Here is a 223,362-nt window from a genome sequence, read left to right on the forward strand (position 1 = left end):
TGTGGAACCACCCGATCCCATCCCGAACTCGGAAGTGAAACGCAGCTGCGCCGATGGTAGTGTGGCTCAAGCCATGCGAGAGTAGGTCATCGCCAGGGTTTACACCCAAAACCCCGCTGCTCACGCAGCGGGGTTTTTCTTTGAGCGCGGGAAACGCCGGTAGTGCCGGCCGCTGGCCGGCAACCCCGGTAGATCCACGCCATGCGTGGATGCTCCCCTCAAGGAACCAAGGTGCCAACCAAGGTTGGCACGCACCACTGGCGGTGCGCACAAAAAAAGCGGCGCCCCGTGGGGCGCCGCTTGAACCTCAACGATAGGGCTCGCCCTTACTTGGCCGAAGCCTTGTCCTTCATCATCGCGTCGCGGGCCGCCTTGAACGGGTTGCCCTCATACCAGTTCGGCCAACGATCGCCACCGGCCAGTTCCTTGCCGACGCCGTACATCAACTGCAGGTCTTCGACGGTACCGTCCAGCTTCCAGGTGGACGCATCGAACTCGTCCTTCGGGCCGTGGTAACGGTTGGCACCGTAATCCGCCGCAGCCTTGCGGCCGGCGTCCACGCCACCCTCGCGCAGGTCCTCGCCACCATCGGCGTACAGGGCCGGCACGCCGGCCTTGGCGAAGTTGAAGTGGTCCGAACGGAAGTAGAAGCCGCTCTGCACCGAGGTCTCACCGTGCAGCGTACGGTCCTGGGCCGCAGCCAGCGGCTTGAGGATGTCCTCCAGTTCCGAGCTGCCGAAGCCGGTGACGGTCACGTCCTTGGCGCGGCCAGCCACCGACATCGCATCGATGTTGATCACACCGGCGATCTTGTCCAGCGGGAAGGTCGGATGGGAGACGTAGTACTTCGAACCCAGCAGGCCGGACTCTTCCAGGGTCACCGCCAGGAACACCACCGAACGTTCCGGCTTCGGATCCTGGTGGGCCATGGCTTCGGCCACCTCAAGGATGCCGGCCACGCCGGTCGCGTTGTCGACTGCGCCGTTGTAGATGTTGTCGCCGGTTTCACCCTCGTGCTTGCCCAGGTGGTCCCAGTGCGCCATGTACAGCACGGCCTCGTCGGCACGCTTGCTGCCCGGCAGCACGCCCACCACGTTGCGCGACTGCTTCTGCGCGATCTGGCTCTTCAGGTCGACCGCGGCGGTGGCCTTCAGCGGCACCGGCTTGAAGCCGCGCTTGCTCGCATCCTTGTAAGCCTGCGCCAGGTCCAGGCCGGCACCGGCAAACAGCGCCTTGGCCGCGTCGGCACTCAGCCAGCCCTGCACCGGAATACGGGCTTCCGGGTCATCCTTGGCCGGCAGGTCGTACTGCGGGCCGGCCCAGGAGTTCTTCACCACGTCCCAGCCATAGGAGGCACCGGCGGTGTCATGCACGATCAGCGCCGCGGCGGCGCCCTTGCGGGCGGCCTCCTCGAACTTGTACGTCCAGCGGCCGTAGTAGGTCATGCGCTTGCCGTCGAACAGCTTCGCGTCGTCGACGTGGAAGCCCGGATCGTTGACGAACATCACGACCGTCTTGCCCTTCCAGTCCTGGCCGGCATAGTCGTTCCACTTCTGCTCCGGCGCATCGACACCGTAGCCGACGAACACCAGGTCGCTGGCATCGACCTTCACCTCGGCCTGGCCGGTACGGGTGCCGACCACCATGTCGGTGCCGAACTTCAGCTCGGTGGTCTTGCCACCCTGGGTGATCTTCAACACGGTCGATGCGTCGGCCGTGGTCTCGGTCATCGGCACGTCCTGGAACCAGCTGTCACCGTTGCCCGGCTGCAGGCCGATGCGCTGCATCTGGTCGCGGATGTAGTTGACCGTCAGTTCCTCGCCCTTGCTGCCCGGGGCGCGGCCTTCGAATTCATCCGAGGCCAGGGTCTTGACCATCTCGGCGAAGTCGCCGGCGTTGATCTCCGGGGAGAACTGATGAGCCGCCGGCTTCGCGGCAGCGGTGTCGGTGGCCGGTGCAGGCGCGGCGGCCGGCGTGTCTTCGCCTTTGCAGGCACTGAGCGCGGCCGCGGCGGCCAGGCACAGGAGGAGTTTGCGGGGCATCGTCGATTCCTGGAAAACAAAGGGCGGCCGCACGTCGTGCACGGCCGGTATCAGCGAGTATCACCGAACCGGGCGGTCCGGTGCGCTCAGTCCGCCGGGGCGGTTTCGGTGTCGAACGGGATCGGCTCGGCGCCGGTGACGGGTCCGATGCGGGCGGTGCGGTGCACGTACAGCACCACCTCGCGTTCGAACTGGAGGGGGCCGTTGACCACGGCATTCGGGCCGACGATCACACGCGGCTTGCGGCTGGCGGTGAGCGAGACGCTGAAGTTCGGCTTGCGCACGTGCACACCGCCGTTGACCTGGGAACCGATGCCGACGGTGATGTCACCGTTGACGGTCTCCACATCCTTGCCGACGCGGCTTTCGACCAGGCCGATGCCACCGTTCACGGTCTCGACGCCGCCTTCGATCTGGCTGCCGCGATCGGTGAAGATGCTGCCGTTGACGGTGCTGACGCTGCCGTGTGCAATCACCTCGCGGCCCAGGCGTACCCCGCCGTTGACCGTTTCAATCTTGCCAGTACGTGCACGGTCGGCCACCTTGACCCCGCCGTTGACGGTGTCGATGCTGCCGGTCTCGACGCCTTCACCAACCCGGATGCCGCCGTTGACGGTATCCAGCTTGCCGTAGCGCTGGCCAGGTTCGGCGCTGATGCTGCCGTTGACCTTGCTGATGTTGTCCTGGGCACCGGCCGGGCCGGCAACGAACAGGACGCCCAACAACAGCGGAATGGAAAGAGTTTTCATGGGACCTCGATGGATGTGCGGCTGGCAGGCCGCGTGCGGAGATGTCACCATTCCCCGGTACCCCCTGCAACTGCCTGAAGTCACTGGAAAGCCCTTGCGCAACAACGCCTTCCCATCACGCCGACATCACATCGCCGCTGCCCGCGGCGGGCGCTGCCTGCTGTTGGGGCTGGCCATCGCCTTGGCGCTGCCACTACAGGGCGCCGCGCAGACCACCCGCGAGACCGAGCGCAAGCTGCAGAAGCTGCGCACCGAGCTGAAAGGCGTGGCGCAGGAGCGGCGGCAGATTGAAGGCCAGCGTGGCCAGGCGTCGCAGCAGTTGCGCGAGGCCGACGAGAAGGTGGCCCGGACCGGCCGTGCACTTGCGCAGACGGAAACCGCGCTGCGCGAGCAGGGCCGCGCCCTGGCCGAAGCCGAACAGCGCCGCAACACCCTGCAGACCAACCTGGCCCAGCAGCACCGCGAACTGGCCGGGCTGTTGCGCGCGGCGTATCAGCTTGGCAACCACGCACCGCTGAAGCTGCTGCTGTCGCAGGACACGGTGGCCGATGCCAACCGCGCCCTGGCCTACCATCGCTACCTGCAGCGCGAGCGCGCACAGCGCATCACCACGCTGACCGCCGACCTGAAGGAACTGGAAGCGGTGCAGGCGCAGATCGCCGAGCGCAAGCAGAAGCTGCAGGGAGCGCAGCAGGACCAGAAGCAGCAGGCAGCCGCCCTGGAAGCCGACCGCCGCGATCGCGCAAAGACGGTGGCCTCGCTGGACGAACGCTTCAAGGACCAGCGCGAGAAGGAACAGGCACTGGGCCAGGACGCCAAGGCACTGGAAACGCTGCTGGCCAACCTGCGTGCCGCCGCGGCCCGGGCCGAAGCCGAGCGCCGCGCCGCCGCGCGTCGAGCAGCCGCTGAAAAGGCCGCTGCCGAGCGTGCCGCACGCCAGGCCGCCGCGCAGGGCCGTCCGCCACCGCCGCCCACCAAGGTCCCGCCTGCCGTGGCCTCTGCGCCGGCGCCGAAGGTGGGTGGCCTGGGCTGGCCGTTGTCGGGCAACCTGTTGGCCCGCTACGGCGGAAAGCTGCCCGACGGCCGCACCAGCAGTGGTGTGTTGATCGGCGCGCCCGCCGGCAGCACCGTCACCGCCGTGGCCGACGGCACCGTGGTGTTCTCCGACTGGATGACCGGCTACGGCATGATCCTGATCGTCGATCACGGCAACGGCTACATGAGCCTGTACGCGCACAACGACACCCTGCTGAAGGATGCGGGTGCCCGGGTCAGCCGCGGCGATGCGGTGGCCAAGGTCGGCAACTCGGGTGGGCAGGGCGTCACCGCGCTGTATTTCGAGCTGCGTCGTGGTGGGCAGCCGGTCAACCCGGACAGCTGGCTGCAGCGGCGCTGAATCCGGCATCGCCGCGTGCGGGTCGGATTCAACGGGAATTTAGCTGTGCTTCGCGCATAATCGGTGCATGTGCCTTGGGCACGATGCCAACGTCGACAGGAGTGATCCATGCGCGCAGCCCGTACCGCCACCCTCTTGCTGGCCCTGTTGCCGGCGCTGTCCTGGGCGCAGCAGACCGCGCCCGCCCCGAGCCAGGAAACCAGCGGGCAGGCAGCGAACAGCGAGGAGGCGGTGACCTCGAAGGTGCCGCTGGAGGACATCCGCCGCTTCGTGGCGGTGTACAACGCGGTGCGTGCCGCTTATGTCGACCCGGTTGATGACAAGAAGCTGATGCAGTCGGCGGTGCGCGGCCTGCTGCTCGACCTCGACCCGCACAGCACCTATTTCAACAAGGAAGACGCGCAGGCCTTCGACGAGCAGGCCAACGGCGCCTACGAAGGCATCGGCGTGGAGCTGCAGCAGCAGCCCGACAACGCCAGCATGAAGGTGATCTCGCCGATCGACGACACGCCGGCGGCCAAGGCCGGCATCCTCGCCGGTGACCTGATCATCGCTATCGACGGCAAGCCGATCAGCGCCATTGATGCGAGCGAACCGTTGCGTGGCCCGGCCGGCAGCAAGGTGGTGCTGACCATCGTGCGTGCGGGCAAGCCGAAGCCGTTCGACGTCAGCCTCACCCGCCAGACCATCCGCGTGACCAGCGTGCGCAGCCGCCTGCTTGAGCCGGGCTATGGCTACATCCGCCTGAGCACCTTCCAGGCCGACACCGGGTCGGACTTCCAGAAGCACGTGCAGCAGCTGCAGAAGCAGTCCGGTGGCCAGCTCAAGGGCCTGGTGCTGGATCTGCGCAGCAATCCGGGTGGACTGCTGACCGCCGCCGTGCAGGTGGCCGACGATCTTCTCGACAAGGGCAACATCGTCAGCACCCGCGGCCGCATCAGCATCAGCGATGCACGGTTCGATGCGACCCCGGGCGACCTGCTGAAGGGCGCGCCGGTGGTGGTGCTGGTCGATGCCGGTTCGGCCAGTGCCTCGGAAGTGCTGGCCGGCGCGCTGCGCGACAACAAGCGCGCGCGCGTGGTCGGCAGCCGCACCTTCGGCAAGGGCTCGGTGCAGACCGTGCTGCCGCTGGACAACGGTGACTCGGTGAAGCTGACCACCGCGCGTTACTACACGCCCAGTGGCAAGTCGATCCAGGCCACCGGCATCGTGCCGGAGGTCGAATTCAAGCCTGCCGCGCGCCCCGAAGATGACGCGTTGCCGGCCAGCCTGAGCGATTACAGCGAAGCGACCCTGCCGGGGCATCTGCGTGGTGACGACGAAGGCACCGAGGGCTACCACGCCGGCGCGGTACTGCCGGGCGACGGCCCGATCAACGACGCGCTGGCCGAACTGAAGAATCCCGGTTCGGTGGCTGCACGGTTGAAGGCCGAAGCGGCGAAGGCAGATGCCGCCAAGGCCGCGAAGGCCGCTGCGGCGAAGCCGGAAGCAAAGGCCGAGCCGAAGCCGGAAGCAAAGCCGGAAGCAAAGGCCGAGCCGAAGCCGGAAGCAAAGCCGGAAGCAAAGCCGGAAGCAAAGCCGGAAGCAAAGCCGGCACCCGCGCCGGCCAAGCCCTGACGGTAGCGCCGGGCCATGCCCGGCGTCGGCTCAAGGGCGGAAGAAGAAAACAAATGCCGGCCAGCGGCCGGCACGACCGGGGCGGTCAGAACCCGTGCCGCTTGCGCAGCCGGCGCGCGATCGCCGCACGAACATAGACCCCGTACACCAGGCCAAACACGAAGCCGCCGATGTGGGCCCACCAGGCCACCATGCCGAAGCTCGGGCCGATATGGGCGAACACCACCTGCAGCGCGGCCCATACGCCGATCAGCAGGTAGGCCGGGGCCCGCACGAACTCCAGGAACAGGCCGAGCGGGATCACCACGCCCAGCCGCGCCCCCGGGAACAGGGCCAGGTAGGCGCCGATCAGTGCCGAGACCGCGCCACTGGCACCGATGATGATCTGGTCCGGGCTGCCCATGGTGTAGATGGCCACCAGGTTGGACACCGCGCCGCCGACCAGGAACAGCAGCAGCAACCGCCATGGGCCCAGCACGCGCTCGGCGGGCAGGCCGAAGATCAGCAGGAAGACCAGGTTGCCCAGCAGATGCGACCAGTCCGCGTGCAGGAACAGGGCGGTGAACAGGCGCAGCACGCTGCCGTCCTGCAGCGTCGCCCACCAGTCGAGCGGGTGGGTCAGGCCGGTGGACAGGGCGCCCCAGTCCAGCCAGAGGCTGCCGCGGGCATCGTCCGGGCGCGAGATCGACCACAGGAACGCCAGCCACAGTGCCGCAAAAAGCACGGGCGTGGCCCAGCGCAGGGCCGCCTTCTTGCGCGACGGGAGGGAGACGAACATGGCACTAGCCTAGCGTGCGGGCGCTTGCGACGGGGATTGTCCTGTTCAGCTTTTGAGACGAAAAAACCGCCTGCGCCGTTATTGTTTCATTAACGGCTCTGGGTAATACTCGCATACGGCGTCGTATGTCGGGAGGGGAATCCGGCGCGCTTCGACGGGCCCCCGGGCCTGGCGGGCGCAGGCGCACTCAGAGCACCATCACCGCTTACCGGAGAGAGAACTACGATGCAAACCGCTTCCACCATTGCCCGTCTGACCCTGCTGGCCGTCGGCGTTGCCGGTGCGCTGGCCGCCGCCGACGCCAACGCCGCCGCCTTCCAGCTGAAGGAAAACAGCGCCAAGGGCCTCGGCCGCGCGTTCGCCGGCTCCACCTCCGCCGAAGGCGACGCCTCGGTCATCGCCACCAACCCGGCCTCGATGCGCCTGCTCGACGGCACCATGCTGCAGGGCGACGTCAGCGCCATCAGCTTCGGCGCCAAGTTCCGTGGCAAGGGCCAGTACGGTAACGGCGCTCCGATTTCCGGCGGCAACGGCGGCGACGCCGGCATGATCGCCCCGGTCCCGGCGGCGTACTTCCACCTGCCGTTCGGCGAGAAGGAGAACATGCACTTCGGCGCCTCGCTGACCGTGCCGTTCGGCTTCAAGACCGAATACGACCGTGACTGGGTCGGCCGCTACAACGGCGTCAAGACCGAGCTGCAGGCGATCGACCTGGGCGTGGCGTTCTCCTACGACGTCAACCCGTACCTGTCGTTCGGTGCGTCGGTGTTCGCCGAGCGCCTGAACGTCGACCTGACCAGCGCCGTCGATACCGGCACCGCGATCAACGCCACCGCCCAGCGCACCGCTGCGGCGCGTGTCCTGGCTGCCGGTGGCACTGCAGCCCAGGCTGCAGCCGCTTCGCAGGCCGCAGCACGCCAGGCCGCCCAGCTCGGCTTCTCGCCGGGCACCGCCGATGGCTACCTGCGCATCAAGGGCGACGAAGTGTCGGTCGGCTACACCCTGGGCATGACTGTCAGCCCGGTGGAAGGCACCAACATCGCCTTCAGCTACCGCTCGAAGGTCGAGCACAAGATCACCGACGGCAAGGCTGACTTCACCATCCCGCAGAACGCTGCCGCCTTCCTGGCCACGGCCGCCCCGGGCACCTTCATCGACAGCAACGGCCGCGCCACCATCACCCTGCCGGCCAGCGCCACCATGAGCGTCTCGCACCGCGTGAACGACCAGTGGAAGATCATGGCCGACGTTTCGCGCACCGCGTGGAGCAAGTTCGACCAGGTCACCGTCGACTATGACTCCAACCAGCCGGACAGCGTGCTGCCGTTCCACTACCGTGACACCACCTTCGCGTCGATCGGTACCGAGTACCGCATGAACGACAAGCTGACGCTGCGCGGCGGCCTGGCCTACGACCAGACCCCGACCACCGACGCCCACCGTGACGTGCGCGTGCCGGACACCACCCGCAAGTGGCTGTCGCTGGGCCTGACCTACGCGGCTTCGGAGAAGATGGAATACAGCGTGGGCTACACCCACCTGTTCACCAAGGATCCGGACATCACCTCGACCTCGGCCACGGCCAACACCGTGATCGGCAAGTACAAGGTCAGCGGCGACGTGCTGGCGGCTTCGATGCAGTACAAGTTCTGATTCGGGCGATTGCCTGAAGCAGTACACGGAAGGCCCCGCGCAAGCGGGGCTTTCTTTTTTGTGGGCTTCGGGCCATCCACGCATGGCGTGGATCTACCGGCAGACACGCGTAGCGCGCGGATCGATGACAATAGCGCCATGAACCTGTCCGACCCGAACTTCCAGCTGGAGCTGGCTGCCAACATCGCCGTCGCCGGCTCGATCCTGCTGGCCGGCCGCAACAACGTGCACACCTGGTGGCTGGGCATCGTGGGCTGCGCGCTGTTCGCCGCGGTGTTCGAGCGTTCGCACCTGTATGCGGACATGGTGCTGCAGTTCTTCTTCATCGCCATCAGCGTGCTGGGCTGGTGGCAGTGGCTGCGCGGCGATCATGGTGCGCCGCTGCCGATTACTTCATTGCGGCCGCGCGCCTGGGCCTGGCTGGCGCCGCTGGCGGTGGTGGCCACCTTCGGCTACGGCTGGATGCTGACCCGCCTGACCAGCGCCTACGCGCCGTACATCGATTCGGCGGTGCTGGTACTGAGCGTGATCGCGCAGATCCTGATGATGCGCCGCAAGCTGGAATCGTGGTGGGTGTGGCTGCTGGTGAATACCGTGGCGGTGCCGCTGTACTACAGCCGAGGCCTGCACCTGACCTCGATCCTCTACATCGGTTTCTGGATCAACGCGCTTGTCGCCCTGCGCCACTGGCGGCATCTGATGCGGACCGAGGCCAGAGCAGCCGATGCCGCTGCCTGAGCGCGTTGCGCGGGGCCTGGTGGTGGGCAAGTTCTGCCCGCTGCACCTCGGTCACGAACGACTGATCGAATTTGCCGCCACACGCTGCACGCAGCTGCTGGTGATTGGCTGGTCGCAGCCGGGCTTCCCAGGGTACAGCGCCGCGCGTCGTGAGCGCTGGCTGCGAGCGCGATTCCCGCAGGCCACGGTGGCAGTGCTCGATGATGCGCGACTGGCGGCATTGTGCGCCCAGCAGGGGGTGCCGGTTCGCAGGCTGCCGCAGGACAGCGACAACGTGCAGGTGCAGCGCGCATTCACGGCCTGGCTGTGCCTGAACCTCTTCGGAGAGGCAGTGCAGGCGGTGTACACCGGTGAGGACTATGGCGATGGCTTCGCGCAGGCGCTGTCGGCGCACTTCGACGCGCCGGTGCGCCACGAACGGCTGGAGCGCACGCGTGATGTCGGCCAGGCCAGTGGCACCCAGTTACGTGCTGACCCACATGCGTGCCGCGAGGGCCTTTCACCGGAGGTGTACGCCGGATACGTGCAGCGAATAGCCTTCATCGGCGGCGAGTCCAGCGGAAAGACAACCCTCGCGCGGAGGCTGGCCGAACGCCTGCACACCGCCTGGGTACCGGAGTTCGGCCGCACGCTGTGGGAGCAGCAAGGTGGCGAACTGCTACCAGAGGATCTGCTGCACATCGCAATGACACAGCCGCGGCACGAAGATGAGGCCGCACGGCGCGCGCAGCGCTGGCTGTTCTGCGATACCACGCCGCTGGTGACGCTGGGTTACAGCGGATGGATGTTCGGTACCGCACCGGAACCGCTGCTGCAGGCCGCGCGACGAAGGTACGACCTGTTGTTCCTTTGTGCACCGGATATTCCCTTTGACCAGGACGGCACCCGCGTGGGCGAGGCGTTCCGGGCGCAGCAGCATGCGTGGTATCTGCAGCAGTTGCAGGTAGCAGGTGTCGCGTATGTGTTGCTGGAAGGCGATCTGGAGACGCGCATCGCGCGTGTGCAGAGCGAGCTGGCGAAGCGGGCAGACAACCGGTTCAGTGTGGCGGCATGATCGTCGCCGGGCACGGCCCGGCGCTACCGGTAAACCACAAAAAACCCCGCTTTCGCGGGGTTTTTCGTTTACCGCAGCAACCGGGTGATCAGTCGCCCAGGGTCAGCAGCGAGGCGTTGCCACCAGCGGCGGTGGTGTTCACCGTCACCGTCTTCTCGGTGGCGAAGCGCAGCAGGTAGTGCGGGCCACCGGCCTTCGGACCTGTGCCGGACAGGCCCTGGCCGCCGAACGGCTGCACGCCGACCACCGCACCGATCTGGTTGCGGTTGACGTAGACGTTGCCGACGTGGACGCCGTTGCTGATGCGGTCGACGGTCTCGTCGATGCGCGAATGCACGCCCAGGGTCAGGCCGTAGCCGGTGGCGTTGATCTGGTCGATCACCGCATCGAGCTGGTCGCCCTTCCAGCGGATCACGTGCAGCACCGGCCCGAAGATTTCCTTGTGCAGCTGGCCCAGGTCCTTCAGTTCATACGCGCGCGGTGCGAAGAAGGTGCCGTTGGCCGCTTCGGTGGAGAGCTCGGCGGCGGCGATCAGGCGTGCTTCGCGGTCCATGCGCGCGGCGTGGTCCTGCAGGATCTTCAGCGCATCGGCGTCGATCACCGGGCCGACGTCGGTGGACAGCAGGCCCGGGTTGCCGACCTTCAGTTCCTTCATCGCGCCGGCCAGCATGGTCATCACCTTGTCGGCGATGTCGTCCTGCACGAACAGCACGCGCGCGGCCGAGCAGCGCTGGCCGGCGGAGGTGAAGGCCGAACCGATCGCGTCCTTGACCAGCTGTTCCGGCAGCGCCGAGGAGTCGGCGATGAAGGCGTTCTGGCCGCCGGTCTCGGCGATCAGTACGCCAATGGCGGCATCACGTGCGGCCATCGCGCGGTTGATCGCACGGGCGGTGTCGGTGGAACCGGTGAAGGCGACGCCGGCCACACGCGGGTCGGCGGTCAGCGCGGCGCCGACGGTGGCGCCGTCGCCCGGCAGGTACTGCACCACCTCGGCCGGAACGCCAGCGTCGTGCAGCAGCTTCACCGCGTAGTAGCCGATCAGGTTGGTCTGCTCGGCCGGCTTGGCGATGACGCTGTTGCCGGCGGCGAGTGCAGCGGCCACCTGGCCCAGGAAGATCGCCAGCGGGAAGTTCCACGGGCTGATGCAGACGAACACGCCGCGGCCGTGCAGCTGCAGTTCGTTGGATTCACCGGTCGGGCTCGGCAGCTTCTCGGCGTGGCTGAACTGCTCGCGCGCCTGCTTGGCGTAGTAGCGAAGGAAGTCCACCGCTTCGCGCACTTCGGCGATGCTGTCGGGCAGGCTCTTGCCGGCTTCCTTCACGCACAGCGCCATGAATTCCGGCATGCGTGCTTCCAGCTGGTCGGCGGCGTGCTCGAGGATGGCGGCGCGGCTGGCGGCCGGGGTGCGGTTCCAGGCCGGCTGCGCGGCCACGGCATTGGCCAGGGCCTTCTGCACGGTGGCGGCGTCGGCGGCCAGCCACTGGCCGACCACTTCGCGGGTGTCGGCCGGGTTGGTCACCGGCAGCGCGGCGCCGGCCGGGTTGGCACCCGGTACCAGCGGAGCGGCCTGCCAGGGCTTCACGGCGGCGTTGATCTGCTCGGCCAGGGCGCGCAGTTCGTTGTCGTTGGCGAGGTTGGCGCCCATGGAGTTCTTCCTGTCGTGGTTCTGGCTGCGCAGCAGGTCAACCGGCAGCGGGATCTTGGGATGCGGAATCGATGCGAACGAGGCGACCATCTCGACCGGATCGCGGATCAGGTCAGCGATCGGCACGCGCTCGTCGGTGATGCGGTTGACGAAGCTGGAGTTGGCGCCGTTTTCCAGCAGGCGGCGCACCAGGTACGGCAGCAGGTCTTCATGCGAACCGACCGGCGCATACACGCGGCAGGGCAGGCCCAGGCGGTCGGCCGGCACCACTTCGGCGTACAGGTCGTCACCCATGCCGTGCAGCTTCTGGTGCTCGTACACGCCGCCGTTGGCGATGCTGCGCACCGCGGCAATGGTGTGCGCGTTGTGCGTGGCGAACATCGGGTAGATCGCATCGGCATGCGTGAACAGGCGCTTGGCGCAGGCCAGGTAGGAGACGTCGGTGTTCTGCTTGCGGGTGAACACCGGGTAGCCCGGATAGCCTTCGATCTGCGCGCGCTTGATCTCGGCATCCCAATAGGCGCCCTTGACCAGGCGCACCTGCAGGCGGCGGCCGGCGCGGCGCGCCATGTCGGCCAGGTGGTCGATCGTGTACGGGGTGCGCTTCTGGTAGGCCTGCACGACCACGCCGAAGCCATCCCAGCCGGCCAGCGAGGCGTCGGAGAACACCTGCTCGATGATGTCCAGCGACAGTTCCAGGCGGTCGGATTCTTCGGCGTCGACGGTGCAGCCGATGCCGTAGCTCTTGGCCAGCTGTGCCAGTTCCAGCACGCCCGGCACCAGGTCCTTCAGCACGCGCTCGCGCTTGGCGTGCTCGTAGCGCGGGTACAGCGCCGACAGCTTGATCGAGATGCCCGGTGCGTTGTTGACGTCGCCGTCCGGACGGCCGCCGCGTGCCTTGTGATCGCCGCCGATGGCGTGGATCGCACGACGGTAGTCTTCCAGGTAGCGCAGCGCGTCCTTCATGGTCAGCGCGCCTTCGCCCAGCATGTCGAACGAGTAGCGATAGCTGGCGTTGTCGCCCTTGTGCGAGCGCGACAGCGCTTCGCTGATGGTGCGGCCCATGACGAACTGGTGGCCCATGATCTTCATGGCCTGGCGCACGGCCAGGCGCACCACCGGCTCACCGACGCGGCCGACCAGGCGCTTGAACGCGCTGGGCGCATCGGCGCGGGTGGCGTCGTTCATCTGCACCAGCTTGCCGGTCAGCATCAGGCCCCAGGTGGAGGCGTTGACGAGCACCGAGTCGCTGCCGCCCAGGTGCTTTTCCCAGTCGGCATCGGCCAGCTTGTCGCGGATCAGCTTGTCGGCGGTGTCCTGGTCCGGAATGCGCAGCAGCGCCTCGGCCACGCACATCAGCAGCACGCCTTCCTCGCTGCCCAGGTCGTACTGGCGCATGAAGGCTTCGATGGCGCCCTGGTCCTTGGCACGCACGCGCACGCGGCCGACCAGATCGGCGGCCAGTGCCTGCACCTTGGCCTGCTCGTCGGCGGGCAGGCGGGCCTGCGCCAGCAGCTCGCGGACGTGGCTGGCCTCGTCCTTCAACCAGGCATCGGTGATGGCCTGGCGGAACGGGTTGGGGGGCGCCGGCAGTTCCGGCGACAGCAGCGCGCCGGGACGCGGGGCGTCGTGCGCGGCAGGGGAGGAGGAAGGTGCGTTCATGCCGGTCCGGCCAGTGGAAAACTTGGCGATTTTAAACATTTTTGCGGCCTTCGGAAGTGCCGCGCAGACACCTTCATGAAGGGCTGATAGCCCCTAACGGTGGTGGATTCGGCGTGTTCATAAATCCTGCCAATATTTGTGCCGAATTCGTCATTCGTTCCGCCGACCTCATGCTGTGTTGCAGCATCGGAAAAAGTGTGAATGCACCCTTGCTACCGGCGAGAGGGCGGGGCTACCATCGAGACGTTTCCCGCGGCAGGAACGCGGTTGCGACATGATCGAGGTGCTTCCAGCTCCGGATGGGTCAGGTACGCAGCTGCGGCTGCGTCCCCCACGGGCGCTCGATGCCCGGCAGTTCGTCCTGTTGTTCACCGTGTTGTCGGGTGCGATGTGGCTGGTGTCCGCCCTCGGGTGGTTGGCCGGCAATGCATTCGCCCCCCTGTTCGCGCTGCTGTACAGCCTGGTGCTGGCGGCGGCGCTGCGTGCCTTGTGGCGCAGCGGTGAACGGCAGGAGGAGATCCGGGTAGTGCCGGCGTACGTGGAGGTCATCCCCGTACCCGGTGGATCGCCGGTGTTCCGGGCCCACCCCCACTGGGTGCGCCTGCTCACCGACGACGAGAGGGTCCGGCTGGCATCCAGCGGCCGGCAGGTGGAGGTGGGGAGTTTCCTCGCGCCGGCCGAACGTCAGACGCTCGCAGAGACACTTGAAAGCTTGCTCGCCGCCAGCGATGGCGGCAACCGACGACGCTAAGGGTCTAGGCAATGAAGCAAAGCAGCAGGTGGGGCACGAAGTGCGTGAACGCGGTTGCCGCAGTGCTGGCGACCGGGGGACTGATGCCGGCGTTGGCCTGGGCCCAGGCGGCCGATCCCAAGCCGTGGCAGCTGAACATGGGCAAGGGGGTGACCCAGACCTCGCGCCTGGCCTGGGAATCGAACAACCTCTCGTTGATCATCTGCACGGTGATCGGCGTCATCGTGTTCGGGGCGATGGCCTACGCCATTTTCAAGTTCCGCAAATCCAAGGGCGCGGTCGCCGCCACCTTCAGCCACAACACCAAGGCCGAGATCATCTGGACGGTGATCCCGGTGATCATCCTGATCGTGATGGCATGGCCGGCCACGGCCAACCTGATCAAGATGTACGACACCCGCGATGCCGAGATGACGGTGAAGGTCACCGGCTACCAGTGGATGTGGAAGTACGAATACCTCGGCGAGAACGTCACCTTCACCAGCCGCCTGGACCGCGAGTCGGATCGGGTGCGGCAGAGCGGCATCGTGCCGACCCGCGAGAGCCATCCGCACTACCTGCTGGACGTCGACAACCGGCTGGTGCTGCCGGTCGATACGAAGGTGCGTTTCGTCATCACTTCCGACGACGTGATCCACGCCTGGTGGGTGCCGGCGCTGGGCTGGAAGCAGGACGCCATCCCCGGTTTCATCAATGAAGCCTGGACCAGCATCGAGCAGCCCGGTGTGTACCGCGGGCAGTGCGCCGAGCTGTGCGGCAAGGACCACGGCTTCATGCCGATCGTGGTCGAGGCGGTGTCCAAGGAAGACTTCAAGCAGTGGCTGGCGCAGCGCAAGCCTGCACCGCCGGCCGAGCCCGCTTCCCCTGCGGCACCTGCAGAACCGGCTGTACCTGCGAGCGAAGCACCGGCAGCACCGGCGGCCGCCGAAGCCGGCAGCGCACCTGCCACCGCAGCCAGCGGCGCGTGATGTAAAGCCCGCGGCCGCTCGCGGCCGTGGTGACAACCGATTCTGAGAGGTGTTTTGCAATGGCGCACTCGGCAGTTGGGCACGACGATCACCATCACCACCAGAGCTTCTTCGAGCGTTGGTTCTTCTCGACCAACCACAAGGACATCGGCACGCTGTACCTGGGTTTCAGCTTCATCATGTTCATCATCGGTGCGGCGATGAGCGTGGTGATCCGGGCCGAGCTGGCGCAGCCGGGCCTGCAGTTCGTCAAGCCCGAGTTCTTCAACCAGATGACCACCGTGCATGCGCTGGTGATGATCTTCGGCGGCGTGATGCCGGCCTTCGTCGGCCTGGCCAACTGGATGATCCCGCTGCAGATCGGCGCGCCGGACATGGCACTGCCGCGCATGAACAACTGGTCGTTCTGGCTGCTTCCGGTGGCCTTCAGCCTGCTGCTGCTGACCCTGTTCCTGCCCGGTGGTGCACCGGCCGGTGGCTGGACCCTGTACCCGCCGCTGTCGCTGCAGGGTGGCTACAACGTCGCCTTCAGCGTGTTCGCCATCCATGTGGCCGGCATCAGTTCGATCATGGGCGCGATCAACATCATCGCCACCGTGCTCAACATGCGCGCGCCGGGCATCGACCTGCTGAAGATGCCGATCTTCTGCTGGGCCTGGCTGATCACCGCGTTCCTGCTGATCGCGGTGATGCCGGTGCTGGCCGGCGCTGTGACCATGCTGCTGACTGACAAGTTCTTCGGCACCAGCTTCTTCAACGCCGCCGGTGGCGGTGACCCGGTGATGTACCAGCACATCTTCTGGTTCTTCGGGCATCCCGAGGTCTACATCATGATCCTGCCCGCGTTCGGCGTGGTCAGCGAGATCATCCCGACCTTCAGCCGCAAGCCGCTGTTCGGCTACCAGGCGATGGTGTACGCCACCGCTGCGATCGCGTTCCTGTCGTTCATCGTCTGGGCCCACCACATGTTCACCGTGGGCATGCCGCTGGGTGGCGAGATCTACTTCATGTTCGCCACCATGCTGATCTCGATCCCGACCGGCGTGAAGGTGTTCAACTGGGTCAGCACGATGTGGCGCGGTTCGCTCACCTTCGAGGCGCCGATGCTGTGGTCGGTGGCCTTCGTCATCCTGTTCACCATCGGCGGCTTCTCGGGCCTGATGCTGGCGATCGTGGCGGCGGACTTCCAGTACCACGACACCTACTTCGTGGTGGCCCACTTCCACTACGTGCTGGTGACCGGCGCGGTGTTCGCGCTGATTGCCGCGGTGTACTACTGGTGGCCGAAGTGGACCGGGCGCATGTACAGCGAGAAGTGGGCCAAGGTGCACTTCTGGTGGTCGATCGTGTTCGTCAACCTGCTGTTCTTCCCGCAGCACTTCCTCGGCCTGGCCGGCATGCCGCGCCGCATTCCCGATTACAGCGTGGCGTTTGCCGACTGGAACCTGATCAGCTCGATCGGTGCGTTCGGCATGTTCGTCACGCCATTCATGATGGCCGCGATCCTGCTGTCCTCGCTGCGCAACGGCGAGAAGGCCGAAGCGCGCAGCTGGGAAGGTGCGCGTGGCCTGGAATGGACGCTGCCGTCGCCGGCACCGGCGCATACCTTCACCACGCCGCCGACCATCCGCCCGGGAGACCTGGCGCATGACGACATCACGCACTGAGGTGGGGCATGCATAACGAGAGCCCGCTCCCGATCGGTAGAGTCGACTGTCAGTCGACTCGTGAAGTGCAGCCGGCAGGTAGAGTCGACTGTCAGTCGACTCGCCAGGTGCAGCCGACTAACTACCAAAACCAAAACCAAAACCAAAGCCAGACCGAAGCCCAACGCCAAAGCATCGAACAGCAACGCCAGCGCGCCAGGCGCACCGCCCTGTGGGTCGGCGCCATCGCGGTGCTGGTCTACGTCGGGTTCATCCTCAGTGGGGTGATCGGCCGATGAGCGACGCACCGGCCACCGCGACCTCACGCAGTGCCGGGCTGCCGCGCCTGATCGGTGTGGCGGTGGCGGTGTTCCTGCTCACGTTCTCGCTGGTGCCGCTGTATCGCATTGCCTGCGAGAAGGTATTCGGCGTGCGCCTGGAGCGCGGCCCCGGCAGCGAAGCCAGCGCAGGTGCCGCAGCCGGCAAGCGCACTGTGCGCGTGGAGTTCGATGGCGGCGTCAATTCGCGCCTGCCGTGGTCGTTCCATCCCGAACAGCTGACCATGGACGTGGTGCCCGGCGAGCTCAACGAAGCGTTGTACTTCGCCCGCAACGACAGCCAGCAGGCGGTGGTCGGCAGTGCGGTGCCCTCGGTGGCACCGGCGCGCGCGTCGGGTTTCTTCAGCAAGACCGAATGCTTCTGTTTCACCGCGCAGACGCTGCAGGCCGGCGAGAAGCGCGACATGCCGGTGCGCTTCATCGTCGATCCGGACCTGCCGCCGGAGATCAGGACGATCACCTTGTCCTACACCTTCTACCGCAACGACGCGTTGTCCGATCGGCTGGCTCCGGCCGCCACCTCGGAAGGCGCGCACGCCGCACCCTGACCCGGATACCGACATGGCCCAGACACCGACCGACGCCAACGTGTACTTCGTCCCGGCCCAGAGCAAATGGCCGTTCGTGGGTTCCATCGCGATGATGGTGACCATGGTGGGCGTGGCCAGCTGGCTCAACGATGCCAGCTGGGGACGCTGGACGTTCTACATCGGCATCGCGATGCTGGTGCTGACCCTGTTCTGGTGGTTCAGCGACGTGGTGCGCGAATCGCAGGCCGGCAACTACAACCACCAGGTCGATGGCTCGTTCCGGATGGGGATGATCTGGTTCATCTTCTCCGAGGTGATGTTCTTCGGCGCCTTCTTCGGCGCGCTGTTCTACACCCGCAACCTGGGCCTGTCGTGGCTCAGCGGCGAAGGCCGCGGGGTGATGACCAACGAGCTGCTCTGGCAGGGCTATTCCGCCGGTTGGCCGACCAACGGCCCGGCGGCGATCGGTGGCGCCTTCCAGACCATCCCGGCCTGGGGCCTGCCGCTGATCAACACGCTGATCCTGCTCACCTCCGGCGTGACCCTGACCATCGCCCATCACGCGCTGAAGGCGGGCAACCGCCGCCAGCTGCTGATCTGGCTGGGCCTGACCGTGGTGCTCGGCCTCGGCTTCCTCACCCTGCAGGCGGAGGAGTACATCCACGCCTACAAGGAACTGAACCTGACGCTCGGCTCGGGCATCTACGGTTCGACGTTCTTCATGCTGACCGGCTTCCACGGCGCGCACGTGCTGCTGGGCACGATCATGCTGATCGTGATGTGGCTGCGTTCGGCCAAGGGACACTTCACCCGCGACAACCATTTCGGCTTCGAAGCTGCCGCGTGGTACTGGCACTTCGTCGACGTGGTGTGGCTGATGCTGTTCCTGTTCGTCTACGTGCTTTGATCGCGCACGCGTCGGTGGCCTCAGCCGCCGATGCCGTGCGGTTTGATCCAGCCCATGTAGATGCTCACGATCACCAGTACGATCAAGGCCACCGACACCGCGATGCGGCGCGTCAGTGCATTGACCGTGCGCTTGGTCTGGCCGCGGTCGACCACCAGATAATACAGGCCGGCGCCCAGGTTCCAGACGATGACGATCAGAAACGCGATTACCAGCAGGGTCTTCAGCGAATCACTCATGCGCGGCTCGAGGGCAGGGTGGATGTGCCTATCTGACCGCGTTTGCGCGGACTTGTCATGATGCGCCAGCACACGCGCGTGCTCGGATGGCTGCTGGCGGTGCTGGCAATGGCCGGTTTCACCGCATTGGGACTGTGGCAGCTGCAGCGCATGCATGCCAAACAGGCAATGTTGGATGCACAAGGTCCAGCCGCAGCGCAGGTACTGTCGCTGGCACAGGCGCTCGCCGCACCCGGCGCGTTGCATGGCGTGGCCGATCACGGCCGCTTCCTGCCCGGCGTGGTGCTGCTGGACAACCAGACCCGGCACGGCCGCGCGGGCGTGAAGATCTACCGCCCATTCCGCAGTGACGAGGGCAGCGTGCTGCTGGTAGATCTGGGGTGGCGTGCGCTGCCGCCGGATCGCACGTTGCCGGATGTGCCGTCGCCGCCTTCGCCGGTGGCCGTACGTGGGTTGCTGGCGCCGCCGCCGTCGGCCGGATTGGCACTCGGTCCCGCATTCTCCGCCTCGGGGGAAGCGGGCCGCTGGCTGGCCAGCCGGTTGCCGGCCGAAGGCCTGGCCCGCGCGCTGGGGGTGCAGTCGCTTCCCGATCGTGTACTGCGCCTGGACCCGGCGCTGCCATTCGGTGACGAGCGCGACCTGGACCTGCTGCCGAACACGCTGCCACCGCAGCGCCACCTGGGCTACGCCGTGCAGTGGTTCGGGCTGGCCCTGACCGTGCTGGTGGTGGCGCTGGTGCTGGAATGGCGCCGGCGGCAACGTTGACCGGCTCCGGAGGGTGCCGACCTTGGTCGGCACCATCTCCCCCGACCAAGGTCGGGGGCTACCAGAGCGTCGACCGCTTCCTTCCACCCAACCATGAGAAAATGCCCCGCATGAACACTGCTACGTCCCCGCAGGCGCGCGGCTCCGGCCGCCGGACCCTGGTGCTGCTGTTTGCCGTGTTCTTCGGGGCGATGGCGCTGGCTGCCGTGCTGCGCTTCTCTGGCTGGCAGCCCACTGGGCACCGCAATGCCGGCCAGCTGCTGAAGCCGCCGGTGGACCTGCGCCAGCAGCGCCCGACCCTGGCCACTGGCCAGGCCTACCCGTGGAACCCCGAGGCCCGGACCTGGCGCCTGCTGGTGGCACCGGCTGGAGCCTGCGACGCGCAGTGCGTCACTTTGTCGCAGGGACTGGGCAAGGTGTGGCAGCTGTTCGGCCATAACGCCGATAATGTCGAGATTCTGTGGCTGGGTACGCCACCGGCGTCGATCGCCTCGCTGCCCGCGCTGCGGCCGCTGGCTCCGTCGCCAGCCCTGCGCGCGGCATTGCCGGGCGTTGATGATCCGGCTGGCCTGCCGGTCTACGTGATCGATCCGAACGGCTTCGTGATCATGCGCCATGCCCCCGGCAGTGACCTGGGTGGCCTGCGCAAGGACATGGCCACGTTGCTGAAACTGAAGTGAGTCCCGTTTGATGAGCCTTTCCGCGCGTCCGGCGCTGCACCGCAATTTCCACCGCCTGGCGTGGTTCGCCATGATCATGACCGCGAGCACGATCATGTTCGGCGCCTTCGTGCGCCTGTCCGATGCCGGCCTGAGCTGCCCGGACTGGCCGACCTGCTATGGCCAGGCCACCTGGCCGCAGCACGTGGAAGAGACCATTGGCCACCCGGCGGCGGAGATCCGCCCGCTGGAAACCCACAAGGCCTGGCGTGAGCAGGTGCACCGCTTCCTGGCCGGCGCGCTGGGCATCGAGATCCTGACCCTGGCGCTGCTGGCCACGCGCAAGCGGCGATTCGGAAGCACGGCGGTGGTGACCGCCTGCGTGCTGGTGGCCGCCGGCATACCGCTGTACATGATGGGTTGGCATGGCGCCGCCAGCGCCTTGGCGCTGATAGGCGAGGCGATCCTGCTGATCGCCGCGCTGCGCTGGAGCAACATCGACCTGGCCCGCGCTGCCCTGCTGACCCTGGCGGTGGTGATCTTCCAGGCCCTGCTGGGCATGTGGACGGTGACCCTGCTGCTCAAGCCCATCGTGGTGATGGGCCACCTGCTGGGCGGCATGCTGATGTTCGCGCTGCTGGTGTGGATGGCCTGGCGCGCCACGCACATGCCGATCACCCTGGCCGAGGCGCCGAAGCTGAAGTGGCTGCTGCGGATCGGCGTGGCCGTGCTGGTCACCCAGATCGCGCTGGGTGGTTGGGTCAGCGCCAACTACGCTGCGCTGGCCTGCGGCGGCGGCAGCGCCTCGCTGGACAATTTCCCGCGCTGCGCCAACCAATGGTGGCCGCAGCACAACTTCGTCGAAGGCTTCACCCTGTGGCGCGGCATCGGCGTGGACTACGAAGGGGGCGTGCTGGATGGTGCCTCGCGTATCGCCATCCAGATGGCGCACCGCCTGTTCGCGGTGGTGGTGGCCGTCTACCTGCTGTGGCTGGGCGTTCGCCTGTTCCGCCTGCCGAGCATGCGTGGCTGGGCCAGTGCGCTGATCGTGCTGCTGGTGCTGCAGGTCACCCTCGGCATCCTCAATGTGAAGCTGGCGCTGCCGCTGGAAGTGGCGGTGGCCCACAACGGCGTGGCCGTTGCCCTGTTGTTCGTGCTGGTCAGCCTGCTGGCCCGCCTGCGTGCCCCGGACTGATTCCATGTTTTCCAATTACCGCCAGTACTGGGACCTGACCAAGCCCAAGGTCGTCGCCCTGATCGTCTTCACTGCCCTGGTCGGCATGGTCCTGGCCATTCCGGGCGTGCCCAGCTGGGAGCAGGTGCGCGCCGGCGTGCTCGGTTTCCTCGGCATCTGGCTGGCGGCCTCGGCCGCCGCCGCCATCAACCAATTGCTGGATGCGCACATCGATGCGCAGATGGCGCGCACCTCGTGGCGTCCCCTGGTGGTGGGCAAGGTCAAGCCGTGGCAGGTGCTGGTGTTCGCCGGCGTGCTGATCGTGTTGTCGATGACCATCCTGGTGCTGTGGGTGAACCTGATCACCGCAGTGCTGACCTTCGCCTCGCTGATCGGCTATGCGGTGATCTACACCGTGTACCTGAAGCGCGCGACCTCGCAGAACATCGTCATCGGCGGCCTGGCCGGCGCGATGCCGCCGATGCTGGGCTGGGCCGCGGTGACCGGCATGCAGGGCTCGTCGGACTGGGCGTACTCGTCGCTGCTGGTGCTGATCATCTTCATCTGGACGCCGCCGCACTTCTGGGCGCTGGCGATCTTCCGCCGCGAGGACTACGCCAAGGCGGAGATCCCGATGCTGCCGGTGACCCATGGCGTGGTGCACACCCGCAAGCAGATCATGGTGTATTCGGTGGTGCTGGCGCTGGTCTGCCTGCTGCCGTACCTGGTGGGCATGAGCGGCGCGTTCTACCTGGGCGGCGCGATCGTGCTCAACGCCGTGTTCCTCTGGTACGCCTGGCGCATGCTGAACCCGCCGGACGAACTGTTCTCGATGAAGATGTTCTATTACTCCATCGTGTACCTGATGGCGCTGTTCGCGTTCCTGCTGGTCGACCACTGGATCCTGCCCTGGTTGTGACGGGCTGGTGCATCCACGCATGGCGTGGATCTACTCAAGATCACAGGCATCAGCCGAGCATGGGCTCGGCTCTACAGTAGATCCACGCCACGCGTGGATGTTTTCCCGCATCAGTCCGCGCGTCCAGTAGATCCACGCCATGCGTGGATGTTTTCCCGCATCAGTCCGCGCGTCCAGTAGATCCACGCCATGCGTGGATGTTTTCCCGCAGCAGCCCGCGCGTCCAGTAGATCCACGCCATGCGTGGATGATTTCGAGGTCGGGTCAGGACTTGCGTCGCGCATACCGCTGCGCGATCACACCGCAGACGATCAGCTGGATCTGGTGGTAGATCATCACCGGCAGCACGATCGCGCCCAGGCTGCCACCAGCGAACAGCACCTTGGCGATCGGGACGCCCGTGGCCAGGCTCTTCTTCGAGCCGCAGAACACGATGGCGATCTCGTCCTCGCGGTTGAAGCGCAGGCGGCGGGCGATGAAGGTGATCAGCGGCATGGCGATGCCCAGCAGCACCGCGGCCACCACTGCCACGGCCAGCAACGAGAGCAGCGGCGTCTTGCTCCACAAGCCCTCGGTGACCGCCTCGCCGAACGCCGAGTACACCACCAGCAGGATGGTGGCCTGGTCGGTGTAGCGCAGCAGTGCGCGCTGCCGCTCCACCCAGCCGGCAATCCACGGCCGCAGCAGATGGCCAGCCACGAACGGCACCAGCAGCTGCAGCATGATGCCGCCGATCGCGTGCAGCGGGTCATGCACGCCGCCGGAGGTGCCGGCCAGCGCGGTCAGCAGCAGCGGGGTCAGGAACACACCGAGGATGCTCGACAGCGAGGCGCTGCATACGGCGGCCGGCACATTGCCGCGGGCCATCGAGGTGAACGCGATGGACGACTGCACGGTGGACGGCAGGGTGCACAGGAACAGCACGCCCAGGTACAGCTCTGGGGTCAGCAGCCAGCCCGACAACGGCTTGAACATCAGCCCCAGCAGCGGGAACAGGATGAAGGTGCAGGCCAGGATGGTCAGGTGCAGCCGCCAGTGCAGCATGCCGCCGATGATCGACTCGCGCGGCAGGCGTGCGCCATGCAGGAAGAACAGCGCGGCGATGGCGACCGTGGTGACATCGTCGAGGACGATGGCGGCGGCGCCCTTCATCGGCAGCAGGGAGGCCAGGCCGACGGTGCACAGCAGGGCGAGGGTGAAGTTGTCCGGTCGCAGGCGCGACCACCAGCGGGTCATGGTGGGCAGAGTCCTTGGTGCGGTGGAGTCAGGGCGAAGTGGATGGCGTGGCCAGGCGCTGGCGGGTGGCGGCTTCCAGCGACTTCAGGCCGGCACGCTGGCCGAGCTGCAGGGCCTGTTCCGGGCTGGCGTGTTCGTAACGTGCATTGACCAGGCCGAGCACGGCACCGGCACGGTTGCCGGAGGCGCAGTGCAGCAGCACCGGTCCCTGGCTTTGCCGCAGGGCCTGATGCACGGCGCGCACATTGGCCGCATCCAGTCCCTCTGCGCCGGCCACCGGAATGCGCACATAGCGCAGGCCCAGCGATTCGGCCACGTGGGTTTCATCGAAACCCCGGTCCTCGCCAGGCTGGCGCAGGTCGATCACCGTGCGTACGCCTTGTGCGGCCAGTTCGCGCAGTTGTGCGGCACTGGGCTGGCCGCCGGCATACAGGCCTGGGCGGACTTCATTGAGCGGGGTATCCGCGGCCAGGACGGCCAGCGGCAGGCAGAGCGACAACAACAGCAGGCAGGTCAGGCGCAGCAGCATGGTCCTCTCCGTGAAAGCGTTCTGCCCCTCTACAGGCGCAGCCCGGCGCGGGCCTTCAGCAGCTCGCGCAGTTCGTATTTGTCAGTATCGTCCAGACCCTGCTGGCGCTGCTTTGCCAACAACTCCTCCAGACGTTGCACCAGCAGCTGTTTCTCCAGCTGTGCCACCGCGTCATGCAGTTCCTGGGTCCAGCTGGCCTCGGTGCCGGGCAGTGTCTGTGCCGCCAGTGTATGCAGCGAGGCCTGTTCTTCGCGGCCGTCGAAATGTTCCAGCAGGGCGCCGGTGCTGATGTCCGGGCGCTGTTCAACCAGCCCCAGCAGCTCCAGCAGCAGCTCCACGCCGGGCAGGCGCAGGCCCTGGAAGTGATGCTTGCCGCCCAGGGTCAGGGCAAGCGAGGGCTGTTGCAGCAGCACGGCGATCGCGCCGCGCACCAGGCTGCGCTTGGCCACCGGCTGGATCGTGCGCGAGGGCTGGCGCTGTGGCATCGGCGCGCGCGTGGCGGCAGCGTTGCCACCACCCAGACCGGTCAGCTGGCCCAGCTGCTGTTTCATCAGGTCGCCGAAGGCGCCGTCGGGAATCTGCGCCAGCATCGGCTTTGCGCGTTCGGCCAGGCGCGCCTTGCCATCCAGCGTGCCCAGGTTGATCTCGCGGGTCAGTTCGTCGAAGAAGAACTGCGACAGCGGCGTGGCCTGCTTCAGGCGTTCGTTGAAGGCCTCGGCGCCTTCCTTGCGCACGATGGTGTCCGGGTCCTCACCATCGGGCAGGAACAGGAAGAAGGCCTGGCGGCCATCCTTCATGCGCGGCAGCACCGACTCCAGCGCCTTCCAGCCGGCACGGCGGCCGGCGGCGTCGCCGTCGAAGCAGAAGAACACGTCCGGCGCGTTGCGGAACAACAGCTCGGCATGGTCCGGCGTGGTCGCCGTGCCCAGCGTGGCCACCGCCTGGGTGACGCCGAACTGGAACAGCGAGACCACGTCCATGTAGCCCTCGACCACGATCAGCCGCTCGATCTTCTGGTTGGCCTGGCGCACCTGCCACAGGCCGTAAAGTTCGCGGCCCTTGTGGAACAGCGCGGTCTCGGGCGAGTTGAGGTACTTGGGGCCATCGTCCTTCTCGAACACGCGGCCGCCGAAGGCGATCACCCGGCCACGGCGGTCGAAGATCGGGAACATCACCCGGTCGCGGAACTTGTCGTAGACGTGGCCGCGGTCGTTCTTGGAGAACAGGCCGGCGCGGTCGAGCAGTTTCATGCGCCGCTCGTCCTTGCCCAGCGCATCGCGCAGCCCGCTGTACCCATCGGGCGCATAGCCGATCTGGAAGCGTGCGCGGTTCTCTTCGTCCACGCCGCGGCCGTCGAGGTAGCTGCGCGCCTTCTCGCTGCCTTCCAGGTTCTTCTGGAAGAACTTGGTAGCGGCGTCCAGAGCGGAGTACAGCTCGCGGCTGTCGTCCTGCTGCTGCGGGCTGCGCGGATTCTCGTTGCGCGGCACTTCCATGCCGGCGCGCTTGGCCAGTTCATCCACCGCGTCGAGGAACTCGAGGCGGTCGTAGTTCATCAGGAAGCTGATCGCGGTGCCGTGCGCGCCACAGCCGAAGCAGTGATAGAACTGCTTGGTGGGCGATACCGTGAACGAGGCCGAGCGTTCGTCATGGAACGGGCAGCGCGCTGCGTACTCCTTGCCCTGGCGCTTCAACGGCACGCGGCTGCCCACCACCTCGACAATGTCGGTGCGGGCGAGCAGATCGTCGATGAAAGCGTCGGGGATACGGGCCATGGGCAACAGGGCAGGGCGCGGCCGCCAGGGCGCGCAGCAGGGGGCGGCGGATTCCCCCTAGTTTACTCGCTGGCGACGTCCGGGCCGGCCTGTTCCGCATCGACCCCGGCCTTGGCCAGCTGCGCCCGCGCATGCAGGCGCTCGTCGATCACTGCGGTCATCAGCGCACCGACGAAGAACACGGCGGTGGCGTAGTAGATCCACACCAGTGCGATCACCAGCGCGCCCATCGAGCCGTAGGCGCTGCCCGGGGCCACGGTGGCGATGTAGACGCCGATGCCGTAGCGGCCCAGGGTGAACAGCACCGAGGTGATGGCACCGCCGATGAAGGCCTGGCGCCAGGCCACGCGGCGGTCGGGCAGGTAGTGGTAGAGGAAGGCGAAGGCCAGCGTGTAGAGCAGCAGCGAGGTCAGGTAGCCGATCGCCGGCAGCACCGAAGGCAGCTGCGCGAACACCACCTGCAGTGCGGTGGTGGCGGTCATCGAGAGGATCAGCAGGAAGCCCAGTGCCAGCACCACGCCGAAGGAGAACACGCGCTTGCGCAGCCAGGCCTTGACGCCTTCCAGGCGCTGGCCGCTGGTGTGGAAGATGCGGTTCAGCGCGTTCTGCAGCTGGGCGAACACGGCGGTGGCACCGACGAACAGCAGCAGCGTGCTCCACAGCCCGGCCAGCGAACCTACGCTGGGCTGGCTGTTGGCGTTGTGCAGCACGGTGTCGGCGACGCTGGCCACGCTGCTGCCGGCCACCGAACCGATCTGGCTGATCAACGTCTGTTGTGCTGGCGGGTACAGCGAGGCAGTCAGCCACAGCAGCAGCACCAGTAGCGGTGCCATCGACAGCAGGGCGTAGAAGGAGACCGAAGCGGCCTGGGTCAGCACGTCGATTTCGACGAAGCGCTTGGCCACCGCCATCGGGAAGCTGTCCTGCAGGCGGTCAGCATAGTGGCGAAGCCGTGCGGGGATGCCGTGGGGACGCGAGCCGGTGGGGGCGTTGGATTGCTCGACCATGGGGATGTTGTAGCAGCCAGGGGTCGAAGGGGCGGTGAAGCGGGTGTTGCATCGGTAGCGCCGGGCCATGCCCGGCGATCGTCCGAAACGCCGGGCATGGCCCGGCGCTACGGGATCAACGCTGGCTTACGCCAGCAGCTGCTTGACCAGCTTGGACACCAGGCCCATGTCGGCCTGGCCGGCGAGCTTGGGCTTCAGCGAACCCATCAGCTTGCCCATGTCGGCCGGGCCGGAAGCACCGGTCTCGGCAATGGCGGCCTGGATGGCGGCCACGATCTCGGCTTCGCCCATCTTGGCCGGCAGGTAGGCTTCGATGACCACGATCTCGGCGCGCTCGATCTCGGCCAGGTCTTCACGGTTGGCGGCTTCGAACTGGCTGACCGAGTCCTTGCGCTGCTTGACCATCTTGTCGAGCACGGCGATCACGGCGGTATCGTCCAGCTCGATGCGCTCGTCCACTTCGCGCTGCTTGATGGCGGCGTTGATCAGGCGGATCACGCCCAGCTTGTGCTTCTCGCCCGCCTTCATGGCGGCCTTCATGTCGTCGGTGAGCTGCTGCTTCATGCTCATGAGGAACCTCGTGGTGGTAGGTGGGGCGGGGCGGATGCCCGAACCCGGAAACGCAAAAAGCCGGCGACGCTCGCGCGTGCCGGCTTCGGCTCCATCGCGACAGGCAAGCCTGCCGCAATGAAGATGCGTCCGATCAGTACAGGCGCTGACGCTTGGTGACGTCGCGCGACGAGCGGCGCAGCTGACGCTTCACAGCAGCGGCGGCCTTGCGCTTGCGCTCCTGGGTCGGCTTTTCGTAGAACTCGCGCTTGCGGGTTTCGGCCAGCACACCGGCCTTTTCGCAAGTGCGCTTGAAGCGGCGAAGAGCAAACTCGAAGGGCTCGTTCTCGCGGACTTTGACGCTGGGCATGGAATCTCCGGGACACAGTAGAACCGGGTCACGCCCGGCGAGCCGCACATTATAGCGGCGAATAGACAAACTGCAAGCGGCCAACCCTGAATACGGGTCGGAAGTTCGAAAGCAGTGAGATCTGCACATCCCCCGAGGGAGCGGCAGGGGCGTCATAATAGCAGGCATGCGAGTCCTTGGCATCGAATCTTCCTGTGATGAGACCGGCGTGGCGGTGTATGACACCGACCTGGCCGGCAGCGCTGCCCTGCGCGCCCATGCGGTCTACAGCCAGATCGCCCTGCATGCCGAGTACGGCGGTGTAGTGCCCGAGCTGGCCAGCCGCGACCACGTCCGCAAGCTGCTGCCGCTGGTACGCCAGACCCTGGCCGACGCCGGCCTCGGCGTGGGCGACATCGACGGGGTGGCCTACACGGCCGGTCCCGGCCTGGTTGGCGCCCTGTTGGTGGGCGCCGGCGTGGCCCGATCGCTGGCCTGGGCGCTGGAGGTGCCGGCGGTAGGCGTACACCATATGGAAGGCCACCTGCTGGCCCCGCTGATGGAAGACGACCCGCCGGAAGCGCCGTTCGTGGCGCTGCTGGTGTCCGGCGGCCATACCCAGCTGGTGGCCGTGGACGCCATCGGCCAGTACCGCCTGCTGGGCGAGACCCTGGACGATGCGGCCGGCGAGGCCTTCGACAAGACCGCCAAGCTGATGGGCCTGCCGTACCCGGGCGGCCCCCAGCTGGCCAAGCTGGCCGAGCAGGGGACGCCGGGCGCGTACCGCTTCGCGCGGCCGATGACCGACCGCCCCGGGCTGGATTTCAGCTTCTCCGGCCTGAAGACCCAGGTCCTGATGGCCTGGCGCGACAGCGACCAGAGCGAGCAGACCCGCGCCGACATCGCCCGTGGCTTTGAAGATGCCGTGGTCGAGACCCTGTCGATCAAGTGCGAGCGCGCCCTGGAAGCCGCCGGCACCAATGTGATCGTGGTGGCCGGTGGCGTCGGCGCCAACAAGCGCCTGCGCGCGCGCCTGCAGCAGATGGCCGAGCGCCTGGGCGGCCGCGCCTGTTTCCCGCGCCCCGCGCTGTGCACCGACAACGGCGCGATGATCGCCTTCGCCGGCGCGCTGCGCCTGCAGGCCGGCCAGCACAGCCCGCCGAAGGTGGACGTGACCCCGCGCTGGGACATGGCGACCCTGCCGGCGGTGTGATCCCGTAGCGCCGGGCCATGCCCGGCGAACGTATCACCGACGCCTTGCCAACGGCGACGCCGCCAACACCGTCGTCGCCCGCTCATGGCGCTGCAACCACCCCAGGGTGTGCGGGCACCGTGCATGGATCAGCCGCCCGATGGCGGCGAGGTCAGCGCCGATGTCTCGTTCCAGGATGGGTTCGTGGTGCGCGATGCGGTTGCGCAGGTGGCGGATGCGTCCAATGTCTGCGTGGATGGCTTTCCGGATGACACTGGGATGTGCCGAAGGCGCATGACGTAGAACCCCACCAAGTGCAGGTATCCATAATGTGGCGTCGAAGCGGCAGGTGAAGAGCTGCTGCCAGAACACCATGGGCAGATTGGCGATGATTTCGGGTGTCTCCGTCGCGCGGCCGGCGACCTGTTCCAACGCGGCTCTCGCCGAGGCGGATGGCGATGTCGGCAGCCTGCGCCGGAAGGCCGCATTCCAGGGCCAGCGCGGACCGTGCTGCCGGGCGAGCACCGTGGCCGCCGCGTTGCGGGTGACCACTTCGCAAAGATGCACGGGCATCATCAGTGCACCGCACATCCGCATGTTCCAGACGTACAAGGAATCGGCAGTGACATCAGGGCTGCAGGTCGATGCAATTCTCTCGTAAGTCGACAGACGCTCCGCTGACAACGCGCGCCTCAGTGCATCGTATGCAGCCATCGTTGTGCGTGGTGTTGAAGGAAGGATCGATGTTGGCCTCGGAGGAAGGCGATCACCATCAGGCAACCCCCCTTGTTCGCATGACCGGTTTTCCGCGTTGCGGCTGGGAGGAATGCCTCCCGCTGCGTTGTCGTGATTGGCCTTGACCCGCCATTGGCTCACTGACTAGTCTGGGCACATGCGCCACCGGGACTCGCGGCTTGAGAAAGCTCCCCCCGGGGACAAACGGTAGTACCAAAGGGCCCCGCTAGCGGGGCCCTTTGTCTTTTCCGGGCCGCCCCGTGCCGGCCACCCGTCGCCCGTTCCGGGCAGGCTCACCGCCGTGCCGTTACCATGGCCGCCTGTATTCGGGCTGGTAACCGCAATGGACAAGGTTTTCATCGAGGGGCTGACGATCGACGCCCTGATCGGTATCTACGATTGGGAGCGACGGATCCGCCAGGACCTGGTGTTCGACCTGGAAATGGGCTTTGACAACCGTCGCCCCGCGGCCACCGACGACATCGCCCACACCCTGAACTACAAGGCGGTGAGCAAGCGCCTGGAGCAGTTCGTGCGCGAATCGGAATTCGGCCTGGTCGAGACCCTGGCCGAGCGTTGCGCGCAGATCGTACTGGAGGAGTTCGACGTGAAGTGGCTGCGCCTGAAGCTGAGCAAGCCCGGTGCGGTGCGCGGCGCACGCGCGGTGGGCGTGATCATCGAACGCACGCGCGACTGACCCGGTAAACCCGGCCAGCGGCCGGCAACCTTGGCAACAACGAAACAGACAGGAGACAACTGATGGTGGACGCGGTGGTGGCGGTACAGTGGCTGGAAAAGCTGCAGAACACACTGGAACCCTATCCCGGCGCCTACCTGGCGTTGATGATTTCGGCCCTGCTGATCGCAGCCAGCCTGGCCAACTGGGTGACCAAGCGCATCCTCGTGCGTGGCCTGCGGCGCCTGTTGCAGCGCCTGCCGGGTGCCGAGTCCGGGCGTGGCAGCCACGTGATGCGGGTGATTTCGCGCCTGTCCAACGTGGTGCCCAGCCAGGTGATCGCCTCGGGCATCACCCTGATACCTGATCTGCCGCCCGGCCTGGTCAACGTCATCATCAAGCTGTGCATTGTGTGGGCCGTGCTGACGGTGTCGATGGCGTTCTCGCATGCGCTGGACGCGGCCAACAGCCTGTACGAGCGCAAGCCCGATGCGCGCAACAAGCCGATCAAGGGCTACCTGCAGGTGGTCAAGATCGTGGTGTTCGTGGCCGCTGGCCTGTCGATCGTCGCTACCCTGCTGGGCGTAGCGCTGGGCCCGCTGGTCACCGGCCTCGGCGCGGCCACCGCAGTGCTGATGCTGATCTTCCAGGACACCATCCTGTCGCTGGTGGCCAGCGTGCAGATCAGCGGCGATGGCCGCGTGCGCATCGGCGACTGGATCGAGATGCCCAGCCAGAACGCCGACGGTGATGTCATCGACATCGCGCTGCACACCGTCACCGTGCAGAACTTCGACAAGACCATCACCACCATCCCGACCAAGAAGCTGGTGACCGAGTCGTTCAAGAACTGGCGCGGCATGCAGGAGGCCGGTGGCCGCCGCATCAAGCGCGCGCTGTACCTGGACCAGCACAGCGTCGGCTTCCTGGACGAGGGCGACCTGGCCTTCCTCGGCCAGTTCGCGCTGCTGCGAGACTACCTGCAGGACAAGGAACAGGAGCTGGGGCAGTGGAACGGGCGCCTGCGCGAGCAGGGCGTGGCCGAGGTCAACAGCCGCCGGGTGACCAACCTGGGCACCTTCCGCGCTTACGTTGAGCGCTACCTGCGCAGCCATCCGGGCATCCACACCGACATGACCCTGCTGGTGCGGCAGCTGCAGCCGACCACCGAGGGCCTGCCGCTGGAGCTGTACTGCTTCACCCGCAGCACCGCCTGGGGCGAGTACGAGGCGGTGCAGTCGGACATCTTTGACCACCTGCTGGCGATCCTGCCGGCCTTCGGGCTGCGGGTGTTCCAGGCCTCCAGTGACGCCATGTTGATGGCCGGGCAGCGCCAGCTGGCCGGCTCGGAGTAAGCTGCGATGCCTCCGGCCGGACCGTACGGATCCGGCTGGAGCCTGAAACTGAATGACGAAACCTCTCGCCAAATGGCTCGGGATCGCTAGAATGCCGGGCTTGTAAACGTTTTCATCAAGGACTGCTGGTGGCCTCCGATCGCATCGAATCCCTCATTGCCCAGATGACCGTCGAGGAAAAGGTCGGCCAGCTGGGTGTCTTCGCGGACATGGTCCGCCCGTTCGCCCCGGACGTGAACCCGGAAGCCAACGTGCGCAATGCCGACCAGGTGCTGCAGCAGGTGCGCGAGGGCAAGGTCGGCTCGCTGTTCAACGGTGTCGGCGCCGAACTGGGCCGCCGTATCCAGCAGGTCGCCACCGAGGAAAGCCGCCTGGGCATCCCGGTGATCCTGGCCGCCGACGTCATCCACGGCATGCGCACCGTGTTCCCGATCCCGCTGGGCGAGGCCGCCAGCTTCGAGCCGGACCTGGCCGAGCGCACCGCCCGCGCCACCGCCATCGAGGCCACCGCCGCCGGCCTGCACTGGACCTACGCACCGGCCGTGGATATCGCCCGCGACCAGCGCTGGGGCCGTGGCGCCGAAGGTGCCGGTGAGGACGTGGTGCTGGGCTGTGCGTTCGCCGCCGCCCGTGTGCGCGGCTTCCAGGGCAACGACCTGCGCGCCGCCGATTCGCTGCTGGCCACGCCCAAGCATTTCGCCGCCTATGGCGCGGTGATGGCCGGCATGGAATACAACATGGTGGACATCTCGCCGCAGACCCTGCGCGACGTGCACCTGCCGCCGTTCAAGGCCGCCTTCGACGCCGGCGCGATCACCGTGATGTCCTCGTTCAACGACATCAACGGCGTGCCGGCCAGCGCCAATGCCGAACTGCTGACCGACATCCTGCGCGGTGAGTGGAAGTTCCCGGGCGTGGTGATCTCCGATTACACCGCCGACATGGAACTGGTGGCGCACGGCTATGCCGCCGACGACCGCGATGCGACCGCAAAGGCGTTCACCGCCGGCCTGGACCTGAGCATGCAGAGCGGCTTCTACGCCGAGCACCTGCCGGGCCTGGTCGAGAGCGGCGAAGTGCCGATGGCGGTGCTGGATGAAGGCGTGCGCCGCATCCTGTGGCTGAAGGAAACCATCGGCCTCTTCGACGACCCGTACCGTTCGCTGGACCCGGCGCGCGAAGCCGATACCTCGCACATTGCCGCCCATGACGAATTGTCGCGCGATGCCGCACGCCGTTCGATCGTGCTGCTGAACAACCGCGACAACGTGCTGCCGTTGCAGAAGACCGGGCAGAAGATCGCGCTGATCGGCCCGTTCGTGCAGGACCGCGAGAACATCGAAGGCTGCTGGACCCTGTTCGGCGACAAGCAGCGCTATGTCGACCTGGAAACCGGTGTGCGTGCCGCCATCGGCGATGAAGCGCTGCTGGAGATCGTGCCCGGCTGTGATCTGGAAACCGCGATTCCGGGCGGCACCGAAGCGGCCGTGGCCGCCGCGTTGCGCGCCGACGTAGTGGTGCTGGCGCTGGGCGAACCGCAGCGTTACAGCGGTGAGGCGCAGTCGCGCGTGGAAATCACCCTGCCGCCGGCCCAGCAGGCACTGGCCGAGGCGGTGGCGATGACCGGCAAGCCGCTGGTGGTACTGCTGCGCAACGGCCGCGCGCTGGCACTGCAGGGTGCGGTGCGCAATGCACAGGCGGTGGCGGTGACCTGGTACCTGGGCACGCAGACCGGCCACGCCGTGGCCGATGTGCTGTTCGGCGACTACAGCCCGTCCGGCCGCCTGCCGGTCAGCTTCCCGCAGGTGTCTGGCCAGCAGCCGTACTTCTACAACCACCCGCGCACCGGCCGCCCGGAACTGCCGACCATGTCGGAGTTCAAGGCCCGCTGGCGCGAGATTCCCAACGAGCCGCTGTACCCGTTCGGCCACGGCATCGGCTACACCACCTTTGCCTACGGCGTACCGCAGCTGAGCACGGCCCAGCTTGGCTGGGACGACACCCTGACCCTCACCACCACGCTGACCAACCGCGGCGACGTGGCCGGTGAGGAAGTGGTGCAGCTGTACATCCATGATCGCGTGGCCAGCCGCGTGCGCCCGGTGCGCGAACTGAAGGACTTCCGCAAGGTGGCACTGCAGCCGGGCGAGTCCACCGAGGTGGTGTTCAGCCTGACCCGCGAGCAGCTGGCCTTCACCGGCCGTGACGGCGTGTCGCGCGCCGAGCCGGGTGTGTTCGACGTGTGGGTCTGCGCCTCGTCGGCCGCCGGTGAAGCGGTGCAGTTCGAGCTGCTGAAGGGCTGATTGCGCCCTCATCCACGCATGGCGTGGATCTACGGCAAGCGGTAGCGCCGGGCCATGCCCGGCGTTGCTGCGCTCACATTGCACGAACACGCCGGGCCTGGCCCGGCGCTACCATCGGGCTCCCTGATTCGATGGAGTGCGCGCATGCGCCGGATGGCTTGTCTGATTCCCGCCCTGTTGCTGGCGGCCTGTTCGCAGCCGGCGGCGCCACCGGCCGAGCCTGCGGTGGATGCACCGCCGCCGATGGAGGCCAGTGCCCCGGCAACGCCTGCGGCACCTGCGGCTGAACCCGCTGCATCGGCACCGGCCGCGCCCGCAGCGGAAGCGCCTGCCGAAGACGCACGTGCGCGCATCGAGACGCTGCTCGGCGACGCCGCGCAGTACGAAAAGGTGTTCAACGCGCTCAAGACCGCTGTGGTCGGCGGCGATCGCGCCGCCGTCGTCGAAGAGGTGCGCTTCCCGTTGAACATCGCCGATGGAAAGAAGATCAGCGGTCCCGGTGAGTTCCAGCGCAACTACGAGAAGATCATCACCCCGGCGGTGGTCAAGGCGGTGTCCGAGCAGGACTTCGGCAAGGTCTTCGTCAACCAGCAGGGCGTGATGATCGGCGATGGACAGGTGTGGTTGAACGGAACGTGCCTGGACAAGGCCTGCACGCAGACCGAGGTGAAGGTCATCACCATCCAGTGAATGCAGACGGCCCCGCGTGCGGGGCCGTTGCGGAGAAACGTGCCGGCCAGCGGCCGGCGCTACCTCAGGCCTTCGGCGTCAGCTTCAGCAGGCGCGCCTTGCTGCCGTCTTCCAGCAGCCACAGGGCGCCATCCGGGCCCTGTTCCACTTCGCGGATGCGCTCGCCCATGTTGAAGCGTTCGGCTTCGCGCGCGCTGTCGCCATCAAAGGCCACGCGCACCAGCGAGGTCGACGACAGCCCGCCGATGAAGCCGCTGCCCTTCCACTGCGGGAACAGGCTGCCGCTGTAGATCACGAAGCCGGCCGGCGAGATCACCGGTGTCCAGGTCACCTTGGGCGCGGCGAATTCCGGGCGGGTGCTGTGGTCGGGAATCGGGCGGCCGTCGTAGTGGTCGCCATTGGAAACCACCGGGTAGCCGTAGTTGGCGCCGCGCACGATCAGGTTCAGCTCGTCGCCGCCGGCCGGGCCCATTTCATGCGCCCACAGCTTGCCGTTGGCATCGAAGGCCATGCCGAGGATGTTGCGGTGGCCCAGCGACCACACCTGCGCGGCCACGCCGCCCTGAGAGGCGAACGGGTTGTCGGCGGGCAGGCTGCCATCATCGTTGAGGCGGATGATCTTGCCGAGATTGCTGCCCATGTCCTGCGCCGGATCGAACTTCTGCCGCTCGCTGGAACTGATCCACAGCTTGCCGTCCGGGCCGAAGGCAAGACGATGGCCGTAGTGGCCTTCACCACTGACCTTCGGGCTCTGCCGCCAGATCACCTTCAGGTCCTTCAGCTGGCCGGCACCGTCGGCATCCAGCGCCAGCGTGGCACGGGCCACGGCGGCACCGCGGGTGTCCAGCGTGCCTTCCTCGGCATAGCTGAGGTACACAACGTGATTACGGGCGAAATCGGGGTGCAGGATGATGTCGCCGAATCCGCCCTGGCCGCCGTAAGCGACCTTCGGAACACCGGTGATCTCGTGCTTCCGGCCGCTGTCCAGGTCCAGATGCTGCAGCTTGCCGCGCTTCTCGGTGACCAGCAGGCTGCCATCGGGCAGGAAGGTCATCGCCCACGGCTGGTCGAAGCGGCTGACTTCGGTGGCGGTGAACGGGCGCTGGTCGGCCGCGCTGGAGGCTGCGGGGGAGGCGGCCTGGGCGCTATTGGCGGCCGGGTCGGCGGCATTGCAGGCGGAGGTGGCGAGGATCGGCACCAGGCCGAAGGCGAGCAGCAGGGGCATGCGGGTCATGGGTATCTCCAGGGCGGGGATGCGGATGGCCGGGCTGTCCCTTGTATACCACTGGAGCGGTGACAGTCGTGGCCCGAAGGTCCTGCAACCCCTGTGCGAGGGCGGCGGGATCGTCTAGGGTGGGCACGCCCGGGCAAAGCGTGCCCGTCTGCCTGCCAAGGATCTGCAATGAACACTGCCATGCCCCACAAGCCGTCCACCGCCTTCATCGCCGCCTCGTGGGTGGCCCTGCTGCTGGGCGCGGCGGCCTACCTGATCGGCCTGTTCAACGCCGCCACGATGGCGCTCAACGAAAAGGGCTACTACCTGACCCTGCTGCTGTTCGGCCTGTTCGCGGCGGTGTCGCTGCAGAAGAGCGTGCGTGACCGCGTCGAGGGCATTCCGGTGAGCGCGCTGTACTACGCGCTGTGCTGGTTCGCGCTGCTGTCGGCGCTGATGCTGCTGCTGGTTGGGCTCTGGAATGCCACCCTGGCATCGAGCGAGAAGGGCTTCTACGGCATGGCGTATGCGCTGTCGCTGTTCGGCGCAGTGGCGGTGCAGAAGAACACCCGCGACCTCATCGCCGCAGGTGGTGGTGAGAGCAAGCGCAGCGCCGTCGTGCCACCGCTGCCGGAACAGGAGTGATCGATCCGGTGTAGAGCCGAGCCATGCTCGGCTCAGTCGAGCATGGCTCGACTCTACAGACGTGGTGCGAGAGCCGAGCGTGGGCTCGGCTCTACAAAAGCCTGGCGCTATCGCTTCAACCGCGGATCCGCCAGCTGTGCATCTTCCCAGCCACGGCGCGCCGCATTGCGTGCTTGCGCCCATTCCAGCCGGCTGCGGCCACGCTCGCTGGCCCAGCGCGACTCCAGTTCAGCTTCGACCTGTTCGTAGGCGCGGATCATGTCCTGCGCACGCGCGGCGTGGCCGATGCGGTAGGCCGGCTCGTAGTCCTCGAAGAACAACTGGTCGTCATAGTAGGGCTCGGCCGTGTAGCGTTCGCGCCAGTAGTTGCTGACCGCATCGCGCGGCGTGCTGTCGTCCGGTACGCGGCCGGGGATCTGGTACTCGGTCATGGAAGGCTCCGTTGTGGACGAAGCCTGATCGTGCCTGCGTGGCGGTTAACGGCCCGGTCCGGCAGCGTGATCGCCAGATCAATCCGCCGGGCATGGCCCGGCGCTACCGGTCACCCGGCGTCGGTATCCTTGCGCGGCAGCTTGTAGATCACCGCGCCGATGGCGAACGCCACCAGCGCCGCTGCAATGTTCTGCCAGCTGGCACTGGCGAACAGCGCAAGGCACAGCAGCAGCGCCAGCACCGGAATCAGCGGACCACCGGGTAGTTTCAGTGCACCGGGCCGGTCCGCGTAGCGCTTGGCCAGCACCAGCACCGCAGCCGCCGTACCGATGTAGGCGAACAGGCGCGTGGTCATCGACAGCAGCGCCAGCTGCACGAACGAGCCGGACAGCGCCAGCCCGAGTGCGATCAAACCCTGGCACAGGATGGACGCGGCCGGGGTGTGGAAGCGCGGATGCACCTGCGCCAGGATCTTCGGGCCGTAACCATCGCGGGCCAGCGCGAACAGGAAGCGCGGGCCCATCATCATCGTGTTGCTGTTGGTGCCGAGGATGGAGATGGTGGCGCCGACGGTCAGGATCAGCGCCAGCGCCTCGCCACCGAAGCCGGCGGCGGCATCGGCCAGCGGCGTGGCCGAGCTGGCCAGGCCGGCCAGCGTGCCCTGTGCCACCACCTGCACCGCGCCGTAGATGACGGTGACGGTGATGATCATGGTGATCAGCGCGAACGGAATGTCACGGCGCGGATTGCGGTATTCGCCGGCCGCGGCCGGAATGTTCTCGAAGCCGGCATAGGCATACAGCAGCAGGAGCGCGGCTTCACCCATGCGCTGCAGGTCATGCGGGTCCGGGCGCTGGCCGGAGAAGGCTAGCTGCGGGTCGATGTAGAACGCACCGATGGCCACGAACAGCAGCAGCGGCAGCATCTTGCCGATCACCAGCACCACGCCGGTCCGCGCGGCCGAGCGCACGCCGATGATGTTGATGCCGGTCAGGAAGCCCAGCGACACCACGATGATCGCGATGCGCCCCATGCCGGCACCGGCCCACGGCCAGAAGCGCGCGACCGCATCGGCCAGCGCATTGCTCAATGCGGCCGCCGAGCTGATGCGGGTCAGCCAGATCATCCAGCCGATCTCGAACCCGGCGAAGCGCCCGAACGCCTCGCGGGCATACAGGTAGCTGCCGCCAGGCTCGTCGAAGTAGCTGGCGGCCTGTGCGTAGCACAGCACCAGCAGCGCGACGACGATGCCGGCGGCGACCACGCCCCACAGGCTGAACGGGCCGAGCAGGGCGACGGTGGCGGCCGGCAGCAGGTAGATGCCGCTGCCGATCACATCGTTGATCGACAGGCCGACGATCTGCCAGCGGCTGACCGCGCGCTGCAGCTGCGGTTCGTCCTGCGCGCTCAACGGGCGTCTCCGCGCAGCGCGGGCAGTTGCCACTGTGCCTGCAGGCGCGTGTATTCGGCGCGCGGCAGCAGCACGAAGCGCGGCGCATCCTGCGGGCGCAGCCAGTCCAGCAGGGCCTGCATGCGCGCCTGCGGCATGGCGGTGCAGCCGGCGGTGGCCTCACCCGGCTGGCGCCACAGGTGGGCGAAGATGCAGCTGCCCTTGCCGGGCTGGTTGTCCGGATTGTGGGCGATCACGAAGCCTTCCTGGTAGCGCACGTCGCCCTTGTTGTGCAGGTCCAGCCGCATGGGCTCGGTGGAGCCCTTGATCGCTGCACTGCCGACTTTCCTTTCATCGACGATGCGGTTGTAGAACGGCGAGCCGGGTACGTCCATGCAGTAGCTGCTTTCGAGCATCGGCTGGTAGGCCATGGCCGTGCCTGGGCGTGTGACGGCATAGCCGAACGCGCTGCCGAGCGCGAACACGCCCGCAGGGCTGCGGCCATCGCCTTCCTGCTTCTGCGGGCCGTCGGCCTGCGCCGGGTGCAGGCCCAGGCCCCACGCACTGCCGGTGCGGCCGAGCGCCACCGGGAACGCCTGTCCATGCGCATGCCAGCCCTTGCCATCGCGCACATAGGCCTGCAGCTGGCCCTGGGTGCTGTCCCAGCCATCACTGGTGACCACGATCAGCTGGCGCGCACCATCCAGCGGCGCGGCGTGGATGGACACCGCTGCACCAAGCAGCAGCGCAGCGGTAGCGAGACGGACCAGCGATTTCATCAACAGGTGCTCCGGTCAGGAATCCAGCAGGTGGTCGATCCGCTCCAGGTTCACCGCCAGCTGCTGCTGGCGGTCCGGATTGGCGTGGCAGAGCAGCACGAACAGGAAATCGAGCAGGGCATGCATGGCGCTACGGTACAGCAGCTGCGCGACCTGCGGCGTGCGATCGTGCGCACACACCACCAGTGCTGCGTCAGCATGCGCGCGCAGCGGGTTGGCGGTGTGGCGGGTGATGGAAATCACCTTGCCCCCCATGTCCTGGAACTGGCGCGACAGCTGCGAAAGTTGCGGCAGGTTGCCGAATTCGGAGAACACCAGCAGCGCATCGCCGGGGCGCGCGGCCGACAGGTTGGCCAGCATCAGGATCGGGTCGGTGTGCGGTACCACCAGCAGGCCGAGCAGCGACAGCCGCATGGCGAACTCGCGGGCGAACAGGCCATCGTCACCCAGGCCATGGACGAACAGCTTGGGCGCGCCGTCGAGCAGCTGCACGATGCGCTCGATCTCTTCGCGCGGGTTGGCCTGGCGGGTTTCCTCTTCGGCCTGCGCCTTGCTGCGGCGCAGGGCGTCGCCCAGGCGCAGGTAGTCATCGCCGCTGTCGGGTTCGCTGGGTGCCTGCTGCGGATCGGCGCCAGCACGGGCGACATCCTGGCCGATGGAGTACTTCAGGTCCGGGTAGCCCTTGAAGCCGAGCTTCTGGCTGAACTTCACCACGCTGGATTGGCTGATGCCGAGCGCACTGGCCAGCTGCTGGGACGAGTAGTCGCGCAGCAGGTGGGCGTTGTCGAGGATGAAGTCGGCAATGCGGCGTTCGATGGCCGACATCTGCCCGCGCTCGGAACGGATCTTCAGCAGGGGCGGCATGCGGGGCGTCCGAGGGGCGTGCGTTGGAGCATAGGGGAACGCGTTGCGGTTGGCAGCGTAGAGCAGGTCATGGAGTGGGTCGGGCGGGTGGGGTTTGCGGGGGACGCCGTGAATCCGTCCATGGAGGCTTGGCCGCCGCATCCATGCGGCGGACACCCCCGCAAGCCCCACCCGCCCGACCCCGGACAGATCGCGCGCGTGCCAGCCGCGAAGGGGATACGGGGTAGAGCAAAAGCAAGAGCAAAAGCATCCACGCATGGCGTGGATCTACCGCGCCGCGGTTTTTGTAGAGTCGAGCCATGCTCGACTGATCGGTTCAACCCAGCATCTCCAGCCCGCGCACTTCGGTGATGCCCAGCCCCGGCACATCGCTGATGCTGATCTCCGATTCGTTGAAATGCACGCCGCCGCTGACCGGGTCGAACTGGCCCAGCGACGGACCGTCCAGGTCGACCTTGGTGATCACATCGCTCTTGGCCACCGCCAGGTGCACGGCGGCGGCCACGCTGATGCTCGATTCGATCATGCAGCCGATCATGCACGGCACGCCGTAGATGCCGGCGATGTCGGCGATGCGGATCGCGTTGGACAGGCCGCCGGTCTTCATCAGCTTGATGTTGATGATGTCGGCCGCGCGCTGCTGGATCAGGTCCATCACCTGGCTGGGGCTGAACACGCTCTCGTCGGCCATCACCGGCGTGTTGACGCGGTCGGTGACGTACTTCAGGCCGCTGATGTCGGCGGCCTTCACAGGCTGCTCCAGCAGTTCCAGTACCACGCCGGCTTCTTCCAGGGTGCGCATCGCATGCACTGCCTGCTTGGCGGTCCAGCCCTGGTTGGCGTCCAGGCGCAGCAGTGCGCGGCCTTCCACAGCGGCGTGGATGGCCTTGACCCGCTCGATGTCCAGGCCGATGTCCTTGCCGACCTTGATCTTCAGCGACTCGAAGCCGCGGTCGATCGCCGACAGTGAATCGGCCACCATTTTGTCGATGTAGTCCACGCTGATGGTGATGTCGGTGGTGATCACCGGGTCGCCGCCACCGAGCATCTGGTACAGCGGCGCACCGTGCAGCTGCGCCCACAGGTCGTACAGCGCGATCTCCACCGCGGCCTTGGCGCTGGTGTTGCGCTCCATCGCGGTCTGCACCAGCCCGCACAGGCGGTTGAGGTTGACCACGTCCTGGCCGATCAGGCGCGGCGCGATGAAGTGGCGGATCGCTTCGATGATCGAGCCGTGCGTATCACCGGTGATCACTGCGGTGGCGGGGGCTTCGCCGTAGCCGGTGTGGCCGGTGTCGGTGCGGATCAGTACGACCACGTCTTCCACGGTCTCCACCGTGCGCAGGGCGGTCTTGAACGGCGTCTTCAGCGGCACGCGCAGCATGCCCAGTTCGATGGCAGTGATCTTCATTCAGGAGTCTTGGCGCGCAGGCGCTGGATGTTGGTGATGCGGTCGATGTAGCGGACGGTATCGCTGGCCATCATCGGCTCCAGCGGCGTGACCGAAACACCATTGAGGTGGGCCTGTACGCGCTTGCCATCAGCACCGAACCAGCTGCCGCCCGCGGTATCGTGGATGACCCAGGTGCGGCCGTCGACGTGGCCGATGGCCATCATCACGTGCCCAGGGATATAGACCAGGTCGCCCACCTGCAGGTCGGTGACCGCACGGTCGCGCGCGGCCTTGCCGACCTTGTCGGTGAAGGGCAGGCGGTCCAGCGCAGGGCTGATCGCCTGTGCGCTGGTATTGCGTGGCAGCAGCACGCCGAAGCTGCGGTAGATCTCGGAAACGAAACCGCTGCAGTCGCGTGTGTCGTAGTCGTGGCCCCAGCCATAGCGCTCGCCAAGGAACTTGAAGGCCTGCTGCAGCAACAGGCGCGGGGTCAGTGGCAGGTAGTCGGCGGCGGTGTCCTGCGAGCGCGGCAGCAGGGCCGGCACCAGCTTCAGGCGACCATCGGCCTCGCGCACCGGCAGCTGCACGACCCATGAGGCATGCGCCTGCTGGCCGTTCACCGGTTCTGCGGCCGGCCAGTCGGCCAGTACCGGCAGGCGCACGCCCATGTCCAGCTGCAGGCGCGAGACGCGCGGTTCCTCCGGGGTGTAGGCGGTCTGTGCGGTGGCGCCGGTGACGATGCGGTACGGTCCCTTGGCGCCATAGCCGAGCACCATGGTCTTGTCACCACTGGCGACGGCGTCGGCTTCGATCCACGCGCTGTAGCGTTCGCTGTGCACGAACAGCCAATGGCCATCGGTACTGCGATGGACCACGGCAACCTTGTCACCGGGGAACAGTGCCGATTCCTGGAAGCGGTCGATGTCGGTGTCACCGGCAGTGCTGAAGACGCGCTCGCGGGTGGGGAAGGTGCGCAGCGCGGCACGCTTCACCACCAGCCCGTAGGCCGGTATCACCTGCGCGGGAATCGCATCGAGGCCGAGGTTGGCCTGGATGCCGCTGCGTAGCGCCGGGGCGATGGCCTGGCCCTTCTCGTTGAACAGCGCACGCTCGGGCCAGCGCGACAATGCGCTGATACTGGCGCGTACCTGCGTGGCATCGAGCTGTGCGGGCAGCGAAGCGATGTCCTGGATGTGGCTGTCCTGCGCCCGCATCCGCGCGTTCTGTGCGTCGATCTGCGCGCGGTCCAGGATCGGCGCATCGGCATTGTCCAGGCGTGCGGCCCAGTACTGCGGTGTCAGGTAGGCCTCGTGCAGGCCAACCACATAAGGCAGCGGCGCGCCGGGGTCAGGTGGCGGTGCAGCCTGTGCGAAGGCCGGTGCGGCCAGCAGGCACAGGGCCAGGGTCAACCGGCGCGGCCACTGCCGGTCCGGTGCGCGGGAAGCCAGGATCATGCGCTGCATACCCTCCTCGAATGCCAGTTGGAATATTTATTCCTTTCTCCGGCGAAAGCAAGAATAAATTATTGACCGGTCTCCCGGCCCGTGTTACACAGCCATTACCACCCGCGCTGGGGAAGTGTCGCTGTGGATCCTGCCGTTCGCAAACCGCGTCTGCCTGCTGCTGCCGGCCTGTGTGCCGCGCTGCTGCTGTGGGCGTCGGCCGCGCAGGCGGCGGATGCGCGCAGCAGCCAGCAGCGGGCGCGCCAGACGCAGGTGATCGACCTGATCGACAGCGGTCGTTTCAGCGATGCCGAAGCGCTGCTGGCAACGGCAGGCAATACTGCCGAAGGCGCCTTCCAGCGCGAGCGCATGCGCCGTATCCGCCTGGATTTCAGCCTTGACCAGCAGGCCACCAAGGCCGCCGTGCGTCGCTGGATCCCCGACCTGAGCGACGAGGAATTCGCGCGCTGGGACCAGCTCGGCCTGATCGAACACCTCGATATCGATGGCACGCGCCGGTACTTCAAGCGTGCACCGTCGAACCTGTTCCTGCTCAGCGACGAAGCGCGCGCACGCCGTCGCGCGGATGCACCAATGCCGGCGCCGGGCCCGAACGAAGTGCTCAATGCACACCACGCGCGCGTGGTTGCCGCAGCCGAACAGAGCAGCCAGGCCTGGGTGCTGCCACAGAGCATCGAATTCACCCAGACGCTGACGGTGAAGGCCGATGCCGTGCCGGCCGGCGAAACCGTGCGCGCATGGATTCCCTACCCGCGCGAGATCCCGGGGCAGCAGGAGCAGGTGCAGTGGCTGGGCAGCGCCCCGGGCAAGGCGCGGGTGGCACCGGCCAGTACCCTGCAGCGCACCGCCTACCTGGAAGCCGAAGCCGTAGCCGGCAAGCCGACCCGGTTCGAGATCCGCTACGCGGTGACGATCTTCGCGCGGCACACCGCGATCGATCCGGCGAAGGTGCAGGCCACGCCGAATGATCCCGCGTTGAAGCCTTACCTGGCCGAACAGCTGCCGCATGTGCGCTTCACCCCGGCGCTGAAGCTGTTCTCCGACCAGGTGCTGCAGGGCGAAACACGCCCCCATGAAGTGGTGCGCAAGCTGTTCGCCGCGGTCGATCGTATTCCGTGGGCCGGTGCACGCGAATACTCCACGCTCAGCAACATCAGTGATTACGCCTTGCGCGCCGGCCATGCCGACTGCGGGCAGCAGACCCTGCTGCTGATCGCGCTGCTGCGCATGAACGGCATTCCCGCGCGCTGGCAGTCGGGCATGGTGTTCTCCGGCGATGGCAGTGGTTACAACAATCTGCACGACTGGGGGCAGGTCTACCTGGCGCCGTACGGCTGGCTGCCAATGGACGTGACCACCGGCGCGCTGGCCAGCGATGTACCGGCATTGCGCGACTTCTACCTGGGTGGCCTCGATGGCTACCGCATCGCCTTCAACGACGATTTCGGCCAGCCCTTGGTGCCGGCCAAGCAGCACTTCCGCTCGGAAACGGTCGACTCGCAGCGCGGCGAGGCCGAGTGGGCAGGCGGCAACCTGTACTTCGACCAATGGAGCTACGACTTCCAGTGGCGGGTACTGCCAGCCGGGCAACGCTAGCGCGACACATCGCATTCCACACCATTCAATTCTTGCAGGAGAGAGCAGGGGATGAAGGCTTACAGCATCAAGCGGGCGGCGTTGTGCGTCGCCCTCGGGGCGTGTCTGGGCGTAGTGCTGCCCGGCATCGCGATGGCACAGAACGTAAGCGGCGCAGTCGCCGGCCGTGCAACCGCCGGTGACCAGGTCACCGTGGTCAGCAGCAGCACCGGCCTGACCCGTACCGTCACCGTTGGCACCGATGGCAGCTACCGCCTCGGCCAGCTGCCGGTGGGTGACTACCAGCTGCAGCTCAGCCGCGATGGCCAGAAGCTGGGCGATCAGGTATCGGTAAGCGTTGCCGTTGGCGGTACTACCACGGTCAACCTGGCCAGCGGCGGCGGTGTCACCAACCTGGATGCACTGCAGGTGGTTGGCACACGCGTGATCAACCGCGTGGATGTCTACTCGACCGAAACCTCGTTCAACATCAACCGCCAGGAGATCTCGCGGTTGCCGGTGGCGCAGGACCTGTCTGCGGTCGCGCTGATGGCGCCAGGCGTGGTCGGCGGCAACTCCTCATTCGGTGGCCTGTCGTTCGCCGGTTCATCGGTGGCCGAGAATGCGGTCTTCATCAACGGCCTGAATGTCACCGACATGTATACCCGTCGTGGCTTCAGCACCGCGCCGTTCGCGTTCTTCAATGAATTCCAGGTCAAGACCGGTGGCTACTCGGTCGAGTTCGGCCGCTCCACCGGTGGCGTGATCAATGCCGTGACCCGTTCGGGCAGCAACGAATTCGAGGGCGGTGTTGAAGTCACCGCCGAGCCCAGTGCGTGGCGCGCCAGTGGCGGCGATCATTTCCACCGTGACGGTACTCCGCATTCCTACGGCAGCCGCGACAACAACTCCTTCCTGAAGACCAACGTCTGGGGCTCGGGGCCGATCATCAAGGACAAGCTGTTCCTGTTCGCGATGTACGAGGACCGCAGCGACAAGGGCCACAACACGTCGTCCGATGGCAGTACCTGGTTCAAGAACGATTCCGGCAACGGCTTCTGGGGTACCAAGCTGGACTGGAACATCAACGACAATCACAGCCTCGCGCTGCTGGCGTTCTCCGACGAGGGCGATGTCACCAATGCGTCGTACGGCTACAACTGGAATGCCGACCAGCTCGGTGCCTGGGGCGGCGACTCGGTCACCGAGACCGGCGGCCGCAACTGGTCGGCCACCTACACCGGCCACTTCGGCCAGAACTTCACCGCGCGCGCCATGGTCGGCCAGAACAAGCAGCGTGCCTTCACCAACTCGTCGCTGGACCAGGCCTGCAGCCCGGTGTTCACCGACAGCACCTACGGCCCGCGGCTGGGCAAGCTGCAGGGGCTGCGCGCCGGCTGCCACCCGACCGGCGCGGCGGTGGCCGAGCGCGATGACACCCGCGATGTCGCGCGCCTGGACTTCGAATGGCAGCTCGGCGACCACCTGCTGCGCTTCGGTGTCGACCGCGAACTGATGACCACCAAGCAGTCCACCCGTTATCCAGGGCCGACCGAGCTGAGCTACACCGCCTACGTGGCGCGGCCCGGCGATGAAGTGTGGGATGGCGCCAACGCCTACGTACCGGCCGGCGTCACCGAGATGCTGCGTGCTCGCAACCGCCGCTCGGGCGGCACCTTCGAGACCGAGGCCAATGCCTTCTATCTGGAAGACATCTGGAACATCACCCCGAACCTGATGTTGAACCTCGGCGTGCGCTGGGACCGCTTCGAGAACCGCACGGCTGCCGGCAAGGCGTTCATCAAGATGGACGACCTGATTGCGCCACGCGTCGGCTTCTCCTGGGACATGCGCGGTGATGGCAGCACCAAGCTGTTCGGCAACGCCGGCCGCTACTACCTGCCGGTCACCAACAACATCAACGTGAACTTCGCCGGTGGCCTGACCGACGAATACAGCTATTACGTGCTGAACGGCTGGGAACAGAAAACCTCGCCGACCGGTTCGCCGTACATGGCACCGATCGTCGGCCAGCAGATCGGGCCGACCGACACCCGTATGAACACCGGCGGTGCCGACCTGCGCCAGAGCGTGGACCGTGACCTGAAGGCGGTCTACCAGGACGAGTACATCCTGGGCTTCCAGAACATGATCAACCAGGCCTGGTCGTGGGGTGTCAATGCCACCTTCCGGCGCATGACCCGCGCGCTGGATGACATCCGCATCAACTACACCCCGTGCGGCCCGACCCCCAGCACGCTCTGGCCGATCGCCAACCCGGGCGAGAGCCTGACGATCTGGGGCGACAAGAGCATCGGTTGCGCCAACGAAGGCTGGATCACCATCGACACCGCCAACAGCGGCTATCGAAAGGGCGGCAGTGGCGAGGTGATCGGTTACTCCAAGCCCAAGCGTACCTACAAGGCGCTGGAGTTCCAGATCGACCGTGCCTGGGACGAGAAGTGGATGTTCAACGCGTCCTATCTGTGGTCCAAGAGCGAGGGCAACTTCGAAGGCCCGGTGAACTCCGATACCAACTACGGTGACACCGGCATGGTGCAGTTCTGGGACCACCCGGCCACCAACGAACGTTATGGCGTGCTGTTCAACGATTTCCGCCATCAGTTCAAGCTGCGTGCCGCGTATGCGCTGAACAAGCAGTGGTCGTTCGGCACCACGCTGCAGGTGCAGTCCGGTGGCCCGATCACTGCCTACGGCGTGATGTGGCCGAACGACTCCATCGCCGGTGGCAGTACCTCCAGTGAAGGCAGCGGTGGTGGCACCGGCTGGCTGTGCGTGGCCAACTGTTCGGGCCCGTACAACCAGCGCCAGTTCGAGTACAGCCCGCGCGGTGCGTTTGGTCGCCTGCCGTGGACCTGGACCATGGGCGCCAATGTGACCTGGCGCCTGCCGGTGGAGGGCATCGACCTCAGCGCCCGGTTGTCGGTGTACAACCTGTTCAACAACCAGAAGACCATCAACGTGCACCAGCGCTACGAGGCGCAGCCCGGCCAGTACCGCGAAGCGACGTTCGCTACCGGCACGCGCTGGCAGGCCCCGCGCTATACCCAGCTGGTGGTGACCTGGAACTTCTGAGGCCACGGTCCGCGCCGTCCACCGTGACGGCGCAGGCAATGGAGGGACTGCCCGCATGCATCACCTGCTGATCCTCGCGGCGGCACTGGCCGCACCGTCCGCGTCGTCGGCCGACAGCGCAGCCATCGAGGCCGACATCGCGGCCGTGGTCCAGGCCGAGCATCTGCCCGGGCTGGCGCTGGCGGTGGTCGAGGATGGGCGGGTGGTCCATCGCCATGCAGGGGGCGCGCGCGGCGATGGCGGCCGCATCGACGAGGACACGCTGTTCAAGATCGCGTCCAACAGCAAGGCGATGACCGCTGCGCTGCTGGCGCGACTGGTGCAGCAGGGCAGGCTGCACTGGGATGATCCGGTGCAGCGGCATCTGCCGGGCTTCCGCATGCATGATGCGTGGGTGGGCGAGCAGATGCAGGTGCGCGACCTGTTGATCCACAACAGCGGCCTCGGCCTGGGCGCCGGTGACCTGATGCTGTGGCCGGAGCCGAACGCATTCACCCGTGCCGACATCATCGCCGGGCTGGCGCACCTGAAGCCGGTCAGCAGCTTCCGCAGCCGCTATGCGTACGACAACCTGATGTACGTGGTGGCCGGCGAAGTGGCGGCGGCGGCGGGTGGCAAGCCGTACGACCAGTTGATGCGCGAGCAGGTGTTCGAACCACTGGGCATGACGCGCTGCCAGGTGGGGGCGTGGTCGGTGAAGCGCGTGGGCAACGTGGCACAGCCGCATGCCTGGCGTGGTGAACGCAACGAGGTGGTGAACGCCGATGCTGCGATCAGCCCGGACCTGCCCTCGATGGCGGCGGGTGGCATCCGTTGTTCGCTGCGCGACATGACACGCTGGATGCAGGTGCTGCTCGATCCCGCCCTGGTACCTGACTGGCTGGACAGCGCGCAACGCCGCACGCTGTGGACCCTGCACATGCCGATGCCACTGGGCGAGCGCCAGCGGCGCTGGGACAACGCGCATTTCTACGGTTATGGGTATGGCTGGCGGGTGTCGGACATGGACGGGCAGTGGAAGGTGGCGCATACCGGCACGCTGTCAGGCATGTATTCATCGCTGGCGCTGCTGCCCGACCGCAGGGTGGGCGTGGTGATGCTGATCAACGGCGAAGGCGAGGACGCACGCACGGCGCTGATGCAGGCGATGCTGAAGCGCTTCACCGCACCAGACGATACGCGCCCGGCGATGGAGTACCTGGCCGAACTGAAGGCTGACCAGGCAGCGCAGGCAGCATCTGGCCACCAACGGCCGGCGACCGCAGCCGCGCAACCGGCACGCGGCGATGACCTGCCGCGTTGGCAGGGTCGCTACAGCGATCCCTGGCTGGGGCCCGCATCGCTGTGCCCGGGCAGGGACGGCCTGCGCTTCAGTGTGGACAGATCGCCGCGGCTGCAGGGGGCCGTGCTGCAACTGCAGGAGCGTTGGCTGCTGCGCTGGGATACGCTGGGCGACGACGCGCAGGCGTGGCTGCAGCCAGGCGAAGGCCCGGCACCGACACTGGACCTGCGTGCCATCGATCCGGACATCGACTTCAGCTATGACTTCCAGGACCTGCATTTCACTCGTACTGGCGACTGCCCTGGCGGCGACCGCCAACGCCGCTGAACCACCGCGTGTTTCACCCGCCACTGACGCGGCCGACGCCGGGCTGGTGGAGATCCGGTCGGTGGCGCCGCGTATCGACATGGATATCCGCTACGCCGGTGCCAACAACTTCACCGGCGCGCGTGTTCCGGGCTACGAGGCTCCTTCCTGTTACCTGCTGGCCCCGGTGGCGAAAGCGCTGGTGCGGGTGGAACAGGATCTGCGCGCGCAGGGTTTTGGCCTGCGCCTCTACGACTGCTACCGGCCAGTACGCTCGGTGCAGGCCTTCATGGCCTGGGTGAACGACCCGGGCGAACTCTCGCGCAAGGCGCTCCAGTACCCGGACCTGGACAAGCCCCGGCTGCTGGCCGATGGCTACATCGCAGAGCGTTCTGGCCACAGCCGTGGCGCCACGGTGGATCTTGGGTTGCTGGATTGCCGCAGTGGCAGCTGCACGCCGTTGGACATGGGTACCGACTTCGACTTCTTCGGGCCACGTGCGCACACGCAGGCGAGCGGACTGAGCGAGGTGCAGCAGGCAAACCGCCAGCAGTTGGTACAGGCCATGGCGCGCCGTGGCTTCGTGAACTACCCCCAGGAGTGGTGGCACTACACCCTGCAACCCGAACCGGATCCGGGCACCGCGTACGACGTCCCAGTGCGGTAGGGGTATCGGCAGGGCAGCGCCCTGCACCCGCTACAAGCCAGAGCAACAGCAACAGCATGCATTCCGTGGGATGGCGGGGTGGGTCGCTGCTGTTGGTAGGTGTCGACCTTGGTCGACACGGTAGATCCACGCCATGCGTGGATGCTCTTCGTTCAATTCTCGAAATATTCGATTTCGATTGAGATTCATCCACGCATGGCGTGGATCTACCACCAACCGTCATCAGGAATCTGTCGGAGGTGGGGCGGTGTGGGTGGGCAGGACCGTTGGCGCCATGGATGGCGCCATCGAGCCCCCAGGGATGGGTTTACGGCGTGTCCTGCCCACCCACATCGTCCCGCCAAACCATCAACAGTCCAGAGTCGCTTTGGCTTTGGCCGTTGCCTGAAGCCTCTGCGGGTGCAGGGTGCAACCCTGCCGATACCCTTACACTGGCCGCATTCCCACCGCTGCCTACCCGATGAACCTTCCCCTGCACTTCGGCCTGCTCGGCACCCTGGAAGCCGGCGCCATCGCCCTGCTGGTCGGCCTGCTGGTGTACTTCCTGTGGTCGCGGTTGTGCCGGCTGCTGCACTGGTCGATGGGGCATGCCATCGGCTGGGCCTGCGTCATCTCGGTGGTGGCTTCGGCCGGCATCGATGCATGGAAGCTGTTCTACATGGGCATCGTGCGGCTGGAGTCACCGCTCTACGCGCGCATCTTCCTGTCCACCATCCATGATCCGAACGAACTCGGCAGCCGCGTGGTGCTGGAAATCGCCGGCGCACTCGCCGGTGTTGCGCTGGGATGGGTGATGTTCAGTTCGCGGTCATCGGCCCAGACCGCGAATTGACGCAGGTTTTTCGTTCGCTGCCGGTTAAATCCTGGCGCGCTGAATGCGCAGCTTATGAGCCACTCACTTCGCGCTAACCACCCTGCTAAAGCATGTGCGGTGGCGAGTGGTTAATCGCGTGTGTTGATGCCGGTCGCGGCGCAAAATCGATTCAGAAAGGCGGTGGCAGGGTAGGTGCCGTGCGGAGACAACACGCCGCGCAACACCACCCAATCGGTAGGAGACACCCCTGATGACTATTCGCAACCGCAAGCCCCTGATCGCCCTGATCGTCGCCGCTGGCAGCGTGCTGGCCATTCCGGCGATGGCGCAGTCGGCCAAGCAGCAGGCGGCGCATGCGCAGAACGAGGCCGCGCAGGCCCAGCAGGCGGCTGCACAGGCCGGCCAGGCCGCTGACCAGGCGACCAATGCGGCCGCAGCGGCATCGGCGCAGGCCAATGGCGGTGGCCAGACCTGGGCCAGCATCGATACCGATGGCAACGGCACCATCAGCAAGTCCGAGGCACAGGTGAACGCGGGCCTGGCCCAGGTGTTTGACCAGGCCGACACCAACAAGGACGGCGAGCTCAGTGCCGACGAGTACAAGGCCTATGTGGCCGCCCAGCAGGCCGGCGCCGGCGGCGCAGCGCAGGGTGCGCAGGGCAGGTAAGACCTGCATCGGGGCGTATGGGAACCCGGGCGGCTTCGGCCGCCCGGGTTTTTTTCGTCACCATGGCCCCTGTATCCTTGCGCGATGAACACCTCCACGCCTGCGCCGTCGCGCGCCATCGGCCTGGTCGGTTTTGACGGTGACGATACGCTGTGGAAGAGCGAGGATTACTACCGCAAGGCCGAGCAGGATTACCTTGACCTGCTGTCGCGCTACGTCGACGTGCATGACACCCAGACCGCGCGCCACCTGCTGGAAGTGCAGCAGCGCCATCTGGGCACCTTCGGCTACGGCGTGAAGAGCATGACGCTGTCGATGATCGAGGCTGCCATCGACATCACCGGCCAGCGCATCGACGCGAAGGATATCCAGCGCATCCTGGACATCGGCCACGACACCCTGCGCCATCCGGTCGAGCTGATCGACGGCGTGCGCGAGGCGGTGGCCGCCATCGCCGAGCACTACCCGGTGGTGCTGATCACCAAGGGCGACCTGTTCCACCAGGAAGCGAAGATCAAGGTTGCCAACCTGGCCGAGCTGTTCCCGCGCATCGAGATCGTCTCGGAGAAGGATCCGGAAACCTACGCCCGCGTGCTGGCCGAATTCGATCTTCCGATGCAGCGCTTCGTGATGGTCGGCAACTCGCTGCGTTCGGACATCGAGCCGGTGGTCACCCTTGGTGGCTGGGGCGTGCATACCCCGTATGCGGTGACCTGGGCCCACGAGACCCAGCACGGTGTGGCCGACGACGAACCACGCATGGTCACTGCCGATACCGCCCACGACTGGCCGGCCGCACTGGCGGCGATCGAGGCCAAGGCCGCCGCGGCGGCCTGACAGGGCGGGGCGGCTGCGGCAGAATCGGGCCATGAACCACCGACTGCGCGCGTTGCTGTTGTCCCTGCTGCTGGCGCCGGCCACCGTGCTGGCCCAGCAGACCGCCCAGCGTTCGGCTGCGTATGAGGTGGAGACCGGCGACAGCTGGGTTGATGCCCAGCTGCAGGACATCAACCATTACGCCGAACGCTACCCCGATGCCTTCCTCGATGAGGTGTCGCGCTATGCCGACGTGCCGCGTGGCTACATCAGCGCGCTGTTCACCACCCATGGCTGGCAGGCCGGGGACATCTATTTCGCCTGCTTCTGGGCCAAGGCCAGCGGCCAGACCTGCCGCGACAGCGTGCGGGCTTTCAGCCAGGACCCGGACGGCGGCTGGGAAGCCGTGGTGAAGCGGATGCCCGCCACGCCGGACAACCTGCATTACCGTGCCGTGCGCCACGCCATCGTGGCCAGCTACGGGCACTGGGACCGGCCGATCACCCTGGATGCCACCCTCAAGCGCCAGTTGAAGCGGTAGCGCCGGCCGCTGGCTGATTCTGGTGGGTGCGAACCTTGGTTCGCACGCCTTTTGCTCCTTCCCCCGCCAGATCAGTGCGAACCAAGGTTCGCACCCACCAGACCTGCCCGGGCCAGGCGCCATGTTGCTCTGCATATCGCCGCCGCCACGCACTCCGGCGACAATACGGGTCCGAGCTGTTCCCCGTTCCCGTAATCGAGTGACTGATGAGCGCCTCTTTCGTTTCGCCTGATGTGATCCGCCGCCTGTTCGCGCAGGCCATGTCCCGCATGTACCGCACCGAAGTGCCGCTGTACGGCACGCTGGTGGAGCTGGTGGAGCGGATCAACGCGCAGGTGCTTGCCCAGGACCCGGCGCTGGCCGCGCAGCTGCAGCGGAACGACGAGCGTGCACGCCTGGATGAAGAGCGCCATGGCGCGATCCGCGTCGGCACCGTGCAGGAGCTGGCCACGCTGCGCCGCCTGTTCGCGGTGATGGGCATGTACCCGGTCGGCTACTACGACCTGTCTGTGGCTGGCGTGCCGGTGCACTCCACAGCATTCCGCCCGCTGACCGGCGCCGCGCTGGCGCAGAATCCGTTCCGCGTGTTCACCTCGCTGCTGCGCCTGGAGCTGATCGAAGACGAAGCGCTGCGTGCCGAATCGGCGAAGATCCTTGCGCGCCGCCGCATCTTCACCGACGGCGCGCTGGCACTGATCGACCAGGCCGAGCGTGACGGTGGCCTGTCGCAGGCTGATGCCGAGCGCTTTGTCGATGAGGCGCTGGAAACCTTCCGCTGGCATGGCGACGCCACCGTTGACCTGCCGACCTACCACGCGCTGCACAACGCGCACCGCCTGGTGGCCGACGTGGTCAGCTTCCGTGGCCCGCACATCAACCACCTGACCCCGCGCACGCTGGACATCGATGCCGCGCAGGCGGCGATGATCGAACACGGCATGGCGGCCAAGGCGGTGATCGAAGGCCCGCCGCGCCGCGCCTGCCCGATCCTGCTGCGCCAGACCAGCTTCAAGGCGCTGGAAGAGGCCGTGCATTTCCCGGACAGCGAGGGGGGCGATGCCGGCACCCATACCGCGCGTTTCGGCGAGATCGAGCAACGTGGCCTTGCACTGACCCCGAAGGGCCGCGCGCTGTACGACCAGCTGCTGTCGCAGGCACGCGACGCAGGTGGTGAAGGCAGCACCGGCGGCGACTACGGGCAGCGCCTGCAGGCGGTGTTCACCAGCTTCCCGGATGACCACGACACGCTGCGCCAGGAAGGCCTGGGCTACTACCGCTACCAGCTGACCGACGCAGGCCGTGCCGCGCCCGAGCGCGTGGCTGATCTGCCGGCCGAAGTGCTGGTGGCCACTGGCCTGGCCACGGCTGACCCGATCGTCTACGAGGATTTCCTGCCGGTCAGCGCCGCAGGCATCTTCCAGTCGAACCTGGGTGGCGAAGAGCAGCGCGCCTATGCCGCGCATGCGAACCGCGAGGCCTTCGAGCAGGCGCTGGGCGTGGCGGTGAACGACGAGTTCGAGATCTACGAGCGGCTGCAGGCCGAATCGCTGGCGGCGCTGCGCGCCTGATCGGCACCGCTTTGGTGCGTGTGGTGGGTGCGGACCTTGGTCCGCACCCACCGGAAGCTGGTAGCGCCGGGCCATGCCCGGCGAACCGAGAATAATCAGCCCTTCATCGTGCCGGTATCCAGCCAACGCTGGTGCCACGACAGCGCTTCCGGCAGCAGGTGCGGGGTGTGCTTGCCGTAGCTTTCGCGGCTGGCACGGTCGAAGTAATCCTGCAGCTGCGGGCGGAAATCCGGGTGCGCGCAGTTGTCGATCAGCACCTGCGCGCGCTTGCGCGGGGTCAGGCCACGCAGATCGGCCAGGCCCTGTTCGGTCACGATCACCGACACGTCGTGCTCGGTGTGGTCCACATGGCTGGCCATCGGCACGATCGCCGAGATGGTGCCGTTCTTGGCCGTGGACGGGCTCAGGAATGCCGACAGGAAACCGTTGCGGGCAAAGTCACCGGAACCGCCGATGCCGTTCATGATCCGCGTGCCCATCACGTGCGTCGAATTGACGTTGCCGTAGATGTCCACTTCGATCATGCCGTTCATGCCGATGCAGCCCAGGCGGCGCACCAGTTCCGGGTGGTTGGAGATTTCCTGCGTGCGCATGATGATGCGCTCTCGGTAGAAATCGATGTTCTCCTTGAACGTCTCGTTGGCCTGCGGGCTCAGCGCAAAACCCGTGCACGAGGCATAGCTCAGCACGCCGTCGCGCAGCAGGTCGAGCATGCCGTCCTGGATCACCTCGGTGAACGCGGCCAGATCGCGGAAACCGCTCTTGGCCAGGCCGGCCAGCACGGCGTTGGGAATGTTGCCCACGCCGGACTGCAGCGGCAGCAGGTTCGGCGGCAGGCGCCCCTTCTTCACCTCGTGCTGCAGGAACTCGATCAGGTGCGAGGCGATCTGCTCGCTGGTCGCATCGATCGGGCTGAACGGGCTGTTGCGGTCCGGGCCGTTGGTGCGCACCACCGCCACGATCTTGTCCGGGTCGCAGCGCAGCGCGGTGTCACCGATGCGGTCGTTGGCGTTCACCAGCGGAATCGGCTTGCGGTGCGGCGGCAGCGCGGTGCCGTAGTAGATGTCATGCATGCCGTCGACGCCGGCCGGCTGCCACTCGTTGACCTCGACGATCACCTTCTTGGCCAGGTCCAGCCAGGTCTTGTTGTTGCCGACCGAGGTGGAAGGCACCAGCGAGCCATCTTCGCGGATGGCCGACACTTCGATCACGGCGGTATCGATCTCGCCGTAGAAACCGAACCACACGTGCTGGGCAACGTGGCTGAGGTGGATGTCGATGTAATCCAGCTTGCCCTCGTTGATGCGGTTGCGCGCATCCGGGTCGCTCTGGAACGGCATGCGCATGGCGATGCCATCGGCCTTGGCCAGCGCACCATCAAGCTCCGGCGCGGTCGAGGCACCGGTCATCAGCTTGATCTGGAAGGGGTTGCCCTGGGCATGCACCGCTTCGATGCGGCGGGCCAGTTCGACGGGAACGGCCTTGGGATACCCGGAGCCGGTAAAGCCGCTCATGGCCACGGTTTCACCGGGCTGGATCAGCGCGGCTGCGGCCTCTGCGGAGACCACGCGGTCACGGAGACGCGCGTTGGCGATGCGATCAACAGACATGACGACACGTGTTGCTGGGGGGAATTCCGATTATCGGCCATCCTCATCCGTACGGGGGGTTCTACCTTCGTGGAATGGCTTTTCCCCGGAGGGCTCACCCATACCCGCCGGTTTTGTTTTGCAGTGCAGCGTGCAAAGTGCTTTCGCAGCCCGCACGATGGCCCTGCATCCCGACGTGGGGGAGGGAGCAGAGCCCGCTGGCAGTTCGCTGCAAGCGGGCTTTTTTATTGCCTGCCGCCCAAAATGAATGCGCGGCACCCCTTCGGGGTCGGATCCTTTTGCCAAGGGCAAAAGGCTCTGACCCCACCAGCCGCATCAACCGGCGGCATCTCGGGGGCAGAGCCCTTCGCCGTTGGCAAAGGGATCCGACCCCGCGAGAATCAGGGCATGACCCTCGCCCCCGCCGAACTGTCCGCCGCCCTCCAGCCCGTTGTCGACCGCGCCCTGTCGCGATTGGCCCAGGTGCTGCCTGAGCCTGCCCCGGCCGAGCTGCAGCCGCTGCTGACCCGGCTGGCAGTGGCCAGTGACTTCGCCCTGGATACCCTGGTGCGGCAACCGGCCCTGCTGGCGCAGCTGGCCGCCCCCGGTTGCCCGCCGATCCCGGCGCCGGTGCTTGACCCGCTGCAGCCCAGTGATTGGCCGGCACAACTGCGGCGCTGGCGAGCGGCGATGTCCACGCGGCTGATCTGGCGCGACCTGGCCGGGCTGGACGACGTGGCGCAGACCCTGGCCGGCGCCACCACCCTGGCCGAGGATTGCCTGCGGCTGGCGCTGGAGGCCCTGCAGCAGGAGTTCGCGCAGCGCCACGGCGTGGTTCGCGATGGCGAAGGCGTCCCGCAGCAGCTGGTGGTGTTTGGCCTCGGCAAGCTGGGCGGTGGCGAGCTCAACTTCAGTTCCGATATCGACCTGGTCTACGCCTACCCGCACGGCGGCGAATCCGACGGGCCGCGTGCGCTGGCCGCCGAAGAGTATTTCGCCCGTCTCGGCCAGCGCCTGGCCAAGCTGCTGGACGAAACCACCGTCGATGGCTTCAGCCACCGCGTCGACCTGCGCCTGCGCCCGTTCGGCAGCGCTGGCCGCGTCGCACTGTCATTCGCGGCAATGGACCAGTACTTCCAGCGCGAGGGCCGCGATTGGGAGCGCTATGCATGGTTGAAGGCGCGCGCGGTGGCCGGCGATATCGAGGCCGGTGAAGCGTGGCTGCAGACCCTGCGCCCGTTCGTGTACCGCCGCTACCTGGATTTCACCGCACTGGACGGCCTGCGCGAGATGAAGGCGGCGATCACCGCCGAAGTCGCGCGCCGTGAACTGCACGAGGACATCAAGCGCGGCGCCGGTGGCATCCGCGAGATCGAGTTCCTGTGCCAGGCGCTGCAGCTGATCCGCGGCGGCCGCGAACCGGCCCTGCGCGAACGCCGCCTGCTGGTGGCGCTGGATGCGCTGGTGGCCGCCGGTCAGATCGCGCCGGAGGATGGCGCCGCGTTGCGCGAGGCCTATCTGTTCCTGCGCCGGCTGGAAAACCGCCTGCAGATGCTGCGCGATGCGCAGACCCACGTGCTGCCCAGCGATGCATTGGACCGCGAGCGCATCGCCGTCGGCCTCGGCTATCCGGACTGGGACGTGCTGCGCGCGGCACTGGCCGTGCAGCAGCAGCGGGTCAGTACCGAATTCGCCGCGCTGCTCGCACCGCGCAAGGGCCAGGCCGCACCCGATGCACTGGCCAACTACTGGCGCAGCCTGCCCGACGGCAGCAACGCGCCACTGCTGGCCGAAGCCGGTTTCCTGGATGCCAACGGCGCTGACCAGTCGCTGCGCGATTTCGCCCAGAGCACCGGTGTGAAGTCGCTATCCGACGCCGCGCGTGCGCGCCTCGATCGCGTGCTGCCGGCACTGCTTCATGCCGCCACGCGCTCGCCGCAGCCCGACGCAGCGCTCAAGCGTGTGCTTGGCCTGCTGCAGGCGGTGCTGCGCCGGACCAGCTATCTCGCACTGTTGGATGAGCAGCCGAGTGCGTTGGCGCGGCTGGTGGATGTGCTGGCGCGCAGTGCGCTGCTGGCCGAACGCTTGGCTGCGTATCCATTGCTGTTGGACGAACTGCTGGACGTGCGCGTGTCCGGGCCGATGCCGGATGCTGCCGGGATGCTGGCCGAGTGCCAGCAGGTGCTGGCGGTGGAGGATCCCGAATCCGCGCTGCGCTGGCTCAACGAGACGCGGCTGGCGCTGAGCTTCCGCATGGCGATGGCCACGCTGGACGGGCGCCAGGGCGCGGTGGACAGCACCCGGCAACTGGCCGAGCTGGCGCAGGCGGTGGTGATCACCGTGCTGGCGATGGCCGAAGCGGACATGCGCGCCGCACACGGCGAGATTCCCGGTGGCCGCTTCGCGATCATCGGCTACGGCAGCCTGGGTGGCCTGGAGCTGGGTTTCGGTTCCGACCTGGACCTGGTGTTCCTGCACGACAACCCGGCCGGGGTGGATGCCAGCGATGGTGCGCGGCCGCTTGAGCCGGGCCGCTGGTATGCGCGCCTGGCACAGAAGGTGATGGCACTGCTTGGCGCGGTCACCGCCGCCGGCCGCCTGTACGACATCGACGTGCGCCTGCGCCCGGACGGTGGCAAGGGTTCGCTGGTGTCTTCGTTGGCCAGCTACACCGAGTACCAGCGCGAACGCGCATGGACCTGGGAACATCAGGCGTTGGTGCGCGCACGCGGCGTGGCCGGCGATGCCAGCCTGCTGGCCGACTTCGAACAGGTGCGTGCGCAGACGCTGGGACGTGAGCGCGATCCGGCGACGCTGTATGCCGATGTCCTGAAGATGCGCGGCCGCATGCGCACCGAACTGGACCGCAGCGATGCCGCGCGGCTGGACCTGAAGCAGGGTGCCGGCGGCGTAGTGGACCTGGAGTTCCTGCTGCAGACCGGCGTGCTGGCGCGCAGTGCGCAGCATGCGGCGCTGTTGGAACCGCGCGATACACCGTCGTTGATCGATGCGCTGGCGGTTGCCGGCTTCCTGCCCGATGCCACCGCGCAGGGGCTGCATGGCGCGCATGCCACGCTGCTGGACGTGGGCCTGGCCTGCACGCTGGATCGGCGGCCGCGATTGGCACCGACCACGCCTGCGATTGAAGAGGCGTGTGCAGTGATTACGGCAGCGTGCATCGCCGCGGAGCTGCCGTTCGCCTGAGCGGCAGCGATGGTTGGGCAATGGCCTGCTTCTGGTGGGTGCCAACCTTGGTTGGCACAGGCCATCAGGATTCATGACCCCGGCAACATCGTGCCAACCAAGGTTGGCACCCACCAACGCAATGACCCGCTGTTGGCACCTACCGGAACAATGGTCCCGCCGATAACCCGCTTCTGGTGGGTGCCAACCTTGGTTGGCACAACCCATCAGCGTTCATGACCCCGGCAACAGCGTGCCAACCAAGGTCGGCACCTACCAGAGCACGTGCGGTCAGCTGGTCGCGCGCAGCGGCGCCATCTTCCACAGCAGCGCGCGGAACGGCGCCAGCAGGCACACGCCGATGGCCAGCTTCACGGCCAGGTCGCCCGCCGCCCAGCTCACCCACGGCAGTGCCGAACCGGCAAACGCGATCGACCAGAAAATGGTGGTATCCACGGTCGCGCTGCAGGTGGTGGCCACCATCGGTGCGCGCCACCAGCTGCCACGACGCAGGCGGTCGAACACGGTGATATCCAGCAGCTGCGCCACGATGAAGGCCGAGCACGAGGCAATGGCGATACGCGGCGTGGCCACCCACACCGACAACACCACCGCCACGAGGAAGCCGATCCACGCCACGCGGCGCGCCGGGCCCGGGCCGAAGCGGCGGTTGATCAGGTTGCTGACCAGGAACGCCACCGGATAGCTGAAGGCACCCCAGGTCAGCCAATCGTTGATCGGGTACTGCACCAGTACGTTGGACAGCAGCACCACCGCGCCCATCGCCAGTACCGCCAGCACGAGGGCGCGCGGGGTCAGCGGGGCAAAAAGAGGGGCAGGACGCACGGACATGGCGAGCCAGGGGATAAAAGGGGATACCCCATTATCCGCCCGGCCCTCGCCAAATCCAAAAACGCTCGTTCAGCTTTACAGCGCTTCGCTCATCACATCGCCAGCGGCATAGGCGGTGGGTACATAGGCCAGTGCCTGGCCCTGCGCGCTCTTCACGGTCCAGCCGGCACCGGCCTCGGTGGGGTCGAAATGCACCTGCTGGCCGACCACGAAGGCTGCCGTCTGGTCCTCGTGCACGCGCGCCGGCCAGCGCAGCGTGGCGGTCTGGTCGGCCTTGTCGGGCACCTGCAGCTGTACCTGGCGTTCGCCCGCCGGCGTGGTCTCCACCTTCTTCACTTCCATCGGCGGCAGCGGCACCGCCTTGGTGCGCTGGGCTTTCTCACGGCGTTCGCTGGCCTTGAACGGCGCCTTGGACAGTTCGGACAGGCCCGCCGATGCGGCAAGGGGCACCGAGACCACGATCACCGAAGTGATCAGCACGCTGGCCTCGCTGCTGTTCAACTGCGGTGCGGCGCCAGCATGGACGGTGGGCACCAGCAGTGCGGAGAGCAGCAGGGCGGAAGCAGGAACGCGCAGGCAACGGAACATGGAGACCTCCTGGTCAGAGTGGAGACGGCGGCTCAGCGCCGGGTATCGAAAATGTCGCGCGGGCCGGTGGCCTCGGGCAGGTATTCCAGCGGGCGACCCTGGTTGTCCTTCAGCTGCCAGCCCTGGTCGTTGCCGGTCGGCTCGAAGTTCACGGTCTGTCCCACGGTGAACTGCACGGCGGGATCGCCGATGCCGCGCGGGTACTGCATCGACGCGGTGTTCTGTGGATCGTTGGCATCACGCAGCAGCACTTCACGGCGGCCGTCCACGGTGGTGGCGATGGCGCTTACCTGCATCTGCGGCAGCTTGATCTGCTGCTGGCGCACCAGCGGGTGGCCTGCGTCGGCGGCATCCTGGGCCTCCTTGGCGGCGGCTGCGCGGGCCGAGGCCACCATCTGCGAGGACATCTCCAGGCTTGGGCCCTGCGGGCCCGGGTCGTGGATGATCACGATGCGGCGTTCGGCATGGGCGGTGTTCGCGCCGAGCAGGCCGGCAACGATCACCATCGACATCAGGGAAACAAGCAGCGGACGCATGTCGTTCTCCTCGCGGGATTCAAGGCGTGGCGGCAGCAGCACCGGCCACCGGCACATGGGGGATCACCAGTTCCTGCTGCAGCTGGCTGCGCTGGTGCAGGAAGTCGAACACCGATTCCACCGTCACCACAGAATAGTTGCCGGAAATGCGTTCGCCGGCCGGATGGTCGGTGGTGGTGGCGTTGGCCACGAACAGGCGCGCACCCACGCGCTTGCCCAGGCCGATGTGCAGCACGCTGGGCTGGTACTTCTGCTGGCGCAGCCACTGCTGGGCCTGCTCGCGCTTGACGATGGCCGGCGCGCCGTCGGCCTGCGCCATCGCTGCGGCCAGCACTTCCAGCACCCACTGGTTGGAGTTCTGGTAGTCGGTGGCGAACGGGTAGGCGACCACGTTGTACCTGGTCTCGTGCAGCGCCTTGGGCTGGATCGACGGCGACACCAGCATCGCCTTCAATGCAGCACGCAGCGGCGCCGAAGGCACACCGATGCGCAGGTCGGTATGGCCGCCGCTCTCGCCGACGAAGTTGCCGAGGCCTTCGTGGTACAGCTGCGAGCTGTCGGTCTTGCAGCGGTTGAGCAGGTGCATCGCACGCCAGCGGCCATCGTCCTCGCGCAGCAGGAAGGCCAGGTGGCTGTGTCGCAGGCCGTATCGGCTCAGGTCCTGGCCACCGCGCGCGGCGACCACCACGTCCACATCGGGCAGCGCATCCAGGCGCTCGGCGGTGGTCCAGGCCACGTCCAGCATCGCCGCCTGCGAGGCGACGCTGGGGTAGCGTTCGCGGCATTCGGTGCTGTTGGCCCATGCGGGCGCGGTCGCCAGCAGGCTGGCGATCAGCAGGGCGGCGCGGGGCAGGCGGGAGAAACGATCCATGTCGATACCTTCAACGGCGGGCAGGCCCGCGCGCCGATCATACGCCGCTCAGCGCAGCGGGCGGTCCACGCCCTTGCGCTTGAGCTCGCGGTCGCAGGCCTCGCTGATCGGCGCGATCGGCAGCGGCGGGCGTTCGCCATTCTTCGGATCGCGCAGGGCCGGCTGTTCGCGGTACGCGTCCAGCTGCTGCTGGCACTGGTAGGAAATCGGGTCCAGCTCGGTGGGCGCGGTGGAGCAGGCAGCGAGCAGGGCCAGCGGCAGCAGGAGCAGGGTGCGCATGAAGACGTTCAGCGTGATGGGGGAAGCTGGACTCTAACCGTGCAGCCGGATCGAAATGTTCAGAAATCGCTGGACACCCGGGTAACGGAGGGCCGGAGCACGTTGGGGGCTTGGGCCAGGGCGCGTGGCTTGGGCCGCGTCGGGGGGGCTTGGGCCGCGTCGGGGGGCTTGGGCCGCGGCGCGGTAGAGTCGACTGTTAGTCGACTATCGCGCGCAGCGCGGGGTTTTCGGCGGTATCGCCAACAGCAGTCGACTAACAGTCGACTCTACCCGGTCGGCTCCTTTCCCGGGTCATTGCGCACGCCCCAGCCGCGCTTTCACTTCCGCCGCCACCCGCGCGGTCTCGCGCAGTGGCTCGATGCGGTCGTACTGCCAGTCCAGCCAGTGTTCCTGCAGCCGTCCACGTTCGCGCAGCTGCTGCTGGAAGCGCGCCAGGCGGCCCTGCGCGGTATCGGCCAGCGCCACCATCACCGGCATGCGCGTGGCACAGGCTTCAGAGAGCAGGTTCACCGAATCGGGCGACACCACCACGCGGTTGGCCCAGCCGAGCAACCCGCCATAAGGGTTCACACCGTCGCCGCCATCGCCCCAGATCACATGCGGCAGCCCGACGAAGGTGGCGCGCAGGATCTCGACCAGCGCCGGTGGCGTGCGGCGCGAGGTGGTGGCCAGCAGGCTGCCGCCTTCGCTGCGGATCTGATCGGCCAGCGCGCGGAAGACACCGACCATCCGCGCCTCGTCCCACGGCGCCAGCGGGGTTGGCCCGCCTACCAGCAGGGCGGTGCGCGGGCCGGGCAGGGTGCTGAAGCCGGCGAAGGCCGCGCGGCCCCAGGCCAGCCAGTCATCGTCCACCGGGTTGAGGCTGCCGAGCAGGGTCAGCACATTGCTGCCGCGCAGGGCGTCGTGTTCGGGCACCACCACCACATCCCAGTGGCGTGCGCCGATGCGCGGGTCGAGGATCTGCACCACCTGGCTGCCACGGGCACGCAGCACGCGCAGCGCACCGGCAGCCTGGCGACCACAGCCGATCGCCAGGGCCGGGGCCTCGGCGGCCAGTGTCGCGAAGGCCTCGCCGTAGCCGTTCACATCGCCCGGCAGGCGCCGTGGTGAGACCCAGCGCCAGGGGGCGCGGGGCTGCAGGACCAGCGGCCGATGGGTGCCCTGGCGCAGCGCCGAGGCCAGCGCGACCGCCTGGCGGACATTGCCCGCGCGGCCGTCGGTGACCGTCCAGGGCGCGCTCGATCGTTTCACCATTGGCATTAATTCGTTTCAGCCCTGCTGGGTGTTGCAACAGTCGCGACACTCTACACTGCGGCTCGTCGATTCGCCCCGCGCCGCCCGCGGGCACTGACTTCCTTTCGCCGCCCTGGAGATCCACCGATGTCCCACGCGCTCGACGCTGCTGCCCTCGATCAGCTGTTCCGTACTGCCCGTACCCAGAACGCCTTCCTCGACAAGCCGGTTCCTGAGAGCCTGTTGAAGGAACTGTACGACCTGGTGAAGTGGGGCCCGACCGCCGCCAACACCACGCCGGCCCGCTTCGTCTTCGTCACCTCGAAGGAAGCCAAGGACAAGCTGGCCCCGGCCCTGTCCGAAGGCAACCTGGCCAAGACCATGGCCGCCCCGGTCACCGTCATCATCGGCTTCGACCTGGACTTCCACGAGAAGCTGCCGTACCTGTTCCCGCACACCGATGCCAAGGCCTGGTTCGATGGCCCGCAGGAAGGCCGCCACGAAGCCGCCATCCGCAACGGCAGCCTGCAGGGCGCCTACCTGATCCTGGCCGCACGCGCGCTGGGCCTGGATGCCGGCCCGATGTCGGGCTTCGACCCGGCCAAGGTGGATGAAGCGTTCTTCGCCGGTACCTCCATCAAGTCGAATTTCCTGGTCAACCTGGGTTACGGTGACTCGGCGGGCCTGTTCCCGCGTCTGCCGCGCCTGTCGTTCGACGAAGCGGCGCGCATCGCGTAAGTCGTTGTATCGGTTTCGGGCCCGTCGTCCCGCGGCGGGCTCTTGCTGCACCGTGTACCCACCCTACGATCCGGAGAGTTCCTGAGATGAGCGCCACCCGTAAACTGCTGCTGCCGCTGGCCCTGACCCTGGCCATCGCCGCCTGCTCCAAGCCGGCTGACACCGCTGCCCCGGCCGCCGATGCCGCCGCCCCGGCCACCACCGAGCAGGCCGCCACCCCGGCTGCCGATGCCGCTGCTGCCGCCCCGGCCGCCGAAGCGATCAAGATCGCCTCGGGCACCTACAAGCTGGACCCGACCCATACCGACGTGCTGGCCCAGTGGAGCCACTTCGGCTTCTCCAACCCCAGCGCGCACTTCGGCAACGTTGAAGGCACCCTGGTGTACAACGCCGAAGACGTGACCAAGTCCACCGTGGAAGTGAAGCTGCCGCTGAGCGGCCTGAACAGCTTCACCGCCAAGTTCGACGAGCACCTGAAGAGCGCCGACTTCTTCGACGCCGCCAAGTTCGCCGATGCCACCTTCAAGAGCACCAAGGTGGAAGCGGCCGGCACCAACAAGCTGACCGTCACCGGCGACCTGACCATCAAGGGCATCACCAAGCCGGTCACCCTGGACGTCACCGTCAACGGCGGCGGCGAGCACCCGATGGCCAAGGTTCCGGCCGCCGGCTTCGATGCCACCACCACCCTGAAGCGCAGCGATTTCGGCGTCGGCGCGTATGCCCCGAACGTCAGCGATGAAGTGAAGATCCGCATCACCACCGAAGCCACCGGCGAAAAGCCGGCCGCTTGATGCACCCCGCTCACTCGTCGTGAGAAGGCAGAAGGCCCGCTGAAAAGCGGGCCTTCTTTTTTGGGGGATGCGATCCGCGTCGATGACGCGTGGAAACTCCGCACTGCGTGGAAACCCTGCGCTGCGCGCAAAACCTGCGCTGCGCGGAAAACCTGCACTGCGTGGAAAACCTGCACTGCGCGGAAAACCTGCGCTGCGCGGAAAACCTGCACTGCGCGGAAAACCTGCACTGCGGGGAAAACCTGCATTGCGGGGAAAACCTGCATTGCGGGGAAAACCTGCACTGCGGGGAAAACCTGCACTGCGGGGAAAACCTGCACTGCGGGGAAAACCTGCACTGCGGGGAAAACCTGCACTGCGGGGAAAACCTGCTTTGGTAGAGTCGACTGTTAGTCGACTGCTCTTCGCGGAATGCCGAAACCGCGCGCTGCGCGCGCGAGTCGACTAACAGTCGACTCTACCGCTGGTCGGTTGCATCACACGCTGGTCGGTTGCATCACACAGTGGTCGGTCCCATCACATCGTGGGCAGCGCCCTCAGCGCAACGCGCCCATCCACACCACACACGCTTCGCTCGGGCTCTGCTTGGCCTTCACCGCCAGCCCGCTCACGCGCACGAAGGTCTGCGCCGCCTGCGCCACCACCTGGCGGGCGATCAGCGCCGCCTGCTTGGTTGCAGCCTGCTGCTTGCGCAGCTGCACGATGTGCACCGACGGGCGGCCCACTGGCGCGTACTTCTGGTCGCGGCGCAGCACGTCGGCCACCTGCGCCACTTCGAACTCGGCCTGCAGGAAGCGGTGCTGCGCCTCCACCAGCTCACGCAGCGGCGTGCGCAGGGCGGCGGTGTCGGCAAAGGCGGCCAGCGCCGCATCGCAGGCGGCGTCATCGGCGAAGCGGGTACGCAGCGCGTCCACGCTGGCCAGGGTCAGTTTGGCCATGTGGGCCTCGTTGCTGCAGGAAAGGAGCGCGATTGTCGCATTGCTTGGCGGCTGATGCGTTGAACCGGGCGGCGGAATACCTGTAGTGCCGAGCCCACGCTCGGCTCATCGCGCGCAGCGCGAGGGTTCGCCGAGCGCGGAACGAAGAGCAGCCGAGCGTGGGCTCGGCTCTACAATGGCCCGCTGTATCACCCACGGAAGGAAGACCCATGCAGGACGCGCAGTACTGGTTGAACGAATTCTGGACGGGCCTGAGCCTGCTTGACCTGGTGGGCGGCAGCCTGGTTGGCACGCTGCTCGGCCTGGTGCTGGGCATCATCGGCTGGCGCTGGCTGCACCGCCGCGGCTGGCTGCAGCGGGGCAAGCGCTGGCATCACTGGCTGCTGGCCAGCTACGTGGTGCTGTTGCCATTGGCCACCGCCTTCTTCGGCCTGCAGCTGGGCTTCACCGCCGGTGCGCACCGCGCGCTGTTCAAGCAGCTCGATCACTTCCAGCCGCACCTGCAGACCCTGGTGGAAGGCTGGAGCGAAGGCTTCACCGACTCACTGGACGACCCGCGCATGCGCGAGGCACTGCGCAGCCAGGGCACGGTGGGCGATGTAGCCGACGCCATTGCCTCGGCCTATCTGAGCGAACATCCATTGCCCGGCCTCGACCGTCTTGGCAACGGCCCGTTGGCGCGTGGCACCGGTTGGGTGATCGGCAAAGTGCGCGAAGGCCTGCTGCGCGGCATGGTGGAAGACACGCTGGTGGACAAGGCCGGTACCCTCGGCCTGGAGCCGAAGGTGGTGCGTGAGGCACTGACCATGCATGTGGATGAGCTGCTGCACACCCGTGGCGTGCTGCGGCTGGTGAAGGCGCAGATCAACGGCATGATGCCCGGCGTGTATTTCGGGCTGTTGTTGCCGTTGTTGATCATCGCGCTGCTGGTGGTGCTGGAGATCTGGGCCGCGCAGCGGTTCGGGTGGACGCGGCAGGTGGCGCCCAGCGTGGTAGTGCCGGCCGCTGGCCGGCAACTGCAGGTTCCTGCCGGGGGTTCATGAGGTTGCCGGCCAACGGCCGGCACTACCTGTCGGAGGGCCTGGTGCATGGGGTCAGATCCCTTTTCCTGTGGAAAAGGGATCTGACCCCGAGCCGGTCAATCGCCGTCGGTTTCGTCCGGGTGGGCCTTCCAGTAGCCGGTGGAACGAATCCAGTCGCGCGGCACGCCCAGGTGGCCTTCGATGAACTTGCGCATCATGCGGGCGCGGCGCGATTCGGTGGCGATCCAGTAGAAGACATCACCTTCCGGCGCTTCGAAGTCGGTCAGCATGTCTTCCAGCAGGGTGCTGGTCGCCGCCGGGAACCCGTTGCGCTCCAGCCAGTGGATGCGCACGTTTTCGTACTGCGGCAGGTCCTGGCGCTCGGCTTCATCGCTCACTTCGATGAAGGCCTGCACCTCGGCATCCTCCGGCAGCACGTCCAGCCAGCGGGCGATGGCCGGCAGCGCGGTTTCATCGCCAATCAGCACATACGCGTCGTAGCTGTCGGCCACCACGAAGGAACCGCGCGGGCCGCCGATCACCAGCGTGTCGCCGGCCTGGGCCTGCTTGGCCCACGGCCCGGCAATGCCGTGGTCGTGCAGCACGAAGTCCATGGCCAGCTCGCCGGTTTCGTGGTCCCACCAGCGCGGGGTGTAGTCGCGGGCGGGCGAGGGCTCTTTGCCGGCGGGGTAGCTTCGGCCTTCGGCGGTGACCACCGGCAGCACCATTTCGCCGCTGCTGTTGGGGAAGAACAGCTTGACGTGGTCGTCGGCGCCCGGGGAATCGAAACCGGCCAGTTCGGCGCCACCCAGCACGATGCGGCGCATCAGCGGGGTGACCTCTTCGGTGCGCAGCACGGTAAGTTCACGGAAGCGCACATCCAGGCGCAGGCGCGAGTTGTTGTGTTCGGTCATGGGAATACCTGTAAAGGTGTCGCGCAGTGGTGCGCGGCGTAGGGGAGGACCTGGCTGGAGTCAGTCTGGCTGGGTCGTTGAAAAGGGTTGGCTCTCGCCACCGGTAGTGCCGTTGAGCAGGGCCGACGCCCGGGTCAGCAGCGCCGCCACTTCTTCCGCCTCACCCTCGGCCCAGCGGCCGTGGTGGTGCACCAGTGCCCGCTTGAACTCGCGCAGGGCGCCGGCCAGCGGCGGCGGCAGCGAGGCCTTGGTGATCTCGCGGGCGCGGTCGAAGGCACGCCGTTGCGCCAGCCGCACCTGGGTGCGCTGCACCTTCAGCTCGAACTCGCCGGCGGCGGTGATGCGGAAGATCCGCTTCCCGTCCACTTCCTCGGCCTCGATCCAGCCGGCCTGCTCGAAGCTGGCCAGCAACGGGTACATGGTGCCGGCGCTGGGCGTGTAGGCCTGCATGAACTGGTTGCTGATCAGCTGCATCAGCTCGTAGCCATGGCGCGGCTGCTCGCCGATCAGGGCCAGCACCAGCAGGCGCAGGTCGCCACGGCTGAGCACCCGCGGCTGGCCGTTGCGGCGCGGTACTGCAGAATCGGTGGAACGGGCTCTGGGAGAAGGGGTACGGCTCATTTCGATATATCGGTAAACGAGTGTGCAAACGATATATCGATATATCGAAGCCGACAATCATCGATCCGGCCACAAGCAGGTCTGTTTTGGGCCACGGGCGGCCCCGCCCACAGCAAAAGGGGCGCCCCTTGCGAGGCGCCCCGGGCAATGCTGTGGAAGGGAGTGAGGCAGGGCCAGACGGCGGACCGAGGCGGGCGAGGCCAACACTCGAGGTCTACCCTGAGGGCACCGCCGGGGCTGATCCAGAGGCAGGTGCGACACGTTGTCGCCGGTTCAGCGCCAGGACGCGGAGCCGACACAGGAGGCCCCGGCGCTGCCCCACAACCGTCATCGGCCGCGGTAACACTGCGTCCTGCGCATGGGCGCAGCAGCCCGCAAGCGACAGCCCGCACAGCCGCCAAGGCCCGCCGCAGGGCCTTCACCGGGCCGTGCAAGCCCCTTGCGGACACTGGCCGGTTGCATCCATACGCCTGCGTAGCCAAGTGACGAAAGCCCTTGGTGCGCTACACTTTGCGGTCTAGAAATCTATACAACAGTCGCGCGCGTGCGTGCGGTTATGGGAGCGCTAATGAACTGGTTGAACGAGGTGCTGAACAACGACCCGAATCCTGTGGAAACCCAGGAGTGGATCGAGTCGTTGAAGGCCGTTATTGATGTCGAGGGCTCCGAGCGCGCGCATCAGCTGCTGGAAGGCATGGTGGAACTGACCCGTCGTTCGGGCGCCTACCTGCCGTTCTCTCCCACCACCGAGTACGTCAACACCATCGAGCCGCAGCTCGAGGCCAAGAGCCCGGGCAATGCCGAGCTGGAATGGCGCATCCGTTCGATCATCCGCTGGAACGCGATGGCCACCGTGGTGCGCGCCAACCGCAAGCCGGGTGACCTGGGCGGCCACATCGCCTCGTTCGCCTCCGGCGCCACCCTGTACGACGTGGGCTTCAACCACTTCTGGCGCGCCCCGAGCGAGAGCCATCCGGGCGACCTGCTGTTCATCCAGGGCCACAGCGCCCCGGGCATCTACGCGCGTTCCTTCCTGGAAGGCCGCATCAGCGAAGAGCAGCTGGACAAGTTCCGCATGGAAGTGGACGGCGGTGGCCTGTCCTCGTACCCGCACCCGTGGCTGATGCCGGAATACTGGCAGACCCCGACCGTGTCGATGGGCCTGGGCCCGCTGGCCGCCATCTACCAGGCGCAGTTCATGCGCTACCTGGAAAACCGTGGCCTGATCGAGAAGTCCGACCGCAAGGTGTGGTGCTTCATCGGCGACGGCGAGAGCGACGAGCCGGAAACCCTGGGTGCCATCGCCCTGGCCGGCCGTGAAGGCCTGGACAACCTGATCTTCGTGGTGAACTGCAACCTGCAGCGCCTGGACGGCCCGGTGCGCGGCAACGGCAAGATCATCCAGGAACTGGAAGGCGTGTTCCGTGGCGGCGGCTGGAACGTGATCAAGCTGCTGTGGGGCGGTTACTGGGATGCCCTGCTGGCCAAGGACAGCGACGGCGTCCTGAAGAAGCTGATGATGGAAACCGTCGACGGCGAATACCAGAACTGCAAGGCCTTCGGTGGCGCGTACACCCGCGAGCATTTCTTCGGCAAGTACCCGGAAACCGCCGCGATGGTCGCCGGCCTGAGCGACGACGACATCTGGCGCCTGAACCGTGGTGGCCACGACCCGCACAAGGTGTACGCCGCCTACCACCAGGCCGTGAACACCAAGGGCATGCCGACCGTCATCCTGGCCAAGACCGTGAAGGGTTACGGCATGGGCAGCGCCGGTGAAGCGCTGAACCCGACCCACCAGACCAAGAAGCTGGACGACGAAGCGGTGCGCCACTTCCGCGACCGCTTCAACATTCCGGTGACCGACGCGCAGCTGGCCGACGGCCAGGTGCCGTTCTACCACCCGGGCCCGGATTCGCCGGAAGTGCAGTACCTGCAGGAACGCCGTGCCGCGCTGGGCGGTTACCTGCCGCAGCGCCGCCGCAAGGCCGACAAGACCTTCGTGGCGCCGAAGCTGGAAGCCTACGACCGCCTGCTGAAGAGCAGCGGCGAGCGCAGCTACTCCACCACCATGGCCTTCGTGCAGAGCCTGAACATCACCCTGCGTGACAAGGAACTGGGCCCGCACATCGTGCCGATCGTGGCCGACGAAGCCCGTACCTTCGGTATGGAAGGCCTGTTCCGCCAGATCGGCATCTACGCGCCGTTCGGCCAGAAGTACAAGCCGGTCGATGCTGACCAGCTGATGTTCTACCGCGAAGACCAGAGCGGCCAGGTGCTGCAGCAGGGCATCAGCGAGCCGGGTGCGATCAGCTCGTGGATGGCCGCCGGTACCAGCTACTCGGTCAGCAACGTGCCGATGCTGCCGTTCTACATCTACTACTCGATGTTCGGCTTCCAGCGCGTGGGCGACATCGCCTGGCAGGCAGCGGACATGCGTACCCGCGGCTTCCTGCTGGGTGGCACCGCCGGCCGCACCACGCTGAACGGTGAAGGCCTGCAGCACGAAGATGGCTTCAGCCATCTGGTGGCCGGTGGCATCCCGAACGTGCGCAGCTACGACCCGACCTTCGGCTTCGAAGTGACCGTGGTGCTGCAGCACGGCACCAAGCGCATGATGGAAGACCAGGTGGACGAGTATTACTACGTCACCCTGATGAACGAGAACTACACCCACCCGGAAATGCCGGAAGGCGCGGCCGAAGGCATCGTCAAGGGCATGTACCTGCTGACCGACGCCGGCAAGCCGAAGAAGGGCGAGCTGCGCGTGCAGCTGCTGGGTTCGGGCACCATCCTGCGCGAAGCCATTGCCGCGGCCGAGCTGCTGGACAAGGACTTCGGCGTGACCGCCGACATCTGGAGCTGCCCGAGCTTCAACGAACTGCGTCGCGATGGTTTCGACGTGGAACGTGCCAACCGCCTGCACCCGGAAGGTGAGCAGCGCAAGGCCTACGTGACCGAACTGCTGGAAGGCCGCCAGGGCCCGGCGATTGCCGCCACCGACTATGTGCGTGCGTATGCGGACCAGATTCGTGCGTTCGTGCCGATGTCTTACACCGTGCTGGGTACCGATGGGTTCGGTCGTTCGGATACGCGTGCGAACCTGCGTCGGTTCTTTGAGGTCGACCGGTACTACATCGCGCATGCCGCGATTGCGGCGCTGGCGAAGGAAGGGAAGATGACGGCTAAGGATGTGGCCCGGGCGATCAAGCAGTACAAGATTGATCCGGAGAAGGCTAATCCTGTTGGGGTTTGATGCAGTGAGTTTCTGAAAATGCAAACGGCGACCTCTTGGGTCGCCGTTTGGCTTTATAGACTCCGCACGTGCTTCATTATCAGCTGATAGGCCGAGGGGGACATAGGAAGCATGATCGAATCAGAAATGCGTTCTGGTGCCGAGAAAATACTTCTTAATAAAGTTTCAGAGATTCAGAGTCGCATAGCTTCGATCTTCGAGGAAAGAGAGAAAGAGGCTGTAATCGAGGTATTCCGGCTGCTCGATCTGATGTTTGTAAGCCAGATGCTGGGGGGGGACGTGGATGAGGATGCGCGACTGCGTGCCTACTACGTTAGATGTGGTGTGCCTGAGGCATTGGCGCCCATATTGGCGAAGGCGCATGAACGCCCGCGTGGTGTGCCGTGGGGAAAGTCACACGAGCTTCTTGGATCCTTGATCGCCACTTGTTTGGAAGAACTGGGAAAGCTGGTTGATCTTCTTAGACTGGTTCGCATCTCAGCGCACGGGGTCGCGACAGTTGAAGTCAAGACCAAGCACATTCAGATAACCACCACGACCGATGCAAAGGAACGGTTCGCGCGTCGCTTGCTAAAAAGTAGTTACCTCGAGCAGCCGCCGAAAGGTGATCTTCCAACAGAAGCTGTGAAAGAAAGGATGCGTCTCTACGTTCGTCATGACGATGTGTACCACATCGCGTACGAGAGTGATTCCGAGGTTGTCAGTCAGCATTTGCAGCTAGCGGAAGGCTTCCGGTCGAGGTTTCCAGAGTCTGAGGCAATCCCGGAAAACTCCATAATTGGTGGGCGGCCATTCAAGGCGTGGCGGCGTGAGTGTGAGCGGGCGCTCGGCAGGACACTTGCACACATCAATTTCTCGCTTCTACTCTGCCAAGATCGGCCAGCGACGCGCTTGCGGGACGTGCTCACCATGTTTTGTACAAAAGCGGACGCTGCTGCTGTACTGAACGACGGGGAAGGCGCTGAAGTGGGTGGTGATCAAGTTCTAAGGGCATTAACGCTTGAGCCAGAGGATCTTGAAGAGTGGTCGAAAACTTACGAACCTCCAGCGAGTCAGTACGTGTCGCTCGACAGGGACTTCGTACTTATCCCATGCTTTGGAATGCTTGGAAATCCCTACTATGCAATGTTTCGGCACATCCGGAAGCACCATAGAAAAGATTGGGATAAAGCCGTAGATGCTAGGGAGGGTGTCTTTAGGGAGGATCTCGCGTCGGTCTTTCCGGCGCCGAGGTATGTAGTACCTCCGCACGGCTATAAGCTTAAACGATCCGATGGAACACATCTGACAGATATCGATGCGGTGATTATGGATTGCGTAACTGGGAGTGTCGCACTAGTCCAGTTGAAGTGGCATGATCCTTACGGAAGGTCCATATCTGAGCGAGAAAGCCGCCGGAAGAACTTAGCAAGAGCGACTGACTGGGTAGAGAAAGTCAACGAATGGATTGGTGGAAGAACTTGCGCTGAGATAAGCTGCGCGTTGCAGTTACCTCCATCTGAATGCACCCGCTCCCCCGAGATCTTTGTTATCTCGAGATACGCGGCTCGGTTCGCTGGTGATGATCGTGTGGATTCGGGGGCAACATGGCTCTCTTGGCCGGAGCTCAAGTATGTTGTGGCGCATGCTAATGACGATCCAATTCGGGACGTTGCCAAGCTTTCCGAAGAGATGCTGATCGGAGAGGCCGAAGGCGAAGTGATGCCGTTCACCAGGAAATTCCAATTCGGCGATCTAGGTGTGACACTTCAAGTTGGTTAGCCCTCGGATCGTTCGTCATCGTGCCGAACTGCACGATTATATTGAATTCTTCTTGCCGCTAAATCAGGAGTCTTGCGATTTCTTGGCGGATGTCGTACTGAATATTATGGTTGTAAAGTATGATGGATGATGTGGTCTATGCTTTTCTGTGAGCTATTGGGCGACGGAGATATCATCTCGCTCTATTTCTGATGTCTCGGGAGCGGGGCTCCCTTGCAGGGTGTCGTCAATCATTTTTATCTGCTCAATGACGCTCTTCATTACAATAGAGCAAACGCCATTTCCGCATACTTTCACTTTGTCCCTCCTCGTTCCTGATGCAAATTGGTGATCGGAAGGGAGTGACATTGCTCGGGCCAACTCGCTCGGTTGCAGCATGCGCATGTGCCAGCGGTTGCTCTTCTTCTTTACCAATGCAAAGCGGTCAACCGTGGTTACTGTTCGCAACGGTGTGTCCAGCGTCTGCCAGGATTTATCACCGCCAGAGCCGTAGTAGACGATCAAAAACTCCGCACTAGGTCCTAAAGTCGCGATCGCGTCCCGCGCGCGAGCAACGGTTGCTTCTGCGCGACTGGGAACAAAGAGAGGCTTCATCGGCCAAGTTCCGTCCGGGTCAAGAATGTCACGGACGGACTGAGCTGAAGCACCTTTTGGTGGGACGATGGAGGGTGGAGCGACTCCGAGGCCTGCAATTAAGAAGAGGCGGTTTCGACTTTGGGCGGATCCAAAATCGGACGAGTTTAAAATAAAGTCCTCCACGAGATACCCTAGCTTGCGGAGTGAATCCACCAAGTCTTGGTATCTATGCCACTGCTTCATTTCCTTTACATTTTCTATCACAACCCACTTGGGTAGGAGTGCCGAAATCCAATCAATCGTGTAAAGAGCGGTTTCCTTACTTCGCTCGTCCCGAGGCGCACTTCCCTTAGCGACGGAGTGGTTCGTGCACTCAGGCGATGCAATGAGCAAGTCTAGGGTGCCTTTGGCACAGTACTGAAGCGGATCAATGCTCTCTATGCGGTCGTTGATCACGATCGCGCTTGGGAAGTTGAGCTCGTATGTCTTGCAGGCAAACGACCACAGGTCAACTGCCACGACCGGCTCAAGCCCCGCTAGGACGGCCCCGCGGGCGCCCAGGCCTCCACCGCAGAACAGGTCGACAAAGCTCTTCATCGTGTGAAATGATCTAAAAGCGTGAAAGCCGCCAGGCTATCAATTTCGGATGAAGTTTGCCAGGAAAATTTTGGAGGCGGGATGGCAAAGCTTAGACCACGTGCAAGGATCATTCGTACCATTGGAGATCAGCTGATCAGCGGGCCGGAAGCTGCGCTGATTGAGCTTGTAAAAAATGCCTACGACGCAGACGCGTCGACCGTGAGAATTGCCATTGTTCCGAAGGGTAATGATGCTCTGTCGTTCATGACTGTGTCAGATGATGGCCACGGTATGAGCGCATCCGATATCTTGAGTAAGTGGCTTGAGCCGGCTACGGGGGACAAAATTGCGCGCAAAGTAAGCCCTCTTGGTAGGAGGCTTCTTGGGGCAAAAGGGGTGGGTCGATTTGCAACCGCAAGGCTTGGCAAGAAGGTGGAACTGCTTAGTCGAGTGCAAATTTCAGATGAACTAGAAGTTTCAAATTTTGAACTGGATTGGGATGACTTTGAGCGGCATGAGTATCTTGATCAAATTGATGTAGAGGTCATTGCCTCGCGTGAATCGGTGGTGTCTGAAAATACCGGAGTCTCTCTAAAGATTGTCGATCTGAGAGATGCGTGGACCCAGAAACAGCTTGAGAGCTTGATTAAAGAGCTGCGTCGATTGTCCTCTCCCATGGCCCTTCGAGAAGCCGGATTTAGGATACTCTTGGATTTGAGTGGTTTCACGGAGGCGAGCGCTGGCTTCGACGGTGCATTGCTGGTATCTGGCCGAGTGCTAGGCGAGAATGATGAGGCTGAGATTGAGCCTCATTTGATCCGGCCGTTTTCGCTTGGCAGCGTCTATCACTACCGGCTGGAAGGAGATTTTGATTCTTCAGGCGGATTCCTCGGTCGCTTCGTGAACAAGCGAGCTGACGGTGCACCTCAGGAGATTCGGGTTGAGGCACCCTCGTATCTTCCTGACGAAGTAAGTTGTGGCGAAGTGTCCATTGCAATCAATATCTACGACCGTGAGCCTGAGGCGATCCTTGATCTATTCAAGAGGATGGGCTTGTCGGCACTTGGAAGAGTGGATGCGCGGAAAATACTTGATGAGAATATCGGTGTCGGGATCTATCGAGACGGATTTAGAATTCGGCCCTATGGTGACGCTGAGACTGATTGGCTTGAGCTTGAGAGAAAAAGGGTTCAGAACCCATCTCAGAAGCTTGGATTGAATCAACTTTGGGGTGGGGTATTTATCCTCGGGGAAGGTGATTCAGGGCTCATCGAGCGTAGCAGTCGGGAAGGGCTTGAGCACAACGGATCTTTTATGAGGTTGCGGCGCCTAATCAACGATGTCATGGCTAGAGTCGAGTTGATCAGGTTTGACTTTAGAGGGAAAGCGGGGCTGAGCAGAAAGGCTGAGGGGGACGCAGGTGCCGTTCGAGAGAAGGCCGGACTACAGTCTATGGCAAGGGCTATTGAGAGGCTCCCGGTGCAGTATCGCGACGGGATGCGGAAAGCATTGCGCCAAGAATCTGCGGCCTTGAAAACCTCGATTGTGGAGCTTGAGAACTTTCAGCTAAAGCTGGCCGCCCAATCAAGCATTGGGTTGGTCGTGTCGCAGGTGCTGCACGATGGACGTCGTTTTCTTGGTGATATTAATACAAGATCAAAAACGCTTAGTGATGGCTCTCAGCGACTTCTGGAACAGTCTCCATTCGGTGAGCATTTCCGAGCTGTCTTTGGAAATAATGCTGCATCGATCAAAGAGTCGGCATCCCATCTTACCCGTCTGTTTAGGGCGCTTGATCCTCTAGCAAGTCGCAAGCGCGGGAGGCCAAAGACCATGGATCCTGTGGAAGTTATAAGAAAGTGTGTCGAGTTGAACGCGGATGCACTCAGAGATGGGGGAATCAACCTAATTGAGCCTAAGCTCGGTGCCACGCGGAAGGCCACTATATATGAGGCTGACCTGATGGCAGCGGTGTTGAACATCCTTGATAACGCAATTCACTGGTTGGGAACTTCAGATCGTATTGATAAAGAAATCGTTATCTCCGCGTCAGAGTCGAAGCGGTGGGTAAAGGTCTCAATATCAAACAACGGGCCCGCCGTCGACCCCATCGTCGAGCCGAACTTGTTCCGGCCTGGTTTTACACTCAAGACTGAAGGTTCTGGAATCGGATTGGCAATCGCGAGAGAGGCGATGAAAGCGAGCAAGGGAAAGGTCGAGTATGATTCCGCATCCGAATTGACTAGTTTTTCTATTTACATGAAGAGCGAATAGAGGGGGGGCTGAAATGGACGTTGCCTGTATTAATGTTGTGTTAGTTGAGGACGAGGGCGCTAACATCAAAGCATGGCAGGACCATGCGGCGATGCATAACGCGGATGTGCAGAACACAGGATTCAAGGTCATAACGATTGTTGCGAAGAGCGCGGCCGAAGCAAGGCACGCGCTTGTCGAGAATCGCGCTGATGCAGTGGTGGTTGATCTTCGCCTACGAACCGAAGGTAATGCGGCACCTAATGATCACGGAAACGATGTGGTCCGATACGCCCACAGCGCTCATCCTGTTGCCATAGCCGTCTACACTGGTCAGAGGCAAGAGGCTGAGGTCGAAGCTTTTCCTCAAGTAGAGGTGTTTGATCGCGGTGCTGGACTCGTGCCAGTTTTTGAATGGCTGGGGAAGCAGCGAGGTATGTTGGAACATCTCAAGGAGCTTCGTAATTCCATCGAGGCTGAGACGGCCAAGGTGTTCTTCAGCTCGGTTTGGCCCCGTTGGTCAGGTTGGACAGCTCAGCGGGGACCGGCAATCAAGCCGATGCTGTTCCGCCACGTTATTGCTCACATCCACGACAATTTGATGAATGCGAATGGAGGCGTCTCCCATCCCGAGGAGACCTACTTTGTTCCGCCCATCAAGGGTAGATTCGATACAGGTGATATCGTTCGAGATGGGCAGGGGCTTTGGGTGGTGGTAACACCGAGATGCGACTTGGCGACTGACGGTAAGGTCTCGTTGGTTCTACTGGCCGAGTTCCAGGACATTTCCACACGGTGGAGGGGCGCGAATGCCAAGGAGCGAACTAAGATTTCTCAGCATGGCGGATCACATAAGAACCACTTCCTTCCGGAGATGGTGGACTCTGCAGGTAATGGAATGGGACCTTGGTTCGTGGACTTCACCTCTCTCAGGGTTGTTCCAATTGATGGGGATCAGGGACTCAAGGCGATGAATAGAGTCGCCTCGCTAACGCCCCAGTTTGTACCGTCTCTCGTCGAGCGGTTCGGAGCATACTTTAGTCGCATTGGTACACCTGTAGTTTCGCAGGACTGACGAGGGCGTAAGTCGTCGTAGGTAGCTTGGTGTCCCCGCTGAAGCTGTTCGGCGGGAACTTTGTTGCTGCAGCGTACGCTTGCTTGGTGGAGGCCGCTGTGCGGCCAAAGCCGGGAACGAACGATGTAGTTTGTCAGTGTGCACCGCAGTCTGTTCGGGCTTCCGATACGTTTCGTACGGGGAATTCCGTTGCGAAGGTCTAGTCTGCTGGGAGTAGTCGGCTACTCCAGCGCCGGAGTATAGGTTGAACGCAGCGCGTCTCAGCGGCTTGGCCTATAAAGCCGACGATGAGCAACTGTGATGATGAGTTGTCCACGAGCAGAGCGAGCTCATCTCAGCAGTTGAGCTCAAGGTGCCTAGCCGCAAAGCGCCCGGCCCCGAGCGCAGCATCTTCATCCACTAGGCTTATGGCTTCTTCGCGCATGACAGCAAACTCGGCATCTGAAACACTGGGGAAGGTTCTTAGCTCGAGCCCGCCTTTGGGCGGGTGCAAGTGGCCGAGCGCCGAACCAATCAGTGCTGCCAAACACATTAGTGCGTACGTCAGAGACTTCATTGGAAGTCCTGTAGATCAGAGGTGAACGGAGATTGGGGCTGCGACGTCAGCGCGCAGCTTAGTACTTGAGGTTCAAGCCTCCGGCCCTACTCCCTAACCTGCAACCGCTCAGTCACCTGCGCAGTCAACGCCACACACGCCATCTTCAACCCTTCCATAATTCGATCCCCCAGATACTCCTCGGGCGCGCCGTTCTGCCGAGTGCGCTCCGCAGCCAGCATCAGCTCCGCCACCACGCGCAGCCCGGCCAGTGCGCAATCCGCATCCGCCAGCTGAAGACATCGCCCAGGCAGTTGATGCCGCTCCGGCCAAGGCTGGCCATCCGCAGCCGCGCCGGTTCCGATGCGGTGCAGCGTGGCGACGAAGGCGTTGGGATCGACGGACGGTTCGCGCTCGGGTTCGGCGCTGTCCGGATCGTACTGCGCGTGCAGGGAACGGAAGTCCGATGTGTTCATGGCAATGCTCCGTACAGGACAGATAGCAGCGCCACCAGATAAAGGCGGCGGACGATGCGTGGCTCGAAAACCGGTCTGTAGCGAAGCCGGTGGGTCCGAAGACCCCCACGCACCGCCCGCCATGGAACGCGAACGGATTGCCAGCCGGCGCCACGCAAAGGTGACGCCGGCTGACAAGCGTAAACACATCGCTACAGAACGGGTTTTCGACACCCGCGCCACCCTTCTTCGGTGGCATGCCAAGGTGTACCCGTGCTGATGCGAAATGCCAAGAAACTGCAGAACCGACGAATGTCAGTCCTGACGCTTTCGGCATTGTCGCACACGGTGTTAAGCCGGCAAGCGATTGCGCTGCAACGGTCTTCAAGGGCTTGGCGTTATTGGCCCCAAGCGCAGGAATGCCCGCAGTCAGGGCCATGGCGTAGGGCCAATCGCGACAGATTGGACCAGCGGTTCAGCCGGGCGGCGCCTCGGCCGAAGGCACGAAGCTCAAACGCACCCGAACCCGCGCATGCCTCGCGACGCCCTCAGCCACAACCGGTTCAAAGCGCCACTGGTCCACAGCGGTAAAGGCCGCACGATCAATCTCCCGCAGTCCGCTGGACCGCACCACCATCGCGTTGGAAACGTGGCCCAGTTCATCCAGCTGAGCAACCAGCAGCACCGCCATGGGCATCTGCAGCAAGGTGTCGGGCGGGGTGGCAGGGGCCGTTGAATACACAACGGCAGGTGCCTGCCGCAGCTCGAAGGTAGGGTTGTCGCCACGCTCTACGAACACTTCAGTGGAAACCTGCGGGTCTGCCGCCATGGCCATGGCAGATGTAGCGCCCAGCAGCATCAGAGCGAGGTTCAGTGCCAGGGCGGTGTTGAAGCGGGGCATACGTGGTTTCCATTCCGGTGCGCTGCCAGCATAGCGGCCATCCCCTGGCATGGCTTGCCTTGAATGCCGGCGCGACGGACGGCTGCACGGTTCACACAGGCACACCCCGCCGTGGCCACAGCGCATCGTCGCGTTCCAGGTCGTAGTCGCTGCCGAACGCCAGCGCCGCCTCGCGTGGCGGAAGGTCTGCATAGCAGCCCAGCAGGTATTCATCCATGCCGGCATCGCTATGGTCGATGGCGAACAGGTAGAGGAGCTCCTTGTCGAAGGCTTCCAGCCATGTGGGGTCGATCATCGTCATGGGCATCCTCCAGAGGGGGAGCCGAGTTTGGCCGCGGTAGATCTCACAGGATGGGATAGGAGCTCGACAATCATTTGATTTCATTCTGGTCCGATTGCCGGCCCGTGCAAGTCAGGGTAGAAAAGGCCTGCGGCTTGTTCGGGTGAACATTCACCGATGGCCTTCACATGATCGGGAATAGGTAGAGAACTTCGCTCCAGCGTGGGAGCGACAATGAGAGGGAGGCCGTGCATGGATTCGGTTTCAACCCGCCATCCTGGAAAAGGGGAGTTCTTTCTCCTTGAGCCAGGGGCGATAGGCGGCCCTGCCTGCGGGGTCGTCTTCGAGAATCTGGATCGCCTGCTGTCTTCCCCTCGCATGATCTTGCTGCCGGAGGATGGCGGCGTCCCCTCGCTTCGCGAGGCGCCGCGCCTGGTACTTAAACTGAGCGAAGGACCGCCGCCTGGGGATCTGGAGTCGGGGTTCAGCGGCTACTGGCTGGTCTCTGAGCGGCTGCATGACGTGATGGTCTCCGTGGATCCTCACGCCTTCACCTTTGCGGAAGCCGACTATCGCCTGGAAGATGGTAGCCGGGGTGATCGCCACTTCCTCTGCACCGTGGTTCAGGTCGTTGACGCGTTGGACGAAGGTGCGTCCAAGCTCTTCATTGACACCACCGAGGAATTCATCAACGGGAAGTTCTACGACTTGGGCGGCGGTGCGAGTGTGACGTTCGACCGGGAGAGGCTGGGGCAGGCCCACGTCTTCAGGACTCCGTTCTCCGGCTCTGTGTTTTGTGACCGCGTGTTCAGGGACGCAGTGGCTGCAGCCGGTATAGACACTGACAGCGATGCGGACGGCGTGTGGTTGACGGATGCCGCGGACATTTAGGGTGTGGCCCAAGCCGGCAGAGAATTCATGAGTGGCTGGTCCTCACATAACTGACAGCCGACGCCATTCCGAGACCTGCTTATGTCTCTACGTTGGAGCACAAACATCTGGGGGTGATGAAAAAGCATGGAACCGTCGAAGCCGACCCATTCTGTTCGTGGCGAGTACTTCCTCCTAGTGCCTGATACCACGCGTCGGAGAAAAGCAGCAGTGCGCTATGCCGGTCCAGTGCGCGGTTGGCTTTCCGGAGGGGGCTTCAGGCTGTGAGCGCGCGGGCATGACTCGAGGAGGGCATGGAAGGTTGGCACCCTCTGATAAGCTCTTGGCACGCTTATTTAGATTGATTCTGAGGTGAGGCAAACAATGACTTCGAATCTGCCAAAGAAGGGCGAGTTCTTCGAGTTGCGCCCAGATGCCCGACGGCGCGGCAAAGGGCATGGCGTCGTTTTTGAGAACGAGTCTTCCCTGAAGACGCCTCCAAATTTCCTCTTGCGCCCCGATCAGGGGGGCTTCCCGCCTCTGCGCGAGACCCCGCGTCTAGTGTATTACCCAAGCGAAGGGTGGCCACCGGAGGATCTTGAAGCTGGGATGAGCGGCTATTGGCTCGTTTCCGGGCGTCTCCGCGAGGTGATGGCGGCCGTGGACCCAGGAGCTTTTGCGTTCAGGGAGACTGACTATCGACTCGCTGATGGAGCAATGGGTGGCCCTTATTTCCTTTGCGATGTCATCAGAACCATTGATGCCTTGGATGAGGCAGCATCCCAGCTGAAGATCATCGTTAGTGACGACTATGAAGAGGGGAAATACTACGATCTGACTGGCGACGTCCGCTTGGCGTTCAAGCGGGAGGTCATCGGCGATGCTCACGTATTCCGGCTCCCTTACTACGAAGGTGTCTTCTGCGACCGCACTTTCAAGGAGGCGGTCGAAGCCGCGGGACTGATCGCCAGCGGTACGTCCAACGGTCTGTGGTTCTATGACGCGGTGAACTGCTGAGACCAGGCGATGCTTGAGTCAAGGAGGATTTGTGGCTGGACATACCACTCATTTGCAGGACCATCACGCGATTGAGCAGCAGACGCTGAGGCACAGCCCGTTGCTCGCAAAGCTGCAGGAGGCGGGGCGATTCAATATTCACGCCCAGGAGAACCGGCTGTTCCTACCCGCAAATCCTGCCTATGCAGATGCGATGGGCATTACGCCGCACAGTGGCGGACCGTTGGGTGAATACCAGAACGGAATGATTCGGCGCTTGAATGAAATTCAGAGAACGCGAGACGGTAAGGCCGCGCTGCTGAATGACTCTTACGCCCTCGATAGAGTGATGGCACGTGTAGAAGCACTGCGAGACACCATCAAGGTCGGGTTGATCAACGGCGATCTCAACACGAATACTCCGCTGGGAAGCACGCCTGCGATCACGAACAAACGGATCCGGGATTTTTTTGACGGAGTTCCCGAGTACCACCAAGCGCATATCGTTCAGATCCAAGCATTGAAAGGTTTAACTGGGGTCGACCTCGGCTGGGTGGCTGTCACTCATTCCGAAAGTGGTATCGTGACTACGCTCAATAGAATCGAGTATGACGCCAAGCCATTGACTCGCGGTGGAAATATTGAGTTGCAGCGAAGCGGCCTGTCGCTTGCCATTTCCAATGCCCACCATGGTGGCCGAGCTGTTCTGACAGAGCCGGGTATCCAGACGGTCGAGCGCGTCTTGGGCGAAGATGCGGCCTATCGGATCCGTGCGCCCGGCATGCAGCAGGGGCAGGTCACAATGGACCTCCTCCTCGGCGAAGCCTCCACCAGCCAACTTATCCGCTCCGGTGGCCTGCTCGCCTCCGGCGCCGACGCTGTCATCACCGCCCGTCGCACCTCGCAGCTGCTGGAAGAGGGCAACGGTACCGCCGCCCAGTCCGAGCTCACCCATGCCCTGGCGCGCAATGGCGGTGGCTGGATCGGTGGCGTGGCCACCGCGTCGGTGATTGGCACGTCGAGTTTCGTCCCCGCGGCCATCGTCGCGGGCGATGCGCTGCTGATGAGCAAGGCGTTCGACAAGGGCGCCGATCTGCTCGACAACCGCACCGTCTACCGGCAGACCGACAAGGCCGATGTCACATGGCAGTTCGATGGCCGCAACTGGCAGCGCCAGGCGGTCATGGACAGCGCAGGCGACGGCCTGGGCAATCCGGCTGAGCGCAGCGTGGGCGCCAGTTACGAGAAGGCCCGCGAGCTGGGCGCATACGCCCATGTAAACGCGGTAGAGCTGGCGCTGGGCAAGGCGCCGCCGCCGCAGGATCCTTTCAGCATCCCGGCGAAGGATGGCGAGAGCCGTCTGGACAACCCCAACTGGCGCCGCGATGCGCAGACCGAACAGTGGACGCGGCAGGTCAAGATTGGCGTGTCCGGTGCCAACGACCGGGGGGTGTATGAGACGCAGACCGCCAGCCCCGAACGCGCCAACGAGTTGAATCGTGAGGCGGTGCAGCGCATCGAGAACAACATCGCCAACGGCAAAGTCGCCATTGCCGCCAGCTACCTGGAGACCTACGCCGCTACCCGCGCCAGCGACTTCGTGCCGCTGGTGCCGGAAGCGGTGGAGCAGGCGCGTGCCAGGCCCGACGCCATCCAGGGCTCGGACAACCAGCTTTACCAGCGCGATGACGCAGGACAATGGCACCACGCTGGCCAGATCGCGCAGGGCAACATGGCGCTGGAGTTGGAGCTGACCCGCACCATCCAGCAGCCGTCGCTCGATCAGTTCAACCAGACTATTGCCGCATTGGAATCGCGGCCGCTGCCGTCTGCGGCGGAGGTGAACCAGAACGAGCTGCGCCACAGCTACTACGCTGCGGGCGTCGCGCTGACCCCAGCGTGGGAGCAAGCCATTGCGCTGGCCACGACGCGCACGCGCGAGCAGCACGGCATTACGGGTCCCACGCTGCAGGAACTGGGGCCTGTAGCCGAGGGCAACGCGGGCGCCTCTCGGCCCATCACCCATTACCAGGTAGGCCAGGATGGCGTGGCACGCGCCGTCGCAACGACCAGTACGCAGGAGCTGCAGGCCGCATGGAATGAGGTGCGCGCGCGTGCCAATGAGCAGGCGCCGGTGCCGGAATCACCCGAGCTGCGCATTGCCGCGCTGTCGGCGGGTGAGCAGGAGGCGTACCGGCAGGCACTGCAGGAGGCCAATCGGCTGGGTGCTGCGCAGGTGGATGCAGGGCAGGCTGCACGAGCAGCCGCGCAGGTGGCACATGGCGACAAGCCATCCGAGCAGGATGGGAACGTGGAAGTGCGGCCTGAAGAGCCGGCGACTGCGCAACCCATCGCGCCTGCGACGGTTGTGGCGGCGCCGCCCGCGGTAGCGGTCACGCCACCGCCTACGCCTGCGGCACAGGACAAGCCCGCGCCTCAGCGGCACGCCGAGCAGCGCGATCCGCCGCGGCGTGAGGCGGAGCCCCAACCTCAGCCCCATCCAAACAGCGAGGCGCCCACCGAAAACCGTACCGCCTCACAGACGCCGGAGCCCGCTGGGCCGATGCAGGCGCACCCGGTCGAATCCGAGCGTGCGACGCCACACTCTGCCGCGCCTCTGGCAGCGGCAACGCAGACGGTGCCCACGCAGCGCACAGAGCAGGCAGCGGAACCGGAGAAGATGGCCCCGATGCCTGCGGTTGCGCCCACTCCAAAGCAGGACATGGCAGTGCAGGAGGTGGAACCGGTGCCGTTCAAGGAGCCGCTGCCTGCTGAGCCTGCGCGCGATCCATGGCCTTTGGAGCAGGAAGCGGCACAACACGTGTCAGAGCCCGAACCGGCTCCATCGGATGACCTCCGGCCCGTCACTGCGGCTGTCACTGTTCCTGCCGCGCCCACGATAGTGCCAAGCCCCGAGCCAGCCGCGCCCGCACCGGATGAGGCATCGGGCTCGAACCGGGCGCTGCAGGACCTCACGCAGCCCGGCCACCCCGATCACGCGCTGTATCAGCAGATCCGCGAGGGCGTGGAAGCGCTGGACGCCAAGCACGGCCGCAGCTTCGACGAAGTCAGCGAACGCATGACGGCCAGCCTTCTGGTACTGGCCAAGGATAACGACCTGGAACGGGTGGACCATGTGCTGGTGAGCAACGCCACGCGTGAACACCCGGCTGGGCACACGCTGTTCGTGGTGCAGGGCGAGCCAAGCAATCCGGCGCATCAGCGCGCTGCGATGCCGACCGAGATGGCGGCGCAGACATCGGTGGAGGAATCACTGCAGCAGTTCGATGCGGTCAGCCGTGAAGCGCATCAGCGTGCGCTTGCCAATCAGATGGACCAGCAGCTGGAAGATCAGCGGGTGCAGCACGAGATACAGATTCGTGCGGCGAATATGTGATGAGCAAGGCACGCGCTGCACTGGCGACCTGCAGGAAGGACTGAAGATGACGCCACATGGCAATCTTCCGATAGCGGGGGATCGTATTCATCTGTCTCCCCCTCCGAACTGGACCGCGTAGACGCAGGTTCTCGCTGTATCACCTTCATCGGAACGATAGGTCAACAGGCTGGTATCCATACCCTGGTTACCGCCGGTGATGGGGCGCCGGTACTGCCTGATGCCCCCTCTCTGGAATGGCGCTTCTCCTCCGGTCCTGTATCCGAGGGCTTCGAGCGCTTGTCCGGCCCTTTCGGCTTCCCAGTAGCACACGCCATTCGGAGCATCTGTCACTGGCTGCTTGCCCAGCTGATAGAAGATCACCTCTTGGTTGGGGAACTCACGTGCAGACTCAACCGACAGATAAGACGCCGCATAGTTGTAGCCGTCCGTCGTTGCCAGGTCCTTTGCGATGTGCCTGATGCTGACCTTTTCGTCTGGCACGAGCGAGACACCTATCGCCGTGCCGAACTTGTCCGGACTGATATCCGCCCGTGACCTGAGCGAATCCGCATAGGCGAGAATCCGCTTCTGCAGGTCGGTCATGGAGATGCGGGCAGGGTGCGCATCTGCGGCAGCGGCACGTTCATTGAGGGCAGACGTATCCGGCGATCGCGCACATGCAGACGTCAGAGTAAGCATGGCCGATAGTCCGGAAATTGCGCCAGCGCGAGCTAGATGCGACATCACATGACGCGGAAGCAGTAGAGGCCGCCAAGCCGAGATCGCGGGAAGCGAGGCTAGCGCCCCTTGGATTGCGGTGCCCATCGGCAAGTCCCTTGCAGTGGAGAGGTCACTATACGGGGCAGACCCCGAGTGACTCTACCGGCGGGGTATTGATCGCCCACGTTTGCTGGCTGGTTCACACATTCAGCATGTCAGCCGTGGCCCCAGCTTTGTCCTCCACCTGCCCCCCATCCCACCTATGCCATCATCCAGCCAGGACCGCAGCACCCATCAAGGCTGAACAGGCATGGAGCAGGCAACACGCTACACCGCAACCCTTTATCTGGCCGCACCCGGCACCCCACTGAAAAGTGGAGGCATCTCGCCGCGCGGCCACATGTACCTGCAGGTCGCTGCAGACGACGAGGCCCACAGCTACGGCTTCGCACCACCGCGCCACGCGCCGGGCGAAGCCCCCACCGGCGTGCAGTACGCGCAGGTGCGCCACGACGATGCCGATGAGCATCTGGACCCGTACTACAGCCGCACCCTGGAAATCACCGAAGAGCATTACGGCTGCCTGCGCGACTTCGCCGAAGAACCGGCCGAGTTCGAATTCGATGTGGATCGCCCGGCCACCATCAACCGCTGCAGCGATTTCGTCTGGGCAGCGCTGCACTACGCCGGCCTGCATCCGCTGCCGGCGCCGCTGGATGGCGGCAGCAATCTGGGCGAGTTCGCGGTGCTGTTCAACCTGCCGGAAATCCAGTGCATTGCGGCGCCGTTCCCGGGCAGCGATCTGAATGCTGAAGCCCACCATGCGATGCCCGAGCGCGAGGCCGAGCATCATCGCCAGGGCGACCGCGCCAGCGATGAGCCGCCACCGACCCCGATTGAAGTGGCCGGCACGCTGCTGGATCCCTCGCATCCAGACCATCGCCTGTTCTCGCAGCTGATCCAGAAGGTGGCCGAGCTGGATGCCGCGCACGGCCGCCCGTTCGATGCGGCCAGCCAGCGCATCAGCGCCAGCCTGCTGGTGCTGGCCAAGCAGAACAATCTCTCGCGCGTGGACCACGTGCTGCTCAGCCAGCCGACGAAGAGCAGCCATGCGGCGGAGAGCATCTTCATCGTGCAGGGCGACCGCAACGACCCGGGGCACCGCCGCGCCAGCATCGCCACTGAAGTGGCGGCCAAGACAGATGTGGCCGATTCGCTGCGGTTGAAGGAGCAGTAATCCGCGCGCCTGCCATACGCGCGCCGGCGCACGCCACGCCCCCCACCTGCTACCATTCCCCCGCAACCCCAGCCAGCCCACCCGCGCAGACAGATGCAGGTCGGGCCGTCGCAGTACGGCCCAGCGAGCCAGGACACCTTCCCGTGCCCATTCAAGGACGCTCGCATGTTCCGTAATCCTCTCTTCCGCTCGGCCGCCCTGGCCGTTGCCGTTTCGCTCAGCCTCGGCGCGCCCTCCGCGTTTGCCGACAACGCACCCGCCGCCAGTGTCACCGCCGCCGTACAGCGCCAGGCCGTGGCCAAGGGCCTGTACGAGCTGGCCTACAGCCCGAAGCAGAACGCCGTGTTCGTGGCCTCGTCCGGTGGCTTCGGCGATGACGCCGGCCCGGCCCAGGTGCTGCGCCTGAACCCGTCCACGCTGGCTGTGGAAACCCGCATTCCGCTGGAGCGCAAAGCCTTCGGCGTGGTGCTGGATGACGCCCACGACCGCCTGTACGTGGGCAACACCGTGGACCTGTCGGTGACCGTGGTCGACACCGCGCAGAACAAGGCCGTCGGCACCATCCAGCTGATGGAGAAGAAGACCGGCAAGGACGGCAAGGCCGCCTACACCCACGACCTGCGCGAGCTGGTGGTCGACAGCGCGGCCAACCGCCTGTACGTGACCGGCCACAGCAGCCAGCCGGACGTGAGCAGTGTGCTGTTCGTGATCGATACCACCACGCTGAAGGTGATCAACACCATCGACGGCCTGGGCAATGCCAAGGCGCCGGGCCTGGCGCTGGATGCGGCCAACAAGCGCGTCTACACCAGCAACCTGCTGGCCGACCTGGTGGTGGTGGGCACCGATTCGAACAAGGTGGTGGCGCAGCACAAGATCGCCGCCGAGCAGCCGATGAACATCGCGCTGGACCCGGCCGGCAAGCGCCTGTTCGTAACCGACCAGGGCTCGGAATTCCTGCGTGGCTACCAGGCCAAGAGCAGTGGCCTGGTCAGCAAGCATCCGGGCCAGCGCGTGCTGGTGCTGGACCGCAGCACCGGCAAGGAACTGGCCAGCATCCCGACCGACGCCGGCCCGCTGGGTATCCTACTGGATGCACCGCGCAAGCGCCTGTACGTGACCAACCGCGAAGCCGGTACGGTGACCGCGTACAACAGTGACAGCTACCAGAAGGTGGCGACCTACAAGGTGCCGACCCACCCGAACAGCCTGGCGCTGGATGCGAAGAACAACGTGTTGTTCGTGAGCATCAAGAACGGCGAGAAGGACGACAAGGGCGCCGACGAGAGCGTGGCGCGCATCCAGCTGTAATGGGGTGACGCCGGGGCACGCCCGGCGGCGAGCCGCGTGAAGAAGGCAGGGTGAAGACCCTGCCTTTTTCATTGGCCGGTTGCGGCGCCAGCAGCCGGCGGCTAGGGTTGAACCCCATGGCAGGGAGCCAAAGGATCTGAATCATGCTGGGTATCCACCGCTGGCTGCGTGCCGGCCTGATCTTCACGCTGGCGGGCGCACTCGGCGCCTGCAGCAGCCGCGTACCGGATGCGCTGGAGCCACTGGATCTGGTCAAGCCAATTGTCGTTGCCGAGCCTGGCCAGGTGGTGCGGTTCGAGTTCGAGACGAATGCCCGCAACTTCCAGCTGGGTCGCACGTATGCGCTGGAGCTGGAGTTGCAGCGCCAAGGGACACGAAGGCCGGACGAGCCTGACGTGGGCACATCAAGGGTCCCGTTCGAGGTGACCCTGCAGCAATGGGGCACTGATGCCTGGAAGGATGTTCCCACCTACGACAGCTATCAGGCCGGGGTGCTCAATGCAGGTGAACAGCTTCCGGAATGGCATGCATCCAGCGAATGGCGGTATACGTCGCCGCACATGGGCAGTGACGGCCAATACACGCTGAGTCTGGTTGCTCTGCCACTGGAGCCTGATACCCGCTATCGCGTACAGGTTCGCACTGCGCAGGCCTCGCCGGAACTGCAGCACTACTCGGCTCAGTTGCGGGTACACGCAGCCCGGCCGCCAGGCAAGTAATCAACCTTACCACTGGAAGGAACGAAGGAATCACCTTATGGACAAGCCGCGCTATACCGTAGAGATCGTTATTGCTGCACCTGGCACACCGCTGATCGACCCCAGGACGCACAAGCAGGCCGTCGACGCTGAGGGTGTTCCGCAGACGTCCGCCCCAGGACATATGTTCTACGTCCTGCATGCACCCGGCGTGCCTGCGAAGAGCTATGGATTTGCTCCCAAGGAGCACGGAAGCATGAATGGTCCTGGCGCCATCATGGAGGATGACGCAACGGTCTATAGAGACCCGCGCTACACCCGTACCCTCGAGATCAGCGAAGATCAGTACAGGAAGCTCCAGCAGTTCGGCTCGGACCCGGAGAAATTCGGTTTCAGCAAGCACTATCAGGATGTTCGCCACAACTGCGTGGACTTCACTTGGGAAGCGCTGAATCACGCGGGCATCCAGCGGAAAAGCAGCATCGACGTGAACGCGTTGGGAGGTCCCGCCGGCCAGCTTCTTCCGGATGTTCGCATTCCTCTTGACATCAAGGGGGCAGGCAAGGATGCATTCCGACCGCTGCGCAACATCCACGGTGTGGACAGCATTGATCCGCCGTTTCCGGACAGCGAGCTCAACCAGAGGAAAACCAATCCCCTGCCGGAGCGCAGTCTCAAGCAACACATGCTGAGTGATGCTGAGAGCATGGGCGAACGAAGCGGTGATCGTCTGGCCTGGCACAGCAACGATCCGCTGCTCTCGCAGATCAACCAGGGCGTGGCCCGGCTCGATGCAGAGCGGGGCCGCGACTTCGATGCCACCAGCGAGAACATCAGTGCCAGCCTGTACGCGCTGGCCAAAGCCAATGGCCTGACCCAGGTTGACCATGTGCTGTTGAGCGATCGCACTGCGCAGGCCGATGTGGCGCAGAGCATCTTCATCGTCCAGGGGGAGCGCAACGACCCGGCACAGCTGCGGGCCAGCATGCCAACGGCGGTAGCCGCGCAGACACCGGCAGAAATCTCCTTCGAGCGCGCTGAGCAGCTGTCACAGTCGGGGCAGGCGCGCTCGCAGGATGAGCTGCAGCAGCGCCAGGTGCAGGAGCAGTCCGGGCCTCGCATGGCGTAGGGCGGCAAGCGTACGGCGAGCCGACGTTCTCGCGCTGGGCCGCCAGTAACGCCGGAGCCGGCTCAGCCCAGGCGGTGTGCCGGGTTCTGCTGTTGTTCCTGCTCACGGGCCTGCTGTTCGGGCGGCTGCCCCATGGCCGGCTGCTGCGGGGCAATGCCGAGCTTCTGCATCGACTGCTCCACCGGCGTCTGCGCGGCCACTGCGGTCGGCATCATCGCCCGCAGGTGAGCCGGATTGGCCGGGTCGCCCTGTACCACGAAGATGTTGTGTCCCGCCGGCTGGTTGGCCGTGGCATGGCTGACCAGCACGTGGTCGACCTGCTGCAGGCCCTGCTCGCGGGCCAGCACGGTCAGGCTGGCGGTCAGGCGCTCGCTGGTCTGGTCGAACGGACGGCCATGCTGCGCGTCCAGGGCGGCCACGCCCTGGCGGATCTGCTGGTTGAGGCTGTACTCGGGATGGTTGGGGGTGATCTCTGCCATGGGGCGATCTGCAGCGGTAGGTCGTGATGGACCTGGGCAGTATAGAACCGGCCCGTGAACCACCGCATCGTGGCGATCAGTCTGCCGGCCGATGGTCGTAGCTGATCACCCGCTCGGCCAGCCAGCGCCCGTCCACGCGGCGCCAGACCTGGATGAAACGGGCCTGGCCGGTCCAGTGCTCGACACCCTTTGCATCGCGCTCGTGGAAGCGGTGGTCGCCGATTTCCAGGGCGCGATCGTCGTGCAGCGGAAACACCTGCAGCGAGCTTTCCACCAGCTCGCGGCGCAGATGGGTGCGGTTGGCGCGGGTGCTCTCGCACAGGGCGGCCACGCTGCGGCGGAAGTCGTCACGCTTGCTGGCGGACTTGCCCGCCTTGTCATGGAAGAACTCCATGTCTTCAGTGGTCATGGTCGCGGCCTTGTCGGCATCGCAGTCGTCGAATGCGGCGGCGAACAGCTGCGCGTCGGCCTGGTGGATCTGCTCGCGCAGGTCATCGGAGGGCGCGGGTGCGGCGGCGAGGCCGGCGGCCAGCAGGGGTAGGGTGAGCAGCAGCATGGCGAGGCTCCAGGGCGGGATTCATGCAGGCTCGCACGGCGCTCCGAGGGCCGCAGCCGCCCTGCGACGAAACGGGATTTCCAGGGAGTGAATGCCCGCATCGGTGGATTGGCCGGGGGGCGTGCCCTGTGCAGGCGGTGTCATGGCGGCCGGCGATTCCATCACGGTCGCGATAGGGGCCGGCCCATAGCCTGAAATCCTCCCCTCCCACAGGAGCTCCCATGCCTGCTTCCCGCGTCCGCCTGCACGTTGAAGACACCGGTGGCGACGGCCGCCCGGTCATTCTGATTCACGGTTGGCCGCTATCCGCCGACGCATGGAAGACGCAGGTGTCGATCCTGCGCGACGCCCAACACCGGGTGATCAGCTACGACCGGCGTGGCTTCGGCCGTTCTGACAAGCCGGCAGAAGGTTACGACTACGACACGCTGGCGGCGGATCTGGCCGGGGTGATCGAGGAACGTGACCTGCGCGACGTCACCTTGGTCGGCTTCTCGATGGGCGGTGGCGAGGTAGCGCGTTACGTGGCCAACCATGGCCAGGAACGCCTGCACAGTGTGGTGTTTGCAGCAGCGGTACCGCCGTTCCTGCTACGCAGCGACGACAACCCGGACGGCCCGCTGACCCAGGACAAGGCTGACGAAATGCGCAGTGGTCTGGAGAAAGATCGCGAGGCGTTCTTCGATGGCTTCACCCGCGATTTCTTCAGCGCCAACGGCCAGTTGATGGTGACCGAAGAGACGCGTCAGGCGGCCATCGCGCTGTGCCATCAATCCGACCAGACGGCGGCGCTGGGTTGCATGCACGCGTTCGCGACTACCGACTTCCGCGACGATCTGAAGAAGATCACGGTGCCAACCCTGATCCTGCACGGCGACAGCGACGCCATCGTGCCGTTCGAAGGTTCCGGGCAGCGAACGCATCAGGCGATTGCGGGCAGCGAGGTGGTGATCCTGGAAGGTGCGCCGCATGGCTGCAACACGAGCCACGCCGATCACTTCAATCTGGCGCTGCTGAACTTCCTGAAGCGGTAAGCTGCGGCCATGCGTGAGCCGAAGACACCCCCGTGGAAGAAGCCCAATCCCAAGGGCCAGGTCTCGCAGCCGCTGTCACCTGCGCAGAAAGAGGCGGCGCGGCAGCGTGCGGAAGAGAACGGGCGGCGCTACCCGAACCTGGTCGACAACATGTGGGCCGCGAAGCTGCCGCGGGGATCCTGATCTGTAGAGCCGAGCCATGCTCGGCTCCGCACTGCGTCCATCCACGCATGGCGTGGATCTACTGCAACAGCAGCCTGGCCTGGGCCCGGCGCTACGTGTAGTGCCGAGCCATGCTGGGCTTGCGCGCTCGGCTCTACCGTTCGGCCAGCGGTTTCCAGCCGGGTTCCCGCCAGGGTGAGATCTCGCTCTGGCGGACGGTGATTGCCTCCGTCGGCAGCCCAGCCAGGCGCGCAAGCTCCGCACGCATCACGTCGCCGTCCACAGGCACGGGCGTAGCCACCTGCAGCCGATCACCATGATGCCTTACCTGCACCGGCAGCGTTGCATGCGCCTGATGCTCGCCGCCGGTGCGCCCGATCGGGTAGCGCAGGGTTACAGGCCGCGACAACTGCGCCAGTGTGGGCTGCCACGCCTGCAGCACAAGCGTCTGCCTTGCAGCGGGAACGTGCACTTCAGCAATGGTGGCCGGGTAGCCGGCAAGGCTCTCGACCATCACCTGGAAGCGCGCGCCATCCGGCATGACCAGTACGGCGGCGATCAGTGCGCAGAGCGAAACGAAAGCTGCCGCGAGGTTCCAGCTTCGCGGCACCGTAGCCGGGCGAGTCGCGTTGCGCAGCCCCGGTTTGCGCCGCAGCTTGCGCCTGTAGATGCGTCGATCCTTCCTGCGTGGGCTGCTGCTGTGTTCGGGAAGGTTCAATGGAACGCGGGGAAGGCGTGCCACGCGAGCCTTGATCAGGCGCGACAGCAGCATCCAGGCCAGCACGAACGCCAGCAACGGAAACAGCGTCCGCACCCACAGATACAGCGTGACCATCCACGACACCTCGACATACGACCATCCATGCTCATCCACATCCTACCGGGGCGGACGTGGGCTGTCGTATCCGCCCGCCGACAACCAGGGAACGCTTGGTTAGGATGGTTTTTTGTTGTCATGGATGAACCGATGGCCTCTGCTGCTACCCGCTTCTGCCGTATCTGTGGTCCTGGCCCGATCCTGCTGGTACTGCAGGTAGTGGCACTGCTGGCGGTTGCGCTGGCCGCAGGTTTCTTCCACTACCGCGTGGGACTGCTGCTGGAGCCGGTGGATGAAGCCTGTGGTGGCCCCGATCCTGCCGCGCGCATGCAGGTGGCCGAACAGCTGCTGGCGCGCTCCACGGCGTTGGCGCCGTGGCAGCCGCTGCAGTGGATCCCCATGGCCGGTGTGGTGCTGGCTCTGCTCGGCGCGATGTCGATCAGCCTCTACCGGTTGGGGCGCCTGCCGGGACGCCTGCGGCGGGCCAACTGGGGATTGATGGCGCTGCATGCCGCGATCCTGGCGCTGGCCGCCAGGGCACTGCATCTGTACGACATGGCATGGACCAGCGTGGCCAAGCTTTCCCCAACGACATGCCTGGTGGAACTGGGCGAACAGGGCCGGCTGCCGTTGGCGCAGGCACAGCGTGTGGTGTTCGAGATCCTCACCCATGAGCACGCGCCGCTGCTGCGTAATCCCGATGATCTGGCGCTGGTGTTGGCCGCGTTGATGCTGATGGCGATGGCCGCGGGATTCATGCTGTGGCGGGCAATCGTGCGTGAGCGCCAGGCGCAGCCGTCCAGCCCATAGTGGGTGTGTGACCGGCCGCGCACCCGTAATCGCGCTAGAGTCGCCACTTCGTCCCTGCAAGGAAGTGCTGATGCGTTGGTTGCTGCGTACTGTGCCGTTGCTGCTGTGCTCGCTGGCGGTACACGCCGCCGAGGTGGACCGCCGGATTGCGGTGACCATCGACGACCTGCCATGGGCGCGGGTGGACGAGATCGTGCCGCCGGACCTGCAGGCACGGCATGAGGCATTGATGGACCAGCTGCGCCAGGCGGGCGTGCCGGTGGTCGGTTTCGTCAACGAGAACAAGCTGGAGGTAGACGGGCAGGTGAAGGCGGCGCGGGTGCAGATGCTGCGCGATTGGCTGGACGCCGGTTATGAGCTTGGCAACCACACGTACTCGCACATGGATCTGAATGCCAAGGGCGTACCTGCGTTCCAGCAGGATTTCCTGCACGGCGAGACGGTGCTGCGGCCGCTGCTGGCCGAGCGCGGCCTGAAACCGCAGTGGATGCGCCATCCCTACCTGCGGGCTGGGCGCACGCCGGAAGAGCGCGCGGAGATGGACGCGTTCTTCCAGGAACACGGCTACCGCGTGGCGCCGGTCACCGTCGACAACGGCGAGTGGGTGTGGGCGTTCGCCTATGCCAACGTGATGAACGAGCAGCCCGATTCCCCGGCACGCGAGGCGACGTTGGCGCAGCTGCGCAAGGGCTACGTGCCCTACATGCTGAACAAGCTGGACTACTACGAGAAACAGTCGCAGGCGCTGCTGGGCCATGCGCTTCCACAAGTGTGGCTGATGCATGCCAACGAACTCAACGCGGCGACGTTCGCCGAACTGGTGGCCGCGACGAAGCGGCGTGGCTATCGCTTCATTTCGCTGGACGAGGCGATGCGTGACCCAGCCTATGCACGTGGGGCCGAGGGCTACAACGGTCGCTACGGCCCGAGCTGGCTGCACCGCTGGGCGATGGCGGAGAAGAAGCCGAAGGACTTCTATGCCGGTGAGCCGGTGGTGCCGGCGTGGGTGATGAAGCTGGCGAAAGTGGACTCGGAATGAAGCTCAGCGCTTGACGGCCAGCACGCCGTCAAGCGCCAGCTCGGCCTTGAAGCCAGCCTTTTCCAGGCGTTTGGCCACTTCGCGCGGCACGTCGCGACCGCTGGTCAGCTTGTTCGGCGCGCCGGTGTAATGGAACAGCCGGCCGCCCTTGCGGATGACGCGGGCGAGGTGGTCGTAGAACACCTGCGAGTACAACTCGCCGGCAATGCCGAAGCGCGGCGGGTCGTGCAGGATCGCGTCGACACTGTTGCTGGCCAGCTGTTCGATCTGCTGCGAGACATCGCCGTGGCTGAACTGCAGGCGGCCACCGGCGGCCGCCGAGTCAGGGTCCGGCGACCACGGGTTGAGCGTGCGCAGCCACATCACATCGGCGTTCTTCTCGAACGAACGGATCTGGCCGACCCCGGCTTCCAGCGCGCAGGCGGCGAAGTAGCCGAGGCCACCACAGGTATCGAGGATGACCTTGCCGGCCGGGGCGACCAGCTCCACCTTGCGGCGCGCATCCTCGAACGGCGACAGCTTCGAGGTCGGCAGCATCTTGATGCCGTCGATCTCGAAGGTCGGTGCGCCCCATTCGGTCGGCACCAGCTTGATCAGCGAGCCGCTGTAGCGCGAGATCGGCGCGAAGTCCTCGTCATCCCAGTAGTACAGCGTGCGGTCCTTCAGCTTGCCTGGCCACGGGTAGTGCTGGCCACGGAAGTGGAAGCCCTCGGCATCCAGCGCCACGCTGCCCTCGCTGCGGCCGAGGTCGAGCGAGCCCTGCCATTCGGCAGCGCCCTTGTCATGGGCACGGCGCAGGGTATCGGCGCTGTCGCGGGTCAGCAGGGGGCCGGTGTAGTGGGGCACGGCGGGTACCGGGGCGGTTCGGGGGAGGGCATGGTACCGCAGCTGTTGCCGGGGCCAGGTGTGGCTGCTGCAGTAGATCCACGCCAAGCGTGGATGTAGACGGGAGGAGCCGAGCGTGGGTTCGGCGCTACCGCTGGCTGGTGCAGCTGAAGCCGTGCGTGGTTCCTTCTCCTGAAATCATGTTGACGCCACGCGAGGGCTGCATGCCCTGCAGCGCGCACGATCGACGGTGGACCTCCTGGGTTTCCGGTGGCTGCCGATCAAAGTCGTAGCGCAGGCTGCCGTCTTCCTGCAGCAGCCAATGCACGGTAACGCGCTCGTGGCGACCATCACCGAGATCCCAGTCCAGGGTGCGCATGATCAGGGTCTGGCCATCGGGCAGCTGCCGGACTTCGTCATAGGCACCCTGGGTCTTCGGCGCGCTTACCGCAAGCAGCAGAAACAGCAGCATTGGCATCGCTCCTCAAAGAAGACAGGATGCGCCCATATTGCCCTGAGTCGCCATCAGAATCATTGCGTCTTACGGGCACTTCACCGCATACACCGGCCCAGCACCGATCAGCATCAACGCCATGTAGTCACTATCGCTGGCCTTGCCCTTCAACGTCGCGTCCTTGTTGAAGTGGAAGATGCCGAAGCCGCCGGCCATGCGGATCAGCGCGCTGTCGATCTGCTCGGCGTCATCGCGGAAGTAGCGGCTGATCTCGCTGCGGGTGGCCTTGTGCAGGGCATTCGGCTCGCGCTGCCACTGGTCGCCGCGGCTGAAGGAGACGAAGTACTGGCCGCCTTCCCTGTCGATGCGGAAGTCGGCCGGTTTCCGCGCGCCGGTGGCGAAGCAGCCCTGCAACGGATCGGCGCTGAAAGGAAGCCCGGCATCACCACTGCAGGCGGTGAGCAGCAGGAGGGCACCGGGCAGCAGCAGGCGGAGCGTGCGCATGGGATGTCCCTACAGGGGCAGGTGCGGCTAGTGTAGGCAGCATGCGGGCACGGCCCGTACAGAAATTCGGCAAGAACAAAGGGGTTTTCGGATGGCGCAGGGCAAGGCACCGTGGTGCGGCGTGGCCAGTTGGCTGGGGATCGCTGTGGGTTGGGGGGCTGGCACGTTGGCCGCGCAGGCAGCAGTGGCCGCGGGCGGCAATGGCATGGCCGCCGGACTGGGCGTGGGCGTGCTGGGTGCGGCACTGGTCGGCGGCGGCCTGGCAGTGGCCTCGCGCGTGCGGGGCGAGCGTTGGCCGTGGATCGGTATTGCCGGCGCCGTGATCAGTGCGCTGCCGCTGCTGATGTACCTGCTGCGGATGATGTTGAAGCTCTAGGCGGTAGTGCCGGCCGCTGGCCGGCACACGCAGGTCGCGTGCGGCGTTCATGAGGTTGCCGGCCAGCGGCCGGCACTACCCGACGTGGCTTACGCGCTGCGGTGGATCTCCACTGTCACGTGCACCAGCTCCTCATGGATGGCCAGCGCGTTGCGCACGGTATCGGCATCCAGGCTGGCATCGCTGGTGACCACGCTGGCACTGACTGCGTACTTGCCGCGCCCCACCTGCCAGACGTGCAGGTCGGCCAGGCGCGCCGGCCACGGGCCCTGTTCGATCACTTCGCGCACTTCGGCCACCACCGGTGCGTCCATCTGCGCGTCCAGCAGGATGCGGCCGCTGTCGCGCAGCAGGCCTACTGCCCACACCGTGACCAGCACGGCGCCGACCAGGCCCATCACCGGGTCCAGCCAGGTCAGGCCCAGCAGCTTGCCGCCGAGCAGGGCGACGATGGCCAGCACCGACGTGGCGGCGTCGGCCAGAACGTGCACGTAGGCCGAGCGCAGATTCAGGTCGTGACCATGCGCGTGATCGTGGTGCGCGTGTTCATGCCCGTGGTGATCGCCATGGGCGTGCCCATGGTGGTGATGCGCATGCCCCGGGCTGTCGTGCAGCCACCAGGCGCACAGCAGGTTCACCGCCAGGCCGACGACCGCAATGGCAATGGCTTCGTTGTAATGGATCGGTGCCGGCACCCACAGCCGCTCCAGCGACTGCACCGCCATCAGTGCAGCGACACCGAGCAGGGCGATGGCACTGGTATAGCCGGCCAGGATCTCGATTTTCCAGGTACCGAAGGCGAAGCGCGGATCGTGCGCGTAACGGCGTGCACAGCGGTAGGCGAACACCGACAGGCCCAGCGCCAGCGCGTGCGAGCTCATGTGCCAGCCGTCGGCGAGCACGGCCATGGAGTTGAACCACCAGCCGCCAACGATCTCCACCAGCATCATGCTGACGGTGAGCCACATGGCGCGGCGGGTGTTGCGTTCGGCCAGCGGGTTGCCGTCGTCGAAGCGGTGTTCGTGGCGGCGGGCGGCGGCGAGGGCGTCCAGATGCATGGGCAGATCATGGGTGGAAGGATACCCCCATAGGGTATACGATCCCACCATGGCCCATGTACACAAGAATCGAAAGCAGCTGCTGACCCGGGTACGCCGTATCGGCGGCCAGGTGGCGGCGTTGGAACAGGCGCTGGACAAGCCCGAGGGCGAGGCGGGCGACTGCGTGGACGTGCTGGTGCAGGTCGCCGCGGTGCGCGGTGCCGCACACAGCCTGCTGATGGAGCTGCTGCACGAGCACCTGCAGGAGCACGTGGTGGGCGCCGAAGACCCGCAGCAGCGGGCCGCCGAAGCCGAAGTGCTGGTGGAGCTGCTGCGCCGCTACGGCAAATAGGCCGTGGGGGGGGGTAGAGTCGACTGTTAGTCGACTATCGCGCGAAGCGCGGGGTTCTATGCAGCCCGAGCGAAGAGCAGTCGACTAACAGTCGACTCTACCCTGCGTGCCGGTGCCGCGCGTTCCAGATATGCGTTGCGGCCAGCAGCAGGCTGCCGGTAACGGTCATCGGCGTTTCCCAGTCATGCGAGGGAAGGGCCAGCGCGCCGGCCAGCAACAGCCCCAGACCGGCACCGGCGGTGGCCCAGGCCAGTGCAGGCAGCGGATGACGTCGCTCGGCCCGCCACAGCGCATAGCCGGTCAGCGGCAGGGCGATGGCCACGAACAGCAGGTGCACCCATTCGGCTTCGGCCCAGGTGCCGAACAGCGGCAACGCGGCGGCGAGCAGAGGCAGTGCCAGGCAATGGAGCAGGCACAGGCTGGACAGGGCGACCGCACCGGCATCGAGCAGGGCGGCGGAAGGCGACTTCATCGGGGGAGGTTCCTTGCACAACAGATGTTATACAGTAACATTTCCGTTCCGCAGCCAACCCGCTCCGACATGAACACTGTTTCCCGCGCCGACCGTCGCCTTCCGGTCACCGTGCTGTCCGGCTTCCTCGGGGCCGGCAAAACCACCCTGCTCAACCAGATCCTGCGCAACCGTGAGGGCCTGCGCGTGGCGGTCATCGTCAACGACATGAGCGAGGTCAACATCGACGCACAGCTGGTGCGCGAAGGCGGCGCCGAACTGCGCCGCACCGAAGAGACGCTGGTGGAATTCAGCAACGGCTGCATCTGCTGCACGCTGCGCGATGACCTGCTGCAGGAAGTGCGGCGCCTCGCCGATGCGGGTCGCTATGACTACCTGCTGATCGAATCGACCGGCATCGGCGAACCGATGCCGGTGGCCGCCACCTTTGCTGTGCGCGACGAGCATGGCTTCAGCCTGAGTGACATTGCGCGCCTGGACACGATGGTGACCGTGGTCGATGGCAGCGCCTTCCTTGCCGACTTCGGTTCGACGCTGCGCCTGGCCGAGCGTGGCCAGCAGGCCGGCCCGGAGGATGATCGCGGGGTGGTTGACCTGCTGTGCGAGCAGGTCGAGTTCGCCGACGTGATCGTGGTCAGCAAGGTGGACCAGGTGGACGACGAGGTGCTGCAGGACACGCTGGCCGTGCTGCGCGGGTTGAACCGCGACGCCAGGCTGCTGCTGTCCAGCTTCGGTGATGTGCCGCTGGCGGAGCTGCTGGATACCGGTCGCTTCGATATGGAGCGTGCACAACGTGCGCCGGGCTGGGTGAAGGAACTGCGTGGTGAGCACACGCCGGAAACGGAGGAGTACGGGATCGGCAGCTTTGTCTATCGCTCGCGGCGGCCGTTCCATCCCGGGCGCTTCGCGCGCGCGCTGCAGTCGGGCATGCCCGGCGTGATCCGCAGCAAGGGCTGGTTCTGGCTGGCCAACCGCATGGACTGGGTGGGCGAACTGAACACGGTGGGCGCAGCGACGCGCACGCAGGCGGCGGGCTTCTGGTACGCCGCGCGCGATCGCGTGCGTGCGGGCATCGAGGACACCACACCACTGCTGCCACCCACGCCCCTGCCCTACAGCGATCTTGGCTGGGCCCGGCAGCAGGCCGATTGCTGGAGCGCGCCGTTGCCGGGCCTGGAGGAGTTTCCGGATTCGGCCGCGCACGCGGCGATGCAGCGGCTGTGGCATCCCTTGTGGGGCGATCGTCGCCAGGAACTGGTGGTGATTGGCGTGCACATGGATGAGCGCGCGGTGCGTGCGGAGCTGGATGCCTGCCTGCTCAATGACCAGGAACTGCGTGCGGGGCCGCTGCTGTGGCAGCAGCTGCCGCAGTCGTTCCCGGTGTGGAAGCGTTGATCGAACGGCTCCACTGGATCCACGCCATGCGTGGATGGCGGTTCAACCGGTCTTTGCCCGCCTTGTAGAGCCGAGCCCACGCTCGGCTGGCGGATCATTCCATCCACGCATGGCGTGGCTGTACTGCAACTGCAGCCGAGCATCGGCTCGGCTCTACAGAATCGAATCCACGCATGGCGTGGATCTACAGCGTCTCGCGCCACTGCCAACCGTCTGCGGTGACGTGCAGCACCTGTGTCGGTCGCAACGCCTGCAGCAGATGCCGGTCGTGGCTGACCATCATCAGTGCACCCGGCCAGGCCGCAAGCAGTTCCTCCAACGCCTGCAATGCACTCAGATCCAGCGCATTACCGGGTTCGTCCAGCAGCAACAGCTGTGGGGCGGGATCGGCATACAGGACGCTGGCCAGCGCACCCTTTACGCGCTCGCCATCGCTGAGGCCATGGGCTGCCCGCTGGATGCGTTGTGCGTCCAGCCCGAGCAGGGCAAGCCGCGTGCGCAGTTCGCCCACATCGGTGCCCGGGTTTGCCGCCTGCACCGTCTCCAGGATGCTGTGCCCGCCAGACAATCCCAACAGCTGCTGGTCAAGCAGTGCCAATGGCGCATGCCGTTGCACGGTGCCACTGCGCGCGGGCAGGTGCCCTGCCAGCACACGCAGCAGGGTGGATTTTCCAGCACCGTTGTCACCGACCACAGCGATGCGCTGCCCGCGTCGGATCTCGAGCTGCAATGGAGCGCTGCACCCATGCGGAAGCACCAGCGACTCCGCTTGCAGCAGGCGTGAACTGCCGCGTTCGCCTTCACCGGCAAACAGTGCCAGTTCCGGCGCCGCGTGAACCGCTGATGCCGCTGCGCGCAGCTGGCCGGCGCTGGCCAGCAGGCGCTCGGCCTGGATCTGCTGCGATCGACCCTGGCTGGCCTCGGCGCGCTGCTTCTGCCGGCCCAGCAGGATCGGTGCCTGGTTGGCCTGCTTCGCATCGCGGTTGCCGCGTGCCTGGCGTTGCTGCTGCCGTTCGTGCTGCTCACGCGCGCTGCGCTGCTGCTGGCGGTGCTGGGCGCGCGCATGGTCGAGTTGGGCGGCGGCAGCTTCGCGTTCGGCGGCACGCGCGTCGGCGTAGTGCTGCCACGGCCCGCCATAGCGGTGCAGTCCCCGTGCGTCCAGTTCGACGATCTGCTGCATGTGCCCAAGCAGTTCGCGATCATGGCTGATCGCCAGCAGGCCGCCGCGCCATTGCTGCAGCTGTTCGTACAGCTGCTGTCGATGCCGCACGTCGAGATGGTTGCTGGGTTCGTCCAGGATGAGCCAGTCGGCGTCGCTGGCCCAGGCACCGGACAGCGCTACCTGCATCGCCTGGCCACCGCTGAGGCGTGCGGCGGGCTGGTCGGGATCGAGATCACCGGGCAGGCGCAATGCCTGCCATTGCTGTTGCAGGCGATCACGCAGATCCCAGTGGTCACCGACGCAGGCGAAGTCGGCCTCATCCACGCTGCCCGCTTCGATGCGCGTCAGCGCGGCCAGTGCCTTGCCGACGCCGGCGAGCTCGCCCACGGTGCCGGACGGTGGATAGCCGGGCGTGGGCAACAGGAATACGCGGCCGCTGCCGCGTACCTGGCCGCTGTCGGGTGACAGGCGGCCGGCCAACAGGCGTGCCAGCACGCTCTTGCCGGCGCCGTTGGCACCGACCAGGCCGGTGGCGACCGGATCGAAGGAAAACGAAAGGTCGGAAAACAGCGGGCGGCCGTCGGCCAGCCGATACGACACGCGATCGAGCGTGAGGGAATGTGTGGTCATGCGACCTCCATGGATGCCGGGTTCTCCCCTGCGCGCAGGGGCGGGAAGAGTCAGGCCGTCTGTTGGGAAGACGGCGGCATCAATGGCGCATTGGTCGCGAGCCTCTGGGAGGAATGAGCGGCCAGTATAGCGGCAGTGGCTGAATGGTCGGGTGCGCGGCCGCCGGGCATGGCCCGGCGCTACCAATGATCGGGCGGTTCTGTAGAGCCGAGCCGATGCTCGGCTTCCTTTCGCCGCGAGAAGCATCCACGCATGGCGTGGATCTACCGCGACGTGGCGTATGCCGTGGAGCTTTCGGGCCTACGGCACGGTTTCCAGGCGTTCGCTGACGAAATCGATGAACACCCGCAGCTTCGGCAACACGTGGCGGCCGGAAGGCCACAACAGATGGAAGATGCCGCAGGAATGCACATGCTCGTCCAGCACGGTGACCAGGCGACCGTCGGCCAGCGCGTCGCGCACCGAGTGCACCGGCACGAAGGCCAGGCCGATATCGCGAAGCGCCAGTGCCACCCGCGCTTCGATGGTGTTGGCCACCATGTGCACCGGCAGTTCCTGTGGTGTTTCATGGTCGGGCCAGTGGATTGGCCACAGTTCCAGCTTGCCGGTGCTGGGGAAGCGGTAGTGCAGCAGGGTGTGCTGCATCAGCTCCGCTGGCGTGCGTGGAATGCCGCGGCGCTGCAGATAGGCGGGGGAGGCGACGATGCGGCGCGGGAACACGCCCAGCCGCCGTGCGTTCATGCGCGAGTCGCTGGGCTCACCGACGCGCAGCACCGCATCGAAACCTTCCTCGATGACGTCGACCAGCCGATCGCTGAAATCCAGGTCGAGGCGGATGTCGGGATACGCCGCCATGAATTCGGCCATCAACGGCAGGGTGAGGTCGCCAACCAGGGGCAGGCTGATGCGCAGCGTGCCCTTGGGTGAGGCGTGTGGCTGCGCCAGTTCGGTGCGGGCAGCGTCGCGCTCGTCGAGGATGCGCCGGCAGCGCGCCAGGAACAGCTGGCCCTCGGCGGTGAGGGTGATGCTGCGCGTGCTGCGATGGAACAGGCGCACGCCCAGTGCGTGCTCCAGCCGCGCCACGCACTTGCCCGCTGCCGAGGCGGATATGCCCTGCAGGCGCCCGGTCTCGACAAAGCTGCGGGTGTCGGCGGCATGCACGAAGGTCTGCAGGTTGGCGAGGTTGTCCAGGACTGACATGGGCGTGCGGGCGGTGAAAGCGGCAGGGTAGGTCGGCGCGACCGCGGCGGGCGGCTCCGCCATCGCAACACTGTGGTGCGGGGGGAGTGGGGACCGTTGCGGCCTTGCAGTTCCGGCCATCATGCCGATTGCGGACTGCACGGTCCATGATGCCCGGAGCGGCAACCGGCTTTTTGCACGGACGCCCGCTGCCTAACGTGGCGGCCTCTCCCCCATGGATCACCGCGATGAATGCCGCTCCTTCCTTCGAACCTGCGCCGACACTGCCTTCGGTGCAGCGGCTGCTGCAGCAGGTCCACCCGCAGCGCCTGGTCGGTGCGGTGGTGCTGGTGCGCGAGCACGGCGTGCTGCGCCATGCCAGCGCCACGGGCCTGGCGGATCGCGAGTGGGCCACGCCGATGCAGCGCGACCAGCTGTTCCGGCTGGCCTCGGTGAGCAAGCCGCTGCTGACCACGGTGATCCTGCGCCTAGTGGCCGAGGGCGTGCTCGACCTCGATGCACCGGTGCAGCGCTGGTTGCCGGACTTCCGCCCGGCGCTGGCCGATGGCAGCACGCCGCCGATCAGCCTGCGCCAGCTTCTCAGCCACAGCAGTGGGCTGGGCTACCGCTTCCTCGAAGCCGACGCGGATGGCCCCTATGCGCGCGCGGGTGTCAGCGACGGCATGGATGCCAACCCGTTGACCCTGGCCGAGAACGTGCGCCGCATCGCGCAGGCGCCACTGCTGTTCGCACCGGGCAGCCAGTGGATGTATTCGCTGGGCGTGGACGTGGCCGGCGCAGTGGCGGAAGCGGCAACCGGTGAAACGCTGCAGGCCTTGTTCGCCCGCTTGCTGGCTGCGCCCCTGGGCCTGCGCGATACCGCTTTCGCCACCCACGATGCGGCGCGGCTGGCCACGCCGTATGTCACCGACACACCGCAGCCGCACCGCCTGCGCCAAGGCGAGGTGGTCGCCCCGTTCGAGGGCACGGTGGGCATCGAGTACAGCCTCGCCCGCGCGACCGATGCCAGCCGGTTCCCTTCGGCCGGCGCGGGCCTGGTGGGTAGCGCCGATGAGGTGATGGTGGTGCTGGAAGCGTTGCGCGACGGGCAGCGCTCCGGCGTGTTGCCGCCCCAGCTGGTGGCGGAGATGGCGACCCCGCAGGTGGGCGAGCAGGGGCCGCCGGAACCGCCCGGCTGGGGCTTCGGCCTTGGCTTTGCGGTGCTGCGCGATGCTGCCGCCAGCGGTACGCCGCAGAACGCAGGTACATGGCGGTGGGGCGGTGCCTACGGCCACAGCTGGTTTGTCGATCCTGCGCGTGGCCTGAGCGTGGTGGCGCTGACCAACACGCTGTACGAAGGCATGGACGGCGCCTTTGTCGATGAACTGCGCGATGCGGTGTATGCCGACCTGGGGACTGCGCGATGAGCGGCCATGCCATCGATGCGGCCAGCCCGGCCGGTGAAGCCACGCGTCTGCCATGGGCCGGCCTGCTGGCACTGGCCGGCGGCGGCTTCATCACCCTGCTGACCGAGACCTTGCCGGCCGGTGTATTGCGGCCGATGGGCGACAGCCTGGGCGTGAGCGATGCGGCGGTGGGGCAGCTGGTGAGCGTGTATGCGCTGGGCTCGGTGATGGCCGCATTGCCGATGACCGCGCTGACCCAGCGCCTGCCACGACGCCCGCTGTTGCTGGCGGCGATTGCTGGCTTCGTGGTGGTCAATACGCTGACCGCGTTGAGCAGCAGCTATGCGCTGATCCTCGCCGCACGTTTCCTGGCGGGCGTGAGCGGCGGGCTGCTGTGGTCGCTGGTGGCCGGCTATGCCGCACGCATGGTGGTGCCTTCGCTGCAGGGCCGGGCGATTGCGGTGGCAATGGTCGGATCGCCGTTGGCGCTGTCGCTGGGCGTACCGGCGGGCACGCTGCTGGGCCAGCAGATCGGCTGGCGCTGGGCGTTCGCATTGATGAGCGTGCTGGGCGTGGGGCTGCTGGCGTATGCGCGTTGGGCGCTGCCAGCCTTGCCTGCTGCGGGTGCCGGCAAGCGCACATCGCTGGGCGCGGTCTGGCGCATGCCCGGCGTGCGCAGTGCACTGCTGGTGATGGTGCTGTACGTACTCGCACACAACGTGCTCTACACCTACATCGAACCGCTGGCAGTGGAGGCGGGGGCGGGCCCGTGGCTGGACCGCCTGCTGCTGGCCTTCGGCCTGGCGGCGATTGCCGGCATCGGTATTGCCGGCTGGGGCGTGGACCGCCACCTGCGCACGCTGGTGTGGGCGGCGGTGATCGGCTTCATCCTGCCGGTGCTGGCGCTGCTGCTGTGGCCGGGCAACGCGACCGCGCTGCTGCTGGCAACGATCCTGTGGGGCGTGGCCTTCGGCGCGGTGCCGACCCTGTTCCAGACCGCACTCGCCCGCCGTGCCGGTGCCGCCGCGGATCTGGCGCAATCGATGCTGGTGACCGGCTGGAACCTGGCCATTGCTGCGGGAGGTGTGGCGGGTGGTGTGCTGCTGCAGACCGGTGGGCCCACCCAGTTGGGATGGTTGCCGTTGCTGCTGCTGGCGGTGACCGCTGCATGGTTGCTGGCACGGCCGAAGGCGTGGGTGTAGGCCGCGATCATCGGTGATGTGGTGCCGGCCAACCGCCGGCACTACCGTGGTTCACGCCATCCACGCATGGCGTGGATCTACCGAGCGCAGCGACCCGCGTTTGCTTCTGCTTTTGCTTTCTTCTGTTGATTCCGTGGTGGCACGCCGCCGCAATGTGTCCGTGGCCGGGTGGGTGGGTTGCGCAGGGGCGTGAGCCGCATGGATGCGGCGATCGAGCTTACATGGACGTACTTGCAGCGCCCCCTGCGCGACCCATCCACCCGGCCCCACCTGATGGATCCACCGGGCGCGACCCACCACGAGGGGCTCTGCCGTTCGCCGTCCTACTCCACTCCCTCACGCTCGATCGGCACGCTCCGCGGGTTCTGCATGTCCTCCCGCGCGGCGCCATAGCGCTGCTGCCGCTTGTGATGGAACGCCACGAACTCATCACGTGGCAGTGGCCGCGAGAACAGCCAGCCCTGTCCGAATTCCACCTTGCGGCTGTGCAGATAGGCCAGCTGTGCTTCGGTCTCCACGCCCTCGGCCACCACCCACAGCCCCAGTTCCTTGGCCATGTCGATGATGTGCGGGGTCACCGGGCTGGTCGCACTCTCGGTGCCGATCGCATCGATGAACGACTTGTCGATCTTCAGCGCATCCAGCGGCAGCTGCTCCAGGTACTGCAGGCTGGAAAAGCCCACACCGAAATCATCGATGGCCACGCTGTGGCCCGCGCGGCGTGCCTGCGCCAGCATCGTGCGTGCGCGGTCCAGATCGAGGAAGCCGCGCTCGGTGGCTTCCATCCAGATCTGCTGCGGCAGGATGCCGCTGCCGGCCATGTGCTTGGAGATCATCTTCAAGGCGCGGCCGCTGCTGATGTCCTCGGCGGCAAGATTGATCGCGATGTGCGCGCTGCGATCAGCCACCAGCAGCTCGCGCATGTCGCGTACCACGTTCTCGATCACCAGGTCGGTGACGTCGGCGATCATGCCGGCCTCTTCGGCCAGCGGAATGAACAGGTCCGGACGCACCTGGGTGCCATCCGGGCGCTGCCATCGGATCAACGCCTCGGCGCCGACGCAGATGCCGGTATCCAGTTCGATGATCGGCTGGTAGTGCAGGTACAGCTCGCGGCGCCGGATCGCGGTGGCCAGTTCGCCGCGCAGCGACAGGCGGCGACGTGACAGCCAGATCACCAGGCCGGCACCGGCGGTGGCCAGCAGGACGCCCAGCGGCACGAACAGCCACGCCTGCTGGCGGAAGGTCGCAGCCAAAGCGGTACGTGGCGTGGTTGCGATCGCCAGCCACTCCTCGTTGCGGGCGGTGGCGTACAGCGTGTTCTGGTCCAGGCCTTCGCCCGGGGCTCGCAGCAGCGCTTCCAGCAGCGCCGGGTCCATGCCCTCCTGCCTGGCCAGCAGGCGGCCGTCCGGGCTGGCCAGGGCCAGGCGCACGTGCGGGTCGACGATGACGTCGACGAAGCGGCGCGGATCGACCAGCACATCGTAGTTGCCGTACAGGATGGCCAGCATCTGCCGCCGGCCACTGGTTTCGGGCCGGACATCCACCGCAATCCCCGCACCGTCACTGGTGACATGGTCGGCCTTGGGCTGGTTCACGTCGGATGGGAACGGCCCCCACGACGTGCAACGCAGCTTGCCGCCCTCGAAATAGCCCATCTGGTCGACCGACGACGTGGTCATCACCAGAGTCTGCATGCGCCGGATGTGGTCCGGCCCGCACGGGTCGTAGGCGCCGGCCTCGGCGGACTTCAACGCGGCCAGCGCTTCCAGGTAGGACTGGTCGGAGCGTCGCAGGGTGCGGCCGGCGATGTCGCGCAGGCGCTGCTGCTCGACACTGACCGCACGGTCCCAGGTGGCATAGGCCATCACTGCGATCGGCACAGCCGCGGCCAGCAGCGCCAGTGCGGTGCCGCCAATGATCACGCGCAGCCGGCTCATGGCCGGGGCTCCAGCAGGGCGGGCAGGGCAGGGTGCATGGACTGGGCCGATCCTTGGGCAGGTGCGGCTATCTGAGCATGGCGCCGGGCCGGGAGGAATGGGCTCGACCCGGCATTTCGTCACATTGTGATGAAAGCGGCCAAGTTTGACGGGATCAGCCCATCCGGTGCTGGCGCTCCGACGCGCGGAGGACTACCGTCGAACGCTTCGCCCGCCCCTTTCCCGCGCCCATGACCGAGCCCGCCACGCCCCCCGAGCACCTGCGCCGCAGCCTGTCCAACCGCCACCTGCAACTGATCGCCATCGGTGGTGCCATCGGCACCGGCCTGTTCATGGGCTCGGGCAAGACCATCAGCCTGGCGGGCCCATCCATCGTCTTCGTCTACCTGATCATCGGCGCGATGCTGTTCTTCGTGATGCGCGCGATGGGCGAGCTGCTGCTGTCCAACCTGAACTACAAATCCTTCATCGACTTCTCCACCGACCTGCTCGGCCCCTGGGCCGGCTTTTTCTGCGGATGGACGTACTGGTTCTGCTGGATCGTCACCGCCATCGCCGACGTGATCGCGATTGCCGCCTACGCGCAGTTCTGGTTCCCCGGGCTTGAGGCCTGGAAGCCGGCGCTGGCGTGCGTGATGCTGCTGCTGTCGTTGAACCTGGTGACGGTGAAGCTGTTCGGCGAAATGGAATTCTGGTTTGCGCTGATCAAGATCGTGGCGATCTGCGCGCTGATCATCACCGGTGCCGGGCTGGTGGCGTGGGGTTTCACCTCGCCCAGTGGCCACACCGCGGCGCTGTCGAACCTGTGGAATGACGGTGGCATGTTCCCGATGGGGCTGGTCGGCTTCTTCGCTGGCTTCCAGATTGCGGTGTTCGCCTTCGTCGGCATCGAGCTGGTCGGCACCACCGCCGCCGAAACCGCCGACCCCGAGCGCAACCTGCCCAAGGCGATCAACTCGATCCCGGTGCGCATCATCATCTTCTACGTGCTGGCGCTGATCGCGATCATGGCGGTCACCCCGTGGCGCCAGGTGGTGCCGGACAAGAGCCCGTTCGTGCAGTTGTTCGTACTGGCCGGCATTCCCGCCGCCGCCAGCCTGATCAACTTCGTGGTGCTGACCTCGGCCACTTCGTCTGCCAACAGCGGCATCTTCTCCACCAGCCGCATGCTGTATGGCCTGGCCGAAGAGGGCCACGCACCGCGTGGGCTGTCGCGGTTGTCACGCGCGGCGGTGCCGGCCCGCGGCCTGCTGTTCTCCTGCCTGTGCCTGCTGGGCGGCACGTTGCTGATCTACCTGATTCCGAACCTGGTGACGGCCTTCACCCTGGTGACCACGCTGGCCACCGTGCTCTTCATTTTTGTCTGGTCGCTGATCCTGGTGGCCTACATGGTCTACCGCCGCCGCTACCCGGAGCGCCACGCCGCCTCCATCTTCAAGATGCCTGGCGGCGTCGCCATGTGCTGGGCCTGCCTGGTGTTCTTCGCCGGCGTACTGGTGCTGCTGAGCCTGCAGGGCGACACCCGTCAGGCGCTGATCGCCAGCCCGGCGTGGTTCGTGCTGCTGGGTGTGGGGTACTGGGTGCGACGCAGAACGGCGAAATGACCGGGGATGCGGAGGGGGCGGCAATTCCGGAAATCGCGAACGTTGGAGATCGGGAACGTCGGAAATCGGAACTTCGGAAATCGGAACTTCGGAACGTCGGAACGTCGGAACGTCGGTAGAGTCGACTGTTAGTCGACTGCTCTCCCATGGGCCACCGCAAAACCCCGCGCGGCGCGCGATAGTCGACTAACAGTCGACTCTACCGGTGCAGCTACCGGTGCCAGTTCCAGTTCCGTTGCGGGTCCCGGTACCCGCCCTATCCCCATTCACTTGGCGTTAGCGGGCGCGGCCGGATCATCCGGCCGCCATGTTTACCCGCCCTGCCGCCATCGCACTGTTGCTGCTGTCCAGCCTATGGCCGGGGCTGGCCGCCGCGCGCACCGTCTACCGCTGCGTGCAGGGCAACACCGTCAGCCTGGCCACTGCTCCGGAACCCGGTTCACGTTGCACCCCGAAGGAAATCGACGACAACGCCATCCAGGCCCCGAACCTGTGGGGCAACATGGGTGTGTTCAGTGGTGTGCTGTACGAGCGCGAGCAGGATGGCGTGCTGGTCTATTCCACCCGCAACCTGCCCGGTTCGCGGGTGTTCCTGAAGTTCACCGTGGCCACGCCGCCGGGTGAGCCCGCCCACGAGGGCCTTGGCAAGGTCGGCAAGCCGCAGCTGGCCCAGCATGCCAAGCAGTTCAAGGCCGCCGCCAAGGCCACCGGCGTCGACGACGCCTGGCTGCGTGCAATTGCCCATGCCGAGAGCAATTTCGATGCGCTGGCGGTCTCGAGCAAAGGCGCGAAGGGCGTGATGCAGCTGATGCCCGAGACCGCGCAGGAATTCGGTGTGCGCGATCCTTTCTCGCCGCAGCAGTCGATCGATGGTGGCGCGCGCTACATGCGCGCGCTGCTGCGCCGCTACAACGGTGACAGGCCGCTGGCGGCGGCGGCCTACAACGCCGGTATCGGTGCGGTCACCCGCTACAAGGGCGTGCCGCCGTATGCCGAAACCCTGGCCTATGTGGACAAGGTGATGGCGCTGTACGCACGCTACCGCGAAGCGATGGGCATCCGCACCGAGGTGCCCGCGCGCTAGGCAGGCGGTGCTGTGCGCGCGGTTGCGGAGGGTGTTGTAGAGCCGAGCCCATGCTCGGCTGCTGTCAGCGCAGCCGAGCATGGGCTCGGCTCTACAGGAAATGCGCTCAGCGCGAAGTGGAGGAGCTGACCAGTTCGTAGCGCTCGATGCGGCCAAGACGGGCAACCTCGGCCTGCACATCGGCGCGTTGCTTGAGCGCACGCCAGGCTGCATCGATCTTCACGTCGCCCGGCAATGACGGATAGGTGCGCATGTCCTGCAGGCTGGCCAGCGTCTCGCCACGGTCGGTGGGGGAGCGCAGCTGTTCGATCAGCACTGCGGCTGCGCCGTCCAGGTTGCCTTCGTCCAGCAGCATCTCGCGATGGAACAGGCGCGCGTCGTCGCGCTGGGCGAGGATCACCGAGCGTGCGGCTTCCATTGCCTGGGCATCGCCGCGTTCGCGGGCGGCAGCGAACTGCACCAGGGCTTGTGCGGCTTTGCCGTAGGCGCCGAGACCGGGGAGGTCCTTCACGGCCTGCGCTGCATCCTGCATACGTCCCAGCGAGGTGAACACGAAGCCGACATTCAGCCGGTGCTCGATGTCGTCCGGGCCGAGTGCGCCGATGCGGGCCGCCTGTTGCGCCGCCGCCAGGGCATCGTCGGTGCGGCCCAGCCGGCGCAATGCGGTGAACCGGCTGTTGAGCAGCCACGCCACCCACTCGGCTTCCTCCGCCGACGGCGATTCACCTTCGGCGGCCGCACGGGCCATGCCGTCGGTCAGTGCCAGCACTTCTTCATTGCGGTTCAGCATCAGCAGCGTGACGCTGAACTGGGCCATGCGCGCGTCCAGCTTGCGATCAAGCAGGCCGGACACCCGCAGGTCGTCCAGGTGCTTCTGCGCGACCTGTACCGGGTCGAAGCGCGGATCGGCACGGTCGACATAACGGTCGAAGCGCTTGTCGCTGCGCAGCTGGATGATCTCGGCGGGGCTGTCGATGCGGGCCAGCGTGGCCGGGATCGCATCGCCGCGACCGTTCTCGGCCTGCAGCGTGGCCAGTGCCAGCCACAGTCCGGCCGGCTCCAGGCCATTGCGCTTCCAGCCGTTGTCGAACAGCGCCTGCAGCAGGTCCATGCGCTGCCGTGGCTGATCGCGCAGGCGGTACTGCAGGTAGCCGATTGCCTGGTGATCGAGTGGCACGGGCCCGTCGGCATGTTTCAGCGCCTGCACCAGATAGCGGGTGGCCGCCGCAGGCTGGTTCTCGGACAGCTCCACCGACATCACGGTGAGCAGGATCTGCGTATCGTCGGGCAACGCTTCCATCGCCCGCTGCAGATAACGGCGGGCCTGGGCTGGCTTCTTCTGCATCAGTGCGGTCCAGCCGGCCACCTGCGAGGCACGGCCCCGTCGCTCGGCGTCGAAGTCATCCAGCAGCGGATCCTCCATCAGCCGTTCCATGGCAATCAGCGCCCCCAGCGTGTTGCCGCTGCGCGACTGCTGGATCGCCTCATCCCAGCGCGTGGCGTAGGCCATGTGTACCGCGTCGCTGGTGACCGAGGGCTTCTGGGGTGCCACCGTGATCGAGGCGGACACGGGCGTGCTGGCCAGCGTGGCGATCAGCAGGGCGGCGAGGGGGAGCGTGCGGGGCATGGAGGATCTCCATCCGTGGGAACCGCATTGAACCTGCTGTGGCCAACGAGAACAAGCGCGGTGCATGGAACTCTGGTATCCGGTCGCACGATTGGCCGTGGCGCATCCCGTGCGCAGCGTCTATTGTCGGTACCTCTTCACACAGCAGCAGGTAGCGCAGCGCGATGGCACGGTGGCAATGGATGGCGGCAGGCGTGGCGTTGGCAACGGCAGTGGCATTGGCGGCGACCTGGTGGGAGGCACCGCTGCACACGCTGGCTGAACCCGCAGGCCCCGCGCCCACGCCCCTGGCCTGGACTGCGCAGATCGAGCCGCTTGCCGGCGATGGTCATCCGGGTGACCGCGACGGTGCCGCCGCGCAGGCCCGCTTCGCCGACCCGTATTCATTGCTGCGCGGCGCCGATGGCAGCATCTACTTCACCGATGCCGGCGACAACAACCGGATCCGCCGCCGCCTGCCCGATGGCCGCGTCGAAACCGTAGCCGGGCAGGGCGAGGGACGCGTTGATGGCCCGGCGTTGCAGGCCAGCTTCAATACGCCTTCGGGCATCGCGACCGATGCGCAGGGCAACCTGTACGTGGCCGACACCGGCAACCATGCGATCCGCCGCATCGGCACCGATGGCCAGGTCAGCACGCTGGCCGGTGGTGAACGGGGCCATGCCGATGGAGCGGCCGCGCAGGCGCGCTTCGATGCACCGATGGGCATCGCAGTGGACGCGCAGGGCCAGGTCTACGTGGCCGACACCTACAACGACCGTATCCGGGTGATCGGTACCGACGGCACGGTGCGCACCCTGGCCGGTGGTGAGCGCCCGGGAATGGCCGATGGCGTGGGCGCCGCGGCGCGCTTCGATACGCCGGTGGCACTGGCCTTCGACGCGCAGGGCGCGTTGCTGGTGGCCGACCTGTTCAACAACGCGGTGCGCCGCGTCGGTGCCGATGGCACGGTCAGCACCGTGGTGGGTGGTGGTGGCGTGATCAATGGGCCGCTGTCGTTGGCCACCACCCACGATGGCGTGCTGTACGTGGGCGACATGGATGGCCGCATCGTGCAGGTGACGCCGCAGGGCCACCAGATCGCACTGGTCGGCAACGGTCGACTGCCACGCCTGGCCCGCCCCAGTGGCCTGGCGATGGACGCCGACGGCAGCGTGCTGGTGGCCGACGCGACGGCCTATCGCCTGCACCGCCTGCGCCCGCTACCGGTGGGGGAACTGCCCGCACCGGCGCTGGTCGGCCCGGCCGCCGATGCCGCGTTGCCCGATACCGGCGGGCGCTGGCCGCTTGCCCCGCAGGATGGCTGGCACGAGGTGGTCGGCACGCTCGGCGAAGTGCGCGGCAACTTCAAGGGCGAGAGTCGCCATCACCTGCACGGGGGCTTCGACGTGCGCGGTGATGTGGGCCAGACCGTGCTGGCGATCGCCGATGGCAAGATCAGCAGCCCGATGGCGGCCTGGAGTCTGGGTGAACAGGCCGAGGGCCTGGCGGTGGACCGCCTCAAGTACATCCACATGCGGGTGGGGCGCACCCCGCGCAATGAACCGTTCGATGCGCGCTGGCAGGCGCTGTACGACGAGCAGGGCAGGCTGGAGCGGATGCGCGTGCGTCGTGGCATGCGCATCCACGTTGGTGACCGCCTGGGCAGCATCAACAACCAGGCGCACGTGCACCTGGCCGTCGGCACCGGTGGTTTCGAGACCAACGCCGTGGCACTGGGCTTCCACAACTATGCCGACCACTTCGCACCGCGCATCACCGATGTGGCGCTGCTGGACGACAACGACCAGCCAATGGCCGCAGGCAGCGATGGCGTGGTGATGGTGGCGCGCCAGGGACGCGGCGTGCAGATCGTGGTGGAGGCCTGGGACCAGGTCGACAACAACCTGCCACGACGCCGCCTGGGCATGTACCAGGTGGGCTACCAGATCCTCGATGCGGGCGGTCAACCGCTGCAGGGCTACGAGCAGCCGCGCTGGAACATCGTGTTCAACCGCATGCCGCCGCAGCGGGAGGCCGTGCGCGTGGCCTACGCGCCGGACAGCGGCATCACCGTGCATGGCAGCGCGGTGACCCGTTTCCGCTACCTGGCGACCAACACCGTGCGCGATGGCCTGATGGAAACCGGCCGCTGGCAGCCGGCAGCGCTCCCGCCGGGCGAGTACGTCGTGCGTGCCAGCGTGCGCGATTACAGCGGCAACGAAGGCATCGGCCCGCGCGAGATCAGGGTACGGCTGCTGCCATAGCCGCGGCCGGGGCGCCGCAGCGTTCCCGCTCGGCGTCCATGTCTTCCAGCGGCCGCACTTCGATGCTGCCGAAGCGTGCCCACGGGAAGTCGCGGGCGATGCGCATGGCTTCGTCGCGGTCGCGGGCAACGATCAGGTTGAAGCCGGCCAGCAGTTCACGGGTTTCGGCGAACGGGCCATCCAGTACGCGACTGTGGCCCTCGCGCACGCGCAGGGTCTGCGCGGTGTCGACCGGCTGCAGTTTCTGTGCGGCCAGCAGCGTGCCCTCAGCCTGCAGTTTGTCGGCGTGGGCGAGGCAGTCGCGCATCAGCGCATTGAATTCTTCGATGGGCAGCGCCTGCAGCAGGGCAGGCTCGATGTAGATCAGAAGCAGGTACTGCTGCATGGCACGGTCCTGGCGGGGCGGGGTGCCCATGATGGCGCAGGTCTGCGCGTAGGCATGTTGCAGCGCGGGAGGCGCGCCTTCGGCGGGGATCGGCGAACGGCGGAGCCCCTCCGTGGTGGGGTTGGGTTGGTTGCTGAAAGCTGGCTTTCTGGCGATTGGCCGGGTGGGGAGGCAGGGCAGGGGGCGCTGCAAGTACGTCCATGTAAGCTCGGTCGCCGCATCCATGCGGCTCACGCCCCTGCCCTGCCTCCCCACCCGGCCTTGGACAGATCTCTGCGGCTGACCCACCACGGGAAATCACAAGCAAGAGCAAAAGCGGGTCGCTTCGCTCACAAAGCCGAGGCCGCCAGCCATCCGCCGTTGCTGTTGCCGTTGCTTTTGCTTTTGCTTTTGCCTTTTTTCTTGATCTTCCCGTGGTGGGTACCGCAGGCAGGAAACTGTCCAGGGCCGGGTGGGTAGGCGGGGCGGGGGTGTCCGCGGCATGGATGCCGCGGCCAAGCCCCCAGGGATGGGTTTACGGCGTCCCCCGACCCGTCTACCCACCCGGCCAAACCCATGAACCCAGCTTTCAGCGACCAACCCAACCCCACCACGGAGGGGCTCCGCCGTTCGCCGACCCCCGCCGAAGGCACGCTTTCCTCGGAAGAAATAATTTTCATAAGACGTGTCGATTCCCGTGACCCTGGTTCGTTGTACCCAGTGAAGGGCACGCACCACGCGTCCCCACGGGAGACTGCAATGAAAGTAATGGTGATCGTGAAGGCCAACGCCGACTCCGAAGCCGGCCGCATGCCCAGCGAACAGGAACTGTCCGAAATGGGCGCCTTCAACGAACAACTCGTGGCCGCCGGCATCATGCTGGCCGGTGAAGGCCTGCACGCCACCCAGCGCGGTCGCCGCATTCATTTCGGCAGCGGCGCACCCAGGGTCGAGGCTGGCCCGTTCGGCCCCGCCAGCGAGCAGATCGCCGGATTCTGGCTGTGGGACGTGCGCTCGCTGGAGGAGGCCGTCGAGTGGGCCAGCCGCGCGCCGTTCGGTAGCGGGGGCACGCTGGAACTGCGCCCCCTGATCACCGCCGAAGACTTCGGTGAAGCCTTCACCCCCGACTTACAGCAGCAGGAACAGCGTCTGCGTGCACAGCTGGAAGGTTGATCCGATCCATTTCCCCGCCGGGCATGGCCCGGCGCTGCCGCCCTGAAACCCTCAACGGAGTAGTGCCATGAAACTGATTCCCTTCCTCGGCTTCAGCGGCCAGGCCCACGATGCGATGGCGTTCTACGCCAAGGCACTCGGTGGCCAGGTCACGTCGGAAATGAAGTACCGCGACATGCCGCCCTCCGATGGCTCGCCGGGCTGCAACGAGATGCCGCCGGAAACCCTCGACCACGTCGCACACAGCCAGCTGGAGATCGGCAACACCATCCTGATGGCCGCCGATGGCCCCGGCGGTGGCGAGGGTGGCTCGACCACCATCAATGTCGATGTCGACAGCATCGAGGAAGCCGAGCGCGTGTTCGCCGCGCTGGCCGAGGGTGGCCAGGTGCAGATGCCGATCGCCGAAACGTTCTGGGCGCACCGCTGGGGCATGTTGATCGATCGCTACGGCAAGCCGTGGATGGTCAACTGCATGAAGCAGCCCTGATTGCCCTTTCCTTCATCCACGAGGAGCTTTACCGATGAGTGCGCCGCAACCGCAGATGATCTTCGTCAACCTGCCCGTGCAGGATCTCAACGCATCCAAGGCCTTCTTCGCCGCGCTGGGCTACAGCTTCAACCCGACCTTCACCAACGACGATGCGGCCTGCATGGTCATCAGCGAGAGCATCTTCGTGATGCTGCTGACCCAGCCGTTCTTCAGGCAGTTCACCAACAAGGCGATTGCCGATGCGCACAGCCACACCGAGGTGATCACCTGCCTGTCGGCGGACAGCCGCAAGGCGGTGGACGTGATGGTGGACAAGGCACTGGCAGCCGGTGCCAGCGAACCGCAGCCAGCGCGTGACTACGGCTTCATGTACCAGCGCGGCTTCCAGGATCTGGATGGCCATCTCTGGGAAATCGCACACATGGACGGCGAGCCGGGCTGACGGTCGCCGCAGGGAGAACCCTCATGGCTTACGTGGATGCTTACGTTCTGCCGTGCCCGCAGGACAAGGTGGCGGCTTACCGCCGCCTTGCCCGCAAGGCCGGCGCGGTGTGGAAGGACCATGGCGCGCTGCAGTACATGGAGTGCGTGGCCGACGACGTGGAACCAGGCAAGAGCACGTCGTTCCCGCGCGCGGTGAAGGCCAGGCCCGGTGAAACGGTGATCGTCGCCTTCGTGGTGTTCCGCTCGCGCGCGGCACGCGACCGCATCAACGCGAAGGTGATGGCCGACCCACGGTTGGCGTCGCTGGGCCCGAAGGACATGCCGTTCGATACCAGGCGCATGTTCTGGGGTGGCTTCAAGCCGATTGTGGAAGCGTGAGTTGCGGCGCTTGTGCGGGCCGGGCGTGCGTGCTGTGATCGGCGCATGCTCGATCCCGCACTGACACAGCGTCTGGAAACCCTCTGGCGGATGGAGTCGCCGGTGTTGATCGCGCGCCTGGCGCGGCTGCTCGGAGGCGATGTCGGCCGTGCCGAGGAGCTGGCCCAGGACACCTGGCTGGCCGCGCTGGAGCGCTGGCCGGAGCAGGGCATCCCGGACAATCCCGGAGCCTGGCTGATGACCACTGCGCGCAACCGTGCCATCGATGTGCTGCGCCAGCACCAGCGTGTGGCGCAGCAGCACGCGCAATGGGGGGAGGAACTGCATCCGGCCCCCCTGCCAGCGCCGGATGACAGCCAGGCGCTGGAAGATGACCTGGGTGATGACCTGCTGCGCCTGATGTTCGTGGCCTGCCACCCGGTGCTGCCTGCCGATGCGCGGGTGGCACTGACCCTGCGCCTGCTCGGTGGCCTGACCACCACCGAGATCGCGCGTGGTTTCCTGCAGCCCGAGCCGACCATCGCCCAGCGCATCGTGCGCGCCAAGCGCACGCTGGTGCAGAAGCAGGTGCCCTATGAAGTGCCGCGCGCGGAGGCGATGCCCGAGCGGCTGGCGTCGGTGCTGGAGGCGATCTACCTGGTCTTCAATGAAGGCTATGCGGCCAGCGCCGGCGATGACTGGATGCGACCGGCGTTGTGCGAGGAAGCGCTGCGGCTGGCGCGCATCCTGGCACATCGGCTGCCGGTACCGCCGGTTCTGGGCCTGCTGGCGCTGATGGAACTACAGGCATCGCGCGCTGCGGCACGGACCGACGCGCAGGGCGCGCCGGTGTTGCTGGACCAGCAGAACCGAGCCCGCTGGGACTGGCTGCAGATCGAGCGTGGGCAGCAGGTGCTGGCCCGCGCGCTGGCGGCCGGTGGCGGCGACGACCCCTATGTGCTGCAGGCGCGCATTGCCGCCTGCCATGCGGCTGCGCGTCGGGCTGAAGCCACCGACTGGCCGCGTATCGCTTCGCTCTATACCCGGTTGCTGCAGGTGATGCCTTCGCCGGTTGTCGCATTGAACCGGATCGTGGCGGTGCTGCGCAGCGAGGGCGCGTTCGCTGCATGGGCACAACTGCAGCCGCTGCTGGTTGATGCACGCCTGCGCGACTACGCCCCTCTGCAGGTAGTCCGCGGGGAGGTACTACAGGCGCTGGGGCGTGACCTCGACGCACGTCACGCTTTTGCCGAAGCCGCCAGACTCAGCCAGAACCAGGCGGAGCGGGGCCTGCTGCGGCAACGGGCCGGACTGCCGCCCCAGGAGTGACTGCGACGAACGCAGCACTTGTCGGCAGGCGCGTGAGCGGCTATGTTTCGCGCCCAGTGGGCGCATGAGCGTCCGCGTTCCGTGCGTATTGACCGAGGAGCGGTTGGATGTATTCAAGGACGAAGAGCGCATCGCGCGCTTTTGCGCGCCTGCTTGCCTGTGCCCTGTGCCTGGCCGTATGGCCGATCGCCGCGCAGGCTGCAGACAAATCGCAGCAGGCCTACTGGGCCGGTTTTGCCTATACCGCTGATGCCGCTGCCGTGCAGGCGACCACGCCGCATGCGCATGCCGTGCTGGAAAAGCGCGGCCTGATCCCGCTGAACCAGACCCTGGCGCAGGCGCTCAAGCGCCGGCCGCCGGCGAACCTGGAACTGATCGACCAGCCGGTGGCGATGCTCGACGGCACCACCAGCGCGACTGTGCTGGCCGCCGCGTTGGACCGCGAACTGGTTTCGGTCGAGCCGATCGGCAACCAGTACAAGGTCCTGGTGGAAGTGGCCCTGCAGGCGCTGTTCTTCGATTTCCGCGAGCGCCAGGTGATTGCGTCCTATCCGCTGACCCTGCAGCGCATCGACGTGCAGGATTACCGTCCTGACAACGACGATATCGACGCGATCGTCGCCGATCTGCTGTACGGCAATGCTGCCACCAGCCTGTCCCAGGTCCTTGCCACCAGCCTCACCCAGGCCCGCCTGCCCGACGCGGCGGTGCGCCGCCTGCAGGTGGGCGGCGTGACGCTGTCCGATGCGGCACGCGGCAAGCTGCCGGACCCGAAGTGGGAAGGCCCGCTGCGTGCAACGCTGGCCCATGAGCTGTCCAAGACGCTGTCGTCCAACACCGGCGTCGGCCTGCTGCCGCCGGCCTCGGGCCAGGCGATCGGCGGTGCGATGGCCGCGCGTTTTGCCGACGGCAAGGTCTACCAGCTGAAGATTCCCGAGCCGGACTACGTCATCAGCGTGCAGGTCGATGCGCTGAAGAACGGCGTGATTGAAGAAACCCCGGCGATGAAGACGATGCTGTTCGGCGCCTTCTTCACCGCGAAGGTGACCGAGCCGTTCTCCGGCAAGGTCTATTTCGAACAGCCGCTGCGCAAGGGGGCCACCAAGGTGGTACCGGTCACGCAGTGGCAGGTCGACCAGTGGTCGGCCAGCTACGAAACCCTGCTGGCCGGCTTCGACGCCTTCGCCGGCGCCGCCGCCAAGCGCGCCGATTCGCGTGCATGGCTGGACGAACAGAAGCCGGGCGGCCGCCCGTTGCAGCAGCAGACCCAAGCCCTCCAGGAGTTGATCAAGTCATGTCGTTGATGCGTACCATCCTGCTCATCCTCATCGCCCTGGTGGTGGCCTCGCCGGTCGCCGCACAGACCGCCAGCTCGCGTGGTACCGGTTCGGCCAGCTATGGCCTGCGCCTGAGCGCCGACACCCGCGCCCAGGCCCTGAACAAGGCCAAGGTCAATGCACTGGAGGCGTACATCGCTGAAACCGGTGCAGCCAAGCTGCGCCTGTTCGAAGCCCGCCGCGCCGAGTTCATCGGCGAGATCGACCGCTATGTGCTCAGCGCCGTGCCGCTGTCGGACACCGAAGACAAGAAGGCAAAGACCTACACCGTCACCGTCCGCGCCGAGATCAACACCACGCTGCTGCAGACCAAGCTGGACGCGGGTTCGGCCGTGGCCGGTGCCACCGCCGCGCAGCGCTCGCTGCTGACCTTCCTGTTCATGGCACGCTCGCAGGACACCGTGCAGTCGTTCCAGGACAAGGAGTACCGCCGCGTCGACGCCAGCAGCAGCTACAGCGAGAACACCCGTGAAGGCGACAGCTTCCGCGGCAACTCGGTCAGCACCAACGGCAGCATCAACCAGAACGGTTCGGTGTCGGTCACCAGCGGCGGCAGCACCACCCAGCGCAGCGACAACATCAGCTGGAAGGTGGCCAACGCGGCCGAGGTCAACACTGCGATGACCGGTGCCTTCAGCGCCGCCGGCTACGAAGTGGTTGAAGCCGAGTACGTGGAAGGCGAATCGCGCGGCCTGCTGAGCATCGAGCGCATCCGCAAGGATTTCAGCACCGGCAACGACCTGTCTGCCGCCACCCTGCGTGATACTGCCAACGGCATCCGTGCGGCCAACATCCCGTACATCGCCGTCGGTACCCTCGACGTCGGCATGCGCGACCGCGACCCGGCCAGCGGCAACACCCGCGTGTTCGTCACCGTCACCGGCAAGGTGCTGGACGTGACCGGTCGCTTCCCGCGCACCGTCTCGTCGGTGGGCCCGGTGCAGTTCTCCGGCACCGGCCCGAATGAAACCGTCGCCCGCACCAACGCCCTGCAGCTGGCCGCCGAGAAGGCCGCCCAGCAGATGATCAACGAACTGAACGTCAAGGCAGTCCGCTGATCCGCCACCCGGTGGGTGCCGAGCTTGCTCGGCATCGCCCTGGGTTACCGATTCCCCACGTGCCGCGCTGCGGCCGTCTCTCCCAAAGGACTCTTCCATGATCCGCAATACCGCTCTTGTCGTGGCCATCGCTGCCGCCACCCTGTCGATGCCGGCCCACGCTGGCCTGGGCAAGCTGAAGGACCTGGCCGGTGCCGCCACCGGTACCTCCAGCAGCAGCGCCTCCAGCGCCGCCGCTCCGGACGAAGCCGCGCAGGAAGCGCTGGTGCGCCGTTTCGTCAGCTCGCAGTCGCACTCGCTGCAGGCCCAGACTTCGTTCGCCCGCGCCTTCGGCCTGGCCGAGCAGGTGCAGCTGCTGGAAGCCGAGCGCCAGGCGCTGTCGTCGGGTTCGGTCAGCGTCGATGCGATGAAGAAGTCGGTGTCGGTCAGCGAAGCTGCGCAGGCTGCGATCAACGAGCGCCAGGCCGCACAGCCGGAACTGAACGCTGAATCCAAGCAGCACTACGCCGAAGGCCTGGTCTCGCTGCTGTCTTCGGCTGCCGAAGCCCAGAAGCTGGGCGGCGAAGCCAGCAACTTCACCGCCGGCATGAAGAACCTGGGCGCGACCCAGCTGGCCACCGTTGGCCGCAAGCTGGCAGCGGGCGCATGGGTTGCCAAGGAATCGCCGGGCTTCATCCAGGGCCTGTACGGTTCGACCAAGTCGGCCGTGACCTTCGCCAGGAAGAGCAAGGTGAAGGTGCCGTCCAACGCCGACTCGATGCTCGACTCGATCTGATCCGAGGCGAATCTCCATGCGTACGACAACCCGTTTGATCGGCCTGGGCCTGGCCGCCGCGCTGCTTGCAGCCTGCGGTAAGCAGGACACCCCGGCCGCCGCGCCTGCACCCGCCAAGGACAAGGCAACCAGTGCGCTGGCCAGCAATGCGCCAGTGGAAGCAGCGCCCCTGCGTGGCACGCCGGATTTCGGCGGCACCACCCAGGTTGCGCGTGAAGCCGACGGCATCGGCAGCACCCCGGAACTGGCGGTGCTGGCAGCGCTGCAGTCGGCCGTGGCGCAGGTCAACGGCGTACGCGTGGCCAGCCAGATGCAGAGCCTGCGTGCAGGCCTGCATGTGGATGTGGATGGCGAACACGTCGGCGATATCCGCGCCGACGCGTTCACCCAGCAGATGATCGCCGGATCGCAGGGCGCGGTGCTGGGCTATGAAATCCTGTCGCAGGATGAAGTGCGGCAGCTGGACGAGGAAACCATCGCCCGCGTGCGCGCCAGCGATGAAGGCTGGAGCTTCAAGGGCTCGGCGTCGGCCAATGCGTCCGGCGAAGCCTCGGCCAAGAGCGGTTCGGCCTCGGCCAGCGTCAGGGAAAGCTACGACGAGAAGGTCAACGTCGATGCCAAGCGTGGCGCCAGTTCGTTCGATTCCGACGTGACCCATCGCAGCATGCGCAGCTACTGGAAGGTGCGCGTGCGTGCGCAGATCGCCCAGTACCGTGCGCCGGACGAGCAGGGCAAGCCGAAGATCGTGGTCGCCCTGCCGCGTACCAAGGCCGGCAGCTACGCCGTGGGCGATGGCCGCGTGGATGCCGATGAAGTGGCCGACGCGATCCGTGCGCGCCTGTCCGACACGCTGACCCAGACCCAGCGCTTCATCGTGCTGGACCGCGAGTTCGGCGACGAACTGCAGGCCGAGATCGACCACATCAACAGCGGCAACGTGCGCCTGCAGGACACCGCACGCGTGGGCCAGCAGCTGGCGACCGACCTGATCCTGATCCCGACCATCGAACGCTTCGAGTACCCGCGCAGCGTGCGCAACCTGCGCATGTCCGACCGCCAGGTGACCTCGTATTCCGGTGGCGGCCGCATCACCCTGCGCCTGATCAACGCCACCACCGGCCAGGTGGTGATGTCCGACAGCTTCGACCACCAGCTGGCCTCGACCGGTCCGAGCACCCTGCCGCGTGTGGTCAACGGTCGCAACATGGCGGCGGCGATGATGGAGTCGCTGTCCGGCCAGATCGGCACCACCATCGTCACCACGCTGTTCCCGGTGTCGGTGGTCTCGGTGGACGGCGACCAGGTGGTGCTGAGCCAGGGCGGCGAAACGCTGCAGGCGGGCCAACGCTGGCAGGCCGTGCGCCTGGGCGAAGAACTGAAGGACCCGCAGACCGGCCGCTCGCTGGGCCGCAGCGAACACCCGTGCTGCACCATCCGCATCGACCGCGTGGCCGCACAGACGTCCTACGGCACCATCGAAGACGGCGTCGACGCGATGCGCGGCGGCTTCCGCCCGGGCCAGATCGAACTGCGCCAGAAGCTGGGCAGCAAGCCGGCTGCCGCCGCCGCAGGCGCGACTGCCTCGGCCACTCCCGCAGCCGCACGCCCGGCCGCCAAGCCGAAGCCCAAGGCAGCCGCCGCCCCGGCAGAAGACCCGAACTGGTAACAGACTCAAGCAACACACAGATGGGGTCAGAGCCCTTTCCCGCCGGGAAAGGGATCTGACCCCTTCGTGTTTCCGTCATCCACGCATGGCGTGGATCTACCGTGTCGACCAAGGTCGACACCTACCAACAGCGGTGTGTCGACCAAGGTCGACATCCATCAACAGCAGCGGGAACCTGTCGAAGGCGGGGTGGGTCCGGTTGCGGGGGCGTGAGCCGCATGGATGCGGCGACCGAGCTTACATGGATGTACTTGCAGCGTCCCCCGCAACCGGATCCACCCCGCCTACCCTCAGGAAGCCAGCTTCTGTTGTTGCTTCGGCAGTTGCTGTTGCCCTGGCATCGGCAGGTGCAGGGCGCAGCCCTGCCGAATCCCATTACACTCCAGAGAGATTTCCCTGCTGGAGAGAGCAATGAAACGAGTAGCACTGGGCCTGCTGGCCCTGTCAGTGTCGAGCGCACTGATGGCGGCCACCCCGAAATTCGACGGCGCGCGGATCTCCGCCGACGTCAAGGAACTGGCCTCCGACGCCTACGAAGGCCGCTCCCCGGCCACCGCCGGCGAAGAGAAGACCATCGCCTACCTCAGTAAGCAGTTCGCCGATGCCGGCCTGCAGCCGGGCGGCGACCTCAAGGACGGCAAGCGCCTGTGGACCCAGGCCGTGCCGCTGCGCAAGGGCGACATCGTCGGCGCACCGCAGCTGGCGCTGCACCAGGGCGGCAAGACCGTCCCGCTGGAGCAGGGCAAGCAGATCGCCGTGCGCGCCGCCATGAACGGCGCCAGCAACGTCGACATCAGCAAGGCGCCACTGGTGTTCCTCGGCTACGGCGTGAAGGCGCCGGAGCGCAACTGGGACGACTTCAAGGGCGTGGACCTGAAGGGCAAGATCGCCGTGGTGCTGATCAACGACCCGGACTTCGAAACCGGCCAGGGCGATTTCGACGGCAAGGGCATGACCTACTACGGCCGTTGGACCTACAAGTACGAGGAAGGCGCACGCCAGGGCGCGCTGGGCGTGCTGATCGTGCACGAGACCGCACCTGCATCGTATGGCTGGGCCACCGTGGCTGGCTCCAACACCAACACCATGTTTGATGTGGTGCGCGACAACCCGGCGGAAAGCCACCCGCTGCTGGAAGGCTGGATCCAGCGCGACCTGGCGGTGGAGCTGTTCCGCTCGGCCGGGCAGGATTTCGAGGCGCTGAAGAAGAAGGCGCAGCAGCGCGACTTCACCCCGGTGCCGCTGACCGGCGCCAGCCTGGACGCGAAGTATGCGGTGAAGACCGAAGTGATCACCTCGCACAACGTGGCCGCGCGCCTGGAAGGCAGCCGCCATCCGGACGAGACCATCATCTACAGCGCGCACTGGGACCATATCGGCGTGGGTGAGCCGGACGCGCGTGGCGACCGCATCTTCAACGGTGCGCTGGACAATGCCAGCGGTACCGCCTCGCTGATCGAACTGGCCCGTGGTTTCGCCAAGGCCAAGCGCCCCGAGCGCTCGGTCCTGTTCCTGGCCGTGACTGCCGAGGAGAAGGGCCTGCTGGGTTCGGAGTATTACGCCACGCACCCGCTGTATCCGCTGGAAAAGACCGTGGCGGTGATCAACATGGACGGCATGGCACCGTTCGGCCCGTCGCGTGACTTCGGCATCTACGGTGCCGCGCGCTTCGAGCTGCTGGACCAGCTGAAGGACGTGGCCAAGGGCTGGGACATCCGCTACACCCCGGACCCGAAGCCGGAAGCGGGCCTGTTCTTCCGCTCCGATCACTTCCCGTTCGCCAAGCGTGGCGTGCCGGCACTGTCGTGGTCGGCCGGCCAGGACTGGGTGGACGGTGGCGTGGCCGCAGGCAAGAAGGCCTCCGAGGACTACACCGCCAAGCGTTACCACCAGCAGGGCGACGAATGGGAGCCGGACTGGGTGTTCGCCGGTGCCGCCCGCGACCTGGAAGTGCTGTACACGCTGGGCAACCAGCTGGCCAACACGCGCAGCTGGCCGAACTGGAGCAAGGACGAATCGTTCCGTGCCGTACGTGACGCCAGCGCCGACCAGCGCAGATAAGGGATTGCGGGGCGCCGCCCCGCCACCCTTCGGTAGCGCCGGGCCATGCCCGGCGTTGCCGTAACGGCTTCCATCGCCGCTTTCCGGCCCTTCGTCGCAGCCCGCTTGTTTGCCCGGCGGGCCGCCCTATGCTCGGCTCACCCCCTTCCTCCAAGGCGCCGCCGTGTTCGCCAGCCTCTCTCTCCTGATCCGCCACCTGCTGGCCTGGGCCGCCGCGCTGGTTGTCGCCGGCATGGTCTGGAGCGGCATCTTCAGCGGCATGAACGATGGCCCGGGCTGGGTGTTCGGCCTGCTGGCGATGTTCCTGATGATCTCCGCGCTGGGTAGCGCGATCACCCATGTACGCCGGGTCTGGCTGGTGGCCGGCCGGCTGGATTCGACCACGCTCTCGGGCCGCCAGCGCCGCCAGGTGGAACTGCCGATGGATGCCGGCCAGGCCTACGCCGTGGTGGAAGCGGCAATCGCCGAACTTCCGCGCGTGGAGGATGTGGAAAGCTCGGCCGGCAGCCTGCAGGTACGCGCCTACGTGCGCCGGGTCGATCTCTGGAATGGCCGCCAGCCCTCGCGCTGGAACCTGCCGGCGCGGCTGGCGATCAAGCGCAACAGCGTGCTGGCCACGGTCACGCCGGGGCAGGGCACCAGCACTGTCACCCTGCTGTTCGAACCGGACGCTGGCTGGTGGGCCGATCTGCTCGCGCTGGACGAGGGCAGCAACTTCGAGAACGCCGAAGCGGTCACCCGCGCGATCAGCCGACGCGTGGCCGACCAGCGCCGCGATGAGCAGGCGGCGGCCGAGCAGACCCAGGTGGAAAAGGAGCTGTCGGTCGCGCGCTTGAACCTGCTGCACGCGCAGGTGGAACCGCACTTCCTCTACAACACGCTGGCCAACGCGCAGGTGCTGACCCGTACCGACCCCGCGCGCGCGGAGCAGATGCTCGGCCACCTGATCCAGTACCTGCGCAGCTCGCTGCCACAGGTGGACGAATCGGTGTCGACGCTGGGCGTGGAGCTGGAGCGTACGCGCGCCTACCTGGAGATCCTGCGCATCCGCATGGGCGCGCGGCTGGCGGTGGAAGTGCAGGTGCCGAATGAGCTGCACGGCGTGCACCTGCCGGCGATGGCACTGCAGACACTGGTGGAGAACGCGATCAAGCACGGCCTGGAACCCAAGCCTGGCGGTGGCACGATCTGGATCCTGGCGCGTGGCTTCGATGACCACGTAACGGTGACCGTGGCCGACGATGGCCTCGGCTTTGGCCAGGGCACCAGTGGCACCGGCATCGGCCTGAAGAACCTGCGCGAGCGCCTGCGCCTGACCTGTGGTGAGCAGGCCGGCGTGGCGATCGTTGCCAACTTCCCGAGCGGTGTTGCCGCGACCATGACCCTGCCGCAGACACTCAAGGAGCGCAGCCATGCCGCTTGAAGCCCTCATTGCCGAAGACGAGGAACTGCTGCGGCAGTCACTGGTGGAACAGCTGCGCCGGTTGTGGCCGGAGCTGAAGCTGGTGGCCGAGTGCGAGGACGGTGCCAGTGCGCTGGAGCAGCTGGCCGAGACGCAGCCGGACATCGCTTTCCTCGACATCCGCATGCCCGGCATCAGTGGCATCGAAGTCGCGCGTTCGCTGTCCGAGCTGAGCCCGCGCACCCAGGTGGTGTTCGTCACCGCCTACGACCAGTACGCCATCGACGCGTTCGAGCAGGGCGCGATGGATTACCTGCTGAAGCCGGTCAGTGACGAACGCCTGCTGGCGACGCGTGAGCGCATCCTGTCGCGGTTGCCATCGACGCGTCAGGATGACGCCGTGCTTGAACGCCTGCTGCAGCGGCTGGGTCCATCGCAGGGTGCTGCCGAACGCCCACCGCTGGCCTGGATCACCGCCAGCAACGGCCGCGAGACGCAGCTGATCATGCTGGAGGACGTGGCCTACTTCCGCGCCGACAACAAGTACACCACCGTGGTGACGGCCGCAGGTGAGAGCCTGTTGCGCACGCCGTTGCGCGAGCTGCTGGAAGTACTCGACCCGCAGCACTTCCGCCAGATCCACCGCTCGACCATCGTCAACATGAAGGCGGTGGCGGCGGTCAGCCGCGACGATACCGGACGCGGCGTGCTGCGGCTGCGAGGTCGCACGGAAACACTGGTGGTCAGCCAACCATTCATGAGCCTGTTCCGCGGCATGTGATCCACGCAGGCTGCTGAAAGAACAATGCCACCGTGATCGCGCACGGTGGCATTGTGGGTCCCCCCGCTTCCCTGAAGGGTCAGTAGGCAGGCTGCAGTGTCAGGTCGTGGTGGTGCTCGTTCTCGCCCACGTGGTTGAGGCGGCCGACCAGTTCGGAGTGCTGCTTCATGCGCCCGATCTCGGTCATGATGCGGATGTCCTCGTGGCGCAGTTCGCGCTTGGCGGTGACCGCCTGCTTGTAGTCGAGCACTTCCGGGTAATGCTCGGCCAGGTCCAGTGCCTCGGCCACGTGCTCGACACTGTCGGCCTTGGAGCTGATGCGGGCGCGGCTGTTGAACGCCTTCATCCAGCGTTCGAAACCGGCAGTGCGGTCGAACATGTTGGCCATGAACCAGATCACGAACAGGATCGAGATCCATGAACCGAACACCACGACCACCCGGGTGAAGGTGATGTGGTAGTCGTCGCGCCACAGATAGTTGGTGATCAGGCCGAGGATCAGCAGCGAGGCCGCCTGCCAGCCGACGATCGAGGCGATCAGCCACTGGCACTTGGCCTGGGCCAGCACAGCCACTTCATCGCGGATCTGCTGCTCGCTGAGGCTGCGCCAGTGCGCGACCTGTTTTTCGAACGGGCTGCTGTAGAGCTCGTTGTCGCGAAGCAGTAGTCCCAAACCCTTGAACAAAGCAATCATGGCTGGCTCCTTGTGGAACGTGCGTCGATCAGCATTGGACGGTGTGGCGGGTTCAGTTCTAGCACTTCCAGCGAGCCGTGCAATGGGCGCAATGCCTAGCGGCGTAAGGGTTTTGTCTGAATGGGTGAATGTTGGTGCGTTGCAGCATCGTGGCCGCAGCCTGCGACAGGATGTCGCAGGGTGAAATGTGCTGCGGCCGCACATGAAACCGTGGCTGAGCGCGGAGACTCGCCGCCGGCGTCGTGATCGCCCAGAATCGGGGCCGACCGCGCAACGCGCGGCCGCACTTCCGCCTTTCCTGGACCTGTGATGCCGGCTCTGCTGCAGCGACTTTCCCGCCCCGTCACCGCGCCGATCCGGCGCTGGGTGCTGGAGGCCTTCCCGCGTGGCCAGAGCGGCATCGATTACGACCATCCGCTGGGCGACCCGGGCTGGTTCGGCCCCGACAGCGTCACCTGGCGGCTGCATGCCGAATTCCCCTCGATGCTGGCTGGCGGGTTGTGTGCGCTGATGCTGCAGACCCTGCACCCGCGCGCGCTGGCCGGGGTCTACGACCACTCCAATTTCCGCCAGGACCTGGTGGGTCGCCTGCGTCGCACCACCGCGTTCGTTGCAGGCACCAGCTACGCGCCCAGCGGTGAGGTGGAAGCGCTGGTGGCCAAGGTGCGTCGCATCCACGCGCAGATCCGCGGCCAGACCGCGCAGGGCGAGCCGTATGCCGCTGACGATCCGCAACTGCTGACCTGGGTGCACGTGACCGAGGCCTTCGGTTTCCTGCAGGGCTTCCGCCGCTACGGGCGCGAGGTGCCGGAGCACGTCGCCGATCGCTACTACGACGAGTACCGCCGCGTGGCCGAGGCGCTGGGCGCGGTGGATGTGCCGCGCAGTGAAGCAGAGGTGGCGGCGTATTTCTGCGCACGGCAACCGGAGCTGCGCGTGGACGAGCGCTCGCGCGAAGTGCTGGAGGTGTTGTCCGGCGTGCGCCTGCCGGTTCCAGTGCCAGGGCTGTCGCGCGAAGTGTTCCTTGGCGCGGGTGCGGCACTGCTGCCGGACTGGGCCGAGGGCATGCTGGAACGCAATGGCCGCCAGCGTGCGCAGGCCGCAGCCTCTGCGAAGCTGATGCAGGGCATGGCACCGCTGTTCCGCCGCGCGCTGCCCGATGGCCTGGCCAGTCGCGCCTGCACGCGCATGGGCGTGCCGGTGGACGTCCTGCGCGAGTGGCCCGAAATGCTCCGGTAGGTGCCAACCTTGGTTGGCATCTACCAGAGCGGATTTCGCAGTAGATCCACCCCATGGGTGGATGGCGTGGATAGATGCCGACCAAGGTCGGCACCCACCCGCAAATGAAACGGGCGCCTTGCGGCGCCCGTTCCGTTTACATCACCACACCTTGACCCGCTTGTCCGGGGCCAGGTACAGCTTCTGGCCTTCCTTCACTTCGAACGCCGGGTACCAGGCGTCGATGTTGCGCACGGTCAGTGCACGGAACTGGCCCGGTGCATGCACATCGGTCAGCAGCGAATTGCGCAGCGCCTGCTCGCGGCTCTTGCTGCGCCAGGCCTGGGCGAAGCCGAGGAAGAAGCGCTGGTCCGGGGTGAAGCCTTCCAGGGTCTGGCCCGGCTTGCCCTGCAGCGACAGCTGGTAGGCGTCGTAGGCGGTGCCCAGGCCGGCCACGTCGGCGATGTTCTCGCCCAGGGTCAGCTTGCCGTTCACATGCACGCCCGGGAACGGCTCATAGCTGCTGAACTGCGCGGCCAGCGCATCGCCAGCAGCGTTGAACTGCTTCAGGTCTTCGGCGGTCCACCAGTTGTGCAGCTTGCCGGTTTCATCGAACAGCGCACCGGCGTTGTCGAAGCCGTGGCTGATCTCATGGCCGATCACCGCGCCGATCGCACCGTAGTTCACCGCGTCGTCGGCAGCGCCGTCGAAGAACGGCGGCTGCAGGATCGCCGCCGGGAACACCAGGCGGTTCTCCAGCGGCACGTTCATCGCATTGATGGTCTGCGGCAGCATCGCCCACTCGCTGTGGTCGACCGGCTTGCCCAGCTTGGCGATGTTGCGCTGGTACTCGAAGAGCTCGGCGCGCTGTGCATTGCCCAGCGCGTCATCGCGGCGGATCTCCAGGCCGGTGTAGTCGCGCCACTTCTCCGGGTAGCCCATGCCCACGGTCAGGCCGGCCACCTTGGCCTTGGCATGCGCCTTGGTCTGCGGCGACATCCACGACAGTGCATCGATGCGCTTGGCGAAGGCGGCGATGATGTTCTTCGCCATCTCGTCCGCGCGCTCCTTGGTCTTCGCGTCGAAGTGCTTCTCGACGTAGCGCTTGCCGATGGCTTCGCCGACTGCATGGTTGGCATCATCCACGGCGCGCTTCCAGCGATCGCTCTGCTGCGGCGTGCCGCTCAGCGCGGTGCCATGGAAGGCGAAGCGGGCATCGGCGAACTTCTTCGGCAGGTAGGCGGCGGCACGGTCCAGTGCGTGGAAGGCCAGGTAGTCCTTCCAGACGTCCAGCGGCTCGGTGGCGACCAGCTTGGACAGGCCGGCCACGGCCTTGGGCTGCCACACGATGAAGTCCTGCTGGTCGCCCAGCGCGGCCGCATCAAGGAAGGCGTTCCAGTCCATGCCCGGTGCCTTGGCGTTGAAGTCGGCCTGGGTCCACGGGTTGGCACCCTTGGTCACGTCGTTGGTTTCTTCCTGGGTGGCGTGCGCCTGCGCGATCTTGGTCTCCAGCGCGAGGATGCGCTGTGCCTTGCCGGCCGGGTCGGCCACGCCGGCCAGCTGCAGCATCTGTGCGATGTAGGCCTGGTACTGCTTGCGCAGCTCGGCCATGCGGCCGCCGCCCAGGTAGAAGTCGCGGTCGGGCATGCCCAGGCCACCCTGCACGAGGTACGGCGCGGTGCGGTCCGGCTGCAGCATATCCACCGACACCCACAGGCCGAACAGGCGGTCGGTGTAGAAGTTGGTGGCGTTGAGCAGGTCGACGTCGGCGCGCATGTCGCCGCCGAGGGTGCGGGCCAGGCCGGCCTTGTCGGTGATCGCATCGATGGCCTTCAGCTGCGGCTGCACCGGGGCGATGCCATGCTGCTCGATGCCGGCTTCATCCATGTAGGCGGCGTAGTAGTCGCCGATCAGCTTGTCGTCACCGCTGGCCTGCGCATTGCCGGCCGCGCCTTCGAGGATGGCGCGGGTGTCGGCCAGGGTCTTTTCGGCGATGACGTTGAAGCTGCCAAAGCGCGAACGGTCGGCCGGGATCTCGGTGTTCTTCACCCAGGTGCCGTTGGCGAAGCCGAAGAAGTCATCGCCGGCGGCGATGCTGCGGTCCATGCCGCTGGCATCGAAGCCGAAGCTGCCCAGCATCGGCTTGGCCGCAGCGGGGGCGGCCTCGGCGGGCTTGGCGGTGCCAGCGGCCGGATCGGCCGGACGGTCGCAGGCAGCCAGGGACAGGCTGGCAACGATGGCCAGTGCCAGGGTGGGACGGCGCAGCTTGGACATGGACTTCTCTTGCAGCGGAAAACCCCAAGTCTAATCCGCCGCGGCCCGGGTGGCCGTCCCTGTGGCTGGCCGGTTCTGTGCAGGATCTGGCTGAACGCGCCGAAGCGATCTTCACGCCGTCACCGGGGTGGTGCATGCTGGGCCCTGGAGCCCTGCGCGGACACGGGGAGGTGGCCATGCAGGACGGGGTCAGGCGTCAAGAATGGCGTTCGCCGGCCGTTGAGGTCGGGGATGTGGAGGATTCGTTCGCGCATGAAGCCAGCCGACTGCACAAGGAAGATCGACCGATGCCCGCGTTGAAGCGGGCGTTGGCCCGTCCGTTGCGCGCCATTACCTGGGGCGGCGTGCTGCTGGGCCTGTTGCTGGTGGCCGGATTGGCCACCATGCTGGCCAACGACCATCACCGCCGCCTGGAGGCCGCGCAGCGGCAGAGCCGGGCGCTGGCGGTGGGCAGCGAGCGCCTGCTGGCGCTGGAGCTGCGCAACCTGGAGCGGGCGATGTCCGGCATCGCCGCCGATGCCGCTGAACTGTTCCACAGCGTGCCGGCACAGGCGCCGGCACTGCTGGATGCCGCCATCGGTGGCGTGCTGCGCCGCCACGCTGAACTGCACAGCATCGTGGTGCTGGACAGCCACGGGCGCGCGCTGACCGCCGGCCGCGGCGACCTGCAGCTGCCGCTGTGGACCGACCCGCTGCGCCGCGGGCAGGGCAGCGCGTTGTACATCGGGCCGCCGCAGCGGGCCAGCGATGGCGGCTGGGTGGTGCCGCTGGCACTGCCGATGGCCGGTGAACGCTGGCTGTTGGCGCGGCTGCGCTGTGGTGAACTGCAGCGCATCGCCGGCGGCCTGGATGTGGGGCCCAACGGGCTGGTCTCGATCACCGATGCCGAGGGTTACATGCTGGCGCGCGTGCCCGATCCACATGGCACCGTCGGTCGCCGTTACGACCTGCCGCGGCGTGACCTGCTCGGCAAGCAGGCGGTGGTCGAGCTCGGCAGCCTGCCCGGCGTGGTCGATGGTGTGCCGCGCATCACCACCATCAGCACGCTCGACCGCAGTCCGCTGGCGGTGCAGATCGGCCTGGCCGATGAAGACGTGCTGGCGCCATGGTGGCCCTACCTGCAGGCGTCGGTGGTGATTGTGCTGGCCTACATCGCGGTGCTGCTGGTGCTGCTGTACGCGGTGCGCCGTACGACCCGGCGCCAGCAATCGATGGCCGAGGAACTGAAGGCGGGCCATGCCGAGCTGCGCCTGGCCCATCAGGTCGGGCGTGTCTGTACTTGGTACGTGGACGAGGATGCCGCGCTGCTGCGCTGGTCACCGCTGGCACGCGAGATCTTCGGTGTGCAGACCGATGCGCTGCCGGTAGCCGATTTCTTCGCACGCGTGCATCGCGATGATGCCGCGCGCCTGCAGCAGGCCTTTGACCAGGCCTTCGCCGGTGGTGCAGTGCTCGACCAGGTGTTCCGCCTGGTGCTGCCCGGTGGTGAAGTGCGCTGGGTGGGTGCGCGCGGGCAACGGGTGGAGGTGGCCGACAGCGAGCGCCGCATGATCGGCGCGCTGACCGACCTGAGCGAGCGCTACCAGGCGCGCGAGCAGATGAGCGAAGTGGAACGCCGCTTCCGGCTGCTGTTCGATCGCAACCCGGCGCCATTCTGGGTGTTCGACCCGGACACGCTGCGCTTCATCGAGGTCAACGACGCCGCGGTGCGCCAGTACGGCTACAGCCGCGAGGAATTCCTGGCGATGAGCATCCTCGACATTCGTCCACGCGAAGGCTGGGACGAGGTGAAGGGGGCGATCGCCAAGGCCCGCGTTGGCGAGCTGCAGGATGCGGCAGTGCGGCTGCATCGGCGCAAGGACGGCAGCGTGTTCGAAGTGCGCGCGCACCTGTCCAAGCTCGATTTCGATGGCCAGCCGGCGTGCCTGGTGCTGGCCGAGGATGTCAGCGAACGGCTGGCCTACGAGCGTGACCTGGCCTACCAGGCGCGGCACAACCCGGCCACCGGCCTGCTCAACGTGCGTGCATTGACCGAACAGCTGGACGAGCAGGACGAGGGTTACACCATCGCCTTCGTGCAGCTGCGGGGCCTGCAGCTGGTGGCCGATACGCTGGGCCGCGAGATCGGCGATGCCGTGCTGCAATCGATGGCGACCCGGCTCGGCGGGTTGGGCGCGCGCTGCGGCACGCTGGCCTTCCAGCCGGCCGAGGACTTCGTGTTCGCCATCGGTGCCGAACACGATACCCAGCGCGTGCTGGACGACCTGTTGCAGATCGTGTCGGCGCCGATGCGCGGCAAGGATTCACTGCACCAGTTCGAGCCGCGCATCGGCGTGGCAGTGCACGTCGCCGGTGACGGCCACAGCGCCGAGCAGGTGATCGGCATGGCCGCGCAGGCCGCGCATGCGGCGCGTGCCGAGGGCAACGTCGTGGTCTGGTTCGACGCAGCGGTGACCACGCGGCTGGCCGACCGGCTGCGCCTGGCCGGGCGCATCCATGCCGCCATCGACAACGAATTCCAGCTGTATTTCCAGCCGATCCGGCATGCCAGCGATGGCAGTCCGGCGGCACTGGAAGCATTGCTGCGCTGGCCGCAGGCTGATGGCAGCTTCATCCCGCCCAACGAGTTCATCCAGCTGTGCGAGGAGACCGGGCTGATCCTGGCACTGGGCCGCTGGGTGATCCGAGCGGCAGCGAAGGCACAGCGGCGGCTGGTCGAGGCCGGCTGGGGCGAGCTGCCGATTGCCGTCAACGTCTCGGCGGTGCAGTTCTTCAACAGCGATCTGGTGGCCGAGTTCACCCGCGCCCAGCAGGAGTTCGGGCTGGCGCGGGGTGCGCTGCATGTGGAGCTGACCGAGAGCAGCCTGATGCGCAAACCGGCACAGGCGATGCAGACCATGCAGCGCCTGCACGAGCAGGGCATCAGCGTGTCGCTGGATGACTTCGGCACCGGCTATTCCAGCATGTCCTACCTGCAGCACCTGCCGCTGGACATCCTGAAGATCGATCGCAGCTTCGTGGCGGACGTGGAAACCAATCCGCGCAATGCCTCGATCTGCCGCGCGCTGCTGTCGCTGGGCCACAGCATGGGCCTGACCATCATCGCCGAGGGCGTGGAGACGCCGGGGCAGCTGGATTGGCTGGCCGCGCACGGCTGCGACCAGGTGCAGGGCTACCTGCTGGGGCGGCCGGCACCGCTGGAGCGGATCATCGATGCGCTGGACGAAGTTGTTGCCTAGGCCGCGTTCCGGAGAAGGAGCCGGCGACTCTTGGCGTTTGGAAAAGAACGCGCGCTACGCGCGGGAGTCGACTGACAGTCGACTCTACCTGGCCATATCCGCCGGAAACATCGGCGGATCCATGAGCCGGTAGCGCCGGGCCATGCCCGGCGGACGCACCCTTACACCCCGGTTTCCACCAGGTGGTCGATGAAACTGCGCACCTTGGGCGCGAGGTGGCTGCGGCTGGTGTAGACCGCGAAAATGCCGATCGGCGAGGCCTCCCACTCCGGTAGGATGCGCACCAGGCGTCCATCGGCCAAAGCGTCTTCCAGCAGGAAGTCCGGCTGCAGGATCACGCCCATGCCGGCGATTGCCGCTTCGCGCAGCACGTCGCCGTTGTTGGCGTGCAGCAGGCTGCTCACCGCCACCTTCACTTCGCCACCGGGCCCCTGCAGCGGCCAGTTGTTGCCTGCGGCCCAATAGCTGTAGCTCAGGCAGGCGTGCGCCTGCAGCTCCTGCGGGGTCTGTGGCGTGCCACGCGCGGCAAGGTAGGACGGTGCGGCGCACAGGCTCACCCGCGATTCGCCCAGGCGGCGCGCGATCAGCGTCGGGCTGGGCTCGCGGGTGATGCGGATGGCCACGTCGTAGCCTTCCTCGACCATGTCCACCAGCCGGTCGGACAGGGCCAGGTCCAGTTCCACCTGCGGGAAGCGCTGGCGGTAGCTGGCCAGCAGCGGGCCGAGACGGGCGATGCCCCAGCTGACCGGTGCGTTGATGCGCAGCGTGCCTGAAGGCTCCAGCGCCTGCGCGCCGATGCTGGCTTCCAGCGCGTCGAACTCGGCCAGCAGGCGGACGCACTGGGCGTAATAGGCAGCACCGGCGCTGGTGGGGCTCACCCGGCGCGTGGTGCGGTGAAGCAGGCGGGTGGACAGGCGCTTTTCCAGCGCGGCGACCTGGCGGGTCACCCCGGCAGTGGACATGTCCAGGGCCTGGGCGGCGGCACTGAAGCCGTTGCGTTCGACCACCGCCACGAACACGCGCATCGCCTCAAGGGTGTCCATTGTTGCGCTTTTTGAAATAAATACGGTCAAACGATCGTATTTATCGGTCCGTGAAGGCGCAATAACCTGTGCCTACTCCCTTCGAGGTGTCTCCCATGCACACCCCCTCCGCTCCTGTTTCTCCGCTGGCCCCGTATGGTGCCACCCTGCTGCGCCTGGCCCTGGGCGTGCTGTTCCTGGTCCACGCGCTGACCAAGCTGCTGGTCTTCACCCCGGCCGGTACCGCCGCCTTCTTCGAATCGCTGGGCCTGCCCGGCGTGCTGGGCTACCTCACCATCGCCGTCGAGCTGGCGATCACCGCTGCGCTGCTGCTGGGCATCTACGCGCGTTGGGTCGGCCTGGTCGGCGTGCCGCTGCTGCTGGGCACCATCGTCACCGTGCACGGCGCCAACGGCTTCGGCTTCGCCAACGCGGGCGGCGGCTGGGAATACCCGGCGTTCTGGGCGTTGGCACTGGTGGTGCTGTTCCTGGTCGGCGACGGCAAGTGGACCCTGCGTTCGCGCTGATCGCCGCCTGATCCTGCATTTGGAGAATTCCATGACCCGTCTGCCTTCGTTGTACATTTCCCATGGCTCGCCGATGACCGCCCTGCATCCGGGCCAGGTCGGCGTGCGCCTGGCCGAGCTGGCGCAGGATCTGCCGACCCCGCGCGCCATCGTGATGGCCTCGGCGCACTGGCTGGGCCGGCAGCCGCTGGTCGGCGCGCATCCGCAGCCGCCGACCATCCACGACTTCGGCGGCTTCCCGCGCGCGCTGTTTGAACTGCAGTACCCGGCACCGGGTGATCCGGCGCTGGCCGAAGAGGTGGCCGGCCGCATCGCCGCCGCTGGCCTGCCGGTGGCCATCGACCCGCAGCGTGGCCTCGACCATGGCGCGTGGGTGCCGCTGCGCCTGCTGCGCCCGCAGGCCGATATCCCGGTGGTGCCGCTGTCGATCCAGCCGTTGCTCGGCCCCGCGCACCAGTTCGCGCTGGGTCGCGCGCTAGCGCCGCTGCGCGAGCAGGGCGTGCTGCTGGTCGGCTCGGGCAGCATCACCCACAACCTGCACGACTGGGGTGACTACCAGGACGGCAAGGAAGCGCCGTACGTGCGCCCCTTCATCGAGTGGGTGGAGCAGCGGCTGGCTGCCGACGACCGCCAGGCCCTGCTCGACTATCGCCGGCAGGCACCGTTCGCCGAGCGCGCGCATCCGACCGACGAGCACCTGCTGCCGCTGTTCTTCGCGATGGGCGCGGCGGGCGAGGGCGGCTTCGGTGCACGTCGCATCGATGCCGGCATCGACGCCGGTTTCCTGGCCATGGACCTGTACCGCTTCGATGGGGCGGCATGAGCCGGGGCTGACGCCGGGCCATCCCCGTCGTCGCGCCTGCAGCCGCATGTGGTAGTTTTTCCTAGGTTTCCGGCGCTGACTCCCGAGCCTCCCCACGCGCCGCTTCCTGGAAGAAGCATGCATACCATTGAAGTCGTCCTGGCGATGCTGGTAGCCGTTGTCGCCAGCGGCTACCTGGTTCGCGTCCTGCCGTTCTCGTTGCCGCTGCCGCTGGTGCAGATCGGCCTGGGCGCGGTCATCGCCGGGGTGTTCAACCGCGGCCACGCGCTGGAGCCGGAAGTGTTCTTCCTGCTGTTCCTGCCGCCGCTGCTGTTCCTCGATGGCTGGCGCATTCCCAAGCAGGGCCTGTTCCGCGACAAGGGCGCGATCCTCGAACTGGCATTCGGCCTGGTGGTGTTCACCGTGATCGGCGCCGGCTTCCTGATCCACTGGCTGATTCCGGTGATGCCGCTGGCGGTGTGCTTCGCACTGGCGGCGATCGTGTCGCCTACCGATCCGGTGGCAGTCGGTGCGATCGCCTCCAAGGCGCCGATTCCGAAGCGGCTGATGCACATCCTGGAAGGCGAGTCGCTGCTGAACGATGCGTCCGGCCTGGTCTGCTTCCGCTTCGCGGTGGCCGCGGTGATGACCGGCACCTTTTCGCTGGCCACGGCCTCGCTGACCTTCGTGTGGGTGGCGGTGGCCGGCCTGGCGGTGGGCGTGGCGGTCACCCTCGGCGTGTCGACCTTCCAGCGCTGGCTGTGGCGCCGCTTCGGCGAGGAGCCGGGCGCGGCGATGCTGGTCAACCTGCTCATTCCGTTCGCGGCCTACCTGCTGGCCGAAGAGATCCATGCCTCGGGCATCCTCGCCGCGGTCGCCGCCGGCATCGCGATGAGCTATGTCGAGCTGACCGGCCGTGTCTCCGGCAGCATGCGCGTGCAGCGTGCCGGGGTCTGGAACATGCTGCAGTTCAGCTTCAACGGCATCATGTTCGTGCTGCTGGGCGAGCAGCTGCCGGGCATCGTCGAGCGCGCCACCACCACCATGAACGAGAGCGGCCACCAGAGTGCGTGGTGGCTGCTGGTGTACGTGGTGGTGATCAACCTGGCGCTGGTGGTGCTGCGCCTGCTGTGGGTGTGGCTGTCGCTGCGCTGGAACCTGCTGCGCGCGCGGCGCCGTGGCCTGGAGCGCGGCGAGGCGCCGAACTGGCGCATCGTGGTGGCGACCTCGGTGGCCGGCGTACGCGGTGCGATCACGCTGGCCGGTGTGTTGACCCTGCCGCTGTTCCTGCCCGATGGCAGTGCGTTCCCGGCGCGTGACCTGGTGATCTTCCTGGCCGCGTCGGTGATCCTGTTCTCGCTGCTGGGCGCCAGCATCGCGCTGCCACAGCTGCTGAAGGGCCTGCAGCTGCCGGCCGATTCGGGCGAACGCAAGGAAGAGGACCTGGCGCGCCGGCTGTCGTCGAAGGCCGCGCTGGCCGGGGTCGAGCGCATGCGCCAGCAGCTGGTGATGAACCAGAACACCGAGAACGTGCAGCTGTACAACGACGCTGCGTCGCGGGTGAGCCTGCTGTACCAGCGCCACCTGGAGCGCGACAGCGACGGGCCCGACGTGGACCCGGAGAAGGTGCGGCGCATGGAAATGGGCTACCGCCAGCTGCGCAGCGCCGGCCTCAATGCCGAGCGCGAGGAACTGTTCCGGCTGACCCGGCGCGGGGTGATCTCCGATGAGATCTCGCGGCGCCTGATCCGCAACCTGGACCTGCTGGAATCGCGCAAGCGCGAGTGACCGGTATGCCGATTGGGGTCAGATCCCTTTCCGCTGGAAAGGGATCTGACCCCAGGATCCGCCGGGTGGGTGCGGACCTTGGTCCGCACACCTTTCAGCCCTTATTCCGGCTTCGTTTCCAGGAAATACGCCTCGACCTTGCCCTTGACCTTGATGGTCATCGGGTTGCCGCGGCGGTCGCGGGCCTTGCCGGCCTGCACGCGGATCCAGCCTTCGCTGACCGAGTATTCCTCGACGTTGTCGCGCTCGACGTCGTTGAAACGCACGCCGACGCCGCGCTCCAGCGCCTGCGCATCATGGAAGGGGCTGGCCGGGTTGATCGCCAGGTGGTCGGGAGGGGTATCGCTCATCGCTTCATTCACAGTGACGGCCACCAAGGCCGGCTTCAGCGGCACAGGATAAACCGTAGAATGCCGGCCTGCCCCAGAGGAAGTTCCGCCATGCCCGACAACAGCGACTATTTCGACTTCGAGGAAGACATCCACGACTTCGACGAAGATGGCTTCGAGGCGCGGGTCTGGAACCTGCTGGTGCTGATCAACCCGGGCGACGAGGAGCTGGCCCTGCAGCAGTTCAACCGCTGGCGCGAGCATCTGGCCGAGGACGGGCAGCCGCTGGAAGCGGACAGCGACTGGCTGCCGGCCCTGTTCACGGCCATTGCCTGGCAGTCCGGTTTCGAGGTTGAACGTGATGACCTGGAATCGCTGCAGTCGGCGGTGAACGAACTGTCGGCGCGCTTCAACCTGCAGCTGGACTGGGGCGGCGACCTGGACGACGAGGACTTCGCCGAAGGCCTGGACGGTGTGCAGCTGATGTCCACCGCCTTCGACCGCCTGCGCGAGCACAACTACACGCTGTGGAGCGTGGATGCCGGCAGCGACGGCTTCACCGGGATGATGGCACTGACCCGCGACGACGACGCGATGCTGGCACTGTGCTCGCTGCTGAACTTGGAAATCCGGCTGGGCAGCGACCCGTTCTGAGGGATGGGGCGATGCGTCGGGCATGACCCGATGGGGGCGATCGGCCGGGGATGGCCGACTGGGTAGAGTCGACTGTTAGTCGACTGATCTCCCATCCGGCCGCGAAAACCCCGCGCTGCGCGCGATAGTCGACTAACAGTCGACTCTACCCAGTCGACTCTACCCCGTGGGTGCGGACCTTGGTCCGCACGCTTTGTGCGCCGGCCTACGGCCGGTACTGCGCCCTGGCGTTGGCGATCACCGCTTTGACCAGGCCGCGGTCGGTGTGCCGGGAAATGGCCCGTGCACCGAGCGCGATCGCCTGTGCGCGCAGCTCGGCAGTGACATCGTAGTGGGCACCGCTGGCCTTGTTCTGGAAGGCCCGCGGTGGAATGCCGAGCTGCGCGGCCATGGCGTGCAGCTCGGGCAGGGTGTCGGCCATCAGGTGCGCCCAGCGCTGTCCGCGCCAGGGATGCACCGCGTCATCGACGTAGACCGTCACCGCCGCAGCCGGTTCAGGCCTGCGGCTTGCTGTCGCTGTCAGCGGCCGGGGCGGCCTCGGCATCGGCAGCAGCTTCAACCACGTCACCTTCGGCGGCCTCGGCGGCTTCGCCTTCCTCGCCCTCGGCAGCATCGACGCCTTCGAACTCGGCGACCAGCTTGTCCAGGTACTCGTCAGCGGTCTGGCCGGACTCTTCGGCCAGGGTGTCCAGCAGCTTCTGCAGCAGCTCGGAGTATTCCAGGTTGACCTTGCGGCCTTCCTTTTCCTGCACGTTGGACAGGTGCTTGAGCATGGCCAGCATCGGCACCGGGTTCTCGGCGTTGCCCATGGTCTGGCCGCCGATGGCCAGCAGCCACTCACGGCCCTGCAGGCCGATGGCGGCGACCACCTGGCCGTCTTCGTTGGTCAGCACGGCATGGTTCTGCACCTGCTGCTGGGCGTTCAGGCGCAGGAACGGGCGCTTGGCCTGCTGCTTCTTGCGCTTGTCGCGCTTGGCCTTGGAGTTCTGGGACATGGGGTGGGGTCACCTGGAAACGGAAAGACCGCCATTGTAGCGGGTGCGCCGGGTGATGCCCCTGGTGGGTGCGGACCTTGGTCCGCACGCTTTCCCGGATGTGCGGACCAAGGTCCGCACCCACCGTCTACTTTGCCTCACCCTGCGCGGCCTGCACATCCGGGTCGACGGTCGGCGCCGACAGCCCCACCTGCGGGCCGGCACCGGCCAGGGCGGCCTCCTCGGCGGCCTTGGTCATCACTACGATGCTGATGCGGCGGTTGATCGGATTCTGCGGGTCGGCCTTGTCGAACAGCACGGACGAGGACAGGCCGACCACGCGGGTGATCTTGCTGTCATCCAGGCCGCCATCGATCAGCGCGCGGCGTGCGGCATTGGCACGGTCGGCGCTCAGTTCCCAGTTGCCGTAGCCGCGTGCGGCGGAATAGGCGGTGATGTCGGTGTGGCCGGTCAGGCTGATCCGGTTCGGCACATGGTTCAGGTACTCGGCCAGCTCGTGCAGGATCTGCTGCGTGTACGGCTTCAGCGTGGCACTGCCAAGGTCGAACATCGGCCGGTTCTGCTTGTCCACGATCTGGATGCGCAGGCCCTCCGGGGTCAGGTCCAGCAGCAGCTGGTCCTTGAACGGTTCCAGCGCCTGGCTCTTGCTGATCGCTTCCTGCAGCTCCTTCATCAGCTGTTCCAGCTGCTGCTTGTCGCGCTGCTGCTGGTCCACCGGCTGTGGCACGGCTTCCTTCTGGTTCTGGAAGGGATCGTTGCTGTTGCCACGCGAGATGTCGGTGGCACCGCCCAGCTTGATCATCGAAGTACTGGCGCCGCCCGGGCCGGCCATGCCGGGCGCCGGCGTGGCGTTCTGGCCACTCAGCGGGCTGGGGTTGCGGAAGTACTCGGAAATGGCGGCACGGTCGTTCTTGTTGGTGGTGGCCATCAGCCACAGCACCAGGAAGAAGGCCATCATCGCGGTCACGAAGTCGGCGTAGGCCACCTTCCACGAACCGCCGTGGTGGGCGGCGTGGCCGGCCTTCTTGACCCGGCGGACGATGACGGTGGGCTTGTTCTCGGCCATGGCTTACTTGACCGTCTTCAGGTGCTGCTCGAAATCGGAGAAGGCCGGGCGCACGTTCGACGGCAGCGTCTTGCGGGCGAATTCCAGCGCGATCTTCGGGTTGTAGCCGCGCAGGCAGGCCAGCAGGGCGGTCTTCACCGATTCGTAGATGCGGCTGTCCTGTTCGGCGCGGGCTTCCATCGCCGCCGCCATCGGGCCGACGAAACCGTAGCCCAGCAGGATGCCGAGGAAGGTGCCGACCAGCGCACCGGCCACATGGCCGCCCACTTCGACGATGTCGCCGCCGATCGAGCCCATGGTGATGACGATGCCCAGCACCGCCGCCACGATGCCGAAACCGGGCAGTCCGTCGGCGACCTTGGTCAGCACCTGCGACGGCGCCATGGCTTCGGCGTGGTGCTTTTCCAGCTCCAGTTCCAGCAGCGGTTCCAGCTCGTGCGGCTCGATGTTGCTGCCGATCATCAGGCGCAGGCAGTCGGTGATGAAGTCGATCAGGTGGTGGTCGGCCTGCACCTTGGGGTAGTTGCCGAACAGCGCGCTCTCGGCTGGGCGCTCGACATGGTCTTCCAGTGCCATGAAGCCTTCGCGGCGCGCCTTGTTCAGCAGCTCATAGAGCAGGCTGAGCACATCGATGTAGTCCTGCTGCTTGTAACGTGGGCCCTTGAACACGCCCACCATCGCCTGCAGGGTCTGCTTGACCGTCTTGGCGGGGGTGCCGACCAGGAAGGCGCCGAGTGCGGCGCCGCCGATGATGACCAGTTCGTAGGGTTGCCAGAGGGCACCCAGGCGGCCGTGGGCACCGAGGTAGCCCCCGATCACGCTGATGATGACGACCAGGAATCCAACGATGATGAGCATGGCGCGACGCAAGGAGAGGGGATATCTCCTTGTCGGCCCGTCGCCTGGTTTTCTGAAGAGGGAATTCTGTGAAATCGGTCAGCGGGGTATTTCAGCCCGCCACGCCGGCCTCGGCACCGCCACGCTGCAGTGGATCGGGCCAGGGCTCGCCATTGCCGGTGAACGAAAGTGAGACGGAGTTCAGGCAGTGGCGCTCGTAGGTGGGCGGCGGACCGTCCGGGAATACGTGGCCGAGGTGGCTGCCGCAGCGCGCACAGGTGATCTCGGTGCGCACCATGCCGTGGCTGGTATCGCGGATCTCGCGCACGTGCGCCGGATCGAACGGGGCAAAGAAGCTGGGCCAGCCAGTGCCGGAATCGAACTTGGTACTGGAGCGGAACAGCGGCAGTGCACACAACCGGCAGCAGTAGACGCCCTCGCGCTTGTTGTCGAGGAACACCCCGCAGAACGGTGCTTCGGTGCCGTGCTGCAGCAGCACGCGGCGCTCCTCGCCGCTGAGGCCGGCGACCAGCGCCTCGGTCTGGGTGGCGGTGGGGGGCGTCAGATCGAAGGCAGTCATGGCGGCGCTCCGTGGGGTCGATGGCCTGTGGATGCAGGCAGACGTGGGGGTGATGGCGCGACCTTGCAAGTGTGATGGCCGTTCATGGGCGGCACACAGGGGGTGGCGCATGGTGAAGACGATCCACGCCGGAGCGTGCCATGAAATCGCCCCTTCCCCTGCTGCTTATCGCCCTGCTGCCTGCGTTGGCGCTGGCCCAGGTGCCGACCGGCGATCCGACCGCCACCCGCAGCAGCACCACCGTGGCGCCCACCCCGGTGGCACCGCCGCCACAGGCCGCGCGCCCGCAGCCGCAGGTGCTGCCCTCGCCGCAGCCGGCGCAGCCGATCAAGTCCACGGGGCCGGCCCAGGTCGCGCCGACGCCGGCACCGAAGCCGGCCGACAAGGTCTATGACCGCAACGGTCGCATCATTCCCGGCGTGCGCCCGGCCGGTCCCAACCGCGTGTTCGATTCGCGCACCGGGCGTTATCTCGACAGCGTGCCGCAGGGCGACGGCCAGCAGATCCGGTAAGGCCGGGCCACGCCCGGCGGCGCAGCTGAACCTCCGAAAACAACATCCTGCCGATCACTGCTTTTTCGCCTGCGATTAACCGTTCCGGGACCAACGTGGCCCTGCGCCGGCATTCCGCCGCCGCATGTCCTTCGTCCACTGGATCGCGATCATGAAAAACCAGCAGAACCGTCATCCCGGCAAGGAACCGCAGGGCCGCAACCCACAACAGCAGCAACAGCAGCAACAGATGGAGCCGCAGCAGTCGCACAAGGGCGGCAGGCAGCAGGAGCAGCGCTCGCAGAAGCATCCGCAGCAACGCTGACGGTCGCCATGGCCGGGGTCAGAGCCCGTTGCACGGGATCCGACCCCCTTGCCGATTCCTGATCGGGGTCGGATCCCGCACAGCGGGCTCTGACCCCACCCCCGCAGCGGCCTCAGTCCGGAATTGGCAGGCTGAGCGTTTCCTTCACCTCTTCCATCACGATGTAGCTCTTCGACTCACGTACGTGCGGCAGCGTCAGCAACGTGCTGCCGAGCAGCTTGCGGTAGGAGGCCATCTCGCTGATCCGCGCCTTCAGCAGGTAATCGAAGTCGCCCGACACCAGGTGGCACTCCAGCACGTTGGGCAGCTTCAGGGCCGCGCGCCGGAATTCCTCGAAGATGTCGCCGGACTTGTAGGCCAGGCTGATCTCCACGAACACCAGCAGGCTGGCCTTCACCGCCGCAGGGTCCAGGTGGGCGTGGTAACCGGTGATCACCCCCTCGCGCTCCAGCCGGCGTACGCGCTCGGTGCATGGGGTGGTGGACAGGCCGACCCGCTCACCCAGTTCGGTGAAGGAGATGCGGCCTTCGGCCTGCAGGATGCGCAGGATCTTGCGGTCGATCTTGTCCAGTTCACGGGTACGGGTGGCCATGGCCGTCAACCTTGGGGAATGAATTGCAGGAGAACATCCTGCCGGTCTATCACAAATCAGGCAAATCAACTGGTATCGGCTGTCTATACTTCCCCAATTATGGCCCCGGCACGCTCCAGTGCAGGGAATGATCGGGTTGGAGAAGTCCCATGCGAGTCCTAGTTCTCGGCAGCGGCGTGATCGGCACCACCAGTGCCTGGTACCTGCGACAGGCCGGGTTTGAAGTCACGGTCATCGACCGTCAGCCCGGCCCGGCGCTGGAAACCAGCTTCGCCAATGCCGGCCAGCTGTCGTTCGGCTACACCTCGCCGTGGGCGGCACCGGGCGTGCCGAAGAAGGCGATCGGCTGGCTGTTCGAGAAGCACGCGCCGCTGGCGATCCGGCCGGGCATGGACCTGGCCCAGTACCGCTGGCTGTGGCAGATGCTGCGCAACTGCACCCACGAGCGCTACGCGATCAACAAGGCGCGCATGGTGCGCATGTCCGAGTACAGCCGCGACTGCCTGAACGAGCTGCGCGCGCAGATCGGCATCGAATTCGAAGGCCGCGACCTGGGCACGACCCAGTTGTTCCGCACCCAGCAGCAGCTGGATGCCTCGGCGCAGGACATCGAGATCCTGGCCCAGTACGGCGTGCCGTACGAGGTGCTGGACCGTGCCGGCATCATCCAGGCCGAACCGGCCCTGGCCCACGTTGATGGCCTGGTCGGCGCGCTGCGCCTGCCGCGTGACCAGACCGGTGACTGCCAGCTGTTCACCCGCCGCCTGGCGCAGATGTGCGTGGACGCCGGCGTCGAGTTCCGTTTCGACCAGGACATCACCGGCCTGGAGTTCGACGGCGACCGCATCACCGGCGTGCGCATCGACGGCAAGCTGGAAACCGCCGACCGCTTCGTGGTTGCGCTCGGCAGCTATTCGCCGGCGCTGGTCGCACCGCTGGGCATGCGCCTGCCGGTGTACCCGCTGAAGGGCTACTCGCTGACCCTGCCGATCACCGACCCGGCGATGGCACCGACCTCGACCATCCTCGATGAGAGCTACAAGGTGGCGGTGACCCGCTTCGACGACCGCATCCGCGTCGGTGGCATGGCCGAAGTGGCCGGTTTCGACCTGTCGCTGTCGCAGCGCCGCCGCGAGACCCTGGAGCTTGTGGTCAGCGACCTGTACCCGAAGGGCGGCGACCTGTCGCGCGCGCAGTTCTGGACCGGCCTGCGCCCGGCCACGCCGGACGGCACGCCGGTGATCGGCGCCACGCCGTTCCGCAACCTGTACCTCAACACCGGCCACGGTACGCTGGGCTGGACCATGGCCTGCGGCTCGGGCCGCTATCTGGCCGACCTGATGAGCGCGCGCCAGCCGCAGATCAGCACCGAAGGTCTGGATATTTTCCGCTACGGCCAGTACGGTCACGCGCCGCAACACGAGAACCGCACATGCGTCCTGCCCGCGCGCTGATCGATCTGGGCGCTCTGCGCAGCAACTACCGGCTCGCCCGTGAACTGGGCGGTGGCAAGGCCCTGGCGATCATCAAGGCCGATGCCTATGGCCATGGTGCGGTGCGCTGTGCACAGGCGCTGGAAGACGAGGCCGATGGCTTCGGCGTGGCCACCATCGAAGAAGCGCTGGAACTGCGCCAGGCCGGCATCCGTGCGCCGATCCTGCTGCTGGAAGGCATCTTCGAACCCAGCGACATGGCGCTGGTGGCCGAGCATGATTTCTGGTTCGCCGTTGGTTCGCCGTGGCAGCTGGAGGCCGTCGCCGCCTTCGACAGCCCGCGCCCGCTGACGGTTTGGCTGAAGCTGGATAGCGGCATGCATCGCCTCGGTCTGGACGTGGACAGCTTCCGCGCGGCGCACGCGCGCCTGTCAGCGCTGCCGCAGGTTGAGCGCATTGTGCTGATGACTCATCTGGCACGTGCTGACGAGCTGGACAGCGAGCGCACCCACGAACAGGCCGCGACCTTCGCGCGGGCCATCGACGGCCTGGACGGCGAGACCAGCGTGTGCAATTCGCCGGCGCTGCTGGGCTGGCCGGATGTACGCAGTGATTGGGTACGCCCGGGCCTGATGCTGTACGGCGCCAACCCGCTGCCGGATGCTTCGGAGATCACCGCGCGCCTGCGCCCGGTGATGACGATGCAGTCCAAGGTGATCGCCGAGCGTTGGATCGAGGCGGGTGAGCCGGTCGGCTATGGCGCCCGCTTTGTCTCGAAGGCACGCACCCGCGTTGGCGTGGTCGCGCTGGGTTACGCCGATGGTTACCCGCAGTTCGCGCCGAACGGTACGCCCGTGCTGATCGATGGCCAGCCCGGTGCGCTGATCGGCCGCGTGTCGATGGACATGCTGACGGTGGACCTGACCGCGCATACGCAGGCCGGTATCGGCAGCGTGGTGGAGCTGTGGGGCACTGCACCGACGCTGTCCGAGCTGGCGCCGCGCTGTGGCGTGAGTGCTTACCAGCTGCCCTGCGCGGTCAAGCGCGTGGCCAGGGTGTACGTGTAGAGCCGAGCCCGCGCTCGGCTCTGGCAGCTGCCGACCTTGGTCGGCGCCGTGAATGCGTGTCGACCAAGGTCGACACCCACCGATGGGCCTACCGCGCGGCGGTCGCCTGGCTGGCCAGCTGGCGCTTGACCCAGTCATCGATCAGGCGCTTCTCGTAGCGCAGCGGATCACTTTCGCTCTTCAGCCCAACGTTGTGCAGGTAGCCGGTATCACTCAGGCGTGCGTCACCTTCACTGACGATGCGGCCGCTGGCGTCCTTCAACGTGTACTGCAGGGTGATCCGCGGTGGGTAGATGTCGCGCATGATGCGGATGTCGCGCCCGCGCGGGCCATGCCACGGCTCGTAGTCACCGGCTCGCTTGATGTCGACCAGGGTCACATCCAGGGTCTGCCCCGGTTGCAATGGTTTGGCGGCGGTGGTCTGCACGTAGCGCGCCAGCTGCTGGACCCAGTCGCCGCGTTCGGCCTCGAAGCGGTTGCTGCTCTGGCGGATCTCGGTGAATTTGGCCGGATCGTCCCACTTCACGCTGACCGGGCCATCGGCCTGCAGCGCGCGCGGGGCTTCCGGATCGGTCACCGCGCGTGGCGCAGCATTGGCGCCGCCTGCCAGGAGGGCACCGGCCAGCAGAAGGGCGGTAGCAAGTGAGCGGTTCATGACGGTCTCCTGCATCCCCTGAGAGGGGCGATAGTGTTCACGGATCGAGTGTGATCCCGCTCCCGGGCAACGGCAATGGCCGAATGCGTCATGCGCAAGAGCGGTTGCCGCCAATTCATCGTCGTCAACCCTGACTGACGGCGCTTGACGCTGTGAATACGCTCTCTGGAAGATGCTGTGCCTCCAATCCGGCCCGTCCAGACGCCCTTGTCCACACTGCCGCCCCTAGTGGAGCGCCCACCGATGATGGTGCCGGCGCCCGAACCCGACCTGCATCATGGCGTGCTTGAGCGCATCAACGCCGGTTTCTGCGTGATCCAGGTGCTGTTCGAGGGTGACCGCGCGGTGGACTACCGTTTCATCGAGGTCAACGACGCGTTCGAGCGCCATACCGGCCTGAAGGATGCCCGGGGGCAGCGCATGACGGCGCTGGAGCCGCACCACGAGCAGGACTGGTTCCGCATCTACGGCGAGGTCGCACGCAGCGGCCGGCCGGCGCAGTTCGAAATGGAAGCGCGTGCGCTGGGCCGCTCGTTCGCGGTTGACGCGGTGCGCGTGGGACGGCCGGGAGAAGACAAGGTAGGCATCCTGTTCTTCGACATCACCGCGCGCAAGCAGATGGAAGTGGAGCTGGGCGAAAGCGAAGCCCGCTTCAGCGCACTGGCCGATGGCCTGCCGATGCCGGTGTGGGTGCTCGACGAGCGCGGCCACGCCCGCTTCGTCAACAGTGCCTTCAGCGAGTTCTTCGGTGGCGACGAAACCCGCGTTCCGGAGGATGTCTGGCGCGGCCTGGTGCACCCGGACGATGCGTCCGTATTCGAGTACGAGCTGCAGGAAGCACTGAAGGCGCAGCGTTCGATGCATGCGCTGGTACGCGCGCGGCGCGCCGATGGCCAGTGGCGCTGGCTGGAGATGAACGCGCGCCCGCGCTTCTCGCGCATGGGCCGCTTCATCGGCCTGGCCGGCAGCAGTCCGGACGTGACCGAGCGCCGCGAGATCGAACTGGCACGCGAGGAACTGCTGCAGTCCGAGCGCGCCGCACGCAGTGCCGCTGAGAACATGGCGCGGCTGAAGGACGAATTCCTGGCCACGCTGTCGCACGAGCTGCGCACGCCGCTGACCACCATCCTCGGTTGGAGCGAACTGCTGCTGCAGCGGGTGGACAACACCAGCCCGCTGTACAAGGGCCTGAACGTGATCGCCAACAGCGCCGGCGCGCAGAAGCGGCTGATCTCGGACATGCTCGACCTCAGCAGCATGCTGCTGGGCAAGGTACAGCTGGAGGTGGAAGTGCTGGACCTGCGCACGCTGCTTGGCGAAGCCATCGGCGCGCAGGAACTGGTGGCCGAGGGCAAGGCGCTGGACGTGCACCTGCAGTTGCCCGAGCAGCCAAGCCCCGTGCTCGGCGATGCCACCCGCCTGCAGCAGGTGTTCTGGAACCTGCTGTCGAACGCAATCAAGTTCACCCCGGCCGAAGGCCGCATCGACGTGCAGCTGCAGGCCGACGGCAACCACTGGGTGATTACGGTGCGCGATACCGGTGATGGCATCGCACCGGAGTTCCTCAACCACCTGTTCAGCCGCTTCCGCCAGGCCGATGGTACCACCACGCGCCGCCATGGCGGCCTCGGCCTGGGCCTGGCGATCGTGCAGCAGCTGGTCGAACTGCACGGCGGCACCGTTGCCGCCGCCAGCGAAGGCCATGGCCACGGCGCCACGTTCACCGTGAGCCTGCCCCAGCACCTGCCGGATGCCGAGCGCCGGCCGCTGCGCGAAGTCATCAGCGGGCCGATCCTGGAGCCGGTGATCGTCGAGCCGTATCCGCTGCGGGGCATGCATGTGCTGGCGGTGGAAGACCAGCCGGAGGTGCTGGAATACCTGCGGCGCATGCTGGAAGAGCAGGGCGCCAGCGTATCGGCGGCCAGTTCGGCCGGCGAGGCGCTGGCACTGCTGGCCGACACCGGCCATCTGCAGTACCACGTGATGCTGACCGACATCGGCATGCCGGGCATGGATGGCTACGGGCTGGTGCGCACGCTGCGCGAGGACATGGGCGTGGATGCCGCGATGTTGCCTGCGGTGGCGGTGACCGCGCTGGCGCGTGCCGATGACCGCCGCCGTGCGTTGGCGTCGGGCTTCCAGGAGCATGTCGCCAAGCCGTACTCGGTGGCGCAGCTGGTGTCCGCCGTGCGCAAGGTGCAGGTACCGCGCGCCGACAGCGCGCTGCACTGAGCATTCACGGCCGATCGGCGACCCTGCAGGCAGGAGGTCGCCGATGTCCCGCATAGCTCCCCGCATCCATACCGGCCCGGCGCAGATCGCGCGCCTGGAAGCCCTGCTGCCGCAGCTGGAAGGCGAAACGCAGGTGGAACTGACCCTGCACGATGGCCGGCGCCTGCTCGGCACGGTGGCGGTGAAGCCGACCGTGCAGCAGTACCGCAACGACGCCGGCGATGAAGGCAGCAACGGCCAGCTGAGGTTGGACGACTACGACACGCCGGTGCAGCAGCACCATGTCTGGCTGGACGAGATCGCCAGCATCCGCAGGTTGCCGCCGAGGATCGCGTAATCCGGTAGCGCCGGGCCACGCCCGGCGACCGCACGCCGATCCATCACGCTCAATGTTCGAACAACGTCGGCGTCGCCTCGAACCGCCGCGCATAGGCGCGTTCCTCCGCGACCCGCGCCACCTCGTCGTCGGCCAGGTCCGGCGCACCATACACCGCGTAGGCCACGCTGCCGTCGGCGCCATGGCCGACCTGGTGCAGCCGGTAGCGTGAGTGGCCGCCGCCGGTATCCTCGGGGTAGTGCACGGGCGGATGGCTGCCTTCCAGGTCCATTTCACTGTTGTCGACCACGCCACCGACGAACAAGGCTCGCATGCAGGTTCTCCTGGGTTTCCGGGGGAGCCTCTACCCTGAACGTTCCAATGTTGCTGGCGGATCAAGGCCCCGTTCGGGTTTCGCAAAGCGGCCTGGCGGGGCCGGCCCGGCCAAGCCGGTACAATGGACGGCCCTCACGCTTGAAGTACCCGCGCCGATGGCCTCCAGCGACGACGCCCCCCTGCAGACCCTGTTCCTGCCGTTCTCCCAAGGTGCCCTGCGCTGGCCGGAGGGTCCGGTGGCCTTCCTGCGTGCCCGCGACGGTTGGCCGTTGCGCGAGGCCGCTGGCAACCGCGAGGTGCACTGCGAGCAGAGTTTTGCCCCGTTCGCGCAGCCGCTGCAGCAGGCTGCGGGCTGGACCGTCAGCGGCCAGCTGGACGATGCCGCGGGCAAGGGCCGCTACCCGCTGGTGCTGGTGCTGCCGCCGCGCCAGCGCGAAGAAGCCCGTGCACTGTTCGCCCGCGCGCTGGCGCTGGTCGCCGACGGCGGTCGCATCGTTGCCTGCCAGTCCAACAACGAAGGCGCGCGCTCGGGCGAGGGCGACCTCAAGCAGTTGGCCGGCCTCGGTGGCAGCGTGACCAAGAACCATTGCCGCGTGTACTGGACCGCCCCGCTGCAGGGCCAGCACGATGCCGACCTGGCCAAGCGCTGGTCGGCGCTGGATGCGGTGCGCCCGATTGTCGGGGGCCGTTTCCTCAGCCGCCCGGGCGTGTTCGCCTGGGACCGCATCGATCCGGCGTCGGCGCTGCTGGCCGAGCACCTGCCGGCCGACCTGGCCGGGCGTGCCGCCGACCTCGGCGCGGGCTACGGCTACCTGTCGCGCGAGCTGCTGGAGCGTTGCCCGAAGATCACCGCGCTGGACCTGTACGAGGCCGAGCAGCGCGCGTTGGCGCTGGCCGAGCTGAACCTGGCGCCGCCGCCGCGCCCGCTGCCGCTGCGCTTCCTGTGGCAGGACGTCACCGCCGGCATCGAGCCGGGCTACGACGTCATCATCAGCAATCCGCCGTTCCATACGCCGTCGCGTGCCGATCGCCCGGACATCGGCCAGCGCTTCATCGCCGTGGCCGCGCAGGCGCTGCGCCCAGGCGGGCGCCTGTACGTGGTGGCCAACCGCCATCTGCCGTACGAGCACACCCTCAACGACAGCTTCGGCGCGGTGCGCGTGGTCGCCGAGCGCGATGGCTTCAAGCTGGTCGAGGCAGTGAAGGGCAAGGGCCGATGAAGCTGGTCAAGCACATCGCCAACCTGGGCTACGGCAGCCGCAAGCAGGTGCAGTGGATGTTCCGCGAGGGACGCGTCACCGACGCCGACGGCGAGGTGCTGTACGCCGACGACCAGGTGCCGCACGAGGCCATCCGCGTTGACGGCGAGCCGCTGGACCCGCCGGCCGGGTTGTCGATCGCGCTGCACAAGCCGGCCGGCTACACCTGCTCGACCAAGGACACCGGCCGCCTGATCTACGACCTGCTGCCGCCGCGTTTCCGCGACCGCGATCCGGTGCTCTCCACGGTCGGCCGCCTCGACCGCGAGACCAGTGGCCTGCTGTTGCTGACCGACGACGGTGGCCTGCTGCACCGGATCATCTCGCCGAAGTCGAAGCTGCCCAAGGTCTACGAGGTGGAGCTGAGCGACGACCTGCGCGGCGACGAGGTCGCGCTGTTCGCCAGCGGCACGCTGATGCTGGAGTCCGAGAAGACGCCCCTGCTGCCGGCTGAACTGGAGGTGCTGGATGCGCGTCGCGCGCGCCTGGTGCTGCACGAAGGCCGCTACCATCAGGTACGCCGCATGTTCGCCGCCACCGGCAACCACGTGCAGGCCCTGCATCGCAGCCGCGTTGGCGGGCTGGACCTGCAGGGGCTGGACGAAGGGCAATGGCGGCAGCTCACTTCCACCGATCTGGATACGCTGTTCGCTCCATGACCACCATCGCTGCGCTGCCGTTCCTCCCCGACGCCGTCATCTTCGACATGGACGGCCTGATGATCGACAGCGAGCGGGTCTCGCTGGCCTGCTGGAGCCAGGCCGCCGACGAGTTCGGACTGGGCCTGGATGAAACGGTGTTCCTGCGCATGGTCGGCCTCGGTGATCGCGACACGCACGCGCTGCTGCGTGCGCAGGGCATCGAGGACAGCGTGATCGAGGCGGTGGCCGTGCGCTGCCACGAGCTGTATGAAGCACGCACGCAGACCGGCCTGCCCTTGCGGCCGGGCATCCTGGAGCTGCTTGAACTGCTGAAGGCGCATGCGGTTCCGCGCGCGGTGGCGACCACCACGCGGCAGCCACGGGCCAACCGCAAGCTGGCGGCGGCCGGGCTGCTGCCGTATTTCGATGCGGTGATCACCAGTGGTGATGTTGCGCGGCCGAAGCCGGCGCCGGACATCTACCTGCTGGCGGCACAGCGGCTGGGGCAGGCGCCCGAGCGATGCCTGGCGCTGGAAGACTCTCCGGCCGGTACGCGCGCGGCGCTGGCCGCCGGAATGACCGTGATCCAGGTACCGGACCTGGTGCATCCGGATGAAGAGTTGCGTGCACTCGGCCACCGCATCGTTGGTTCGCTGGTGGACGCGCACGCGCTGCTGCTGCCGTTGTTGCCGAAATAAGGTGGGTGCCAACCTCGGTTGGCACTGAGCCGAGCATGGCTCGGCTCTACATCTATTGGTAGGTGCCGACCGTTGGTCGGCACGCTTTCCCCATCACACCCGCCCGAACACCAGTGCGGCGTTGGTGCCACCGAAGCCGAAGCTGTTGGACATCACCGTATCCAGCTGCTGCTCGCGGCTTTCACGCAGGATCGGGAAGCTCTCCACCTTCGGGTCCAGCTCGCCGATGTTGGCCGAACCGGCGACGAAGCCGTCGCGCATCATCAGCAGGCAGTAGATCGCCTCATGCACGCTGGCCGCGCCCAGCGAGTGGCCGGACAGTGCCTTGGTCGACGACAGCGGCGGCACCGCGTCGCCGAACACTTCGCGGATGGCGTTGAGTTCGGTGACATCGCCCAGCGGTGTCGAGGTGCCGTGGGTGTTGAGGTAGTCCAGCGGGCGATCGACGCCCTGCAGGGCCATCTTCATGCAGCGCACCGCGCCTTCACCGGACGGAGCAACCATGTCGGCACCGTCGGAGGTGACGCCATAGCCGATCAGCTCGGCATGGATGTGCGCGCCGCGGGCTACGGCGTGGTCGTAGTCTTCCAGCACCAGCATGCCGCCGCCACCGGCGATGACGAAGCCGTCGCGGTCCTTGTCGTACGGACGCGAAGCGCTGGCCGGGGTCTCGTTGAAGCTGGTCGACAGTGCGCCCATCGCGTCGAACATCACGCTCATCGACCAGTGCAGGTCTTCACCGCCACCGGCGAACATGATGTCCTGCGCGCCATGGCGGATCATGTCCGCTGCGGCACCGATGCAGTGCGCCGACGTCGCGCAGGCGGCCGACAGCGAGTAGCTGACGCCCTTGATCTGGTAGGCCGTGGCCAGGCAGGCCGAGACGGTCGAGCACATCGTGCGCGGCACCATGTACGGGCCGACCTTGCGCACGCCACGCTCGCGCAGCAGATCGACCGCGCCGATCTGCCATTCGCTGGAGCCGCCACCGGAACCGGCGATCAGGCCGGTGCGCAGGCTGCTGACCTGCTCGGCGCTGAGCCCGGCATCGGCGATGGCATCGCGCATGGCCAGATAGGCGAAGGCCGCCGCATCGCTCATGAAGCGCTTCTGCTTGCGGTCGATCAGCGCCTCCAGATCGAGGTCGACACGGCCGCCGACCTGGCTGCGCAGGCCCGCTTCGGCGTGGTCGGCCAGGGCGGTGATGCCCGAGCGCCCTTCGCGCAGCGCAGCCGAAACGGTATCCAGATCATTGCCGAGGCAGGACGTGATGCCCATGCCGGTGATGACGACGCGACGCATCAGAAGCTCCCGGTTTCAGTGAACAGGCCGACGCGCAGGTCGCGCGCGCTGTAGATTTCGCGGTCATCCACGTACATGCGGGCGTCCGACTGGGCCATCACCAGCTTGCGGTTGATGACACGGCTGATATCGATCTCGTAGCGCACCAGCTTGGCCTCCGGCAGCACCTGGCCGGTGAACTTCACCTCGCCACAGCCCAGCGCGCGGCCCTTGCCGGGGGCGCCCAGCCAGGTCAGGAAGAAGCCGGTCAGCTGCCACATGGCATCCAGGCCCAGGCAGCCGGGCATCACCGGGTCGCCGATGAAGTGGCAGCCGAAGAACCACAGGTCCGGGCGGATATCCAGTTCGGCGCGTACCATGCCTTTGCCATGCGGTCCGCCGTCCTCGCGGATTTCGGTGATGCGGTCGAACATCAGCATCGGGTCGTTGGGCAGACGGCCGGCGGCGGTGCCGAACAGTTCACCGCGTGCGCTGGCCAGCAGCTGTTCGCGGTTGAACGCGTGGAGACGGGTCATGAAGCACAATCCTGGAAGCGAAGAACAGGGAAACAAGTGCCGGAGAATGCCCGTGGAAACTGCGCCGATCAAACATTTCAACCGTACGCAACCGTAGTGTTTTCAAGGGAATACGCGCATCCTGTTGATGTGCAACGACCATACTTCGGCGTGTGGCCCGCCCGGCCCGCCCCCGCCTTTTCCACCTGACATGACCCGACTGCGCAAGATCATCCACGTTGACATGGACGCGTTCTACGCGTCGGTGGAGCAGCGCGACGATCCGTCACTGCGCGGCAAGCCGGTGGTCGTGGCATGGCGTGGTGCCCGCTCGGTGGTGTGTGCGGCGTCCTACGAGGCGCGCGTGTTCGGCGTGCGTTCGGCGATGCCTGCCGTGCGTGCCGAGCGCCTGTGCCCGGATGCGATCTTCGTGCCGCCGGACTTCACGCGTTACAAGGCGGTGTCACAGCAGGTACGCGCGATCTTCCTCCGCCATACCGACCTGGTCGAGCCGTTGTCGCTGGACGAGGCCTACCTGGACGTGACCGAGCCGAAGAGTGGCATCGAACTGGCCACAGACATCGCCCGCACCATCCGCGCGCAGATCCGCGAGGAAACGAACCTGACTGCTTCAGCCGGGATCGCGCCGAACAAGTTCCTGGCGAAGATCGCCTCGGACTGGCGCAAGCCTGATGGCCAGTTCGTGATTCCGCCGCAGCGCGTGGATGCGTTCCTGGCACCGCTGCCGGTGAACCGGGTGCCCGGCGTCGGCAAGGTCATGGAAGGCAAGCTGGCTGCGCGCGGCATCGTCACCTGCGGTGATCTGCGGCAGTGGGCGCTGATCGACCTGGAAGAGGCATTCGGCAGCTTCGGGCGCAGCCTGTACAACCGCGCACGCGGCATCGACGAGCGGCCGGTGGAGCCGGACCAGCAGGTGCAGTCGATTTCCTCGGAGGACACCTTCGCCGAAGACCTGCTGCTGGAAGACCTGACCGAGGCGATCGTGCAGCTGGCCGGGAAGACCTGGAACGCCACGCGCAAGACCGAGCGCATCGGCCACACCGTGGTACTGAAACTGAAGACCGCGCAGTTCCGCATCCTCACCCGCAGCTTCACCCCGGAGCGCCCGCCGGAATCGATGGAGGAGCTGCGTGACATCGCCCTGTCGCTGCGCGCGAGGGTGGATCTGCCGGCCGAGACGCGTTACCGCCTGGTCGGCGTCGGCCTGGGTGGCTTCCGCGAAAAGGAGCCGGTTGTGCAGGGGGAATTGTTCGAGCACACCCAGACCGATCCCCCCTGATCGTTCATCCACGCATGGCGTGGATCTACGTGTCGACCAAGGTCGACACCCACCAAGAGCAGGTCATTCCATCCAGACAGGTTGCGGAGACATGCCATCCAGACAGATCGCAGAGAACCGTCGAAGGCGGGGTGGGTCCGGTTGCGGGGGTGTCCGCGGCATGGATGCCGCGGCCAAGCCCCCAGGGATGGGTTTACGGCGTCCCCCGCAACCGGACCCACCTCGCCATCCCACGGATAGCCAGCTGTTGCTGTTGCTTCGGCTGTTGCCGTTGCATTGAGCAGGTGCAGGGCAGCAGCCCTGCAAAAGACCCCCTACCTCATGGCCACTGCATCTCGCCCTTGGCCACCTTCGCACTCAACTCCAGCGACGCCACGCCCGCCAGCTTCGGGTAGCGCGCCTGCATCGCCTGCACCAGCGCCGCACTGTCCTTGGCCTTGGCCGCCTCGGCATCGAACGCGCGGATGTAGTCCGCCGTGAACGTCAGCGCACTCGCATCCAGCGCCGCACCCGGCGCGTAGTGCCCCGGCACCACCACCTTCGGCTTCAGCGCCTGCAGCCGCTGCAGGGTCTGCAGCCAGTCGGCGTGCGATTTCGACGTCTGCGTATCGGCCATCCACACATGCTCGCCGGCCACCACCGGAATGCCGCCGACGATCGCGCGCAGCGACGGCACCCACAGCACCGTGCGGTCCGGGGTCGGGCCATCCAGGCCGATCAGCGGCAGACGCTGGCCTTCCAGCTGCAGGGCATCGCCATCCAGCACCTGCGGCACCACGATGCGTGCCGGCACGTCGGCACCCATTTTGGGCCCCCAGTAGGCCAGCTTGCCGGCCTGGGTCTGCTGGATGTGGGCAACGGTCTGCGCGGTGGCGACGATGCGCGCCTTCGGGAACGCATCCTGCAGCGTGGCCAGGCCGAAGTAGTAATCCGGATCGCCGTGGCTGATGTAGATGGTGGTCAGCTGCTTGCCGCTGGCGCGGATCAGCTCGACCAGCTTGCGCGCGTCGCTGGCGCCGAACTGCGCATCGACCAGGATCGCGTCGTGGCGGCCTTCGATCAGTACTGAAGACACCGAGAACATCGCCTGCGGGCCGGGATGGAAGGTCTGCAGGTGCAGTTGGGATTTCGTTGCCGAGGCCGGTGCCGGGGTGGCCGGTGCGGCCATCAGCGGAGCACTGGTGAAACTGGCGGCCAGGGCGAGGGGAAGCAGCAGGGCAGCGGTGCGCATGGGCAATTCCTCGTGTCGGATGCGGAGTCGAGCGTGGGCTATGCCGAGCGTCCTTGCCCGGCCCCCTACGGGCCGTCGCAAGCGACGTTGGCAACGGCTCCTGCCGTTGCCTTCGGCTCTACAGGTAGGTAGCGCCGGGCCATGCCCGGCGGGCGCCGTGATCAGTACGCCGCAGTGATGATCTGCTTCGGGTACTGGTGCGCTTCCAGCTCGGCGACGAACGCAGCGCCGTAGTCGGCGTAGCTGATGCGGCTGTGGCCGCTGGCGTCGGCAAGGAAGCTCTTGGGCTGCACGCGGTATTGGCCGCGCTCTTCGCCCGGGCCGATTTCGGCGGCCGGCGAGAAGAAGGTCCAGTCCAGGTCGTCCACCGCCTGCAGGCGATTGAAGGCTTCACGATGGGCCAGCGCGTACGGCTTGTAGGCCTCCGGGAAGTTGGGGGTATCGACCAGCTGCACGCCCGGCGCGACTTCCAGGCTGCCGGCGCCACCCACCACCACCAGGCGCGGTACACCGGCCTTGCGGGCGGCGGCGGCCAGCTGCGCGGCCACTTCGCCGACGCGGCCGATGTCATCGCCCGGACGCGGGCCATAGGCACTGGCCAGCACGTCGTGGCCGGCGATGGCGGCGACCAGGGCATTCTGGTCATCCAGCGAGGCGATCACCGGATGGGCGCCGGCCAGTTCGGCCGGGAGGTCCTGCGCGCTGCGCACGATGACGGTGAGTTCGTGGCCGTTGGCCAGCGCGTGGCGGGCGATCTGGCGGCCGATGTTGCCGGTGGAACCAACGAGGGCGATCTTCATGGCAGGACTCCGTGGGGCGGTGTGGGGTGGGAATGGGGCCACTCTAGGCCGCTGCAGTCGCTCGAAAAACAGCGTATAACGCGCTTGTTTGTTGCATGGATCGAGCATATGGACCGACTGACCGCCATGACCGTATTCGTCGAGGTGGCCGAACGCGGCAGCCTCACCGCCGCCGCCGAGGTGCTGGACATGTCGCGGGCGATGGTCACCCGCTACCTGGCCGAGGTCGAGGGTTGGCTGGGCGCGCGCCTGCTGCACCGGACCACGCGCCGGGTCAGCCTGACCGGACCCGGCGAGGCGGCGCTGGCGCGCTTCCGGCAGATGCTGGCCATCGGCGAGGAACTGCAGGGCGAGTTGGCCAGCGACGATCCCGAGCCGCACGGCACGCTGCGGGTGACCGCCAGCGTGTCGTTCGGGCAGAGCCACCTGGCGCGGGCGGTGGCCGGTTTCGTCGCACGCCACCCGGCGGCGCGCATCGAACTGCTGCTGGTCGACCGCATGGTGAACCTGGTGGAAGAGCGGGTGGACCTTGCGGTGCGCATCGCCCGCCAGATCGATCCCAGCCTGATTGCACGGCGGCTGGCCACCTGCCGCTCGGTGCTGTGCGCGACGCCGTCCTACCTGCAGGCGCGCGGTACGCCGACTGCACCGGAACACCTGGCCGCGCACAACTGCCTGACCCATCACTACGTCGGTAAGAGCCTGTGGCAGCTGCACCGCGATGGCCGTTCGCTGTCGGTGGCGGTGGGCGGCAACATCAGCGCCAACGAAGCCTCGCTGTTGCTGGAAGCAGTGCGTGCCGGTGCCGGCATCGCCATGCTGCCGACCTACCAGGTGGCGCCGCTGCTGCGTAGTGGCGAGCTGATCGAGTTGTTGCCCGAGTTCAGTCTGGACGAACTCGGCATTCATGCCGTGTACGCATCACGGCGCCAGCAGCCCGCTATCATGCGGCGATTCCTGGACTTCCTGGCCGAGTGTTTCGCCAGCCCGGCCTTCCAGGATCTGGATTGGCGCCCACCGGGCAAGGAGAACACATGAACCATGGACAGGCCTTGATCGACCACAACCGTGCTGCCTGGGACCGCCAGGCCAGCGAAGTGCGCGAATGGTCGCGCCCGGTGGAAAGCTCAACGATTGCCGCCGCGCGCGATGGCCGCTGGCAGGTGCACCTGACCCCGCGCGCGCTGCCGCTGGACTGGCTGGGTGATGTGCGCGGCCGCCGCATCCTGTGCCTGGCCTCGGGCGGTGGCCAGCAGGCACCGGTGCTGGCGGCGGCCGGTGCGGAGGTGACCGTGTTCGATCTGTCCGATGGCCAGCTCGAGCAGGACCGCAGGGTCGCGGCACGTGATGGACTGCAACTGCGCACGGTGCAGGGCGACATGCGCGATCTGCATGCCTTCGCCAACGACAGCTTCGATGTGGTCTTCCACCCGATCTCCAACCTGTACGTGCCCGACGTCCGGCCGGTGTGGACCGAATGCCGCCGCGTGCTGGCGCGCGACGGCATGCTGATGGCCAGCTTCTACAACCCGGTGCTGTTCGTCGGTGCGCGCGATCCACAGCTGGATGCCCAGGGCCTGATCCGGCCGCAGTACGCCATTCCCTATTCGGATCTGGAAGACCTGCCACCGGCCGAGCGCGAGGCGAAACTGGCGCGGGGCGATGCGCTGACCTTTGGCCATAGCCTGACCGAACTGATCGGTGGCCAGCTCGATGCCGGCTTCGTCATCGATCGCTTCATGGAAGATTGGCAGCCGCAGCCCCGCTTCCTGATCGACCGTTACCTGCCCACGTTCCTGGCCACGCGCGCGCGCCGGATCGGTTGAGGAAGGCCGGCCCAAAACACCGCGGCGTACAATGGACGGCCCCACGTCATGCAGGTGCCGTCCCTTGTCGTATCCGTATCCGCTGGTCGTGTTCGACCTCGATGGCACGCTGGTCGACAGCGCTGCCGATATTGCCGAAGCGCTGAACCGCACGCTGGATGACATCGGCGTGGCGCGCGTGCCGGAAGCCACCGTGCTGGGCTGGATCGGCGACGGTGTGCGTCGTCTGGTCGAACAGGCGGTGCAGGCCGCCGGCCGCGAGGTGGACCTGGCCGAGGTGATGCCGGTGTTCATGGTGCACTACCGTGAGTGCCTGCTGCGCAGCCCGCGCCTGTTCGATGGTGTGGCCGAAGCGCTGGCGCAACTGCGTGCGCGCAACGTGCCGCTGGCGATCTGCACCAACAAGCCCGAAGCACTGGTGCCGCCACTGCTGCAGCACCTGGGCATCGGTGATGCGTTCACGCTGGTGCTGGGCGGCGACTCGCTGGCGCAACGCAAGCCCAGCGGTGAGCCACTGCGGCACATCGCCGCGCATTTCGGGCTGCCGGCGGAGTCCTGCCTGATGGTGGGTGATTCGTTGACCGACTACCGCGCCGCCGAAGATGCCGGCATGCCGATCGCACTGGTGCGCTACGGCTATCCGCGCGGCCTGGACCTAGCCACCGCGCATGCGGTGGCGGTGATCGACGACCTGCGTGAACTGCCGGGGTTGGCCGCCGGCATTCCGGTGTAGCGGTAGATCGACGCCATGCGTCGATGGAAAAAGCGCCGGGAATGCCCGGCGCGTTTCCTCATTTCGGCTGGTAGCGCACGCTCAACTGGTACTCACGGCCGGGCTGGTTGAACCACGCCACGGTCTCGTAGTTGCGGTCGAACACATTGGCGGCACGCGCCAGCAGCGACCACGACGGCGTCAGCGCGTACTCGGCGCGCAGATCCAGCGTGCCGTAACCTCCCACCTTCACCGTGTTGGCGGCATCGTCGTAGCGCTTGCCGGCACCCTGCACGGTCAGGCCTGCGCGGAAGTCGCCGAAGCGGCGGTCGATGTCCAGGCGCGCGGTCTGCTGCGCGCGGCGTGGCAGCCAGTTGTCGAACTGGGTGCTGCCGCCGGTGCGGTTGCGCGGGTCGGTGTAGCTGAGCTGGGCGTTGATGTCGAAGCCGGCCAGCAGCACGCCACCGGTCAGTTCGGCACCGCGGATGCGGGCCTTCTCCACCTGCTGCATCTTGAAAGTCGCCGCATCGTAGGTGATCAGGTCATCGATGCGGGTTTCATACACGTCCAGGCCCCAGTGCCAGCCCTGGCCCTGCTGCGAAACGCCGAGGTTGGCGCTCTTGGACTTCTCCGGCTTCAACGTCGGCACGCCGCTCCACGGGTCGTACAGATCGCTGAAGGTCGGTGCCTTGAACGCCGTGCCATAGCTGGCGTTGACGCGCAGGCCGTGGCCCAGTTCCATGGCCCAGCCAACGCTGCCGGTAGCGTGGTTGCCGAACTGCTGGTTGTCGTCGTTGCGTGCGCTGGCCTGCAGCTGGTGGCGGCCGAAGCGGCCTTGGTACTGCACGAACACGCCGGTGTTGCGCCGGCTGTCGACAAGGTAACCCGCGCTGCTGCCATCCAGGTTGTCTTCGCTCCAGTCCACGCCTGCGCTCAGCAGCTGGCCCTCGGCCACGCCGAAGTCACCCTGCAGCGAGGCGCTGTCGCGGTGGGTCTGTGCGCTGCCGAACACCCCCGGTGCGCCGAAGTTGTCCGACTCGTTGTCACTGCGGCCGACGTTGGCGGTGAACGCCAGGCGTTCGGACGGGGTGTAGCGCACCTTGCCGGCCAGCACCTGCTGGCGGGTTTCCGAATAGTTGTAGTAACCGTCGTAATGGTTCTTGCCGTCGGCGCGCAGTGCGCTGCCTTCCACGTTCCACTGGTCATTGAAGGTGTAGCCACCGCGCAGGCTCTTGGACAGGTTGCGGTAGCCGTCACGATCGGGCTCGTCGGCGAAGCAGCCGGTGAACAGCGTGGCCGAGCCGCGGCAGGCATCGATGCCATCGGAATGCTGGTAGGCGATATCCGCACCGAACCAGCCGCGCTCGGTGCCGCCGCCGATGCCGCCGCTGGCTTCGCGCAGGCCGTTGCTGCCACCGCCAAGCTGGAAGTGCGGGGCGAAGTCACCCTGGTTGCGGCGGGTGAAGATCTGGATCACGCCACCGATGGCGTCGGCGCCGTACAGGCTCGACTGCGGGCCGCGCACGATTTCCACGCGTTCGATCTGCGCCAGCGGCAGGTCCTGGTACATGGCCAGGCCGAGGTCGGCGCTGTTGATGCGCACGCCATCCACCAGCACCACGGTGTGGCCGGAATTGGTACCGCGCAGGAACAGCGAGCTCTGCTTGCCGAGGCCGCCGGCATTGGTCAGGTTGATGCCGGCACGCCCGCGCAGCAGTTCCTGCAGCGAGGTGGCCTGGCTGGATTCGATCTGCGCGCGGTCGATCACCTGTGCCGGCGCGATGCTGTCCTGCAGGGCGATCGGGGTGCGGGTGGCGGTGACCAGGATCTGGTCGAGCGCGGTGGTGTCCTCGTTGGCCTGTGCCAGCGCGGGCAGGGCGGCCAGCACGGCCAGGGACAGCATTCGGGACTGCAGCTTCATGGGGGACTCCAGGTGCCACGCACGCCCGCGTGGCGAAGGGGAGGAGCCGCGAAGGCAGGCATGCGCCGACGCCGCAGCGCACGCTGCGGTCATCCAGCGCCATGCCCACCGCATCGCGACCTGAGGCTTCCGGGCCGGTCTCCGGGCTTGCCGCCGGGTGGCCTGGGGCCACCGTCCAGGCGCCTTCCCATGCGCGCGGCACAGTGGCGGTGTTGCCTGGAACTGACGTGCTTACCGTTGCGGGGGCAGCGCCGGCCTGGCGTGGAAACACGCGTCACCGGCTTCCCGTTTCAACCTGCCGGCCACGGCCGCAGGTCACCTGGAAGTGGGCGCAGTCTACGGCATCGCAGGCAGTCCCGTTGCGTCGCGCCTGCGCGACTGCCTTTGCTGTGCCTTTAGAATGGTTGCTCGATCCCGTGGTGCCGTTGCCGATGTCCGCCCGTTTTCCGCTGTACCTGCGTTGCCCGTCCGGGACGCGCGCATGATCCTCGACCTGGTCCGCCATGCCGGCAACGGCCGTGATGAATACCTTGATGGCCGCAGCGACCCACCGCAGCTGGCCGGCCTGCCGCAGGAGCTGGTCGAGGCCTATGCCGGGCAGTGCTGGGAGCGGGTGATCAGTTCGCCGCGGCTGCGTTCGCTGCATACGGCCATGGCGCTGGCCACCCCGCGCGGGCTGGACGTCGAAGCGGACGAGGAATGGGAAGAGCTGGATTTTGGCGACTGGGACGGGCAATCGCTGTTCGACCTGCCGGAAGATGCGCTGGCTGCCTTCCACGCCGATCCGCATGCGTTCCCGCCGCCGAACGGCGAGAGCTGGGGACATTTCGAGCGGCGCATCGCGCGCGCGCTGGATCGCCTGCTTGATGATGATGACCCGGTGCCGACGCTGGTGGTCAGCCACGGTGGCCCGTTGCGCATGGTGCTGTCGCAGGTCTGCGGCCTGCCGATGTCGCTCTGCTGGGCCCTGCGTATCGACCACGGCACCCGCCTGCGGGTGTGGCTGGAGCGTGGCGAGGCCGGGCTGGTGGGTGAGCTGCTGGAACTGCAGCAGCCTTGAGCGCGCTCGCCGGGCATGGCCCGGCGAGCGCGTGCGCGGAGCCCTCAATCCTCGTCGGCACCCTCGGTCACGCTGTCCTCGGCGTCATCGTCGGCATCGAAGCGCTGCTCATGCACCGGGCCCGAGGCCGGGCCGGCTGCCTTCAGCGGATGCGCAGCGATGCGCGCTTCGTAATCCTGCACCAGTGCCTCGCGCTGTGGCTCGCTCAGCTCCTGCCAATGGCAGTCCAGCAACGCGCCTTCCAGCGAGTACAGCAGGTTCAGGCTGGGCTTGAAGCCGGCGCGCTTGACCTTGACGAAGGCGCCGACGGCTCCGATCGCGACCAGGTCGTCGCGGCTGCGCAGGCCGACCTGGCGCAGCCACGCCGCACTTTTCGGGCCGATGTTGCGCAGCTTCGGTGCGCTCATCCCAACGCCTCGACGAACACGCGGGCGATGGCTTCCAGGCCGGACTGATCCTCTGCGTCGAAGCGGCCGACCTTCGGGCTGTCGATGTCGAACACGCCGATCAGTTCATCGCCGCGCAGCAGCGGCACCACCAGTTCCGAACGCGAGGCCGAATCGCAGGCGATATGGCCGGGGAAGGCGTCGACGTCCTCCACGCGCTGGGTCACGCGCTGGCTGGCGGCGGCGCCACACACGCCCTTGTCCAGCGGAATGCGCACGCAGGCCGGCAGGCCCTGGAACGGGCCGACCACCAGTTCCTTGCCGTCGTACAGGTAGAAGCCCACCCAGTTCAGGTCGGGCAGGGCGTGATAGACCAGCGCAGATAGGTTGGCCGCGTTGGCGATGCGGTCGGACTCGCCGTAGACCAGGCCACGGGCCTGTTCCAGCAGCTGGGCGTATTGTTCCGGCTTGCTGCCGGTGAGCGAGGCATTGGCGAACATGCCCGCAGTCTAGCAAGCGCGCCGGGCCGGTGATAATGCACGCACTGTTGCCCCGTTGGAGCCCTCGATGCCGTTGCCCACCCCGTTGCCGCCGGCCCTGTTCGTTACCGGCACCGATACCGAGATCGGCAAGACCGCGGCCAGCACCGCATTGCTGCATGCGCTGCGCCGGCGCGGCCTGCGCGCGGTGGGCATGAAGCCGGTGGCCAGTGGCAGCGAGGACCGGGGGCAGGGCCTGCGCAACGAGGACGCGCTGGCGCTGCAGGCGGCCAGCTGGCCGGTGCCGGACTACACCGACCTGAATCCGTATGCGCTGCGGCAACCACTGGCACCGGAGCTGGCGGCGGCCGAGGACGGCGTGCAGGTGGAGCTGGCGCCGATCATCGCCGCGTTCGAGCGCCTGCGTGCACAGGCTGACATCGTGGTGGTGGAGGGTGTGGGCGGCTGGCTGGCGCCGGTCTCGGCTTCGCTGGACCAGCTCGACCTGGTGCGCGCGCTGCAGCTGCCGGTGCTGCTGGTGGTGGGCATGCGGCTGGGCTGCGTGAACCATGCGCGGCTGACCGCGCAATCACTGCAGGCCAGTGGCGTGGAATGCCTGGGCTGGATCGGCAACCACATCGACCCGGCCATGCAGCGCCAGGACGAAAACTTCGCCACGCTGCAGCAGCGCCTGCCGATGCCGTGCTGGGGGCGGCTGCCGCACCTGCCGGGGGCCGGCGGTGAGGCGCTGAGCGTGCATCTGTTCGACGCCTTATGTGCTGAAACGCGAAATCGATGCCGGAGAGGGTAGAGTCGACTGTCAGTCGACTCCCGCGCGTAGCGCGGGATTTTCGGGCATGCGGTGAAGTGCAGTCGACTAACAGTCGACGCTACCGATCAATCAGCGCACTGCCAGCTCCCTCGCGATCGCGCCCAGCCGCTCCACCGCGCCAATGAAGCGCGCATCCAGCGTCTGGCAGCACGACAGCCGCAGGCAATGGCGATACCGCGCGCCACGTGAATACACCTGGCCAGGCATGAACACGATGTCCTCCTGCAGCGCACGCTCGAACAATTCGCGCGTATCGATGCCCGGCAGTTCCAGCCACAGCAGGAAGCCGCCCTGTGGTTCAGTGGCGCGGGTGCCGGCCGGGAAGTGTTCGGCCACCAATTGGCGCAGGCGTCCGACCTGTTCGCGATACAGGCGACGCATGCGATGCAGGTGGTGCTCGTAGCTGCCCGCTTCCAGATACGCGGCCACCGCGTCACCCAGCAGCTGCGGCTCACCGCCAGTGGACTGGAATTTCAGCAGCGCGATGCGTTCGGCGAAGCGGCCACCATCGAGCCAGCCGATGCGATAGTCCGGCGCCAGCGTCTTGGAAAAGCCACCGACCACCATCACCCAGCCGTCGCGATCAAACGCCTTCAGCAGTGGCGCCGGCGGCTCGCAGAACTGCAGTTCTGCGTACACCGCATCCTCGATCAACGGCAGCTGGCGTGCATTGACCAGCTCGGCGAGGCGTTGCTTGGCGTCCATCGGCATGGTGCAGCCCAGCGGGTTGTGCACGGTCGGCATCACCACCAGCGCGGCCAGCGGTGTGTGCTCCAGCAGCGCGTCCAGGGCATCGACATCCAGGCCCTGCTGCGGATGAGTGGGCAGTTCGATGGCCTGCAGGCCGAGGTTGGCCAGCAACGGGTACAGATTGAAGTAGGAGGGCGCTTCGATGCCGACCGCGTCGCCCGGTTGGGTCACTGCACGCAATGCCAGCTGCAGCGCCTCCATCGCGCCGTGGGTCAGCAGCAGGCGCTCGGGGTGGGTGTGCAGGCCCATGCGCGGACCGCGGCGCACGATCTGCGCCAGCAGCCGCGGCGAACCATTCGGGCGCGCGTAGGTCTCCACCGTCTGCTGGCCATGGCGCAGTACCTGCGCGGTGTGCTTGGCCAGCTGCGCGCCGGGGTAGAACTGGCGACCGCGCGGGCCGGCGAAGGCCAGATCGATCACGCCCGGGCGGCGCTGCGCCTCAAGCACGCGTGCCATCAGCACCTGCTGCAGCGGTGCGGTGGGCGCCGAGGGCACATCGCGCAACGACCGTTCCGGCACCGACAGCCGTGGCGCGACCTCGAAGCCAGCCTTGGGCCGGGGAATCACCAGGCCGGCGTCTTCCAGCTGGCGGTAGGCGGCGATCACCGTGTTCAGGCTGAGCCGGCGCTGCGACGCCATCTGCCGCAGCGAGGGCAGGCGGCTGCCTACTGGAAGCCGGCCGCCGTGGATGGCCTCGGCCAGTTCATCGGACAGCCGCTGGTAGCGGGGGGGAATCATCGAGGTCTGGTCATCTGTATCCATCGAATATCCCGTCATCTGGTGCTGTACCCATGAAGATGACGAGCCTAGCATGTCGTTGTCGGCCGGGCCTGATCGGGGCACGGCCGGTACTTTCCAAGCGCACGGCTGGATGGCCGTGCGTCTTTCTTTTGGAGGTAGTGCCGGCCGCTGGCCGGCAATCCCTGGAACCGCAGGAGCCGGCCAGCGGCCGGCACTACCTGGGGCGTTCCCGCATCGGCAGGCGCCCCACCGAGCACCGGTCAGCCCCACGCAACTGCCGTCAGCGCATCGGCACCAGCACCGCATCGCGCCGGTACAGCCCCGGGAACTGCTTGCCCAGGGCGGCCAGCTTCGGCGCGTCGTAGTAGCGGATGTAGGCCGCCTGCGGGTAGTTGGTCATGTAGTTCTGGTGGTAGCTCTCGGCCGGGTAGAAACGCTGGCCGCTGACCAGCTGGGTGACGATCGGTGCGCGGTAGCTGCCGGCCTTGCCGAGCTGGGCGATGTAGGCGCGGCTGGCTGCCTGCTGGCGGGCATCGTCAGTAAAGATCGCCGAACGGTACTGGCTGCCGTGGTCGGGCCCCTGGCGGTTGAGCTGGGTCGGATCGTGTGCCACCGAGAAGAACACCTGCATCAGCTGCCCGTAGCTGACCTGGCGCGGGTCGTAGTCGATCTTCACCGCCTCGGCATGGCCGGTCTGGCCGCTGCTGACCCGCTCATAGCGGGCATTGGCAGCGCTGCCACCGATGTAGCCGGACACCGCATTACTCACGCCTTTGACATGCTGGAACACGCCCTGCACGCCCCAGAAGCAACCGCCGGCAAACACCACGCTGGCGTGGGTGGCGTCATCGCGGAAGGCGGCATCGCCCGTGGGTACAGGCAGTGCCTGGGTCTGCGCGCTGGCTTCGACCGGTGCTGCGATGGCGCCGTGGTCAACGAGTAGCACACCGGCGATCAATGCCGTGGCCACCAGACCTGCAACACCGGCGGCGATGCCTTGTTCAAAGGAGAGTTTCATCGTGTGCTCCCGGTTCAACCGAAGGTGAAGGCATAGGCCTGCACGCCCGCATCGAGGAATTCGATCTCGAAGCGGTGCGGGCTGACCGTGCCGCGTTGGCGCACCAGCTGGTAGAGGCGGTGCTCGTCGACCACGCCGCTGCCATCGGCGCCGACATCAGTGCCGGCATCGGTGGCGGGCAATGGCTTGCCATCCAGCAGGACGCGGAAGCGCACCGGCTTTCCTTCCTGGCCCGGTGCCAGCACCAGGTGCAGGTCGCGCGCATGGAACTGGAAGGCGATGCGGCCACCGGCCTGCTGCAGCTGCGCAGCCTCGTCGGTAACGGTCCAGCGTCCGGACAGGCCCCACTGGTTCAACGCCAGGCTGGCTGGCAATGTGTAGTCGAACGCGGCGTCGCTGCGCTGCCCACCGGGCGAGGCGAACTGCTCGGCACGGGCGTGGCCCAGATAGGTTTCCGGCGAGCGCAGATTGCCCATGTCGGGCTGCGCAGCCACGCCCTTCAGATCGGCGGCGGCCGGATCGGCTGGCGGCGGCAGATTCGTCTGGCCTGCCTCTGTCAGCAGGCGGCGGATCACCTGTTCCGAGCGCGCATAGTTGCCCTCGCCGAACTGGTGGCCGCGGATGTTGCCCTGCGCATCGACGAAGTACTGCGCCGGCCAGTAGCGGTTGTTGAACGCGCGCCAGATCGTGTACTGGTTGTCCAGCGCCACCGGGTACTCGACCTTCAGCTGCTGCACGGCCTTCATCACATTGCGTGGGTCACGTTCGAAGGCGAACTCCGGCGTGTGCACGCCGACCACTACCAGGCCGTGGTCGCGGTAGCGGCGTTCCCATTCGTGCACGAACGGCATCGCGCGCAGGCAGTTGATGCACGAGTACGTCCAGAAATCGACCAGTACCACCTTGCCGCGCAACTGCTGGGCCGTCAGCGGTGGGCTGTTGAGCCAGCCGGTGGCGCCGTCCAGCGCGGGCAGGGTGCCTTCGACCGGTAGCGGTGCATCGGCACCCGCATCGGGGCCAGCCATCATCATCATCGGCGGTGCTGCCGGCTGCGCACCGGGAACGGCATCCAGCAGGCCCTGTTCGATGCGTGCGGTGCTGACCGTGGACAGACGGGTCAGCAGGCCGGTATCCCAGCCCAGGCCGATCGCCACCACCGCCAGCAAGGCGGCCACGCCCAGCACCTTGCGCAGTACGTCGCCGAGGCCAAGCCGCGCCTGCAGCGCGCGGAACACGCGGCCACCCACCCACACCGCCAGCGCCAGCGCGGTGATCGCACCCAATGCGTAGGCCAGCAGCAGCGTGCTGGTGCCGACGCTGGCGCCGTGCAGCACGGCACCGGTCAGCACCAGGCCCAGGATCGGCCCGGCGCACGGCGCCCACAGCAGGCCGGTGGCGATACCGATCAGCAGCGAGGTCCATGCGCCGCCACGCCCCGCTGCGTCGGCCGCATCGGCACGCGCGCTCAAGCGGGCACCCACGCGCTGGAACGGCGCCAGCAGGTGGTCGGCCAGTCGTGGCCAGAGCAATGCCAGCGCGAACAGCGCCATCAGCAGCAGGGCGATCCAGCGCCCGACCTGGTTGGCCTGCGCCACCCATTGGCTGCCCACCGCGGCCAGGCTGGCGACCACGGTGAAGGTGAGTGCCATGCCCAGCAGCAGCGGCAGCGTGCTGCGCAGGAAGGGGCGGTCGGCACGCGCGAACACGAACGGCAGCACCGGCAGGATGCAGGGACTGAGCAGGGTCAGCGCGCCCCCCAGATAGGCAAGCAGCAACAGCAGCATGGTCAGGCTCCGGAAGTGGTGGAAGAACCGACCGGCACGCGCCAGCCGTCGGCGGTGCCATCTCCTGCACCGGGAACGAACACCATCGCCGCACCGTTCATGCAGTAGCGCAGCCCGGTCGGGCGCGGGCCGTCGTTGAACACGTGGCCGAGATGGCCGCCGCAGCGGCGGCAGTGCACCTCCACCCGCAGCATGCCGAAGGTGACGTCGCGGTCCTCGCCGATGGCGTTGTGCAACGGCGCCCAGAAGCTGGGCCAGCCGGTGCCGCTCTCGAACTTGGTGGAGGAGGAGAACAGAGGCAGCGCACAGCCGGCGCAGGCAAACGTGCCCTGCCGGTGCTCCTTGTTGAGCGGGCTGCTGTACGGGCGCTCGGTGGCCTGCTGGCGCAGCACCGCGTACTGCGCCGGGGTCAGGCGCTGGCGCCAGTCGGCATCGCTGTGCATGACCTCGAACTGTCGTGCCGGACGTGCTTCAGCGGCGGCCGGGGCGGCACGGCTGCAGGCCCCCAGGCCGAGCAGGCCGGCGGCGGTGGCAACACCGCCCAGGCCCAGCAGGTGGCGGCGGGTGAGGGACATGGCAGACTCCGGGAAGGGGCGACGGGGCCATGCTGCGCCCGCCCGGGTCAACGAATCCTCACGCAGGATTCAATTTTTCGTGAGGTATCGGCGGCCGTCCCGCGCCACAATGCAGCCAGCCTCCCCACTGGCCCCGAGCTGCCGATGTCCACCAAACGCGTGCTGATCGTTGAAGACGACGCCCACATCGCCGACCTGCTGCGCATGCACCTGGGCGATGAGGGCTACGACGTCGCCCATGCCGCCAGCGGCGATGCCGGCCTGCGCCTGCTTGAGCAGGAAGGGCCATGGGACGCGCTGGTGCTGGACGTGATGCTGCCCGGCGTGGACGGCCTGCAGGTCTGCCAGCGTGCACGCGCGATGGCGCGCTATGTGCCGATCATCATCATCAGTGCGCGTGGCAGCGAAACGCAGCGCATCGTCGGCCTGGAACTGGGTGCGGATGACTACCTGGCAAAGCCCTTCTCGATGCCGGAACTGGTGGCCCGCGTGCGTGCGCTGCTGCGCCGGGCCGAGGCGATGGCGCAGAGCGCGCGCATCGATGCCGGTGCGATCGAGCTGGGCGGGCTGCAGCTGGACCCGGTCGCGCGCACCGCTTCGGTGGATGGCAACGCGCTGGAGCTGACCCCGCGTGAGTTCGACCTGCTGTTGTTTTTTGCCCGCCATCCGGACCAGGTGTTCGCGCGCATGGAGCTGCTCAACCAGGTATGGGGCTACCAGCACGACGGTTACGAGCACACGGTCAACACCCACATCAATCGGCTGCGCAGCAAGATCGAGCCGGACCCGGCCAACCCGCGGCGGCTGCTGACGGTGTGGGGGCGCGGCTACAAGCTGGTCGATCCGGCCGGGGCGGCGGCATGATCAAGCCGAACCTGTGGCAGAAGCTGGCGGCGGTGATCGCCGCGCTGATGCTGATGTGCTGCATGGCGTTGCTGGCGCTGCAGATGCGCGCCAATACACGCCACGAGCAGGAAGTGGTGCAGCGGTTGTCGCTGGGCCTGGCCGAGCACATCGCACAACGCAGCGAACTGATGGACACCAGCGGCATGCGCGATGCCGCGGTGCGCGCGCTGTTCGGCCAGCTGATGGCGGTCAATCCCAGCGTCGAGGTCTACCTGCTCGACGACCAGGGGCGCATCCTCGGCCACGATGCGCCCACAGGCCATCTGGTGCGCAACCGGGTGGACGTGGCGCCGCTGCGCCGGCTGCTGGCCGGTGCACCGTTGCCGATCCTCGGCGATGACCCGCGCAGCGCGGATGGCCGCAAGGTGTTCAGTGCCGCGCCGCTGATCGTGCAGGGGCGCCAGGCCGGTTATGTGTACGTGGTGCTGGTCGGCGAACACCGTCAGATGTTGTCCGACGACCTTGCCGCCGGCAGCCAGTGGAACACCACGCTGTGGTCGGTGATGCTGGTCGGCAGCCTGGGCCTGCTGGCCGGGCTGGTGGCGTTCTATTGGGTGACCCGCCCGTTGCGGCGGCTGACCCGGCGCATCCAGGCCTTCGACATCGATGCGCCGACGCCGCTGCCGCCGCCCGAGCCGCTGCGCCCCGGTGAGCGCGACGAACTGGTGATCCTGGAACACGCGCACGCGCAGATGGCGCAGCGGCTGGGCGAGCAATGGCAGCAGCTGCGCCAGCAGGACCTGCAGCGGCGCGAGCTGGTCGCCAACATCTCGCACGACCTGCGCACGCCGCTGTCGTCGCTGCACGGCTACCTGGAAACGCTGGCGTTGAAGGATGCCACGCTGTCACCGGACGAGCGCCGCCGCTATCTCGGTATCGCCCTGGCGCAGAGTGCCAAGGTCGGTCGGCTGGCACGCGCGCTGTTCGAACTGGCGCGGCTGGAGCACGGCGAAGTGCGGCTGGAGTGGGAGGTGTTCGCGCTGCCGGAACTGCTGCAGGACGTGCTGCAGAAATTCGAATTGGCTGCGCAGGCGCGCAACCAGCGCCTGCACGCGGATTTCCCGCCAGGCCTGCCGCTGGTGCGCGCCGATCTGGGCCTGGTCGAGCGGGTGCTGACCAACCTGCTCGACAACGCACTGCGGCATGCGCCCGAGGGGGGCCGGATCGAGGTGCGCCTGTGCGCGACGCCGGACAGCGTGGAGGTGAGCGTGGCCGATGATGGTCCAGGTGTTGCCCCTGCACTGCGCACGCAGCTGTTCCAGGCACCGGCCGCACTCGGCGCGCGACGTGGCGAGAACGGCGGGTTGGGCCTGCTGATCGTGCAGCGCATCGTGCAGCTGCACGGCCGTCGCATCGAACTGCGTGACAGCGAGCGCGGCGCGCTGTTCGTGTTTGCGTTGCCGCGCGCGGAACCGGCGGCCTAGCAGGCCGCCTCGCACTCCACCACGCCGCCGCCTTCCAGCGGCAGGTGCAGGCGGATGCAGGCACCGCCCAGCTCCGAATCGGTCACTTCCACGTGGCCGCCGTGCTTGTCGGCCACCACCTGCACCAGGGCCAGGCCGAGGCCGAAACCGGGGCTGCCCGGGTCAAGGCGCACATAGGGTTGCAGTACCTGGCCGCGCAGCTCGGGCGCGATGCCGGGGCCATCGTCCTCCACCTGCAGGCACAGCCAGCCGTCGTTGACGGTGCTGGCGATGCGGATCTGGCGTCGTGCGTAGCGCAGGGCATTGCCGAGCAGGTTGCGCAACGCCAGTTCCAGCATGTGCCGGTTGACGTTGACCAGGCCGACCGGTGACAGCGCCTGCTGCACGGGCATCGGCAACGGCGCGAACTGGGCGACCACACCGCGGACCAGTGCCGCCAGCTGCAGGCGCTGCCGGGTCAGCTGATGGCAGCGGCCGAGTGCGGCGTACTCGACGCCGGCATCGGTGAGGTGCTGCAGCCGATCGACATCGGTGCGCAGGCCGCCCAGGGCATCACGCTGGATCTCGTCCAGCGCGGTGTCCTCCAGGTCGGCCAGGCCGAAGCGCATCCGTGCCAGTGGGGTGCGCACTTCATGTGCCACCGCCTGCGCCAGTACGCGCTGGCTTTCCAGCAGCTGCTGCAGCTGCTCGGCCATATGGTTGAAGGCATTGGCCAGCGGCCGCACCAGCGCGGTGCCGGCGCGTGGCGCACGCGTGTCCAGCTGTCCGTCGCGCATCTGCCGCGCCGCCTGCGCCAACTGCGAGACGTCGCGCCACAGGCGGTAGACCATCACGTACATCGGCAGTGCCACGGCCACCATCAGGATCAGCAGCAGGATGGCCACGCCGGACACTTCGCTGTCCTGCCAGCCTTCGTCGGGCAGCGCTTCGTCCAACGGCCCCAGCATCACCGCATAGTCGCTGTCGCCGATCCGCTGAAGGCTGCGCATGTGCTCCAGGTCGATCTGCACGCGGCCGTTGTTGAAGGGGGGACGCTGGCTGGCCGGCAGCTCCTTCATCGCCTGGGCCAACGGCACCATGCGCAGGGCATAGGCGAAGTCGGCGTCCAGTTCGCGCGCCAGCGTCGGCCACTGCTCTCGCGGGGTTTCGGCGAAGCGGTGCTGCAGCAGGGCATGGGTGCCACGCATTTCGGCCTGGAGCCCGGCTTCGGTGCGGTCTTCCAGCAGCGCGTCCCAGGCCCACAGGCCGAGCACGATCAGCAGCAGATGGGCGACCAGGAAGCCGATGCCGTAGCGCAGGAAGTGGAAGGCGTGGCCGCGCATCGCCGAGGGCGTACGCTTCATCCCCATGCCGATCGGCTGAACAGGTAGCCGCGGCCCCGCACGGTCTTGATCCGTTCCGGCTGCTCCGGGTTGTCGCCCAGCTTGCGGCGCAGGCGCGAGATGCGGGCATCGATCGAGCGGTCCAGGCCGTCGAAAGCGATCCCGCGCAGGCCGCGCAGCAGCGCGTCGCGGTCGAGGATCTGCCCCGCGTTGCTGGCCAGCAGGAACAGCAGGTCGAACTCGGCGGTGGTCAGTTCCAGCAGGGCGCCCTGCAGGTGCACGTTGCGGGTGGACGGGTCGATGTTCAGTTCGCCGAAGCGCAGGCTGCCGTCGCGTGGCTCGACCCGGCGGTGGCGGCGCAGGTGGGCGCGCAGGCGGGCCAGCAGCACCCGTGGTTCGATCGGCTTGCCGATGTAATCGTCGGCGCCCAGTTCCAGTCCCAGCACCTGGTCGATGTTGTCGGTGCGGGCGGTCAGCACGCAGATGATGCCGTCATAGTGGGGCCGGATCTGCCGACACACTTCGAAACCATCCTGGTCGGGCAGGCCGACATCGAGCAGGACCAGAGCCGGCTTCTCGGCCAGGATCCGGGTCACCGCACGCTCACCGCTGCGCTCGTGGGCCACCTGGTAGCCATGCCGCTGCAGATAGTCGCTGACCATCGTACCCAGGCGGGCATCGTCTTCGACCAGTACGATATCCAGCATTTTCAAGGCCTCCGTGGACGCAAACGTACCGCCACGGCACGAGCGCGGCGATGCTATCCCAGCCTTCGGGCCGCCCGGGTCCCGGGGGCGGGCGCCATTCAGCCGGGGTTGCTGGCGCACGGGCCGAGCCTCAGGCCCGGCAACAACTTGGCGTCCAGCATAGCCTGTTGCTGTTACAAAACGTTACCTTTGTGATACATGCGGTGACCATCGCTGACAGCAAAGCGACTGACGCGGGGCCGGGGGCGGGCCGAGCATGGAGTCTCCTCCGCTCCGCGTGCCGTTCCCATGTCGCCCGCCGCCGCCTGCCTGCTGAACCCGTCCCGCCGCTGCCGCTGCGGAGGTGCCCGATGAGCGGCGTGGTCGGGGCCTGGCTGCCGCCCGCCGAGGACGAACACCTGCTGCAGCAGCTGGCGCCGATGCTGCGCGCCCTGCAGCAGCGCGGCCGGGGCCGCATCGGCTACTGGACCGACGCCGAGGCCGGGCTGGCGCTGGGCCATTGCCGGGCGCCCACCGATACGCCGTTGCAGCCCCTGAGTTCGGACTGTGGACGTTACGTGCTGTGCCTGGATGGCCGGTTGTACAACCGGGCCGACCTGCAGTCGCAGCTGCGCGATCTGCCGCGCAGCTGCAGCGATGCCCGGCTGCTGCTGCAGGCGATCGTCGAATGGGGCGTGGAGCGGGCGCTCTCCCGCATCGAGGGCGCATTCGGTTTCAGCGTATGGGACCGCGAATCGCGCGAACTGTGGCTGGCCCGCGACCCGGTCGGCGAGCGGCCGCTGTACTACGGCTGGTACCAGGGCCAGTTCCTGTTTGCCTCGGAAATGAAGGCGCTTCAGGCCTTCGCCGGCTTTGCCCCGAGCATCGACCAGGATGCGCTGAGCCTGCTGTTGCGCCATGACTATGTGCCGGCACCACACACCATCTACCGCGGCATCCACAAGCTGGTGGCAGGCGCGATGCTGCGCATCGATCTGAATGACCATGCGGCTGGCGGTTCCAGCGAGGCCGCACAGGGCGGCTCACGCTACTGGTGCGCACGCGATGCGATGCAGAGCGCACTGCAGGAACCGCTGCAGCCGGCCCCCAGCCTGGAGCAGGCCACCGACCAGCTGGAAGCGGTACTGCAGAAGGCCATTGCCGCACGCATGCACTCGCCGCTGGCCTGCGGCGCGTTCCTGTCCGGTGGCACCGATTCTTCATTGGTAACCGCAATGATGCAGGCGCAGTCGACCCTGCCGATCGAAGCCTGGACGGTCGGTTTCGACGATCCCGGCCATGATGAGAGCGACTGGGCCTCGCAGGTCGCGCGCCACCTGGGCGTGCAGCATCACCTGCACCGCATGGACGCGCGCCAGGGCCTGGACCTGCTGCAGCGGCTGCCGCAGGTCTGGTGCGAGCCGTTCGCCGATGCCTCGCAGCTGCCGACCCTGCTCGCCAGCGAACTGCTGGGCGCCCGCAAGCCGGTTGCACTGACCGGTGATGGTGGCGATGAACTGTTCTTCGGTCACCCCAGCTACGGCCGCGCGCTGCGCAATGCACGCCTGTGCGGTGGCCTGCCGGACTGGGTGCGTGACCTGGCACGGCGCAGCGGCAACCGCATGAACGTGGAGCGTGGCCGCCTCGGCGGCTGGCGTGCGCTGGTGGCCGAGGTCGCTGCCAACGACGTGGAAGGCCACTACCTGCAGCGCGTGACGCGCTGGCGGCAGCCGGCGCAGGTGGTGCTGGGTGCACGCGAGCCGATGACGATCTTCCAGCAGCAGGACACCGCGCTGCCGGCCGAGGCGCGCATCCAGCTGCTGGATTTCCGCATGGACCTGGCCGAAGGCATTCTCGCCAAGGTCGATCGTGCGGGCATGGCGGCGGGTGTGGAAACGCGCGCACCGCTGCTGGACATGGAGGTGGTGCGGTTGGCCTGGCGCCTGCCGCAGCACCTGAAGTACCACGATGGCGAGCACAAGCTGATTCTGAAACACCTGCTGGCGCGCTACCTGCCCGAACCGCTGGTGTATCGCCCCAAGCGAGGCTTCGGGCCGCCGATGGCGCGCTGGTTGGCCGGCCCGCTGCGCGATTGGGCGGAGGCGCTGCTGGACCCGCAACTGCTGCGCAACCAGGGCTGCTTCGATGCGGCGCGCGTGCGCGGTATCTGGGAGGCGTTCCTGCGCGGTGAGCGCAAGTGGCACACGCACCTGTGGAACGTGCTGATGTTCCAGGCGTGGCACCAGCACTGGCACGGTGGGCGCGGGCGCTGAGGTTCCTTTGCGGGTTGTCCTGCGCGGCGCAGGGCGGAGGCCCTTGCGTACGAATGTCCTCCGGCGCCGGCCGTTGGCCGTCACCTCCCCCTTTACTTCGTACGCAAGGGCCTCCGCCCTGCGTTCGGAGTTCGTCGGCGCCTCGTTGAAAGGCTGTCACGAGCGTTGCTCTCTACCTGCCTGCCCCGGCGGGGCCCATCAGCTCTCAGAGATCTCGAACGAGGACGCACTTCGAAATCCAGACGCCAGGTAAAAAAAGACCCGGCAGAGGGAGGGATCTGCCGGGTCCGGATTGCATGGGGGGAGGGACCCATGCAATGAGCGTTGCGTCGCGTCAGTGACTGTTCGCGTCCGCGGTTGATGCGTTGTAACCCTGCGCCAGTTCGGACCAGGCCTTGCTGGCCTGCAGGCCGAGCCCGACCATGTCCTGCTGGGCCTGGCCCAGTCGTTGCAGGTTGTCCTGCCACAGTTGCGCGCCCTTGGAGAGCGTACCGGCCGCGTCTTCACTACGGGCCAGTTCGCCCAGCCAGCCGCTGGTGGCGGTCAGGTTGCGCTCCATCGCCTTCAACTGCACGCCGAACATGCTTTCTGCGTTCTCCAACGCCAACCGGTTCGCGCGCGTTGCCGCGGCTGCTAGCTGGCGGGTGGCATCACTGAAGCGATCGCTGAAGGCGGCGGCCATGGGGCATCAGGAAGTGGCTTGATGCATTGCAGCATACGCCCTTGATGCCGCATTGCAACAAAAATAACAAAGGCGCCCAGGGCGCCTTTGAAAAACCTTTCAGATCAATGGTTTGATCAGATCGCAGGGCCGCGGTAGCGGCAGCCCGAGGTGCAGGTTTCGTGCACGGTGATCTCGCTCAGCGCCGGCAGGCTGGGCTTGAGTTCATTCCAGATCCACACTGCCAGGTTCTCGCTGGTGGGGTTCTCCAGGCCGGGAATGTCATTGAGGTAGTGGTGGTCCAGGCGGTCGTAGATCGGCTGGAAGGCCGCCTTCACGTCGCCGAAGTCCATGATCCAGCCGGTCTGCGCGCCGGGCTCGCCCTCGACCTTCAGTTCCACCCGGAACGAGTGGCCGTGCAGGCGCGCGCACTTGTGCCCCGGCGGCACGTTGGGGAGGCGGTGCGCCGCCTCGAGCATGAAGACTTTGAAGATTTCCATGGCGCGATTGTACGCCGCGGGCAGCCGGGCAGCCTGAGTGGATGTTGGCCTTTCGTGAAGAAAGTCTTTTCATCCGGATGAAGAGATGATAGCTTCTCTTATATCCGTATGAAGAGATGTTATTGGCCGGACCCCGGCCAGGCATGGACTACTGCGGAACTTCATCGCCCTTACCACCTCCCCCACATCGTCATGCCCAAGCACACCCTGCTCGTGGCGGCCCTGGCCGTCGCTCTGGCCGCGCCTTTGTCCGCCGCCGCCGAAAACTCCGCCGATGCCAGTGGCGAAGCCAGCACCCTGGCCGCTGTGCGCGTCACCGGTTCCAACATCAAGCGCACCGATACCGAGGCCTCCAACCCGGTGCAGGTGATCGGCCGCCAGCAGCTGGAACAGACCGGCAAGGCCACCGTGGCTGACGTGCTGCGTTCGATCTCGGCCAACACCGGCAACGCCAGCAACGAAACCACCAACAATGGTTGGGCGTCCGGCTCGGCCGGCATCGGCCTGCGCGGCCTGTCGCAGAAGAACACGCTGGTGCTGCTCAACGGCCGCCGCCTGGCCAACTATGGTTTCCCGGCCGGTGGCCTGTCCGACACCTTCGTCGATCTCAACGCGCTGCCGCTGGTCGCGGTCGAGCGCATCGAAGTGCTCAAGGACGGCGCCTCGGCGGTGTACGGCTCCGACGCCGTGGCCGGCGTGGTCAACATCATCACCCGGCAGAACTTCGAAGGCGCCGAGGTCGGCGGCAGCTTCGGCGGCGCCGACCAGGGCGGCCTGCACGAGCAGAACCTGAAGTTCGTCGGTGGCCTCGGCGACCTCGACACCGACGGCTACAACATTCTCTTCAGCCTGCAGGGTTACAACCGCGAGCGCCTCGATCAGGACGAGCGCAACCTGACCAGCAGCGGCATCTACACCGACAAGCCCGGTGGCCGCTGGAACGGCTGGTCGGCCAAAGGCGCGCGCTACCTGGTCAACGGCGTGTCGGTACCGATGCTCGATGCCAACGGCAATTGCCCGGCCGGTACCACCCGCGTCGCCAGCGCACCGATCGACGGCCTTAGCGGCGATACCTGCGGCTTCAACCAGGCACCGTTCACCACGCTGATCCCCTCGACCAAGCGCTACCAGGCCTATGCCAACGGCACCTTCCGCCTGAGCGACAGCGTCGAAGCCTTCGGCGAAGTGCTGTACAGCCAGATCAAGAGTGCCGCGTGGTTCGGCAGCAGCCCGTTCTTCACCCTGGAGAGTGGCCGCTTCGCACTGAACGCGAACAGCGGCCTGGCGGAGCCGGTGTCGTCGCTGCTGCCTGCCAACAATCCTTACAACCCGTACGGCCGTGCGATCCCGATCGAGTACACCTTCTTCGACCTCGGCGGCACGATCAAGACCAACCGCTCCACCGCCTACCGCGGCGTGTTCGGCCTGCGTGGCACCACCGCGTCGTGGGACTGGGAAGTGGCTGCGTTCGGTGCACGCAGCAGCGAGCGCGAGAGCGTCTCTGGTGGCTTCGCCAACCGCTGGGCGCTGGCCGATGCACTGGCCTCGGGCAGCTACAACCTGCTGAACCCGGCGGCGACGCCGAAGTCGGTGCGCGACTCGATCAACATCGCCACGCTGCGCCCGGCCGAATCCAAGCTGCAGGGCATCGACGCGAAGATCTCCGGCAGCCTGGGCCACACCTGGGCCGGCGAGATTGGTTTCGCTGCGGGTGCCGAGTGGCGCCGCGAGAAGCTCGATTCCAACAACCCGTGGCAGATCGATGCCGGCCTGCAGGTGCGCCCGGCCATTGCCGAAGTGCACGGCAAGCGCCAGGTCAGTGCGGCATATGCCGAAGTGAACGTGCCGCTGGCCTCGACGCTGGAGCTGTCCGCCGCCGCGCGCGCCGACCACTACGACGATTTCGGCGATGCCTTCTCGCCGAAGATCGGCCTGCGCTGGCAGCCGCTGGACTTCCTGCTGGTGCGTGCGTCGGCCTCGAAGGGCTTCCGTGCACCGTCGCTGTCGGAGAACTCCAACAGCACCAGCATCGCCTACGGCAGCGTGGTCGACCCGCGTGATCCGGACGTGCCGGGCTCGCGCCAGAACCCGACCTTCTTCACCGTCGGCAACAACGAATTGAAGCCCGAACGCACCAAAAGCGTGAACTTCGGCGTGGTGCTGTCGCCGTGGGCCAACACCAACCTGAGCGTGGACTACTACCGCATCCAGCTGGACAACCTGGTCGGCACCAACAACACCCAGACCCTGGTCAACGACAACGTGGCCGGTGCCGTGCAGCGCGATGAGCGCGGCAAGCTGCAGGCGGTCTACAACCGCTACCAGAACCTGAGCGAGCTGAAGACCTCGGGCATCGACGTCGAACTGCGCCAGCGCATCCCGACCGCTGCGCTCGGCGACTTCACCGTATCCTCGGCCTACACCCACGTGCGCGACTACCGTCGCCCGACCGTGGTCGGTGGCCCGCTGGTGGACTACGCCGGAAGCAACCTCGGCGCGACCCTGCCCAAGGACAAGGCCACCACCACGCTGGACTGGAAGTACGGCGATTTCAACGCCGCCGTAACCTGGTACTACACCAGCGGCTACCGCCAGGAAGCGAGCACCGCGGCCAAGGCCGTGCAGACGCGCGTCGGCAGCTACAGCCAGTACGACCTCTACCTGGCCTACACCGGCGTGGACAAGCTGACCGTGTACGCCAAGGTGCAGAACCTGGCCGACAAGACGCCGCCGTACGACGCCTCGTTCCCGGGCATCCGCGCGCCGTACGACTTCAGCCAGTACGACCTGCGCGGCCGCTACTTCACGCTCGGTTTCGATTACCGCTTCTGATCCATCCGTTGCGGCCGGTCACCTTCGGGGGCCGGCCGCGCGACTGTCTGCCGTTGGGTTCCTGGGGAGTCACCGTGTCCTTGCATCGTCGTGCCGTTCTTCCGTTGTTGATCGCCGCCGCCACCGCGCTGTCCTCGCCGCAGCCGGCGCAGGCACAGAGTGCGTATTTCTTCCCGCAGTCCACCGAAGTGGCCACGTTCGATACGTCCATTCCCACGCCGGAACAGTTCCTTGGCTATCCGATCGGCAGTCGTTACACCCGGCACGACCAGTTGGTGGCGTACTTCCAGGAACTCGCGAAGCGCTCGGACAGGATCAGCGTGCGCGAGATCGGGCGCAGCTATGAAGGCCGCCCGCTGTTGATTGCAACGGTCACCGCCGCCGGCAACCACGCGCGGCTGGAGCAGCTCCGCCAGCAGCACGCGACCCTGGTCGATCCGGCGCAGCCACGCAGCGCGGCCGGCGACAGCCCGGTGGTGGTGTGGCTGGGCTACAGCGTGCACGGCAACGAAACCTCCAGCGCCGAAGCGGCGATGCTGACCGCTTACTACCTGGTGGCCAACCGCAGCGCAGAAACCCAGCAATGGCTGCAGCAGGCGGTGGTGCTGTTCGATCCGGCGCAGAACCCTGACGGCCGCGACCGCGCCGTCAACTGGCACAACGCCTGGGCGTCCGATCCAGCCTCGGCCGACCCCGCCGACAAGGAACACGTCGAGCCATTCCCGCAGGGCCGCACCAACCACTACTTCACCGATCTCAACCGCGACTGGCTTGCGCTGACCCAGCAGGACTCACGGCCGAAGGTGGAGGTGTTCCATCAGTGGTATCCGAACGTACAGATCGATTTCCACGAAATGGGCAAGGACAGCACGTACTACTTCGAGCCTTCGCCGAAGAGCATGCACAGCCCGTTGATCCCGGCGGCATCATATGAATTCAACAAGACCCTGGCCAAGTACCACGCACAGGCGCTGGATGCGCTGGGTTCGCTGTACTACACCGGCGAGAATTTCGACAACTTCTCGCCGGTGTACGGCTCTACCTATCCGGACTTCCACGGCGCGGTCGGCGTGACCGTCGAGCAGGCCAGTTCGCGTGGCCGCGTGCAGGAATCGGTGAATGGCCTGCTGACCTTCCCGTTCACCATCCGCAACCAGGTCGCCACCGGGCTGGGCACCGTGCGTGGCGCGGTGGCCGAGCGCAATGGGCTGTTCGACCTGCAGAAGCAGTTCTTCCAGAGCGCGCTGAAGCAGGCCGCGCAGCAGCCGGTGAAAAGCTTCGTGTTTGGAGATGCGCATGATCCGGCGTTGACCCGCCGCCTGCTGGAACTGTTGCTGCTGCATCGCATCGAGGTGCGCGCGCTGGATCGTGCAGTTACTGTCGATGGGCAGCGCTTCGATGCCGGCAGCGCCTACGTGGTGCCGGTGCAGCAGGCGCAGTTCCGCCTGGTCCATTCGATTTTTGCCGAGACGCCGCCGATCAAGGGCGACGTATTCTACGGCAGCACCAGTTACGCGATCGCGCCGGCGTATGGTGTGGCCTTCGCGGGCAGCCGCAGCCGCATCGACGGTGGCGCCCGCGTGGCCGCGCTGCCAGCGGAGCAGGGCGCAGTGCTGGGTGGCCAGGCCGGCTTCGCCTATGTCATCGACTGGCGCGACTACAACGCCGGGCGTGCACTTGCCGTGCTGCAGGCCAAGGGCCTGAGCACACGCGCAACGTTCCAGCCGTTCACCGCTTCCACCGCACAGGGCGAGGCCGGCTTCGCCGCCGGCAGCATCGTCATTCCGGTGGCTGGACAACCACTGCAGGGCACGGCGTTGCTGGATGCAGTGAGTGCTGCCGCACGCGATGCCGGCGTGCAGGTGCATGCGTTGTCCAGCGGCCGCAGCCGCGAGGGCATCGACCTCGGCAGCGATGGCGTCAAGGCGCTGCGCAAGCCTGCTGTGGCGCTGGTGATGGGCGAGGGCGTGGCCGCCACCGAGATCGGCTCGGCCTGGTTCCTGCTTGACCAGCAGTTGCGCCTGCCGGCCAGCAAGCTGGATCCGCAGCAGTTGGGCAAGGTGTCGCTGGACCGTTACACCACGATCGTGCTGTCTGGCGGCAGCTATGCCGCCGTCGACGCATCGGCGGTGACTGCCTTGAAGCGCTGGGTACAGGCCGGTGGCTCGCTGGTGACCTACGGCAGTGCATCGAAGTGGGCGATCGAACAGAAGCTTGCCGACGGCGAGAAGCTTGGCAAGGAAGAAGAGGCTGCTGATGAGAGCCGCCGTGCGTTCGGCGACCAGCGCGACATCGCTGCGATCGAGCGGGTCAGCGGCAACATCCTCAGTGCCGATGTCGATACCAGCCATCCGTTGGCGTTCGGCGTGCCGCGCCGGCAGCTGGCGATCAACAAGGAGAACACGGTGACGCTGCAGCCGAGCGCGAATCCGTTCTCGACGGTGGTGCGCATCGACACGCCGCCGCGGGTGAACGGCTACCTGTCCGAGCGTAACCGCACGCGGGTGGCGGGCAGCGCATGGCTGCTGGTGTCGGCGCAGGGGCAGGGCAACGTGGTGCTGTTCGCCGATGATCCGGCGCATCGCAAGTACTGGCACGGGACGGATCGGCTGCTGATCAACGCGATCTTCTTCGGGAATCTGGTGAATCCGAGTAAAGCGCGGGGTTGAGGCGTTTGGCGCCTTGACTGGTGCGTGTGGGGGCGGCCGGGCGGGCTGCGCAGGACACGCCGTAAACCCGTCCTTGGGGGCTCGATGGCGCCTTGCTCGTGTGCGCTTTCCTGCGCACACGGCAAGACCGGGGTTGGGCGTCCTGCCCAACCCGCCCGAGGCATGCCTCGGGCCCATGGCGCCAACGGTCCTGCGCAGCCCGCCCGGCCGCCCCTCGACGGTTTCCTGCGGGCGCGGACGCATCAGACCCCAAGACGGGAGCAAAAGCAAAAGCGGGCACTGCGGCTTCGGCTTTTGCCTTTGAATTTGAATTTGAATTTGATCTTTCTTCTCCCGACTACCCGGCGGGAGAAGAAGGCGCAGGCAATGCTTGAAGCGGATGGGCGTGGGGCCAGCGCAAAACCGTGAGGCGCATGGATGCGCCGACCGAGCCCCCATGGATGGGTTTACGGCGTGTTTTGCGCTGGCCCCACGCCCATCCGCCCTCAGCGCAGCACACCGCCGGCTTCTACTCACGGTAGTCAGCAACAAAAAAGGGACGGCGCGTCAGCGCCGTCCCTCGATAAGCCCCCCGCGCAGCGGGAAGCACCAACCATGTCAGCTGGGATCAGCCGGCGCGACCGCCGCCGTTGCCACCCTGGCCGCGGCCACGGCCGCCACCATTGCCGCCACCGCCACGACGCTGGCCCTGACCCGCACCGGCGCGCTGCTGGCCATTGCCACCGCCCTCGCGACGGCCGCCACCGGCCTTCTTCGGGCCCGCATGCGCATGGCGCGGTGCATCGCCGTGCGGACGACGTGCGTGGCTCTTGCGCGGTGCGCGCTCGCCGGTATCGTGCTCGGCCTTGCCCGGTGCACTGTTGCCCCAGCGGATCGGCACCTGCAGCTCGAAGCCCGGCACATCGCGGATGTCCATGTCGCGGCCCAGCAGGCGCACGATCGCACGCAGCAGCTTCACTTCATCCTGCGCCACCAGCGAAATCGCCTGGCCGGTCGCGCCGTTGCGGCCGGTACGACCGATGCGGTGCACATAGTCCTCGGCCACCATCGGCAGGTCGAAGTTGATCACCTTCGGCAGCTCGTTGATGTCGATGCCGCGCGCGGCGATATCGGTGGCCACCAGCACGGTCACGCGGCCGGCCTTGAAGTCGCCCAGTGCACGCAGGCGCTGGCCCTGGCTCTTGTTGCCGTGGATCGCCGCGGTCTTGATACCGGACTTTTCCAGGAACGTGGCCAGCTTGTCGCTGCCGTGCTTGGTGCGGGCGAACACCAGCGTCTGCTCACGGCTGTCCTGCGCCAGCAGGTGCAGCAGCAGGTCACGCTTGCGGCCGGCATCGACCGGGTGCACGCGATGGGTGATGGTTTCGGCCACGGTGTTCTTCGGCGTCACCTGGATCTGTTCCGGGTTGCGCATGAACTCCAGCGCCAGCTGGCGGATGTTGTCCTCGAAGGTGGCCGAGAACAGCAGGGTCTGGCGGTTCTGCTTCGGCAGCTTGGCCAGGATGCGCTTGATCGACGGCAGGAAGCCCATGTCGAGCATGCGGTCGGCTTCGTCCAGCACCAGCAGTTCAATGCCGGACAGGTCGATGCTGCGACGCTCCAGGTGGTCGATCAGGCGGCCCGGGCAGGCCACCAGCAGGTCCACGCCACGGCGCAGGATGTCCAGCTGGTTGCCCATGCCGACGCCGCCGTAGATGCAGGCGCTGGGGATGCGCAGGTACTTGCTGTAGCCGCGCAGGCTGTCGTGCACCTGGGTGGCCAGTTCGCGGGTCGGGGCCAGGATCAGCGCACGCGGCTTGCGCGGGCCGCTGCGCACTTCCTGCGAGGCGGTGCCCAGGTGCTGCAGCAGCGGCAGGCCGAAGGCAGCGGTCTTGCCGGTACCGGTCTGTGCACCGGCCAGCAGGTCGCGACCGGCCAGCGCCAGCGGGATCGCCTGCTGCTGGATCGGGGTCGGGTTTTCGTAGCCCTGCTCGGCAAGCGCACGCAGCAGGAAGGGCGCCAGGCCCAGCGATTCAAAAGACATTGAGTTTGCTCCAAGTACAAGAAACGCCTGTCCGAACGGACAGACGGGGGCAGATCAAACTGATCGGCTGACTCGGAGCGTTCCCGTGAACCGCGCTGCGAGAAGTTGGGTGCAGCCGGCGCGGAGCGCAGGCTGGAATGCGTGACGAACGGTGTCGGAGTGGGGGCGGGCGACGGGGCGGACCCCGGACGCCGGCGATCCCGAAGGGAAACGGACGGCCGCTGCAGACCCGCCTAGTCTAACCGATGGCTGAGACCTCGCGCAAAAAGCCCCGTTCAGGTAGGGGGCTCTCTGCAGGGCTGCGCCCTGCACCCGCAGAGGCCGAAGCCACGTCAACGTCAACGTCAACGTTAAAGGCGGGTTTCCTGAGGGATGGCGGGGTGGGTCCGGTGGCGGGAGACGCCGTAAACCCCCAGTCCGGCCCAGCCGCTGGCGGCTGGGCGTTCGGGCACTTGCGAAGCAGTGCTTCGCAAGCAAAGCGCCCTCACCCATGGGGGCTTGGCCGCGGCATCCATGCCGCGGACACTCCCGCCACCGGACCCACCCCGCCTTCGACAGTTTCCCGCGAGCTGTTGGGAGTGCCGATGGGGTCAGATCCGTTTTCCGCAGGAAAACGGATCTGACCCCGGAACTTCGTTCGATATCTGGCAGATTTCATCCACGCGTGGCGTGGATCTACCGACCGTCACCGGGAAGCTGTCAAAGGTGGGGCGGTGTGGGCGGGCAGGACCGTTGGCGCCATGGATGGCGCCATCGAGCCCCAGGGACGGGTTTACGGCGTGTCCTGCCCACCCACACCGCCCCGCCCAACTCACAGAAAACCAGAGCCGCTTTGGCATTTGACGTTGCCCTGGCCTCCAGCAGGTGCAGGGTGCAACCCTGCCGAACCCCCACTACGGTAGGGTGGCCCGATGCCGCGCTGCAGCTTGGCGTCGCCGCAGATTTGATTACACTTGAAACTTGTTTGCCCACGACTCCGGACACCCACCCATGAAGCTTGGTTCTTTGAAGGAAGGCGGCCGCGACGGCACCCTGATCGTCGTCTCGCGTGACCTGCGCCACGGCGTGCGCGCCACCGGCATTGCCGCCACCCTGCAGCAGGCCCTGGAGGACTGGAGCCACATCGCGCCGCGCCTGAACGCGCTGTACGAATCGCTCAACGCTGGCGATGCCGATGGCGTGTTCGACCTGGATGTGCAGGCGCTGGCCGCACCGATGCCGCGCGCCTATGAATTCGTCGACGGCAGCGCCTACCTGCCGCATGTCGAGCGCGTGCGCCGCGCCCGTGGCGCCGAAGTACCGGAGAGCTTCTACACCGACCCGCTGATGTACCAGGCCACCAGCGCCGGTTTCCATGGCCCGCGCGATGCGGTCAAGGTGGTCAGCGAGGACTACGGCATCGACCTGGAAGCGGAGATCGTGGTGATCACCGACGACGTGCCGATGGCGGCTACCCCTGAACAGGCGGCGGGCCACATCCAGCTGGTCGGTCTGGTCAACGACGTCTCGCTGCGCAACCTGATTCCGGGCGAGCTGGCCAAGGGCTTCGGCTTCCTGCAGTCCAAGCCGCGTTCGGCGCTGTCGCCGGTGTTCGTCACCCCTGACGAGCTGGGCGCTGCGTGGCAGGACAGCAAGGTGCACCTGCCGCTGCTGACCCATATCAACGGCCAGTGGTTCGGTGCGCCGGAAGCGGGCGTGGACATGCAGTTCAACTTCGCCCAGCTGGTCGCGCATGCGGCCAAGACCCGCCCTCTGGGTGCTGGCACCATCGTCGGCTCCGGCACCATCGCCAACGAAGACACCAGCAAGGGTGCGTCGTGCTTCGCCGAGCAGCGCGTGGTCGAAACCCTGCGTGATGGCAAGCCGAGCACGCCGTTCATGTCGTTCGGCGATGTGGTCCGCATCGAGATGCTCGATGCCGCCGGCAACAGCATCTTCGGTGCGATCGAGCAGCGCATCGAACAGGCGGCCAAGCCCTGAGCATGGAGGCGGCGATGGAGATCCTGGTTGACGACGGCATCGTGCTGTACACCTACTGGCGATCCAGCGCCGCCTACCGCGTGCGCATCGGCCTGGAGCTGAAGGGCCTGGCCTGGGAGGCCCGGCCGGTGCACCTGGTCCGCGACGGTGGCGAGCAGCACCTTGGCGCCTATCGCGCGCTCAATCCGCAGCAGCTGGTGCCGACCCTGCTGCACGATGGGCACACGCTGACCCAGTCATTGGCGATCGTCGAGTACCTGGAAGAGCGCTTCCCGCAGGTGCCGCTGCTGCCGGCCGACGCCGCCGGCCGCGCGCGGGTGCGGGCGCTGGCCCAGCTGGTGGCCTGCGATATCCATCCGATCAACAACCTGCGGGTGATGCAGTACCTGGAACGCGACCTGCAACTGCCGGCCGACGCCCGCACGCAATGGACCCTGCACTGGATCGCCGAAGGCTTTGCCGCGATGGAAGCGATGCTGGCCAACAGCCGCGACACCGGCACCTTCTGCCACGGCGACCGCCCCGGCCTGGCCGATCTTTGCCTGCTGCCGCAGCTCTACAACGCCCACCGCTTCGGCCTCGACCTGGCGCCGTACCCGACCCTGCGCCGCATCGAGGCCGCCTGCCAGGCGTTGAACGCCTTCGAGCGCGCGCGCCCGGAAAACCAGCCCGACGCCGCCTGACAGGCCGCTTCGCTCGCCGGGCGCGGCCCGGCGCTACCGGTCCCCGGCCCGTGGTAGCGCCGGGCCATGCCCGGCGGATTCCCCATCCCCTCGCAGCATCTGCCGAAGGTCCTCCCGGAACAGCCGATAGCCGGCCTCGCGGCGTGCATCACCGCCCTGCCGCAGCACCCACGCCGGATGCACGGTGGCGTAGCCGCGGGTGCCGTCCTCCAGCGTGTGCCAACGTCCTCGGTCGTGCGACAGATTGAAATCCCGGCCAAAGACCGAGGCTGCCGCGGTTGCGCCCAGGCAGACGATGATCTGCGGCCGCACCCGCGCGATCTCGCCCATCAGCCACGGCCGGCAGGCCTGGATGTGGCGGCTTTCCGGACGCTTGTGCAGCCGGATCCTGCCGCGGCGCTCATGGTGGAAGTGCTTCACCGCATTGGTCAGGTACAGCGTGGCGCGATCGATTCCCAGCTCGGCCAGGGCACGGTCCAGCAGTTGGCCAGCCGGGCCGGCGAACGGCTGGCCACGCAGATCCTCGACGTCGCCCGGCTGCTCGCCGACCACCATGATCCGGGCATCGACCGGGCCTTCACCGAACACCACCTGCGTGGCTGCTTCCCACAGCGGGCACTGGCGGCAGGCCAGCGCCTGTTGGCGCAGTGTCTGCAATCCCTTGGTGTCGGCGGCGGGCATTGGCGCCCGCGTCCGCGCAGGCATCTTCCGTTGCGGTGCCTGCGCTGGCCGGTCATGCATTTCCTGCACGCGATCGCCCGCATCGCGCACCAGGCGCGGCAGCAGCTGCGCCTCGGGCAGGTGGCGCCAGTACTTGACCGGCATCTCCTGCATCATCATCCGCGTGTTGAGCCGGGCCGGATTGAAGATGCTGGCGTAGTAGGTCTGCCACAGTGCCTCGCGCGCGTCTTCTGCCGGGGCGTCCTCACGCCGTGCACCTGGCCCGAACGCCAGTGCCTGCCCATCCCAAGCCACGCTGCGTGACGGTGTCAGGATGGCCCAGCGCATGCCAGTGAAGCGGCGCGCGAAGAACGGCGCCACCCGATCGACGATGTGATGCTGTGGTTCGAACCACGCGATGAACGCCTCGGGCTGGCCGGGGACTTCGCGGAAGCGCACGAACGCCTTCATCTTGTGGGTATCGCGGCGAACGGCCTGGGCGAGCGCGGTTGCGCGCAGCACGTCGGCATCGGCGGGATTCGACAGCACCGAGCGCTCGCCATGGGTGATGCGCCACAGCAGCCGGTACAGCAGGGCCATACGTTGCACATCGCGATGACACAGGCAGGTGGCCGCCAGTTCAAGGAAGTCGCGCGGTACGTTCGGCACGCCGGCATCGGCCAGCACGGGCGCGGAGCTGACCGCCGGCGCATCCAGCAGTGATGCGTCGTTGCCCTCCAGCCAGTCCAGCTGTTCCGGTGCGATGCCGCGCAACAGGGCATCGCGCGCACCGTTGCGCCAGGCCTCCAGCGACCACGGCGGATCCACCCGCAGCGACCAGCGCCGTGCGTCAGGCTGACGGTGGGGCATCGAACAGCGATCCCTGACGGGGCGGTGGGGCCAATTGGGCGCGCAGCGCCGCCGGATCGTCCAGCGCCCTGCGCGGGTGGTGGTCGGCCAGCAGCACGAATGGCAGCAGTTTGCTCATCGGCGCCTTCAGGCGTGCCACATCGGCAACCCGCAGGCGACCGTGGCGGCGCGCCATCAGCACCCGCTTCACATTGCGCACGCCCAACCCGGGTACGCGCAGCAGCATTTCCTTCGGCGCGCGGTTGAGATCCACGGGGAAGCGTTCTGGGTGGCGGATCGCCCAGGCCATCTTCGGGTCGATGTCCAGATCGAGCATGCCGGCCTGGGTGGTATCGGTGATTTCATCCACGCCATAGCCGTAGAAGCGCAGCAGCCAGTCGGCCTGGTACAGGCGGTGCTCGCGCTGCAGGGGCGGCGGCTGCAGCGGCAGCTGGCGGCTGGCATCCGGAATCGGGCTGAAGGCGGAGTAGTACACCCGGCGCATCCGGTAGTTGCCGTAGAGCGCATCGGCGCTGGCGAGGATCTGCCGGTCGTTGGCGCCGTCAGCGCCGACGATCATCTGCGTGCTCTGCCCTGCCGGTGCGAAGCGGGGAGGGCGCGGACGCGCGCTGCGGGTGGCTACCGGCGCGACCACCGCCGGCGCCTTGCGCGCTTCCCTGGCTTCCTCGATGCGCCAGCGCAGCTCGCCCATTGCACCGCGGATCGACTGTACGGTCTTCTCCGGTGCCAGCGCGCTCAGCCCGGCTTCGGTGGGCAGCTCCACGTTGATCGACAGCCGGTCGGCGTAGCGCCCAGCGCTGGCCAGCAGTTCCGGCGACGCTTCGGGAATGGTCTTGAGGTGGATGTAACCGGCGTAGCGGTGTTCCTCGCGCAGTTGCCGCGCTACTTCCACCATCTGCTCCATGGTGTAGTCCGCATTGCGGATGATGCCGCTGGAAAGGAACAGGCCCTCGATGTAGTTGCGCTTGTAGAAGTCCAGGGTGAGCGCGACCACCTCGTCCACGCTGAAGCGCGCGCGGGGCACATTGCTGGACACGCGGTTCACGCAGTACGCGCAGTCGTAGACGCAGAAGTTGGTCAGCAGGATCTTCAACAACGAAACGCAACGGCCATCCGGCGTATAGCTGTGGCAGATGCCCATGCCTTCGGTGCTGCCGATGCCGCCGCTGGCGCGTGAGTCGCGCTTGCCCGAGCCGCTGGAGGCGCAGGAGGCATCGTACTTGGCGGCGTCAGCCAGGATGGCAAGCTTGCGGATGGTTTCCATTGCGGAAACCTACGGATGAGCGGTCTCAATGGATGAGATCGGCCCTGAATCCTTCAGGCTTGCGCCGGGCATGGCCCGGCGCTACCGGTGTCGAAAGAGCTGCGGGGATCAGAACCCGTGGGTGATGCTTGGCGCGCCGGCCGAGAAATCCGCGTAGGGATCGTGCTCGCCGCTGCTGCCTTCGGACAGGCGGAACTTCAGCGCCAGGCCGTCGCGCGAGTCGGCGGCGCGCAGCGCTTCCTCCTGCTCGATGGTGCCGGCCTTGGCCAGCCGGAACAGGCACTGGTCGAAACTCTCCATGCCCTCTTCCAGGGATGCTTCCATCGCCGCCTTGATCTCGTGCACCTGGCCGCGACGCAGCAGGTCGCGGATCATCGGCGTGTTGAGCAGCACTTCGGTGGCCGGCAGGCGACGGCCTTCCTTGTTCTTCACCAGGCGCTGGCTGATCACCGCGCGCAGGTTCAGCGCCAGGTTCATCAGCACGTTCTTGTGCGCGCTTTCCGGGAAGAAGTTGAGGATGCGCTCGATGGTCTGGTCGGCGTTGTTGGAGTGCAGGGTGGCCAGGCACAGGTGGCCGGTCTCGGCGAAGGCGATCGCCGCCTCCATCGTTTCCGCGTCCAGGATCTCGCCGATCAGGATCACGTCCGGCGCTTCACGCATCGCGTTCTTCAGCGCGTTGTGGAAGGCATGGGTGTCCAGCCCGACCTCGCGCTGGTTGACGATCGACATCTTGTGCTTGTGCAGGTACTCGATCGGGTCCTCGATGGTGAGGATGTGACCGGTGGTGGTGCTGTTGCGGTGGTCGATCATCGATGCCAGCGAGGTGGACTTGCCCGAGCCGGTGGACCCCACCACCAGCACCAGCCCACGCGGGGTCATGATGACGTCCTTCAGCACCTGCGGCAGGTTCAGCTCTTCGATGCTCGGAATCCGGCTGCGGATGGCGCGGATGACCATGCCGACTTCACCGCGCTGCTTGAACACATTGACGCGGAAACGACCGGCATCGGGCAGGGCGATGGCCATGTTGAGCTCCAGCTCGCGCTCGAACTGCGGCACCTGGCCTTCGTCCATCAGCGAGTAGGCGATCTTCTTGACCATGCCCGGCGGCAGGCCGGTATTGCCCAGCGGATAGAGCTTCCCCTCGATCTTGATGTAGACCGGTGCCCCGGTGGTCAGAAACATGTCCGAAGCGTTCTTTTCGGTCATCAGCTTCAGGAAGTAGCCGATATCCATTGCGAATTTTCCCCAACGAAACGGCCGACGCCCGTTGCCAGCACGGTGTCGGCTTGACGACAATGGCCGTGAACCGACAACCGGTACGGCCTCCCCAATGAAACGACTTAGCTTCGCACGAATGCGCCACAGCCTGTATGTGATGGCGTTTGCATTCGCACTGTCTGCCCCCGCCTGGGCGCAGGATGGCGCGATGGAACTGGCCCAGGCCCGGCAGGCGGTCGACAAGGCCACCCAGGCCGATGCCGACCAGTACGCCCCGGACCTGATCGGGCTGGCCCGGCAGGGGCTGGAGCAGGCCCAGCGCGCCGCCGGCGACCGCCGCGAGCGCAAGAACGCCCCGGCAATGGCCCTGCGTGCCGCCGCCGATGCCGACCTGGCCCGCGTGCGCAGCGAGGAAGCCACCGTGACCGCCCAGCTGCAGCTGCGCCGCAACGAGGTCAACCAGCTGCAACGCCAGCTGTCGACCGGGGAGGATCGCCGGTGAAGCCGATGACTGCCGCAACCCTGGCCGTGCTGCTGGCGCTGCCTACGCTGGCCGTGGCCGCTGACAACCCGATGGTGGCGCAGCTGAGCCAGCGCCTGATGGCCATCCAGGCCAACCCGGATACCGCTGAGCTGGGCGCCTTCGAGCGCATGCAGGCCCAGCAGGCCATCGCCACCCTGGACAAGGCCAAGCGCCGCGACCAGGAACTGGCCACCTACCTGGCCGAGCGCCGGGTGGAGATCGCCGAGACGGCCGTGCGTACCGCGCTGGCCGCCCGCGAGGTCGACCGCCTGGAGCGGACCCGCAGTGACCTGCTGATCGAGGCCAGCCGCCGCGACGCCGCGCGCGCCCGCCAGGAAGCCGAACAGCTGCGCATGCAGGCACAGATGCAGGCCGAGGAGGCTGAACGCCTGCGCCAGGCTGCCGAGGCCGAGACCTTGGCCCGCCAGGACGCCGAGAACGCCCTGACCAGCGTGGCCGGCAAGCAGCAGCAGCGCCTCAGCGCCGCCCAGCAGAACGCCGCCAAGCTGGCCCGCGAGGAAGCCGAGCTGGTGTCCGGGCAGAAGCTGCCGGGTTCGAAGTTCGATGGCCGCGGCGAGGTCTTCACCTTCCGTGGCGATGCGTTTGCCGCCGGCGCCTCCAGCCTGTCCGGCGGCGCCCGCAACCAGGCCAAGGCGTTGGCCGAATACCTGAACATCGGCAAGAAGGGCCGCCTGCGCATCGAGGCCTACGACAGTGCCAACGGCGTAGGCCAGAAGCGTGCCGAGGCCCTGCGTGACGCACTGGTTGCTGCGGGTGTCGCGAGCAACCGGATCCAGCTCGCCGGCAAGAAGGCGGCCTCCACCCAGGCACGTTCGGCCGAGGTCATCATCGCCCCGTAATTGCTTGATATCGTTTGTTTTTCGTTGTGATGAGCATTCAGCCTGAACCCCGCCCCGGCGGGGTTCGGTCTTTTTGACGCAGGGGTCTTGTACCCCGCCTTGAGCAGGCGTAGGGTCAATCGTCCGGGACGCAATGCCGCGGACCGGACGATGGGAGGGCCGGGCCGATGCAAGCAGGGCGCGAACCGCAGCAGATCGACGTGCGCAGGCCAGTGCCGCAGGTCGTTGCAGGCGTCCAGGTGGCCATCGACCGGCGCTCCTCCATGAACAACGCCCCGTGCCTTGCGGCCGGGGCGTTCGTGTATCTGTCGAAGGAGGTCCATCATGTTTGAAGATCAGCCCCAGAGCGAGATCGACGCACGTCGCGCGCGTGATCCGGAGTTCAGGGCACTCCATGACCAGCACCGCAAGTTGAACAAGAAGTGCATGGACGCGGAGTTGGGTGTACTCCCGATCGATGATGTCACCCTGGGTCGCATGAAGCGCGAAAAGCTGCTGGCCAAGCAACGACTTCTGCGAATGTATGAAACACCGCTCCCAACGACGTCCCCCACGCTTTGACGCACCCCGTCACGCCCGGAACGGCGTGACCCGGCCATCGATGGCCCCGCCGGGCGCTCCTGCCCCGGCATCGCGGCACCGCCGATGAGGCGGCCGCGCCAAGGCACCACAGGCGGTGGTGCCTTGGCCTGCAGGCACAACTCACCGATGCGGGCGGTACCGGTCTCCTCGTCGATCCGGGGCCGTCCGCATCTCTTTTTGCGGGCTTGTGGGCCGTCGCCGCGCCGACCTGACATTCATCGCCATCCGACGGATAATCACCGGTCCGGCCCTCTGCGGCGCGAACCGAAAGTCCTCCGAATGCCCATTCATTCTTCCGTCCTCGAACTCATCGGCCAGACCCCGATCGTCAAGGCCCAGCGCCTGGACACCGGCGTCTGCGAGCTCTACCTGAAGCTCGAAAGCGCCAACCCGGGCGGATCGATCAAGGATCGCATCGGCCTGTCGATGATCGAGGCGGCGGAGAAGCGCGGCGACCTGAAGCCCGGTGCGACCCTGGTCGAGGGCACCGCCGGCAACACCGGCCTGGGCCTCGCCCTGGTCGCGCAGCAGAAGGGCTACAAGCTGATCCTGGTCGTTCCCGACAAGATGAGCCGCGAGAAGATCTTCAACCTGAAGGCGATGGGCGCCGAAGTACGCTTGACCCGCTCGGACGTGGCCAAGGGCCATCCGGAGTACTACCAGGACCTGGCCAAGACCATCGCCGAGCAGACCCCGGGCGCCTACTTCATCAACCAGTTCGGCAACCCGGACAACCCGGCCGCGCATGAATTCGGTACCGGCCCGGAAATCCTGGAGCAGATGGGCGGCGACCTCGACGCCATCGTGTTCGGCTGTGGCAGCTCCGGCACCATGACCGGCCTGTCGCGCGCCTTCGCCAAGCTGTCGCCGAAGACCGAGCTGGTGCTGGCCGATCCGGTCGGCTCGATCCTGGCCGAGTACATCAACGACGGCAATCTGAACGACAAGTCGGGCAGCTGGCTGGTGGAAGGCATCGGCGAGGACTTCCTGCCGTCGATCTCCGACTTCAGCCGCGTCAAGAAGGCCTATGCCATCAGCGATGCCGAGAGCTTCCACACCGCGCGCGAACTGCTGGGCAAGGAAGGCATCCTGGGCGGTTCGTCCACCGGCACCCTGCTGGCCGCCGGCCTGAAGTACTGCAAGGAGCAGACCACGCCGAAGAAGGTGCTGGTGCTGGTGCCGGATACCGGCAACAAGTACCTGTCGAAGATGTACAACGACTACTGGATGCTGGACAACGGCTTCCTGCAGCGCCCGCAGCACGGCGACCTGCGCGACCTGATCCTGCGCCCGTACGGCCAGCGCGACACTGTCGTGATCGGACCGAACGACCTGCTGACCACCGCTTACCAGCGCATGAAGCTGTACGACGTGTCGCAGCTGCCGGTGATGGACGGTGACCAGCTGGTCGGCATCGTCGACGAAAGCGACGTGCTGCTGCACGTCTATGGTGACGAAGCACGCTTCCGCGACACCGTTGCCACGGCGATGGTCAGCAAGCTGGACCGGCTGGACGTGAAGTCGCCGATCGAGGCGCTGCTGCCGGTGTTCGACCGCGGCCAGGTGGCGATCGTGATGGACGGCAATGCCTTCCTGGGCCTGATCACCCGTATCGACCTGCTGAACTATCTGCGCCGTCGCGTGCAGTAAGCCGCTGATCGCAGACGTTCGCTGCTGAATCCCGGTTTATCCGCGTCAAAGGTCGTTAAGGCCGCGCTGGTAGACTTCCGCACCTTCGACGGCGCCGAGCTTCGGCGCCCCTCAGGAAAGAACATGTCCAACGCTACTTCCCAGGATCGCGCCCTGGCCCTGGCCACGCTGGCCATCCACGGCGGCCAGTCGCCCGACCCCAGCACCGGCGCGGTGATGCCGCCGATCTACGCCACCTCGACCTATGCGCAGTCCAGCCCGGGTGAGCACCAGGGTTTCGAGTACTCGCGTACCCACAACCCGACCCGCTTCGCCTACGAGCGCTGCGTGGCATCGCTGGAAGGTGGCACCCGCGGCTTCGCCTTCGCCTCGGGCATGGCGGCCAGCTCGACCGTGATCGAGCTGCTGGACGCTGGCAGCCACGTGGTGGCGATGGATGACATCTACGGCGGCAGCTTCCGCCTGTTCGAGCGCGTGCGCCGCCGCACCGCCGGACTGGATTTCAGCTTCGTCGACCTGACCGACCTGGCTGCGTTTGAAGCGTCCATCACGTCGAAGACGAAGATGGTGTGGATCGAGACCCCGACCAACCCGATGCTGAAGATCGTGGACATCGCCGCGGTCGCCGCCATCGCCAAGCGCCATGGCCTGATCGTGGTGGTCGACAACACCTTCGCCTCGCCGATGCTGCAGCGTCCGCTGGAACTGGGCGCGGACCTGGTGCTGCATTCGGCCACCAAGTACCTCAACGGCCACTCGGACATGGTCGGTGGCATGGTGGTGGTTGGCGACAACGCCGAACTGGCCGAGCAGATGGCCTTCCTGCAGAACTCGGTGGGTGGCGTGCAGGGCCCGTTCGACAGCTTCCTGGCCCTGCGTGGCCTGAAGACCCTGCCGCTGCGCATGAAGGCGCACTGCGCCAACGCGCTGGCGCTGGCCCAGTGGCTGGAAAAGCACCCGGCGGTGGAGAAGGTGATCTACCCGGGCCTGCCGTCACACCCGCAGCACGAACTGGCCGGCAGGCAGATGGCCGGTTACGGCGGCATCGTCTCGATCGTGCTGAAGGGCGGGTTCGAGGCGGCCAAGCGCTTCTGCGAGAAGACCGAGCTGTTCACCCTGGCCGAGTCGCTGGGCGGCGTGGAAAGTCTGGTCAACCACCCGGCGGTGATGACGCACGCATCGATCCCGGTCGCGCGCCGCGAGCAGCTGGGCATCAGCGATGCGCTGGTGCGGCTGAGCGTGGGTGTTGAGGATCTGGGGGATCTGCAGGTGGATCTGGAGAGGGCGCTGGGTTGATGGCTACCCATGACGAGAGTGCAAGCCCCATCGCATTGGTGCGTGGGCTGGTTGCCAAACGGAGCCTGATCCTGGCGCTGGCCAAGCGCGATGTGGTGGGCCGTTACCGCGGCTCCTTCATGGGGCTGATGTGGTCCTTCTTCTACCCGCTGATGATGCTGGCGGTGTACACCTTCGTGTTCTCGGTGGTGTTCGGCGCGCGCTGGCAAGGTGGCACGGGGTCGAAGACCGAGTTTGCGCTGGTGCTGTTCACTGGCTTGCTGGCATTCAACTTCTTTTCCGAGTGTCTTGCACGTGCGCCCGGCATCATCGTGGGCAACGTCAACTACGTGAAGAAGGTGGTGTTCCCGCTGGAAGTCTTGGCCGTGGTGAACCTGCTTTCCGCAGGCTTCCACCTGTTGATCAGTACGTGCGTCTGGCTGGTGTTCTACCTTGCACTGTTCGGCATGCCTTCTGCCGAGATCTTCTGGCTGCCCGTTGCGTTGCTGCCGCTGATCTTCCTGACGCTGGGGCTCAGCTGGTTCCTGGGTTCGCTCGGCGTATACATGCGCGATGTTTCCCAGGTGGTCAACGTGCTCATTACTGTGTTGATGTTCATGTCGCCGATCTTCTACGCAGTGGCCGCAATGCCTGAAAAGTACAGGCCCTTCATCTTGGCCAACCCGCTGACCGTGATCATCGAGCAGGTGAGAACGGTGATGATCTGGAAGGGCGGTATTGATTGGCACGTGTGGGCGTGGTTCGTGCCGGCGACGATGGTGTTCGCGTGGCTGGGTTATGCATGGTTCCAGAAGACCAGGAAGGGGTTTGCGGATGTCCTCTGAGTTGCCAGTCATCGAAGTCGAGGGCCTGAGCAAGTCCTATTTCATCTACGACACGCCGCGCGACCGCTTGAAGCAGTTCGTGTTGCCGCGGCTTCGCAGATTGTTTGGATTGCCTGCCCGGAAGTACTACTCGGATTTCCATGCGCTCGAGTCGGTCAGTTTCAGCGTTGGGCGTGGAGAGACCGTTGGTATCATCGGTCGCAACGGCTGTGGCAAATCCACATTGCTGCAGATGGTCTGCGGGACATTGACGCCGACGTCCGGGCGCATCGTGACGCGCGGGCGGATTGCCGCGCTGCTCGAGCTCGGGTCGGGCTTCAATCCGGAATTCACCGGGCGTGAGAATGTGTACCTGAACGCGGCGATTCTTGGTCTGACACCCAAGGAAATCGATGCCCGCTATGAAGAGATCGCCAAGTTCGCCGATATCGGCCGCTTCATCGATCAGCCGATCAAGACCTACTCCAGCGGCATGGTCGTGCGCCTTGCGTTTGCCACTGCCATCCACGTTGATCCGGACATCCTGGTCGTTGATGAGGCCCTGTCTGTTGGTGATACCGCGTTCCAGCAGAAATGCCTGAACAGGATCCGGAGCATGCAGCGCGACGGCGTGTCCATCCTGCTGGTGACCCACTCGTCGAATGCGCTGATCGAATACTGCGACCGCGGCATTTATCTTCGCCGTGGTCATATGGTCATGGATGGTCCCTGTCGCGACGTGGTCAAGGTCTATTCCGACGATGTCGTCGCGGAAGAAGGTGGAATCACCTTTGACATGCATCCTGCCAGCGAAGATGACCCGCAGGATGGCGTGGTTGAGCATGACCGTGCCGCCGGCGAAGGTGCCACGCGACTGGTCATCCAGTCCGTCGCCCTGCAGGATGCCAGCGGAGCTGCGATTGCTGCGGTCACCCAGGGCGAGTCGATCAACATACGCGTCAAGGTGCAGGTCGATGAAGTGATCAAAGATCCATGCTTTGGCGTGCAGATCATGAGCACGGATGGCATCTCGCTCTGGAGTGCCACCACCCAATCAATGAATGAAGAGGTCCAGGTCCTGCAACCTGGGCTGCATGAAGTGACATGGACGTTGCGTGCGAATTTCTCGGGGAATCGCTACATCCTCGCGATCGGGGTCGGACTGATCGAGAATGGCGAGTATCGAAGAACCCACCGCCTGCCTTATGCAGGGCATTTTGACGTCGTGTCGGAGCCGCAGGGGGGAGCCGGTTGGTTGGCTCCGCAACCGCGCATCAACATTCAGTCACCCTGAGTACAAAGGTCAGGAAAGATATGCACATGAAGTCTGCTGTGAAGGTCATTGCGTTTGGCTGGTATGGCGCTGGAAACGTGGGTGATGAACTGCTCCTGGCGACGCTGGTCGATTGGGTTCGCGAGGCGGGTGGCGACGTGGTCGCAATCAGTGTCGACCCGGCCTATACCAGCCGTGTGCTGGGAGTGGATTCGGTCGATCTGACCGATCTGGACGGCATCGCGCGGGAAATGAGTGATGCCGACCTGTTTGTACTGGGCGGCGGTGGCCTGTTCCAGACCTATCAGCCACTGACCATCAGCGGGCTCTACGACTTCAACAAGCCTGACGTCGCGGTATACGCGAGGCTGTTGATGATGGGGCGCCAGTTTGGCCTTCGCACAGTCGCGTGGGCACAGGGTGTCGGCCCGATCGAGGGCGCTGAATCGCGCAGGTTGCTCTCGGAGGTCTTCCAGAATGTGGACGATGTCACGGTGCGTGACCTCGGCTCCATGAGTCTGCTGAAGGAGATTGGTGTCGAGCGAGATGTTGCAGTGGCCCCCGACCCGATCTGGGCACTGCCGACGCCGCCGCCCGCTGCGGTCGGTGGAGACAAGCAGAATCTTCGCATTGCCATGGTGCTGAGGCCCTGGGGCTTTGTGCCAGGCTGGGAAGAGCGATTTGTCGAAGCGCTTCGCGACTCGATGGCAGGCACTGGTGCAACATTGGTATGGATCCCCTATCAGGGGCGCTCGGTGCCAGGTCGCTCGGCTTCTGATTCGAGCTTCATCCAGACGTTGATCGATGCGGTCGGTGAAGGGTTTGTCCATGAGGTGGTCGACGTCGATGTTCCGCAGAATGCAGTCGACGCCATGGCAGGCTGCGATGGTCTGATCAGCATGCGGCTGCACGCGCAGATCGTCGGTGCCCAGATGCAGTTGCCGATGCTATGCATCGAGTACGACGAGAAGCTGAGTGTCGCGTCGGAGGATTCGGGAATCTCGCCCGACTTGCGCCTGCGGCCGGATGCCGGGCAGGATCGCTGGCACACCGTCTTCCAGCATTGGCTGAAGGACGTACGCAACGGTGTGCCGTCGGTGTCAAAGGATCACCTGGTCCAACTGCGCGAGGGCGCTGAACTGCATCGGCAGGCCCTGCGCCAGTCCCTGCAGAGCGCCGCAGCGCATCGCCCGGATTGGCGCATGGGGCGGTTCGACTGGCTGGGCCTGTGGAGCCAGCAGCGTTCCCAGCGGTTGCTGGAGCAACAGGACCTGCACGCCAGGGAAATGGCAAGACTGCATGGCAATCAGCTCGATCAGTTGCTGGTGCAGGTGGCTGCGCAGCAGGCACTGGCCACCGACCAGCAGGCACTGGTGGCCCACCAGCAGGCACTGGTCGCTACCCAGCAGCGCGATTTTGAGGCTGCGCTCACCCTGGTGAGGAATGAACTGACGGAGAAGGCAAAGCGGGCCGAGGCCTTCTCGCTAGCGTTGTCCAGGCTGGCGCAACGCGCGGCCGCTTCCGTCGGCGCGAGTGTGCCGGAGGCGTCGAATGAATCGACGGACGCGGAGATTCAATGGGCGGCGTCTGTCGCCGGCATGGTGGAAACGCTCTGGGACCAGGCGATTGACTCCGGAAAATCGGGAGAGCTCGCGCGCAATGCACTTCAGGCCGAGTCGGGCCTGCTGGCAGCCCGCGCGAAAGCGGCCGAGATGGAAGCACGGTTCCTCGCCACGGAGGTTTCTGCGTTGCGTCATTCCACCTCCTGGCGTGTAACCCGCCCGCTGCGGTCGCTGAGCCGGTTCCTGAAGGATCCGCGCAGGGAGATCGGCGAGATCCGTCGTTGGTTGCGCCCGCGTTCCGGTGCTGCGCCGCTCCCGGTTCCTGTGCCAGGCTCCGTTTCCGCCGCCGCACCCCTGCATCCGGACCTGACCTGGGCGGAGTTCTCCGACCGTGTGCTGTCCAAGCGCGATCAGTTCCGCGGCGTTTTCGTGCAGGAGATGGCGATCGACTGGGATGTGCCGCTGTATCAGCGGCCACAGCATATCTGTGCTGCGATGACCCGGCTTGGTTATCTGGTCATCTATCGGACCGGGAACTGGGCCGGCGACAACGTCAATGGCTTCCGCGAGGTGCTACCCAACCTGTGGTTGACCAACAGCGCTGAGGTTGACCTGATCCCGAGTACCGTCCGTTCGATCTACAGCACGGCCTATGCATACTCGCCAGCGCGGGTTTCGGAATTCAGCGATTCGAACGTGATCGTGTACGAGTACATCGACCATATCGACCCGCAGATCAGTGGCGATTCGGACAATATCGCGCGCCTGGTGAATCTGAAGGATTGGGCATTCGCCGGCGGTGCGGACATCGTCGTCGCATCCGCCGCTGCACTGGCCGAGGAGGCCGTGGCGGCCGTGGGCGAATCCCGCGTGATTGTCGCCCAGAATGGCGTGGACACCTTGCACTATCGCAATACAGACCATGATCAAGTCGAAATTCCTGCTGAACTCGTTGAGTTCAGGAAGAAGTACTCGAAGGTTGTCGGCTACTTCGGCGCAATTGCACCGTGGCTCTGGTACGAGGGCATCCAAGCGCTGACCAAGGCACGGCCGGATATCGGTTTTGTGTTCATCGGCCCGGACTACTATGGCGGCGTCAAATCCCTGCCGACCGACGAGAACGTGCTCTACCTCGGTTCGGTGAACTACAAGATCCTGCCCGCGTACGCCAAGCAGTTCGATGTCTGCTTCATTCCGTTCGAGCCGGGCGAGATTGCCAGGACGACGTCGCCATTGAAGTTGTTCGAGTACTTCGCACTTGAGCGGCCGGTGGTCGTGACGGCGTGGATGAACGAGTGTGTCGCCCATCCGGAAGTCTATCGGGGCAGTTCGGTCGCTGAGTTGAGCCAGGCCATCGACGCGGCCTTTGCCGTCAAGGACGATCCTGCGATGCGCCGTCGTTACGCCGAAATGGCCGATGAGAACAGCTGGAACAGCAGGGCGGAGGCAATCTCGGCGGCATTCGATCTGCTTGGCAGGAGATAAGGTACGACCAAGGAAGGACTCCAGGTCGAAGGGCGGGGTGCCCGGTTTTCTCCGTCCGCCGTCTCACTGTCGCTGTTGGTTGTCTATGTACTGTGGCTGGTGACGGCAACGTCACTGGCTGTGGCCCTGCAACCGCAACCTTCGGGTGATTGGGCCTATTACTGGAACGCGTCGACGGATCCTTCGGGTTACCTGCGCGCGGGCCAAGCATCTACCTGTTTGCCCCGTTCAAGCTCGCAGGTGCCGAACCCTGGCACGGGCATTGCTGCTCAACTCCGTTGTTGCGGGTTGGATGCTGTTCGCTGCTGATCGGCTTGATTCAACGCGCCACCGCGTCCCCACACTGTTGATCGTCGCCTATCTGATGCTGCTGGCACCGTTCGCCAGCATCGTGCAGGTGGATATGGTCGCTGCGGGCTGGCTGATTGCCGCCATCTGGTTCGGAAAGCGACTCGCGGCCCAAGGAGGCCTCGCAAACGCGGTGTGGACGGTGGTCTTCCTTGGACTCACCGGCGCCACGCGCACACAGTACTTCCTGGTCTTCCTGGCCATGGCGGGCATCCTGCTGCCGTGCAAGATCCTGCTCACGGGGGGGCGCCAGGAGGCTACTGCTGACGCTTGCAGGCCTACTGCTGCTGGGTGCCGGGCTGGGCGCGACACTCGATTTTGCTTCGCGCTCGCTGGCGGGTAACTCGGGGCAGCTCCGTACTGGTCTCGGTGTGACTCTGTACATGGGGCTGCTAAGTTCGTCTTCCAGCGGCAACTGGTGTGGAGGCTGGACGCCAGAAGCCTCCGCCATGGCGTTGCCCGTCGCAGTGGCAAAGCGCTTTCAAGAGAAGGAAGCTTCGCACTGGCTTGACGTGGTCCTGTGCAAGTAAAAGCGGATCCTGCTACCGGAACCCTATGCATGGGACTGGCTGGTCGGCGCGGATGGAACGCGGTCCAGGCTGGAGCAGGACCCACGACTCGCGGTTCGATTCAGCGGCGTTGCCGAATCCTATGGGGTAGCATTTGGCTGGGTTTGCTCGCTGTGCATGATCCTGCTGCTGGCAGGTATCGGCTTGGGTATTGCCGGCCGTGATTGGGTTGGGGCGTTAGCGCTCGCCGTGTGGGTGCTGGGCTTCTGGTTCGTCCACGGACTTCTGGAAGTCCAAGGTCGCTACTTCCTTGGCATGGTGCTGGCCATTCCTTTTCTTTATGCGGTCGTGGCTGAAAGAAGGCAGTGGACGTCCCCGCAAGCAACAAGCAGACTTTCAGTTGGACGGGAATATTGGGTGCGATTCATGTCGCTTGTAACGAAATTTAAGGGTGAGCTGATCCAGGCAGCGGGAATGACGCTCCTTTGGACGCTAGCGGCGTGGTGGCTGGCATCCACCTTCCTGCCGGCTCCAATAAGTGACTGGGAGTACTACTGGTACGCAGCATCGGCGCTGGATGACTATCACCGTGGCGGGCTCGCGCTGCTTCTGCTCGCTGCGCCGAAGGCGTTGGGGCTGTCGCCATGGCTGAGCGCCTTGCTGCTCAATGTCGCTGCAGTGTTCTGCCTGGCGATGGCCTGCAATCATCTGGACAGGAGCCGCTATAGATTGCCAACAGTTCTGCTGTGGCTCTATCTCTGTCTCCTGGTGCCCTATGCAGGCATTGTGCAACTGGACATGCTCAGCGCCGCCGCATTGGCAATTGCCATCGTATCGGGGAGGGCATTCCTGTTGGGGGCGGATCGACGGGGGGCCGCGCTGATGGTGTTGGCATTGGTGTTTGCGACGTCGACGCGGACCCAGTATTCCCTTGTGTTGCTGGCATTTGTGGCGCTGCTCGCGCCGTTCACATTGCTTCGGCCGCGCCGGGCGCGCTGGACTTGGCTGCTATGCCTGGTTGCCGTCGGCGCGGTGCTGGGTGGGGTCGTTGATTCTGCTTGGCGCAGCAAGGCCGGGAACGCTGGTTCCTTCCGTACCGGGCTCGGAGTGACGCTCTACAACGGCTTGCTCACCTCCTCCACGGATGCCGCAACCTGTGGAGCCTGGAGCCCCGGCGGTACCCAAGCGGCTGCCGAAGATCTGCATCTGTCTTTGCCCCAGGCTGTTCGCAACCGTCTAGCTGCGCAGGACTCGGGGCATTGGTTGAAGGTAGTTGAATGCAAGACACGCATGATCGTGCTTGCCCAGCCCTACGCGTGGTACTGGTTCTCCGATGCGCCAGTGGCGAAGGATAAGCTGGCGGCCCATCCGTTCTTCGCCTCCAGGATGGGTGAGCTTACCCAGTGGTATGACAGGGTCTACAAGATCGCAAGAACGCTTATCCTGCTGCTGGTGATGGTGACGGTGTTCCTGGCAGTTCGCAGGCGTGCGTTGTTGGACGCCGCCATTCCGCTTGCCTGGCTGGTTTCGTTCTGGTGCGTGCACGTCGCCCTCGAGATCCAGGGGCGCTATTTCCTCGGTATGCTCCTGTTGGCGCCCCTCCTCTGCGCTGCAGTGTGGCCTTGCCTGCATGGTTGGAAATTGGGCGCCGAGCGGAAGTCCGTTGCTGGAGAGAGAGTGGATGAGGCGGCCGAAAGTGCTTCCACCAGAGTGCCAGAGTGATGCGGATCCTGATCAGCGCGCATGACTTCTCACCGAATCCTTCGCCACAGTCTTTGCGGATAACCCAGTTGGCCACGGAACTGGCCAACGGTGGATTCGAGATCGATGTGCTGACCCGAACGGTCGGCGCTGGCATGCAGGTCCAGCCGGAGCCGATCGGCGTCCAAGTGCATCGCGCAGCTCCAGGTTGGCTGGAGGCTGCGCTGGATGCGGTGTCCACGCGATTGCGTCGCAGGACGGGCAGGGCGCGGGATGCCTCAGAGGATGAGCGTGCGGCTGGTAGTGCGAAGACTGCCGCATTGTTGAACTGGAAGGGGCGCTGGGTCCTTCGGCTGCGAGCCGTGGTGGACGCCGCCGTGTTTCCAGATGGCCGCTCGCGTTGGATCACCCACGCACTGCGTGAAGGGCGTCGGCTTCTGCTGCAACGACGGCCTCAGGTCATCATCGGTTCGCATGAACCTGCAGCGGGCCTGATGGTGGCGTTGACCCTGAGCAGGGAGAGCGGGGTGCCGCTGGTGTCCGAGCTTGGGGATCCGGTGCTGACGGCGTACACGCCGAAGCGTTGGATGCAACGATCATTCGCGCTCGAGCGCCGGGTCTGCCGGGAATCGGCTGCGCTGATCGTGACCTCGGAAGCGACGGCTGAGCTGTTGCGGCAGCGGCATGGTGAGGATATCGCACCGATCACCGTGATCCCGCAGGGATTTCCGGTCGCTGCTGTTTCCGCTCCGGTCCGTACGGCGTTTGGCAATGGTCTTGCCTTGGTCTATACCGGGCGTTTCTATCCGTTCCGGGATCCTGCCCCGCTGTTTGAGGCGGTACTGGCAACCCCGGGCGCAACGTTGACGGTCGCTGGCCCCGGGATTCCCCCGAAGTTTGCAGCATTGTTCGCGCAGCATCCCGAACAGCTGCGATATGTCGGCAACAAGGCGCACGCTGCCGCGGTCGAGTTGCAGCAGCAGGCCGATGTGCTGGTTAGCATCGGCAATGCCGGCATGACCCAGATTCCGGGGAAGCTGCTGGAGTACCTGGGGTCGGGACGACCGGTACTGCACTTGCAGCCGGACCAGGCCGACGCAGCGGCCGCCATCATCAGGAAGGAGCAGTGCGGCTTCCTGGTAGCCCCGCAAGCAGGGCAGCTTGCCGAGCTGCTGCGTGATCTCGTGCAGCGCAAGCAGCAGGGGCGGCTTGAGGCAGGCCTGCGGCTTGGGGCCGAGACCTTTGCCGAGTATCGCTGGGATCGCCTTGCCGCGCGTCTCGCGGAGGTATGCCGCGCAGCTGCTGCTGCGGGGACCCGGCACCGGGACTGAGCCCGGCGCCGGAGGATGCTCAGAGCGTTGAGTGGCCGCTGATGATGATCTCGGCGATACGCTTGCTCGCCAGACCATCGCCATATGGGTTGTGCGCCCGTGACATCTGCTGGTAAGCCTGCGGGTCATCCAGCAGCTGGCTGGCTTCGGCGACAATACGTTGGGCATCGGTGCCGACCAGCCGCACCGTGCCGGCGTCGACGGCTTCCGGGCGCTCAGTGGTGTCGCGCATCACAAGCACCGGCTTGCCCAGCGACGGCGCTTCTTCCTGCACGCCACCGGAGTCGGTGATGATCAACGTCGCCTGGGTCATCAGGTAGACGAACGGCAGGTAATCCTGCGGCTCGATCAGGACCACGCCCGGGGCATCGGCGAGGATCCGGTTGACCGGTCCCTGCACGTTGGGGTTGAGGTGGACCGGATAGACGATCTGCGTATCGCCGCGCGCGGCCAGGGCCTTCAGTGCTTCGCAGATGCTCTCGAAGCCGCTGCCGAAGTTTTCACGGCGATGGCCGGTCACCAGTACCAGCCGCTTGGAAGCATCAAGGAACGGGAAACGGGCCCGCATCGATTCAATCAGCGCGGTGTCGTGCTTCAGCTTGTCGGCGACGTTGAGCAGGGCATCAATCACGGTGTTGCCGGTGACGTGGATGTCATCGCTAGACGTACCTTCAGCCAGCAGGTTGTCGCGCGAGCGGGTGGTCGGCGCGAAGTGCAGGCGGGTCAGCGGCCCGGTCAGGCGGCGGTTGGCCTCTTCAGGCCACGGTGCGTAAATGTCACCGGTGCGCAGTCCTGCTTCCACATGGCCGACGGCCACGCGGTTGTAGAACGCGGCCAGCGCACTGGCCAGCGTGGTGCTGGTATCGCCATGCACCAGCACCAGGTCCGGCTTGTGCTCGGCGATGACGGCGGTCATGCCGGTCAGGATCTTGGCGAACAGGCCTGCCAGCGTCTGGCCAGGTTCCATCACATTGAGGTCGACATCCGGCGTGATACTGAACAGGTCCATGACCTGGTCGAGCATCTGTCGATGCTGCGCGGTAACCGCAACGATCGTCTCGATCTCAGGCCGGGCCTTCAGGGCTTCCACCACCGGGGCCATCTTGATGGCTTCCGGACGGGTGCCGAAGACAACCATTACCTTCTTGTAGGGAGTACTCACGATCACCTGCTTGAATTCAAAGGGACTGTGCCGCTGGCCGGAGCCAGCGGCAGGTACACGTCAAAGCGCCGTTTCCAGCTCCGGCAGGATCGCAAACAGATCCCCCACCAGGCCGATATCGGCAATCTCGAAGATCGGCGCATCGCCGTCCTTGTTGATCGCGACGATCGTGCCGGCGTCCTTGATGCCGGTCAGGTGCTGGATGGCACCGCTGATGCCCACGGCCACGTACAGTTCCGGCGCGATGATCTTGCCGGTCTGGCCGACCTGCAGGTCGCTGGGCACGTAGCCGGCATCGACGGCAGCGCGCGAGGCACCGACGGCGGCACCGAGCTTGTCGGCCAGCTGGAAGATCACCTTGAAGTTCTCTTCCGAACCGACGCCGCGGCCACCGGAGACCACACGCTTGGCACTCTGCAGGTCCGGGCGGTCGCTGGCACCGGCGGCCAGGCCGATGAAGCGGGTGTGGGTCGGCAGCGCAGCATCGACGCTGGCCGCTTCAACGGCGGCACTGCCGCCCTGGGCGGCTTCCGGCCACGACGCGGCGCGCACGGTGGCGACCACGATCTGGTCGGCCGGAGCTTCCACGGTGATGATCGCGTTGCCAGCGTAGATCGGGCGCTTGAAGGTGTGGCTGCCTTCGACGGTCATCAGGTCGGAGACCTGGTTGACGCCGAGCAGGGCGGCCACGCACGGCATCAGGTCCTTGCCGAAGGTGGTCGACGGTCCGAACACGTGGGTGTAGCCCTTGGCCAGCTGCGCGATCTGCGGCGCGAGCACCTGGGCGATGCCCTGCGCGTTGGCGGCATCGGCCACGGTCAGGACCTTGGCGACGCCAGCGATCTTCGCGGCCTCGGCGGCGACCGCGGCCGGATCGGCGGCCAGCACCACCACATCGATGCTGGCACCGCTGATGGCGGCAGCGGCGCTGACGGTCTTGGCGGTGGCGGCGTTGAGCTTGCCGTCGTGGTGCTCGGCGATGACGAGAATCTTGCTCATTACAGCAACCCCTTCTGCTTGAGTGCAGCAACCAGTTCGGCCGCGTCCTTGACCATCACGCCCTTGCTGCGCTTGGACGGCGCGGCGTAGTGGGTGGTCTTGAAGGTATCGGCGGCTTCAACGCCGAGGTCGGCCAGCTGCAGGGTCTCCAGCGGCTTGGCCTTGGCCTTCATGATGTCCGGCAGCTTGATGAAGCGCGGTTCGTTCAGGCGCAGATCGGTGGTGACCACCGCCGGCAGGTCCACTTCCAGCGTTTCCAGGCCGGCGTCGACTTCACGGGTGACCGTGGCCTTGCCGCCTGCGATCTCGAGCTTGCTGGCGAAGGTCGCCTGCGGGCGACCCCAGAGCGTGGCCAGCATCTGCCCGGTCTGGTTGGCATCGTCGTCGATGGCCTGCTTGCCCAGGATCACCAGGTCCGGCTGTTCCTTCTCGATCAGCTTGAGCAGGGTGCGCGAAGCGGTCAGCGGCTGGATGGCCTGGTCGGTGACGACGTGGATGGCACGGTTGGCGCCCATGGCCAGTCCGTTGCGCAGGTGCGCCTGGGCATCGGCCGGGGCGATGGTGGCAACCACCACTTCGCTGGCGATGCCCTTGTCGCGCAGGCGCAGGGCTTCTTCCAGGGCGATTTCATCGAAGGGATTGGGGGACAGCTTGACGCCGTCGGTGACCACGCCGGAACCGTCCGGCTTGACCTGAATGCGGACGTTGTAGTCCACCACGCGCTTGTACGCGACGAGGATTTTCATCTGGTACGGGGTCCTTGTAGTGCCGGCCGCTGGCCGGCTCACATTTGCTGGAGATCATCCGGTCCTGGAACAGCAACCGGTTCGGGGGTGGGACCCCGATTCTAGCTGGCTTGGGGGGACCATGCGAATGCGTATGGATATCCGTGGGCGGGGCGCCTTTTTTGCTGCCCCGCAGACGCAGATGCAAACCGGCACCGGACCGATACCGACATGCCATTTCAGGCCGGTGAGATCTGATCGCTTGCGTCAGGTGCTCTGGCGATAATGCTGGTAAGCCGCCACCAGCATGTCTTCGTCGTTCTTGGTCGGTGCCCACTGCAGCGTGGTCTCGGTGGGAGCAATATCCACGACGTAGTTGATGTCGGCAATCTGGTACTGCTCGCGGTGCAGCAGCGGCTTGCCGAGCTTCTCCAGCAGCGAAAGCGTCAGCTTGAGCGGGCCGGCAGGTACCGGAATGACCATCGAATGCGAACCGATGCGCCGGATCGTATTGCGTAACAGTTCGCGCACCACCGGAGCCGGGCCCGAGCCCAGGCTCAGGGCGACGGCAGGCAGGTCGTGTGCCACCGACAGCTGGATCGCGTTCACCACGTCCTCCACCGCGATCATCTGGTAGCGGTTGCGGCCGCTGCCGATGGTCGGAATCGGGAGGTTCAGGTCCATCAGCTTGAACAGCTTGGTCAGGATGCCGAATCGACCCGGGCCGACGATCATTCTCGGGCGCAGAATGGTGATCCTGAAACCGCGGCCACGGGCCTGTTCGCACAGCTGTTCGGACGCCGCCTTGCTGCGCCCGTAGGGGCCCAGCGGATTCTTGGCGTGATCCGGCGGGACCGGCAGCTTCTGCGGCAGGCCGTAGACCATGTCCGTGCTGGTATAGACCAGCCGTGGCGTCGCCAGCTGCGACATCCATTCGAGCACGTTGGCGGTGCCGCCAACATTCACTTCAGCAAACCACTCGTCCTGGTTGCGATGCGGAACGTCGTTGTGGAACTGGCGGGCCGCCAGGTGGTAGACGATGTCACCCTCATTCAACGCGACCTGCTGCAGCGCGCCGGGCACCACGATGTCGATGCAGTGGTAGTCCACCTTGCCGGAAAATTCCGCAGCCATGGGGGCGATGTCGATGACCGCGACCTGCTGGTTCTGCGACAGCAGCGAACGCACCAGGTAGGTGCCGGTGAAACCACTGCCACCAATGACGATGTGACGGGCCATTGTTCAACCTCCCTTCGCGACGAGAACGACACCGACGCAGATCAGTGCGACCCCCGCGAGCTTCATGATGCTCACCGGTTCGCGGAACCAGAAATAGGCGGCAGCAACGACGATGACGTAGCCGACACTCAGGAACGGGTAAGCGAAACTCACCTGGACCTTGGACAGCACGTACATCCACAGCACGATGCTGACTGCATAGCAGGACAGGCCGGCGAACACCCAGGGATTGAAGATCACGCGCAGGCCGCTGGCGAGCAGCGGGAACATGCCATCAGACGTTACCAGCGCAACCTGGGGCATGCCCTGGCGCAAGAACAGCTGTGCACTGGCGTTCAGCGCGACGGAGAACAGGATCAAGGGAATGAAGGCGGTATACATGTGATTCCAGGGACTCTGGCAGGAAGGGGGCAGTCAGTGGCTACCACTGGAACGTCGCGCAGCCAACAATGACCAGCGCGAGCAGGGCGATGGCCTGGCTGACGCGGTCGCGCGCAGCGAAGACAATCGGATCGTCATGCATGTTGCCGCGGTGGGCGATGATCCAGGCACGGCTGATCCAGTACAGCAGGACCGGGCACAGCAGCCATAGTATTTTCGGCTGCTGGTAGAGGGCCAGGCTCTCCGGGCTGTTGATGTACAGCGCGAACACCAGCACGCCGATGTAGCCGGCGGCGGCACCGAAGGACTGGATCAGCGGCAGGTCGCCGACGGCATAGCCACGGCCGCTGGCCTTGGTCTTGCCGGCCGAGACCACAGCCTCCAGCTCGGTGTAGCGCTTGAGCAGGGCCAGGCTCAGGAAAATGAACATGGAGAATGCAAGCAGCCAGAACGACAGCTCCACGTCGATCGCTACAGCTCCCCCGATGATGCGCACCGTGTACAGGGCCGCGAGCACGACGACATCGATCATGACCATGCGCTTGAGCACGAACGAATAGGCCAGGGTCATGACGTAGTAGCCGAACAGCACCAGGGCGAAGGCCGGGCTGGTCCACAGGGCCAGCGCGAACCCGACCAGGGTCAGCAACGGCGCTGCCAGCAGGCCGTGCAGCAGCGGCAGGTTACCGGCGGCGAACGGGCGCTTGCGCTTGCGCGCATGCTGCCGGTCCGGGGCCAGGTCCAGCAGGTCATTGAGCAGGTACACACCCGATGCGCACAGTCCGAACGCAATGAATGCGGTGGCCGCATCCAGCACTGCGGGTAGATCAAAGAAGCGATGGGCGGTCAGCAGCGGAACCAGGACCAGCAGGTTCTTGGCCCACTGATAGATGCGCAGTGCCTTGATCCAGGTGCGGATGCCACCGCCACGGGCCGGCCAATGCGCATGCACGGCAGTCTGCCGGGCTGCGCTGGCGGCGAGCCCGGCGCTGGCGTTGACCACGTAGGCGCCTCCGGCGTGCTTCCAGACCTGCAGGTCCACGCTGGCATTGCCCATGTAATCGTACTGACCCGCACCGAAGCGCGCATTGAGCGCTTCCGCTTTGTGGTGACCGGCGAGGTTGCGCTGACCATCGCTGGCCATGACTTCGTCGAATATCCCCAGATGGGTGGCAATGGCGTTGACCAGGCTGCTGTCAGACGCCGAGCAGAGGACGCGGGGCCTCTGTTCGGTCGTTTTCAGCAACTCCAGCACCCGCTCGTCGTAGGGCAGGAATTCAACCGGCAGCCTGACCCGTGAGGCAATCTCATGTTTCAGCGCGGCCTTGCCACGCAGCAGCCATAGCGGCAGCAGGAAGACATACAGGGGATTGCTGGCCAGCAGGGTCAGCAGGGATTCGTACAGCAGATCCGATCGCAGCAGGGTGCCATCCAGGTCCACACAGAGTGCGCGATCAGTTCGTTGCATGCGTTTTCCGTCGATATCCTTGTGGTTGGAGATGCTGAATCCGAAGGGCAGCCTGAATTCCGGGCCAGAGTATAGCCACTGGCGTCCAATTGGGCATGGTGGTGCCTGCGGGTGGCCCGGCGGTCAAGAGGGGGGCCGGCAGCTGTTCCGGCGGGGCCACCTGGTCGTCGCCGGCTCGTCGCACTGTGCACAGTCATGCCGGATCGGGCATGAGGACGGTATCCTCAGTACTTTGATGTGCCATCCCGTCAGGGAGCACGTCCCCTGAACCTGGAGATTGGATGGTGCCTACCTGGCTCGTCACCGGCGGTGCCGGTTTCATCGGCGGCAATTTCGTCCTTGAGGCGGTTGCCCGAGGCGTGAAGATCGTCAACCTCGACATCCTGTCCTATGCCGGCAACCTGAAGACCCTGTCCAGCCTGGACGGTGATTCCAACCATGTGTTCGTGCAGGGCGACATCGGTGACCAGGCCCAGGTCGCCCGGCTGTTGGCCGAACACCAGCCGGAGGCGGTGCTGAACTTCGCGGCCGAGAGCCACGTGGATCGCTCGATCGATGGTCCGGGTGCCTTCATCCAGACCAATGTGGTCGGCACCTTGGGCCTTCTGGAGGCGGTGCGCGACCATTGGAAAGCGCTCCCGGCCGAGCAGGGCGCGGCGTTCCGCTTTCTGCACGTGTCCACTGACGAGGTGTACGGCACCCTCGGTGAGACCGGCAAGTTCAGCGAAACCTCGACCTATGCGCCGAATTCGCCGTACTCGGCGTCCAAGGCGGCTTCCGACCATCTGGTGCGGGCCTTCCACCACACCTACGGGCTGCCGGTGCTGACCACCCACTGTTCCAACAACTATGGCCCGTACCACTTCCCCGAGAAGCTGATCCCGCTGGTGATCGCCAGGGCGCTGGCCGGCGAGCCGCTGCCCGTGTACGGCGATGGCAGGCAGGTGCGCGACTGGCTGTTCGTGTCCGACCACTGCGAAGCGATCCGTACCGTGCTGGCCAAGGGCCAGATTGGCGAGACCTACAATGTCGGCGGCAACTCGGAAAAGCAGAACATCGAAGTGGTGCAGGCCATCTGCGCACTGCTGGACCAGCGCCGCCCGCGTGCGGACGGCCAGCCGCGCAGCAGCCAGATCACCCATGTGGCCGACCGCCCCGGACATGACCGCCGCTATGCGATCGATGCCTCCAAGCTGAAGAACGAACTGGGCTGGGAGCCGGCCTATACCTTCGAGCAGGGCATCAGCCGCACCGTGGACTGGTACCTGGACAACCAGGCGTGGGTCAACAGCGTGCTCGATGGCAGCTATCGCCTGCAGCGCATCGGTACCGCGGCCTGAGCGCAGGAGACGACATGACCCAGCGCAAGGGCATCATCCTCGCCGGTGGCTCCGGCACCCGGCTGTACCCTATCACCCAGGGTGTCAGCAAGCAGCTGCTGCCGGTGTACGACAAGCCGATGATCTACTACCCGCTCAGCGTGCTGATGCTGGCGGGCATCCGCGAGGTGCTGATCATCAACACCCCGCACGAACAGGCGCTGTTCCGGCAGCTGCTGGGCGACGGTTCGCAGTGGGGCATGGACATCCAGTACGCCGTGCAGCCCAGCCCCGATGGCCTGGCCCAGGCCTATCTGATCGGTCGCGATTTCGTTGCCGGCAAGCCGAGTTGCCTGGTGCTGGGGGACAACATCTTCCACGGCCATGGGCTGAGCGAAATGCTGCGCCGCGCCGACGCACGTGACCAGGGGGCCACGGTGTTTGGCTACTGGGTCAACGACCCCGAGCGCTATGGCGTGGCCGAGTTCGACGCCAGTGGCAAGGTGGTCGGGCTTGTCGAGAAGCCGCTCAACCCGCGCTCGAACTACGCGGTGACCGGCCTGTACTTCTACGATGCGCATGCCTGTGACTACGCCGCCGAGCTGAAGCCCTCGGCCCGCGGCGAGCTGGAGATCACCGATCTCAACCGCAGGTACCTGGAGCAGGGCCTGCTGCACCTCGAGCCACTGGGCCGCGGTTATGCCTGGCTCGATACCGGCACCCACCAGTCGCTGCTGGAAGCCTCCAATTTCATCGAGACCATCCAGACCCGCCAGGGCCTGCAGGTCTGCTGCCCGGAGGAAATCGCGTTCGGGCAGGGCTGGATCAATGCCGAACAGCTGGAAGCCCTGGCTGCACCACTGATCAAGAACGGCTACGGCCAGTACCTGCACAAGCTCGCCCTGCGTGGAGTTGTTCCGTGAAAGTGATTGAAACCAGGTTGCCCGGTTGCGTAGTGATCGAACCGGCCGTGTTCGGCGATGCTCGCGGTTACTTCTTCGAAATCTGGAACGCCGAGCGCTTCGCCGCGCTGGGCCTGCCGGATCGCTTCGTGCAGAGCAACGTCTCGACCTCGGCCAAGGGTGTCCTGCGCGGGCTGCATTACCAGTGGCCGCGCCCGCAGGGCAAGCTGGTCAGCGTGCTGGAAGGCGAGGTCTATGACGTGGCCGTCGACATCCGTCGCGGCTCGCCGACCTTCGGCCAGTGGGAAGCGGTGGTGCTGAGCGCGGAGAACAAGAAGCAGTTCTGGATTCCGGAAGGCTTCGCCCACGGCTTTGCCGTACTGTCCGAGCGCGCGGTGTTCAGCTATCTGTGCACCGAGGTCTACCTGAAGGACTTCGATGCCGGCGTGCGCTGGAACGATGCCGATATCGCCGTGGACTGGCCGCTCAGTGTGCCAACGTTGTCGGCCAAGGACGAGAATGCCCCCTTCCTGAAGGACATCGCCGAAGACCGCCTGCCGGTCTACGTGCCATGACCGTTCTGGTCTTCGGTGGCAACGGCCAGGTCGGCCAGGAGCTGCTGCGCGCGCTGGCGCCGCTGGGCAAGGTGGTCGCGACCACCCGCAGCGGCGCTCTGCCGGATGGCAGCGCCTGCGAAACCGCCGATTTCGGCCAGCCTGAAAGCCTGCCGGCCCTGCTGGACCGGCTGCAGCCGTCGATCGTGGTCAACGCCGCGGCCTACACGTCCGTCGATCGTGCCGAACAGGAGGTCGACGCGGCCTTTGCGGCCAATGCGCAGGCGCCGGGGATGATCGCGCGCTGGTGTGCCGCGCATGGCGTGCCATTCGTGCATTACTCCACCGACTACGTGTTCGATGGCCAAGGCAGCGCGCCCTACCGCGAGGACGAACCGACCGCACCGCTGGGTGTATATGGCACCAGCAAGCGCGATGGCGAGGAGGCCGTACGCGCGGCCGGTGGTCGCCACCTGATCTTCCGCACGGCCTGGGTCTATGCCTCGCATGGCGCGAACTTCCTGCGCACCATGCTGCGCGTGGGCGCCGAGCGCGATGTGTTGCGGGTGGTGGCCGACCAGGTCGGTACGCCCACGCCGGCCGCGCTGATTGCCGATGTGACCGCGCAGGCATTGCAGCACCCGGGCCGTCTGTCCGGCACCTGGCATCTGACCGCCAGTGGCCAGACCAGCTGGCACGGCTTTGCCGAGGCGATCTTCGCCGAAGCGTTGGCCACTGGCGCGCTGGTCAAGGTGCCGACCGTCGAGGCGATTTCCAGTTCCGAGTATCCGACCCCGGCCAAGCGCCCAGCCTGGTCGGTGCTGGACAACCGCAAACTGCAACAGGATTTCGGCATCGTGCTGCCGGCATGGCAGGACGGCCTGAAGCGGGTGATGGCAGAGATTGCCCGATAAGGGTAGCGCCGGGCCACGCCCCGCGGATGCTTGCAAGCCGCTGCGCTCGCCGGCCATGGGCCGGCGCTACCGTGGGGCGCAGGCGTTGATGCCTCAACTGCGCCCGTACGTATCCTCGAACCGCACGATGTCATCCTCGCCCAGGTAGCTGCCCGACTGCACTTCGATCAGTTCCAGTGGCAGCTTGCCGGGATTGCGCAGGCGATGCGTCACGCCCAGCGGGATGTAGGTGCTCTGGTTCTCGCTGAGCAGGATCACCTCGTTGCCGCGGGTCACCTCCGCGGTGCCGCTGACCACGATCCAGTGTTCGGCGCGGTGGTGATGCATCTGCAGGCTGAGCGTGCCGCCGGGCTTGACCGTGATCCGCTTGACCTGGAAGCGCTCACCGTTGTCGATCGAGTCGTAGGCGCCCCACGGGCGATACACCTTGCGGTGCCAGGTCGCCTCGCTGCGGCCTTCAGCCTTCAGCTTCGCCACTACCGTCTTGACCTCCTGCATGCGGTCGGCCTTGCCGATCAGCACGGCGTCGTCGGTCTCGACCACGATCACATCGTCCAGGCCGACCAGGGCCACCAGGCGCTGCGCATAGGCATAGGTATTGCGGCAGTCGATGGCGATCACATCGCCCTGGTGGGCATTGCCGTCGCCATCCTGCTGCGAGACATCGCGCAGCGCGGTCCACGAACCGACGTCGTTCCAGCCGGCATCCAGCGGGATCACGACTGCATCGGCAGTCTTTTCCATCACCGCGTAGTCGATCGAGTCCGACTGCACCGCCGTGAAGGCATCCCTGTCCAAGCGGGTGAAGTCGGCATCGCGGCGCGCCTGCTGCCAGGCCTGGCGGCTGCTGGCCAGCATCGCCGGCTGGAAGCACTCCAGTTCCTGCAGGTAGCGCGAGGCCTTGAACAGGAACATGCCGCTGTTCCAGTAGTACTGACCGCTGCTGACGTAGCCGGTGGCGGTCTCCAGGTCGGGCTTTTCGACGAAGCGTTCGACGGCACGCAGGCCCTGGCCGTCGGCAGCCTTGATATAGCCGTAGCCGGTTTCCGGGCCGGTCGGCACGATGCCGAACGTGACCAGCTTGCCGGCTTCAGCGGCACTGGCGGCGGCCTGCACCGCGTTGCGGAAGGCCGCCTCGTCGGTGATCACATGATCGGAGGGCAGCACCAGCAGCAGCGCGTCGGCACCGTCACGGGTGGCCTCCAGCGCGGCCACGGCGATAGCCGGTGCGGTATTGCGGCCCACCGGTTCAAGGATGATCGCGGCCGGTTCAGCGCCGACCTGCTGCAGCTGCTCGGCGGCGACGAAGCGGTGCTCTTCGTTGGCAATCACCAGCGGGCCACGCGCCGCCAGTGGGGCGACGCGTTGCCAGGTGGCCTGCAGCATCGTCAGCTCGCCGGCCAGTGGCAGGAACTGCTTCGGGTAGGCCTCGCGCGAAAGCGGCCATAGGCGTGTACCGGACCCACCGGACAGGATGACGGGCTGGATGCTGCTCATGCGGGCCTCGGTTACTGCTGGATCAGACGGGAAATTTCGTCGGTACGCGCCTGCATCAACGCAGCGTCACCGCGCGCTTCGACGTTCAAGCGCAGCAGCGGTTCGGTGTTGGAGCTGCGCAGGTTGAAGCGCCAGCTGCCGAAGTCGGCGCTGATGCCGTCGGTGTGGTCCAGCGTGGGCGACTGCGCCGCGAAGTGCTCCATCACGCGTGCAACGGCGGCCTTGGCATCGGCGACCTTGAAGTTGATCTCGCCACTGCACGGGTAGGCGGCCATGCGGTCTTCAACCCAGTCGGCCAGCGAACGACCGCTTTCGGAGATCAGCTGGGCGATCAGCAGCCACGGGATCATGCCGGAGTCGGCGTAGGCGAACTCGCGGAAGTAGTGGTGGGCGCTCATCTCGCCACCGTACACCGCGTCCTCGGCACGCATCTTTTCCTTGATGAAGGCGTGGCCGCTCTTGCACTGCACCGGCACGCCGCCCGCCTGCTCGACCATGTCCACAGTGTTCCAGACCAGGCGCGGGTCATGCACGATCCTGCCGCCCGGATTGCGGGCCAGGATCGCCTTGGCCAGCAGGCCGACCAGGTAATAGCCCTCGATGAAGCGGCCGGTGTGGTCGAAGAAGAAGCAACGGTCGAAGTCGCCATCCCAGGCGATGCCGAAGTCGGCGCCGTGTTCGCGCACCGCGTCGGCAGTGGCGGCGCGGTTCTCCGGCAGCAGCGGGTTGGGGATGCCGTTGGGGAAGCTGCCGTCCGGCTCGTGGCAGATGCGGATGAATTCGAACGGCAGGTGCGGTGCCAACAGGTCAACGATGGCACCGGCGCCGCCATTGCCCGCATTGACCACCAGCTTCAGCGGCTTGAGCTTGCCGGCATCGACATAGCCCAGCAGGTGCTGGATGTAGGCGCTTTTGTCGTGCCGGGCAGCCAGGCCTGCGCGCGGCGGCTGGGCCTCGGAGGTATCGGTGGCCACTGCATCGGAAATCGCGAACAGGCCGGTGTCGGAACTGATCGGCCGTGCTTTCTCCTTGACCAGCTTCATGCCGTTGTAATCCATCGGGTTGTGGCTGGCGGTGACCATCACGCCGCCGGCCGCCTCCAGGTGGTCGGTCTGGAAATAGACCTCCTCGGTGCCGCACAGGCCGATGTCGATCACTTCACGGCCGGTGCCGCGCAGGCCGGCCGCCAGTGCGTCCTGCAGCGCCGGGCTGGTCAGGCGCACGTCATGGCCCAGCACCACCGGGCCCGGTGCGAGCTGGGCGGCCAGTGCAACACCAATGCGGCGGGCCAGGTCTTCGTTCAGTTCCTCGGGCACGCGGCCACGGATGTCATAGGCCTTGAAGGCGGGCAGGGGCATCGAACCAGTCCATCCGGATAGAGAAACCCGATTATAGCGGGAGGGTCTGCAAACGGCCGGTGAGCCACGGGCGCCCGGGCAGTAGCGTTGGCAGGGGAGTGGGGCCGGCCGATTCCCCGTCGATGGGCCATGGCCAGCAGGCAGTTCGCATACAATTGCGCGCTGACGACCGAGGACATGGCCCGAGTGGCCATCGCCGATTGGCCTGCTGTTCCAGAAGGATCGAGGTTTGCTTTGAAATTCACTCACGATCAGAAACGCGTGCTGGTGACCGGTGGCGCGGGCTTCCTCGGGTCGCATCTGTGCGATCGGCTCATCGCGGGCGGCCATGACGTCCTCTGCGTGGACAACTTCTACACCGGCAGCAAGGCGAACGTGGATGGGCTGCTGGGCCACCCGCGGTTCGAGCTCATGCGCCATGACGTGACGTTCCCGCTTTATGTGGAAGTGGACCGGATCTTCAACCTGGCCTGCCCGGCGTCACCGATCCACTACCAGCAGGACCCGGTGCAGACCACCAAGACCAGCGTGCATGGGGCGATCAACATGCTCGGCCTGGCCAAGCGCCTGCGCGCGCGCATCCTGCAGGCCAGCACCAGTGAGGTTTACGGCGATCCGGAAATCCACCCGCAGGTGGAAGGCTACTGGGGCCGGGTCAACCCGATCGGCATCCGCAGTTGCTATGACGAGGGCAAGCGTTGCGCCGAAACGCTGTTCTTCGACTACTGGCGCCAGCATCAGCTGGAGATCAAGGTCATGCGCATCTTCAACACGTATGGCCCGCGCATGCATCCCAATGACGGCCGGGTGGTCAGCAACTTCATCGTGCAGGCGCTGAAGGGCGAGCCGATCACCATCTATGGCGATGGCAGCCAGACGCGCAGCTTCTGCTATGTCGATGACCTGATCGAAGGCATGTTGCGGCTGATGGACTCACCGGCTGATCTCACCGGTCCGATCAATATCGGCAATCCGTCCGAGTACACCATGTTGGAACTGGCCGAGACCGTGCTCCGCCTGGTCGGCGGCGCGTCGAAGATCGAGTACCGCCCGCTGCCCTCGGATGATCCACGCCAACGCCAGCCGGATATCAGCCTGGCCAAAGCGGATCTGGGCTGGGAGCCCAAGGTCGGCCTGGAGGACGGCCTGAAGGAGACCATCGCCTATTTCCGCCATCGCTTGCAGGCCTGAGGTGGCGACGATGCGCAAGATCGTGGTGATGCCGGTCTACGAGGACCTGGAAGCCTCCTCGAAGCTGTTCGTCGAGCTCGCCCGCACCCAGGGTCCGAACACCTATGTGGTGGCCGTGGACGACGGCTCGGTGCGGCAGCCATTGCCGATCAGCGCTATTGAGGCTTCGGGGTTGGAGGGCGTGGTGATCCGCCTGCGTCGCAATGTCGGGCATCAGCGTGCGATCGCCATCGGTCTGGGCTATGTGGCCGAACACTTCGATGGCAATGACATTGTCGTGGTGATGGATTCCGATGGCGAGGATACGCCGGAGAGCATCACCGAGCTGGTGGCGGGCTTGGATTCGGCCGATGTCGACGTGGTGGTGGCCAGCCGTCGCAGCCGGGTCGAATCGCTGAAGTTCAAGTCGTTCTACATCGTCTACAAGCTGCTGTTCTCGCTGCTCAGCGGGCGCCAGATCAGCTTCGGCAACTTCATGGCGGCGAAGATGCCGGCGGTGCGCCGGTTGGCATCGATGCAGGAGCTTTGGATCCACGTTGCAGCCTGCGTGCTGGGCTCGAAGCTGCGCGTGCAGACCTGTGCGCTGGATCGCGGTCCGCGCTATGCCGGCCGCAGCAAGATGAATTTCGTCGGCCTGGCCCTGCACGGATTCCGTGCATTGATGGTGTTTGCCGAGGACGTGCTGGTACGCGTGGGCATCGCTTGCACCATGGTGGCGGCACTGTCGATCATCGGCGGCATCGTCGCCACCGGGCTGAAGATGCTGGGCTTTGCATCGCAGGGCTGGTTCTCGCTGGCATTCGGCATCCTGGTGCTGGTGTTCCTGCAGACCGCGGCACTGACGCTGATCATCCTGATGTTGTCGGGGATGATGCGCGGCGGTGGCGTCATGAGCGTGGGCAGCTATCGCGAGTTCGTCGACGAGGTCCTGCATGCTGGCCGCTGCAGTGGCTAAGGATGCGCTGGGCGGACAGGCCGTCCGCTACGTGATCAATGGCCTGGTCGCTACCGCAGTGCACTATGGAGTGCTGCACTTCAACATCGAGGTGCTGCACATCCCGCTGGCCGCGGTGGCCAATGCGATTGCAGCTGTCTTCGGCATCACCGTGTCGTTCCTCGGCAGCCGCTACTTCGTTTTCCATGGCAGGCAGGGCAGCCTGGCGCGGCAGGGTTCGCTGTTCCTGATGATCTACGCCGCGATCGCTGTGCTGCACGCGCTGGTGATGTACGTCTGGGCCGATCGATGGGGCCTGGACTACCGCGCAGGATTCGTGCTGGCGACCGGAATGCAGATGGCCGTCAGCTTCGTCGCCAACAAGTTCCTGGTGTTCAAATGAACAAATATCTGCGTGCCGCGCTGGCAACTCTTGCATTCATTGCCGCCCTGCTGCTGGTCTACTACGTCCACATGCGCCAGTTCCGCGTGAACGTGGTGCTGTATGCCAGCATCCTCGACGCGGTGATCGCAGCGGTGGTGGTGTTTGCTGGCCTGTACATGTTGAAGTGGTTCCGGGATTTCAGCCGCCTCGAGCTGATCCAGCTGGCCGCCATCTGGTTGCTGGGAGGCTATGTGTTCGCGATCTCGGTCCCGACCGTCATCGACCGCTCGCTGTCCTTCTACATCCTGGAGAAGCTGCAACAGCGTGGTGGTGGGATACGCGAAGACGCGTTCCGCCAGGTGTTCACTGAAGAGTACGTCCGCGAGCATCATCTGGTGGAAGTGCGCCTGACCGAGCAGCTGCAGTCCGGAACCGTGGAGATCCATGATGGTTGTGTGCGATTGACCGCGCGCGGCGAGCGCCTCGCATCGTTCGGCCGCTTCTACCGGCAGAACCTGCTGCCGACCCACCGCCTGCTGATGGGGCAGTACACCGATGCGCTCACTGATCCTTTCCGCGACAGCCGGATGCCGTCCGACTATCGTTGCCAATAGCCCGGGTGCTGCTGGCGCATTGGTTTTTCCGTTGGTTCCTTGAAATGTTTCATGGATGACATGACCTCCACCTCTCCCCCCCTGCGCACTTCGCGCCGGGACCTGGCGATTGCCGGGTTCCTGTTGCTGCTGTTGGCCGCTTCCCTCGTATCGGTCGCCAAGCGATCGGACTATCAGACGTCGTTGCTGCGCCAGGCCTTCGTTGAGGACGCGGGATTTGACGCATCCGTACCACGTGAGGTGGTGGATGCACGCGATCTGGTACGCGCGCAGCCGATCGCTCCCTCGCTGCTTTCGCTCGGGCAGGGGCTGAAGGACGATCCCTTGATCCAGCAACGCATGTGGGAGGCGCTGTATCCGGTCCGGTTCAGCGATACCGATACCCCGCAGCGCCTGCTGAGGGCCGGTGATCCGCTGGTTGACCAGTGTCATGTCCAAGGGAGGAAGGCAGATGTCGTTCTTGTCGACTGCCGCTGAATCAGGGCGCCGTGCGGCGCTGGCCATGCTGGTCTCCATTCTTCTCTGCTATGGCCTGGCCGCCATAGGCCTGACGGGCTGGCCGGTGCAGGTGGCATTCTGCGCGGTCGTGCTCAGCGCGCTGCTC

At 66.2% G+C, this 223,362-nt stretch carries 205 protein-coding genes, 1 rRNA gene and 1 riboswitch (1 of these 207 only partly in view); of the genes, 120 read left to right on the forward strand and 86 right to left on the reverse strand.

Annotation, left to right across the window (positions count from 1 at the left end; translation table 11 throughout):
* Positions 1-98: ribosomal RNA gene (gene rrf / locus AC5P88_RS00005) — 5S ribosomal RNA — on the forward strand; the annotation flags it as partial.
* A 228-nt stretch (positions 99-326) separates the two neighbouring features.
* On the opposite strand, the gene AC5P88_RS00010 is transcribed toward rrf, so the two are convergent.
* Both AC5P88_RS00010 and AC5P88_RS00015 read right to left on the reverse strand, forming a co-directional pair.
* On the reverse strand, positions 327-2,042 hold the full coding sequence (locus AC5P88_RS00010) for a M28 family metallopeptidase (RefSeq protein WP_106549700.1): 1,716 nt from the start codon (positions 2,040-2,042) through the stop codon (positions 327-329).
* An 86-nt stretch (positions 2,043-2,128) separates the two neighbouring features.
* A complete protein-coding gene (locus AC5P88_RS00015) occupies positions 2,129-2,791 on the reverse strand; it encodes a DUF4097 family beta strand repeat-containing protein (protein WP_106549701.1) in 663 nt (220 codons plus the stop codon).
* A gap of 94 nt (positions 2,792-2,885) precedes the next feature.
* On the opposite strand from AC5P88_RS00015, the gene AC5P88_RS00020 reads away from it, so the two are divergent.
* Complete coding sequence (locus AC5P88_RS00020; RefSeq protein ID WP_495223948.1) at positions 2,886-4,187, forward strand: murein hydrolase activator EnvC family protein; 1,302 nt, start codon at positions 2,886-2,888, stop codon at positions 4,185-4,187.
* Positions 4,188-4,295: 108 nt separating this feature from the next.
* Positions 4,296-5,804: a S41 family peptidase gene (locus AC5P88_RS00025; protein ID WP_495223950.1), complete on the forward strand. Its 1,509-nt coding sequence runs from the start codon at positions 4,296-4,298 to the stop codon at positions 5,802-5,804.
* A gap of 85 nt (positions 5,805-5,889) precedes the next feature.
* Here the strand turns inward: AC5P88_RS00025 and AC5P88_RS00030 are convergent, their stop codons facing one another.
* A complete protein-coding gene (locus tag AC5P88_RS00030) occupies positions 5,890-6,582 on the reverse strand; it encodes a rhomboid family intramembrane serine protease (protein ID WP_005407784.1) in 693 nt (230 codons plus the stop codon).
* Between the two features lie 225 nt (positions 6,583-6,807).
* On the opposite strand from AC5P88_RS00030, the gene AC5P88_RS00035 reads away from it, so the two are divergent.
* The 3 genes from AC5P88_RS00035 to AC5P88_RS00045 all read left to right on the forward strand — a co-directional run bounded on the left by AC5P88_RS00035 (position 6,808) and on the right by AC5P88_RS00045 (position 10,027).
* Entirely contained in the window at positions 6,808-8,235 is a 1,428-nt protein-coding gene (locus AC5P88_RS00035; protein ID WP_106549704.1) for an outer membrane protein transport protein, read from the forward strand.
* A 138-nt stretch (positions 8,236-8,373) separates the two neighbouring features.
* Complete coding sequence (pnuC, locus tag AC5P88_RS00040; protein ID WP_495223952.1) at positions 8,374-8,973, forward strand: nicotinamide riboside transporter PnuC; 600 nt, start codon at positions 8,374-8,376, stop codon at positions 8,971-8,973.
* Positions 8,960-10,027 (forward strand): AAA family ATPase, encoded by a 1,068-nt coding sequence (locus tag AC5P88_RS00045; protein ID WP_495223954.1) that lies wholly within the window; start codon positions 8,960-8,962, stop codon positions 10,025-10,027. Before pnuC ends, AC5P88_RS00045 begins: the two co-directional genes overlap by 14 nt.
* An 88-nt stretch (positions 10,028-10,115) precedes the next feature.
* Here AC5P88_RS00045 and putA read toward each other — a convergent pair whose 3' ends face one another.
* On the reverse strand, positions 10,116-13,334 hold the full coding sequence (putA, locus tag AC5P88_RS00050) for a bifunctional proline dehydrogenase/L-glutamate gamma-semialdehyde dehydrogenase PutA (RefSeq protein ID WP_495223955.1): 3,219 nt from the start codon (positions 13,332-13,334) through the stop codon (positions 10,116-10,118).
* A 274-nt stretch (positions 13,335-13,608) separates the two neighbouring features.
* On the opposite strand from putA, the gene AC5P88_RS00055 reads away from it, so the two are divergent.
* The 6 genes from AC5P88_RS00055 to AC5P88_RS00080 all read left to right on the forward strand — a co-directional run bounded on the left by AC5P88_RS00055 (position 13,609) and on the right by AC5P88_RS00080 (position 18,474).
* A complete protein-coding gene (locus tag AC5P88_RS00055) occupies positions 13,609-14,085 on the forward strand; it encodes a DUF2244 domain-containing protein (RefSeq protein WP_004153894.1) in 477 nt (158 codons plus the stop codon).
* Between the two features lie 11 nt (positions 14,086-14,096).
* Positions 14,097-15,053, forward strand: coding sequence for a cytochrome c oxidase subunit II (gene coxB / locus AC5P88_RS00060; RefSeq protein ID WP_495223956.1), 957 nt, complete (start codon positions 14,097-14,099; stop codon positions 15,051-15,053).
* 59 nt (positions 15,054-15,112) lie between these two features.
* The gene (gene ctaD, locus AC5P88_RS00065; RefSeq protein WP_005407790.1) at positions 15,113-16,720 is read left to right on the forward strand and encodes a cytochrome c oxidase subunit I; all 1,608 of its coding nucleotides are present in this window, start codon (positions 15,113-15,115) and stop codon (positions 16,718-16,720) included.
* Between the two features lie 107 nt (positions 16,721-16,827).
* Positions 16,828-16,998 carry a hypothetical protein gene (locus tag AC5P88_RS00070; protein WP_495223957.1) on the forward strand — a complete coding sequence of 57 codons (171 nt, stop codon included), beginning with the start codon at positions 16,828-16,830 and terminating at the stop codon, positions 16,996-16,998.
* Entirely contained in the window at positions 16,995-17,585 is a 591-nt protein-coding gene (locus AC5P88_RS00075) for a cytochrome c oxidase assembly protein (RefSeq protein ID WP_106549710.1), read from the forward strand. Before AC5P88_RS00070 ends, AC5P88_RS00075 begins: the two co-directional genes overlap by 4 nt.
* 13 nt (positions 17,586-17,598) lie before the next feature.
* Positions 17,599-18,474, forward strand: a complete 876-nt coding sequence (locus AC5P88_RS00080; protein WP_005407793.1) for a cytochrome c oxidase subunit 3 — start codon at positions 17,599-17,601, stop codon at positions 18,472-18,474.
* Positions 18,475-18,494: 20 nt separating this feature from the next.
* On the opposite strand, the gene AC5P88_RS00085 is transcribed toward AC5P88_RS00080, so the two are convergent.
* A complete protein-coding gene (locus AC5P88_RS00085; RefSeq protein ID WP_099551637.1) occupies positions 18,495-18,713 on the reverse strand; it encodes a twin transmembrane helix small protein in 219 nt (72 codons plus the stop codon).
* Positions 18,714-18,770: 57 nt separating this feature from the next.
* Here AC5P88_RS00085 and AC5P88_RS00090 point away from each other — a divergent pair, with 57 nt between their 5' ends.
* The 4 genes from AC5P88_RS00090 to cyoE all read left to right on the forward strand — a co-directional run bounded on the left by AC5P88_RS00090 (position 18,771) and on the right by cyoE (position 22,230).
* A complete protein-coding gene (locus AC5P88_RS00090) occupies positions 18,771-19,478 on the forward strand; it encodes an SURF1 family protein (protein ID WP_495223958.1) in 708 nt (235 codons plus the stop codon).
* Between the two features lie 110 nt (positions 19,479-19,588).
* The gene (locus AC5P88_RS00095) at positions 19,589-20,158 is read left to right on the forward strand and encodes a redox-active disulfide-containing membrane protein (protein WP_495223959.1); all 570 of its coding nucleotides are present in this window, start codon (positions 19,589-19,591) and stop codon (positions 20,156-20,158) included.
* 10 nt (positions 20,159-20,168) lie between these two features.
* The gene (locus AC5P88_RS00100; protein WP_495223960.1) at positions 20,169-21,332 is read left to right on the forward strand and encodes a COX15/CtaA family protein; all 1,164 of its coding nucleotides are present in this window, start codon (positions 20,169-20,171) and stop codon (positions 21,330-21,332) included.
* Between the two features lie 4 nt (positions 21,333-21,336).
* Positions 21,337-22,230, forward strand: a complete 894-nt coding sequence (gene cyoE, locus AC5P88_RS00105) for a heme o synthase (RefSeq protein WP_005407798.1) — start codon at positions 21,337-21,339, stop codon at positions 22,228-22,230.
* A 264-nt stretch (positions 22,231-22,494) separates the two neighbouring features.
* Here the strand turns inward: cyoE and AC5P88_RS00110 are convergent, their stop codons facing one another.
* From AC5P88_RS00110 to rpsU, 6 genes are all read right to left on the reverse strand, one after another.
* Positions 22,495-23,466 carry a bile acid:sodium symporter family protein gene (locus tag AC5P88_RS00110; protein WP_106549714.1) on the reverse strand — a complete coding sequence of 324 codons (972 nt, stop codon included), beginning with the start codon at positions 23,464-23,466 and terminating at the stop codon, positions 22,495-22,497.
* A gap of 28 nt (positions 23,467-23,494) precedes the next feature.
* Positions 23,495-23,995, reverse strand: coding sequence for a protein tyrosine phosphatase family protein (locus AC5P88_RS00115; protein WP_106549715.1), 501 nt, complete (start codon positions 23,993-23,995; stop codon positions 23,495-23,497).
* Positions 23,996-24,024: 29 nt separating this feature from the next.
* Positions 24,025-25,767 carry a DNA primase gene (gene dnaG, locus AC5P88_RS00120; protein ID WP_106549716.1) on the reverse strand — a complete coding sequence of 581 codons (1,743 nt, stop codon included), beginning with the start codon at positions 25,765-25,767 and terminating at the stop codon, positions 24,025-24,027.
* Between the two features lie 62 nt (positions 25,768-25,829).
* A complete protein-coding gene (locus AC5P88_RS00125; RefSeq protein ID WP_106549717.1) occupies positions 25,830-26,774 on the reverse strand; it encodes a YihY/virulence factor BrkB family protein in 945 nt (314 codons plus the stop codon).
* Positions 26,775-26,900: 126 nt separating this feature from the next.
* Complete coding sequence (locus AC5P88_RS00130) at positions 26,901-27,344, reverse strand: GatB/YqeY domain-containing protein (RefSeq protein ID WP_106549718.1); 444 nt, start codon at positions 27,342-27,344, stop codon at positions 26,901-26,903.
* A gap of 133 nt (positions 27,345-27,477) precedes the next feature.
* The gene (gene rpsU / locus AC5P88_RS00135) at positions 27,478-27,693 is read right to left on the reverse strand and encodes a 30S ribosomal protein S21 (protein WP_002808376.1); all 216 of its coding nucleotides are present in this window, start codon (positions 27,691-27,693) and stop codon (positions 27,478-27,480) included.
* Positions 27,694-27,859: 166 nt separating this feature from the next.
* Between rpsU and tsaD the strand changes: the two genes are divergently transcribed.
* On the forward strand, positions 27,860-28,885 hold the full coding sequence (gene tsaD, locus AC5P88_RS00140) for a tRNA (adenosine(37)-N6)-threonylcarbamoyltransferase complex transferase subunit TsaD (protein WP_495223961.1): 1,026 nt from the start codon (positions 27,860-27,862) through the stop codon (positions 28,883-28,885).
* A 33-nt stretch (positions 28,886-28,918) separates the two neighbouring features.
* Here the strand turns inward: tsaD and AC5P88_RS00145 are convergent, their stop codons facing one another.
* On the reverse strand, positions 28,919-29,578 hold the full coding sequence (locus AC5P88_RS00145; protein WP_495223962.1) for a hypothetical protein: 660 nt from the start codon (positions 29,576-29,578) through the stop codon (positions 28,919-28,921).
* A 364-nt stretch (positions 29,579-29,942) separates the two neighbouring features.
* Here AC5P88_RS00145 and folB point away from each other — a divergent pair, with 364 nt between their 5' ends.
* From folB to AC5P88_RS00165, 4 genes are all read left to right on the forward strand, one after another.
* Positions 29,943-30,296 carry a dihydroneopterin aldolase gene (gene folB / locus AC5P88_RS00150; protein WP_010484221.1) on the forward strand — a complete coding sequence of 118 codons (354 nt, stop codon included), beginning with the start codon at positions 29,943-29,945 and terminating at the stop codon, positions 30,294-30,296.
* A gap of 62 nt (positions 30,297-30,358) precedes the next feature.
* Positions 30,359-31,630: a mechanosensitive ion channel family protein gene (locus tag AC5P88_RS00155; protein WP_111111350.1), complete on the forward strand. Its 1,272-nt coding sequence runs from the start codon at positions 30,359-30,361 to the stop codon at positions 31,628-31,630.
* 128 nt (positions 31,631-31,758) lie between these two features.
* Positions 31,759-33,933, forward strand: a complete 2,175-nt coding sequence (locus tag AC5P88_RS00160; RefSeq protein WP_495223964.1) for a glycoside hydrolase family 3 N-terminal domain-containing protein — start codon at positions 31,759-31,761, stop codon at positions 33,931-33,933.
* 144 nt (positions 33,934-34,077) lie between these two features.
* Positions 34,078-34,623 carry a hypothetical protein gene (locus AC5P88_RS00165; protein WP_495223965.1) on the forward strand — a complete coding sequence of 182 codons (546 nt, stop codon included), beginning with the start codon at positions 34,078-34,080 and terminating at the stop codon, positions 34,621-34,623.
* A gap of 64 nt (positions 34,624-34,687) precedes the next feature.
* On the opposite strand, the gene AC5P88_RS00170 is transcribed toward AC5P88_RS00165, so the two are convergent.
* Positions 34,688-35,857, reverse strand: coding sequence for a PQQ-dependent sugar dehydrogenase (locus AC5P88_RS00170; RefSeq protein WP_495223967.1), 1,170 nt, complete (start codon positions 35,855-35,857; stop codon positions 34,688-34,690).
* A gap of 168 nt (positions 35,858-36,025) precedes the next feature.
* On the opposite strand from AC5P88_RS00170, the gene yiaA reads away from it, so the two are divergent.
* Positions 36,026-36,481 carry an inner membrane protein YiaA gene (yiaA, locus tag AC5P88_RS00175; protein WP_049426932.1) on the forward strand — a complete coding sequence of 152 codons (456 nt, stop codon included), beginning with the start codon at positions 36,026-36,028 and terminating at the stop codon, positions 36,479-36,481.
* Between the two features lie 107 nt (positions 36,482-36,588).
* Here yiaA and AC5P88_RS00180 read toward each other — a convergent pair whose 3' ends face one another.
* From AC5P88_RS00180 to AC5P88_RS00205, 6 genes are all read right to left on the reverse strand, one after another.
* Positions 36,589-36,912 (reverse strand): hypothetical protein, encoded by a 324-nt coding sequence (locus tag AC5P88_RS00180; protein ID WP_111204913.1) that lies wholly within the window; start codon positions 36,910-36,912, stop codon positions 36,589-36,591.
* A 110-nt stretch (positions 36,913-37,022) separates the two neighbouring features.
* Entirely contained in the window at positions 37,023-38,324 is a 1,302-nt protein-coding gene (locus AC5P88_RS00185) for an APC family permease (protein WP_106549726.1), read from the reverse strand.
* Entirely contained in the window at positions 38,321-39,082 is a 762-nt protein-coding gene (locus AC5P88_RS00190) for a L,D-transpeptidase family protein (protein ID WP_495223969.1), read from the reverse strand. Before AC5P88_RS00190 ends, AC5P88_RS00185 begins: the two co-directional genes overlap by 4 nt.
* A 15-nt stretch (positions 39,083-39,097) precedes the next feature.
* Positions 39,098-39,946 (reverse strand): MurR/RpiR family transcriptional regulator, encoded by an 849-nt coding sequence (locus AC5P88_RS00195; RefSeq protein WP_106549728.1) that lies wholly within the window; start codon positions 39,944-39,946, stop codon positions 39,098-39,100.
* 316 nt (positions 39,947-40,262) lie between these two features.
* Complete coding sequence (locus AC5P88_RS00200; RefSeq protein ID WP_049432862.1) at positions 40,263-41,357, reverse strand: dipeptide epimerase; 1,095 nt, start codon at positions 41,355-41,357, stop codon at positions 40,263-40,265.
* Entirely contained in the window at positions 41,354-42,793 is a 1,440-nt protein-coding gene (locus tag AC5P88_RS00205) for an SH3 domain-containing protein (RefSeq protein ID WP_495223971.1), read from the reverse strand. The genes AC5P88_RS00200 and AC5P88_RS00205 overlap by 4 nt, the downstream gene beginning before the upstream one ends.
* A 132-nt stretch (positions 42,794-42,925) precedes the next feature.
* Between AC5P88_RS00205 and AC5P88_RS00210 the strand changes: the two genes are divergently transcribed.
* The 9 genes from AC5P88_RS00210 to hglS all read left to right on the forward strand — a co-directional run bounded on the left by AC5P88_RS00210 (position 42,926) and on the right by hglS (position 54,134).
* Complete coding sequence (locus AC5P88_RS00210; RefSeq protein WP_495223972.1) at positions 42,926-44,398, forward strand: transglutaminase-like domain-containing protein; 1,473 nt, start codon at positions 42,926-42,928, stop codon at positions 44,396-44,398.
* Positions 44,399-44,449: 51 nt separating this feature from the next.
* Positions 44,450-47,473: a TonB-dependent receptor gene (locus AC5P88_RS00215; protein ID WP_495223974.1), complete on the forward strand. Its 3,024-nt coding sequence runs from the start codon at positions 44,450-44,452 to the stop codon at positions 47,471-47,473.
* A gap of 55 nt (positions 47,474-47,528) precedes the next feature.
* The gene (locus tag AC5P88_RS00220; protein ID WP_495223975.1) at positions 47,529-49,082 is read left to right on the forward strand and encodes a serine hydrolase domain-containing protein; all 1,554 of its coding nucleotides are present in this window, start codon (positions 47,529-47,531) and stop codon (positions 49,080-49,082) included.
* On the forward strand, positions 49,015-49,728 hold the full coding sequence (locus tag AC5P88_RS00225; RefSeq protein WP_495223976.1) for a M15 family metallopeptidase: 714 nt from the start codon (positions 49,015-49,017) through the stop codon (positions 49,726-49,728). The genes AC5P88_RS00220 and AC5P88_RS00225 overlap by 68 nt, the downstream gene beginning before the upstream one ends.
* 460 nt (positions 49,729-50,188) lie before the next feature.
* On the forward strand, positions 50,189-50,560 hold the full coding sequence (locus tag AC5P88_RS00230) for a hypothetical protein (protein ID WP_049432879.1): 372 nt from the start codon (positions 50,189-50,191) through the stop codon (positions 50,558-50,560).
* Positions 50,561-50,792: 232 nt separating this feature from the next.
* Entirely contained in the window at positions 50,793-51,209 is a 417-nt protein-coding gene (locus tag AC5P88_RS00235) for an EF-hand domain-containing protein (protein ID WP_106549734.1), read from the forward strand.
* Positions 51,210-51,293: 84 nt separating this feature from the next.
* Positions 51,294-52,046 carry an HAD family hydrolase gene (locus AC5P88_RS00240; protein WP_111113189.1) on the forward strand — a complete coding sequence of 251 codons (753 nt, stop codon included), beginning with the start codon at positions 51,294-51,296 and terminating at the stop codon, positions 52,044-52,046.
* 31 nt (positions 52,047-52,077) lie between these two features.
* Complete coding sequence (locus tag AC5P88_RS00245) at positions 52,078-52,566, forward strand: hypothetical protein (protein WP_495223977.1); 489 nt, start codon at positions 52,078-52,080, stop codon at positions 52,564-52,566.
* A gap of 206 nt (positions 52,567-52,772) precedes the next feature.
* The gene (hglS, locus tag AC5P88_RS00250) at positions 52,773-54,134 is read left to right on the forward strand and encodes a 2-oxoadipate dioxygenase/decarboxylase HglS (protein WP_111113191.1); all 1,362 of its coding nucleotides are present in this window, start codon (positions 52,773-52,775) and stop codon (positions 54,132-54,134) included.
* Positions 54,135-54,229: 95 nt separating this feature from the next.
* On the opposite strand, the gene scpC is transcribed toward hglS, so the two are convergent.
* The gene (gene scpC / locus AC5P88_RS00255; RefSeq protein WP_019662193.1) at positions 54,230-55,744 is read right to left on the reverse strand and encodes a succinyl-CoA:acetate CoA-transferase ScpC; all 1,515 of its coding nucleotides are present in this window, start codon (positions 55,742-55,744) and stop codon (positions 54,230-54,232) included.
* Positions 55,745-56,131: 387 nt separating this feature from the next.
* Here scpC and glnE point away from each other — a divergent pair, with 387 nt between their 5' ends.
* Complete coding sequence (gene glnE / locus AC5P88_RS00260; RefSeq protein WP_495223978.1) at positions 56,132-58,927, forward strand: bifunctional [glutamate--ammonia ligase]-adenylyl-L-tyrosine phosphorylase/[glutamate--ammonia-ligase] adenylyltransferase; 2,796 nt, start codon at positions 56,132-56,134, stop codon at positions 58,925-58,927.
* Positions 58,928-59,197: 270 nt separating this feature from the next.
* On the opposite strand, the gene AC5P88_RS00265 is transcribed toward glnE, so the two are convergent.
* The 6 genes from AC5P88_RS00265 to AC5P88_RS00290 all read right to left on the reverse strand — a co-directional run bounded on the left by AC5P88_RS00265 (position 59,198) and on the right by AC5P88_RS00290 (position 63,286).
* Positions 59,198-59,758, reverse strand: coding sequence for a queuosine precursor transporter (locus AC5P88_RS00265; protein WP_005407830.1), 561 nt, complete (start codon positions 59,756-59,758; stop codon positions 59,198-59,200).
* Between the two features lie 75 nt (positions 59,759-59,833).
* Positions 59,834-60,346 (reverse strand): hypothetical protein, encoded by a 513-nt coding sequence (locus AC5P88_RS00270; RefSeq protein ID WP_106549739.1) that lies wholly within the window; start codon positions 60,344-60,346, stop codon positions 59,834-59,836.
* 32 nt (positions 60,347-60,378) lie between these two features.
* Positions 60,379-60,882: a hypothetical protein gene (locus tag AC5P88_RS00275; RefSeq protein ID WP_495223980.1), complete on the reverse strand. Its 504-nt coding sequence runs from the start codon at positions 60,880-60,882 to the stop codon at positions 60,379-60,381.
* Positions 60,883-60,901: 19 nt separating this feature from the next.
* Positions 60,902-61,753, reverse strand: a complete 852-nt coding sequence (locus AC5P88_RS00280; protein ID WP_100443752.1) for a DUF2145 domain-containing protein — start codon at positions 61,751-61,753, stop codon at positions 60,902-60,904.
* A gap of 48 nt (positions 61,754-61,801) precedes the next feature.
* A complete protein-coding gene (locus tag AC5P88_RS00285) occupies positions 61,802-62,032 on the reverse strand; it encodes a hypothetical protein (protein ID WP_295546976.1) in 231 nt (76 codons plus the stop codon).
* A 291-nt stretch (positions 62,033-62,323) separates the two neighbouring features.
* Complete coding sequence (locus AC5P88_RS00290; protein WP_495223982.1) at positions 62,324-63,286, reverse strand: mitochondrial fission ELM1 family protein; 963 nt, start codon at positions 63,284-63,286, stop codon at positions 62,324-62,326.
* Between the two features lie 126 nt (positions 63,287-63,412).
* Here AC5P88_RS00290 and AC5P88_RS00295 point away from each other — a divergent pair, with 126 nt between their 5' ends.
* The 3 genes from AC5P88_RS00295 (at position 63,413) to AC5P88_RS00305 (ending at position 65,177) form a co-directional block, all read left to right on the forward strand.
* Complete coding sequence (locus tag AC5P88_RS00295; protein WP_010484192.1) at positions 63,413-64,003, forward strand: malonic semialdehyde reductase; 591 nt, start codon at positions 63,413-63,415, stop codon at positions 64,001-64,003.
* 86 nt (positions 64,004-64,089) lie between these two features.
* Entirely contained in the window at positions 64,090-64,797 is a 708-nt protein-coding gene (locus AC5P88_RS00300; protein WP_005407837.1) for a YceI family protein, read from the forward strand.
* A gap of 107 nt (positions 64,798-64,904) precedes the next feature.
* Entirely contained in the window at positions 64,905-65,177 is a 273-nt protein-coding gene (locus AC5P88_RS00305; RefSeq protein WP_495223983.1) for a hypothetical protein, read from the forward strand.
* 156 nt (positions 65,178-65,333) lie between these two features.
* On the opposite strand, the gene AC5P88_RS00310 is transcribed toward AC5P88_RS00305, so the two are convergent.
* Positions 65,334-65,735: a hypothetical protein gene (locus AC5P88_RS00310; protein WP_286074809.1), complete on the reverse strand. Its 402-nt coding sequence runs from the start codon at positions 65,733-65,735 to the stop codon at positions 65,334-65,336.
* Positions 65,736-65,944: 209 nt separating this feature from the next.
* On the opposite strand from AC5P88_RS00310, the gene AC5P88_RS00315 reads away from it, so the two are divergent.
* Positions 65,945-66,778, forward strand: coding sequence for a hypothetical protein (locus AC5P88_RS00315; RefSeq protein ID WP_495223984.1), 834 nt, complete (start codon positions 65,945-65,947; stop codon positions 66,776-66,778).
* Between the two features lie 95 nt (positions 66,779-66,873).
* Here AC5P88_RS00315 and AC5P88_RS00320 read toward each other — a convergent pair whose 3' ends face one another.
* Entirely contained in the window at positions 66,874-67,671 is a 798-nt protein-coding gene (locus AC5P88_RS00320; RefSeq protein WP_106550525.1) for a siderophore-interacting protein, read from the reverse strand.
* A 60-nt stretch (positions 67,672-67,731) separates the two neighbouring features.
* Complete coding sequence (locus tag AC5P88_RS00325; protein ID WP_099484916.1) at positions 67,732-68,292, reverse strand: PadR family transcriptional regulator; 561 nt, start codon at positions 68,290-68,292, stop codon at positions 67,732-67,734.
* A gap of 568 nt (positions 68,293-68,860) precedes the next feature.
* Between AC5P88_RS00325 and aceE the strand changes: the two genes are divergently transcribed.
* Entirely contained in the window at positions 68,861-71,548 is a 2,688-nt protein-coding gene (gene aceE / locus AC5P88_RS00330) for a pyruvate dehydrogenase (acetyl-transferring), homodimeric type (RefSeq protein WP_106550524.1), read from the forward strand.
* A 111-nt stretch (positions 71,549-71,659) separates the two neighbouring features.
* Positions 71,660-73,309 (forward strand): hypothetical protein, encoded by a 1,650-nt coding sequence (locus AC5P88_RS00335; protein ID WP_495223985.1) that lies wholly within the window; start codon positions 71,660-71,662, stop codon positions 73,307-73,309.
* 153 nt (positions 73,310-73,462) lie between these two features.
* On the opposite strand, the gene AC5P88_RS00340 is transcribed toward AC5P88_RS00335, so the two are convergent.
* Positions 73,463-74,482, reverse strand: coding sequence for a DNA cytosine methyltransferase (locus tag AC5P88_RS00340; RefSeq protein WP_227200148.1), 1,020 nt, complete (start codon positions 74,480-74,482; stop codon positions 73,463-73,465).
* Positions 74,483-74,503: 21 nt separating this feature from the next.
* Between AC5P88_RS00340 and AC5P88_RS00345 the strand changes: the two genes are divergently transcribed.
* Both AC5P88_RS00345 and AC5P88_RS00350 read left to right on the forward strand, forming a co-directional pair.
* On the forward strand, positions 74,504-76,738 hold the full coding sequence (locus AC5P88_RS00345; RefSeq protein ID WP_495223986.1) for an ATP-binding protein: 2,235 nt from the start codon (positions 74,504-74,506) through the stop codon (positions 76,736-76,738).
* Between the two features lie 13 nt (positions 76,739-76,751).
* Positions 76,752-77,792 carry a response regulator gene (locus tag AC5P88_RS00350; RefSeq protein ID WP_227200150.1) on the forward strand — a complete coding sequence of 347 codons (1,041 nt, stop codon included), beginning with the start codon at positions 76,752-76,754 and terminating at the stop codon, positions 77,790-77,792.
* 642 nt (positions 77,793-78,434) lie between these two features.
* On the opposite strand, the gene AC5P88_RS00355 is transcribed toward AC5P88_RS00350, so the two are convergent.
* The 3 genes from AC5P88_RS00355 to AC5P88_RS00365 all read right to left on the reverse strand — a co-directional run bounded on the left by AC5P88_RS00355 (position 78,435) and on the right by AC5P88_RS00365 (position 79,984).
* On the reverse strand, positions 78,435-78,803 hold the full coding sequence (locus AC5P88_RS00355) for a hypothetical protein (protein WP_227200151.1): 369 nt from the start codon (positions 78,801-78,803) through the stop codon (positions 78,435-78,437).
* 454 nt (positions 78,804-79,257) lie between these two features.
* Complete coding sequence (locus tag AC5P88_RS00360) at positions 79,258-79,683, reverse strand: TonB family protein (protein WP_495223987.1); 426 nt, start codon at positions 79,681-79,683, stop codon at positions 79,258-79,260.
* A gap of 91 nt (positions 79,684-79,774) precedes the next feature.
* Positions 79,775-79,984, reverse strand: coding sequence for a hypothetical protein (locus tag AC5P88_RS00365; RefSeq protein WP_495223988.1), 210 nt, complete (start codon positions 79,982-79,984; stop codon positions 79,775-79,777).
* Between the two features lie 231 nt (positions 79,985-80,215).
* Here AC5P88_RS00365 and AC5P88_RS00370 point away from each other — a divergent pair, with 231 nt between their 5' ends.
* The 3 genes from AC5P88_RS00370 to AC5P88_RS00380 all read left to right on the forward strand — a co-directional run bounded on the left by AC5P88_RS00370 (position 80,216) and on the right by AC5P88_RS00380 (position 85,226).
* A complete protein-coding gene (locus AC5P88_RS00370; RefSeq protein ID WP_495223990.1) occupies positions 80,216-80,854 on the forward strand; it encodes a DUF1629 domain-containing protein in 639 nt (212 codons plus the stop codon).
* A gap of 363 nt (positions 80,855-81,217) precedes the next feature.
* Positions 81,218-81,850: a DUF1629 domain-containing protein gene (locus AC5P88_RS00375; protein ID WP_111098388.1), complete on the forward strand. Its 633-nt coding sequence runs from the start codon at positions 81,218-81,220 to the stop codon at positions 81,848-81,850.
* Positions 81,851-81,881: 31 nt separating this feature from the next.
* Positions 81,882-85,226 carry an XVIPCD domain-containing protein gene (locus tag AC5P88_RS00380; RefSeq protein ID WP_495223991.1) on the forward strand — a complete coding sequence of 1,115 codons (3,345 nt, stop codon included), beginning with the start codon at positions 81,882-81,884 and terminating at the stop codon, positions 85,224-85,226.
* Between the two features lie 87 nt (positions 85,227-85,313).
* Here AC5P88_RS00380 and AC5P88_RS00385 read toward each other — a convergent pair whose 3' ends face one another.
* Positions 85,314-85,811: a hypothetical protein gene (locus AC5P88_RS00385; RefSeq protein ID WP_495223992.1), complete on the reverse strand. Its 498-nt coding sequence runs from the start codon at positions 85,809-85,811 to the stop codon at positions 85,314-85,316.
* 427 nt (positions 85,812-86,238) lie between these two features.
* Between AC5P88_RS00385 and AC5P88_RS00390 the strand changes: the two genes are divergently transcribed.
* The 4 genes from AC5P88_RS00390 to AC5P88_RS00405 all read left to right on the forward strand — a co-directional run bounded on the left by AC5P88_RS00390 (position 86,239) and on the right by AC5P88_RS00405 (position 90,303).
* Positions 86,239-87,165: an XVIPCD domain-containing protein gene (locus AC5P88_RS00390; RefSeq protein ID WP_197633182.1), complete on the forward strand. Its 927-nt coding sequence runs from the start codon at positions 86,239-86,241 to the stop codon at positions 87,163-87,165.
* 165 nt (positions 87,166-87,330) lie between these two features.
* Positions 87,331-88,476, forward strand: coding sequence for a YncE family protein (locus AC5P88_RS00395; RefSeq protein ID WP_495223994.1), 1,146 nt, complete (start codon positions 87,331-87,333; stop codon positions 88,474-88,476).
* Between the two features lie 143 nt (positions 88,477-88,619).
* A complete protein-coding gene (locus AC5P88_RS00400; protein WP_099479150.1) occupies positions 88,620-89,195 on the forward strand; it encodes a hypothetical protein in 576 nt (191 codons plus the stop codon).
* 37 nt (positions 89,196-89,232) lie between these two features.
* Positions 89,233-90,303 (forward strand): XVIPCD domain-containing protein, encoded by a 1,071-nt coding sequence (locus AC5P88_RS00405; RefSeq protein ID WP_495223996.1) that lies wholly within the window; start codon positions 89,233-89,235, stop codon positions 90,301-90,303.
* A 62-nt stretch (positions 90,304-90,365) separates the two neighbouring features.
* On the opposite strand, the gene AC5P88_RS00410 is transcribed toward AC5P88_RS00405, so the two are convergent.
* Complete coding sequence (locus AC5P88_RS00410; protein WP_495223998.1) at positions 90,366-90,782, reverse strand: XVIPCD domain-containing protein; 417 nt, start codon at positions 90,780-90,782, stop codon at positions 90,366-90,368.
* A 76-nt stretch (positions 90,783-90,858) separates the two neighbouring features.
* Positions 90,859-91,338: a DUF4440 domain-containing protein gene (locus AC5P88_RS00415; protein WP_111113728.1), complete on the reverse strand. Its 480-nt coding sequence runs from the start codon at positions 91,336-91,338 to the stop codon at positions 90,859-90,861.
* Positions 91,339-91,559: 221 nt separating this feature from the next.
* Here AC5P88_RS00415 and AC5P88_RS00420 point away from each other — a divergent pair, with 221 nt between their 5' ends.
* Together AC5P88_RS00420 and AC5P88_RS00425 are read left to right on the forward strand one after the other, a co-directional pair.
* The gene (locus AC5P88_RS00420) at positions 91,560-92,372 is read left to right on the forward strand and encodes an alpha/beta fold hydrolase (protein WP_478446603.1); all 813 of its coding nucleotides are present in this window, start codon (positions 91,560-91,562) and stop codon (positions 92,370-92,372) included.
* 9 nt (positions 92,373-92,381) lie between these two features.
* Complete coding sequence (locus tag AC5P88_RS00425; RefSeq protein WP_478446604.1) at positions 92,382-92,555, forward strand: hypothetical protein; 174 nt, start codon at positions 92,382-92,384, stop codon at positions 92,553-92,555.
* A 133-nt stretch (positions 92,556-92,688) separates the two neighbouring features.
* Here AC5P88_RS00425 and AC5P88_RS00430 read toward each other — a convergent pair whose 3' ends face one another.
* Positions 92,689-93,369, reverse strand: coding sequence for a hypothetical protein (locus AC5P88_RS00430; protein WP_495224000.1), 681 nt, complete (start codon positions 93,367-93,369; stop codon positions 92,689-92,691).
* A gap of 132 nt (positions 93,370-93,501) precedes the next feature.
* Here AC5P88_RS00430 and AC5P88_RS00435 point away from each other — a divergent pair, with 132 nt between their 5' ends.
* Together AC5P88_RS00435 and AC5P88_RS00440 are read left to right on the forward strand one after the other, a co-directional pair.
* On the forward strand, positions 93,502-94,161 hold the full coding sequence (locus AC5P88_RS00435; protein ID WP_495224002.1) for a hypothetical protein: 660 nt from the start codon (positions 93,502-93,504) through the stop codon (positions 94,159-94,161).
* 70 nt (positions 94,162-94,231) lie between these two features.
* Positions 94,232-95,200 carry a polysaccharide deacetylase family protein gene (locus AC5P88_RS00440; RefSeq protein ID WP_495224003.1) on the forward strand — a complete coding sequence of 323 codons (969 nt, stop codon included), beginning with the start codon at positions 94,232-94,234 and terminating at the stop codon, positions 95,198-95,200.
* Between the two features lie 3 nt (positions 95,201-95,203).
* Here AC5P88_RS00440 and AC5P88_RS00445 read toward each other — a convergent pair whose 3' ends face one another.
* The 3 genes from AC5P88_RS00445 to AC5P88_RS00455 form a co-directional block, all read right to left on the reverse strand.
* Positions 95,204-96,046, reverse strand: coding sequence for a class I SAM-dependent methyltransferase (locus AC5P88_RS00445; RefSeq protein ID WP_495224004.1), 843 nt, complete (start codon positions 96,044-96,046; stop codon positions 95,204-95,206).
* Positions 96,047-96,173: 127 nt separating this feature from the next.
* The gene (locus AC5P88_RS00450; protein WP_495224006.1) at positions 96,174-96,497 is read right to left on the reverse strand and encodes a hypothetical protein; all 324 of its coding nucleotides are present in this window, start codon (positions 96,495-96,497) and stop codon (positions 96,174-96,176) included.
* Between the two features lie 69 nt (positions 96,498-96,566).
* Entirely contained in the window at positions 96,567-96,983 is a 417-nt protein-coding gene (locus AC5P88_RS00455) for a hypothetical protein (RefSeq protein ID WP_049412170.1), read from the reverse strand.
* A 91-nt stretch (positions 96,984-97,074) separates the two neighbouring features.
* Here AC5P88_RS00455 and AC5P88_RS00460 point away from each other — a divergent pair, with 91 nt between their 5' ends.
* Positions 97,075-97,359, forward strand: coding sequence for a hypothetical protein (locus AC5P88_RS00460; RefSeq protein WP_099560730.1), 285 nt, complete (start codon positions 97,075-97,077; stop codon positions 97,357-97,359).
* 89 nt (positions 97,360-97,448) lie between these two features.
* Here the strand turns inward: AC5P88_RS00460 and dmeF are convergent, their stop codons facing one another.
* Positions 97,449-98,417 carry a CDF family Co(II)/Ni(II) efflux transporter DmeF gene (gene dmeF, locus AC5P88_RS00465; RefSeq protein ID WP_495224008.1) on the reverse strand — a complete coding sequence of 323 codons (969 nt, stop codon included), beginning with the start codon at positions 98,415-98,417 and terminating at the stop codon, positions 97,449-97,451.
* 49 nt (positions 98,418-98,466) lie between these two features.
* Between dmeF and AC5P88_RS00470 the strand changes: the two genes are divergently transcribed.
* Positions 98,467-98,751, forward strand: coding sequence for a metal-sensing transcriptional repressor (locus AC5P88_RS00470; protein WP_495224009.1), 285 nt, complete (start codon positions 98,467-98,469; stop codon positions 98,749-98,751).
* 97 nt (positions 98,752-98,848) lie between these two features.
* Here the strand turns inward: AC5P88_RS00470 and AC5P88_RS00475 are convergent, their stop codons facing one another.
* The gene (locus tag AC5P88_RS00475; RefSeq protein ID WP_108270577.1) at positions 98,849-99,223 is read right to left on the reverse strand and encodes a MerC domain-containing protein; all 375 of its coding nucleotides are present in this window, start codon (positions 99,221-99,223) and stop codon (positions 98,849-98,851) included.
* A 69-nt stretch (positions 99,224-99,292) separates the two neighbouring features.
* Here AC5P88_RS00475 and AC5P88_RS00480 point away from each other — a divergent pair, with 69 nt between their 5' ends.
* Positions 99,293-100,618: a GTP-binding protein gene (locus AC5P88_RS00480; RefSeq protein WP_111113736.1), complete on the forward strand. Its 1,326-nt coding sequence runs from the start codon at positions 99,293-99,295 to the stop codon at positions 100,616-100,618.
* Positions 100,619-100,802: 184 nt separating this feature from the next.
* Here AC5P88_RS00480 and AC5P88_RS00485 read toward each other — a convergent pair whose 3' ends face one another.
* Together AC5P88_RS00485 and AC5P88_RS00490 are read right to left on the reverse strand one after the other, a co-directional pair.
* On the reverse strand, positions 100,803-102,410 hold the full coding sequence (locus AC5P88_RS00485) for an ATP-binding cassette domain-containing protein (RefSeq protein WP_286074837.1): 1,608 nt from the start codon (positions 102,408-102,410) through the stop codon (positions 100,803-100,805).
* 300 nt (positions 102,411-102,710) lie between these two features.
* Positions 102,711-103,610: a LysR family transcriptional regulator gene (locus AC5P88_RS00490; protein WP_495224011.1), complete on the reverse strand. Its 900-nt coding sequence runs from the start codon at positions 103,608-103,610 to the stop codon at positions 102,711-102,713.
* Between the two features lie 227 nt (positions 103,611-103,837).
* Here AC5P88_RS00490 and AC5P88_RS00495 point away from each other — a divergent pair, with 227 nt between their 5' ends.
* Both AC5P88_RS00495 and AC5P88_RS00500 read left to right on the forward strand, forming a co-directional pair.
* On the forward strand, positions 103,838-105,016 hold the full coding sequence (locus tag AC5P88_RS00495) for a serine hydrolase domain-containing protein (protein WP_495224013.1): 1,179 nt from the start codon (positions 103,838-103,840) through the stop codon (positions 105,014-105,016).
* Positions 105,013-106,197: an MFS transporter gene (locus AC5P88_RS00500; RefSeq protein ID WP_495224015.1), complete on the forward strand. Its 1,185-nt coding sequence runs from the start codon at positions 105,013-105,015 to the stop codon at positions 106,195-106,197. Before AC5P88_RS00495 ends, AC5P88_RS00500 begins: the two co-directional genes overlap by 4 nt.
* A 323-nt stretch (positions 106,198-106,520) precedes the next feature.
* Here AC5P88_RS00500 and AC5P88_RS00505 read toward each other — a convergent pair whose 3' ends face one another.
* Positions 106,521-108,137, reverse strand: coding sequence for an EAL domain-containing protein (locus AC5P88_RS00505; RefSeq protein ID WP_111111666.1), 1,617 nt, complete (start codon positions 108,135-108,137; stop codon positions 106,521-106,523).
* Positions 108,138-108,367: 230 nt separating this feature from the next.
* On the opposite strand from AC5P88_RS00505, the gene cycA reads away from it, so the two are divergent.
* Together cycA and AC5P88_RS00515 are read left to right on the forward strand one after the other, a co-directional pair.
* Positions 108,368-109,741, forward strand: coding sequence for a D-serine/D-alanine/glycine transporter (cycA, locus tag AC5P88_RS00510; RefSeq protein ID WP_099552541.1), 1,374 nt, complete (start codon positions 108,368-108,370; stop codon positions 109,739-109,741).
* A 307-nt stretch (positions 109,742-110,048) separates the two neighbouring features.
* The gene (locus tag AC5P88_RS00515) at positions 110,049-110,825 is read left to right on the forward strand and encodes a lytic transglycosylase domain-containing protein (protein WP_495224016.1); all 777 of its coding nucleotides are present in this window, start codon (positions 110,049-110,051) and stop codon (positions 110,823-110,825) included.
* Positions 110,826-110,931: 106 nt separating this feature from the next.
* On the opposite strand, the gene AC5P88_RS00520 is transcribed toward AC5P88_RS00515, so the two are convergent.
* The gene (locus AC5P88_RS00520; RefSeq protein ID WP_495224017.1) at positions 110,932-112,452 is read right to left on the reverse strand and encodes a tetratricopeptide repeat protein; all 1,521 of its coding nucleotides are present in this window, start codon (positions 112,450-112,452) and stop codon (positions 110,932-110,934) included.
* A gap of 164 nt (positions 112,453-112,616) precedes the next feature.
* On the opposite strand from AC5P88_RS00520, the gene AC5P88_RS00525 reads away from it, so the two are divergent.
* Positions 112,617-114,698, forward strand: coding sequence for an NHL repeat-containing protein (locus AC5P88_RS00525; protein ID WP_495224018.1), 2,082 nt, complete (start codon positions 112,617-112,619; stop codon positions 114,696-114,698).
* Here AC5P88_RS00525 and AC5P88_RS00530 read toward each other — a convergent pair.
* On the reverse strand, positions 114,676-115,083 hold the full coding sequence (locus AC5P88_RS00530) for a YciI family protein (protein WP_106551254.1): 408 nt from the start codon (positions 115,081-115,083) through the stop codon (positions 114,676-114,678). The genes AC5P88_RS00525 and AC5P88_RS00530 overlap by 23 nt on opposite strands.
* A 738-nt stretch (positions 115,084-115,821) precedes the next feature.
* On the opposite strand from AC5P88_RS00530, the gene AC5P88_RS00535 reads away from it, so the two are divergent.
* The 12 genes from AC5P88_RS00535 (at position 115,822) to AC5P88_RS00590 (ending at position 127,938) form a co-directional block, all read left to right on the forward strand.
* Positions 115,822-116,235, forward strand: coding sequence for a YciI family protein (locus AC5P88_RS00535; RefSeq protein ID WP_043403334.1), 414 nt, complete (start codon positions 115,822-115,824; stop codon positions 116,233-116,235).
* 67 nt (positions 116,236-116,302) lie between these two features.
* Complete coding sequence (locus AC5P88_RS00540; protein ID WP_495224020.1) at positions 116,303-116,725, forward strand: VOC family protein; 423 nt, start codon at positions 116,303-116,305, stop codon at positions 116,723-116,725.
* Between the two features lie 34 nt (positions 116,726-116,759).
* Positions 116,760-117,170, forward strand: a complete 411-nt coding sequence (locus AC5P88_RS00545; protein WP_106551249.1) for a VOC family protein — start codon at positions 116,760-116,762, stop codon at positions 117,168-117,170.
* A 23-nt stretch (positions 117,171-117,193) separates the two neighbouring features.
* Positions 117,194-117,550: a DUF1428 domain-containing protein gene (locus AC5P88_RS00550; protein ID WP_106551250.1), complete on the forward strand. Its 357-nt coding sequence runs from the start codon at positions 117,194-117,196 to the stop codon at positions 117,548-117,550.
* Between the two features lie 45 nt (positions 117,551-117,595).
* Entirely contained in the window at positions 117,596-118,858 is a 1,263-nt protein-coding gene (locus AC5P88_RS00555) for an RNA polymerase sigma factor (protein WP_495224021.1), read from the forward strand.
* Positions 118,859-118,965: 107 nt separating this feature from the next.
* Entirely contained in the window at positions 118,966-120,162 is a 1,197-nt protein-coding gene (locus AC5P88_RS00560; RefSeq protein ID WP_111111699.1) for a hypothetical protein, read from the forward strand.
* Positions 120,153-121,253, forward strand: a complete 1,101-nt coding sequence (locus tag AC5P88_RS00565; RefSeq protein WP_005407892.1) for a hypothetical protein — start codon at positions 120,153-120,155, stop codon at positions 121,251-121,253. Before AC5P88_RS00560 ends, AC5P88_RS00565 begins: the two co-directional genes overlap by 10 nt.
* A 97-nt stretch (positions 121,254-121,350) precedes the next feature.
* Positions 121,351-122,028, forward strand: a complete 678-nt coding sequence (locus AC5P88_RS00570) for a hypothetical protein (protein WP_099552550.1) — start codon at positions 121,351-121,353, stop codon at positions 122,026-122,028.
* A gap of 16 nt (positions 122,029-122,044) precedes the next feature.
* Positions 122,045-123,694, forward strand: a complete 1,650-nt coding sequence (locus AC5P88_RS00575) for a CsgG/HfaB family protein (protein ID WP_495224022.1) — start codon at positions 122,045-122,047, stop codon at positions 123,692-123,694.
* A gap of 411 nt (positions 123,695-124,105) precedes the next feature.
* Positions 124,106-125,755, forward strand: coding sequence for a M28 family metallopeptidase (locus AC5P88_RS00580; protein ID WP_495224023.1), 1,650 nt, complete (start codon positions 124,106-124,108; stop codon positions 125,753-125,755).
* 163 nt (positions 125,756-125,918) lie between these two features.
* Positions 125,919-127,178 carry a sensor histidine kinase gene (locus AC5P88_RS00585; protein ID WP_495224024.1) on the forward strand — a complete coding sequence of 420 codons (1,260 nt, stop codon included), beginning with the start codon at positions 125,919-125,921 and terminating at the stop codon, positions 127,176-127,178.
* Positions 127,168-127,938 (forward strand): LytR/AlgR family response regulator transcription factor, encoded by a 771-nt coding sequence (locus AC5P88_RS00590; protein WP_005407897.1) that lies wholly within the window; start codon positions 127,168-127,170, stop codon positions 127,936-127,938. Before AC5P88_RS00585 ends, AC5P88_RS00590 begins: the two co-directional genes overlap by 11 nt.
* Before the next feature lie 79 nt (positions 127,939-128,017).
* Here AC5P88_RS00590 and AC5P88_RS00595 read toward each other — a convergent pair whose 3' ends face one another.
* The gene (locus AC5P88_RS00595; protein ID WP_049432369.1) at positions 128,018-128,632 is read right to left on the reverse strand and encodes a hypothetical protein; all 615 of its coding nucleotides are present in this window, start codon (positions 128,630-128,632) and stop codon (positions 128,018-128,020) included.
* A gap of 309 nt (positions 128,633-128,941) precedes the next feature.
* Here AC5P88_RS00595 and AC5P88_RS00600 point away from each other — a divergent pair, with 309 nt between their 5' ends.
* The gene (locus AC5P88_RS00600) at positions 128,942-129,871 is read left to right on the forward strand and encodes an oxygenase MpaB family protein (protein WP_495224025.1); all 930 of its coding nucleotides are present in this window, start codon (positions 128,942-128,944) and stop codon (positions 129,869-129,871) included.
* 141 nt (positions 129,872-130,012) lie between these two features.
* Here the strand turns inward: AC5P88_RS00600 and AC5P88_RS00605 are convergent, their stop codons facing one another.
* Positions 130,013-132,124, reverse strand: a complete 2,112-nt coding sequence (locus AC5P88_RS00605; protein WP_495224026.1) for a M13 family metallopeptidase — start codon at positions 132,122-132,124, stop codon at positions 130,013-130,015.
* Positions 132,125-132,300: 176 nt separating this feature from the next.
* Between AC5P88_RS00605 and AC5P88_RS00610 the strand changes: the two genes are divergently transcribed.
* Positions 132,301-135,363 carry a bifunctional diguanylate cyclase/phosphodiesterase gene (locus tag AC5P88_RS00610; RefSeq protein WP_495224027.1) on the forward strand — a complete coding sequence of 1,021 codons (3,063 nt, stop codon included), beginning with the start codon at positions 132,301-132,303 and terminating at the stop codon, positions 135,361-135,363.
* Positions 135,364-135,524: 161 nt separating this feature from the next.
* On the opposite strand, the gene AC5P88_RS00615 is transcribed toward AC5P88_RS00610, so the two are convergent.
* On the reverse strand, positions 135,525-136,406 hold the full coding sequence (locus AC5P88_RS00615; protein ID WP_495224028.1) for a LysR family transcriptional regulator: 882 nt from the start codon (positions 136,404-136,406) through the stop codon (positions 135,525-135,527).
* A 95-nt stretch (positions 136,407-136,501) separates the two neighbouring features.
* Between AC5P88_RS00615 and AC5P88_RS00620 the strand changes: the two genes are divergently transcribed.
* The 3 genes from AC5P88_RS00620 (at position 136,502) to AC5P88_RS00630 (ending at position 139,502) form a co-directional block, all read left to right on the forward strand.
* Positions 136,502-136,912, forward strand: coding sequence for a DoxX family protein (locus AC5P88_RS00620; RefSeq protein ID WP_106549756.1), 411 nt, complete (start codon positions 136,502-136,504; stop codon positions 136,910-136,912).
* Between the two features lie 31 nt (positions 136,913-136,943).
* Positions 136,944-137,735 carry a dioxygenase family protein gene (locus AC5P88_RS00625; RefSeq protein WP_106549757.1) on the forward strand — a complete coding sequence of 264 codons (792 nt, stop codon included), beginning with the start codon at positions 136,944-136,946 and terminating at the stop codon, positions 137,733-137,735.
* Positions 137,736-137,852: 117 nt separating this feature from the next.
* Complete coding sequence (locus tag AC5P88_RS00630) at positions 137,853-139,502, forward strand: Na+/H+ antiporter (RefSeq protein ID WP_099552563.1); 1,650 nt, start codon at positions 137,853-137,855, stop codon at positions 139,500-139,502.
* 101 nt (positions 139,503-139,603) lie between these two features.
* On the opposite strand, the gene AC5P88_RS00635 is transcribed toward AC5P88_RS00630, so the two are convergent.
* Positions 139,604-139,852 (reverse strand): DUF3297 family protein, encoded by a 249-nt coding sequence (locus AC5P88_RS00635; protein ID WP_012509930.1) that lies wholly within the window; start codon positions 139,850-139,852, stop codon positions 139,604-139,606.
* Between the two features lie 90 nt (positions 139,853-139,942).
* Between AC5P88_RS00635 and AC5P88_RS00640 the strand changes: the two genes are divergently transcribed.
* The gene (locus AC5P88_RS00640; protein WP_495224030.1) at positions 139,943-140,485 is read left to right on the forward strand and encodes a DUF6630 family protein; all 543 of its coding nucleotides are present in this window, start codon (positions 139,943-139,945) and stop codon (positions 140,483-140,485) included.
* Between the two features lie 205 nt (positions 140,486-140,690).
* Here AC5P88_RS00640 and AC5P88_RS00645 read toward each other — a convergent pair whose 3' ends face one another.
* From AC5P88_RS00645 to msrB (AC5P88_RS00665), 5 genes are all read right to left on the reverse strand, one after another.
* On the reverse strand, positions 140,691-140,966 hold the full coding sequence (locus AC5P88_RS00645) for a DUF4031 domain-containing protein (RefSeq protein WP_106549759.1): 276 nt from the start codon (positions 140,964-140,966) through the stop codon (positions 140,691-140,693).
* 13 nt (positions 140,967-140,979) lie between these two features.
* A complete protein-coding gene (locus AC5P88_RS00650) occupies positions 140,980-141,480 on the reverse strand; it encodes a hypothetical protein (protein WP_111112864.1) in 501 nt (166 codons plus the stop codon).
* 127 nt (positions 141,481-141,607) lie between these two features.
* Positions 141,608-142,546, reverse strand: coding sequence for a flagellar motor protein MotB (gene motB, locus AC5P88_RS00655; protein WP_495224031.1), 939 nt, complete (start codon positions 142,544-142,546; stop codon positions 141,608-141,610).
* A gap of 3 nt (positions 142,547-142,549) precedes the next feature.
* Entirely contained in the window at positions 142,550-143,404 is an 855-nt protein-coding gene (gene motA, locus AC5P88_RS00660) for a flagellar motor stator protein MotA (protein ID WP_005407915.1), read from the reverse strand.
* A 91-nt stretch (positions 143,405-143,495) separates the two neighbouring features.
* On the reverse strand, positions 143,496-143,963 hold the full coding sequence (gene msrB, locus AC5P88_RS00665; RefSeq protein ID WP_495224032.1) for a peptide-methionine (R)-S-oxide reductase MsrB: 468 nt from the start codon (positions 143,961-143,963) through the stop codon (positions 143,496-143,498).
* 140 nt (positions 143,964-144,103) lie between these two features.
* Here msrB (AC5P88_RS00665) and AC5P88_RS00670 point away from each other — a divergent pair, with 140 nt between their 5' ends.
* Both AC5P88_RS00670 and AC5P88_RS00675 read left to right on the forward strand, forming a co-directional pair.
* Positions 144,104-144,475 (forward strand): classical arabinogalactan protein 4, encoded by a 372-nt coding sequence (locus tag AC5P88_RS00670; RefSeq protein WP_111112863.1) that lies wholly within the window; start codon positions 144,104-144,106, stop codon positions 144,473-144,475.
* Between the two features lie 124 nt (positions 144,476-144,599).
* Complete coding sequence (locus AC5P88_RS00675; protein WP_106549763.1) at positions 144,600-144,779, forward strand: lana protein; 180 nt, start codon at positions 144,600-144,602, stop codon at positions 144,777-144,779.
* A gap of 112 nt (positions 144,780-144,891) precedes the next feature.
* Here AC5P88_RS00675 and AC5P88_RS00680 read toward each other — a convergent pair whose 3' ends face one another.
* Complete coding sequence (locus tag AC5P88_RS00680; RefSeq protein WP_005407919.1) at positions 144,892-145,371, reverse strand: Lrp/AsnC ligand binding domain-containing protein; 480 nt, start codon at positions 145,369-145,371, stop codon at positions 144,892-144,894.
* 149 nt (positions 145,372-145,520) lie between these two features.
* Here AC5P88_RS00680 and AC5P88_RS00685 point away from each other — a divergent pair, with 149 nt between their 5' ends.
* Both AC5P88_RS00685 and alr read left to right on the forward strand, forming a co-directional pair.
* Entirely contained in the window at positions 145,521-146,825 is a 1,305-nt protein-coding gene (locus AC5P88_RS00685) for a D-amino acid dehydrogenase (protein ID WP_099552571.1), read from the forward strand.
* Positions 146,804-147,871, forward strand: coding sequence for an alanine racemase (gene alr / locus AC5P88_RS00690; RefSeq protein WP_495224033.1), 1,068 nt, complete (start codon positions 146,804-146,806; stop codon positions 147,869-147,871). Before AC5P88_RS00685 ends, alr begins: the two co-directional genes overlap by 22 nt.
* Positions 147,872-147,959: 88 nt before the next feature.
* Here the strand turns inward: alr and AC5P88_RS00695 are convergent, their stop codons facing one another.
* Positions 147,960-148,526, reverse strand: coding sequence for a DUF3016 domain-containing protein (locus AC5P88_RS00695; RefSeq protein ID WP_106549765.1), 567 nt, complete (start codon positions 148,524-148,526; stop codon positions 147,960-147,962).
* Between the two features lie 243 nt (positions 148,527-148,769).
* On the opposite strand from AC5P88_RS00695, the gene AC5P88_RS00700 reads away from it, so the two are divergent.
* A complete protein-coding gene (locus AC5P88_RS00700) occupies positions 148,770-150,758 on the forward strand; it encodes a hybrid sensor histidine kinase/response regulator (RefSeq protein ID WP_495224034.1) in 1,989 nt (662 codons plus the stop codon).
* A gap of 43 nt (positions 150,759-150,801) precedes the next feature.
* Positions 150,802-151,095, forward strand: a complete 294-nt coding sequence (locus AC5P88_RS00705; RefSeq protein ID WP_106549767.1) for a DUF3247 family protein — start codon at positions 150,802-150,804, stop codon at positions 151,093-151,095.
* 49 nt (positions 151,096-151,144) lie between these two features.
* On the opposite strand, the gene AC5P88_RS00710 is transcribed toward AC5P88_RS00705, so the two are convergent.
* A complete protein-coding gene (locus AC5P88_RS00710; RefSeq protein WP_005407925.1) occupies positions 151,145-151,408 on the reverse strand; it encodes a hypothetical protein in 264 nt (87 codons plus the stop codon).
* Positions 151,409-151,565: 157 nt separating this feature from the next.
* Here AC5P88_RS00710 and AC5P88_RS00715 point away from each other — a divergent pair, with 157 nt between their 5' ends.
* From AC5P88_RS00715 to AC5P88_RS00725, 3 genes are read left to right on the forward strand one after another with little or no spacing between them, the layout of a single operon-like run.
* Positions 151,566-152,630 carry a class I SAM-dependent methyltransferase gene (locus tag AC5P88_RS00715; RefSeq protein ID WP_495224036.1) on the forward strand — a complete coding sequence of 355 codons (1,065 nt, stop codon included), beginning with the start codon at positions 151,566-151,568 and terminating at the stop codon, positions 152,628-152,630.
* Positions 152,627-153,328: a pseudouridine synthase gene (locus AC5P88_RS00720; protein WP_111112858.1), complete on the forward strand. Its 702-nt coding sequence runs from the start codon at positions 152,627-152,629 to the stop codon at positions 153,326-153,328. The genes AC5P88_RS00715 and AC5P88_RS00720 overlap by 4 nt, the downstream gene beginning before the upstream one ends.
* Positions 153,325-154,008, forward strand: coding sequence for an HAD family hydrolase (locus tag AC5P88_RS00725; protein ID WP_495224037.1), 684 nt, complete (start codon positions 153,325-153,327; stop codon positions 154,006-154,008). The genes AC5P88_RS00720 and AC5P88_RS00725 overlap by 4 nt, the downstream gene beginning before the upstream one ends.
* Before the next feature lie 93 nt (positions 154,009-154,101).
* Here the strand turns inward: AC5P88_RS00725 and fabB are convergent, their stop codons facing one another.
* Together fabB and fabA are read right to left on the reverse strand one after the other, a co-directional pair.
* Positions 154,102-155,310, reverse strand: coding sequence for a beta-ketoacyl-ACP synthase I (gene fabB, locus AC5P88_RS00730; RefSeq protein WP_088428693.1), 1,209 nt, complete (start codon positions 155,308-155,310; stop codon positions 154,102-154,104).
* Positions 155,310-155,825: a 3-hydroxyacyl-[acyl-carrier-protein] dehydratase FabA gene (gene fabA / locus AC5P88_RS00735; protein WP_286074862.1), complete on the reverse strand. Its 516-nt coding sequence runs from the start codon at positions 155,823-155,825 to the stop codon at positions 155,310-155,312. Before fabA ends, fabB begins: the two co-directional genes overlap by 1 nt.
* A gap of 190 nt (positions 155,826-156,015) precedes the next feature.
* Here fabA and dinB point away from each other — a divergent pair, with 190 nt between their 5' ends.
* Positions 156,016-157,104 (forward strand): DNA polymerase IV, encoded by a 1,089-nt coding sequence (gene dinB, locus AC5P88_RS00740; RefSeq protein ID WP_049432292.1) that lies wholly within the window; start codon positions 156,016-156,018, stop codon positions 157,102-157,104.
* A 319-nt stretch (positions 157,105-157,423) separates the two neighbouring features.
* On the opposite strand, the gene AC5P88_RS00745 is transcribed toward dinB, so the two are convergent.
* Together AC5P88_RS00745 and AC5P88_RS00750 are read right to left on the reverse strand one after the other, a co-directional pair.
* Complete coding sequence (locus AC5P88_RS00745; RefSeq protein ID WP_495224038.1) at positions 157,424-158,335, reverse strand: MBL fold metallo-hydrolase; 912 nt, start codon at positions 158,333-158,335, stop codon at positions 157,424-157,426.
* 161 nt (positions 158,336-158,496) lie between these two features.
* The gene (locus AC5P88_RS00750; protein WP_495224039.1) at positions 158,497-159,135 is read right to left on the reverse strand and encodes an NAD(P)-dependent oxidoreductase; all 639 of its coding nucleotides are present in this window, start codon (positions 159,133-159,135) and stop codon (positions 158,497-158,499) included.
* Between the two features lie 108 nt (positions 159,136-159,243).
* Between AC5P88_RS00750 and AC5P88_RS00755 the strand changes: the two genes are divergently transcribed.
* The 3 genes from AC5P88_RS00755 to gph all read left to right on the forward strand — a co-directional run bounded on the left by AC5P88_RS00755 (position 159,244) and on the right by gph (position 161,694).
* A complete protein-coding gene (locus tag AC5P88_RS00755) occupies positions 159,244-160,173 on the forward strand; it encodes a LysR family transcriptional regulator (protein ID WP_197646747.1) in 930 nt (309 codons plus the stop codon).
* A complete protein-coding gene (locus tag AC5P88_RS00760; RefSeq protein WP_111202554.1) occupies positions 160,170-160,961 on the forward strand; it encodes a class I SAM-dependent methyltransferase in 792 nt (263 codons plus the stop codon). Before AC5P88_RS00755 ends, AC5P88_RS00760 begins: the two co-directional genes overlap by 4 nt.
* 64 nt (positions 160,962-161,025) lie before the next feature.
* Positions 161,026-161,694 (forward strand): phosphoglycolate phosphatase, encoded by a 669-nt coding sequence (gene gph, locus AC5P88_RS00765; RefSeq protein ID WP_495224040.1) that lies wholly within the window; start codon positions 161,026-161,028, stop codon positions 161,692-161,694.
* Between the two features lie 58 nt (positions 161,695-161,752).
* Here the strand turns inward: gph and btuB are convergent, their stop codons facing one another.
* A complete protein-coding gene (btuB, locus tag AC5P88_RS00770; protein ID WP_495224041.1) occupies positions 161,753-163,594 on the reverse strand; it encodes a TonB-dependent vitamin B12 receptor in 1,842 nt (613 codons plus the stop codon).
* A gap of 115 nt (positions 163,595-163,709) precedes the next feature.
* A riboswitch (cobalamin riboswitch) is annotated at positions 163,710-163,932 on the reverse strand.
* Positions 163,933-164,075: 143 nt separating this feature from the next.
* Here btuB and AC5P88_RS00775 point away from each other — a divergent pair.
* Complete coding sequence (locus AC5P88_RS00775; RefSeq protein WP_286074868.1) at positions 164,076-164,654, forward strand: histidine phosphatase family protein; 579 nt, start codon at positions 164,076-164,078, stop codon at positions 164,652-164,654.
* A gap of 44 nt (positions 164,655-164,698) precedes the next feature.
* On the opposite strand, the gene AC5P88_RS00780 is transcribed toward AC5P88_RS00775, so the two are convergent.
* Both AC5P88_RS00780 and AC5P88_RS00785 read right to left on the reverse strand, forming a co-directional pair.
* Positions 164,699-165,061 (reverse strand): TfoX/Sxy family protein, encoded by a 363-nt coding sequence (locus AC5P88_RS00780; protein ID WP_495224042.1) that lies wholly within the window; start codon positions 165,059-165,061, stop codon positions 164,699-164,701.
* A complete protein-coding gene (locus AC5P88_RS00785; RefSeq protein WP_106549780.1) occupies positions 165,058-165,540 on the reverse strand; it encodes a GAF domain-containing protein in 483 nt (160 codons plus the stop codon). Before AC5P88_RS00785 ends, AC5P88_RS00780 begins: the two co-directional genes overlap by 4 nt.
* A gap of 67 nt (positions 165,541-165,607) precedes the next feature.
* Here AC5P88_RS00785 and bioD point away from each other — a divergent pair, with 67 nt between their 5' ends.
* Positions 165,608-166,330 carry a dethiobiotin synthase gene (bioD, locus tag AC5P88_RS00790; RefSeq protein WP_495224043.1) on the forward strand — a complete coding sequence of 241 codons (723 nt, stop codon included), beginning with the start codon at positions 165,608-165,610 and terminating at the stop codon, positions 166,328-166,330.
* Between the two features lie 90 nt (positions 166,331-166,420).
* Here the strand turns inward: bioD and AC5P88_RS00795 are convergent, their stop codons facing one another.
* From AC5P88_RS00795 to msrB (AC5P88_RS00810), 4 genes are all read right to left on the reverse strand, one after another.
* A complete protein-coding gene (locus AC5P88_RS00795) occupies positions 166,421-167,863 on the reverse strand; it encodes an aminotransferase-like domain-containing protein (RefSeq protein WP_111113562.1) in 1,443 nt (480 codons plus the stop codon).
* Positions 167,864-168,122: 259 nt separating this feature from the next.
* Positions 168,123-168,860 carry a peptide-methionine (S)-S-oxide reductase MsrA gene (gene msrA / locus AC5P88_RS00800; protein WP_495224044.1) on the reverse strand — a complete coding sequence of 246 codons (738 nt, stop codon included), beginning with the start codon at positions 168,858-168,860 and terminating at the stop codon, positions 168,123-168,125.
* A 14-nt stretch (positions 168,861-168,874) separates the two neighbouring features.
* The gene (locus AC5P88_RS00805) at positions 168,875-170,644 is read right to left on the reverse strand and encodes a cytochrome c biogenesis protein DipZ (protein ID WP_495224045.1); all 1,770 of its coding nucleotides are present in this window, start codon (positions 170,642-170,644) and stop codon (positions 168,875-168,877) included.
* A 2-nt stretch (positions 170,645-170,646) separates the two neighbouring features.
* A complete protein-coding gene (msrB, locus tag AC5P88_RS00810; protein WP_106549785.1) occupies positions 170,647-171,219 on the reverse strand; it encodes a peptide-methionine (R)-S-oxide reductase MsrB in 573 nt (190 codons plus the stop codon).
* 144 nt (positions 171,220-171,363) lie between these two features.
* On the opposite strand from msrB (AC5P88_RS00810), the gene AC5P88_RS00815 reads away from it, so the two are divergent.
* Together AC5P88_RS00815 and AC5P88_RS00820 are read left to right on the forward strand one after the other, a co-directional pair.
* Positions 171,364-172,083 carry a response regulator transcription factor gene (locus AC5P88_RS00815; RefSeq protein ID WP_005407947.1) on the forward strand — a complete coding sequence of 240 codons (720 nt, stop codon included), beginning with the start codon at positions 171,364-171,366 and terminating at the stop codon, positions 172,081-172,083.
* On the forward strand, positions 172,080-173,549 hold the full coding sequence (locus AC5P88_RS00820; protein WP_164146904.1) for a sensor histidine kinase: 1,470 nt from the start codon (positions 172,080-172,082) through the stop codon (positions 173,547-173,549). Before AC5P88_RS00815 ends, AC5P88_RS00820 begins: the two co-directional genes overlap by 4 nt.
* Here the strand turns inward: AC5P88_RS00820 and AC5P88_RS00825 are convergent.
* Positions 173,546-174,892 (reverse strand): ATP-binding protein, encoded by a 1,347-nt coding sequence (locus AC5P88_RS00825; protein WP_495224046.1) that lies wholly within the window; start codon positions 174,890-174,892, stop codon positions 173,546-173,548. The two genes, AC5P88_RS00820 and AC5P88_RS00825, sit on opposite strands and share 4 nt — an antisense overlap.
* Positions 174,889-175,578, reverse strand: coding sequence for a winged helix-turn-helix domain-containing protein (locus AC5P88_RS00830; RefSeq protein WP_004154050.1), 690 nt, complete (start codon positions 175,576-175,578; stop codon positions 174,889-174,891). The genes AC5P88_RS00825 and AC5P88_RS00830 overlap by 4 nt, the downstream gene beginning before the upstream one ends.
* A gap of 350 nt (positions 175,579-175,928) precedes the next feature.
* On the opposite strand from AC5P88_RS00830, the gene asnB reads away from it, so the two are divergent.
* Positions 175,929-177,830 (forward strand): asparagine synthase (glutamine-hydrolyzing), encoded by a 1,902-nt coding sequence (gene asnB, locus AC5P88_RS00835; RefSeq protein WP_111113627.1) that lies wholly within the window; start codon positions 175,929-175,931, stop codon positions 177,828-177,830.
* Between the two features lie 334 nt (positions 177,831-178,164).
* On the opposite strand, the gene AC5P88_RS00840 is transcribed toward asnB, so the two are convergent.
* Both AC5P88_RS00840 and queD read right to left on the reverse strand, forming a co-directional pair.
* Complete coding sequence (locus AC5P88_RS00840; RefSeq protein ID WP_111113628.1) at positions 178,165-178,512, reverse strand: phasin family protein; 348 nt, start codon at positions 178,510-178,512, stop codon at positions 178,165-178,167.
* A 116-nt stretch (positions 178,513-178,628) separates the two neighbouring features.
* Positions 178,629-178,991 carry a 6-carboxytetrahydropterin synthase QueD gene (gene queD / locus AC5P88_RS00845; protein ID WP_004141227.1) on the reverse strand — a complete coding sequence of 121 codons (363 nt, stop codon included), beginning with the start codon at positions 178,989-178,991 and terminating at the stop codon, positions 178,629-178,631.
* A 192-nt stretch (positions 178,992-179,183) separates the two neighbouring features.
* Between queD and AC5P88_RS00850 the strand changes: the two genes are divergently transcribed.
* Together AC5P88_RS00850 and AC5P88_RS00855 are read left to right on the forward strand one after the other, a co-directional pair.
* Positions 179,184-181,823 carry a TonB-dependent receptor plug domain-containing protein gene (locus AC5P88_RS00850; protein WP_495224047.1) on the forward strand — a complete coding sequence of 880 codons (2,640 nt, stop codon included), beginning with the start codon at positions 179,184-179,186 and terminating at the stop codon, positions 181,821-181,823.
* Between the two features lie 74 nt (positions 181,824-181,897).
* Complete coding sequence (locus AC5P88_RS00855; RefSeq protein WP_495224049.1) at positions 181,898-184,492, forward strand: M14 metallopeptidase family protein; 2,595 nt, start codon at positions 181,898-181,900, stop codon at positions 184,490-184,492.
* 607 nt (positions 184,493-185,099) lie between these two features.
* Here the strand turns inward: AC5P88_RS00855 and AC5P88_RS00860 are convergent.
* Positions 185,100-186,515, reverse strand: a complete 1,416-nt coding sequence (locus tag AC5P88_RS00860) for a DEAD/DEAH box helicase (protein WP_164254893.1) — start codon at positions 186,513-186,515, stop codon at positions 185,100-185,102.
* Between the two features lie 990 nt (positions 186,516-187,505).
* Between AC5P88_RS00860 and AC5P88_RS00865 the strand changes: the two genes are divergently transcribed.
* Positions 187,506-188,495, forward strand: a complete 990-nt coding sequence (locus AC5P88_RS00865; protein ID WP_164137462.1) for a fumarylacetoacetate hydrolase family protein — start codon at positions 187,506-187,508, stop codon at positions 188,493-188,495.
* A 14-nt stretch (positions 188,496-188,509) separates the two neighbouring features.
* Positions 188,510-189,178 (forward strand): maleylacetoacetate isomerase, encoded by a 669-nt coding sequence (gene maiA / locus AC5P88_RS00870; RefSeq protein WP_495224050.1) that lies wholly within the window; start codon positions 188,510-188,512, stop codon positions 189,176-189,178.
* Between the two features lie 33 nt (positions 189,179-189,211).
* On the opposite strand, the gene AC5P88_RS00875 is transcribed toward maiA, so the two are convergent.
* The 3 genes from AC5P88_RS00875 to AC5P88_RS00885 form a co-directional block, all read right to left on the reverse strand.
* On the reverse strand, positions 189,212-190,708 hold the full coding sequence (locus AC5P88_RS00875; RefSeq protein ID WP_495224051.1) for a UdgX family uracil-DNA binding protein: 1,497 nt from the start codon (positions 190,706-190,708) through the stop codon (positions 189,212-189,214).
* Positions 190,689-191,972: a putative DNA modification/repair radical SAM protein gene (locus AC5P88_RS00880; protein ID WP_111111840.1), complete on the reverse strand. Its 1,284-nt coding sequence runs from the start codon at positions 191,970-191,972 to the stop codon at positions 190,689-190,691. The genes AC5P88_RS00875 and AC5P88_RS00880 overlap by 20 nt, the downstream gene beginning before the upstream one ends.
* A gap of 108 nt (positions 191,973-192,080) precedes the next feature.
* Positions 192,081-193,208 carry a PilT/PilU family type 4a pilus ATPase gene (locus AC5P88_RS00885; protein ID WP_004141526.1) on the reverse strand — a complete coding sequence of 376 codons (1,128 nt, stop codon included), beginning with the start codon at positions 193,206-193,208 and terminating at the stop codon, positions 192,081-192,083.
* 121 nt (positions 193,209-193,329) lie between these two features.
* On the opposite strand from AC5P88_RS00885, the gene AC5P88_RS00890 reads away from it, so the two are divergent.
* The 11 genes from AC5P88_RS00890 (at position 193,330) to AC5P88_RS00940 (ending at position 207,116) form a co-directional block, all read left to right on the forward strand.
* On the forward strand, positions 193,330-193,695 hold the full coding sequence (locus tag AC5P88_RS00890) for a DUF4398 domain-containing protein (RefSeq protein WP_005407961.1): 366 nt from the start codon (positions 193,330-193,332) through the stop codon (positions 193,693-193,695).
* Entirely contained in the window at positions 193,692-194,576 is an 885-nt protein-coding gene (locus AC5P88_RS00895) for an OmpA family protein (RefSeq protein WP_111204270.1), read from the forward strand. The genes AC5P88_RS00890 and AC5P88_RS00895 overlap by 4 nt, the downstream gene beginning before the upstream one ends.
* A 324-nt stretch (positions 194,577-194,900) precedes the next feature.
* A complete protein-coding gene (locus AC5P88_RS00900; protein WP_005407964.1) occupies positions 194,901-195,137 on the forward strand; it encodes an HP1242/YdcH family protein in 237 nt (78 codons plus the stop codon).
* A gap of 300 nt (positions 195,138-195,437) precedes the next feature.
* Entirely contained in the window at positions 195,438-196,808 is a 1,371-nt protein-coding gene (locus tag AC5P88_RS00905; RefSeq protein ID WP_049397548.1) for a pyridoxal-phosphate dependent enzyme, read from the forward strand.
* A 123-nt stretch (positions 196,809-196,931) separates the two neighbouring features.
* The gene (locus AC5P88_RS00910; RefSeq protein ID WP_111111839.1) at positions 196,932-198,104 is read left to right on the forward strand and encodes a cystathionine gamma-synthase; all 1,173 of its coding nucleotides are present in this window, start codon (positions 196,932-196,934) and stop codon (positions 198,102-198,104) included.
* Positions 198,104-198,928 (forward strand): ABC transporter permease, encoded by an 825-nt coding sequence (locus AC5P88_RS00915; protein ID WP_111111838.1) that lies wholly within the window; start codon positions 198,104-198,106, stop codon positions 198,926-198,928. The genes AC5P88_RS00910 and AC5P88_RS00915 overlap by 1 nt, the downstream gene beginning before the upstream one ends.
* A complete protein-coding gene (locus tag AC5P88_RS00920) occupies positions 198,918-200,201 on the forward strand; it encodes an ABC transporter ATP-binding protein (protein ID WP_150359448.1) in 1,284 nt (427 codons plus the stop codon). Before AC5P88_RS00915 ends, AC5P88_RS00920 begins: the two co-directional genes overlap by 11 nt.
* A 26-nt stretch (positions 200,202-200,227) precedes the next feature.
* Positions 200,228-203,227: a polysaccharide pyruvyl transferase family protein gene (locus AC5P88_RS00925; protein WP_227843567.1), complete on the forward strand. Its 3,000-nt coding sequence runs from the start codon at positions 200,228-200,230 to the stop codon at positions 203,225-203,227.
* A gap of 262 nt (positions 203,228-203,489) precedes the next feature.
* Positions 203,490-203,918 (forward strand): hypothetical protein, encoded by a 429-nt coding sequence (locus AC5P88_RS00930; protein ID WP_150359450.1) that lies wholly within the window; start codon positions 203,490-203,492, stop codon positions 203,916-203,918.
* A gap of 343 nt (positions 203,919-204,261) precedes the next feature.
* Positions 204,262-205,806: a hypothetical protein gene (locus AC5P88_RS00935; RefSeq protein ID WP_150359451.1), complete on the forward strand. Its 1,545-nt coding sequence runs from the start codon at positions 204,262-204,264 to the stop codon at positions 205,804-205,806.
* Positions 205,806-207,116 carry a glycosyltransferase family 4 protein gene (locus AC5P88_RS00940; protein ID WP_150359452.1) on the forward strand — a complete coding sequence of 437 codons (1,311 nt, stop codon included), beginning with the start codon at positions 205,806-205,808 and terminating at the stop codon, positions 207,114-207,116. Before AC5P88_RS00935 ends, AC5P88_RS00940 begins: the two co-directional genes overlap by 1 nt.
* A gap of 19 nt (positions 207,117-207,135) precedes the next feature.
* On the opposite strand, the gene wecB is transcribed toward AC5P88_RS00940, so the two are convergent.
* The 6 genes from wecB to AC5P88_RS00970 form a co-directional block, all read right to left on the reverse strand.
* Positions 207,136-208,278 carry a non-hydrolyzing UDP-N-acetylglucosamine 2-epimerase gene (wecB, locus tag AC5P88_RS00945; protein WP_343125819.1) on the reverse strand — a complete coding sequence of 381 codons (1,143 nt, stop codon included), beginning with the start codon at positions 208,276-208,278 and terminating at the stop codon, positions 207,136-207,138.
* A gap of 60 nt (positions 208,279-208,338) precedes the next feature.
* Positions 208,339-209,277: an electron transfer flavoprotein subunit alpha/FixB family protein gene (locus tag AC5P88_RS00950; RefSeq protein ID WP_111173906.1), complete on the reverse strand. Its 939-nt coding sequence runs from the start codon at positions 209,275-209,277 to the stop codon at positions 208,339-208,341.
* Positions 209,277-210,023 carry an electron transfer flavoprotein subunit beta/FixA family protein gene (locus AC5P88_RS00955; RefSeq protein WP_111111831.1) on the reverse strand — a complete coding sequence of 249 codons (747 nt, stop codon included), beginning with the start codon at positions 210,021-210,023 and terminating at the stop codon, positions 209,277-209,279. Before AC5P88_RS00955 ends, AC5P88_RS00950 begins: the two co-directional genes overlap by 1 nt.
* Positions 210,024-210,269: 246 nt before the next feature.
* A complete protein-coding gene (locus AC5P88_RS00960; protein WP_111111830.1) occupies positions 210,270-211,241 on the reverse strand; it encodes an NAD-dependent epimerase/dehydratase family protein in 972 nt (323 codons plus the stop codon).
* 3 nt (positions 211,242-211,244) lie between these two features.
* Positions 211,245-211,622 (reverse strand): SMR family transporter, encoded by a 378-nt coding sequence (locus AC5P88_RS00965; RefSeq protein ID WP_111111829.1) that lies wholly within the window; start codon positions 211,620-211,622, stop codon positions 211,245-211,247.
* A gap of 40 nt (positions 211,623-211,662) precedes the next feature.
* Complete coding sequence (locus AC5P88_RS00970) at positions 211,663-213,090, reverse strand: UbiA family prenyltransferase (protein ID WP_111189304.1); 1,428 nt, start codon at positions 213,088-213,090, stop codon at positions 211,663-211,665.
* Between the two features lie 284 nt (positions 213,091-213,374).
* Here AC5P88_RS00970 and rfbB point away from each other — a divergent pair, with 284 nt between their 5' ends.
* The 4 genes from rfbB to rfbD are packed head-to-tail and all read left to right on the forward strand — an operon-like array spanning position 213,375 to position 216,779.
* Entirely contained in the window at positions 213,375-214,430 is a 1,056-nt protein-coding gene (rfbB, locus tag AC5P88_RS00975; protein WP_111111844.1) for a dTDP-glucose 4,6-dehydratase, read from the forward strand.
* Between the two features lie 14 nt (positions 214,431-214,444).
* Complete coding sequence (rfbA, locus tag AC5P88_RS00980; protein WP_111189305.1) at positions 214,445-215,332, forward strand: glucose-1-phosphate thymidylyltransferase RfbA; 888 nt, start codon at positions 214,445-214,447, stop codon at positions 215,330-215,332.
* Positions 215,329-215,886, forward strand: a complete 558-nt coding sequence (gene rfbC / locus AC5P88_RS00985; RefSeq protein WP_111189306.1) for a dTDP-4-dehydrorhamnose 3,5-epimerase — start codon at positions 215,329-215,331, stop codon at positions 215,884-215,886. Before rfbA ends, rfbC begins: the two co-directional genes overlap by 4 nt.
* Positions 215,883-216,779 (forward strand): dTDP-4-dehydrorhamnose reductase, encoded by an 897-nt coding sequence (gene rfbD, locus AC5P88_RS00990; protein ID WP_111189307.1) that lies wholly within the window; start codon positions 215,883-215,885, stop codon positions 216,777-216,779. Before rfbC ends, rfbD begins: the two co-directional genes overlap by 4 nt.
* A gap of 93 nt (positions 216,780-216,872) precedes the next feature.
* On the opposite strand, the gene AC5P88_RS00995 is transcribed toward rfbD, so the two are convergent.
* Together AC5P88_RS00995 and AC5P88_RS01000 are read right to left on the reverse strand one after the other, a co-directional pair.
* A complete protein-coding gene (locus tag AC5P88_RS00995; protein ID WP_111189308.1) occupies positions 216,873-218,276 on the reverse strand; it encodes a mannose-1-phosphate guanylyltransferase/mannose-6-phosphate isomerase in 1,404 nt (467 codons plus the stop codon).
* A gap of 11 nt (positions 218,277-218,287) precedes the next feature.
* Entirely contained in the window at positions 218,288-219,634 is a 1,347-nt protein-coding gene (locus AC5P88_RS01000) for a phosphohexomutase domain-containing protein (protein WP_150359453.1), read from the reverse strand.
* Between the two features lie 129 nt (positions 219,635-219,763).
* Between AC5P88_RS01000 and AC5P88_RS01005 the strand changes: the two genes are divergently transcribed.
* The 6 genes in view from AC5P88_RS01005 to AC5P88_RS01030 are tightly spaced (at most 51 nt apart) and all read left to right on the forward strand, a layout consistent with a single transcriptional unit that may run on beyond the window.
* The gene (locus AC5P88_RS01005; protein ID WP_495224150.1) at positions 219,764-220,825 is read left to right on the forward strand and encodes a UDP-glucuronic acid decarboxylase family protein; all 1,062 of its coding nucleotides are present in this window, start codon (positions 219,764-219,766) and stop codon (positions 220,823-220,825) included.
* 10 nt (positions 220,826-220,835) lie between these two features.
* Positions 220,836-221,780 (forward strand): glycosyltransferase, encoded by a 945-nt coding sequence (locus AC5P88_RS01010; protein ID WP_197596599.1) that lies wholly within the window; start codon positions 220,836-220,838, stop codon positions 221,778-221,780.
* Entirely contained in the window at positions 221,758-222,162 is a 405-nt protein-coding gene (locus AC5P88_RS01015; RefSeq protein WP_262238890.1) for a GtrA family protein, read from the forward strand. Before AC5P88_RS01010 ends, AC5P88_RS01015 begins: the two co-directional genes overlap by 23 nt.
* A complete protein-coding gene (locus AC5P88_RS01020) occupies positions 222,159-222,758 on the forward strand; it encodes a hypothetical protein (RefSeq protein WP_161771770.1) in 600 nt (199 codons plus the stop codon). Before AC5P88_RS01015 ends, AC5P88_RS01020 begins: the two co-directional genes overlap by 4 nt.
* 51 nt (positions 222,759-222,809) lie before the next feature.
* Positions 222,810-223,235, forward strand: a complete 426-nt coding sequence (locus tag AC5P88_RS01025; RefSeq protein ID WP_111173910.1) for a hypothetical protein — start codon at positions 222,810-222,812, stop codon at positions 223,233-223,235.
* Positions 223,210-223,362, forward strand: the 5' end (the start) of a protein-coding gene (locus tag AC5P88_RS01030; RefSeq protein ID WP_111173911.1) for a hypothetical protein. Its footprint extends 1,053 nt past the window's final position; only the first 153 of its 1,206 coding nucleotides appear in the window; its start codon is at positions 223,210-223,212; its stop codon lies beyond the right edge, outside the window. Before AC5P88_RS01025 ends, AC5P88_RS01030 begins: the two co-directional genes overlap by 26 nt.

This window comes from Stenotrophomonas sp. YJH_SMC_8, from assembly GCF_059371315.1.

What these genes read in the sequence shown, in the direction of transcription:
- AC5P88_RS00010 (WP_106549700.1), bottom strand. Translation starts at nt 2,042, where the DNA reads ATGCCCCGCAAACTCCTCCTGTGCCTGGCCGCCGCGGCCGCGCTCAGT.
- AC5P88_RS00015 (WP_106549701.1), bottom strand. Translation starts at nt 2,791, where the DNA reads ATGAAAACTCTTTCCATTCCGCTGTTGTTGGGCGTCCTGTTCGTTGCC.
- AC5P88_RS00025 (WP_495223950.1), top strand. Translation starts at nt 4,296, where the DNA reads ATGCGCGCAGCCCGTACCGCCACCCTCTTGCTGGCCCTGTTGCCGGCG.
- AC5P88_RS00030 (WP_005407784.1), bottom strand. Translation starts at nt 6,582, where the DNA reads ATGTTCGTCTCCCTCCCGTCGCGCAAGAAGGCGGCCCTGCGCTGGGCC.
- AC5P88_RS00035 (WP_106549704.1), top strand. Translation starts at nt 6,808, where the DNA reads ATGCAAACCGCTTCCACCATTGCCCGTCTGACCCTGCTGGCCGTCGGC.
- pnuC (WP_495223952.1), top strand. Translation starts at nt 8,374, where the DNA reads ATGAACCTGTCCGACCCGAACTTCCAGCTGGAGCTGGCTGCCAACATC.
- AC5P88_RS00045 (WP_495223954.1), top strand. Translation starts at nt 8,960, where the DNA reads ATGCCGCTGCCTGAGCGCGTTGCGCGGGGCCTGGTGGTGGGCAAGTTC.
- putA (WP_495223955.1), bottom strand. Translation starts at nt 13,334, where the DNA reads ATGAACGCACCTTCCTCCTCCCCTGCCGCGCACGACGCCCCGCGTCCC.
- AC5P88_RS00055 (WP_004153894.1), top strand. Translation starts at nt 13,609, where the DNA reads ATGATCGAGGTGCTTCCAGCTCCGGATGGGTCAGGTACGCAGCTGCGG.
- coxB (WP_495223956.1), top strand. Translation starts at nt 14,097, where the DNA reads ATGAAGCAAAGCAGCAGGTGGGGCACGAAGTGCGTGAACGCGGTTGCC.
- ctaD (WP_005407790.1), top strand. Translation starts at nt 15,113, where the DNA reads ATGGCGCACTCGGCAGTTGGGCACGACGATCACCATCACCACCAGAGC.
- AC5P88_RS00075 (WP_106549710.1), top strand. Translation starts at nt 16,995, where the DNA reads ATGAGCGACGCACCGGCCACCGCGACCTCACGCAGTGCCGGGCTGCCG.
- AC5P88_RS00080 (WP_005407793.1), top strand. Translation starts at nt 17,599, where the DNA reads ATGGCCCAGACACCGACCGACGCCAACGTGTACTTCGTCCCGGCCCAG.
- AC5P88_RS00085 (WP_099551637.1), bottom strand. Translation starts at nt 18,713, where the DNA reads ATGAGTGATTCGCTGAAGACCCTGCTGGTAATCGCGTTTCTGATCGTC.
- AC5P88_RS00090 (WP_495223958.1), top strand. Translation starts at nt 18,771, where the DNA reads ATGATGCGCCAGCACACGCGCGTGCTCGGATGGCTGCTGGCGGTGCTG.
- AC5P88_RS00095 (WP_495223959.1), top strand. Translation starts at nt 19,589, where the DNA reads ATGAACACTGCTACGTCCCCGCAGGCGCGCGGCTCCGGCCGCCGGACC.
- AC5P88_RS00100 (WP_495223960.1), top strand. Translation starts at nt 20,169, where the DNA reads ATGAGCCTTTCCGCGCGTCCGGCGCTGCACCGCAATTTCCACCGCCTG.
- cyoE (WP_005407798.1), top strand. Translation starts at nt 21,337, where the DNA reads ATGTTTTCCAATTACCGCCAGTACTGGGACCTGACCAAGCCCAAGGTC.
- AC5P88_RS00110 (WP_106549714.1), bottom strand. Translation starts at nt 23,466, where the DNA reads ATGACCCGCTGGTGGTCGCGCCTGCGACCGGACAACTTCACCCTCGCC.
- AC5P88_RS00115 (WP_106549715.1), bottom strand. Translation starts at nt 23,995, where the DNA reads ATGCTGCTGCGCCTGACCTGCCTGCTGTTGTTGTCGCTCTGCCTGCCG.
- dnaG (WP_106549716.1), bottom strand. Translation starts at nt 25,767, where the DNA reads ATGGCCCGTATCCCCGACGCTTTCATCGACGATCTGCTCGCCCGCACC.
- AC5P88_RS00125 (WP_106549717.1), bottom strand. Translation starts at nt 26,774, where the DNA reads ATGGTCGAGCAATCCAACGCCCCCACCGGCTCGCGTCCCCACGGCATC.
- AC5P88_RS00130 (WP_106549718.1), bottom strand. Translation starts at nt 27,344, where the DNA reads ATGAGCATGAAGCAGCAGCTCACCGACGACATGAAGGCCGCCATGAAG.
- rpsU (WP_002808376.1), bottom strand. Translation starts at nt 27,693, where the DNA reads ATGCCCAGCGTCAAAGTCCGCGAGAACGAGCCCTTCGAGTTTGCTCTT.
- tsaD (WP_495223961.1), top strand. Translation starts at nt 27,860, where the DNA reads ATGCGAGTCCTTGGCATCGAATCTTCCTGTGATGAGACCGGCGTGGCG.
- AC5P88_RS00145 (WP_495223962.1), bottom strand. Translation starts at nt 29,578, where the DNA reads ATGGCTGCATACGATGCACTGAGGCGCGCGTTGTCAGCGGAGCGTCTG.
- folB (WP_010484221.1), top strand. Translation starts at nt 29,943, where the DNA reads ATGGACAAGGTTTTCATCGAGGGGCTGACGATCGACGCCCTGATCGGT.
- AC5P88_RS00155 (WP_111111350.1), top strand. Translation starts at nt 30,359, where the DNA reads ATGGTGGACGCGGTGGTGGCGGTACAGTGGCTGGAAAAGCTGCAGAAC.
- AC5P88_RS00165 (WP_495223965.1), top strand. Translation starts at nt 34,078, where the DNA reads ATGCGCCGGATGGCTTGTCTGATTCCCGCCCTGTTGCTGGCGGCCTGT.
- AC5P88_RS00170 (WP_495223967.1), bottom strand. Translation starts at nt 35,857, where the DNA reads ATGACCCGCATGCCCCTGCTGCTCGCCTTCGGCCTGGTGCCGATCCTC.
- yiaA (WP_049426932.1), top strand. Translation starts at nt 36,026, where the DNA reads ATGAACACTGCCATGCCCCACAAGCCGTCCACCGCCTTCATCGCCGCC.
- AC5P88_RS00180 (WP_111204913.1), bottom strand. Translation starts at nt 36,912, where the DNA reads ATGACCGAGTACCAGATCCCCGGCCGCGTACCGGACGACAGCACGCCG.
- AC5P88_RS00190 (WP_495223969.1), bottom strand. Translation starts at nt 39,082, where the DNA reads ATGAAATCGCTGGTCCGTCTCGCTACCGCTGCGCTGCTGCTTGGTGCA.
- AC5P88_RS00195 (WP_106549728.1), bottom strand. Translation starts at nt 39,946, where the DNA reads ATGCCGCCCCTGCTGAAGATCCGTTCCGAGCGCGGGCAGATGTCGGCC.
- AC5P88_RS00200 (WP_049432862.1), bottom strand. Translation starts at nt 41,357, where the DNA reads ATGAAGATCACTGCCATCGAACTGGGCATGCTGCGCGTGCCGCTGAAG.
- AC5P88_RS00205 (WP_495223971.1), bottom strand. Translation starts at nt 42,793, where the DNA reads ATGATCCTGGCTTCCCGCGCACCGGACCGGCAGTGGCCGCGCCGGTTG.
- AC5P88_RS00215 (WP_495223974.1), top strand. Translation starts at nt 44,450, where the DNA reads ATGAAGGCTTACAGCATCAAGCGGGCGGCGTTGTGCGTCGCCCTCGGG.
- AC5P88_RS00220 (WP_495223975.1), top strand. Translation starts at nt 47,529, where the DNA reads ATGCATCACCTGCTGATCCTCGCGGCGGCACTGGCCGCACCGTCCGCG.
- AC5P88_RS00225 (WP_495223976.1), top strand. Translation starts at nt 49,015, where the DNA reads ATGACTTCCAGGACCTGCATTTCACTCGTACTGGCGACTGCCCTGGCG.
- AC5P88_RS00230 (WP_049432879.1), top strand. Translation starts at nt 50,189, where the DNA reads ATGAACCTTCCCCTGCACTTCGGCCTGCTCGGCACCCTGGAAGCCGGC.
- AC5P88_RS00235 (WP_106549734.1), top strand. Translation starts at nt 50,793, where the DNA reads ATGACTATTCGCAACCGCAAGCCCCTGATCGCCCTGATCGTCGCCGCT.
- AC5P88_RS00240 (WP_111113189.1), top strand. Translation starts at nt 51,294, where the DNA reads ATGAACACCTCCACGCCTGCGCCGTCGCGCGCCATCGGCCTGGTCGGT.
- AC5P88_RS00245 (WP_495223977.1), top strand. Translation starts at nt 52,078, where the DNA reads ATGAACCACCGACTGCGCGCGTTGCTGTTGTCCCTGCTGCTGGCGCCG.
- hglS (WP_111113191.1), top strand. Translation starts at nt 52,773, where the DNA reads ATGAGCGCCTCTTTCGTTTCGCCTGATGTGATCCGCCGCCTGTTCGCG.
- scpC (WP_019662193.1), bottom strand. Translation starts at nt 55,744, where the DNA reads ATGTCTGTTGATCGCATCGCCAACGCGCGTCTCCGTGACCGCGTGGTC.
- glnE (WP_495223978.1), top strand. Translation starts at nt 56,132, where the DNA reads ATGACCCTCGCCCCCGCCGAACTGTCCGCCGCCCTCCAGCCCGTTGTC.
- AC5P88_RS00265 (WP_005407830.1), bottom strand. Translation starts at nt 59,758, where the DNA reads ATGTCCGTGCGTCCTGCCCCTCTTTTTGCCCCGCTGACCCCGCGCGCC.
- AC5P88_RS00270 (WP_106549739.1), bottom strand. Translation starts at nt 60,346, where the DNA reads ATGTTCCGTTGCCTGCGCGTTCCTGCTTCCGCCCTGCTGCTCTCCGCA.
- AC5P88_RS00275 (WP_495223980.1), bottom strand. Translation starts at nt 60,882, where the DNA reads ATGCGTCCGCTGCTTGTTTCCCTGATGTCGATGGTGATCGTTGCCGGC.
- AC5P88_RS00280 (WP_100443752.1), bottom strand. Translation starts at nt 61,753, where the DNA reads ATGGATCGTTTCTCCCGCCTGCCCCGCGCCGCCCTGCTGATCGCCAGC.
- AC5P88_RS00285 (WP_295546976.1), bottom strand. Translation starts at nt 62,032, where the DNA reads ATGCGCACCCTGCTCCTGCTGCCGCTGGCCCTGCTCGCTGCCTGCTCC.
- AC5P88_RS00290 (WP_495223982.1), bottom strand. Translation starts at nt 63,286, where the DNA reads ATGGTGAAACGATCGAGCGCGCCCTGGACGGTCACCGACGGCCGCGCG.
- AC5P88_RS00295 (WP_010484192.1), top strand. Translation starts at nt 63,413, where the DNA reads ATGTCCCACGCGCTCGACGCTGCTGCCCTCGATCAGCTGTTCCGTACT.
- AC5P88_RS00300 (WP_005407837.1), top strand. Translation starts at nt 64,090, where the DNA reads ATGAGCGCCACCCGTAAACTGCTGCTGCCGCTGGCCCTGACCCTGGCC.
- AC5P88_RS00310 (WP_286074809.1), bottom strand. Translation starts at nt 65,735, where the DNA reads ATGGCCAAACTGACCCTGGCCAGCGTGGACGCGCTGCGTACCCGCTTC.
- AC5P88_RS00315 (WP_495223984.1), top strand. Translation starts at nt 65,945, where the DNA reads ATGCAGGACGCGCAGTACTGGTTGAACGAATTCTGGACGGGCCTGAGC.
- AC5P88_RS00320 (WP_106550525.1), bottom strand. Translation starts at nt 67,671, where the DNA reads ATGACCGAACACAACAACTCGCGCCTGCGCCTGGATGTGCGCTTCCGT.
- AC5P88_RS00325 (WP_099484916.1), bottom strand. Translation starts at nt 68,292, where the DNA reads ATGAGCCGTACCCCTTCTCCCAGAGCCCGTTCCACCGATTCTGCAGTA.
- aceE (WP_106550524.1), top strand. Translation starts at nt 68,861, where the DNA reads ATGAACTGGTTGAACGAGGTGCTGAACAACGACCCGAATCCTGTGGAA.
- AC5P88_RS00335 (WP_495223985.1), top strand. Translation starts at nt 71,660, where the DNA reads ATGATCGAATCAGAAATGCGTTCTGGTGCCGAGAAAATACTTCTTAAT.
- AC5P88_RS00340 (WP_227200148.1), bottom strand. Translation starts at nt 74,482, where the DNA reads ATGAAGAGCTTTGTCGACCTGTTCTGCGGTGGAGGCCTGGGCGCCCGC.
- AC5P88_RS00350 (WP_227200150.1), top strand. Translation starts at nt 76,752, where the DNA reads ATGGACGTTGCCTGTATTAATGTTGTGTTAGTTGAGGACGAGGGCGCT.
- AC5P88_RS00355 (WP_227200151.1), bottom strand. Translation starts at nt 78,803, where the DNA reads ATGAACACATCGGACTTCCGTTCCCTGCACGCGCAGTACGATCCGGAC.
- AC5P88_RS00360 (WP_495223987.1), bottom strand. Translation starts at nt 79,683, where the DNA reads ATGCCCCGCTTCAACACCGCCCTGGCACTGAACCTCGCTCTGATGCTG.
- AC5P88_RS00365 (WP_495223988.1), bottom strand. Translation starts at nt 79,984, where the DNA reads ATGACGATGATCGACCCCACATGGCTGGAAGCCTTCGACAAGGAGCTC.
- AC5P88_RS00370 (WP_495223990.1), top strand. Translation starts at nt 80,216, where the DNA reads ATGGATTCGGTTTCAACCCGCCATCCTGGAAAAGGGGAGTTCTTTCTC.
- AC5P88_RS00375 (WP_111098388.1), top strand. Translation starts at nt 81,218, where the DNA reads ATGACTTCGAATCTGCCAAAGAAGGGCGAGTTCTTCGAGTTGCGCCCA.
- AC5P88_RS00385 (WP_495223992.1), bottom strand. Translation starts at nt 85,811, where the DNA reads ATGACCGACCTGCAGAAGCGGATTCTCGCCTATGCGGATTCGCTCAGG.
- AC5P88_RS00390 (WP_197633182.1), top strand. Translation starts at nt 86,239, where the DNA reads ATGGAGCAGGCAACACGCTACACCGCAACCCTTTATCTGGCCGCACCC.
- AC5P88_RS00395 (WP_495223994.1), top strand. Translation starts at nt 87,331, where the DNA reads ATGTTCCGTAATCCTCTCTTCCGCTCGGCCGCCCTGGCCGTTGCCGTT.
- AC5P88_RS00400 (WP_099479150.1), top strand. Translation starts at nt 88,620, where the DNA reads ATGCTGGGTATCCACCGCTGGCTGCGTGCCGGCCTGATCTTCACGCTG.
- AC5P88_RS00405 (WP_495223996.1), top strand. Translation starts at nt 89,233, where the DNA reads ATGGACAAGCCGCGCTATACCGTAGAGATCGTTATTGCTGCACCTGGC.
- AC5P88_RS00410 (WP_495223998.1), bottom strand. Translation starts at nt 90,782, where the DNA reads ATGGCAGAGATCACCCCCAACCATCCCGAGTACAGCCTCAACCAGCAG.
- AC5P88_RS00415 (WP_111113728.1), bottom strand. Translation starts at nt 91,338, where the DNA reads ATGCTGCTGCTCACCCTACCCCTGCTGGCCGCCGGCCTCGCCGCCGCA.
- AC5P88_RS00420 (WP_478446603.1), top strand. Translation starts at nt 91,560, where the DNA reads ATGCCTGCTTCCCGCGTCCGCCTGCACGTTGAAGACACCGGTGGCGAC.
- AC5P88_RS00425 (WP_478446604.1), top strand. Translation starts at nt 92,382, where the DNA reads ATGCGTGAGCCGAAGACACCCCCGTGGAAGAAGCCCAATCCCAAGGGC.
- AC5P88_RS00430 (WP_495224000.1), bottom strand. Translation starts at nt 93,369, where the DNA reads ATGGTCACGCTGTATCTGTGGGTGCGGACGCTGTTTCCGTTGCTGGCG.
- AC5P88_RS00435 (WP_495224002.1), top strand. Translation starts at nt 93,502, where the DNA reads ATGGCCTCTGCTGCTACCCGCTTCTGCCGTATCTGTGGTCCTGGCCCG.
- AC5P88_RS00440 (WP_495224003.1), top strand. Translation starts at nt 94,232, where the DNA reads ATGCGTTGGTTGCTGCGTACTGTGCCGTTGCTGCTGTGCTCGCTGGCG.
- AC5P88_RS00450 (WP_495224006.1), bottom strand. Translation starts at nt 96,497, where the DNA reads ATGCTGCTGTTTCTGCTGCTTGCGGTAAGCGCGCCGAAGACCCAGGGT.
- AC5P88_RS00455 (WP_049412170.1), bottom strand. Translation starts at nt 96,983, where the DNA reads ATGCGCACGCTCCGCCTGCTGCTGCCCGGTGCCCTCCTGCTGCTCACC.
- AC5P88_RS00460 (WP_099560730.1), top strand. Translation starts at nt 97,075, where the DNA reads ATGGCGCAGGGCAAGGCACCGTGGTGCGGCGTGGCCAGTTGGCTGGGG.
- dmeF (WP_495224008.1), bottom strand. Translation starts at nt 98,417, where the DNA reads ATGCATCTGGACGCCCTCGCCGCCGCCCGCCGCCACGAACACCGCTTC.
- AC5P88_RS00470 (WP_495224009.1), top strand. Translation starts at nt 98,467, where the DNA reads ATGGCCCATGTACACAAGAATCGAAAGCAGCTGCTGACCCGGGTACGC.
- AC5P88_RS00475 (WP_108270577.1), bottom strand. Translation starts at nt 99,223, where the DNA reads ATGAAGTCGCCTTCCGCCGCCCTGCTCGATGCCGGTGCGGTCGCCCTG.
- AC5P88_RS00480 (WP_111113736.1), top strand. Translation starts at nt 99,293, where the DNA reads ATGAACACTGTTTCCCGCGCCGACCGTCGCCTTCCGGTCACCGTGCTG.
- AC5P88_RS00485 (WP_286074837.1), bottom strand. Translation starts at nt 102,410, where the DNA reads ATGACCACACATTCCCTCACGCTCGATCGCGTGTCGTATCGGCTGGCC.
- AC5P88_RS00490 (WP_495224011.1), bottom strand. Translation starts at nt 103,610, where the DNA reads ATGTCAGTCCTGGACAACCTCGCCAACCTGCAGACCTTCGTGCATGCC.
- AC5P88_RS00495 (WP_495224013.1), top strand. Translation starts at nt 103,838, where the DNA reads ATGAATGCCGCTCCTTCCTTCGAACCTGCGCCGACACTGCCTTCGGTG.
- AC5P88_RS00500 (WP_495224015.1), top strand. Translation starts at nt 105,013, where the DNA reads ATGAGCGGCCATGCCATCGATGCGGCCAGCCCGGCCGGTGAAGCCACG.
- AC5P88_RS00505 (WP_111111666.1), bottom strand. Translation starts at nt 108,137, where the DNA reads ATGAGCCGGCTGCGCGTGATCATTGGCGGCACCGCACTGGCGCTGCTG.
- cycA (WP_099552541.1), top strand. Translation starts at nt 108,368, where the DNA reads ATGACCGAGCCCGCCACGCCCCCCGAGCACCTGCGCCGCAGCCTGTCC.
- AC5P88_RS00515 (WP_495224016.1), top strand. Translation starts at nt 110,049, where the DNA reads ATGTTTACCCGCCCTGCCGCCATCGCACTGTTGCTGCTGTCCAGCCTA.
- AC5P88_RS00520 (WP_495224017.1), bottom strand. Translation starts at nt 112,452, where the DNA reads ATGCCCCGCACGCTCCCCCTCGCCGCCCTGCTGATCGCCACGCTGGCC.
- AC5P88_RS00525 (WP_495224018.1), top strand. Translation starts at nt 112,617, where the DNA reads ATGGCACGGTGGCAATGGATGGCGGCAGGCGTGGCGTTGGCAACGGCA.
- AC5P88_RS00530 (WP_106551254.1), bottom strand. Translation starts at nt 115,083, where the DNA reads ATGCAGCAGTACCTGCTTCTGATCTACATCGAGCCTGCCCTGCTGCAG.
- AC5P88_RS00535 (WP_043403334.1), top strand. Translation starts at nt 115,822, where the DNA reads ATGAAAGTAATGGTGATCGTGAAGGCCAACGCCGACTCCGAAGCCGGC.
- AC5P88_RS00540 (WP_495224020.1), top strand. Translation starts at nt 116,303, where the DNA reads ATGAAACTGATTCCCTTCCTCGGCTTCAGCGGCCAGGCCCACGATGCG.
- AC5P88_RS00545 (WP_106551249.1), top strand. Translation starts at nt 116,760, where the DNA reads ATGAGTGCGCCGCAACCGCAGATGATCTTCGTCAACCTGCCCGTGCAG.
- AC5P88_RS00550 (WP_106551250.1), top strand. Translation starts at nt 117,194, where the DNA reads ATGGCTTACGTGGATGCTTACGTTCTGCCGTGCCCGCAGGACAAGGTG.
- AC5P88_RS00555 (WP_495224021.1), top strand. Translation starts at nt 117,596, where the DNA reads ATGCTCGATCCCGCACTGACACAGCGTCTGGAAACCCTCTGGCGGATG.
- AC5P88_RS00560 (WP_111111699.1), top strand. Translation starts at nt 118,966, where the DNA reads ATGTATTCAAGGACGAAGAGCGCATCGCGCGCTTTTGCGCGCCTGCTT.
- AC5P88_RS00565 (WP_005407892.1), top strand. Translation starts at nt 120,153, where the DNA reads ATGTCGTTGATGCGTACCATCCTGCTCATCCTCATCGCCCTGGTGGTG.
- AC5P88_RS00570 (WP_099552550.1), top strand. Translation starts at nt 121,351, where the DNA reads ATGATCCGCAATACCGCTCTTGTCGTGGCCATCGCTGCCGCCACCCTG.
- AC5P88_RS00575 (WP_495224022.1), top strand. Translation starts at nt 122,045, where the DNA reads ATGCGTACGACAACCCGTTTGATCGGCCTGGGCCTGGCCGCCGCGCTG.
- AC5P88_RS00580 (WP_495224023.1), top strand. Translation starts at nt 124,106, where the DNA reads ATGAAACGAGTAGCACTGGGCCTGCTGGCCCTGTCAGTGTCGAGCGCA.
- AC5P88_RS00590 (WP_005407897.1), top strand. Translation starts at nt 127,168, where the DNA reads ATGCCGCTTGAAGCCCTCATTGCCGAAGACGAGGAACTGCTGCGGCAG.
- AC5P88_RS00595 (WP_049432369.1), bottom strand. Translation starts at nt 128,632, where the DNA reads ATGATTGCTTTGTTCAAGGGTTTGGGACTACTGCTTCGCGACAACGAG.
- AC5P88_RS00600 (WP_495224025.1), top strand. Translation starts at nt 128,942, where the DNA reads ATGCCGGCTCTGCTGCAGCGACTTTCCCGCCCCGTCACCGCGCCGATC.
- AC5P88_RS00605 (WP_495224026.1), bottom strand. Translation starts at nt 132,124, where the DNA reads ATGTCCAAGCTGCGCCGTCCCACCCTGGCACTGGCCATCGTTGCCAGC.
- AC5P88_RS00610 (WP_495224027.1), top strand. Translation starts at nt 132,301, where the DNA reads ATGCAGGACGGGGTCAGGCGTCAAGAATGGCGTTCGCCGGCCGTTGAG.
- AC5P88_RS00615 (WP_495224028.1), bottom strand. Translation starts at nt 136,406, where the DNA reads ATGGACACCCTTGAGGCGATGCGCGTGTTCGTGGCGGTGGTCGAACGC.
- AC5P88_RS00620 (WP_106549756.1), top strand. Translation starts at nt 136,502, where the DNA reads ATGCACACCCCCTCCGCTCCTGTTTCTCCGCTGGCCCCGTATGGTGCC.
- AC5P88_RS00625 (WP_106549757.1), top strand. Translation starts at nt 136,944, where the DNA reads ATGACCCGTCTGCCTTCGTTGTACATTTCCCATGGCTCGCCGATGACC.
- AC5P88_RS00630 (WP_099552563.1), top strand. Translation starts at nt 137,853, where the DNA reads ATGCATACCATTGAAGTCGTCCTGGCGATGCTGGTAGCCGTTGTCGCC.
- AC5P88_RS00635 (WP_012509930.1), bottom strand. Translation starts at nt 139,852, where the DNA reads ATGAGCGATACCCCTCCCGACCACCTGGCGATCAACCCGGCCAGCCCC.
- AC5P88_RS00640 (WP_495224030.1), top strand. Translation starts at nt 139,943, where the DNA reads ATGCCCGACAACAGCGACTATTTCGACTTCGAGGAAGACATCCACGAC.
- AC5P88_RS00650 (WP_111112864.1), bottom strand. Translation starts at nt 141,480, where the DNA reads ATGTCCCAGAACTCCAAGGCCAAGCGCGACAAGCGCAAGAAGCAGCAG.
- motB (WP_495224031.1), bottom strand. Translation starts at nt 142,546, where the DNA reads ATGGCCGAGAACAAGCCCACCGTCATCGTCCGCCGGGTCAAGAAGGCC.
- motA (WP_005407915.1), bottom strand. Translation starts at nt 143,404, where the DNA reads ATGCTCATCATCGTTGGATTCCTGGTCGTCATCATCAGCGTGATCGGG.
- msrB (WP_495224032.1), bottom strand. Translation starts at nt 143,963, where the DNA reads ATGACTGCCTTCGATCTGACGCCCCCCACCGCCACCCAGACCGAGGCG.
- AC5P88_RS00670 (WP_111112863.1), top strand. Translation starts at nt 144,104, where the DNA reads ATGAAATCGCCCCTTCCCCTGCTGCTTATCGCCCTGCTGCCTGCGTTG.
- AC5P88_RS00675 (WP_106549763.1), top strand. Translation starts at nt 144,600, where the DNA reads ATGTCCTTCGTCCACTGGATCGCGATCATGAAAAACCAGCAGAACCGT.
- AC5P88_RS00680 (WP_005407919.1), bottom strand. Translation starts at nt 145,371, where the DNA reads ATGGCCACCCGTACCCGTGAACTGGACAAGATCGACCGCAAGATCCTG.
- AC5P88_RS00685 (WP_099552571.1), top strand. Translation starts at nt 145,521, where the DNA reads ATGCGAGTCCTAGTTCTCGGCAGCGGCGTGATCGGCACCACCAGTGCC.
- alr (WP_495224033.1), top strand. Translation starts at nt 146,804, where the DNA reads ATGCGTCCTGCCCGCGCGCTGATCGATCTGGGCGCTCTGCGCAGCAAC.
- AC5P88_RS00695 (WP_106549765.1), bottom strand. Translation starts at nt 148,526, where the DNA reads ATGAACCGCTCACTTGCTACCGCCCTTCTGCTGGCCGGTGCCCTCCTG.
- AC5P88_RS00700 (WP_495224034.1), top strand. Translation starts at nt 148,770, where the DNA reads ATGATGGTGCCGGCGCCCGAACCCGACCTGCATCATGGCGTGCTTGAG.
- AC5P88_RS00705 (WP_106549767.1), top strand. Translation starts at nt 150,802, where the DNA reads ATGTCCCGCATAGCTCCCCGCATCCATACCGGCCCGGCGCAGATCGCG.
- AC5P88_RS00710 (WP_005407925.1), bottom strand. Translation starts at nt 151,408, where the DNA reads ATGCGAGCCTTGTTCGTCGGTGGCGTGGTCGACAACAGTGAAATGGAC.
- AC5P88_RS00715 (WP_495224036.1), top strand. Translation starts at nt 151,566, where the DNA reads ATGGCCTCCAGCGACGACGCCCCCCTGCAGACCCTGTTCCTGCCGTTC.
- AC5P88_RS00720 (WP_111112858.1), top strand. Translation starts at nt 152,627, where the DNA reads ATGAAGCTGGTCAAGCACATCGCCAACCTGGGCTACGGCAGCCGCAAG.
- AC5P88_RS00725 (WP_495224037.1), top strand. Translation starts at nt 153,325, where the DNA reads ATGACCACCATCGCTGCGCTGCCGTTCCTCCCCGACGCCGTCATCTTC.
- fabB (WP_088428693.1), bottom strand. Translation starts at nt 155,310, where the DNA reads ATGCGTCGCGTCGTCATCACCGGCATGGGCATCACGTCCTGCCTCGGC.
- fabA (WP_286074862.1), bottom strand. Translation starts at nt 155,825, where the DNA reads ATGACCCGTCTCCACGCGTTCAACCGCGAACAGCTGCTGGCCAGCGCA.
- dinB (WP_049432292.1), top strand. Translation starts at nt 156,016, where the DNA reads ATGACCCGACTGCGCAAGATCATCCACGTTGACATGGACGCGTTCTAC.
- AC5P88_RS00745 (WP_495224038.1), bottom strand. Translation starts at nt 158,335, where the DNA reads ATGCGCACCGCTGCCCTGCTGCTTCCCCTCGCCCTGGCCGCCAGTTTC.
- AC5P88_RS00750 (WP_495224039.1), bottom strand. Translation starts at nt 159,135, where the DNA reads ATGAAGATCGCCCTCGTTGGTTCCACCGGCAACATCGGCCGCCAGATC.
- AC5P88_RS00755 (WP_197646747.1), top strand. Translation starts at nt 159,244, where the DNA reads ATGGACCGACTGACCGCCATGACCGTATTCGTCGAGGTGGCCGAACGC.
- AC5P88_RS00760 (WP_111202554.1), top strand. Translation starts at nt 160,170, where the DNA reads ATGAACCATGGACAGGCCTTGATCGACCACAACCGTGCTGCCTGGGAC.
- btuB (WP_495224041.1), bottom strand. Translation starts at nt 163,594, where the DNA reads ATGAAGCTGCAGTCCCGAATGCTGTCCCTGGCCGTGCTGGCCGCCCTG.
- AC5P88_RS00775 (WP_286074868.1), top strand. Translation starts at nt 164,076, where the DNA reads ATGATCCTCGACCTGGTCCGCCATGCCGGCAACGGCCGTGATGAATAC.
- AC5P88_RS00780 (WP_495224042.1), bottom strand. Translation starts at nt 165,061, where the DNA reads ATGAGCGCACCGAAGCTGCGCAACATCGGCCCGAAAAGTGCGGCGTGG.
- AC5P88_RS00785 (WP_106549780.1), bottom strand. Translation starts at nt 165,540, where the DNA reads ATGTTCGCCAATGCCTCGCTCACCGGCAGCAAGCCGGAACAATACGCC.
- bioD (WP_495224043.1), top strand. Translation starts at nt 165,608, where the DNA reads ATGCCGTTGCCCACCCCGTTGCCGCCGGCCCTGTTCGTTACCGGCACC.
- AC5P88_RS00795 (WP_111113562.1), bottom strand. Translation starts at nt 167,863, where the DNA reads ATGGATACAGATGACCAGACCTCGATGATTCCCCCCCGCTACCAGCGG.
- msrA (WP_495224044.1), bottom strand. Translation starts at nt 168,860, where the DNA reads ATGAAACTCTCCTTTGAACAAGGCATCGCCGCCGGTGTTGCAGGTCTG.
- AC5P88_RS00805 (WP_495224045.1), bottom strand. Translation starts at nt 170,644, where the DNA reads ATGCTGCTGTTGCTGCTTGCCTATCTGGGGGGCGCGCTGACCCTGCTC.
- msrB (WP_106549785.1), bottom strand. Translation starts at nt 171,219, where the DNA reads ATGTCCCTCACCCGCCGCCACCTGCTGGGCCTGGGCGGTGTTGCCACC.
- AC5P88_RS00815 (WP_005407947.1), top strand. Translation starts at nt 171,364, where the DNA reads ATGTCCACCAAACGCGTGCTGATCGTTGAAGACGACGCCCACATCGCC.
- AC5P88_RS00820 (WP_164146904.1), top strand. Translation starts at nt 172,080, where the DNA reads ATGATCAAGCCGAACCTGTGGCAGAAGCTGGCGGCGGTGATCGCCGCG.
- AC5P88_RS00825 (WP_495224046.1), bottom strand. Translation starts at nt 174,892, where the DNA reads ATGAAGCGTACGCCCTCGGCGATGCGCGGCCACGCCTTCCACTTCCTG.
- AC5P88_RS00830 (WP_004154050.1), bottom strand. Translation starts at nt 175,578, where the DNA reads ATGCTGGATATCGTACTGGTCGAAGACGATGCCCGCCTGGGTACGATG.
- asnB (WP_111113627.1), top strand. Translation starts at nt 175,929, where the DNA reads ATGAGCGGCGTGGTCGGGGCCTGGCTGCCGCCCGCCGAGGACGAACAC.
- AC5P88_RS00840 (WP_111113628.1), bottom strand. Translation starts at nt 178,512, where the DNA reads ATGGCCGCCGCCTTCAGCGATCGCTTCAGTGATGCCACCCGCCAGCTA.
- queD (WP_004141227.1), bottom strand. Translation starts at nt 178,991, where the DNA reads ATGGAAATCTTCAAAGTCTTCATGCTCGAGGCGGCGCACCGCCTCCCC.
- AC5P88_RS00850 (WP_495224047.1), top strand. Translation starts at nt 179,184, where the DNA reads ATGCCCAAGCACACCCTGCTCGTGGCGGCCCTGGCCGTCGCTCTGGCC.
- AC5P88_RS00860 (WP_164254893.1), bottom strand. Translation starts at nt 186,515, where the DNA reads ATGTCTTTTGAATCGCTGGGCCTGGCGCCCTTCCTGCTGCGTGCGCTT.
- AC5P88_RS00865 (WP_164137462.1), top strand. Translation starts at nt 187,506, where the DNA reads ATGAAGCTTGGTTCTTTGAAGGAAGGCGGCCGCGACGGCACCCTGATC.
- maiA (WP_495224050.1), top strand. Translation starts at nt 188,510, where the DNA reads ATGGAGATCCTGGTTGACGACGGCATCGTGCTGTACACCTACTGGCGA.
- AC5P88_RS00875 (WP_495224051.1), bottom strand. Translation starts at nt 190,708, where the DNA reads ATGCCCCACCGTCAGCCTGACGCACGGCGCTGGTCGCTGCGGGTGGAT.
- AC5P88_RS00880 (WP_111111840.1), bottom strand. Translation starts at nt 191,972, where the DNA reads ATGGAAACCATCCGCAAGCTTGCCATCCTGGCTGACGCCGCCAAGTAC.
- AC5P88_RS00885 (WP_004141526.1), bottom strand. Translation starts at nt 193,208, where the DNA reads ATGGATATCGGCTACTTCCTGAAGCTGATGACCGAAAAGAACGCTTCG.
- AC5P88_RS00890 (WP_005407961.1), top strand. Translation starts at nt 193,330, where the DNA reads ATGCGCCACAGCCTGTATGTGATGGCGTTTGCATTCGCACTGTCTGCC.
- AC5P88_RS00900 (WP_005407964.1), top strand. Translation starts at nt 194,901, where the DNA reads ATGTTTGAAGATCAGCCCCAGAGCGAGATCGACGCACGTCGCGCGCGT.
- AC5P88_RS00905 (WP_049397548.1), top strand. Translation starts at nt 195,438, where the DNA reads ATGCCCATTCATTCTTCCGTCCTCGAACTCATCGGCCAGACCCCGATC.
- AC5P88_RS00910 (WP_111111839.1), top strand. Translation starts at nt 196,932, where the DNA reads ATGTCCAACGCTACTTCCCAGGATCGCGCCCTGGCCCTGGCCACGCTG.
- AC5P88_RS00915 (WP_111111838.1), top strand. Translation starts at nt 198,104, where the DNA reads ATGGCTACCCATGACGAGAGTGCAAGCCCCATCGCATTGGTGCGTGGG.
- AC5P88_RS00920 (WP_150359448.1), top strand. Translation starts at nt 198,918, where the DNA reads ATGTCCTCTGAGTTGCCAGTCATCGAAGTCGAGGGCCTGAGCAAGTCC.
- AC5P88_RS00925 (WP_227843567.1), top strand. Translation starts at nt 200,228, where the DNA reads ATGAAGTCTGCTGTGAAGGTCATTGCGTTTGGCTGGTATGGCGCTGGA.
- AC5P88_RS00935 (WP_150359451.1), top strand. Translation starts at nt 204,262, where the DNA reads ATGATCCTGCTGCTGGCAGGTATCGGCTTGGGTATTGCCGGCCGTGAT.
- AC5P88_RS00940 (WP_150359452.1), top strand. Translation starts at nt 205,806, where the DNA reads ATGCGGATCCTGATCAGCGCGCATGACTTCTCACCGAATCCTTCGCCA.
- AC5P88_RS00950 (WP_111173906.1), bottom strand. Translation starts at nt 209,277, where the DNA reads ATGAGCAAGATTCTCGTCATCGCCGAGCACCACGACGGCAAGCTCAAC.
- AC5P88_RS00955 (WP_111111831.1), bottom strand. Translation starts at nt 210,023, where the DNA reads ATGAAAATCCTCGTCGCGTACAAGCGCGTGGTGGACTACAACGTCCGC.
- AC5P88_RS00960 (WP_111111830.1), bottom strand. Translation starts at nt 211,241, where the DNA reads ATGGCCCGTCACATCGTCATTGGTGGCAGTGGTTTCACCGGCACCTAC.
- AC5P88_RS00965 (WP_111111829.1), bottom strand. Translation starts at nt 211,622, where the DNA reads ATGTATACCGCCTTCATTCCCTTGATCCTGTTCTCCGTCGCGCTGAAC.
- AC5P88_RS00970 (WP_111189304.1), bottom strand. Translation starts at nt 213,090, where the DNA reads ATGCAACGAACTGATCGCGCACTCTGTGTGGACCTGGATGGCACCCTG.
- rfbA (WP_111189305.1), top strand. Translation starts at nt 214,445, where the DNA reads ATGACCCAGCGCAAGGGCATCATCCTCGCCGGTGGCTCCGGCACCCGG.
- rfbD (WP_111189307.1), top strand. Translation starts at nt 215,883, where the DNA reads ATGACCGTTCTGGTCTTCGGTGGCAACGGCCAGGTCGGCCAGGAGCTG.
- AC5P88_RS00995 (WP_111189308.1), bottom strand. Translation starts at nt 218,276, where the DNA reads ATGAGCAGCATCCAGCCCGTCATCCTGTCCGGTGGGTCCGGTACACGC.
- AC5P88_RS01000 (WP_150359453.1), bottom strand. Translation starts at nt 219,634, where the DNA reads ATGCCCCTGCCCGCCTTCAAGGCCTATGACATCCGTGGCCGCGTGCCC.
- AC5P88_RS01005 (WP_495224150.1), top strand. Translation starts at nt 219,764, where the DNA reads ATGGCCAGCAGGCAGTTCGCATACAATTGCGCGCTGACGACCGAGGAC.
- AC5P88_RS01010 (WP_197596599.1), top strand. Translation starts at nt 220,836, where the DNA reads ATGCGCAAGATCGTGGTGATGCCGGTCTACGAGGACCTGGAAGCCTCC.
- AC5P88_RS01015 (WP_262238890.1), top strand. Translation starts at nt 221,758, where the DNA reads ATGCTGGCCGCTGCAGTGGCTAAGGATGCGCTGGGCGGACAGGCCGTC.
- AC5P88_RS01020 (WP_161771770.1), top strand. Translation starts at nt 222,159, where the DNA reads ATGAACAAATATCTGCGTGCCGCGCTGGCAACTCTTGCATTCATTGCC.
- AC5P88_RS01025 (WP_111173910.1), top strand. Translation starts at nt 222,810, where the DNA reads ATGGATGACATGACCTCCACCTCTCCCCCCCTGCGCACTTCGCGCCGG.